The 230,686-nt window shown below is 65.8% G+C and carries 209 protein-coding genes and 4 pseudogenes (2 of these 213 cut by a window edge); 108 read left to right on the top strand and 105 right to left on the bottom strand.

Annotated features, from left to right (window positions below; all coding sequences use genetic code 11):
* The 5 genes from HYG77_RS11935 to uraD all read right to left on the bottom strand — a co-directional run.
* A protein-coding gene (locus HYG77_RS11935) for a molybdopterin cofactor-binding domain-containing protein (RefSeq protein ID WP_208962765.1) crosses the window boundary here: on the bottom strand, window positions 1–670 show its 5' portion. The gene continues 2,066 nt to the left of window position 1, outside the view; the window shows 670 of its 2,736 coding nt (coding positions 1–670); the start codon lies at window positions 668–670; its stop codon lies beyond the left edge, outside the window.
* Window positions 667–1,476, bottom strand: coding sequence for an FAD binding domain-containing protein (locus HYG77_RS11930; RefSeq protein ID WP_208962764.1), 810 nt, complete (start codon window positions 1,474–1,476; stop codon window positions 667–669). The genes HYG77_RS11935 and HYG77_RS11930 overlap by 4 nt, the downstream gene beginning before the upstream one ends.
* Before the next feature lie 69 nt (window positions 1,477–1,545).
* A complete protein-coding gene (pucL, locus tag HYG77_RS11925; RefSeq protein WP_208962763.1) occupies window positions 1,546–2,475 on the bottom strand; it encodes a factor-independent urate hydroxylase in 930 nt (309 codons plus the stop codon).
* Between the two features lie 2 nt (window positions 2,476–2,477).
* Complete coding sequence (gene uraH, locus HYG77_RS11920; RefSeq protein WP_208962762.1) at window positions 2,478–2,807, bottom strand: hydroxyisourate hydrolase; 330 nt, start codon at window positions 2,805–2,807, stop codon at window positions 2,478–2,480.
* Complete coding sequence (gene uraD / locus HYG77_RS11915) at window positions 2,807–3,319, bottom strand: 2-oxo-4-hydroxy-4-carboxy-5-ureidoimidazoline decarboxylase (protein ID WP_208962761.1); 513 nt, start codon at window positions 3,317–3,319, stop codon at window positions 2,807–2,809. The genes uraH and uraD overlap by 1 nt, the downstream gene beginning before the upstream one ends.
* Window positions 3,320–3,670: 351 nt before the next feature.
* Here uraD and HYG77_RS11910 point away from each other — a divergent pair, with 351 nt between their 5' ends.
* From HYG77_RS11910 to HYG77_RS11905, 4 genes and pseudogenes are all read left to right on the top strand, one after another.
* A complete protein-coding gene (locus tag HYG77_RS11910; RefSeq protein WP_244461355.1) occupies window positions 3,671–19,639 on the top strand; it encodes a non-ribosomal peptide synthetase in 15,969 nt (5,322 codons plus the stop codon).
* Window positions 19,552–20,004 (top strand): annotated as a pseudogene (locus HYG77_RS39555) (AMP-binding protein); the annotation flags it as partial. The gene HYG77_RS11910 and the pseudogene HYG77_RS39555, both read left to right, overlap by 88 nt.
* 123 nt (window positions 20,005–20,127) lie before the next feature.
* Window positions 20,128–21,489: a thioesterase domain-containing protein gene (locus tag HYG77_RS39550; protein WP_244461354.1), complete on the top strand. Its 1,362-nt coding sequence runs from the start codon at window positions 20,128–20,130 to the stop codon at window positions 21,487–21,489.
* 377 nt (window positions 21,490–21,866) lie between these two features.
* Window positions 21,867–22,268, top strand: a complete 402-nt coding sequence (locus tag HYG77_RS11905; protein ID WP_208962760.1) for a serine recombinase — start codon at window positions 21,867–21,869, stop codon at window positions 22,266–22,268.
* A gap of 44 nt (window positions 22,269–22,312) precedes the next feature.
* Here the strand turns inward: HYG77_RS11905 and puuE are convergent, their stop codons facing one another.
* The 7 genes from puuE to HYG77_RS11870 form a co-directional block, all read right to left on the bottom strand.
* Complete coding sequence (gene puuE / locus HYG77_RS11900; RefSeq protein WP_208962759.1) at window positions 22,313–23,257, bottom strand: allantoinase PuuE; 945 nt, start codon at window positions 23,255–23,257, stop codon at window positions 22,313–22,315.
* The gene (gene alc / locus HYG77_RS11895) at window positions 23,254–24,249 is read right to left on the bottom strand and encodes an allantoicase (RefSeq protein ID WP_244461290.1); all 996 of its coding nucleotides are present in this window, start codon (window positions 24,247–24,249) and stop codon (window positions 23,254–23,256) included. Before alc ends, puuE begins: the two co-directional genes overlap by 4 nt.
* 83 nt (window positions 24,250–24,332) lie before the next feature.
* Window positions 24,333–25,580 (bottom strand): aldolase/citrate lyase family protein, encoded by a 1,248-nt coding sequence (locus HYG77_RS11890; protein WP_208962757.1) that lies wholly within the window; start codon window positions 25,578–25,580, stop codon window positions 24,333–24,335.
* A gap of 317 nt (window positions 25,581–25,897) precedes the next feature.
* Window positions 25,898–26,137 carry a hypothetical protein gene (locus tag HYG77_RS11885; protein ID WP_208962756.1) on the bottom strand — a complete coding sequence of 80 codons (240 nt, stop codon included), beginning with the start codon at window positions 26,135–26,137 and terminating at the stop codon, window positions 25,898–25,900.
* A gap of 137 nt (window positions 26,138–26,274) precedes the next feature.
* Entirely contained in the window at window positions 26,275–28,473 is a 2,199-nt protein-coding gene (locus tag HYG77_RS11880; RefSeq protein ID WP_208962755.1) for a cation-translocating P-type ATPase, read from the bottom strand.
* A 1-nt stretch (window position 28,474) separates the two neighbouring features.
* On the bottom strand, window positions 28,475–28,759 hold the full coding sequence (locus HYG77_RS11875) for a DUF1490 family protein (protein ID WP_159919087.1): 285 nt from the start codon (window positions 28,757–28,759) through the stop codon (window positions 28,475–28,477).
* A gap of 39 nt (window positions 28,760–28,798) precedes the next feature.
* Window positions 28,799–29,182 carry a hypothetical protein gene (locus HYG77_RS11870; protein WP_208962754.1) on the bottom strand — a complete coding sequence of 128 codons (384 nt, stop codon included), beginning with the start codon at window positions 29,180–29,182 and terminating at the stop codon, window positions 28,799–28,801.
* A gap of 268 nt (window positions 29,183–29,450) precedes the next feature.
* Here HYG77_RS11870 and HYG77_RS11865 point away from each other — a divergent pair, with 268 nt between their 5' ends.
* The 5 genes from HYG77_RS11865 to HYG77_RS11845 are packed head-to-tail and all read left to right on the top strand — an operon-like array spanning window position 29,451 to window position 33,415.
* Window positions 29,451–30,449 (top strand): DUF4129 domain-containing protein, encoded by a 999-nt coding sequence (locus HYG77_RS11865; RefSeq protein WP_208962753.1) that lies wholly within the window; start codon window positions 29,451–29,453, stop codon window positions 30,447–30,449.
* Window positions 30,431–30,913 (top strand): hypothetical protein, encoded by a 483-nt coding sequence (locus HYG77_RS11860; RefSeq protein ID WP_109326645.1) that lies wholly within the window; start codon window positions 30,431–30,433, stop codon window positions 30,911–30,913. The genes HYG77_RS11865 and HYG77_RS11860 overlap by 19 nt, the downstream gene beginning before the upstream one ends.
* Window positions 30,910–31,866, top strand: a complete 957-nt coding sequence (locus HYG77_RS11855; RefSeq protein ID WP_208962752.1) for a MoxR family ATPase — start codon at window positions 30,910–30,912, stop codon at window positions 31,864–31,866. The genes HYG77_RS11860 and HYG77_RS11855 overlap by 4 nt, the downstream gene beginning before the upstream one ends.
* Window positions 31,863–33,095: a DUF58 domain-containing protein gene (locus HYG77_RS11850; RefSeq protein ID WP_208962751.1), complete on the top strand. Its 1,233-nt coding sequence runs from the start codon at window positions 31,863–31,865 to the stop codon at window positions 33,093–33,095. Before HYG77_RS11855 ends, HYG77_RS11850 begins: the two co-directional genes overlap by 4 nt.
* Window positions 33,092–33,415: a hypothetical protein gene (locus HYG77_RS11845; RefSeq protein WP_109326648.1), complete on the top strand. Its 324-nt coding sequence runs from the start codon at window positions 33,092–33,094 to the stop codon at window positions 33,413–33,415. Before HYG77_RS11850 ends, HYG77_RS11845 begins: the two co-directional genes overlap by 4 nt.
* Here the strand turns inward: HYG77_RS11845 and HYG77_RS11840 are convergent.
* Window positions 33,394–33,918: an NlpC/P60 family protein gene (locus tag HYG77_RS11840; protein WP_109326649.1), complete on the bottom strand. Its 525-nt coding sequence runs from the start codon at window positions 33,916–33,918 to the stop codon at window positions 33,394–33,396. The genes HYG77_RS11845 and HYG77_RS11840 overlap by 22 nt on opposite strands.
* A 161-nt stretch (window positions 33,919–34,079) precedes the next feature.
* Window positions 34,080–34,946 carry a MaoC/PaaZ C-terminal domain-containing protein gene (locus HYG77_RS11835; protein ID WP_208962750.1) on the bottom strand — a complete coding sequence of 289 codons (867 nt, stop codon included), beginning with the start codon at window positions 34,944–34,946 and terminating at the stop codon, window positions 34,080–34,082.
* A gap of 215 nt (window positions 34,947–35,161) precedes the next feature.
* On the opposite strand from HYG77_RS11835, the gene HYG77_RS11830 reads away from it, so the two are divergent.
* Genes HYG77_RS11830 through dmpG form a run of 3 tightly spaced genes read left to right on the top strand, consistent with a single transcriptional unit; the run spans window position 35,162 to window position 37,895 of the window.
* Window positions 35,162–35,947 carry a 2-keto-4-pentenoate hydratase gene (locus HYG77_RS11830; RefSeq protein WP_208962749.1) on the top strand — a complete coding sequence of 262 codons (786 nt, stop codon included), beginning with the start codon at window positions 35,162–35,164 and terminating at the stop codon, window positions 35,945–35,947.
* An 11-nt stretch (window positions 35,948–35,958) separates the two neighbouring features.
* Complete coding sequence (locus tag HYG77_RS11825) at window positions 35,959–36,861, top strand: acetaldehyde dehydrogenase (acetylating) (protein WP_109326651.1); 903 nt, start codon at window positions 35,959–35,961, stop codon at window positions 36,859–36,861.
* Window positions 36,862–36,866: 5 nt separating this feature from the next.
* The gene (gene dmpG, locus HYG77_RS11820) at window positions 36,867–37,895 is read left to right on the top strand and encodes a 4-hydroxy-2-oxovalerate aldolase (RefSeq protein ID WP_159926855.1); all 1,029 of its coding nucleotides are present in this window, start codon (window positions 36,867–36,869) and stop codon (window positions 37,893–37,895) included.
* A 60-nt stretch (window positions 37,896–37,955) separates the two neighbouring features.
* On the opposite strand, the gene HYG77_RS11815 is transcribed toward dmpG, so the two are convergent.
* The 3 genes from HYG77_RS11815 to HYG77_RS11805 form a co-directional block, all read right to left on the bottom strand.
* On the bottom strand, window positions 37,956–38,333 hold the full coding sequence (locus HYG77_RS11815) for a VOC family protein (protein WP_109326652.1): 378 nt from the start codon (window positions 38,331–38,333) through the stop codon (window positions 37,956–37,958).
* Window positions 38,334–38,502: 169 nt separating this feature from the next.
* Entirely contained in the window at window positions 38,503–38,850 is a 348-nt protein-coding gene (locus HYG77_RS11810; protein ID WP_109326653.1) for a hypothetical protein, read from the bottom strand.
* A 2-nt stretch (window positions 38,851–38,852) separates the two neighbouring features.
* Window positions 38,853–40,028, bottom strand: a complete 1,176-nt coding sequence (locus HYG77_RS11805) for a Rieske 2Fe-2S domain-containing protein (RefSeq protein ID WP_109334847.1) — start codon at window positions 40,026–40,028, stop codon at window positions 38,853–38,855.
* Window positions 40,029–40,244: 216 nt separating this feature from the next.
* Between HYG77_RS11805 and hsaA the strand changes: the two genes are divergently transcribed.
* From hsaA to hsaB, 4 genes are read left to right on the top strand one after another with little or no spacing between them, the layout of a single operon-like run.
* Entirely contained in the window at window positions 40,245–41,393 is a 1,149-nt protein-coding gene (hsaA, locus tag HYG77_RS11800) for a 3-hydroxy-9,10-secoandrosta-1,3,5(10)-triene-9,17-dione monooxygenase oxygenase subunit (protein WP_201453588.1), read from the top strand.
* Window positions 41,394–41,401: 8 nt separating this feature from the next.
* The gene (gene hsaD / locus HYG77_RS11795; RefSeq protein ID WP_208962748.1) at window positions 41,402–42,280 is read left to right on the top strand and encodes a 4,5:9,10-diseco-3-hydroxy-5,9,17-trioxoandrosta-1(10),2-diene-4-oate hydrolase; all 879 of its coding nucleotides are present in this window, start codon (window positions 41,402–41,404) and stop codon (window positions 42,278–42,280) included.
* Complete coding sequence (gene hsaC, locus HYG77_RS11790; RefSeq protein WP_208962747.1) at window positions 42,280–43,182, top strand: iron-dependent extradiol dioxygenase HsaC; 903 nt, start codon at window positions 42,280–42,282, stop codon at window positions 43,180–43,182. The genes hsaD and hsaC overlap by 1 nt, the downstream gene beginning before the upstream one ends.
* Window positions 43,179–43,766: a 3-hydroxy-9,10-secoandrosta-1,3,5(10)-triene-9,17-dione monooxygenase reductase subunit gene (hsaB, locus tag HYG77_RS11785; protein WP_109326665.1), complete on the top strand. Its 588-nt coding sequence runs from the start codon at window positions 43,179–43,181 to the stop codon at window positions 43,764–43,766. Before hsaC ends, hsaB begins: the two co-directional genes overlap by 4 nt.
* 24 nt (window positions 43,767–43,790) lie before the next feature.
* Here hsaB and HYG77_RS11780 read toward each other — a convergent pair whose 3' ends face one another.
* The gene (locus tag HYG77_RS11780; RefSeq protein ID WP_208962746.1) at window positions 43,791–45,239 is read right to left on the bottom strand and encodes an NAD-dependent succinate-semialdehyde dehydrogenase; all 1,449 of its coding nucleotides are present in this window, start codon (window positions 45,237–45,239) and stop codon (window positions 43,791–43,793) included.
* A 119-nt stretch (window positions 45,240–45,358) separates the two neighbouring features.
* Here HYG77_RS11780 and HYG77_RS11775 point away from each other — a divergent pair, with 119 nt between their 5' ends.
* Together HYG77_RS11775 and HYG77_RS11770 are read left to right on the top strand one after the other, a co-directional pair.
* Window positions 45,359–46,600 carry an aminotransferase class III-fold pyridoxal phosphate-dependent enzyme gene (locus HYG77_RS11775; RefSeq protein WP_208962745.1) on the top strand — a complete coding sequence of 414 codons (1,242 nt, stop codon included), beginning with the start codon at window positions 45,359–45,361 and terminating at the stop codon, window positions 46,598–46,600.
* A 67-nt stretch (window positions 46,601–46,667) separates the two neighbouring features.
* Window positions 46,668–47,162 carry a DUF3830 family protein gene (locus HYG77_RS11770; RefSeq protein WP_109326674.1) on the top strand — a complete coding sequence of 165 codons (495 nt, stop codon included), beginning with the start codon at window positions 46,668–46,670 and terminating at the stop codon, window positions 47,160–47,162.
* 88 nt (window positions 47,163–47,250) lie between these two features.
* Here HYG77_RS11770 and HYG77_RS11765 read toward each other — a convergent pair whose 3' ends face one another.
* Together HYG77_RS11765 and HYG77_RS11760 are read right to left on the bottom strand one after the other, a co-directional pair.
* The gene (locus HYG77_RS11765) at window positions 47,251–48,621 is read right to left on the bottom strand and encodes an amidase (protein ID WP_208962744.1); all 1,371 of its coding nucleotides are present in this window, start codon (window positions 48,619–48,621) and stop codon (window positions 47,251–47,253) included.
* Between the two features lie 35 nt (window positions 48,622–48,656).
* Window positions 48,657–49,631, bottom strand: a complete 975-nt coding sequence (locus tag HYG77_RS11760; RefSeq protein ID WP_109326676.1) for a D-2-hydroxyacid dehydrogenase — start codon at window positions 49,629–49,631, stop codon at window positions 48,657–48,659.
* 83 nt (window positions 49,632–49,714) lie between these two features.
* On the opposite strand from HYG77_RS11760, the gene HYG77_RS11755 reads away from it, so the two are divergent.
* The 4 genes from HYG77_RS11755 to thpD are packed head-to-tail and all read left to right on the top strand — an operon-like array spanning window position 49,715 to window position 52,841.
* Window positions 49,715–50,455, top strand: coding sequence for an Asp/Glu/hydantoin racemase (locus HYG77_RS11755; RefSeq protein ID WP_159919109.1), 741 nt, complete (start codon window positions 49,715–49,717; stop codon window positions 50,453–50,455).
* A 31-nt stretch (window positions 50,456–50,486) separates the two neighbouring features.
* Window positions 50,487–51,227 (top strand): maleate cis-trans isomerase, encoded by a 741-nt coding sequence (locus HYG77_RS11750; protein WP_109326678.1) that lies wholly within the window; start codon window positions 50,487–50,489, stop codon window positions 51,225–51,227.
* Window positions 51,214–51,891 carry a GntR family transcriptional regulator gene (locus HYG77_RS11745; protein ID WP_208962743.1) on the top strand — a complete coding sequence of 226 codons (678 nt, stop codon included), beginning with the start codon at window positions 51,214–51,216 and terminating at the stop codon, window positions 51,889–51,891. The genes HYG77_RS11750 and HYG77_RS11745 overlap by 14 nt, the downstream gene beginning before the upstream one ends.
* A 35-nt stretch (window positions 51,892–51,926) precedes the next feature.
* Entirely contained in the window at window positions 51,927–52,841 is a 915-nt protein-coding gene (gene thpD, locus HYG77_RS11740; RefSeq protein WP_109326679.1) for an ectoine hydroxylase, read from the top strand.
* Window positions 52,842–52,883: 42 nt separating this feature from the next.
* On the opposite strand, the gene HYG77_RS11735 is transcribed toward thpD, so the two are convergent.
* A complete protein-coding gene (locus HYG77_RS11735) occupies window positions 52,884–53,327 on the bottom strand; it encodes a MarR family transcriptional regulator (RefSeq protein ID WP_109326680.1) in 444 nt (147 codons plus the stop codon).
* A 155-nt stretch (window positions 53,328–53,482) separates the two neighbouring features.
* Here HYG77_RS11735 and HYG77_RS11730 point away from each other — a divergent pair, with 155 nt between their 5' ends.
* On the top strand, window positions 53,483–54,676 hold the full coding sequence (locus tag HYG77_RS11730) for an MFS transporter (RefSeq protein ID WP_208962742.1): 1,194 nt from the start codon (window positions 53,483–53,485) through the stop codon (window positions 54,674–54,676).
* 13 nt (window positions 54,677–54,689) lie between these two features.
* On the opposite strand, the gene HYG77_RS11725 is transcribed toward HYG77_RS11730, so the two are convergent.
* From HYG77_RS11725 to HYG77_RS11715, 3 genes are all read right to left on the bottom strand, one after another.
* On the bottom strand, window positions 54,690–55,532 hold the full coding sequence (locus HYG77_RS11725) for an amino acid-binding protein (RefSeq protein WP_208962741.1): 843 nt from the start codon (window positions 55,530–55,532) through the stop codon (window positions 54,690–54,692).
* A 148-nt stretch (window positions 55,533–55,680) separates the two neighbouring features.
* Window positions 55,681–56,409, bottom strand: coding sequence for an acetoacetate decarboxylase family protein (locus HYG77_RS11720; protein WP_109326684.1), 729 nt, complete (start codon window positions 56,407–56,409; stop codon window positions 55,681–55,683).
* Complete coding sequence (locus HYG77_RS11715; protein WP_280123302.1) at window positions 56,406–57,257, bottom strand: SDR family oxidoreductase; 852 nt, start codon at window positions 57,255–57,257, stop codon at window positions 56,406–56,408. The genes HYG77_RS11720 and HYG77_RS11715 overlap by 4 nt, the downstream gene beginning before the upstream one ends.
* Before the next feature lie 143 nt (window positions 57,258–57,400).
* Here HYG77_RS11715 and HYG77_RS11710 point away from each other — a divergent pair, with 143 nt between their 5' ends.
* The gene (locus HYG77_RS11710) at window positions 57,401–58,576 is read left to right on the top strand and encodes a cytochrome P450 (protein ID WP_208962739.1); all 1,176 of its coding nucleotides are present in this window, start codon (window positions 57,401–57,403) and stop codon (window positions 58,574–58,576) included.
* Window positions 58,577–58,645: 69 nt separating this feature from the next.
* On the opposite strand, the gene HYG77_RS11705 is transcribed toward HYG77_RS11710, so the two are convergent.
* Window positions 58,646–59,527, bottom strand: coding sequence for an aldo/keto reductase (locus HYG77_RS11705; RefSeq protein WP_109326687.1), 882 nt, complete (start codon window positions 59,525–59,527; stop codon window positions 58,646–58,648).
* A gap of 66 nt (window positions 59,528–59,593) precedes the next feature.
* Between HYG77_RS11705 and HYG77_RS11700 the strand changes: the two genes are divergently transcribed.
* Entirely contained in the window at window positions 59,594–60,418 is an 825-nt protein-coding gene (locus HYG77_RS11700) for an HAD-IIB family hydrolase (RefSeq protein ID WP_208962738.1), read from the top strand.
* A gap of 326 nt (window positions 60,419–60,744) precedes the next feature.
* Here HYG77_RS11700 and HYG77_RS11695 read toward each other — a convergent pair whose 3' ends face one another.
* Window positions 60,745–62,070, bottom strand: a complete 1,326-nt coding sequence (locus HYG77_RS11695; RefSeq protein ID WP_208962737.1) for an HNH endonuclease signature motif containing protein — start codon at window positions 62,068–62,070, stop codon at window positions 60,745–60,747.
* Between the two features lie 126 nt (window positions 62,071–62,196).
* On the opposite strand from HYG77_RS11695, the gene HYG77_RS11690 reads away from it, so the two are divergent.
* Window positions 62,197–62,382: a cold shock domain-containing protein gene (locus tag HYG77_RS11690; RefSeq protein ID WP_208962736.1), complete on the top strand. Its 186-nt coding sequence runs from the start codon at window positions 62,197–62,199 to the stop codon at window positions 62,380–62,382.
* 18 nt (window positions 62,383–62,400) lie between these two features.
* Here HYG77_RS11690 and HYG77_RS11685 read toward each other — a convergent pair whose 3' ends face one another.
* From HYG77_RS11685 to fadD3, 5 genes are read right to left on the bottom strand one after another with little or no spacing between them, the layout of a single operon-like run.
* Window positions 62,401–63,450, bottom strand: a complete 1,050-nt coding sequence (locus HYG77_RS11685; protein WP_208962735.1) for an acyl-CoA dehydrogenase family protein — start codon at window positions 63,448–63,450, stop codon at window positions 62,401–62,403.
* Window positions 63,447–64,415: an acyl-CoA dehydrogenase family protein gene (locus HYG77_RS11680; protein ID WP_208962734.1), complete on the bottom strand. Its 969-nt coding sequence runs from the start codon at window positions 64,413–64,415 to the stop codon at window positions 63,447–63,449. Before HYG77_RS11680 ends, HYG77_RS11685 begins: the two co-directional genes overlap by 4 nt.
* Window positions 64,412–65,572 (bottom strand): acyl-CoA dehydrogenase family protein, encoded by a 1,161-nt coding sequence (locus HYG77_RS11675; protein WP_208962733.1) that lies wholly within the window; start codon window positions 65,570–65,572, stop codon window positions 64,412–64,414. Before HYG77_RS11675 ends, HYG77_RS11680 begins: the two co-directional genes overlap by 4 nt.
* Entirely contained in the window at window positions 65,573–66,445 is an 873-nt protein-coding gene (locus HYG77_RS11670; protein ID WP_109326696.1) for an enoyl-CoA hydratase, read from the bottom strand.
* A complete protein-coding gene (gene fadD3 / locus HYG77_RS11665; protein WP_208962732.1) occupies window positions 66,442–67,992 on the bottom strand; it encodes a 3-[(3aS,4S,7aS)-7a-methyl-1,5-dioxo-octahydro-1H-inden-4-yl]propanoyl:CoA ligase in 1,551 nt (516 codons plus the stop codon). Before fadD3 ends, HYG77_RS11670 begins: the two co-directional genes overlap by 4 nt.
* Window positions 67,993–68,040: 48 nt before the next feature.
* Between fadD3 and HYG77_RS11660 the strand changes: the two genes are divergently transcribed.
* The 14 genes from HYG77_RS11660 to HYG77_RS11595 all read left to right on the top strand — a co-directional run bounded on the left by HYG77_RS11660 (window position 68,041) and on the right by HYG77_RS11595 (window position 80,646).
* The gene (locus HYG77_RS11660; RefSeq protein ID WP_208962731.1) at window positions 68,041–69,261 is read left to right on the top strand and encodes an acyl-CoA dehydrogenase family protein; all 1,221 of its coding nucleotides are present in this window, start codon (window positions 68,041–68,043) and stop codon (window positions 69,259–69,261) included.
* Window positions 69,258–70,058: an SDR family oxidoreductase gene (locus HYG77_RS11655; RefSeq protein ID WP_109326699.1), complete on the top strand. Its 801-nt coding sequence runs from the start codon at window positions 69,258–69,260 to the stop codon at window positions 70,056–70,058. The genes HYG77_RS11660 and HYG77_RS11655 overlap by 4 nt, the downstream gene beginning before the upstream one ends.
* 99 nt (window positions 70,059–70,157) lie before the next feature.
* Window positions 70,158–70,772 carry a TetR/AcrR family transcriptional regulator gene (locus HYG77_RS11650; protein ID WP_208962730.1) on the top strand — a complete coding sequence of 205 codons (615 nt, stop codon included), beginning with the start codon at window positions 70,158–70,160 and terminating at the stop codon, window positions 70,770–70,772.
* 13 nt (window positions 70,773–70,785) lie between these two features.
* Window positions 70,786–71,934, top strand: coding sequence for an acetyl-CoA C-acetyltransferase (locus HYG77_RS11645; protein WP_208962729.1), 1,149 nt, complete (start codon window positions 70,786–70,788; stop codon window positions 71,932–71,934).
* Between the two features lie 91 nt (window positions 71,935–72,025).
* Window positions 72,026–72,355 (top strand): hydrogenase maturation nickel metallochaperone HypA, encoded by a 330-nt coding sequence (hypA, locus tag HYG77_RS11640; protein ID WP_109326702.1) that lies wholly within the window; start codon window positions 72,026–72,028, stop codon window positions 72,353–72,355.
* Between the two features lie 5 nt (window positions 72,356–72,360).
* Window positions 72,361–73,134: a hydrogenase nickel incorporation protein HypB gene (gene hypB, locus HYG77_RS11635; protein ID WP_208962728.1), complete on the top strand. Its 774-nt coding sequence runs from the start codon at window positions 72,361–72,363 to the stop codon at window positions 73,132–73,134.
* 150 nt (window positions 73,135–73,284) lie between these two features.
* Window positions 73,285–74,340 (top strand): hydrogenase expression protein HypE, encoded by a 1,056-nt coding sequence (locus HYG77_RS11630; protein WP_109326709.1) that lies wholly within the window; start codon window positions 73,285–73,287, stop codon window positions 74,338–74,340.
* A 29-nt stretch (window positions 74,341–74,369) separates the two neighbouring features.
* Window positions 74,370–76,163 carry a nickel-dependent hydrogenase large subunit gene (locus tag HYG77_RS11625; protein ID WP_208962727.1) on the top strand — a complete coding sequence of 598 codons (1,794 nt, stop codon included), beginning with the start codon at window positions 74,370–74,372 and terminating at the stop codon, window positions 76,161–76,163.
* Between the two features lie 10 nt (window positions 76,164–76,173).
* Window positions 76,174–77,091 (top strand): NifU family protein, encoded by a 918-nt coding sequence (locus HYG77_RS11620; protein ID WP_208962726.1) that lies wholly within the window; start codon window positions 76,174–76,176, stop codon window positions 77,089–77,091.
* Window positions 77,091–77,732 (top strand): DUF5947 family protein, encoded by a 642-nt coding sequence (locus tag HYG77_RS11615; protein ID WP_109326714.1) that lies wholly within the window; start codon window positions 77,091–77,093, stop codon window positions 77,730–77,732. Before HYG77_RS11620 ends, HYG77_RS11615 begins: the two co-directional genes overlap by 1 nt.
* The gene (locus tag HYG77_RS11610; protein WP_109326715.1) at window positions 77,729–78,376 is read left to right on the top strand and encodes a DUF6084 family protein; all 648 of its coding nucleotides are present in this window, start codon (window positions 77,729–77,731) and stop codon (window positions 78,374–78,376) included. Before HYG77_RS11615 ends, HYG77_RS11610 begins: the two co-directional genes overlap by 4 nt.
* A complete protein-coding gene (locus HYG77_RS11605; RefSeq protein ID WP_208962725.1) occupies window positions 78,373–79,752 on the top strand; it encodes a hypothetical protein in 1,380 nt (459 codons plus the stop codon). Before HYG77_RS11610 ends, HYG77_RS11605 begins: the two co-directional genes overlap by 4 nt.
* Before the next feature lie 123 nt (window positions 79,753–79,875).
* Window positions 79,876–80,382 (top strand): hydrogenase maturation protease, encoded by a 507-nt coding sequence (locus HYG77_RS11600; RefSeq protein ID WP_109326720.1) that lies wholly within the window; start codon window positions 79,876–79,878, stop codon window positions 80,380–80,382.
* Window positions 80,383–80,385: 3 nt separating this feature from the next.
* A complete protein-coding gene (locus HYG77_RS11595) occupies window positions 80,386–80,646 on the top strand; it encodes a HypC/HybG/HupF family hydrogenase formation chaperone (RefSeq protein ID WP_109326721.1) in 261 nt (86 codons plus the stop codon).
* 19 nt (window positions 80,647–80,665) lie between these two features.
* Here HYG77_RS11595 and treS read toward each other — a convergent pair whose 3' ends face one another.
* The 5 genes from treS to HYG77_RS11570 all read right to left on the bottom strand — a co-directional run bounded on the left by treS (window position 80,666) and on the right by HYG77_RS11570 (window position 86,734).
* Window positions 80,666–82,870, bottom strand: coding sequence for a maltose alpha-D-glucosyltransferase (gene treS, locus HYG77_RS11590; RefSeq protein ID WP_109326724.1), 2,205 nt, complete (start codon window positions 82,868–82,870; stop codon window positions 80,666–80,668).
* A gap of 114 nt (window positions 82,871–82,984) precedes the next feature.
* Window positions 82,985–83,296, bottom strand: a complete 312-nt coding sequence (locus HYG77_RS11585; protein ID WP_208962724.1) for a hypothetical protein — start codon at window positions 83,294–83,296, stop codon at window positions 82,985–82,987.
* 239 nt (window positions 83,297–83,535) lie between these two features.
* Window positions 83,536–84,165: a uracil phosphoribosyltransferase gene (gene upp, locus HYG77_RS11580; protein ID WP_109326726.1), complete on the bottom strand. Its 630-nt coding sequence runs from the start codon at window positions 84,163–84,165 to the stop codon at window positions 83,536–83,538.
* A 20-nt stretch (window positions 84,166–84,185) separates the two neighbouring features.
* The gene (locus HYG77_RS11575; RefSeq protein WP_208962723.1) at window positions 84,186–85,451 is read right to left on the bottom strand and encodes a URC4/urg3 family protein; all 1,266 of its coding nucleotides are present in this window, start codon (window positions 85,449–85,451) and stop codon (window positions 84,186–84,188) included.
* The gene (locus tag HYG77_RS11570; RefSeq protein WP_208962722.1) at window positions 85,448–86,734 is read right to left on the bottom strand and encodes a GTP cyclohydrolase II; all 1,287 of its coding nucleotides are present in this window, start codon (window positions 86,732–86,734) and stop codon (window positions 85,448–85,450) included. The genes HYG77_RS11575 and HYG77_RS11570 overlap by 4 nt, the downstream gene beginning before the upstream one ends.
* Before the next feature lie 201 nt (window positions 86,735–86,935).
* Here HYG77_RS11570 and HYG77_RS11565 point away from each other — a divergent pair, with 201 nt between their 5' ends.
* The 4 genes from HYG77_RS11565 to HYG77_RS11550 all read left to right on the top strand — a co-directional run bounded on the left by HYG77_RS11565 (window position 86,936) and on the right by HYG77_RS11550 (window position 91,583).
* Window positions 86,936–87,385 carry a helix-turn-helix transcriptional regulator gene (locus tag HYG77_RS11565; RefSeq protein ID WP_208963359.1) on the top strand — a complete coding sequence of 150 codons (450 nt, stop codon included), beginning with the start codon at window positions 86,936–86,938 and terminating at the stop codon, window positions 87,383–87,385.
* Between the two features lie 79 nt (window positions 87,386–87,464).
* Complete coding sequence (locus HYG77_RS11560) at window positions 87,465–89,885, top strand: excinuclease ABC subunit UvrA (RefSeq protein WP_208962721.1); 2,421 nt, start codon at window positions 87,465–87,467, stop codon at window positions 89,883–89,885.
* Window positions 89,886–90,247: 362 nt separating this feature from the next.
* A complete protein-coding gene (locus HYG77_RS11555; protein WP_208963358.1) occupies window positions 90,248–90,946 on the top strand; it encodes a M23 family metallopeptidase in 699 nt (232 codons plus the stop codon).
* Between the two features lie 43 nt (window positions 90,947–90,989).
* Window positions 90,990–91,583, top strand: coding sequence for a DUF2867 domain-containing protein (locus tag HYG77_RS11550; RefSeq protein WP_109326739.1), 594 nt, complete (start codon window positions 90,990–90,992; stop codon window positions 91,581–91,583).
* A gap of 451 nt (window positions 91,584–92,034) precedes the next feature.
* Here HYG77_RS11550 and HYG77_RS11545 read toward each other — a convergent pair whose 3' ends face one another.
* Window positions 92,035–93,084, bottom strand: coding sequence for an IS110 family transposase (locus tag HYG77_RS11545; protein ID WP_208962720.1), 1,050 nt, complete (start codon window positions 93,082–93,084; stop codon window positions 92,035–92,037).
* Window positions 93,085–93,354: 270 nt separating this feature from the next.
* Here HYG77_RS11545 and HYG77_RS11540 point away from each other — a divergent pair.
* Window positions 93,355–94,286 (top strand): annotated as a pseudogene (locus HYG77_RS11540) (LysR substrate-binding domain-containing protein).
* An 18-nt stretch (window positions 94,287–94,304) separates the two neighbouring features.
* Here the strand turns inward: HYG77_RS11540 and HYG77_RS11535 are convergent.
* Genes HYG77_RS11535 through HYG77_RS11515 form a run of 5 tightly spaced genes read right to left on the bottom strand, consistent with a single transcriptional unit; the run spans window position 94,305 to window position 99,528 of the window.
* Window positions 94,305–95,138, bottom strand: a complete 834-nt coding sequence (locus HYG77_RS11535) for a carbohydrate ABC transporter permease (protein ID WP_208962719.1) — start codon at window positions 95,136–95,138, stop codon at window positions 94,305–94,307.
* Window positions 95,128–96,087, bottom strand: coding sequence for a sugar ABC transporter permease (locus tag HYG77_RS11530; protein WP_208962718.1), 960 nt, complete (start codon window positions 96,085–96,087; stop codon window positions 95,128–95,130). Before HYG77_RS11530 ends, HYG77_RS11535 begins: the two co-directional genes overlap by 11 nt.
* A 10-nt stretch (window positions 96,088–96,097) precedes the next feature.
* Entirely contained in the window at window positions 96,098–96,973 is an 876-nt protein-coding gene (locus HYG77_RS11525) for a metallophosphoesterase (protein WP_208962717.1), read from the bottom strand.
* On the bottom strand, window positions 96,970–98,346 hold the full coding sequence (locus HYG77_RS11520) for an ABC transporter substrate-binding protein (protein WP_208962716.1): 1,377 nt from the start codon (window positions 98,344–98,346) through the stop codon (window positions 96,970–96,972). Before HYG77_RS11520 ends, HYG77_RS11525 begins: the two co-directional genes overlap by 4 nt.
* A gap of 48 nt (window positions 98,347–98,394) precedes the next feature.
* Window positions 98,395–99,528 (bottom strand): ABC transporter ATP-binding protein, encoded by a 1,134-nt coding sequence (locus tag HYG77_RS11515; protein WP_208962715.1) that lies wholly within the window; start codon window positions 99,526–99,528, stop codon window positions 98,395–98,397.
* A 572-nt stretch (window positions 99,529–100,100) separates the two neighbouring features.
* On the opposite strand from HYG77_RS11515, the gene HYG77_RS11510 reads away from it, so the two are divergent.
* The 16 genes from HYG77_RS11510 (at window position 100,101) to katG (ending at window position 117,336) form a co-directional block, all read left to right on the top strand.
* Window positions 100,101–101,735, top strand: a complete 1,635-nt coding sequence (locus tag HYG77_RS11510; protein ID WP_109326748.1) for a methane monooxygenase — start codon at window positions 100,101–100,103, stop codon at window positions 101,733–101,735.
* Between the two features lie 84 nt (window positions 101,736–101,819).
* Entirely contained in the window at window positions 101,820–102,863 is a 1,044-nt protein-coding gene (locus HYG77_RS11505) for an FAD-binding oxidoreductase (RefSeq protein WP_109326749.1), read from the top strand.
* Window positions 102,864–102,914: 51 nt separating this feature from the next.
* Window positions 102,915–104,021 carry an aromatic/alkene monooxygenase hydroxylase subunit beta gene (locus tag HYG77_RS11500; protein WP_208962714.1) on the top strand — a complete coding sequence of 369 codons (1,107 nt, stop codon included), beginning with the start codon at window positions 102,915–102,917 and terminating at the stop codon, window positions 104,019–104,021.
* Entirely contained in the window at window positions 104,018–104,359 is a 342-nt protein-coding gene (mimD, locus tag HYG77_RS11495) for a propane 2-monooxygenase effector subunit MimD (protein WP_162603180.1), read from the top strand. Before HYG77_RS11500 ends, mimD begins: the two co-directional genes overlap by 4 nt.
* A 77-nt stretch (window positions 104,360–104,436) precedes the next feature.
* Entirely contained in the window at window positions 104,437–105,483 is a 1,047-nt protein-coding gene (locus tag HYG77_RS11490) for an amidohydrolase family protein (RefSeq protein WP_208962713.1), read from the top strand.
* Window positions 105,480–106,235 carry an iron-sulfur cluster assembly protein gene (locus tag HYG77_RS11485; RefSeq protein WP_208962712.1) on the top strand — a complete coding sequence of 252 codons (756 nt, stop codon included), beginning with the start codon at window positions 105,480–105,482 and terminating at the stop codon, window positions 106,233–106,235. The genes HYG77_RS11490 and HYG77_RS11485 overlap by 4 nt, the downstream gene beginning before the upstream one ends.
* Complete coding sequence (locus tag HYG77_RS11480; RefSeq protein WP_208962711.1) at window positions 106,232–107,257, top strand: NAD(P)-dependent alcohol dehydrogenase; 1,026 nt, start codon at window positions 106,232–106,234, stop codon at window positions 107,255–107,257. The genes HYG77_RS11485 and HYG77_RS11480 overlap by 4 nt, the downstream gene beginning before the upstream one ends.
* Window positions 107,258–107,299: 42 nt before the next feature.
* Window positions 107,300–108,949, top strand: a complete 1,650-nt coding sequence (gene groL / locus HYG77_RS11475; RefSeq protein ID WP_208962710.1) for a chaperonin GroEL — start codon at window positions 107,300–107,302, stop codon at window positions 108,947–108,949.
* 70 nt (window positions 108,950–109,019) lie between these two features.
* Window positions 109,020–109,346, top strand: coding sequence for a putative quinol monooxygenase (locus tag HYG77_RS11470; RefSeq protein WP_109326758.1), 327 nt, complete (start codon window positions 109,020–109,022; stop codon window positions 109,344–109,346).
* 82 nt (window positions 109,347–109,428) lie between these two features.
* Window positions 109,429–110,799, top strand: coding sequence for an FAD-linked oxidase C-terminal domain-containing protein (locus tag HYG77_RS11465; RefSeq protein WP_208962709.1), 1,371 nt, complete (start codon window positions 109,429–109,431; stop codon window positions 110,797–110,799).
* Window positions 110,796–111,023: a hypothetical protein gene (locus tag HYG77_RS39545; protein WP_244461289.1), complete on the top strand. Its 228-nt coding sequence runs from the start codon at window positions 110,796–110,798 to the stop codon at window positions 111,021–111,023. Before HYG77_RS11465 ends, HYG77_RS39545 begins: the two co-directional genes overlap by 4 nt.
* Before the next feature lie 675 nt (window positions 111,024–111,698).
* Window positions 111,699–113,447 (top strand): helix-turn-helix domain-containing protein, encoded by a 1,749-nt coding sequence (locus HYG77_RS11455; RefSeq protein WP_109326760.1) that lies wholly within the window; start codon window positions 111,699–111,701, stop codon window positions 113,445–113,447.
* Between the two features lie 331 nt (window positions 113,448–113,778).
* Window positions 113,779–114,024 (top strand): hypothetical protein, encoded by a 246-nt coding sequence (locus tag HYG77_RS11450; RefSeq protein WP_159919161.1) that lies wholly within the window; start codon window positions 113,779–113,781, stop codon window positions 114,022–114,024.
* Entirely contained in the window at window positions 114,021–114,470 is a 450-nt protein-coding gene (locus HYG77_RS11445) for a hypothetical protein (RefSeq protein WP_208962708.1), read from the top strand. The genes HYG77_RS11450 and HYG77_RS11445 overlap by 4 nt, the downstream gene beginning before the upstream one ends.
* Window positions 114,471–114,601: 131 nt before the next feature.
* Window positions 114,602–115,030 (top strand): Fur family transcriptional regulator, encoded by a 429-nt coding sequence (locus tag HYG77_RS11440; RefSeq protein ID WP_109326761.1) that lies wholly within the window; start codon window positions 114,602–114,604, stop codon window positions 115,028–115,030.
* A 71-nt stretch (window positions 115,031–115,101) separates the two neighbouring features.
* On the top strand, window positions 115,102–117,336 hold the full coding sequence (katG, locus tag HYG77_RS11435) for a catalase/peroxidase HPI (RefSeq protein WP_208963357.1): 2,235 nt from the start codon (window positions 115,102–115,104) through the stop codon (window positions 117,334–117,336).
* A gap of 53 nt (window positions 117,337–117,389) precedes the next feature.
* On the opposite strand, the gene HYG77_RS11430 is transcribed toward katG, so the two are convergent.
* From HYG77_RS11430 to hpaC, 4 genes are read right to left on the bottom strand one after another with little or no spacing between them, the layout of a single operon-like run.
* The gene (locus HYG77_RS11430; RefSeq protein WP_208962707.1) at window positions 117,390–118,667 is read right to left on the bottom strand and encodes an amidase; all 1,278 of its coding nucleotides are present in this window, start codon (window positions 118,665–118,667) and stop codon (window positions 117,390–117,392) included.
* Window positions 118,664–120,214, bottom strand: coding sequence for a cation acetate symporter (locus HYG77_RS11425; protein WP_208962706.1), 1,551 nt, complete (start codon window positions 120,212–120,214; stop codon window positions 118,664–118,666). The genes HYG77_RS11430 and HYG77_RS11425 overlap by 4 nt, the downstream gene beginning before the upstream one ends.
* Window positions 120,215–120,220: 6 nt before the next feature.
* Complete coding sequence (locus tag HYG77_RS11420; protein WP_208962705.1) at window positions 120,221–120,514, bottom strand: DUF485 domain-containing protein; 294 nt, start codon at window positions 120,512–120,514, stop codon at window positions 120,221–120,223.
* Between the two features lie 2 nt (window positions 120,515–120,516).
* Entirely contained in the window at window positions 120,517–121,110 is a 594-nt protein-coding gene (gene hpaC, locus HYG77_RS11415) for a 4-hydroxyphenylacetate 3-monooxygenase, reductase component (RefSeq protein WP_109326765.1), read from the bottom strand.
* A gap of 223 nt (window positions 121,111–121,333) precedes the next feature.
* On the opposite strand from hpaC, the gene HYG77_RS11410 reads away from it, so the two are divergent.
* Complete coding sequence (locus HYG77_RS11410) at window positions 121,334–121,954, top strand: response regulator (protein WP_208962704.1); 621 nt, start codon at window positions 121,334–121,336, stop codon at window positions 121,952–121,954.
* A 16-nt stretch (window positions 121,955–121,970) separates the two neighbouring features.
* Here the strand turns inward: HYG77_RS11410 and HYG77_RS11405 are convergent, their stop codons facing one another.
* Genes HYG77_RS11405 through HYG77_RS11375 form a run of 7 tightly spaced genes read right to left on the bottom strand, consistent with a single transcriptional unit; the run spans window position 121,971 to window position 127,609 of the window.
* A complete protein-coding gene (locus tag HYG77_RS11405) occupies window positions 121,971–122,930 on the bottom strand; it encodes a PDR/VanB family oxidoreductase (protein WP_208962703.1) in 960 nt (319 codons plus the stop codon).
* Between the two features lie 45 nt (window positions 122,931–122,975).
* On the bottom strand, window positions 122,976–123,716 hold the full coding sequence (locus HYG77_RS11400; protein WP_208962702.1) for an SDR family oxidoreductase: 741 nt from the start codon (window positions 123,714–123,716) through the stop codon (window positions 122,976–122,978).
* Window positions 123,717–123,757: 41 nt separating this feature from the next.
* Complete coding sequence (locus tag HYG77_RS11395; protein WP_208962701.1) at window positions 123,758–124,261, bottom strand: aromatic-ring-hydroxylating dioxygenase subunit beta; 504 nt, start codon at window positions 124,259–124,261, stop codon at window positions 123,758–123,760.
* Window positions 124,251–125,537, bottom strand: a complete 1,287-nt coding sequence (locus tag HYG77_RS11390) for an aromatic ring-hydroxylating dioxygenase subunit alpha (protein WP_208962700.1) — start codon at window positions 125,535–125,537, stop codon at window positions 124,251–124,253. The genes HYG77_RS11395 and HYG77_RS11390 overlap by 11 nt, the downstream gene beginning before the upstream one ends.
* On the bottom strand, window positions 125,537–126,037 hold the full coding sequence (locus HYG77_RS11385; RefSeq protein ID WP_109334856.1) for a nuclear transport factor 2 family protein: 501 nt from the start codon (window positions 126,035–126,037) through the stop codon (window positions 125,537–125,539). The genes HYG77_RS11390 and HYG77_RS11385 overlap by 1 nt, the downstream gene beginning before the upstream one ends.
* A 5-nt stretch (window positions 126,038–126,042) precedes the next feature.
* Window positions 126,043–126,420: a hypothetical protein gene (locus HYG77_RS11380; RefSeq protein ID WP_005255968.1), complete on the bottom strand. Its 378-nt coding sequence runs from the start codon at window positions 126,418–126,420 to the stop codon at window positions 126,043–126,045.
* 28 nt (window positions 126,421–126,448) lie between these two features.
* Complete coding sequence (locus HYG77_RS11375) at window positions 126,449–127,609, bottom strand: acyl-CoA dehydrogenase family protein (protein WP_208962699.1); 1,161 nt, start codon at window positions 127,607–127,609, stop codon at window positions 126,449–126,451.
* Window positions 127,610–127,807: 198 nt separating this feature from the next.
* Here HYG77_RS11375 and HYG77_RS11370 point away from each other — a divergent pair, with 198 nt between their 5' ends.
* The gene (locus HYG77_RS11370; protein WP_208962698.1) at window positions 127,808–129,313 is read left to right on the top strand and encodes a PAS domain-containing sensor histidine kinase; all 1,506 of its coding nucleotides are present in this window, start codon (window positions 127,808–127,810) and stop codon (window positions 129,311–129,313) included.
* Between the two features lie 97 nt (window positions 129,314–129,410).
* Window positions 129,411–129,680 (top strand): hypothetical protein, encoded by a 270-nt coding sequence (locus tag HYG77_RS11365; RefSeq protein ID WP_005250812.1) that lies wholly within the window; start codon window positions 129,411–129,413, stop codon window positions 129,678–129,680.
* A gap of 82 nt (window positions 129,681–129,762) precedes the next feature.
* Here HYG77_RS11365 and HYG77_RS11360 read toward each other — a convergent pair whose 3' ends face one another.
* From HYG77_RS11360 to HYG77_RS11335, 6 genes are all read right to left on the bottom strand, one after another.
* Window positions 129,763–131,472, bottom strand: coding sequence for an amidohydrolase (locus HYG77_RS11360; protein WP_208962697.1), 1,710 nt, complete (start codon window positions 131,470–131,472; stop codon window positions 129,763–129,765).
* 32 nt (window positions 131,473–131,504) lie between these two features.
* Window positions 131,505–132,026, bottom strand: a complete 522-nt coding sequence (locus HYG77_RS11355) for a DUF5134 domain-containing protein (protein WP_208962696.1) — start codon at window positions 132,024–132,026, stop codon at window positions 131,505–131,507.
* An 8-nt stretch (window positions 132,027–132,034) separates the two neighbouring features.
* On the bottom strand, window positions 132,035–133,468 hold the full coding sequence (locus HYG77_RS11350; RefSeq protein ID WP_208962695.1) for an APC family permease: 1,434 nt from the start codon (window positions 133,466–133,468) through the stop codon (window positions 132,035–132,037).
* Window positions 133,461–135,419, bottom strand: coding sequence for a primary-amine oxidase (locus tag HYG77_RS11345; protein ID WP_208962694.1), 1,959 nt, complete (start codon window positions 135,417–135,419; stop codon window positions 133,461–133,463). Before HYG77_RS11345 ends, HYG77_RS11350 begins: the two co-directional genes overlap by 8 nt.
* 171 nt (window positions 135,420–135,590) lie before the next feature.
* Window positions 135,591–136,172, bottom strand: a complete 582-nt coding sequence (locus HYG77_RS11340) for a TetR/AcrR family transcriptional regulator (protein ID WP_109326777.1) — start codon at window positions 136,170–136,172, stop codon at window positions 135,591–135,593.
* A gap of 72 nt (window positions 136,173–136,244) precedes the next feature.
* On the bottom strand, window positions 136,245–136,781 hold the full coding sequence (locus HYG77_RS11335; protein WP_109326778.1) for a MarR family transcriptional regulator: 537 nt from the start codon (window positions 136,779–136,781) through the stop codon (window positions 136,245–136,247).
* A gap of 114 nt (window positions 136,782–136,895) precedes the next feature.
* Between HYG77_RS11335 and HYG77_RS11330 the strand changes: the two genes are divergently transcribed.
* The 3 genes from HYG77_RS11330 (at window position 136,896) to HYG77_RS11320 (ending at window position 141,154) form a co-directional block, all read left to right on the top strand.
* Entirely contained in the window at window positions 136,896–137,858 is a 963-nt protein-coding gene (locus tag HYG77_RS11330) for an MBL fold metallo-hydrolase (protein WP_208962693.1), read from the top strand.
* 40 nt (window positions 137,859–137,898) lie between these two features.
* Window positions 137,899–139,506 (top strand): FAD-dependent monooxygenase, encoded by a 1,608-nt coding sequence (locus HYG77_RS11325; RefSeq protein ID WP_208962692.1) that lies wholly within the window; start codon window positions 137,899–137,901, stop codon window positions 139,504–139,506.
* Between the two features lie 217 nt (window positions 139,507–139,723).
* Window positions 139,724–141,154: an aldehyde dehydrogenase family protein gene (locus HYG77_RS11320; RefSeq protein WP_208962691.1), complete on the top strand. Its 1,431-nt coding sequence runs from the start codon at window positions 139,724–139,726 to the stop codon at window positions 141,152–141,154.
* A 25-nt stretch (window positions 141,155–141,179) separates the two neighbouring features.
* Here HYG77_RS11320 and HYG77_RS11315 read toward each other — a convergent pair whose 3' ends face one another.
* The 5 genes from HYG77_RS11315 to HYG77_RS11295 form a co-directional block, all read right to left on the bottom strand.
* Window positions 141,180–141,965 carry a TetR/AcrR family transcriptional regulator gene (locus HYG77_RS11315; RefSeq protein WP_204164944.1) on the bottom strand — a complete coding sequence of 262 codons (786 nt, stop codon included), beginning with the start codon at window positions 141,963–141,965 and terminating at the stop codon, window positions 141,180–141,182.
* A 38-nt stretch (window positions 141,966–142,003) separates the two neighbouring features.
* A complete protein-coding gene (locus HYG77_RS11310) occupies window positions 142,004–143,587 on the bottom strand; it encodes an FAD-dependent monooxygenase (RefSeq protein WP_208962690.1) in 1,584 nt (527 codons plus the stop codon).
* A 176-nt stretch (window positions 143,588–143,763) separates the two neighbouring features.
* A complete protein-coding gene (locus HYG77_RS11305) occupies window positions 143,764–145,452 on the bottom strand; it encodes an AMP-binding protein (protein ID WP_208962689.1) in 1,689 nt (562 codons plus the stop codon).
* 43 nt (window positions 145,453–145,495) lie between these two features.
* Window positions 145,496–147,820 carry a hydantoinase B/oxoprolinase family protein gene (locus tag HYG77_RS11300; protein WP_208962688.1) on the bottom strand — a complete coding sequence of 775 codons (2,325 nt, stop codon included), beginning with the start codon at window positions 147,818–147,820 and terminating at the stop codon, window positions 145,496–145,498.
* Window positions 147,821–147,831: 11 nt separating this feature from the next.
* A complete protein-coding gene (locus HYG77_RS11295) occupies window positions 147,832–149,934 on the bottom strand; it encodes a hydantoinase/oxoprolinase family protein (RefSeq protein WP_208962687.1) in 2,103 nt (700 codons plus the stop codon).
* 282 nt (window positions 149,935–150,216) lie between these two features.
* Here HYG77_RS11295 and HYG77_RS11290 point away from each other — a divergent pair, with 282 nt between their 5' ends.
* From HYG77_RS11290 to HYG77_RS11265, 6 genes are all read left to right on the top strand, one after another.
* Window positions 150,217–150,975 carry a maleate cis-trans isomerase gene (locus HYG77_RS11290; RefSeq protein WP_208962686.1) on the top strand — a complete coding sequence of 253 codons (759 nt, stop codon included), beginning with the start codon at window positions 150,217–150,219 and terminating at the stop codon, window positions 150,973–150,975.
* 24 nt (window positions 150,976–150,999) lie between these two features.
* Window positions 151,000–151,644: a VOC family protein gene (locus HYG77_RS11285; protein ID WP_109326798.1), complete on the top strand. Its 645-nt coding sequence runs from the start codon at window positions 151,000–151,002 to the stop codon at window positions 151,642–151,644.
* Window positions 151,641–151,886: a hypothetical protein gene (locus HYG77_RS11280; RefSeq protein WP_109326799.1), complete on the top strand. Its 246-nt coding sequence runs from the start codon at window positions 151,641–151,643 to the stop codon at window positions 151,884–151,886. The genes HYG77_RS11285 and HYG77_RS11280 overlap by 4 nt, the downstream gene beginning before the upstream one ends.
* Window positions 151,883–153,115: an alpha/beta hydrolase gene (locus HYG77_RS11275; protein ID WP_109326800.1), complete on the top strand. Its 1,233-nt coding sequence runs from the start codon at window positions 151,883–151,885 to the stop codon at window positions 153,113–153,115. Before HYG77_RS11280 ends, HYG77_RS11275 begins: the two co-directional genes overlap by 4 nt.
* Before the next feature lie 82 nt (window positions 153,116–153,197).
* Window positions 153,198–154,508 carry an MFS transporter gene (locus tag HYG77_RS11270; protein WP_244461288.1) on the top strand — a complete coding sequence of 437 codons (1,311 nt, stop codon included), beginning with the start codon at window positions 153,198–153,200 and terminating at the stop codon, window positions 154,506–154,508.
* Complete coding sequence (locus HYG77_RS11265) at window positions 154,505–155,428, top strand: SDR family NAD(P)-dependent oxidoreductase (RefSeq protein ID WP_208962685.1); 924 nt, start codon at window positions 154,505–154,507, stop codon at window positions 155,426–155,428. Before HYG77_RS11270 ends, HYG77_RS11265 begins: the two co-directional genes overlap by 4 nt.
* 5 nt (window positions 155,429–155,433) lie before the next feature.
* Here HYG77_RS11265 and HYG77_RS11260 read toward each other — a convergent pair.
* From HYG77_RS11260 to HYG77_RS11205, 12 genes and pseudogenes are all read right to left on the bottom strand, one after another.
* Window positions 155,434–155,988: pseudogene (locus tag HYG77_RS11260) on the bottom strand (DUF6390 family protein); the annotation flags it as partial.
* A gap of 226 nt (window positions 155,989–156,214) precedes the next feature.
* On the bottom strand, window positions 156,215–156,871 hold the full coding sequence (locus HYG77_RS11255; RefSeq protein ID WP_208962684.1) for an RES family NAD+ phosphorylase: 657 nt from the start codon (window positions 156,869–156,871) through the stop codon (window positions 156,215–156,217).
* Window positions 156,871–157,584 carry a hypothetical protein gene (locus tag HYG77_RS11250; RefSeq protein ID WP_109326806.1) on the bottom strand — a complete coding sequence of 238 codons (714 nt, stop codon included), beginning with the start codon at window positions 157,582–157,584 and terminating at the stop codon, window positions 156,871–156,873. The genes HYG77_RS11255 and HYG77_RS11250 overlap by 1 nt, the downstream gene beginning before the upstream one ends.
* A 125-nt stretch (window positions 157,585–157,709) precedes the next feature.
* On the bottom strand, window positions 157,710–158,483 hold the full coding sequence (locus HYG77_RS11245; protein WP_208962683.1) for a DUF6390 family protein: 774 nt from the start codon (window positions 158,481–158,483) through the stop codon (window positions 157,710–157,712).
* Window positions 158,484–158,488: 5 nt separating this feature from the next.
* Window positions 158,489–159,616 carry a hydrogenase formation protein HypD gene (hypD, locus tag HYG77_RS11240; RefSeq protein WP_109326808.1) on the bottom strand — a complete coding sequence of 376 codons (1,128 nt, stop codon included), beginning with the start codon at window positions 159,614–159,616 and terminating at the stop codon, window positions 158,489–158,491.
* Window positions 159,617–159,632: 16 nt separating this feature from the next.
* Complete coding sequence (locus tag HYG77_RS11235) at window positions 159,633–159,905, bottom strand: HypC/HybG/HupF family hydrogenase formation chaperone (protein ID WP_109326811.1); 273 nt, start codon at window positions 159,903–159,905, stop codon at window positions 159,633–159,635.
* A gap of 25 nt (window positions 159,906–159,930) precedes the next feature.
* On the bottom strand, window positions 159,931–161,031 hold the full coding sequence (gene hypE, locus HYG77_RS11230; RefSeq protein WP_208962682.1) for a hydrogenase expression/formation protein HypE: 1,101 nt from the start codon (window positions 161,029–161,031) through the stop codon (window positions 159,931–159,933).
* Window positions 161,028–161,699, bottom strand: coding sequence for an SIS domain-containing protein (locus HYG77_RS11225; RefSeq protein WP_109326813.1), 672 nt, complete (start codon window positions 161,697–161,699; stop codon window positions 161,028–161,030). The genes hypE and HYG77_RS11225 overlap by 4 nt, the downstream gene beginning before the upstream one ends.
* Window positions 161,696–162,457 (bottom strand): HypC/HybG/HupF family hydrogenase formation chaperone, encoded by a 762-nt coding sequence (locus HYG77_RS11220; RefSeq protein WP_109326815.1) that lies wholly within the window; start codon window positions 162,455–162,457, stop codon window positions 161,696–161,698. Before HYG77_RS11220 ends, HYG77_RS11225 begins: the two co-directional genes overlap by 4 nt.
* 45 nt (window positions 162,458–162,502) lie before the next feature.
* Window positions 162,503–164,809: a carbamoyltransferase HypF gene (gene hypF / locus HYG77_RS11215; protein ID WP_208962681.1), complete on the bottom strand. Its 2,307-nt coding sequence runs from the start codon at window positions 164,807–164,809 to the stop codon at window positions 162,503–162,505.
* 92 nt (window positions 164,810–164,901) lie between these two features.
* Window positions 164,902–165,471 carry an ATP-dependent Clp protease proteolytic subunit gene (locus HYG77_RS11210; RefSeq protein ID WP_208963355.1) on the bottom strand — a complete coding sequence of 190 codons (570 nt, stop codon included), beginning with the start codon at window positions 165,469–165,471 and terminating at the stop codon, window positions 164,902–164,904.
* Window positions 165,472–165,551: 80 nt separating this feature from the next.
* Window positions 165,552–165,824 (bottom strand): helix-turn-helix transcriptional regulator, encoded by a 273-nt coding sequence (locus HYG77_RS11205; RefSeq protein WP_208962680.1) that lies wholly within the window; start codon window positions 165,822–165,824, stop codon window positions 165,552–165,554.
* A gap of 42 nt (window positions 165,825–165,866) precedes the next feature.
* Here HYG77_RS11205 and lhgO point away from each other — a divergent pair, with 42 nt between their 5' ends.
* Window positions 165,867–167,072 (top strand): L-2-hydroxyglutarate oxidase, encoded by a 1,206-nt coding sequence (gene lhgO, locus HYG77_RS11200; protein ID WP_208962679.1) that lies wholly within the window; start codon window positions 165,867–165,869, stop codon window positions 167,070–167,072.
* 43 nt (window positions 167,073–167,115) lie between these two features.
* On the opposite strand, the gene HYG77_RS11195 is transcribed toward lhgO, so the two are convergent.
* A complete protein-coding gene (locus tag HYG77_RS11195) occupies window positions 167,116–168,513 on the bottom strand; it encodes a cytochrome P450 (RefSeq protein ID WP_208962678.1) in 1,398 nt (465 codons plus the stop codon).
* Between the two features lie 92 nt (window positions 168,514–168,605).
* On the opposite strand from HYG77_RS11195, the gene HYG77_RS11190 reads away from it, so the two are divergent.
* Together HYG77_RS11190 and HYG77_RS11185 are read left to right on the top strand one after the other, a co-directional pair.
* Window positions 168,606–169,190 (top strand): TetR/AcrR family transcriptional regulator, encoded by a 585-nt coding sequence (locus tag HYG77_RS11190; protein WP_109326827.1) that lies wholly within the window; start codon window positions 168,606–168,608, stop codon window positions 169,188–169,190.
* A 5-nt stretch (window positions 169,191–169,195) separates the two neighbouring features.
* Window positions 169,196–169,672, top strand: coding sequence for a hypothetical protein (locus HYG77_RS11185; protein ID WP_208963354.1), 477 nt, complete (start codon window positions 169,196–169,198; stop codon window positions 169,670–169,672).
* Here the strand turns inward: HYG77_RS11185 and hutG are convergent.
* Genes hutG through hutU form a run of 3 tightly spaced genes read right to left on the bottom strand, consistent with a single transcriptional unit; the run spans window position 169,642 to window position 173,480 of the window.
* Window positions 169,642–170,577: a formimidoylglutamase gene (hutG, locus tag HYG77_RS11180; protein ID WP_230990084.1), complete on the bottom strand. Its 936-nt coding sequence runs from the start codon at window positions 170,575–170,577 to the stop codon at window positions 169,642–169,644. The genes HYG77_RS11185 and hutG overlap by 31 nt on opposite strands.
* 14 nt (window positions 170,578–170,591) lie before the next feature.
* Complete coding sequence (gene hutI / locus HYG77_RS11175) at window positions 170,592–171,797, bottom strand: imidazolonepropionase (protein ID WP_244461287.1); 1,206 nt, start codon at window positions 171,795–171,797, stop codon at window positions 170,592–170,594.
* A 9-nt stretch (window positions 171,798–171,806) separates the two neighbouring features.
* Window positions 171,807–173,480, bottom strand: a complete 1,674-nt coding sequence (gene hutU, locus HYG77_RS11170) for a urocanate hydratase (RefSeq protein WP_208962677.1) — start codon at window positions 173,478–173,480, stop codon at window positions 171,807–171,809.
* A gap of 221 nt (window positions 173,481–173,701) precedes the next feature.
* Here hutU and HYG77_RS11165 point away from each other — a divergent pair, with 221 nt between their 5' ends.
* Both HYG77_RS11165 and HYG77_RS11160 read left to right on the top strand, forming a co-directional pair.
* A complete protein-coding gene (locus tag HYG77_RS11165) occupies window positions 173,702–174,925 on the top strand; it encodes a glycosyltransferase family 87 protein (protein WP_109326832.1) in 1,224 nt (407 codons plus the stop codon).
* 99 nt (window positions 174,926–175,024) lie between these two features.
* Entirely contained in the window at window positions 175,025–175,306 is a 282-nt protein-coding gene (locus tag HYG77_RS11160; protein ID WP_109326834.1) for a DUF2277 family protein, read from the top strand.
* A 96-nt stretch (window positions 175,307–175,402) separates the two neighbouring features.
* On the opposite strand, the gene ipdC is transcribed toward HYG77_RS11160, so the two are convergent.
* Genes ipdC through echA20 form a run of 4 tightly spaced genes read right to left on the bottom strand, consistent with a single transcriptional unit; the run spans window position 175,403 to window position 178,886 of the window.
* Complete coding sequence (gene ipdC, locus HYG77_RS11155; protein WP_159919233.1) at window positions 175,403–176,464, bottom strand: (3aS,4S,5R,7aS)-5-hydroxy-7a-methyl-1-oxo-octahydro-1H-indene-4-carboxyl-CoA dehydrogenase; 1,062 nt, start codon at window positions 176,462–176,464, stop codon at window positions 175,403–175,405.
* Window positions 176,461–177,222, bottom strand: coding sequence for a cholesterol ring-cleaving hydrolase subunit IpdB (gene ipdB, locus HYG77_RS11150; RefSeq protein ID WP_109326836.1), 762 nt, complete (start codon window positions 177,220–177,222; stop codon window positions 176,461–176,463). The genes ipdC and ipdB overlap by 4 nt, the downstream gene beginning before the upstream one ends.
* Window positions 177,219–178,106 (bottom strand): cholesterol ring-cleaving hydrolase subunit IpdA, encoded by an 888-nt coding sequence (ipdA, locus tag HYG77_RS11145; RefSeq protein ID WP_109326837.1) that lies wholly within the window; start codon window positions 178,104–178,106, stop codon window positions 177,219–177,221. Before ipdA ends, ipdB begins: the two co-directional genes overlap by 4 nt.
* A gap of 3 nt (window positions 178,107–178,109) precedes the next feature.
* On the bottom strand, window positions 178,110–178,886 hold the full coding sequence (gene echA20, locus HYG77_RS11140; RefSeq protein WP_208962676.1) for a (7aS)-7a-methyl-1,5-dioxo-2,3,5,6,7,7a-hexahydro-1H-indene-carboxyl-CoA hydrolase: 777 nt from the start codon (window positions 178,884–178,886) through the stop codon (window positions 178,110–178,112).
* Window positions 178,887–178,948: 62 nt separating this feature from the next.
* Here echA20 and HYG77_RS11135 point away from each other — a divergent pair, with 62 nt between their 5' ends.
* The 6 genes from HYG77_RS11135 (at window position 178,949) to HYG77_RS11110 (ending at window position 184,849) form a co-directional block, all read left to right on the top strand.
* Window positions 178,949–179,761: an SDR family oxidoreductase gene (locus tag HYG77_RS11135; RefSeq protein WP_208962675.1), complete on the top strand. Its 813-nt coding sequence runs from the start codon at window positions 178,949–178,951 to the stop codon at window positions 179,759–179,761.
* A complete protein-coding gene (locus HYG77_RS11130) occupies window positions 179,758–180,672 on the top strand; it encodes an SDR family oxidoreductase (RefSeq protein WP_208962674.1) in 915 nt (304 codons plus the stop codon). Before HYG77_RS11135 ends, HYG77_RS11130 begins: the two co-directional genes overlap by 4 nt.
* 159 nt (window positions 180,673–180,831) lie before the next feature.
* The gene (locus HYG77_RS11125; protein ID WP_208962673.1) at window positions 180,832–181,695 is read left to right on the top strand and encodes an LLM class F420-dependent oxidoreductase; all 864 of its coding nucleotides are present in this window, start codon (window positions 180,832–180,834) and stop codon (window positions 181,693–181,695) included.
* Window positions 181,696–181,782: 87 nt separating this feature from the next.
* Entirely contained in the window at window positions 181,783–183,030 is a 1,248-nt protein-coding gene (locus HYG77_RS11120; protein WP_208962672.1) for a glycosyltransferase family 4 protein, read from the top strand.
* Complete coding sequence (locus tag HYG77_RS11115) at window positions 183,024–183,764, top strand: class I SAM-dependent methyltransferase (protein WP_208962671.1); 741 nt, start codon at window positions 183,024–183,026, stop codon at window positions 183,762–183,764. The genes HYG77_RS11120 and HYG77_RS11115 overlap by 7 nt, the downstream gene beginning before the upstream one ends.
* Entirely contained in the window at window positions 183,761–184,849 is a 1,089-nt protein-coding gene (locus HYG77_RS11110) for a prenyltransferase (RefSeq protein WP_208962670.1), read from the top strand. Before HYG77_RS11115 ends, HYG77_RS11110 begins: the two co-directional genes overlap by 4 nt.
* Here the strand turns inward: HYG77_RS11110 and HYG77_RS11105 are convergent.
* The 6 genes from HYG77_RS11105 to HYG77_RS11080 form a co-directional block, all read right to left on the bottom strand.
* Window positions 184,825–185,487: a class I SAM-dependent methyltransferase gene (locus HYG77_RS11105; protein ID WP_208962669.1), complete on the bottom strand. Its 663-nt coding sequence runs from the start codon at window positions 185,485–185,487 to the stop codon at window positions 184,825–184,827. The two genes, HYG77_RS11110 and HYG77_RS11105, sit on opposite strands and share 25 nt — an antisense overlap.
* Window positions 185,484–185,876 (bottom strand): carboxymuconolactone decarboxylase family protein, encoded by a 393-nt coding sequence (locus tag HYG77_RS11100; protein ID WP_109326857.1) that lies wholly within the window; start codon window positions 185,874–185,876, stop codon window positions 185,484–185,486. Before HYG77_RS11100 ends, HYG77_RS11105 begins: the two co-directional genes overlap by 4 nt.
* Window positions 185,877–185,992: 116 nt before the next feature.
* Window positions 185,993–186,865, bottom strand: a complete 873-nt coding sequence (locus tag HYG77_RS11095; protein ID WP_208962668.1) for an NAD(P)-dependent oxidoreductase — start codon at window positions 186,863–186,865, stop codon at window positions 185,993–185,995.
* Window positions 186,862–187,614 carry an SDR family oxidoreductase gene (locus HYG77_RS11090; protein WP_208962667.1) on the bottom strand — a complete coding sequence of 251 codons (753 nt, stop codon included), beginning with the start codon at window positions 187,612–187,614 and terminating at the stop codon, window positions 186,862–186,864. Before HYG77_RS11090 ends, HYG77_RS11095 begins: the two co-directional genes overlap by 4 nt.
* A gap of 47 nt (window positions 187,615–187,661) precedes the next feature.
* Window positions 187,662–189,131, bottom strand: a complete 1,470-nt coding sequence (locus HYG77_RS11085) for an aldehyde dehydrogenase (RefSeq protein WP_109326864.1) — start codon at window positions 189,129–189,131, stop codon at window positions 187,662–187,664.
* Between the two features lie 40 nt (window positions 189,132–189,171).
* On the bottom strand, window positions 189,172–190,215 hold the full coding sequence (locus HYG77_RS11080; RefSeq protein WP_208962666.1) for a ferredoxin--NADP reductase: 1,044 nt from the start codon (window positions 190,213–190,215) through the stop codon (window positions 189,172–189,174).
* 148 nt (window positions 190,216–190,363) lie between these two features.
* On the opposite strand from HYG77_RS11080, the gene HYG77_RS11075 reads away from it, so the two are divergent.
* Complete coding sequence (locus tag HYG77_RS11075) at window positions 190,364–191,287, top strand: SDR family NAD(P)-dependent oxidoreductase (protein ID WP_208962665.1); 924 nt, start codon at window positions 190,364–190,366, stop codon at window positions 191,285–191,287.
* On the opposite strand, the gene HYG77_RS11070 is transcribed toward HYG77_RS11075, so the two are convergent.
* The gene (locus tag HYG77_RS11070) at window positions 191,179–191,820 is read right to left on the bottom strand and encodes a TetR-like C-terminal domain-containing protein (protein WP_244461286.1); all 642 of its coding nucleotides are present in this window, start codon (window positions 191,818–191,820) and stop codon (window positions 191,179–191,181) included. The genes HYG77_RS11075 and HYG77_RS11070 overlap by 109 nt on opposite strands.
* A gap of 85 nt (window positions 191,821–191,905) precedes the next feature.
* On the opposite strand from HYG77_RS11070, the gene HYG77_RS11065 reads away from it, so the two are divergent.
* The 9 genes from HYG77_RS11065 (at window position 191,906) to HYG77_RS11025 (ending at window position 200,785) form a co-directional block, all read left to right on the top strand.
* On the top strand, window positions 191,906–193,120 hold the full coding sequence (locus HYG77_RS11065; RefSeq protein ID WP_208962664.1) for a cytochrome P450: 1,215 nt from the start codon (window positions 191,906–191,908) through the stop codon (window positions 193,118–193,120).
* 64 nt (window positions 193,121–193,184) lie between these two features.
* A complete protein-coding gene (locus HYG77_RS11060) occupies window positions 193,185–193,745 on the top strand; it encodes a TetR/AcrR family transcriptional regulator (RefSeq protein WP_109326866.1) in 561 nt (186 codons plus the stop codon).
* A gap of 6 nt (window positions 193,746–193,751) precedes the next feature.
* A complete protein-coding gene (locus tag HYG77_RS11055; protein WP_208962663.1) occupies window positions 193,752–194,978 on the top strand; it encodes a cytochrome P450 in 1,227 nt (408 codons plus the stop codon).
* The gene (locus tag HYG77_RS11050; RefSeq protein ID WP_109326867.1) at window positions 194,971–195,753 is read left to right on the top strand and encodes an SDR family oxidoreductase; all 783 of its coding nucleotides are present in this window, start codon (window positions 194,971–194,973) and stop codon (window positions 195,751–195,753) included. The genes HYG77_RS11055 and HYG77_RS11050 overlap by 8 nt, the downstream gene beginning before the upstream one ends.
* Complete coding sequence (locus tag HYG77_RS11045; protein ID WP_208962662.1) at window positions 195,753–197,105, top strand: cytochrome P450; 1,353 nt, start codon at window positions 195,753–195,755, stop codon at window positions 197,103–197,105. Before HYG77_RS11050 ends, HYG77_RS11045 begins: the two co-directional genes overlap by 1 nt.
* Window positions 197,105–197,323: a ferredoxin gene (locus HYG77_RS11040; protein WP_109326875.1), complete on the top strand. Its 219-nt coding sequence runs from the start codon at window positions 197,105–197,107 to the stop codon at window positions 197,321–197,323. Before HYG77_RS11045 ends, HYG77_RS11040 begins: the two co-directional genes overlap by 1 nt.
* Window positions 197,323–197,901 (top strand): hypothetical protein, encoded by a 579-nt coding sequence (locus tag HYG77_RS11035; protein ID WP_109326876.1) that lies wholly within the window; start codon window positions 197,323–197,325, stop codon window positions 197,899–197,901. Before HYG77_RS11040 ends, HYG77_RS11035 begins: the two co-directional genes overlap by 1 nt.
* A 5-nt stretch (window positions 197,902–197,906) precedes the next feature.
* Window positions 197,907–199,151: a hypothetical protein gene (locus HYG77_RS11030; protein ID WP_230990086.1), complete on the top strand. Its 1,245-nt coding sequence runs from the start codon at window positions 197,907–197,909 to the stop codon at window positions 199,149–199,151.
* Between the two features lie 14 nt (window positions 199,152–199,165).
* Complete coding sequence (locus tag HYG77_RS11025; protein ID WP_208962661.1) at window positions 199,166–200,785, top strand: acyl-CoA synthetase; 1,620 nt, start codon at window positions 199,166–199,168, stop codon at window positions 200,783–200,785.
* On the opposite strand, the gene HYG77_RS11020 is transcribed toward HYG77_RS11025, so the two are convergent.
* From HYG77_RS11020 to HYG77_RS11005, 4 genes are all read right to left on the bottom strand, one after another.
* Window positions 200,772–201,179 carry a DNA-binding protein gene (locus tag HYG77_RS11020; RefSeq protein ID WP_208962660.1) on the bottom strand — a complete coding sequence of 136 codons (408 nt, stop codon included), beginning with the start codon at window positions 201,177–201,179 and terminating at the stop codon, window positions 200,772–200,774. The genes HYG77_RS11025 and HYG77_RS11020 overlap by 14 nt on opposite strands.
* Before the next feature lie 117 nt (window positions 201,180–201,296).
* On the bottom strand, window positions 201,297–201,959 hold the full coding sequence (locus HYG77_RS11015; protein WP_109326880.1) for a GNAT family N-acetyltransferase: 663 nt from the start codon (window positions 201,957–201,959) through the stop codon (window positions 201,297–201,299).
* Between the two features lie 101 nt (window positions 201,960–202,060).
* On the bottom strand, window positions 202,061–202,552 hold the full coding sequence (locus HYG77_RS11010; protein ID WP_208962659.1) for a nitroreductase family deazaflavin-dependent oxidoreductase: 492 nt from the start codon (window positions 202,550–202,552) through the stop codon (window positions 202,061–202,063).
* A gap of 8 nt (window positions 202,553–202,560) precedes the next feature.
* Window positions 202,561–203,724, bottom strand: a complete 1,164-nt coding sequence (locus HYG77_RS11005) for a steroid 3-ketoacyl-CoA thiolase (RefSeq protein ID WP_109326882.1) — start codon at window positions 203,722–203,724, stop codon at window positions 202,561–202,563.
* Between the two features lie 160 nt (window positions 203,725–203,884).
* Here HYG77_RS11005 and HYG77_RS11000 point away from each other — a divergent pair, with 160 nt between their 5' ends.
* Complete coding sequence (locus tag HYG77_RS11000) at window positions 203,885–205,141, top strand: cytochrome P450 (protein WP_109326883.1); 1,257 nt, start codon at window positions 203,885–203,887, stop codon at window positions 205,139–205,141.
* A gap of 147 nt (window positions 205,142–205,288) precedes the next feature.
* Here the strand turns inward: HYG77_RS11000 and HYG77_RS10995 are convergent, their stop codons facing one another.
* Genes HYG77_RS10995 through HYG77_RS10975 form a run of 5 tightly spaced genes read right to left on the bottom strand, consistent with a single transcriptional unit; the run spans window position 205,289 to window position 209,826 of the window.
* Window positions 205,289–205,705: a nuclear transport factor 2 family protein gene (locus tag HYG77_RS10995; protein WP_109334863.1), complete on the bottom strand. Its 417-nt coding sequence runs from the start codon at window positions 205,703–205,705 to the stop codon at window positions 205,289–205,291.
* Between the two features lie 8 nt (window positions 205,706–205,713).
* Window positions 205,714–206,577: a TIGR03619 family F420-dependent LLM class oxidoreductase gene (locus HYG77_RS10990; protein WP_208962658.1), complete on the bottom strand. Its 864-nt coding sequence runs from the start codon at window positions 206,575–206,577 to the stop codon at window positions 205,714–205,716.
* A gap of 13 nt (window positions 206,578–206,590) precedes the next feature.
* The gene (locus HYG77_RS10985; protein ID WP_109326894.1) at window positions 206,591–207,769 is read right to left on the bottom strand and encodes a thiolase domain-containing protein; all 1,179 of its coding nucleotides are present in this window, start codon (window positions 207,767–207,769) and stop codon (window positions 206,591–206,593) included.
* Window positions 207,769–208,833: a thiolase domain-containing protein gene (locus tag HYG77_RS10980; RefSeq protein WP_109326895.1), complete on the bottom strand. Its 1,065-nt coding sequence runs from the start codon at window positions 208,831–208,833 to the stop codon at window positions 207,769–207,771. The genes HYG77_RS10985 and HYG77_RS10980 overlap by 1 nt, the downstream gene beginning before the upstream one ends.
* A gap of 12 nt (window positions 208,834–208,845) precedes the next feature.
* Window positions 208,846–209,826 (bottom strand): OB-fold nucleic acid binding domain-containing protein, encoded by a 981-nt coding sequence (locus HYG77_RS10975; RefSeq protein WP_109326899.1) that lies wholly within the window; start codon window positions 209,824–209,826, stop codon window positions 208,846–208,848.
* 79 nt (window positions 209,827–209,905) lie between these two features.
* Here HYG77_RS10975 and HYG77_RS10970 point away from each other — a divergent pair, with 79 nt between their 5' ends.
* Window positions 209,906–210,943, top strand: coding sequence for an LLM class F420-dependent oxidoreductase (locus HYG77_RS10970; RefSeq protein WP_208962657.1), 1,038 nt, complete (start codon window positions 209,906–209,908; stop codon window positions 210,941–210,943).
* Window positions 210,944–211,029: 86 nt separating this feature from the next.
* On the opposite strand, the gene HYG77_RS10965 is transcribed toward HYG77_RS10970, so the two are convergent.
* Together HYG77_RS10965 and HYG77_RS10960 are read right to left on the bottom strand one after the other, a co-directional pair.
* Window positions 211,030–211,989: a hypothetical protein gene (locus tag HYG77_RS10965; RefSeq protein WP_208963352.1), complete on the bottom strand. Its 960-nt coding sequence runs from the start codon at window positions 211,987–211,989 to the stop codon at window positions 211,030–211,032.
* Between the two features lie 197 nt (window positions 211,990–212,186).
* A pseudogene (locus HYG77_RS10960) lies at window positions 212,187–213,030 on the bottom strand (crotonase/enoyl-CoA hydratase family protein).
* Window positions 213,031–213,109: 79 nt separating this feature from the next.
* Between HYG77_RS10960 and HYG77_RS10955 the strand changes: the two are divergent.
* Entirely contained in the window at window positions 213,110–214,786 is a 1,677-nt protein-coding gene (locus HYG77_RS10955) for an acyl-CoA synthetase (protein WP_109326907.1), read from the top strand.
* Window positions 214,786–215,901, top strand: a complete 1,116-nt coding sequence (locus HYG77_RS10950) for a nitronate monooxygenase family protein (protein ID WP_109326908.1) — start codon at window positions 214,786–214,788, stop codon at window positions 215,899–215,901. Before HYG77_RS10955 ends, HYG77_RS10950 begins: the two co-directional genes overlap by 1 nt.
* A 59-nt stretch (window positions 215,902–215,960) precedes the next feature.
* Here the strand turns inward: HYG77_RS10950 and HYG77_RS10945 are convergent, their stop codons facing one another.
* The 3 genes from HYG77_RS10945 to HYG77_RS10935 are packed head-to-tail and all read right to left on the bottom strand — an operon-like array spanning window position 215,961 to window position 219,871.
* On the bottom strand, window positions 215,961–217,532 hold the full coding sequence (locus tag HYG77_RS10945) for a long-chain-fatty-acid--CoA ligase (RefSeq protein WP_208962656.1): 1,572 nt from the start codon (window positions 217,530–217,532) through the stop codon (window positions 215,961–215,963).
* Entirely contained in the window at window positions 217,529–218,650 is a 1,122-nt protein-coding gene (locus HYG77_RS10940; RefSeq protein WP_208962655.1) for an acyl-CoA dehydrogenase family protein, read from the bottom strand. Before HYG77_RS10940 ends, HYG77_RS10945 begins: the two co-directional genes overlap by 4 nt.
* A 9-nt stretch (window positions 218,651–218,659) precedes the next feature.
* Complete coding sequence (locus HYG77_RS10935) at window positions 218,660–219,871, bottom strand: acyl-CoA dehydrogenase family protein (protein ID WP_109326910.1); 1,212 nt, start codon at window positions 219,869–219,871, stop codon at window positions 218,660–218,662.
* Between the two features lie 250 nt (window positions 219,872–220,121).
* Between HYG77_RS10935 and HYG77_RS10930 the strand changes: the two genes are divergently transcribed.
* The 10 genes from HYG77_RS10930 to HYG77_RS10885 all read left to right on the top strand — a co-directional run.
* Window positions 220,122–220,313 (top strand): ferredoxin, encoded by a 192-nt coding sequence (locus tag HYG77_RS10930; protein WP_109326911.1) that lies wholly within the window; start codon window positions 220,122–220,124, stop codon window positions 220,311–220,313.
* A gap of 103 nt (window positions 220,314–220,416) precedes the next feature.
* Window positions 220,417–221,334, top strand: coding sequence for a 3-oxoacyl-ACP reductase (locus tag HYG77_RS10925; protein ID WP_109334864.1), 918 nt, complete (start codon window positions 220,417–220,419; stop codon window positions 221,332–221,334).
* Window positions 221,335–221,860: 526 nt separating this feature from the next.
* Window positions 221,861–222,625 carry an ABC transporter permease gene (locus HYG77_RS10920; RefSeq protein WP_109326912.1) on the top strand — a complete coding sequence of 255 codons (765 nt, stop codon included), beginning with the start codon at window positions 221,861–221,863 and terminating at the stop codon, window positions 222,623–222,625.
* 20 nt (window positions 222,626–222,645) lie between these two features.
* Window positions 222,646–223,497 carry an ABC transporter permease gene (locus HYG77_RS10915; protein ID WP_109326914.1) on the top strand — a complete coding sequence of 284 codons (852 nt, stop codon included), beginning with the start codon at window positions 222,646–222,648 and terminating at the stop codon, window positions 223,495–223,497.
* Window positions 223,498–223,509: 12 nt separating this feature from the next.
* Complete coding sequence (locus tag HYG77_RS10910) at window positions 223,510–224,685, top strand: MCE family protein (protein ID WP_109326915.1); 1,176 nt, start codon at window positions 223,510–223,512, stop codon at window positions 224,683–224,685.
* Window positions 224,682–225,704 (top strand): MCE family protein, encoded by a 1,023-nt coding sequence (locus tag HYG77_RS10905; protein ID WP_109326917.1) that lies wholly within the window; start codon window positions 224,682–224,684, stop codon window positions 225,702–225,704. Before HYG77_RS10910 ends, HYG77_RS10905 begins: the two co-directional genes overlap by 4 nt.
* Before the next feature lie 2 nt (window positions 225,705–225,706).
* Window positions 225,707–226,756 (top strand): MCE family protein, encoded by a 1,050-nt coding sequence (locus HYG77_RS10900; RefSeq protein WP_109326918.1) that lies wholly within the window; start codon window positions 225,707–225,709, stop codon window positions 226,754–226,756.
* Entirely contained in the window at window positions 226,753–228,042 is a 1,290-nt protein-coding gene (locus tag HYG77_RS10895; RefSeq protein ID WP_208962654.1) for an MCE family protein, read from the top strand. The genes HYG77_RS10900 and HYG77_RS10895 overlap by 4 nt, the downstream gene beginning before the upstream one ends.
* The gene (locus HYG77_RS10890) at window positions 228,039–229,283 is read left to right on the top strand and encodes an MCE family protein (protein ID WP_208962653.1); all 1,245 of its coding nucleotides are present in this window, start codon (window positions 228,039–228,041) and stop codon (window positions 229,281–229,283) included. The genes HYG77_RS10895 and HYG77_RS10890 overlap by 4 nt, the downstream gene beginning before the upstream one ends.
* Window positions 229,280–230,686, top strand: the 5' portion of a protein-coding gene (locus tag HYG77_RS10885) for an MlaD family protein (RefSeq protein ID WP_208962652.1). 6 nt of this gene lie beyond the right edge of the window; only the first 1,407 of its 1,413 coding nucleotides appear in the window; the start codon lies at window positions 229,280–229,282; the stop codon falls past the right edge of the window. Before HYG77_RS10890 ends, HYG77_RS10885 begins: the two co-directional genes overlap by 4 nt.

The following is a 230,686-nucleotide window of genomic DNA, read 5'->3' as shown; positions in this document are numbered from 1 at the left end:
AGGCGACATCCGGGCTGTCTCGGTGGGTGAGTACCGCGTGGACGCCGGGCACTCCCTCCGCTGCGGCGGTGTCGATGCGGGTGATCCGCGCATGGGCGTGCGGGCTGCCGAGGACGTGGACGTGGAGCAATCCCTGGACCCTGACATCGAGGGTGTACGGTTCGGCCCCGCACACCACCCGGGTGGCGGCGGGGGCAGGAATCGAACGGCCGGAGGAGTGACCGCTCGAGTCGTCCTCGGTGGTGCAGATTCCGCCGACTGCATCCCGGATCGCGCGGTAACCTGTGCAGCGGCACAAGTTTCCCTTCAGGGTGCGGGGAAGGTCGGCCCGTTGATCGGCGGTGAGCGCAGAAGCAGTGACTACCATTCCCGGAGTGCAGAATCCGCACTGGAAGCCAGCCGCAGCGACGAACTGCTCCTGGACGGGATGTAGTCGTTCGGAGCTCCCCAGCCCCGCGGCCGTCGTCACCTCGAGGCCCTCGGCACGGTGCGCCGGAATGACACACGAATGCACGGGGTGGCCGTCGAGCAATACTGTGCAGGCGCCGCAATCACCGGCGTCGCACCCCTTCTTGACCGCGAAAACGTCGTGGTCCCGCAACAGCGTGCGCAGGCACTGACCGGGCCGCGGGTCGGCGTTCACCGGCTGCCCGTCGACGGTGAACTTCATGCCAGTTCCTCCCTGATCTCCTCCGCGAGGACGGCGGTGACATGGCGCCGCCAGTCGACGACACCGTGTGCGTCCGTGAAGTACGCCTCGAGTGGAATATGTTCCGTCAGTGCAGTGTCGAGTGCGTGAGGGTCGGGAACGTCGGGGAAGCGCAGTACGAATGGGCGCAGGGTCGACGCGGTGACGACGAGCGTGAATCCGTCCGGTCCGAGTCGTCCCGCCAGGAGTGCGCCGGACCGGCCGAGCGGCGAATAGGCGATCTTGCGGAGCGTCGTGCGGCTCCGGAGTGCCGATCCCGGGAAATGAATGCTGCGGATCAGTTCGCCCGGATTCAGCAGGGTGCACCCGGCGCCGGTAACCAACTCGAGCACCGGGATTCGCCGTTCGCGCCCCTCGGATGCCCAGAGCAGCACCTCGGCGTCGAGTGCGCAGCACGCGGTGATCATGGCGCCTGCCGGCAGTCCGAGCGCGAGATTTCCCCCGACGGTGGCGGTGTGCCAGATCTTCCACGACGCGACGAGCGCTTCGGCGCACGGGCGGAACAGGCTTGTTCCGATCCATTGATCGGGATATGTGGTGTGGCAGAGTGTTTCGATGGTGCACGTGGAGGCCACCTCGAGCTCGTCGGGGTGCACCGTGACTGCCTGCCAGCCCAGAGTAGTGAGATCTACCAGGTGGGTGAGGCCCGGTTGCGGTTCCGAGTACAACCAGGTTCCGCCGGCCAGGTACGCCGATCCCGGTTCCGGCACGGGAAGTTCCGCGCGCGTGCGCGGTGTGGCGATGTCGGTGACGAACGAGAGGTCCACGGTGTCACCCTCCCACGCTCGACCACCGGGCGCCCGTCGACGAGCTGTTCCTCGGGCGGCCGTTCGGCGTCAACTCAGCCAACCTGCGTAGGCAGACCACGCCGGCCCGGGGTCCGGAGCGTCGGAACGCTGAACCGTCGCCTGGATCAGGCCGTAGGGGCGGTCGGCGGCGTGAAACACCTCGTTGTCGTTCTCCACACCGAAGCGCCCGAGGTCGTGCGCGAAGTGATGCTTGTTGGGCGCAGACAGACGCACTTCCGCGAGTAAGGGACAGCGCTCGAGGACTGCCTTTCCAATTTCGTAGAGTGTCTGCTGCAGGGCCAACGAATGCACCGTCGCGAATGTGGACACGATCTGTTCCTTGATGTCGGTGTACACGCTGTTCCAGTCGACCTCGGTGGTGACGAACCGCCATTGCACGACGAGTGACGTGGCCATCACCCGGTCGTGGGTCTCTTCGAGGACGGTGTACTCGTCCTTCAGGAACCCGAAGAACTCGCTGCCCGTGGATTTCAGAATCACCAGATCCTTCAGGCCCCCGACCACCCATGTTCCCTCGGCGTCGACCGTGACGGCCGCGGTACGCACCTCCTCACCCTTCCGCACCCAGGTGTGATCGTGCTCGGCACCCTCGACCACTGCCCGTGCCCACGAGTACTCCTCGATCTCGATGCGCGCGCCCTCGACCGGTTCGACGTCGTCCACGAAATGCTGCGCCAACGCCAGCCCGTATTCCTCGATGGAATCGAGTCCATTCTCCTTCGCGTAGGAGAAGGCGGTCTGCTTCTGGCTATCCGTGGGCAGCACGGTGCTCTGATCGCCCTCGAGGTGCGCGGCGGAGAAGTCACCTCGTAGGCAGGTGGAGACGCTCACGTCCCGGATCTCGTGCCGCGGGGTGTCGCGGTAGATCCGTACGATCCGGTTCTCGGCCTTCCCATACTGGTTCTTACCCAGGACGATCTTGCCCCCGAGATGGGGGCCGTTGTTCGGATTGCTCACGTTCAGCTCCCGCGATAGGTGGAATAGCCGTAGGGGGACAACAACAACGGAACGTGGTAGCCACGCTGGGGATTTCTCAGCTCGAAGGTGACGGTCACCACCGGGTAGAAGGTGTCCTGGCCGCGCCGACCGAAATAGTCACCGGTGTCGAACACGAGGCAATACGTCTCCGCGATCAGGCCCTCGGGTGCGATCTCGGGGATGCGGCCGTCGGCGTCGGTCATCGCTGAGGCGATCGGTTCACCCTCGAGGGATTCGAGCCGCACGTGCAGTCCTGCTGCCGGGTCACCGGTCGTTGCGTCCAGCACGTGCGTGCTGAGGATTCTGGTCATCAACGTCCTCCTTCGGTGGAGTGGTTCAGCAACCGTACGAGACGCAGCCGGTTGATCGCGGCGAGTTCCGCCCGTAGAACCCTGCGCTCGGTGCTGCTGTCGTTGTCGAGGCGTCGGTGTAGGACGTCGAGCAGTTCCTGCGCGGAACGTCCGGACGCGCACACGAGGTAGACGTGCCCGAACTTTGTCTCGTACTCCTCGTTTCCCGCGCGAAGTTTCGCCCGCAACTCGCGGTCGGCGGAAGCGACTGCGGACTGCTCACGCGCCGACGACGCGTTGTCGGGGCGGTCGCCGATGCGCGGATGCCCGGCCAAGGCCTCGTCGATCTCGGCTTCGGTGAGTTCGGCGAGAACCTCGTCGGCGCGGGTATAGAGCTCTTCGGCCGTGCGGAACGGCCGCGCGGCGGCCACCCGGCGCGCCCACACCGTCGACGAACAACACTCGGTCAGCAAGGCGACGGCCTGCTCGTCGCTCCACTCGTTCACCGTGCTCAGGCAGGGCGGTTCGGTCATCGGTGCTCCTCCCGTGAGCCTTTCTGGTACCTCTGGCTACCACAAAGGCGCACAGGTGGCGCGTCGACTTACCGATCCAGTTACACCCGAGCGATTTGACGACTTTATGTAGGTTATGCAACCCTACGTAAGTTGTCCCACGGGGTGTCAACCACCGCAGGGCACACGTAGTCGGTCACCGGAGCAAGAGTCGTCTCTCGCCGCTCCTAGTAGATAAGAGAACGATTCGTGGAACCGGCAGAGTTCGCGGCTGGTACGTCCGCCCGCGTTGACACGAGTGTCAACGAGAATGATTCGCACTACTTCGCCCTCACCGCCGCTCAGCGCGGTATCTGGTATGCCCAGCACCTCATGGGCGAAGTGCCGATCACGATTGCGCAGTACATCGACGTCGAGGGCGCTCTGGATGTCGATGCTTTTCGACGTGCAGGTCAGGTCGCTGCCCGCGAAATCGGTAGCGGGATGCTCCGCATCGTAGAGATCGACGGCGAACCACTCCAGACGGTCGACCTCACTCTCGACGACGGGGTGGGACACCACGATTTCCGGGCGGAACCGGACCCCCACGCTGCCGCACTCGAGTGGATGCGCGCCGACTACACCGCACCGCTCGATCTGCTCTCGGACCGGCTGATCCGGGCCGCCACCCTGCAGATCGGCGATCACCACCATCTCTGGTACTGCCGCATCCACCACATCGCTCTCGACGGCTACGGCGCCATGAAGTTCATGAGCCGCGCCGCCGAGTTGTACACGGCCGAGATCCGGGCTGTGGAGCCGACGCCGTCGGTGGCGGGTGACCTCCGAGAGGTTTCGGCCGCCGAGGACGCGTACATCGGTTCTTCCCGGTACCTCACCGACCGCGACTACTGGGCGACCCGATCCCGGAACCTCCCCGTCCCGGTCAGCCTCGCGGGCCGCACTGCCCCGGCGCAGGCTCGGTCCCGCTGGCACGGCGGACAGGTGCCCACCGACGTCGCCCGGTCGGTGGACGGGGCGACCTCGCGTCTCAACTCTGCCTTCGCGGCTGTCGCCGTGGCCGCGACCGCAGCTTTCGTCGCCCGGATGACGGGTTCGGACGACATCGTTCTCAGTCTGCCGGTGTCGGCCCGCACCAACGCCGTGCTGCGTCGATCGGGCGGCATGGTGTCCAATGTGGTGCCGTTGCGGGTGTCGATCACCCCGGACACGACGGTCGCCGCGCTGGTCTCCGCCGTCCAGCTCGAGCTCACCGGTGCGTTGCGCCACCAGCGCTACCGCAGCGAGGACATCCGCCGCGACGCCGGCGCCGCCCAGGATCAGCGGGGCTTCTTCGGTCCCGCGATCAACATCATGAACTTCCATTCCGAAATCACCCTCGCCGAGCTAACCGGTCGGTTCCACGTGCTGTCGACCGGACCCGTCGAGGACCTCTCCGTCAACCTGTACCCGAGCGTGGCGGGAAGTTCGTCGCGCATCGATTTCGAGGCGAACCCTGCCCTGTACGGGGCCGAGGAACTTGCCGGACACCACGCGCGGTTCCTCGACCTGCTGGCCCGGTTCGCCGACGCGGACCCGGACACCCCGGTTGCACACCTGGACGTGCTGACGGCGGACGAGCACGCACAACTCGTGCCTGCCGCCGGCCCGGCGGCACCCGACCCGTTGCTGCTGGTCGACCTGTTCGAAGCCGGGGTCCGGGCGAACCCCGACGGCACGGCACTGATTCTCGATGGAGCAACGACCGGCTACCGCGAACTCGACGAGCGCAGCACCGCGCTCGCACGTCTGCTGCTGACCCGCGGAGTGGGACCCGGTGACTTCGTGGCGGTGTCGTTCACCCGGTCCGTCGACTCCGTCGTGGCGGTGTGGGCCGTGGCGAAGTCGGGGGCGGCGTTCGTCCCCGTCGACCCGGCCTACCCCGCCGAGCGCATCGCCCACATGTTGTCCGATTCGGGCGTGACCCTCGGTCTGACGGCCACCGCGCACCGCGACCTGCTCGAGGGAACCGGCGTCGAATGGCTCGCCCTCGACGACTCCGCGCTCACGTCTGCCTGCGCGAAGCTGTCAGTCGCACCGGTGACGGACGCCGATCGCGCGGTACCACTGACACCTCGCCATCCGGCGTACATGATCTACACCTCGGGTTCCACGGGCACGCCGAAAGGTGTGGTGGTCACGCATACCGGCCTGGCGGCGTTCGCCGCGTGGGCCCTGCCCGAGCTCGGCGTGACGCGCGACTCGCGGGTGCTGCGCTTCTCCTCGTCGAGCTTCGATGCGTCCGTGTTCGAGATGGTGCAGGCGTTCAGCGCGGGCGCGACGATGGTGATCGTGCCACCGGGCGTGTACGGCGGCGACGAACTCACGGCTCTCCTCCGTTCGCAGCGGGTCACCCACATCATCAGTGCACCCGCGGTATTGGGAACCGTGGACGCCGCCGGCCTCGACTCGCTCGAGGCCGTGGTCGTCGGTGGCGACGTGTGCCCGCCGGATCTCGTCGAGCGGTTCGGCAGCCGCTGCCGCCTCTACAACAGCTACGGCCCCACCGAGTCGACCATCGTGATCACCATGACGGGTCCGCAGACCGACCCCGCCGGGATCACGATCGGCGGCCCGATGCAGGGCGCACGAGCAGTCATCCTGGACCGCTGGCTGCGGCCGGTGCCGCGCGGGGTGACCGGGGAGCTGTATCTCGGCGGCCCCCTCGCCGAGGGCTATCACGGCCGTTCGGGTCTGACGGCATCGCGGTTCGTCGCCGACCCGTTCCCCGGGGGCGGCGGTAACCGCCTGTACCGCACCGGCGACCTCGTGCGGTGGAGCCGCGACGGGGAACCCGTCCTCGAGTATGTGGGGCGCAGCGACTTCCAGGTACAGCTGCACGGACTGCGCATCGAACTCGGTGAAATCGATGCGGTGCTGTCGGGGCACGAGTCGGTGGACTTCGCGGTGTCCGCCGTGCGGGAACGTGAGGGCGGCACCTCGGTGTTGGTGTCTTACGTGCGAATTCGGCCGGATTCGCGTTTCGATCACGCCGCGCTCGCCGCGCACGCCGCCCGCCTCCTGCCCAGCTACATGGTGCCGTCCACCGTGATGGAGCTCGACCGGGTTCCGCTCACCCCGGCGGGCAAGGTTGATCGCGAAGCCCTACCCGAACCGGTTTACGCGGTCCGCGAGTATGTGGCCCCGCGCACCGACACCGAACGGCTGGTCGCGGCCGCCTACGCCGGTGTGCTCGGTGCCGGCGTGGTCGGGGCCGAGGACGATTTCTTCGATCTGGGTGGCGACTCGCTGAGTGCCACCCGGGTGATCGGCCGGGTCAACGAGTCGGCAGGCAAGTCGTTGGCCGTGCGGGTGATCTTCGAGGCACCGGGCGTCGCGGCGCTCGCCGCGGTGGTCGACGCCGCCGAGCGCGGGGATCGCCCGGCGCTGGTGGGAATCGAACGACCGGATCGTATTCCCCTGTCCGCTGCGCAGTCCCGGATGTGGATCCTCAACCGCTACGACCCCGAGTCGGTGGCCTACAACATTCCGCTCGTACTGCGGCTGTCCGGCGACCTCGACACCGCTGCCCTCCGGGCGGCGCTGCGGGACGTCCTGGAGCGCCACGAGGCGCTGCGGACCGTGTATCCCGACTCTGCCGACGGCCCGTATCAGCGGATCGTCCCCCTCGACGACCTCGCGCTGGACCTCGAACCGCGCCGCGTCGACGACGAAGAACAGCTGTTCGCAGTGCTGACCGCAGAGCTGTCCACCGGCTTCGACGTGATGGCATCGGTCCCGTTGCGCAGCAGCGTATTCGAGCTGTCACCGGACGAACACGTTCTCGTCGTGGTGGTGCATCACATCAGTGCGGACGGCGCGTCGATGGGGCCGCTCGCCCGTGACCTGATGTTGGCGTACACCAGCCGCGTCGGCAACCGGGTACCGGACTGGACACCGCTCGCCGTCCAGTACGCCGACTACAGCGTCTGGCAGCGGCAGCTCCTCGGCTCCGAGTCCGAAGAGGGAAGTGTTGCCGCACGCCAGGCTGCGTACTGGCGTCAGCAACTGCGCGGCGCCCCGGAACTGCTCGAGCTGCCCACCGACCGGCGTCGGCCGACCGTGGCGTCACTGCGCGGGGAGATCTCGACGTTCCGCCTCGACAGCGCACTCGTCGAACAAGCCACGGCGTTCGGACGCAGCCACGGCGCCACCCTCTTCATGGTGGTGCACGCGGCCCTGGCCACACTGCTCGCGCGCCTCGCCGCGACCACAGACGTGGTGGTGGGCACTCCGGTCGCGGGACGCGGCGAGCAGGCCCTCGACGACCTGGTAGGGATGTTCGTCGGCACGCTCGCATTGCGGACACACATCGACCCGGCGTCCTCGTTCGCGGAGGTGCTCGGGCACGTCCGGGAGACCGATCTTGCGGCGTACGGCAACGCGGACCTGCCGTTCGAGCGGTTGATCGACCTACTGCAACCGGGACGCTCCCAGGCATATTCGCCGATCTTCCAGGTTGCGCTGTCGCTCGAGGATCAGAGCGTCAACCAACTCACGCTTCCCGGTCTGTCGGTGTCGGCACTGGATCTCGGTGTGGTGCCGGCGAAGTTCGATCTGCAGTTGACCCTCCGCACCGACGGTGCCGCAATGGCGGCGTCCTGGATTTTCGCCACCGATCTGTTCGACCGCGACACGATCGACTCGTTTTCCGTCCGCTTCGAGAAAATTCTGCGGCAGGGGATCACCGATCCGAGATGCGCGGTCGGCGACCTGGACCTGCTGACCGCCGACGAACACGCCACACTGACCGCGCCACCCGAAGCGTCTGCCGTGGCGGCGCGCACGTTGCCGGACATCTTCACGAGCGGTGCCGGGCGCGGCGGGATCGCACTCGTGTCGGAGGAGGGGGAACTCTCTTACGCGGACCTCGACACACAATCGAACCAGTTGGCGCGTGTACTCATCGCGCACGGTGTGGGTCCGGAAACGGTGGTGGCGCTGGCACTTCCGCGGACCGTCCAGGCCGCCCTCGCCGTGTGGGCGGTGACCAAAACGGGCGCCGCGTTCGTGCCCGTCGATCCGAGCTATCCGTGCGAACGCATCGAGCACATGCTCTCCGACTCGGGTGCGGCGCTCGGGTTGACCGACACCGCCACCGCGGCGGGGCTGCCCGGCGGCACCGAGTGGCTGCTGCTGGACGACGTCGCACACGTCACGTCGGCCGCACCGGTCACCGATCGCGACCGCACTATGCCGTTGCGCCTCGAGCATCCGGCGTATCTCATCTACACGTCCGGCTCCACCGGAACACCCAAGGGCGTCACGGTCACTCATACGGGATTGAGCGCCTTCACGGCGGAGGCACGCCCGGAACTGGGCACTACGTCGCGGTCCCGCGTGCTCCGGTTGTCGTCCGCAAGCTTCGACGCCTCCGTCTTCGAGATGATTCAAGCGTTCAGTGCCGGGGCCACGATGGTGATCGCACCGCCGTCGGTGGTCGGCGGTGAAGACCTCACCGCCCTGATCCGCGACCAGCGCGTCACCCACGTGCTCACTGCCCCAGCCGCATTGAGCACCGTCGATGCGAGCGCACTCGGTGACCTGCGCACCGTCGTCGTCGGGGGTGAGGTGTGCCCACCGCAGCTGGTCGAACAGTTCTCCCCGGGGCGGCGTTTCTTCAACAGTTACGGTCCCACCGAAACCACCATCGTCGTCACCATCGGTGAACCGCTCACCCCGGGCGCCGACATCACCATCGGCGGCCCGCTCGACGGCACGCAGGCGCTGGTCCTCGACTCCCGGCTGCGGCCCGTGCCGCGCGGTGTCACGGGTGAGTTGTACCTGTCCGGTCCCGGTCTCGCCCGCGGCTATCACGCCCGGCACGGACTCACGTCGGAACGGTTCGTGGCCAATCCCTTTGGACCCCAGGGCAGCCGGATGTACCGGACCGGTGACCTGGTGCGGCTGCGGTCCGACGGGCAGCTCACCTACGTGGGCCGCGCCGACTCCCAGGTGAAACTGCGGGGCCTGCGCCTCGAGCTCGGTGAGGTCGAGGCCGCGCTGTCCCGGCACGGCGACGTGGTGGCCACGGCAGCGTCCGTCCATCACCACCCCCGGCTCGGCGATCAACTCGTTGGTTACGTCGTGCCCGCGCAGGGGACCAGCCCCGACGTCTCCGACATCCTGTCGGCCGCGAGCGAACTGCTGCCCCGCGCGCTCGTGCCGGCAACCGTCACACTGCTCGACGCCATTCCGCTCACCCCGGCCGGGAAGATCGACCGCCCGGCGCTGCCCGCCCCGACATTTGCGGCGCGGACGGTGTTCCGGGCGCCGTCGACCCCCTCCGAACTGCTTGTCGCGCGGGTGTTCACGGAGATTCTCGACGTCGACAGGGTGGGGGCCGACGACAGCTTCTTCGAGATCGGCGGCAACTCTCTGTCCGCCACGCAGGTGATCGCCCGCCTGCGCGCGGCCAGCGGCACGTCCCTGTCAGTCCGGTCACTGTTCGACGCACCCACAGTCGCGGCGTTGGCCGCCGCCGTGGACACCGCCGGACGGTCCGACCGCCCGGTCCTGGAGGCACGTCCGAGACCGGATCGGATTCCGCTGTCTCCGGCGCAGGCGCGGGTGTGGTTCCTCAACCGTTTCGACCCGGGTTCCACCGTCGACATCCTGCCGCTCGCCCTCCGCCTGACCGGGACGCTCGACGTCCCCGCCCTGCAGGCAGCGCTCAGCGACGTCCTCGAACGGCACGAGGCGCTGCGCACGATCTACCCAGACTCACCCACCGGCCCACACCAGGTCCTGGTCTCCATCGAGTCGGCGCTCCCGGACCTCACCGTGCTCGAGGTGACCGAGAACGAGGCGCTGCAGCGGGCTGTGGAGTTCGCGACCACGGGATTCGACCTCACCGTGGAACCACCCCTGCGCGCAGGCCTGTTCGCGGTCTCCGAGAACGAGCACCTTCTCGTCGTCGTGGTCCATCACATCGCCGCCGACGGTTTCTCGCTCGCGCCGCTGGCCCGCGACGTGATGCTCGCGTACACCGCGCGTGCGCAACAGGACGAGCCCGGGTGGTCGCTGCTCCCGGTCCAGTACGCCGACTACAGCCTCTGGCACCGCGAACTGCTCGGCAACGAGGACGACTCCGCGTCGCTGGTGTCCCGCCAAACCGAGTACTGGGTGCGCACTCTCGCCGAGCTGCCGGACGAGCTCACCCTGCCCACCGATCGGCCGCGTCCACGCCGACAGTCACACCGCGGCAGCGAGCTGACGTTCGATGTCGACGCCCACACCCACGAATTGCTGCGTGAACTCGCGGCTGCCCGCGGCGCCAGCCTGTTCATGACCGTGCACGCCGCCTACGCGGTGTTTCTGAGCCGGCTCTCGAACTCGGCCGACATCGTGGTCGGAACTCCCGTTGCCGGCCGGGGCGAGCAGGCCCTCGACGACCTCGTGGGCATGTTCGTCAACACCCTCGTCCTGCGGACCCACGTCGCGCCGGAGGCTACGTTCGACGAGTTGGTGGAGCGCACGCGCGAAGCCGACCTGGGTGCGTTCTCGCATGCCGACGTGCCGTTCGAGCGGCTGGTAGAAGTTCTCGATCCGGTTCGCTCCCAGGGTCGGCACCCTCTGTTCCAGGTCGCCCTGTCCTTCCAGAACCTGGCCCCCGCCACGTTCGACCTGCCGGGACTGGTGGTCTCAACCGTCCCGGCGGAGCTGCAGACCGCCGAGTTCGATCTCCATCTGACCCTCACCGAGCAGGCTGACGGCGGAATCCACGCGTCCTTCACCTACGCCACCGACCTGTTCGACGCGTCGACCGTCGCCGCTTTCGCCGAACAATTCACCCGCATCCTGCGGGCCGTGGCCACCGACCCGTCGACACCGGTCGGTGACGTTGCCCTGCTCGACGCGTCGGAACGCACAGAGCTGGTCGACATTCGCAACCGGACGGACCATCCGCTGCCCGAGGCCCGGCTGCTCGACGCCTTCGCGGACCAGGTACGCCGGACCCCGGATGCGCCGGCACTCGTCTTCGAGGGTGAATCGTTGACCTACCGGGAGTTCGCGGGTCGGGTGAACCGGTTGGCGCGGGTCCTGATCTCCAAGGGCGTGGGTCCGGAAACGTTGGTGGCGTTGGCGATGCGCCGATCCGTCGACCTGGTCGTCGGGATGTACGCGGTCCTGACCGCGGGCGGCGGTTATGTTCCCGTGGATCCGGACCATCCGGCCGATCGCATCGGGTACATCCTCGATGCGGCCGACCCGATCTGTGTCCTGTCGACGTCCCGGGACGCTTTTGCGAGTGATCGGTCCGTCATCCTTGTCGACACCCTCGACGTCGACGGCGTTTCGTCGGCACCGCTGACGAATTCGGCGGTGCACCCGGATGGTGTCGCCTATGTGATCTTCACGTCCGGCTCGACCGGAAGGCCCAAGGGTGTCGCGGTCACCCACCGGGCGATCGTGAACCAGATCGCGTGGATGGCGAACCAGTATCCGCTGGGCCCTGGTGACGTCTATCTGCAGAAGACCGCGACCACATTTGACGTGTCCCTGTGGGGTTACTTCCTTCCGCTGGCTGCCTGCGCGACGCTCGTAGTCGCGGCACCCGACGGGCACCGCGACCCGCAGTACCTCGCCGACACCATTCGAGAGCACCGGGTGACGGTCACCGACTTCGTGCCGTCCATGTTGTCTGTCTTCGCCGACGGTGTCGGACGTGAGGCGCTGACCTCGCTGCGACACGTGTTCGTGATCGGTGAGGCTCTGCCCGCTGCGACCGTTCGCGACTTCACCGAGATTTCGATGGCCCGGGTCCACAACCTGTATGGGCCGACCGAGGCCGCGGTGTCGATCACCTACGCCGATGTCACCGACACCCCTGAGGGTGGTGCGGTGTCGATCGGTACACCCGAGTGGAACAGCCGCGTCTACGTCCTCGACTCGAGGTTGCACCCGGTGCCCGTGGGCGTTCCGGGCGAGCTGTATCTCGCCGGTGTGCAGTTGGCGCGTGGTTACCACGGCCGTGTCGACCTCACCGCCGACCGCTTCGTCGCAGACCCCTTCACCAGGGCAGGGGAGCGGATGTACCGCACCGGGGACCTCGTCCGCTGGACTACCACCGGCGAACTCGTATACATCGGGCGCACCGACTTCCAGGTCAAGTTCCGCGGCCAGCGCATCGAGCTCGGTGAGATCGAGACCGCTCTGCTCGCCCATGCTCAGGTGTCGCAGGCGGCGGTGCTGGTCGTCCCGACCGGCACCGGTGATCATCTCGTGGGCTATGTCGTTCCGACCGCGGGTTCGGACGTCGACGTCGACGAATTGCGCACCGCGATCGCACGAAAGCTGCCCAGCTACATGCTGCCCGAAACTATCTTGATTCTCGACAGTTTCCCCCTCGGCACGTCCGGCAAACTCGACCGGAAAGCCCTGCCCGCACCCATTTTCGAGGCCCGCGTTTTCCGGGCGCCGGCCACTGCCGCCGAAAGCGTTGTCGCCGAAGTGTTCGCCGACGTCCTGGGTGTCGAGCGGGTCGGCCTTGACGACGACTTCTTCGCCCTCGGCGGTAACTCGCTGATCGCCACCCAGGTCGCCGCCCGACTCGGCCGTGCACTCGACAGCAGAGTCCCCGTGCGGGAGCTGTTCGACGCCCCTACCGTCGAGGCACTCGCAGCGCGCGTTGCCGTCCTCGCTGGGACGGGCGGCGGAACGGCACTCGTGGCCGCTCCGCGTCCCGAGCGAATCCCGTTGTCGTCGGCGCAGAATCGGATGTGGTTCCTCAATCGCTTCGATCCGGAGTCGGCGGCGTACAACCTTCCGCTCGCGATCCGGCTGACGGGGACGCTGAACGTCGCAGCCCTCCACACCGCCGTCCACGACGTGCTGGAACGGCACGAGTCGCTGCGCACGGTCTTCCCCGACAACGGTGACGGCCCCGTGCAGGTGATCCTGCCCGTCGACCGGGTCGACCTCGATCTCACCCCGGTCGACGTGACCCCCGACGAACTTGTGGGCGAGGTGACCAGCGTCCTGCACGGCGGCTTCGACGTGACCGCGGGAATTCCCCTTCGCGGGCGACTTCTGCGCACCGCCGTCGACAAGCATGTCCTCGTCATCGTCGTGCACCACATCAGCGGCGACGCCGTGTCCATGGGTCCGCTCGCTCGCGATGTCATGGTCGCCTATACCGCCCGAAGTGCGGGACACGCCCCGAACTGGTCACCGCTTCCGATGCAGTACGCCGATTTCGCGATCTGGCAGCACGCGGCACTGGGCGCCGAGTCCGATCCCGAATCACTGGCCGCACAGCAGATCCGGTACTGGACCGAGACGCTGTCCGGGCTGCCGGACGTGCTCGAGTTGCCCACCGATCGGCCCCGCCCGGCCGTGCCGTCGCAGCGCGGCGACACCGTGCGGTTCGACGTTCCGGTGGACACCGCTCTGGCGCTCGAGCAGACGGCCCGCGATCACGGAGCCTCCGTGTTCATGGTGCTGCACGCGGCGCTGGCGGTCGTGCTGTCGCGGTTGTCGGCGACGTCCGACATCGCCGTCGGCACCCCGGTCAGCGGTCGCGGTGAGCAGCACCTCGACGACCTGGTCGGAATGTTCGTCAACACCCTGGTCCTGCGTACGCACGTCGCTGCGCACGAAAGCTTCACTGAACTCCTGACACGGGTGCGCGACACCGACCTCGGTGCGTACGGGCACGCGGACATTCCGTTCGAGCGGCTCGTCGACGTCCTCACTCCCGTCCGCACCCAGGCCCACACACCCCTGTTCCAGGTGGCGCTGTCGTTCGAGCACCGCGGTCTCACCCGCTTCGAATTGCCTGGAGTGACGGTGGAACCCGTTCCGTTCGAGGCGGACACCGCGCAGTTCGACCTGGCGTTGGTCCTGACCGAAGGCGATTCGGCGAGTGCATTGTCGGGCGCGTTGCGATTCGCTACCGACCTCTTCGACCGGGCGACCGCCGAGGACCTCGCCCGGCGATTCGTCCGTGTCCTCGACGCAGTGGTGGCCGATTCGGGCGCGATCGTCGGCGACATCGACCTCCTCGATCCGAGCGAGTGGGCGGCGGTGTGCGTACGGGGTGCGCCGTCGGCGAGCGCGACGACCCTCGCCGGCCTGGTCGATGTCGCTGTCCGGACCGACCCGAACGCGCCCGCGCTGAGCTGGAACGGTCGCGATTACACATATCGCGAGGCGGACGAGTGGTCCACGCGCCTGGCCTGGCTACTGCTCGAGCACGGCGTGGGACCGGAATCCTTCGTGGCCCTCGCCCTTCCGCGGTCGCTCGAATCGGTGCTGGCCGTGTGGGCGGTCGCCAAGACCGGTGCGGCGTACGTGCCCGTGGACCCGACATACCCCGCGGATCGCATCGCGCACATCCTCACCGACTCCGGCGCCGCCCTCGGTGTCACGCTGTCCGGTGAACGGGCCGCGCTGCCGGACACCGTCGTCTGGCTGACCCTCGACACCGAGGATGTCACCGCCCGACACCAGTCGGCTAGCGCCGAGCCGATCACCGACGCAGACCGGATCCGCCCGGTCCGCGTCGAGAATCCGGCATACATGATCTATACGTCCGGCTCGACGGGTCTGCCCAAGGGTGTCGTGGTCACGCACGGCGGCCTTGCGAACCTCGCCGCCGAACGTCGCGAGCATTACCGAATCGAGCGGTCGTCACGCTTCCTGCACAAGGCGTCGCCCAGCTTCGACATGGCCGTCGGCGAGATGGTGTCGGCGCTGAGCGCCGCCGCTACCTTGGTGATCACGCCGACCGAGATCGTGGGCGGCGACGAACTGTCCGAGCTTCTGGACCGTCAGCAGGTCACCCATGCGTTGATCACCCCGGCGGTGCTGGCCACGATGGACCCGGCCGGACACCCGCAGTTGCGGGTCCTCGGTGTCGGTGGTGAGGCGTGCACTCCCGAACTGGTGGCCCGTTGGCAGCCGGGACGCATCATGCTCAACGGTTACGGACCGACCGAGGCGACCGATATCTCGACCATCGGCGACCTCGTGGCTGGTGCGCCTGTCACGATCGGGCATCCGGTGCGTGGGTTCGAGGTCATGGTTCTCGACACCCGCTTGCGGCCCGTTCCTGCCGGTGTTTCCGGTGAGCTGTATGTCGCGGGACCGGCACTGGCGCGTGGCTACCATGCCCGGCACGGCCTCACCTCCGAACGGTTCGTCGCCAACCCCTACGGCGCACCCGGCGAGCGCATGTACCGCACCGGCGACATCGTCCGCTGGACCGGAACGCACGGAATCGAGTACTTCGGCCGCGGCGACAGTCAGGTGAAGATTCGGGGCAACCGGATCGAGCTGGGGGAGATCGAGTCCGCGGCGACCCGGCACGACACGGTGAGCCAGGCCGCCGTCGTCGTCCACGACACTCCGTCGGGGCAGCGTCTCGCGGCCTACCTCGTGCCAGCCCCCGGTCACACACTCGACACGGACGCGATCCGGCGCCACCTCGAGGACGCCCTGCCTGCGCCCATGATCCCGGACGCATACATGGTGATCGAGGCGCTGCCGGTGACGGTGAACGGGAAGCTCGACCGAGAAGCCCTGCCCGAACCGGTCTTCGTCACCGCGACCGCGCGTTTCCGGGCGGCGGTCACCGACAACGAGAAGGTCCTGGCGGGCGTGTTCGCCGAGCTGCTGGGCGTCCCGACGGTCGGTGTGGACGATTCGTTCTTCGGCCTGGGTGGCGACAGCATCGCGTCGATCCAGCTCGCGTCGAGGGCGAAGGCACACGGATTGATCATCTCGCCCCGGGACGTGTTCGAGCACAAGACCGTTGCGGCTCTCGCACAGGTGGCGGCCCACGCCACCGACACCGAACCCGTCGTGCTGGAGGAACTTCCGGGCGGCGGTGTCGGCCGGATGCCGCTCACTCCGGTGATGCGTCTGGTCACCGAACGCGGTGGCACTCTCGACCGTTACGCGCAGTCGGTCGCACTGGAGTTGCCGGTGGGCATCGACCGGGCGGGTCTGATCGCGACCCTGTCGGCCGTGATCGAGCACCACGACATCCTCCGTGCCCGCCTCGTCGGTGACGACACGCTCGAGGTGGCACCGGCAGGCGCCGTCGACGTCGCCTCTCTTGTGCACCGGATCGACTGGGATCCGCGGACGGATCCGACCGAACCGGCTCGGCGTGAACTGGATTCGGCGCTGGACCGCCTGAACCCGCGGGCCGGCATCATGCTGCAGTGCGTCTGGCTCGACCCGGTGGGCGTACCCGGACGGAGCGGCCGTCTGATCGTCTCCGCCCACCACCTCGTGGTCGACGGCGTGTCCTGGCGCATTCTGATTCCGGATCTGATCGCCGCGTGGGCGCAGATTTCGTCCGGTGAGGCTGCGACGCTCCCGCCGGTCGGCACGTCGATGCGCCGGTGGGCGCACGCCCTGACCGAGGACGCGCACAGCCCGGAGCGTGTTGCCGAATTGCCGCTCTGGCAGGGGATTCTCGACGGTCCGGACCCGACGCTCGGGTCCCGGCCGTTCGACCCCGCCATCGACGTCCTGGCCACGGTCGACCACGTGCGTGTCGAACTCGACGCGGCGGTGACGCGATCACTGGTGACGTCCGTTCCCGCTGCCTTCCGGGGCGGCGTCGGCGACGGGCTGATCGCCGCGTTCGCGCTGGCCGTGAGCGCCTGGCGGCGTCGCCGGGGAATCGACGAGTCTTCACTTCTCCTGCAACTGGAGGGCCACGGACGCGAGGCGGAGGCGGCGCCCGGCGCCGACCTATCCCGTACGGTCGGATGGTTCACCAGCGTGTATCCGGTTCGGATCGACCTCGGTGGAATCGACGCCGTCGCCGCCCTGGCCGGGACAGCCGACACGTCCCGCGCCGTCAAGGCCGTCAAGGAAAACCTGCTGGCACTACCTGTCCGAGGGCTGAGCTTCGGGCTGCTGCGCCATCTCAACTCCGAGACCGCCGCGGCGCTGGACAACCTCCCCACCCCTCAGGTCAGCTTCAACTACTTGGGCCGGGTATCGGAGGCGGACATTCCGGAGGAGTTCGCGCACCTGGGCTGGACGCCCACCACTGACTTCGGCGACCTCGGGGGCGTCGGCAACGACGACATGCCCGCCGCCGCCGTTCTCGACATCAACGCGATCGTCACCGGTGTGGACGGCGAGTCCAGGTTGACGGCCACTTTCTCGTATCCCCGGAAAGTGCTGTCGGCGGCCGACGTCCGGGAGCTTGCGGACCTGTGGACCAGTGCGCTCAGCACGGTCGCGGCGCATGTGGACAGCGGAACGGCGGGCGGGCTCACGCCGTCGGACGTGCCCCTCGTCGCGGTGGGGCAGCGGGACCTCGAACTGTGGGAAGAGCAGTACCCGGCACTGTCCGACGTCTGGTCGCTGTCGCCGCTGCAGCACGGGCTCGCCTTCCATGCGCAGCTCGCGCAGGACACGGTGGACGTCTATACGACGCAGACGGTGCTCGAACTCGGTGGCGTCGTGGACGCCGACCGGATGCGTGCAGCGATCTCCGCCCTGCTCGACCGGCACGCGAACCTGCGCACAGCGTTCGTCGGCGCGAGTACCGGAGAACTCGTGCAGGTGGTCCTCGACAGCGTGGAGATCCCCTGGCGCACCATCGATCTCGGGTCCGTGGACAAGTCCGCTCGAGCCGCTGCGCGGGACGCGGCGCTCACCGCCGACCGCGAGCGCCGGTTCGACCTCGCTGAGCCGCCGCTCCTGCGGTTCACGCTGATCGACGGCGGCGACGGGCACCACGTCCTGGCCGTGACCCTGCACCACATCCTCGTCGACGGCTGGTCCATGCCGTTGCTGTTGAAGGAACTCCTCGTTCTGTACGCCACCCGAGGTGACGCGTCCGTGTTGCCGCGGGTGCCGTCGTACCGCACGTTCCTGTCGTGGCTGGCATCGCGCGACCGTGCCGCCTCCCGGGACGCATGGGCCGAGGCGCTCGCCGGTATGGAGCAGCCGACTCTCGTCGCCTCCGACGGTTCCGGACAGCCGGGACCGACCGCAGTGACGGCGGTGGACGCAGACGCCGGACCTGAACTGTCGACCCGGCTTACCGCACTCGGGGCGGAACTCGGTGTCACGCTCAACACGCTCGTCCAGACCGCATGGGGAATTCTGCTGTCCCGCATGCTCGGCCGCGACGACGTGGTGTTCGGGGCGACGGTGTCGGGCCGCCCCGCCGAACTCGAGGGCGTCGAGTCGATGGTCGGCCTGTTCATCAACACCCTGCCCGTGCGGGTGCGCATCGACCCGGACGAATCGGCGGCCGGCCTCCTGATCCGAGTGCAGCGTGAACAGGCGACTTTGCTCGATCACCACTACCTCGGCCTGAGCGATGTCCAGCAGACCGCCGGCAGCGGCGCCCTGTTCGACACGCTGACGGTGTTCGAGTCGTATCCCGTGGACACCGAAGCACTGGCCGAGGTGACGTCGATCGACGGCCTGACCGTCCTCGGTGTGTCCGGCGAGGAAGCCACCCACTACCCGCTCACTCTCACGGTGTTCGCCGACGACGGATTGCGGTTCACGCTCAGGTATCGCGCCGATGTGTTCGACGAGACGTACGTGACCGCGCTCCGCACACGGCTGCTGAGGGTTCTCTCCGCACTGGTGGCCGACCCCGCCGCACCGATCGGCCGGATCGAAATCCTCGACCCCGACGAGCACGCGGCCCTCGCGCCTGTGTGCGGTCTACCGGCCGCGGCGCCGACCACCCTCGCCGGGATCATCGACGCCGCCGCACGTACCGCCCCGGAACGGGTCGCGCTGTCCTGGAAGGGGCGAGACTGGACGTACCGCGAGGCCGATGCCTGGTCGAACCGTCTGGCCCGGTTGCTGCTCGCGCAGGGTGTCGGACCCGAAACGTTCGTCGCTGTGGCGTTGTCGCGGTCGGTGGAATCGGTGCTGTCGGTATGGGCGGTGGCTAAAACGGGTGCCGCCTACCTCCCCGTCGATCCCACCTATCCGATGGAGCGCATCGACCACATGCTGTTCGACTCCGGCGCCCGCATCGGCATCACCGTCGCTGCGGATCGGGATGGATTGCCGGACAATACCTCCTGGCTCCATCTCGACGAGATCACAGACGCGCTCGACGCCACCCCGGCCACCCCGGTGACCGAAGCGGAACGCGCACGGCCTGTGCGTATCGAGAACCCCGCGTACATGATTTACACGTCCGGTTCGACACGACAGGACGGCCGAAGGGTGTCGTCGTCACCCATGGCGGCCTTGCGAACCTCGCCGCCGAACGCCGTGAGCACTACCGCGTCGAGCAGTCGTCCCGGTTCCTGCACAACACCTCGCCCAGCTTCGACATGGCGGTGGGCGAAATGATGTCCGCCCTCTCCGCCGCAGCGACCCTGGTGATCACTCCACCGAGCGTGATCGGCGGGGACGAATTGGCCGCCTTCGTCCGGGACGAGCACGTGACGCATGCGCTCATCACCCCGGCGATGCTGTCTTCGATCGACCCTGAGGGGCTGGAGGTACTGCGCGTCCTCGGTGTCGGTGGTGAGGCGTGCACTCCGGAACTGGTGGCCCGTTGGCAGCCGGGGCGCATCATGCTCAACGGTTATGGACCGACCGAGGCGACCGACATCTCGACCGTCGGCGACCTCGTGGCTGGTGCGCCTGTCACGATCGGGCATCCGGTGCGTGGATTCGAGGTCATGGTTCTCGACACCCGCTTGCGGCCCGTTCCTGCCGGTGTTTCCGGTGAGCTGTATGTCGCGGGACCGGCATTGGCGCGTGGCTACCATGCCCGGCACGGCCTCACCTCCGAACGGTTCGTCGCCAACCCCTACGGCGCACCCGGCGAGCGCATGTACCGCACCGGCGACATCGTCCGCTGGACCGCAACGGGTGAACTCGAGTACAGCGGCCGCTCGGATCACCAGGTCAAGATCCGGGGTTACCGCATCGAACTCGGTGAAATCGATGCCGCCGTACTGGAACACCCGGACGTCGACTACGCGATCACTCTCGGCCGTCGCGGCCCGTCGGGTGACACCGTGCTGGTGTCCTACGTGGTCCCCGCCGCGGGGTCCGCGCCAGACCCCGCTCGGGTGCGCGCATTTGTATCGGAGTTTCTGCCGACGCACATGGTGCCGTCGGCGGTGGTGTGCATCGATTCCGTCCCGCTCACCCACACCGGGAAGCTCGACGTAGATGCGCTGCCGCGCCCCGATTTCGTTGCTGCCGAATATCGTCGGCCGAACGAGGGGTACGAGAGCACGGTCGCGGCGGTGTTCGCCGAAGTCCTGGGAGTCGACAGGGTCGGCGCCGAGGACAACTTCTTCGACCTCGGTGGCACATCGCTGTCCGCGATGCGGGCGGTGAGCCGTTTACGGGCCGGCAGCGACGTGACCGTGTCGCTGCAATGGCTGATGACCGAGCCGACACCCGCCGCGATCGCGGCCCGCATGGACGCGGCAGACGCCGACACCGAGGACCCCGCGCTCGACGTGGTCTTCCCGATCCGCGCGGGTGGGGCGGGGACGCCGGTGTTCTGGATTCATCCGATCAGCGGACTGTCCTGGTGCTACACGGGATTCGCCGAACACATCGACGAAAACCGCCCCGTCTTCGGCATTCAGACCCCGGCCGTCGTGGGAGAGGTGCTGCCCGGCTCGATCGAGGAACTTGCCGACCGGTATCTCGCCGAGGTGCAGCGGATCCAGCCCGAAGGCCCCTATGATCTGGCCGGCTGGTCGATCGGTGGCGTCATTGCCCATGCGATGGCGGTGCGACTGCAGGAGACCGGCCAGGTGGTGGGTTCACTCGTCATGCTCGACAGCTTCGCGGAAACGCAGCAGTCGCAGGGCAGCGGTGAGGCGGCGGTTCGCGAGGAGGACACGGCGGACGTGCTGTCGGCCCTGAGCCCCGAGCACCTGTATCGCCTGACCGCGGCCGCGCACCACAACGCCACCCTCATGCGCGACTACCGGCCCGGGTGGTTCGACGGCGACGTGCTGTTCTTCACGGCGGCGCACGACGATCCGACGCTGCGGCGTGCGGTCGGCACCTGGCGTCCCTGGGTGAACGGGCGGATCACGAATCATTCTGTGAGTGCAAATCATTGGCAGATGACCGAACCTTCCGCAGTCAGTGTGATCGGCCCACTCCTCGCCACACACTTGGCCGACGCCGTGCATCACGCTTCGAGAATGGAGATCGACCGATAAGACCCGCCGGGCGGTGATGCGACGGCCGGTGCTGACGTCACAAGCTCTTCATTTCTTCCGCTTTCGGACGATCTGAGTCGACTCGAGCGCCTTCTCTCGTTTCTCCGCCCGACGCTCTTTGAGGGCACGTGCGGACTGTTTCGAACTTCTGACGGTGGACTTGTCAGCCATTGTCGGTCCTTTCCGAATCGGCAACCGCGAACTGACCTCGACCATACCCAACACAAGAATTAAGTCCAGTTCAGCTCTTCGTGACGACGGATCGTCGGTGGCTCCGAGGTGCAAGGCGCGCAGTAAATTTCGCGTGACTTGCTTATTCCTCACCCACGGCTATGGTGCATGGCAGCACTAGTCGCATCTACTTGGAGGACCGAAATGTGAACGCAGCTACCGATCGTCAGTGGGCGGTTCGTGACGCTGTTCTGCGTTGGCTTCTCGCGAAGACAACGGAGGGTTATCGGAGTCCGATCCTGGACGCGGATGCCATCGGAGCAGAAGTCGGCTGGGTGGCCTCGAAGCTGACCAACGACGAAGTGGCCGACGCCTCGATGTTCCTCTTCAAGGAGAATTATGTGACGGGCGTGCCGGTAATGGGTATCGGGATTCCACGCCCGATGCTGACCGTCGCCGGACGTCGGGTGGCCAAGGCAGGCAAATCCCTCAGGTACAAGGACGACGCTCAGCAGGCGAAGTTGCGCCGGCGTCTGACCGTGCCGCTCGTAGAGACCTCCGCAACGACGGCAAGCTCGAGCGCATCAGGGACGGAGTTCGAGCGGTAACGGATCTCGCGCGCGTCACCGCCGCCGTGTCGACCCACACTGAATCACCGTCTGGGAGCCACCGGGTGCGTGTCGCGCCAGTGGCGGGCGATCTCGATCCGCCTGGCTACCCACACCTTTTCGTGGGACTGCACGTGGTCGAGGAATCGTTCCAGCGCGGCGGTGCGCGCGGGCCTGCCAACGATGCGGCAGTGCAGACCCACGGACAGCATCTTCGGCGCCCCCTCGGCGCCCTCCGCGTAGAGCACGTCGAAGGCGTCCCGTAGATGAGCGAAGAACTGCTCACCGCTGGGAAAACCTCCCGGCGAGGCGAACCGCATGTCGTTCGTGTCGAGGGTGTACGGCACCACCAGGTGGTCGACCAGCCCCTTGCCTGGCGAATCCACCTTCACCCAGTACGGCAGGTCGTCGGCGTACGAGTCGGAGTCGTAGAGGAAGCCGCCGTGTTCGACCACAAGTTCCCGGGTGCGAGGGGAGTCGCGGCCGGTGTACCAGCCCAGCGGCGCCTCACCGGTCAGATCGCGCAGGATGTCGACCGCCTCCGCCATGTCCTTGCGTTCGGCGTCCTCGTCGGAAAGCTGATACGACTTCCACCACAGACCGTGGCTGGCGATCTCGTGGCCGAGTTCACGAAAGGCGCTGACGGCTTCGGGGTTTCGCTGCATGGCCTTGGCCACCGCGAAAATCGTCAGCGGCAGTCCTCGCCGCTCGAACACCCGAAGCACACGCCACAGTCCGGCGCGGGAACCGTACTCGTATACCGACTCCATGCTCATGTGCCGGTTCGGGAACGGCTGTGCCCCCACCATCTCGGACAGGAACGTCTCCGACGCCCCGTCTCCGTGGAGGACGTTGCTCTCGGCGCCCTCCTCGTAGTTGAGGACGAACTGGACGGCGATCTTCGCGCCGCCCGGCCACTGCGGGTCGGGGGGCTTCGGCCCGTACCCGACCAGGTCACGGGGATATTCGGAGTCGAATCCGTTGGTCATGACTGCAACCCTGCCCGACCGGCTTCGGTCAGGGAACCCCACAGCCGCAGCCGTGCCATGCCACCGTCCGGAAAGATGTCGAGCCGGGCCTGCGTGACCGGCTGATCGCTGTCGACGACGAACCGATGCCGGGTGTCCGGCTGCAGGCGTGTCCGGGGGAGGAGCTCCACCCAGTCGCCGTCGCCGTCGCGACCCTGAATACTCGCCTCACCGGGAGCATTGCCGAGGAAATATGAGGTGTCCAGTTCGGCCAGCGACACGATGCCCTGAGCGGCGAGAAGAATCTCCACCCAATCGTTGTTGTCGTCTCGGCGCCGAGAGGTTTCCCAGCCGTCGCCCATGACGCGAGCCGATCCGGGGAGCAGCATGTTCTGTGGCGATCCGTAGAACATGTTGGAGCAGCACGTCACTCGCGCCCCGTTCTCCAGGGCAGCGAGATCCACCGGTCCGGCGTCGAGGAAGTGAGGATCCGGACGGCCTTCGCCGTGCACGCGCAACCGGGCCACCCCACCGTCCGGGTACAGGGTCAGTTTGACGTGCGTCCACCGCCGCTCGGAGTCCACCGGAAAGGGATTCTCGGTGTCCCCTCGAACTGGGCTGCGGCCGACGATGGTGGTCCACTGTGCGCCGACCACTTCGTCGGCCGACGGGTACCCGTCGATCGCCGCGGCTTCGACGGAAATCTCCGGTGGATAGTTGCCCGTGAACCATGCGGTGTCGACCACCACGCCCCGAATCACACCGGGAACCCCGAGGCGCACGATGGCCTCGTCGGTGCCCGCGATCCGGCGCCGACGCGTCTCCCAGCCGTCGTAGATCTGGCCCTTGTGCCCGAACGTGGCCGGCTGGTACACGGCCGCTGTCGGGCGGATCAGATTCTCACGCTCGGCGAACAATTCGTCGTTCGCCCACACGACCGCGCCGCCGAGCGTGCGGACGGCCAAGTCCGGGAGACTGCGAAAGCTGGGCGGGGCAGGAGTGTTCGGAGTCACGATGGAGTACCTCCTGATCGGGCGTGGAGCAAGTGTAGGGCGTCGGCGATGCCGCCGGAGCGTCGCGGACCGGGTCCGGCCGCTCAGGTACCCGGGACTACCGCGCGGGCGACGAGGTTGTGGAGGACGTCGACCGTGCATCCGGGGGCTTGCGCCAGTACCACGTCCTCGTCGAACGCGCCGCAGGCGAGCCCGCGGAGAACGACGGCGGCGAGGGCTTGTGCCGTGGCCGGTTCGTCCACCACGCCGCCGCCCTGCCGATCGAGGTAGGCCTGCAGGCGCGTGGCCGCGGCGGGCAAGGCACCCCGGTAGAAGTCGAAGGTGGCGAGCCAGCGGGTGATCAGGTGCCCGGGATGCATGTCCCAGCCCTGGTAGTAACCGCGCTCGAGCGACCGGGTGACGAGCCGGTAGTGCCGGGACAGTGCGGCGCGGACGTCGTCGTCGCTGCCCTGCGGGACGACCTGGGTGGAGCCGTCGCAGACCCACACCCCGGTCTGGGCCGCCGCCACCAGCATCACGGACTTCGCGTGGTCGGCCACCGGATGCTCGAGCGATTGGAAGCGAGACGCGATACCGCAGGCCGCGCTGTAGTCGTAAGTGCCGTAGTGCAATCCGGTGCACCGCCCGTCCGCGAGATGAATTGCCTTGGCGACGGTGACGGTGCCGTCCGGGCCGATGACGGCCTGGGGGCTCTCGATCTGCAATTCGAAGTGCAGTGACCCGTCCGGCAACCCGTAGGCGCGTTCGAGTTCCTCGCACAGTGCCACGACAGCGGTGACCTGCGCCGCGGCGCGCAGCTTCGGGACGGTGAATACGAAACCGTTCGGAACGCCGCCCGCACCTTCGAGGACGAGTTCGAGAGTGCGGATCCCGCGGCGGCGTTCGTGGGGCGCCAATCCTTTGGCGCGAATCCCGAGGAATCGCGGGCCGTCGGGGTCGGACGAGAGCAGGCGCAGTGTGCGCCCCGCGTCGAGCGCGGCGGCGTCCTCGATGTCATCGCTCCGCCATCCGTACCCGTCCTCGAAGTCGATGCGCAAGTCCATGACCGGACGGTTCTGCAACACCGTGCGGACATCGGGCAGAGCGCCGGTGGTTCCGACGGATTCGAGCGCATCGGCGTAGCGGTCCAGCAGCGCAACCGCCTGTTCCGACCAGCGCCGCGGGGTGTCGGGGCGCGCATCCGCCGCACTCACATAGACGGTGTGGATGGGCTGAGACTGCGGACGATCACCCGGAAAGTGTTGTGCAAGGGAGGTGTCGACGGACCCGAGGAGGGCGTCGACGCGGTCGAAGCCGCTGTCCGGGAGCCGGCTGAGGTACAGGGGATTCACAGCACGATCTTGGCAGAAATGCCGGCATCGCGAGGAGTGGCCGACCCGAACTCCTGCCCCGAAAGAACCCCGGCCCAGGGGAAACGGGCCGGGGTTCGATGACGGTGAAGGATATGGAGAGGAGGGTCAGTTGCCGCCCGGCCCGCTTCTCGTCGTCGCCACAGTGGTGGCAGGGCGGATTTTTGCGGCATTCGGGCCGCTCCACGCGCCGGCCGGTTGCGAAGAAATTGCGGGCGGGGCAGCAACGCCCTCGGGAAGTAAGTTCACGCTAGGGCATCACCATCCTTCCGACTCCGTGTTCCCTTTTCGTCGAGCGGTCACCATCCGCGCGGAGGGGAGCGCTGCGTCGCGTCGACTTCCGCTCCCGTGGCCTGCGCAGCCAGTTCCGTTCGCGAAGAGGGGACTCGGCCTGCAGGGGGAACGCGCTCGGCGCGGATCGCGACTCGTACCAGCGACACCACGGCGCGTGGCGTCAGCGCCTCGGCGAGAAGTCGATCGGAGTCGGCGATCGACAGGTCGTAGTCGATATCGCACCATCGGCGTTCGCTGCACAGCATTGCGTCGACCTCCGGGAACCCTCGTTGCTGACAGGTTACCTACAGCAGAAGCTGTAGGTTCGTTATAGCAAACGCTCCAGTGTGCGGCAAGGGGTTGTGGCAGCGATTCTGTCGCAGGTGAGAACATTCCGGACATCTCACGCGGACTTGCTGCCGACTCCGGGGCGGGTAGGTTGCAGCTCGTAGGTGATCAGGCGGGAGCTGTTGGCGACGACGGCGACGGAGGAGGCGTTGTGCAGAATGGCGGCGAGGACGGGAGACAAGGCGCCGCCGGCGCTGACGAGTAGGCCGATCGCATTGACCGCGATGGACATCGCGTAGTTCTGCTGAACCAATGCGACCGCGTGGGCACCGAGGTCGCGGACATCGAGGAGGCGGCGCAGGTCGTCGCTCGCCAGCGCCACGTCGGCGGTTTCGACGGCGACGTCGGTACCGGCCAGGCCCATGGCGATCCCGATGTTCGCGGCGGCGAGCGCCGGCGCGTCGTTGGTGCCGTCACCGACCATCGCGACGGTGTACCCGTCGTCCTGCAAACGGCGAACCGCGTCGAGTTTGTCTTCCGGCATCACCTCGGCCTGCCACTCGTCGATGCCCAGTTCCGAAGCCACCGCCGCGGCCGTCATCGGATGGTCGCCGGTGAGCATCACGATCCTTCGGATACCGTCCGCCCGTAACCGTGACAACACCTCGAGCGCCTCGGGCCGCACCTCGTCACGGAGACTGATCAGCCCCACCAGCTTGCCGTCGACCGCCAACAGCAGCGGCGTCTCGGCCCGCTGCTGGAGTTTGCGTACCCAGTCGGCGGCGCGCTTCGACACGCGCACATTCTCGTCGCGCAGCAATCCTTCGCTGCCCAGGAGCAGCGTCCGCCCGTCCGCCCACGTGCGCATACCGAGGCCGACGAGGACCTCGCACTCTTCGTGCGGCGGGATCACGATGTGCCGTTCCTCGGTCGAGCGGATCACCGCCTCGGCGAGTGGATGCCGGGAATGAATTTCCGAGCTCGCCGCATAGGCAAGGACCCGTTCCGGCTCCCAATCCTTGGCGAAGGCAACCACATTCGTCACGATGGGGCGGCCGATGGTCAGAGTGCCGGTCTTGTCGAAGACCATCGCGTCGACGCATCCGGCCTGCTCGAGGTGCGATCCGCCCTTGATCAGGATGCCGCGCCGGGCACCGTTGCCGATGGCGGCGCTGATCGCCGTCGGCGTCGACAACCCGACCGCGCACGGGCACGCGATCAACAGCATCGTCATGGCGCGGCGGACATCACGGGTCAGGACGAGGGTCAGCGCGGACAAGGCGAAAGATGCCGGCACGAAACGGCGGGAGAAATTTTCACCGACGGTCTGGATCGGGGCGCGGTGCTCCTGAGCCTGCTCGACCTGCGAAATGATGCGTCCGATCGTCGTTTCGTTGCCCACCGCGGTGGCCCGGATGACGAGCCGTCCGCGCAGCACCACCGAACCCGCGTGCACGAGGTGTTCGGCCGAAGTGGCGATCGGCAGTGTTTCACCGGTGATCGCGGACTGGTCGACGATCGCCTCACCCTCCACCACGACACCATCCACGGGTATCGCGACGTGATCGTGGACCACGACTTCGTCCCCCACCTGCAGCGAATCGACGTCCACCGAAACCTCGGTGCGGTCGGCCAGACGAATCCACGCGGTGTCCTGAGTGCCCTTGAGGAGATCGGAGATGGCGCGCCGGGTGCGGCGCAGGGTGAGTTCTTGGAGGTACTCACCGATGTTGAGCAACCACAGCACCGTCAGGGCCACCACGTTCTCCCGGAGAACCAGGCTGGCCACCGTCGCGGCGGAGACCAGAGCGTCGGTGCCCGCCGTGCGGTTTCCGGTCAGAGTGCGGAGTGCTCCTTTGAGGAAGGGGTAGCCGGTGAAGATGGTCGCGCCGGTGGCGAACACGCGGCTGGTCGGGCCGAGTAGAGGTGCGCGGCGCAGTCCGTATCGGCGGACTCCGAGCACGAGCAGGGCGGCGCCGCCGATGGCCATCCGCACGATGTCGGCGTTACCGACGTCGGCCGAGCGAGGGGAACGGTCCGGGACCAGCGCCCAGGGCGTCTCCTCGCCTGCAGCGATGGTGTCGAGCAACTCGGTGCGATCGAGCCGTTTCGGCGAATACCAGACCACCACCGACGCGGTCCGCGGATAGGCGTGCACGGCACGCACCCCGGCGAGCTTTTCTATCGAATCTTCCAGGGCGACGGCCCGTCCCACACTCGCGTGGAGCCACGGCAGATGCACGCGGATTCTGCCCGCCGCATCCGACAGGACTGCGACATCGTGCGAGATGTGCGTGGCCGGCTCGGCGGACATGTCAGTGTGTGTGACCGTGACCGGTGTCGGGCTCCGCCGGCGGGGGAACTTCCTCGCCGATCCTGCCCTTGGCCTCGGCGATGACGTCGGCCACCTTCAGCCTTGCCGACTCCGCGCCCTCCTCCGCCTTCCGGGTCCCGCGCAGTCCCCACGCGGTCACGGTGACCGCAGTCTCGTGGAAGGGCGCCTTCGCGACCGCTTTGCGGGCCGCATTGTACGCGGCGACACCGACAGCGCCGGTGACCACGGTGGAGGCAGCTTTGGCGAGCAGAATGTGAAGGGCCATGACCCATCGTCGCACCCACAGCTCGAAATCGCACGAAGACTAGTGTTTCGCTTCTTTCGCTCTGTTGCGCAAGAAGATGAGCGGGAGGACGAGCGTGGCGACGGCGGTGACGAGCCACACGATCAGTGTGGCGAAAACCCACGACTGCCACCCGGAGATGGACATGGCACCGAACAGGTTGACCACCACCAGTGAGACGAAGGTGGATACCAAACCGATTCCCCCGAGGAAAGCAGGAGCGTTTCGTTCGGCCACTTTGGTGATGAAGGGCGCGAGGATGCTTTGCGCCAACGCGAAGAGCACCACAGTGCCGATGAATCCTGCGACGGTGATCGATACCTCGGGCAGAAGCCACACCGCCGCGAGAAGGCCGATCGCTGCCGAGCCGAGGAAGATGACGGCCCGGAGGAGAAATCGAATCATGAGTCGATCCTTTGCGTCGCAGGGTCAACAGATCACGGTCAGGAGTACGCCCTCGCGGTGAAGGATCAGCGGTTCGGCCGGGGGCCGAGGGCCGAGGGCCGCTGGTTCTGACATACGTCATTGTCTCTCCCACGTGAGCGTCTCGCGGCAAGTTGACGATCTCTGCGACTCGACCAGCGGCCGCGCGGCCCCCGCCGAATCCGGGAGGAATGCCTGACGTTCCGGCGCCTGCGTGCGACGATGGGAAGTACTTCGGGAGTGATGGGGTATGTCGAACCGCCGTGTGACGGGTGCAGCGATCTACACGGCCGCGCTGCTCGCGGCCGTAGCGACGGTCACGCTTGCCGTACGAGTGGTGCCCGCCTCGGATGCCGGGAGAAGCGCTCCCGAGCCGGGAACGGGTGCCACTCGGGCACTGATCGTCATTGCTGTTTTCGCAGTCGTGATCGCGGCGATCGCACTCGCGGCTGCTCTGCAAGGTGGGCGCCCCCGGGTGGCCCCTGTCGAGCCGCCGGCCGATGCGGTCGAGCGGGCATTCTCTGCGAAGTCGCGCAGACAGATCCTCGCGTGGACGGCCGGTGCCTGTGTCCTCGTGATCGCCGCGTATCTCCTCGGCTCCGCCGGTGGCAACGAGCCCCCGGCCCGGGAGGCTCCGGCCGCCACCGAGTCCGGGGGCAACTCCGAATCACCGTCCGAAGCCACCCCGCCCGAGGAGTTGCGTCCCACGTCCGACAGTGCGCAATCCCGCAGCGATCAAGCCGAACTATGGACTGCCGCAGCCATAGTCGGACCCGTGCTGGTCGCCTTGCTCATACTCGGTGCGGCGGCCCGACGCCCTGTGGTCGTGGGCCGTGAGGTACCGACTCCGGTCGATATCGACACCGCCTCGGCCGCGGCGCAGTCACTGGTGCGTGCGGCGGAGGAGGGTCTCGCGGCGGTCGTCACGACGGAGATGCCGCCGCGGGAGGCCATCATCGCCAGCTACGCCGCCATGGAAGACGCCCTTCGGCGGGCGCCGGGCGCCGAACCCCGAGATTCGGATACGCCGTCGGAAGTGCTTGCCCGGGCGGTGCAACTCGGTGTGCTGCGCTCGGAGGCTGCAGCGCCGTTGGTTCGTCTGTTCGCCGAGGCCCGGTTCAGCCGGCATCCGATGGACGAACGTCATCGCGCTGAGGCGGTCGACCTGCTCAGGCGTGTGCTGGACGATGTCGGGGCGCAGCGCCGTGCGAATGACCTCGGGAGCAACACGTGCTCGCCATTGCCGTGATCGGGATCGCGGCAGTACTGGCCGTGGAGATTCCGCTCGTCGTATCCGGTCGGGACAACGTTGCGGTCGTGGTGGCGGGGGCCGTGACCGCCCTCGTGCTCTTCGAGGTTCGGCGGCGGATGTCGCAGGAGGACGACGACGATGTGGTGGCGGGTCCGGAAGCCGATCGGGCCGAGGCGATGAGCCGCTGGCTGACGCGCACGGAGTCGCTGATCAGCTGGGCGGACGGCACCCGCGGAGACTGGGACCACCATCTGCGTCCACTGCTTGCCCGCGAATTCCAACAGTCCACCGGGCAGCGAAAGGGCGTCGACCCGGCCGCGACTACCGCCGCCGGGCGAGTGTTCTTCGGTGACCTGTGGCAGTGGGTGGATCCCGACGACGTCCGCCGTTCCGACCGGACCGAACCCGGCCCCGGTCGCGACGTGCTCGACCGGATACTTCAACGGTTGGAGTTGCTGTGACCCTCCCCGCCCAGATGACCACCGCCCGCGCTCAGGCCGTTCTGGCGGAAGTCGAACGTGCCGTGGTGGGGAAACACGACGAACTGACGTCGATCCTGCTCGCGGTCCTCGCGGGTGGCCACGTACTGATCGAGGATCTGCCGGGGCTGGGAAAAACTCTGGTTGCCCGGTCGTTCGCGGCCGCACTCGGGCTGGACTTCACCCGCGTGCAGTTCACCCCGGACCTGCTGCCTGCCGACCTGCTCGGCGCCACCATCTACGACATGCCGTCAGGGCGGTTCGAGTTCCGTCCCGGTCCCATCTTCACCAACCTTCTCCTGGCCGACGAGATCAACCGCACCCCGCCGAAAACCCAGGCTGCTCTACTCGAGGCGATGGCAGAGGGGCAGGTGAGTGTCGACGGCACGACGCGGATCCTGCCGCGACCGTTCATCGTGCTGGCCACCGACAATCCCATCGAGTACGAGGGCACGTATCCGTTGCCCGAGGCCCAGCTCGATCGCTTCGCCCTGCGGTTGCGGCTCGGGTACCTGACCGAGAAGGACGAGCAGGAGATGCTGCAACGCCGTCTCGACCGGGGATCGGCTCCGGTGGTGGTCCAGCAGGTGGTCGACGCCGCGGATCTGCAGGCGATGCGCGAATCGCTCGAGGAGGTCAGCGTCCATCGTGACGTCCTCGGCTACGTGGTCGCTCTCGCGAACGCCACCCGTCAGCATCCGCAGGTAGAAGTGGGGGCCAGCCCACGTGCCGAATTGGACCTGGTGCAGTTGGCCCGGGCCCGGGCGCTCCTCGCGGGGCGCGATTTCGTGATTCCGGAGGACATCAAGGCGCTGGCAGTCCCCGCGGTCGCCCATCGGATCAGTCTGCGACCGGAAATGTGGGTGCGGCGTGTCCGCAGCGAGGATGTCCTGACCGAATTGCTCCGACGGTTGCCCGTGCCGAGGGCACGATGACCGAGCACGTTCTCACCCGGCACGACCTGACGTGGCGGGCGTCGCCCGCCGCCCGCATCCTCGCGACCTGTGCGGCCGTCGCGCTCACGGTCGCCGTGGTGGGCCGCTGGTGGGAGTTGATCGCATTCGCGGCACCGATGCTCGGTGCTCTCGGCGCGGTGGTGTGGTTGCCGCCGCGGGCAACTGGAATCCGCGTCCGATCGAACACTCCCGCGTTGCGGTGCTTCGAATCGGAATCGGTGCAGTGTGCAGCCGAGGTGACGACGGTCGGCGGCGGCGCGCGGCTCGACGTGTCGCCTGCGCGCTCCGACGGCTACACGGTCGACGACGTCGGCGACGGGTATCGGATCACCGCCCACCGGTGGGGTCGCTACGAACCCGCACTGCACATCACGGCGCAGGCGTGCGGAGGTTTGCTCAGCGCAGCAGTCGAGGTACCCGTGACCGAACTCCGGGTATTTCCGCTGGCGCCGCCGCTACCGACCCCGCTGCCCCATCGCGCGCTTCCCGACCGAATCGGAGCGCACCGCACCCGCCGGTACGGGTCCGGCGTCGAATTCGGTGACATCCGGCCGCATGCACCGGGAGATCCACTGCGAAGCATCAATTGGCGGGTCAGTGCCCGACGCGGGCGACTGCACGTGACGGAGCGCATCATGGACCGCGCAGCCGACGTCGTCGCAGTGCTCGACACCACGCCGCAGGCGCCCGGCCCCGCAGCGGACAGCCTGCAGCGCACCGTCCGTGGCGCCACCCAGGTGGTGCAATCGGCACTGCAACGGGGAGATCGGGCCGGGGTGGTGGTCAGTGGCTCGCGCCTGCGATGGCTCGGTGCCGACATCGGGCGTCGCCAGTTCTACCGCATCCTCGACACCGTTCTGGACGCCGGCGGCACGTCCGGTGGCACCCTTGTTCCGCGGGCAGCGCTACCACCCACTGCCGTGGTGATCGCCTTCTCCACCATGCTCGACACCAACTTCGCGCTGTCGCTGCTCGAGCTGCGCCGCCGGGGCCACGTCGTCGTCGCCGTCGACGTACTGCGAGGTCCGCCGTTCGAGGTCGAACTCGATCAGATGTCCGCCCGGATGTGGAAGCTCGAACGGCGGAACATGTACCGGAACATGAGCGTTCTGGGTGTCCCCGTGGTCGCGTGGGAAGACGACTCGGCATTAGATCTCGCCCTCACTCTGGCGGATCGAGCCCAGCGCCCTCAGGGGGTGGCCAGATGAAGTGGGCCGCAGTTCTGGCAGTGCAGGGAGCGATGGTCGCACTCGTCCTGGGTGATGCATCCGTTCTGGCAGCCGCGACGGCGGGTATCGCGGCAACCGCGCTGCTTCTCGTCGCATTTACGGGACCGGCACCCGGATTCCGGACGCTGATGGTGTGCGCGGCAGTGGCGGGTGCTACTGCTTACCTCGTCACCACCGTCCCGGTGGGTCCGCGATGGTGGTCGTTACTCGGACCGGTTGCCGTCGTGGTGTTGTTCTGCATCGCCGCGGCTCCCTACGTTCGAAAACGCAGCACCGCTCAGAATCGGCGGATGCTGTAGATGTGGAACTGTGACAGCGGGGCAAGGCCCACAGGCACTCCGCGTCCGTAGGCATTGAAGACCTGGCCGAAGCCGGCATAGATACCGATGTGCGACGCATCCGGATTGAGAACCACGATGTCGCCGGGAGCCAGAGCCCACAGCGGAATCCGGGCGCCCACCTCGGCCTGCTCCCATGTGGTGCGCGGAAGCCTGACCCCCGCTTGCCGGAATGCCCACTGCACGAGTCCCGAACAGTCCCAGGCATCCGGGCCCGTTCCGCCCCACAGGTAGGGCTTACCGGTCTGGGTGACCGCTGCCGCCAGCGCGGCGAGACCGGTGGGCGTCGGGATCGGTGTGGGAAGAATTGCGGATCCGCTGGAACTGCCCGCTGTGCTTCCACTGTCGGCGCTGCCGGCGACCGGTGCCGCATGGGAGGGAAACGCCGTCAGGGCGGCCGCGCAGAAGGTCAGTGCTCCCGCTACCACTGCGCGTCGTACGGGAAGATGCCTGCGCTGGGACACGGAGTCCCCCTTCGTTTGCTCCTGCTCCGTGGAAGGCGTGCACCACCTGTTCCCCCGGCGGTGCACGCCCATGTTGCGTCACGGGAAGCGTACAAAGTGTCGCGCGAGTGTGCTTGGCATTTGCTGATATCCGCGCCGAAGCGCCGGTACGGTCCCGGCCGTCACCGCCCGGCGATGGTCAGCACCACGTCGGCCAGGGCAGGGGAGTGATCACGCTCGGGAACGGTGGCCGAGATCAGCAGGAGCCCGGCCTCTTTCCAGATGCGGGCGTGCAACGTCTCGCCGGGAAACACCACACCTGCGAATCGCGCTCGGAAGCCCGCGACCAGCGACGCGTCGGAGTCCAGCATCGTGTCGACCACCGCCTTGCACACCATTCCGTAGGTGCACAGCCCATGAAGAATCGGCGCCGGAAAACCGGCGGCGGCCGCGAACTGCGGATCGGAATGCAAAGGATTGCGGTCACCACACATTCGATACATCAACGCCTGTTGCGGGAGCACGGGAATGTCGATCTCGGCGTCGGACGGGCGGTCCGGCAACTCGACGGACTGCGACGGCCCGCGCTCGCCGCCGAATCCACCCTCGCCTCGGGCGAAAATGGACGAGCGGCTGGTCCAGAGCGGCGCGCCGTCGATATCGGTGGTGGCCGACTCCTGGACGATGACCGCGGCCTTTCCCTTGTCCCACACCTCCGCGATGCGGGTTGTCGTGCGAGCCTTACCCTCCGGCGGAAGCGGCCGGTGCACGGTCACCTCTTGGCTGCCGTGGACCACTTTCGCGAGATCGATGTCGACACCGGGGAAGGACACCTGCGGAGCGTCGGTGGCATGAAAATTGGCCGCGACCGTCGCGAAAGTAGGTAGCACCTGAGGGGTGCGGTCCGTGAGGTAGCGCAACTCCTTCTCATCCAGCGGACGGTAACCCGCACCGAGGGCGAGATGGTAGTGCTGCACGTCGGACGCGGTCCAGGCGAACTCGAGCGTGGGCAGTTCGGCGCCGATGGCGATATTCGGGTCAATGGGCATGCGAGGCGTCCCTCTTCTGTGTGAGGGGGATGGCTGCGACCACCGTGTCGGATTCGTGCTTGCTCATGTAGAACACGTTATAGAATGATGGGGTTGTCGGTCCATTCTTACTGCCAGGAAGTGTTGGGGACGGCAGCGCACCGGACGAGAACACGTGGCATCGAATGTTCCGGGCGTGCGCACTCACGCAAGTTTTCAGGGAAGGCACACAGAACATGCTCTCGAACCAACTACGCACCGAGCTGGCCGATCAGCTCGACGCCGCAGAGCGCAGTCGCATTCCCGTCGGGCCCCTGACCACCGCCCATCCGGACATCGACGTCGTCGACGCATACGAGATCGCGTTGATCAACATCCGCCGCCGGCTGCAGCACGGCGCGAAGGTTGTCGGGCACAAGGTAGGTCTGTCGTCTCTCGCCATGCAGCAGATGATGGGTGTCGACGAACCCGACTACGGGCATCTGCTCGCCGACATGGAGGTATTCGAGGACCAACCCGTCGACACGGCTCGGTTCTGCTACCCGAGAGTCGAGGTTGAGGTGGCTTTCGTCCTCGGCGCCGATCTTCCGGGAGCGGACTGCACCGAGCAGGACGTCCTCGATGCCACAGTGGCGTACGCGCCGTCCATCGAGTTGATCGACAGCCGCATCAAGGACTGGAAGATCGGCCTGGCCGACACTATCGCCGACAACGCGTCTTCCGCAGGGTTCGTGCTCGGCACCGACCGGGTGCGCCCGTCCGACATCGACATCAAGGCCATCGACGCCGTCCTGACCCGCAACGGTGAGCTCATCGCCGAGGGCCGCAGCGACGCGGTGCTCGGCAACCCGGTGACGGCCGTCGCCTGGCTGGCGCGGAAGGTCGACAGTTTCGGCGTCCGGTTGAGAGCCGGCGACATCGTGCTTCCCGGTTCGTGCACCCGCGCCATCGACGCTCGTCCCGGCGATCACTTTCGAGCCGAGTTCAGTGGACTCGGAACCGTCTCTCTGCAGTTCAAGTAGGAGTTGTATTCATGACCAAGGCAAGTGTGGCGATCGTCGGTTCAGGCAACATCAGCACCGACCTGCTCTACAAACTGCAGCGATCCGAATGGCTCGAGCCGCGGTGGATGATCGGCATCGATCCCGACAGCGAGGGCCTCGCCCGCGCGCGCAAGCTGGGTCTGGAGACGTCCGCCGAGGGCGTCGACTGGTTGCTGAACCAGCCGGAGAAGCCCGACCTGGTGTTCGAGGCGACCTCCGCCTACGTGCACCGCGAGGCGGCGCCCCGATACGAGGCAGCAGGCATCCGGGCTGTCGACCTGACACCGGCCGCGGTCGGGCCCGCCGTCGTCCCGCCGGCCAACCTGCGTGAACACCTCGGCGCCCCCAACGTCAACATGATCACCTGCGGGGGGCAGGCCACCATCCCGATCGTGTACGCGGTGTCCCGGGTCGTGTCCGTGCCCTACGCCGAGATCGTCGCCTCGGTCGCATCGGTCTCCGCCGGCCCCGGCACCCGCGCCAACATCGACGAGTTCACCAAGACCACCAGCCGTGGCATCGAGACCATCGGCGGGGCGCAGCGCGGCAAGGCCATCATCATCCTCAACCCGGCCGACCCGCCGATGATCATGCGCGACACGATCTTCTGCGCGATCCCCGAGGATGCCGACCGTGCCGCCATCACTGATTCCATCCACCGGGTGGTGGCGGACATCCAGCAGTACGTCCCCGGTTACCGGCTGCTCAACGAACCGCAGTTCGACGACCCCAGCGTCGTGTCCGGCGGACAGGCCACGGTCACCACCTTCGTCGAGGTCGAGGGGGCAGGCGACTTCCTGCCCCCGTACGCGGGCAACCTCGACATCATGACCGCAGCGGCAACCAAGGTGGGCGAAGAGATCGCCCAGAAGCTCCTGAGCGTGGAGGCGTGAGCACGATGGTTCATTTCGACCCCAGCTGGGACATTCGCGTCACCGACACGTCGTTGCGGGACGGCTCCCACCACAAGCGCCATCAGTTCACCGGTGACGAGGTGCGGGCGATCGTCGGCGCCCTCGACAATGCGGGAGTCCCCGTCATCGAGGTCACTCACGGTGACGGATTGGGCGGTTCGTCGTTCAACTACGGCTTCTCCAAGGTGCCCGAGCAGGAACTCATCTCCATCGCCGTCGACACGGCGAAGAACGCGAAAATCGCCTTCCTGATGCTGCCCGGCCTGGGTATCAAGGACGACATCATCGTCGCTCAGGACAACGGCGCGTCGATCTGCCGGATCGCGACCCATTGCACCGAGGCGGACGTCTCGATCCAGCACTTCGGACTGGCCCGCGAGCGCGGCCTCGAAACCGTCGGCTTCCTCATGATGGCTCACTCCATTGCGCCGGAGAAGCTCGCCAAGCAGGCCCGGATCATGGCGGACGCCGGATGCCAGTGCGTCTACGTCGTCGACTCGGCCGGTGCCCTCGTCCTCGAGCAGGTGTCCGACCGGGTCGAAGCGCTGGTGCAGGAACTGGGGTCGGACGCGCAGGTAGGGTTCCACGGCCACGAGAACCTCGGTCTAGGAGTGGCCAACTCGATCGCCGCGGTCCGCGCGGGAGCTAAGCAGATCGACGGCAGCACAAGACGGTTCGGTGCCGGTGCCGGCAACGCCCCCGTCGAGGCGTTCGTGGGAGTATGCGACAAGATCGGTGTCAAGACCGGAATCGACTTCTTCGCGATCGCCGACGCCGCCGAGGACGTGGTACGGCCGGCGATGCCGGCCGAGTGTCTCCTCGACCGCCAGGCTCTGATGATGGGGTACGCAGGCGTGTACTCGAGCTTCCTCAAGCACGCCGAACGCCAAGCCGAGCGATACGGCGTCTCGTCCGCCGAACTCCTCGTCCGCGCAGGCAAGCGCAAGCTCGTCGGTGGACAGGAAGATCAGCTCATCGACATCGCGTTGGAGCTGCAAAAAGAGCGCCTGTGAGTGCGGCTACGCCGCCTGTGAGTACTTCCTAACCTCCCGCGGTTAATAAGTACTCACAGGTCAGCGGGCTGTTTCCCAGAGCCCGACCATGTTGCCTTCGGTATCGGTGAAGTAGGCGGCGAACCCCATCGTGCCGACGGGTGTCTTGCCGGTGACCGTCTTTCCGCCGAGCGATTCGACCTTCTCCAGTGCGGCGTCGATGCTCTCGACGTCGACGACGACGACAGGGGACTTCACCTCGTCGCGCTGCATCATGCCGCCGTTGATGAACCCGGGCTCGGTGGGCATTCCGCTCTCGCCCACCGGTCCGGTGGTGACCATGCTGTAGTCCATCTCCGGGATCTCGGCGATGGCCCAGTCGAACGCGTCGCGGTAGAACGCGCGGGCGCGCTCGCCGTCGTCGAAGGGGATTTCGAAATGCACGATTCTGCCTGTCATGGGTTGCCTCCGGCTCGGCGGAAAACCGCCGTGTCCGACGGCACTTTTCAGCGTAAGTCGCCGGGTTCGCAGGCGAAAGGGGTCCACATAGCTTCGCCCGATGTGCCATCGGGCGCAGGCGAACTGCACCCCTGTCACATCGGGCGAGAGCAGGGTGGGAACCGGACCGCTACTCGCGGTGATCGCGCACGTCGATGAACCCCTCCATCACCGCGTGGTTGATGCTGTCCCACAGCCGCGGGCAGCCGTCCTGAAGGGCGGTGGGTTGCCCCTCCGCGGCCCGGTCGCGAAACGTCGGACACGTCTTCGCCGGGTCGCTCGTCCATTGGACGCTGGTGTGTTTGAGACTGTTCTTGCGCACCAGGACGCAGGTGCCGCAGGTGCGGCACTCGACCTCGTTCATTCCGTCGTCGAGGTAGTTGGCCTTGTCGGCCATCGTCTGCGCATGAATGGCCTCGAGCCGAGCAGGTTGCCCGGCGTAGTCGGGAGCTTTGGCCCATTCGGTCGAGGCACTCATGATCAGACCTGCGCTTCCTTGTTCTCGGAGCCGGCGGTCACCGTCTGTTCCGCGGCCTCTCGCTCGGCCTTCTGCCGGGCCAGGTTCTCCTCCACCTCGTGCTGCCAGGCCTCGTTGGCCTTGGTGGTGTCGACCTCGAACTCGAAACGCTGCGTCATCTTCTCGGTGACATCGGCGACATCGACGTAGAACTGGTCGTACCACCGTCGCAGCTGGTAGACCGGGCCGTCCTCTTCGCACAGCAGGGGATTGTCGATCTTGGTCTTGTTCTTCCAGATTTCGACGTCCTGCAGGAAGCCCTCGGCGATGCCCTCGGTGAACTTGGCCGCCAGCTTGTCGGCGGTGTCGTCGTCGATGCCGGTCGGCTTCTTGACGGTGACGCCGTACTGGAGCATGAACGAATTGTTCGTCACCGGATAGTGGCAGTTGATGAGGACGCTCTCGACCTCGTACCCGCCGTAGCTGTTCCACAGCGGATTGATCATGTAGGACGGCCCGTAGTACGCGGCCTCGGAGCGCAACAGCGACTCCATGCCGTACTGCGTCGCCATCCCCACGTCGGGGCGACCCTTCGTGTTGAGGTACTGGGTCGCGATGTGGCCTTCGAAGACGTTCTTGAAGTACGTCGGAAATGCGTAGTGGATGTAGAAGAAGTGCGCCATGTCGACCACGTTGTCGATGATTTCGCGGCAATTGGCGCCTTCGATCAGCATCGAGTTCCAGGTCCAGTCGGTCCATTCGTCGCTGTATGCGCCGTCGATCCGGGGGATGGTCACCTCGTCGGGCGGCGGATTGCCCTCGGGGTCGTTCCAGACGAAGAGCTGCCCGTTCCGCTCCAGCGTGGTCCACGACCGCGTCCGCGCGATCGGCGGCACCCGGCGTGCGTAGGGAATGCTCGTGCACTTGCCGTTGCCGCCCCAGCGCCAGTCGTGGAACGGGCACGCCACGGAATCGCCCTTGACCGAACCCTGGGAGAGGTCACCGCCCATGTGGCGGCAGTAGGCGTCCAGAACTTTCAGTTCGCCTTTGCTGTCGGCGAAGACTACGAGCTTGGTGCCGAAAGCCAGGACCGAATGCGGATTGCCGTCCTTGAATGTCTTGGTCAAGCCGAGGCAGTGCCAACCACGCGCGAAGCGGGTCTGGACAGTGCCTACATCGATCTCGCGAATCTGCGCCATTGTGCCCTCACATCCCTTCATGCTGTCAGTAGAACACGTTATAGAAGTTCCTCACGATCCGCCAGATTTCGAGAGGCTTTCTTCGAGCGCTGAGGCGTCGAACTGCGTCTTTGCCCGAGTCTCGACAGAAATGGGAACGTGTTCTAGTCTCAGAGAGTGAGTGAACCATCGACGAGACAGGAGCGTCCTGTGGGTGACCATGACAGTCACGAGGTGATGCAGCGGCTCGAGGCGCTACTGCCGACACTGCGCGAGCGTGCGCAGGAAACCGAGGATCTACGTCGCATCCCCGACGAATCGATCAAGGCACTCCAGGAGTCCGGCTTCTTCAAACTGCTTCAGCCGGAGCAGTGGGGCGGCTTCCAGGCCGATCCGGTGCTGTTCTACTCCGCGGTGCGGAAGATCGCGAGTGCCTGCGGCTCCACCGGATGGGTCTCGTCGATCATCGGAGTTCACAACTGGCATCTCGGCCTCTTCACCCAGCAGGCGCAGGAAGATGTGTGGGGCAAGGACACCGATGTGCGCATCTCGTCCTCCTACGCCCCGATGGGCGCCGGCCAGGTGGTCGACGGTGGTTACACGGTGAACGGTGCCTGGGCATGGTCGTCCGGGTGTGATCACGCCAGCTGGGCAGTGCTCGGTGGTCCCGTTATCAAGGACGGGCGGCCGGTCGACTTCGGCAGCTTCCTCATTCCCCGCGAGGACTATCGCATCGACGACGTGTGGAACGTGGTGGGACTGAGGGGAACCGGCAGCAACACGGTGGTGGTGAAGGACGTGTTCGTTCCCCGCCACCGCTTCCTGAGTTTCAAGGCGATGAGCAACCTGACAGCCCCCGGGCTCGAGCAGAACACCGCCCCAGTGTACAAAATGCCGTGGGGGACGATTCATCCGACCACGATCTCCGCTCCGATCGTCGGTATGGCCTACGGCGCGTACGACGCACACGTCGAGCATCAGGGCAAGCGTGTCCGCGCAGCATTCGCCGGTGAGAAGGCAAAGGACGATCCGTTCGCCAAGGTCCGAATCGCCGAGGCGTCCAGCGACATCGACGCCGCCTGGCGGCAGCTGTCGGGCAACGTGGCCGACGAGTACGCGTGTCTTCTCGCCGGGCGCGACGTGCCCTTCGAACTCCGTCTCCGCGCGCGACGTGACCAGGTACGCGCCACGGGCCGGGCCATTTCGTCGATCGACAAGCTGTTCGAGAGTTCCGGTGCCACGGCGCTGGCCAACGGCACACCGTTGCAACGTTTCTGGCGGGACGCTCATGCCGGACGCGTGCACGCGGCGAATGATCCCGAGCGGGCCTACGTCATGTACGGCACCGGTGAATTCGGTTTGCCGATCACAGACACGATGGTTTAGGAGAACACGTGACGACGACCGAGGAAGCCCTCACGTTCGAGTCCACGTCGAAGTTCGCGCAGGTGCGACCCGACCTGAGACTGCACTATCACGAGGCCGGCGTCGGGAACGGCCCCACGATCGTGCTGCTGCACGGCGGCGGACCCGGAGCGTCGTCGTGGTCGAACTTTGCGAGGAACATTCCGGTTCTTGCCGGGAAGTTCCACGTCTTGGCGGTCGATCAACCGGGTTACGGGTTGTCTGACAAGCCCACCGAGCACCCGCAGTATTTCGTTCACAGCGCCTCGGCGCTGAACGATCTGCTCGGCACCCTCGACATCAGCGGGCGGGTCCACCTGCTCGGTAATTCCCTCGGTGGCGGTGCCGCCGTGCGGTTCGCTCTCGACTATCCCGATCGCGCAGGACGTCTCGTCCTGATGGGCCCGGGCGGGTTGAGTGTCAACCTGTTCGCCCCCGACCCGACCGAGGGCGTCAAAAACCTCGGTAAGTTCAGCTACGAGCCGACCCGGGAAAACCTCGAGGCCTTCCTGCGCATCATGGTGTTCGATCAGAAATTGATCACCCCCGAATTGATCGAGGAACGCTTCGCCGCAGCGAGTACCCCGGAGTCGCTCGCGGCGGCGAAGGCGATGGGGAAGTCGTTCTCCTCCGCGGGCTTCGAACAGGGCATGCTGTGGCGGGACGCGTACAAGCTCCGTCAGCGGGTCCTGTTGATCTGGGGACGAGAGGACCGGGTCAATCCGCTCGACGGGGCGCTGGTGGCACTCAAGCTGATTCCGCGTGCGCAACTGCACGTCTTCGGTGGGTGCGGGCACTGGGCGCAGCTCGAGAAGTTCGACGAATTCAACCGATTGGCAGCCGATTTCCTCCTGGACGGGGGCAAGTGATGGGTATTCGGTCACTGGCGTACATGCGTATCGAAGCCACCGACATGGCCGCGTGGCGTGAGTACGGACTCAAAGTTCTGGGCATGGTCGAGGGGAAGGGCAGCGACCCTGATGCCCTGTATCTACGGATGGACGACTTTCCTGCTCGGCTCGTCATCTTCCCCGGCGACCACGACCGACTGTCGGTGTCGGGCTGGGAGACGGCCAATGCCGCGGAGCTGCAAGAGGTCCGCGACAACTTGTCGGTTACCGGCGTCGCGTTCAAGGAGGGGACCGTCGAGCAGCTGCAGGACCGCAGGGTCGACGAACTGATCACCTTCGAGGACCCGTCGGGCAACACACTGGAGGCGTTTCACGGTGCGGCGCTGGAGCACCGCCGCGTGGTCAGCCCCTACGGGCACAAATTCGTGACCGGCGAACAGGGACTCGGCCACGTCGTGCTTTCCACCACCGACGACGACGCCTCGCTGCGCTTCTATCGTGACGTTCTCGGGTTCCGTCTGCGCGACTCCATGCGGTTGCCGCCGCAGATGGTCGGGCGGCCGGCCGACGGGAAACCCGCGTGGCTGCGTTTCTTCGGCTGCAATCCGCGGCATCACAGTCTCGCGTTTCTACCGATGCCCACGCCCAGCGGGATCGTGCACCTCATGATCGAGGTGGAGAACTCCGACGATGTCGGTCTGTGCCTGGATCGAGCACTGCGGAAGAAGATCAAGATGTCGGCGACCCTCGGCCGCCACGTCAACGACCTCATGCTCTCGTTCTACATGAAGACCCCGGGCGGCTTCGACATCGAATTCGGCTGCGAGGGAAGGCAGGTCGAAGACGAGAGCTGGGTCGCGAGGGAGAGCACGGCGGTCAGTCTGTGGGGCCACGACTTCGGTGTCGGGATGCAGTCGTGAGCGAGGTGACCGGGGACGGGGCCGTCGCGGCCGAGGCGATCGACCCGCGACGGTTCCGCACGGTGCTCGGCCAGTTCTGCACCGGCGTCACCATCATCACGACGATCGACGACGGCGTGCCCGTGGGGTTCGCGTGCCAGTCCTTCGCCGCGCTGTCCCTCGAGCCTCCGCTCGTGTTGTTCTGTCCCACCAAGACGTCGAGGTCGTGGGCGGCCATCGAACGCAGTGGTGTCTTCTGCGTGAACGTGCTCGCCGAGGAGCAGCAGTCGACGTGTGCGCGATTCGGGTCCCGCGACCCGGACAAGTTCGCCGGGATCGACTGGACGGAGTCGCCGCTGGGCTCACCCATTCTCACCGGTTCGCTCGCCCACATCGACTGCACACTCGAGACCGTGCACGACGGTGGCGATCACTGGGTGGTGTTCGGCCGCGTGGCGTCGCTCAGCGAAATCAGGGAGGAGCGACCCCTGCTGTTCTACCGCGGGCAGTACACGGGCATCGAACCCGACAAGACCGTGCCCGCGCCGTGGCGTGACGACCTCGAGGCTTTTCTCACCACGTCGTCGGAAGACACCTGGCTGTAGGGCACTTGCCTTCCCGGGTCACATTCACATCGCGACTCCGATGTATTTGGTTTCGAGGAACTCGTCGATGCCGGTGAGCCCACCTTCGCGGCCCAGCCCGGATTCCTTCACCCCGCCGAACGGTGCCGCCGGGTTGGACACGACTCCCTGGTTGAGGCCCACCATTCCCGTTTCGAGGGCTTCGCTCACTCGCAGACCGCGTTTCAGGTTCTCGGTGTAGACGTAGGCCACCAGCCCGTACGGGGTGTCGTTGGCCCGCTCGATCGCCTCCGCCTCGGTGTCGAACATGCTGATCGCGGCCACGGGTCCGAAGATTTCGTTGTGGCACATCTCGGCGTCGTCCGGCACGCCCGTCAAGACGGTTGCCGGGTAGAAGTTGCCGGGGCGGTCTAGTGGTTCGCCACCGGTCAGAACGGAGGCGCCGCGCCCGACCGCGTCCGCGACAAGAGTGCTCACCTTCGCGACCGCCGCCTCGTCGATGAGCGGTCCGACCACGACGCCGTCCTCGGTGCCGCGCCCGACGGGCAGTGCCTCCATCCGCTGTGTGAGCTTGCGCGTGAACTCCTCGGCTACCGAACTGTGCACGAGGATTCGGTTCGCGGCCGTGCAGGCTTGGCCGATGTTGCGCATCTTCGCCGCCATGGCACCGTCGACGGCGTCGTCGAGATTTGCGTCGTCGAAGACGAGGAACGGCGCGTTCCCGCCGAGTTCCATCGAAGTGCGCATCACCGTGCGCGCGCACAGTTCGAGGAGGTGCTTGCCCACCGCGGTCGATCCCGTGAACGACAGTTTGCGGGCGCGGCCGTCGAGGATCAGCGGACTGATCACCTCGTCCGGTCGAGAGGTGGTCACCACGTTGACCACACCATCGGGCAGTCCGGCTTCGGTGAGGATGTCGGCGAGGGCGAGGATGGAGAGTGGAGTCTGCGCGGCGGGCTTGATCACCGACGTGCATCCGGCAGCAATGGCCGGCCCGATCTTGCGGGTCCCCATCGCCATGGGGAAGTTCCACGGAGTGATGAGCAGGCTCGGTCCGACGGGCTGCCTGGTCACCACGAATCGCGACCCACCTCCTGGTGCGGTCATGTAACCGCCGTCGATACGGACTGCTTCCTCGGCGAACCACCGGAAGAACTCGGCGGCGTAGGCGATTTCGCCGCGCGCCTCGGTGAGCGGCTTACCCATCTCGAGGGTCATGACGAGGGCGAGCCGATCGGTGTTGTCGAGCAGCAGGCGGTGCGCGTTCATGAGGATGGTGCTGCGTTCGCGGGGAGTGGTGGCGGCCCACGACGGTTGCGCCGCCACCGCTGCGTCGAGCGCCTCGCGGGCCTCCGCGGCGTCGGCGTCGGCGACCGTGCACAGGATCTGTCCGGTCGACGGGTCGTGGACCGGCATGGTGCGGGCGCTGTCACGCCACTTCCCGCCGATGAAGAGACCGGTCTGCACCGAACGAATTGCTACTTCCTCGAGCATGTTTCTTCCCCATTCTCCGTTGCCGAAGTGATGCCGCCCATGATATACAGATTGTCAACAATCTGACAATGCAAACTGCTGCGGCACGATCGGCGGCATCTACGCGTGGGAGGGTTCTCGTGACTCGGTTATCTCCGCTGCTCGCACAAGCCACACCCGTGACGGTCGACCACGGTGAGGGGTGCTACCTCTACGGCACGGACGGCCGCCGCTACCTCGACTTCACCGCGGGAATCGGGGTAACCAGCACCGGCCACTGCCACCCCCACGTGGTCGAGGCTGCCCGCCGGCAGGTCGGCTCGCTCATCCACGGGCAGTACACGACGGTCATGCACCAGCCGTTGCTCGAACTCACGGAGCGGCTCGGGGCGGTGCTGCCCGAAAACCTCGACTCGCTGTTCTTCGCGAACTCGGGAAGTGAGGCAGTGGAAGCGTCGCTGCGCCTCGCCCGTCAGTCGACCGGCCGGCCGAACGTGATCGTCTTTCACGGTGGCTTCCACGGCCGCACTGTGGCGACGGCGACGATGACCACCTCGGGTACCCGGTTCTCGGCCGGGTTCAGTCCGCTGATGGGCGGTGTGCACGTTGCCCCGTTCCCCAACGCCTACCGCTACGGCTGGTCGGAGGAAGAAGCCACGGCCTTCGCGCTGAAGGAACTGGACTACATCTTCGCCACGCTCACCGCGCCGAACGAGACCGCGGCATTCGTGGTCGAGCCGGTACTCGGCGAGGGCGGATACGTGCCCGGCAACACGACGTTCTTCCACGGACTGCGCGAGCGCGCCGACCGATACGGAATCCTCCTCGTCGTCGACGAAATTCAGACCGGATTCGGCCGCACCGGCAAGTTCTTCGGGCACCAGCATTTCGACGTCCAGCCTGACATCATCACCATCGCCAAGGGCCTCGCTAGTGGGTTCCCGTTGTCGGGGATCGCGGCGTCGGCCGAACTCATGGCCAAGGGATGGCCGGGTTCGCAGGGCGGAACGTACGGCGGCAACGCCGTGTCCTGCGCTGCCGCGGTCGCGACGCTCGAGGTGATCGAGAAGGAGGGTCTTGTCACCAACGCTGCGGAGCGCGGGGCGCAGCTCCTCGAGGGTGCTCGCCGCACCGCCGGTGCGGGCGTCGGGGACGTTCGGGGACTGGGACTGCTCGTCGGTAGTGAATTCACCGCGCCCGACGGAACACCGGACCGTGCGACGGCGACCTCAGCCCAGCAATTGGCCGCTCGGAAGGGCCTGCTCCTGCTGACCTGCGGCGCCCACATGAACGTGGTACGCATGGTCCCACCGCTCATCGTGTCCGAGCAGCAGGTCGAGGACGCGCTCGCGATCTGGTCCGAGGTGCTCGACGAGATGTAACCCCCCGTGAGTACTTATTAACCGCCCGCGGTTAATAAGTACTCACAGGGGCTACGAAGGAGGAAACGTGGCTCGCTACATCACCATCACTCTGGACAAGCGCGGCGTGACGTGTCGCGCCCGACTTCTCGACGACGACGCCCCGCGCACCTGCGACGCGGTGTGGAACGCGCTTCCGCAGAGTGGGGACGCCTACCATGCCAAGTACGCGCGGAACGAGGTGTACACCCTGATCCCGCGCATCACCGCGGCGCCGCACCGCGAGAACCCCACCGTCACACCGATTCCCGGCGACGTGTGCCTCTTCGACTTCGAGCCCTGGGAGATCGGGAACTCCGCCTACGGGTACGAGCCCGGCTCCGAGGCACACGCCGAACAGGGTGCCACCGACCTGGCGATCTTCTACGGCCGCAACAACCTATTGCTCAACGGTGACGTCGGATGGGTGCCGGGCAATGTGTTCGCCGCCATCGAGGACGGCCTCCCCGAATTGGCGGCGGCGTGCAACGACCTGTGGATGCGCGGAGTCGAAGGCGAAACGATGAGCTTTGCCCGGGCCTGACGTCGCGGGAACCCGATCCGCGGACCTTCCGTACGCATCGCGCCGGGTCAGAAGGGTGCGACGCGCTGTGAAGGTCCGCGGATCGAATTCAGCCCAGCACGTGCTCGGCGAACCGCGCGACTGCGAGTACCAGGTCGTCCGAGTGCCGCGGGCCGACGATCTGCAGCCCGACAGGTAGTCCCGCGGCGGTCTTGCCCACGGGGATGCTGATCGCCGGCTGCTGAGTCAGGTTGAACGGGTAGGAGAACGGGGTCCATTGGGGCCAGCTGGTGAGGTCGCTGCCCGGAGGAACGTCGTGTCCGGCCTCGAATGCGGGAATGGGGACGGTGGGCGTGAGCAGCACGTTGTGCGTGAAGTGGAACTTGCCCATCGTGATGCCGACGTCCGCGGCAACCGCCCGTGCGTCGAGATAGTCGACGGCGCTGAACGTCTCGCCGCGCTCCCACACCCGTGCCAGCCCGGGATCGACCTTGTCCCGCGCGCCTTCGGGGAAGTTCTTCAACATCGCGGCCGCACCGGCCGCCCAAAGGAGCTCGAAAGCGTCGAGGGGGTCGGTGAATCCCGGATCGGCTGCGGTGACCGGAAGGCCGGCCGAGTCGAGATAGCGGACCGCCCGATCGACGATCGCCCGCACTTCCGGATCGACGGTGACGTAGCCGAGTGTCGGCGAGTAGGCGACACCGAGTCCGACGACGTCGCGGCCGATCTCACCGCGAAAAGTGGTGGGGAAGGGGGCGAGTGACGTGGGGTCGCGGGGGTCGGGCAGCGACATGATGTCCATCAGCAGGGCGGCGTCCTCCACGGTGCGGGTGAGGGGACCGGCGTGTGCCAGCGGCCCGAACGGGCTCGCCGGGAACAGCGGAATCCGCCCGTGTGTGGGTTTGAACCCGACGACCCCGCAGAACGACGCCGGAATGCGCACGCTGCCGCCGCCGTCGGTGCCTACCGAGCAGGGGCCGAGACCGGCTGCCACTGCTGCCGCGCTGCCGCCGGAGGAACCACCGGCCGTCTTGGTCGGATCGGCGGGGTTGCGGGTGATACCGCACAGGGCGCTGTCGGTGACAGCTTTCCACGCGATCTCGGGAGTGGTGGTCTTGCCGAGAAAGACCATCCCGTCTTCGCGGAGCCGGGCGGCGACAGGACTGTCCACGTTCCACGGCTGATCCTCGTCGATCGCCTGGGAACCGCGGAGCGTCGGCCATCCGTCGGTGAGGAAGATGTCCTTGATCGAGATCGGTACGCCGTCGAGCAGGCCCTTGGAGTAGCCGGTGGTCCAGCGCTCCTCCGACTGCTTCGCCTGGGCGAGAGCTCGTTCCGCGTCGACGAGGCAGTACGAATTGATGTCACGGTCACGCTCGGTGATGGCGTCGAGAATCGCCTGCGTTGCCTCTACGGGCGACAACTCTCCGGACGAGTAGGCCGTGACCAGTTCGACGGCGGTCATGTCGGTGGGATTCATGGAGACTCCTTCATCCTGGACGGTCGGCCCCTGCTTCAGCGGCTCGGGACGTACCCGAGTTGCTTGTCTACGACGTTCTCGAGGGGGTGCCCCGCGACCCATCGTTCGAAGTTGTCGGTGAACACGGTAACCAGCGCATCGCGCCACCCGGCGAAATCACCCGAATTGTGTGGCGTGATCGAGACATTCGGCATGTCCCACAAAGGGTGGTCCGCCGGCAACGGTTCGGAGTCGAACACGTCGAGTGCGGCGCCGGCAATCGTCCCCGACCGCAGCGCCTCGACCAGGTCGTCGGTGCGGACGAGCTCGCCGCGGCCGACGTTGACGAACCGTGCCCCCGGCTTCATCGCCGCGAAAGTCTCGGCGCAGAACATGTGCCGTGTCTGTTCGGTGAGCGGCGCCACTGCGACGACGTAGTCTGCGTCGGCGAGCTGTGCGGGCAGGTCGTCCGCCGGCAGAACGACGCCGAAGTCGGGATCGGATTCGCGCCCCCGGCGCCCCGATCCGCGGACTGTCATTCCGGCAGCGCGGAGCAGCCGGGCCACGGCACGTCCGATGGGACCGGTGCCGACGATCAACGCGGTGCGCCCCGCGATCCGTTCGGACTCCCGGTGTTTCCAGGTGTGGGACTGCTGCAACCGTAACGATCCCGGAAGGTCCTTGGCGAACGAAAGAATCTGCGCCAGTACGTACTCGGCGATGGCGCCGTCGAACACGCCCCGTGAATTGGTGATGGTGACGTCGCTGTCGCGGGCCTCGGGAAACATCACCGGGTCTACCCCGGCGGCGGCGATGTGGAGCCACTGCAGCGAGTCGGCCGCGTGCCAGGCTGCCGGGACGGCGCCGCTCAGGAAGTCGTAGAGGAACAAGACGTCGGCACCGTCGAGCGCGCGAGCCAACCCAGCCTCGTCCGTGTAGCGAACCTCGGCACGCGAGTCGACCGGCGCCATAAGGTCGTTCCGCGGCAGGACCTGCGCATGGAGCACCGCGACGATCGGTTTTCGACTCACGTTGACACCGTAAGAGTAGCTCGTATGATTGTCAACAATCCGAAAAGGCTCAGGCGTTGCCGAAGCGAAGGTGAGGCCCGGTATTGGAACTGAACATTCCCGAATTCGAAGGGCCAATTGCGCAGCGAGGAATCGGCATCATCGCCCCGTTCGACCTGGCGCTCGAACGCGAGCTGTGGCGATGGGCGCCGCTCGAGGTGAGCCTGCACCTCGCGCGCACCCCTTACGAACCGGTTCCGGTGAGCCTGGAGATGGCAGAACTGGTGTCCGAGCGCCGGCATCTCATGACGGCAACCCGTGACGTGATGCACGTGGAACCCGAAGTCGTCGCCTACCTCTGCACGTCCGGGAGTTTCATCAAGGGCATTGCACACGAACGGAAGCTGTGCGACGCAATCTGTGAGGCAGGCGCCCAGCACGCGATCACGACGTCGGGCGCCCTCCTCGAGGCGATCGAACACCTCGAGCTGAGCAAGGTCTCGGTGATCACCCCCTACGACGCGGCGCTGACCGAGCGGCTGCACAGTTTTCTGCACGAGGCGGGAACCGACGTGGTGCGGTCCGATCACCTCGGACTCGGCGGCGGAATCTGGAAGGTCAACTACCGGACGATCGCCGAACGCATCATCGCCGCCGACGACCCGAAATCGGAAGCCATCTTCGTCAGCTGCACCAATCTTCCCACCTACGACGTGATCGCCCCGCTCGAGGCGGAGCTCGGTAAACCCGTCCTCACCGCCAATCAGCTCACGATCTGGGCATGCCTCGGCCGGATGAAGCTCCCGATGTCCGGACCCGGCAAGTGGCTCCGCAACGTCTTCTGATCCGACCCCCGACCCCCACAGAGGAGAAAGCATGACCCGCTCCCAGGCCCCCACCGTGGGATTCATCTACCCCGACCACGCGGCCGAGGACGACTACCCGTTTGCCGCGGACATGCTCGGGGTGGACCTGCCGGTCGTGCACATCTACGGCACCGACCTGCACGCCGTGCCCGAACTGCTGGACCTCGGCAGTCCCGAGAAGCTCGCCGGCGGCGCCGCCCTCCTTGCTGAGCAGAAGCCGGACGCCGTCGTGTGGGCCTGCACCTCGGGCAGCTTCGTCTACGGACCCGACGGCGCGAAGCAGCAGGCCGATGCCCTCGCCGCGGCCACCGGTGTGCCCACGTCCAGCACCAGTTTCGCGTTCGTCCACGCGCTGGCTGCCCTCGGGATCACCCGCGTCGCGGTGGCCGCGAGCTACCCGGAGGACGTTGCGAAGTTGTTCGTCGACTTCCTCGCCGCTGCCGGCGTCGAGGTGCTGTCCATGTCGAGCGCCGGCATCGATACCGCCGCCGAAGTCGGATTGTTGAGCCCGGAGGAAGTGGTCGAGTTGGCGGTCGGAAACGATCACCCGGATTCGGAAGCACTCCTCATCCCCGATACGGCGATGAGGACGCTGGGCGCGCTGAGTACTCTCGAGCAGCGCCTCGGCAAGCCGGTCCTCACGGCAAACCAGGTGACCATCTGGGAAGGCCTGCGCCTCGCGGGCCACACGGCGGTGCATCCGTCGTTAGGAACCTTGTTCGAGAAAGGCCACAGTCATGGCTCTGACTGACTTGGAACCCGTCAGTCGTCAATCGACTGCCGAGTTCATCGCGGATCGACTGCGTGACGCCATCATGAAGGGCGCACTCGAGCCCGGCACGCAGCTGGGGGAGGCGGATCTGGCCGCGCACTTCCAGGTGTCGCGCGGGCCGCTACGCGAGGCCATGCAGAGGCTGGTGTCCGAGGGAATCCTTCACAGCATCCGTCACCGGGGCATCTTCGTGACGGAGCTGACCCTCGACGACGTCGTCGACGTCTATCGGAGCCGATCGGTGATCGAGCGGGGTGCGCTCGAGATGATTTTCGACGACGGGCTGAGGGAGGACGTCTATCGCGCTCTCGAAGCGCCTGTCATCGCGATGAAGGCCGCCGCCGAGCGGGGTGACGCGGCCGCCGTATCGGACGCCGACCAGCTGTTTCATCAGGTTCTGGTGGAAAGCGCATCGAGTCCCCGGTTGGTTCGTGCGGCCCGGACCTTGCTGATCGAGACGCGGATGTGTCTGGGCGCCCTGCAGACCACCTATGAGGACATTCGGGAGCAGGCCCAAGAACACGACGAGCTGCGAGAAGCGATCAGAACGGGTACACGTGAAGAGGTGCAGGAATTACTGGCCGAGCATCTCGACGATGCCGTTCAGCGCCTGCGCGCCGATCAGAGGACTTTGTCCTCGTAGAACACCGAAGTAGAGGAACGCGCCGAGGAGGGCATATGACTCAGGTAGCTGAGATCCAGGAACAGACGAACAGCCGCGACCATTACCCGACCCGGATCAGCACCGAGCCGTCCATGATCGCGCGCAGTGAACCTGCTGTATGGGGAACGCCCTCCGACGGCCCCTTCGACGCCGCCGCGCTCGAGCGTCACGAGGCCCGAGGCTTCACCATCGTCGAGAACCTGCTGGGTGCGGACGAGGTCGCCGTCTACCGTGAGGAGCTCGTCCGGCTGTCCCACGACGCGCAGATGCGCGAGAGCGGGCGGGTCATCACCGAACGCGGCACGGACGAGGTCCGTTCCGTTTTCGACGTCCACCGGTGCAGTGCGATGGTCGCCGAACTCGTTCGCGACGGCAGAATCCTCGATCGCGCGCGGCAACTCCTCGGCTCCGACGTCTACATCCACCAAAGCCGGATCAACTCGATGCCCGGTTTCAAGGGCACGGGTTTCTACTGGCATTCCGACTTCGAGACCTGGCACGCCGAGGACGGCCTCCCGATTCCCCGGACGGTCAGCTGTTCGATCACGCTCACCGAAAACTTCCCGTTCAACGGCTCGCTGATGGTGATGCCCGGATCGCACAAGAGTTTCGTCCAGTGTGTAGGCGCCACACCTGAGAACAACTACGCGTCCTCGCTGGTCTCGCAGGAAGTCGGGGTTCCTCGGCGGGAGGATGTGACCGACATGGCCGCGGAGTACGGGATCGAGCAGTTCACCGGCGCTGCGGGCACCGCGCTGTGGTTCGACTCGAACGTGATGCACGGGTCGGGCAACAACATCACGCCGTTCCCGCGGTCGAACATCTTCCTCGTGTTCAACAGCGTCGAGAACACTCTCGTCGAGCCGTTCGCCGCTGCGCGTCCCCGGCCCGACTACATCGCGTCGCGCGACTTCACGCCGCTCGGCTGACGTCGGGTGGGCGGCGACGCGTGCCGGTGCGCGCGTCGCCGCTCACCCGGGCAGCTCGTGCAGGACACGGGCGAGGTGGGCGAGCTCGGGAACCTCGGCAGCCTGATCGAGCGCCGCTTCCAGCGTGGCATCGTGAGTGGGGCGCGCCGCGTCCAAGGCTGCTCGGCCCGCAGGTGTGAGCTCGGTATAGATACCGCGACGGTCGTCGTCGCACAGAATGCGGGTGAGTAGGCCCCGGTTCTCCAATCGATTCACCAACCTGGTGGTGGCACTGCTGCTGAGCGCCGCGGCCCGCGCGAGCTGCGCCATCCGCATATGCCAGCCGTCCTGGCGGTTCAGCGCGTCGAGCACCGTGTATTCGACCACGGAGAGGTCGTGGTCGCGCTGCAGTGCACGTTCGAGCTCCGACTCGAGCAGTCCGTGCAGGGCGGCGAGTGTGCGCCAGCCTTGCGACCGGATCTCGACGGCATCATCGGCGACTGCCACTGACCAACCTCCTGATGTTCGGCTCCAGACCGAGAATACCAGCTTGCGCACATAGAGCGCGTATGCAACTATTTACCACGCGTCTGCAACTACTGCAGGCGCGTGATTAGAGCGCTCGCTCGATTCTCCGAGTCTGTACGAAAGGGGTGGCTGCGATGCCACTGGGCCTACTCGCCCTCGCCATGGGCGGTTTCGGTATCGGACTCACCGAGTTCGTCATCATGGGACTGCTGCCGGAAGTGTCGGCTGACTTCCAGGTCAGCGAATCGGTGGCCGGTTACCTCATCTCCGGCTATGCCATGTCGGTGGCAGTCGGAGCCATCGTCATCACCGCGGCCGTCACACGCTTCGACCGCAAGCGTGTCCTCCAACTACTGATGGTGCTGTTCATCGGCGGAAATCTGCTGTCGGCGCTGGCCCCGACCTACGAGGTCATGATGGCCGGGCGGGTGCTCGCCGCCCTGTGTCACGGCGCGTTCTTCGGCATCGGGTCCGTGCTCGCGGCAGATCTGGTACCCGCGAGCAAGAAGGCGGGCGCCATTGCGACGATGTTCGCCGGACTCACCGTTGCCAACGTTCTCGGAGTCCCCTTCGGTACCTTTCTCGGTCAGCAGTTCGGATGGCGTTCGACCTTCTGGGCCATCACCGTCATCGGTGTGATCGCGCTGATCGGGATCGCGACACTGGTGCCGGCGGTGGATCGTCCGAGCGATCCTGCCTCAGCCGGACTTCGCGGCGAACTGCGCGCCTTCCGCACACCCCAGGTGTGGGTTTCGATCGCCGTCACGATCCTCGGGTTCGGCGGCATGTTCGGTGCCTTCACCTACATCGCCTTCACCCTCACCGAGGTCGGTGGATTCGCCTCCACCAGTGTTCCGTGGCTACTCGTCCTCTTCGGTGGCGGTTTGTTCGTCGGCAACTTCCTCGGTGGGCGTGCCGCGGACAAGGCACTGACCCGCACGCTGATCACCATTCTTGCGGTGCTGACCGTGGTCCTCGTCGTTTTCGCTCTCACCGCCGACAACAAGCCCATGACCGTCGCCGCACTGTTTCTGATGGGCGCATTCGGATTTGCGACCGTCCCGGGACTGCAGATGCGCATCATGAACTATGCGAAGGAAGCTCCCACTATGGCGTCCGGCGCGAATATCGCGGCCTTCAACGTGGGGAACGCACTCGGCGCGTGGCTCGGTGGCATGACCATCGCAGCGGGACTCGGATTCACCTCGCCGATCTGGATGGGCGCCGCACTCACGGTGGGTGCTCTCGCTGTTCTCGGTCTTGCCACCGTGCTCGATCGGCGTCCGGTGCGGTCGGAAGATGAGACAGTGTCGACGGTGGCGGTATAACGACACACTTCGGTCAGCCGAGCGGTGGAACAGAATTCGTCTGTCGCGCAAGCTCACTCAGACGCTGCGCACGGGCAACCTCGGCTGGCGTGAACGGCTCGTCGACAGCCCGTGTGAAGACGAGCATGTCACCGTCACGGGCCGGGATTTCGAGGAACGCCGTGTTGGCGGGGTACTCGTTCGACCGGGTCCGGTCGCTGAACGTGTCGACGTACTGCGCGCCGAGGAGTTCTGCGATAGACAGGGGAAGTTCGGACGGATCGGCCGCCACCCGCGCCGCCAACGTCAACGCCTTGGTCTGGCCGTCGATCAACGCGAGCGCCGAAGCGGGCCATACGCCGACACCGAGGCCGCCCGCGGACTCGACGGCAGTCGACAGTGCGTCCGGTGACGTGTCCCGGCACGCGCCGACAATCAACTCGTCGAGCGACCCGCCCTCGAGGTGATGGACATGCACCATGAGGATGTTCGCGTCGAGCTTCGCAAGGTTGTGGGCAAGCGATTCGAGCTGTCCCGGGCGGTCGCTCACCCGGACGCGGATGCGCCAGAGCGACTGTCCGGCCGCGAAATGGCTGTGCTTCCCCTCGGGCGGGCCGTGCAACCACCCGCTGAGCAGTCTCATCGCGGACGGCTCGACGACCCAGATCACCAACACCGTCGTGCTGACGGTGAGCACTGCGACGGTGACGAGGTAGGACACGTGGACATGGATGACCAAGGCATGGAGCACTAGTTCGACGGGAAAGACGGCGCACAGTTTGGCAAGCGCCAGGCGGACGCGGCGGGGGTGCGGGAGCCGACCGCACGCCTCGCACGCGTTGACATGAACTCCGGGTCCTCTCGCGGCATCGTTCATACACACACTGTCGGCGCACCGTGTTGCGACGCCATTTCACCGCACGTCGGTGATGTGACAGAGGGGCGTGAAATACGTTGGGTCACAGGGCCGACGTGGCTGTCGATACAGAACTCCGTTGTCGTGAGCTGGAGCACAGGGTTCCCGGTCAGACTCGTTGCGCGTCACCGAAGGTCATTCGGAGGTTGGGGATGGACGACGTGACCAACGCCCGTTTCGGGAGGCCGAGCGACCGCAGTTCTTCGGCAATCGGGTGGGTGCCCAGTTTGAGCTCCGCGCCACCTGGCCGGGACCGGACACCACTCGGGTTCATGTCCCAGGTGGTGAACCGGGTGATCCCATCGAGGTGTGAGTACGCCGCGAGGGAGGCACCGGCACCGGAACCGGGAAGCGATATGCCTTTGGCAACGCTCAGCTGAGCGATCAGCCGGCCATCCTGGCTGACCGACGCCCGCTTGACGGAGCTGACATGATCGACGTCGAAATCGGCCAACACCTTCGGGAAACCCCAAATTCCCCTACCGGCTGCGAGGGTGAACTCGCCGTCGACGGGCAGCCGATGGATCAAGGCACCTGCCCGGCCCTTGGCCAGAGCCTTCACATCCTGCGCGACCGAAGTGCTGTCGGTTCGGTGGTCGCGGACGAGGAAGGTCACGCCGAATTCGTTGTAGGGGCCCAAATCTCCGTCCACATAGTCGACGAACACCAGCGCGCAGATGCCGCGTCCGGGCCGGAACTGCAGTATCTCGAGGCCGGTGTAGTCGATCAGTTCCTGCGCGGCACCGGTCGGCACCGAGTACATCGCCGTGAATGCCGACGCCTGCCGAATCTCCACCGGCATGTCGACTTGCTTGCCCAGCACCTGATGTGAGTTCACGGCGCGACCACTCCGCGCAGTGCGTCCGCACCGAACATGGGCTCGAACATCGAGCGGAAATCGGGTCCACGCCGCAACATCTGACCACCATCGACGTTGATGATCTGCCCGGTGATCCACGTGGATTCGGGTCCGAGCAGGAACTTGGCGAGGGCGGCGATATCGGTGACTTCACCGACTCGGGCAATGGGTGTGTTGGCCATGTAGTCGTCGAGAACCGGGCCGCCGTCGGTGATGAGCGCGACGAGATCGGTGCGGGTCAGGCCGGGCCGGATGCAGTTGACGCGCACGTGGGACGCACCCAGTTCGTCCGCGGCGAGTCGGGTGAGGTGGTCGACGCCGGCCTTGGACGGGCCGTAGGCGCCGAACCATCGGTGCGTGTTGCTGCTGGCGATCGAGGAGATGGTCACGATGGATCCACCACCCGCGGCGACGAGGGCGCGTGCGGAATGTTTGATCGTCAGCATCGTGCCGGTGACGTTCAGATCCACCGTCCGTCGCCACGCATCGACGTCGAGCTGCGTCACCGGTCCCACGGTTTCGTTTCCGCCGGCGCAGGCAACGACCCCGTCCAGCTGTCCGGTGTGCTCGCTCGCCTTCGCGACCGCGCGGACGACGTCGTCCTCGGCGGTGACGTCGGCGACGACCGTGTCGACGGTTCCGGGCGGGTTGTCGGCCTCGATCCCGGCCGCCGCGGAGGACAGCTTTGCCTCATTGCGTCCACAAATCGTGATGTGCGCTCCTGCCGCCACCAACGCCGTGGCGATGCCCAACCCGATGCCGCTTCCGCCGCCGGTGACGAGCACTGACATCTTGGCGAGTCCGCTGTCGCCGTCGTTGTTACCCACGTGCCGACCTCCAGTTGTGAGAACTCGTGTCAATTCCGAGGCGCCGATCAGCGAGAACTTGCCGCTATACCCCTGTGTCATAATAAGAACACGTTCTATTATCGGGGCACGGTTCGCAGGATTCAATGCTGAGGAGCACGTCGATGGGGAACAGGCCGGAATTCGATCTGATCGACGGGCGGTTCTACTCGGGCGAACTCGGAGATCCGCGGGAGGCATACGCCTGGATGCGCGCCTACGAACCGGTGTACCGCGCGGACGGCATCCTCGGGGCGGCCAGCTACGAAGCGGTGCTCACCGCGGAGCGCGATCCGGAGTTGTTCTCCAACGCGGGCGGGATCAGGCCCGGAGTCGGTCCGCTGCCACAAATGATCGACATGGACGACCCACAGCACCTGCAACATCGTCGCCTGGTCAACGCGGGCTTCACCCGCAAGAAGGTAGAAGCCAAGATCGACCGGATTCGCGAGATCTGCGACCAGTTGATCGATGCGGTGTGCGACAAGGGCGAGGCGGACTTCGTCCGTGATCTGGCGGCCCCGCTACCCATGGCCGTGGTCGGTGACATGCTCGGTGTGCGCCCCGAAGAACGCGACACCTTCCTGCAATGGTCCGACGATCTCATGAATGCACTCGGCAGCAACGTCACCGAAGAAAGCCTGCAGGCCCAGCTGAACGCCTACCTGGCATTCACCGAATTCACGCACCGCACGATCGCCGACCGCCGGAAGAATCCGACGGACGATCTCACCAGCATTCTGGTGCACAGCGAAATCGACGGACACCGCCTCAGCGACGAGGACATCGTCGGAGAGACCCTGCTCATATTGATCGGCGGCGACGAAACCACGCGGCACGTCCTGAGTGGCGGGATGGAGCAGTTGATGCGTCACCCCGATCAGCAGGCGAGTCTGGTGCGCGACCCGGACGGTATTCCGGCGGCCATCGAAGAAATGCTCCGCTGGTCCTCGCCCATCAAGAACATGTGCCGCACGGTGACCCGCGACGCCGACTTCTTCGGCACACAGCTGCGGCGCGGCGAGAAGATGATGTTGCTGTTCGAATCGGCGAACTTCGACGACGCCGTGTTCGACGACCCGAACCGCTTCGACATCGCACGGTCACCGAACCCGCACGTCGGCTTCGGTTTCGGCACCCACTTCTGCCTCGGCAACCAGTTGGCCCGCCTCGAAGCCAGGATCATGTTCGAACAGCTGCTGTCGAGGTTGCCGGACATGACGCTCGTCGACGACGGCCCATTGCGCCGCCGCCCCGCCAACTTCGTGTCCGGGCTGGAGGAGATGCCGGTGAAGTGGTGAGGCGCTTCGCGCCCGTGAGTGGTTAGCGAGTCTCAGGACTCGTTAACCACTCACGGGCGGCGGAGCCGCCTACTCCGGGGCGCCGATGTTCAGCTCGTCCGGGTGGGCGCCGACGCGTGTGCCGTCATCCATCGTCTCGATCTCGCTGAGGTCCTGATCGGTGAGCTCGAAGTCGAAGACGTCGATGTTCTCGGCGATGCGTGCGTCGTGCACCGACTTCGGGATGACGATCAGCCCGTTCTGCAGATGCCAGCGGATGAGGACCTGCGCCGCAGTCTTGCTGTGCCGGTCGCCGATGCGAGTGATGATCGGGTCGGTGAGGAGCGTGTTGGGCTTCGAGTCGCTGCCCCAACCGGAGTTGCTGGTGCCGCCCAGCGGGCTCCACGACTCGACCGCGATGCCGTGCTCGGCGCCGTACTTGCGGATGTCGAGCTGCGCGAGATGGGGATGCAGCTCCACCTGGTCGACGGCGGGTACGACACCGCCCCGATCGACCAGCAGCTGCAGATGTCGTGGCTCGAAGTTGCACACCCCGATTGCCTTGGCCTTCCCCGATTCGGCGATCTTCTCCATCGCATCCCAGGTGCGCAGGATGCGGTCGTCGTCCTGGAGCGGCCAGTGGATGAGGTAGAGGTCGACGTAGTCGAGGCCGAGCCGGGCGAGGCTGGCGTCGAAAGCCTTCAGCGCCGGCTCGTAGCCCTGGTCGGAATTCCACAGCTTGGTGGTGAGGAAAATATCTTCCCGGTCGACGCCCGAGCCGGAGATGCCGCGCCCGACCCCCTCCTCGTTGCCGTATGCGGCGGCGGTATCGATGTGTCGGTAGCCCGCCTCGTCGATGGCGAACCGGACAGCGTGTTCGGTCTCGTCGTTGGTGGCCTGCCATACTCCCAGGCCGAGCTGCGGGATGGTGGTTCCGGAATTCAGCACGATGTGCGGTACTCGAGGACTCATGGTGTCCAGGCTATCGACTGTGCTGGTGTCCGGCGCGCGACAAGCCCGGCCTGGCATCATGCGGGGGTGACGCAGATCCGGCTTCTCGCGACCGACCTCGACGGCACCCTGTTGCGCTCGGACCGCGTGATCTCGTCCCGCACCACACACGCGATGGCGACGGCGCAGCAGTCCGGAATCGAGATCGTCTGGGCAACCGCCCGGGCCCGCCACTCGGTGCACGAACTGGCGCAGTCGTGCGGGTTTCGCGGCCGGGCTATCTGTGCCAACGGGGCAGTGGTCCTCGATCTCGCCGACGGCACCCCCGTGGTGACGGCCACGACGTCGATCGCGATGGCCTCCGCGTCGGCCGCAATGAGCAGGGTGCGGACGCTGCTCCCGGGTGTCGTGTTCGCGAACGTGGGACCCACCCGCTTCGTCGCCGAACCGGCGTACGCCGCGCTGTGCGACTTCGCCGACCACCATCGGCACCCCCACGACATGTCGCTGTCCGAGCTGCTGCCCGACCTGGACGAGCCGATGGTGAAGATCGTCGCCCGACACCCGGAGGTGTCGAGTTCGGACCTGTACCGGAAGGCGCTGTCCGCCGGCGTCGACGGTGTCGAGCTGACACATTCCGGCGCGCCGTACGTCGAAATGGCCGCATCGGGTGTGTCGAAGGCCAGTGCACTCGCCGAACTGTGCGCCGTCGACGGAATCGGAGCGTCCGAGGTGGCCGTCGTGGGTGATGCGATCAACGACCTGCCCATGCTGGCCTGGGCAGGGACGGCACTGTGCCCGTCGAACGCCATAGCCGAGGTTCAGGCGCTGGCCGACCGTGTGCTGCCGAGCAACGACGAGGACGCGGTCGCCACGTACCTGGAGGAGCTGGTAGGCGCTTCGCCCCCGTGAGTGGTTAACGAGTCCACCGTCTTCGATGGATGGACTGGCTATTTGTTTCCTGGGGCTCTACGACGTCAACACCTTCTAGTCGAAGCCGAGAAGAAAGACGATCTGCGCAAGGTCGGCTACTCGAGAGAGCTCGAGTCGACCCGTAAATCGTGGTTGGACTCCTGGTCGAAACCGCACCGGATTCCACTTGGAAAATCGGCTGTATCGAAGGGAACCACAACGCGGTTCGCTGACCTCTGGCCTGGGCGATCGGGATGAACGCATGCCGGCTCCGCAACAGGAGTGGTCCTGTTGCAGAGTCGGCTATGTGTGTCGCGCCTCGGGGGTCAGGCCGCTCGGGGTCGGGTCTGGTTGTGCGCGGGTATGGGTGTGCGTTCCCGGTCGACTTGCCGGGGCGGAATGAAGGCGGGGTGCCGGTCTGCTCCGATTTCGATTTCCCAGTCACTGTGGTGGAGCAGTCGGTGATGGAACCCGCAGAGCAGCACGAGGTTGTCCATGTCGGAGGGCCCACCTGCGGACCAGTGGACGATGTGATGGCCCTCGCACCATGACGGTGGCGCACCGCATCCGGGGAATGCGCATCCCCGATCTCTCGCGACCAGTGCTTTTCGTTGTCGTTTGGTCACTGTCCGGGTGGTGGTGCCGAGGTCGAGTGGCGCGCCGTGGTCGTCGAGCACGATCGGCGTGTAGATCGAGTCGCAGCTGAGGAGCCGAGCCGCTCGCAGGCTCAGCGGTCCCATCCATTCGGTCCACGCGACCCCGTCGACCGCGAACAGCGACGGGTCGGTCGCGCAGGCGCCGCGCTGATCTTCTGCGCTGGCGCCGGCATGGTCGCCGTGGTCGGCGAGGTCTTTGATGTTGATGTGGAGGGAGACGTGGGGTCGTTCTCCGCCTTCTTCGCCGGCGATTGCGGAGTTGAGGTACCGGCGCAGCAGTTCGGTGAACCCGTCGGCCCTGCGCTGTCCGGGGGTGCGGTTGTCCGTGGTTCCGTCCTGCGCGGGTCGCGGCTTGGAGAGTCCGGAGAGCGCGGAGAGCAGCATTTCGCCGGTGACGGCATCGAGGTCGCCTTTGACGGCGACGCGTCCGTTGAGTGTTCTGGAGGCGTGGAATTCGTTGAGTTCGGTGTCTTCGGCGGGCGGCGGGTCGTCGGATTCGAAGGCGCGTTCGAGGCGCGCGATGACGGCCCGCACGGCGTCGGTGTTGGCGGTAGGACCGCTCGCCGCGTACAGCAACGCGTTTCGGCAGTCGTCCATCGCTGCGAGTGGCATGCCTTTGGGCGGTCTCTCGCAGAATTTCATGATCAGTGCGGCGTGCTCCGCCGAGATAGTGGTGTCGAAGTATGCGTCCGCGATTTCCGGTTGGGAGCGTAAACCTCGTCCCAACATCACGATTCGTCCCGCCGCACCGACCTCGAGCAATGTTGTGGAGGCCAGCCACATCTTGGTGTTCGGAAACCCGAGCACATCGACCTTGCAGCGGTGGTCGACGGCACCGACGAGCCTGACGCGCAAAGCCTCGAGTCGCTGAATCTCCTCCGACACAGCAACCACCGATTCGAGCAACTCGGCCTCGGCCAGACGCCACGCATCACCGACCGCAGACGCCAGAATCTCGTCCGACAACGCCCCCTGGATATCCTCCCCGATCCCCATGATCGAATCCTACTTCGAACGCATGTTCGAGTCAATGGCCTGCCAATCCCGCCCAACCGCATCGTCGTCAAGAGGACATGGCGGCATGGCAGCTACCGGGGTGGTCCGTAGCTGGAACATCGGGGGATGCAGGGCATCATCGATTCCGACGCCACCCCCGGTGGCGCGTGGACGCATTTCAGCGACGTCGCCGGCCCAGGTTTCCGTTCGCTGAGGCCAGGACAGCACGTCACCTTCGAACCCGAGAGAGTGGTCAGCGGGACGCAGGACGGCTACCACCACCGTGCTCTGGACGTTCGGAAAGCAGAGTAGATCTGCTCGCTACTTCCCTCATCGCCAAGCCTCCGAATTCAAAAGCGGCAGATAGTCCCGCGGCTGCCCGAAGAGCTGGGCGCTGCCGTGGGCGCGTTTGAAGTAGAGCTGGGTGTCGTGCTCCCAGGTGATCGCGATGCCCCCGTGGAGTTGGATGGCCTCGGCTGCCACCGACTGCAGCGCCTCGGAGCAGTACACCTTGGCGATGACGGCGTCCTCGTTTGTGCCCGACAGCGCCGCGGCGTACGACATCGAGCGGGCCGTCTCGACCAACGCGTACATGTCGGCCATGCGGTGCTTGAGCGCCTGGAACGACGCGATGGCCCGCCCGAACTGCTTGCGCGACTTCGTGTATTCGACCGTCTGTTCCAACACCGCGGACGCCGCGCCGACCTGTTCCGCCGACAGGGCGATCAACGCGACGGTACGGATGCTGTCGACGAGGTCGGGTGACGACACCAGCCGGCGTGCGGCCGCACCGTCGAAGGTCACCTCGGCCAGCGTCCGCGTCGGATCCATCGTGGGTTCCCGTCGTCGGGTCACGCCGTCCGCCGTCGCCGAAACTTCGAACAGGCCGTCGTCCGTGAAGACGAGCAGCACGTCGGCGACGTCGCCGCCGAGGACGTACTGCGCCGTGCCCGACAGGGTCTCGCCCGCCGCGGTGACCCCGAAACGGAACCAGCCTTCGGAACCTGCCCAGCACAATGCGGCCACCGAACCCGCGGCAATAGTCGGGAGTAGCCGGGCGCAGGCGTCGTCGTCGCCCGACAGCAGTAGGGTCTGGGCGGCGAGGACGGCACTGCCCAGCATCGGTGACGGTGTGAGCGTCCGCCCCAGTTCTTCCTGCACCACATGCACTTCGAGTAGGGAGGCGCCGACGCCGTCGTACTTCTCCGGGATGGCCAGTGCCGCGACGCCGATCTGCTCGCACAGCCGTGCCCAGAGGGCTTCGTCGTAGCCGTGTTCGGTAGTGATAGCGCGGCGGACGGCACCGGAGTCGGAATGCTTGGACAGCAGGTTGCGTACGGACGCGCGGAGGTCGGCCCGCTCGTCGTTGTCGAAGCTCATGACGCACCCACGAGGGAATCGACCACGCGACCGCGGTGGAAAGACGATGTGCCCCAAGCGGTGACGAGTGCCCGGACTTTGGTAAGCCACAGCGACAGATCGTGTTCCTGGGTATAACCGATGGCGCCGTGCACCTGCAGCGCCACGCGCGCCGCCCGGTAGGCGGCGTCACCGCAGGCCACCTTGGCCGCGGAGACGTCGCGAGGGGCGTTCGGGGAGCCGTCCCGAACCGACAGCGCCGCGCCGTGCAGCAGCGGCCGGGACATCTCGAGCCCGACGGCCACCTCCGCGAGGTGATGTTTGATGGCCTGGAACTGCCCGATCACCTTGCCGAACTGCTTGCGCTGCTTGGCGTAATCGGTGGTCATCTCGAGCAGGGTGTGTCCGAGTCCCTGCAGCTGCGCCGCGGTGGCGAGCGCACCCAGATCGAAGGCGGGCGCACACTCGACCGCGCCCAGGCGTTGTCCGGCGGTCACGGGGAAGAGGCGGCGGGATTGGTCGACAGAGTCCTGCACCACTCCCGGATCGCCGAGGTGAAGTGACGAGTTTTCGACGAGGAGCACGAGATCCGCGGTGTCCGCATCGACGGCGAACGGCACGTGTGGGGGAGTGGCCACGGTAGCCAGAGAGCCTTCGGCGAGGGCGGACAGGCGCCCCGGTGCGGCCTGTGCGAGTAAGTGCGGTGCCACAGCGATGGTCTCGGCCACCGGGCCGGGCACGGCGTGGCGCCCCAGCTGCTCCACGGCGACGACGAGATCGACGGCGTCTGCGCCCAGACCGTCGTGCTCCTCACCGATCAGCAACCCGTTGATCCCGGTCTCGGCCAGACGCTGCCACACCTTCCGGCCGGGTTCTGTGTCACCACGGTTCCAGGACCGGATCACCGCCGGCATATCGGACTTCGACAGCAGCGCATCGATACTGGATGCGAAGTCCTGCTGGGAGGAGTCGAGCGCGAATCTCATTTATCCGCCTTGGGTAGGCCGAGCAGCCGCTCGGCGATGACGTTCTTCTGAATCTCGTTGGTGCCGGCGTAGATCGGGCCCGACAGGGAGAACAGGTAACCGTCCATCCAGTTGTCGGCGAGCTCGGCCGAGGCCCCCTGCAATTCGAGGGCGGTCTCGTGGGTGGCGATGTCCCACTCCGACCAGAACACCTTGTTGATCGACGACTCGGCGCCCAGTTGCCCGCCTTCGGCGAGACGAGTCACCGTGCCGAAGGTGTTGAGCTGATAGGCGCGGGCCCCGATCCAGGCGTCCGCGACGCGGTTACGCACCGCGGTGTCGTCGGTGCGGCCCGTCGACTCGAACAGCTCGATCAGCCGGTCGACGGTGGCAAGGAACCGGCCGGGGCTGCGCAGGGACAGACCGCGCTCGTTGGACGCGGTGCTCATCGCGACGCGCCAGCCCTCGTTGACGCCGCCGATCACGCCCGACTCGCCCGGGTGGGCCGGGTCGTCGGGGACGAAGACGTCCTCGAGGAAGATCTCGGCGAAACCGGGTTCGCCGTCGAGCTGGTCGATCGGGCGCACGGTGACACCCGGGGAGCGGAGGTCGAACATGAAGTAGGTGATGCCCTTGTGGCGCTGCGCGTCGGGGTCGGATCGGAACAGACCGAACCCCCAGTCCGCAAAGGTGGCTCGGGAACTCCACGTCTTCTGTCCGTTCAGCACCCAACCGCCGTCGACGCGGCGAGCGGTGGAACGTAGTGAGGCGAGGTCACTGCCCGACTCCGGTTCCGACCAGGCCTGGGCCCAGATGTCGTCGGCCCGGGCCATGCGCGGCATGATGCGTGCCAGCTGCTCCGCGTTGGCATGCTCGAACAGTGTGGGCGCCAACAGGAAGATGCCGTTCTGGCTGACCCGCCCGGGCGCGCCGGAGCGGTAGTACTCCTCCTCGAAGACCACCCACTCCAGCAGTGAGGCGTCGCGGCCGCCGAGCTCTTCCGGCCACGACACCACCGACAGGCGGGCGTCGGCGAGCGTGCGTTCCCACTGCCGGTGAGCCTCGAATCCCTCGGCCGTGTCCATCGACGGCAGGGGGCGCGACGGCACGTTGTCCTTCAGGAACGCTCGTATCTCGTCGCGGAACGCGAGAGTGGTGTCGTCGTACTCCAGATCCACTTACTTGGCCCCGTTCTCCGAGTTACGTGCGCTTTCCGCCATCGACTTGGCGTTCATTCCGCCGAGCGGATCCGTGTCGATCTCGGCATTGTGCGCGTGCGCGAAATGGTGCAATCCGAAGACGGAGTCCATGCCGTTCCGCATGCCCATCTGGTCCTCGCACTGGTTGACGGCCTTCTTGGTGAGCGCGAGCCCGAATCGCGGCATGGCAGCGATCCGTCCGGCGATCGCGAGGGTTTCCTTCTCGAGGTCCTCTCGCGGAACCACGCGGTTGATCATGCCGACCTCGTAGGCGCGTTGTGCGGGGAATCGATCACCGGTGTAGAGAATTTCCTTCGCGAACCGCGGATTCATCATCCACGGATGGGCGAAGTACTCGACACCGGGAATGCCCATACGTACGACCGGATCGGAGAAGAACGCATCGTCGGACGCCACGATCAAGTCACACACCCACGCCAGCATCAAACCGCCCGCGATGCAGGCCCCCTGCACCATCGCGATGGTGGGTTTGGGGATCTCGCGCCACCGGCGGCACATCCCGAGATAGACCTCCATCTCCCGGGCGAACCGCTGGTCGCCACCAGGCTTGTCGACGTGGTCCCACCACATCACGGCCTTGTTGTCGTAGTGGACGTGATGGTCGCGACCCGGTGTGCCGATGTCGTGTCCGGCGCTGAAGTGTTTTCCGTTGCCGGCGAGGACGATCACCTTCACCTCGTCGTCCTCGACTGCCCGCTCGAACGCGGCATCGAGTGCGTACGTCATCACCGAATTCTGGGCGTTCCGGTAATCGGGACGGTTGAGCGTCACGAATGCCACACCGTCGCGCACGTCGTAGGTGACGACGTCACCCTCGTCGGGGACCGTCATGATGATTTCTCCTCACGCAAGATGTTCTTCATTACTTTCCCGGACGGGTTCCGGGGCAGGGAGTCGACGAATCGCACCGTGCGCGGGACCTTGAATCCCGCGAGGTGCTTCTTACCGAAGGCAATTACGTCGTCCTCGGTCAGGGAGGCGCCCGGTTTCGCCACGACGTACGCCCGGCCGACCTCGCCCATGCGCTCGTCCGGTACACCGATGACGGCGGATTCGGCAACGCCGTCCAGGCGCGCCAGAGCGTTCTCCACCTCGGCCGGGTACACATTGAACCCGCCCGAGATGTACATGTCCTTCAGGCGGTCGGTGATGTCCAGGTACCCGCGTTCGTCGAGAACCCCGACGTCACCGGTGTGCAACCAGCCGTCCGGTTCGATGGTGCGGGCCGTTGCCTCCGGGTCGTCGAGGTAACCGAGCATGACGTTCTCCCCGCGCACCAGAATTTCGCCCCGCTCGCCGATCCGCACCTCCATACCGGGGATGGCCCGACCGGACGTGGTCGAGACGGTCACGGGATCGTCGTCGGTGCGGCACATGGTGATCACCACCGCCTCGGTCTGGCCGTACGCCGTGAGGACTGCTTCGAAGCTCAACTCGGACTGCATGCGTTCGACGAGCGCCACCGGGACCGCTGCCGCGCCCGTCACCGCGATGCGCAGGCTCGACAGGTCGTAGCGGGAGCGGTCGGGGTGGTCGAGGATCGACTGGAAGATCGTGGGGGCACCGGGCAACACGGTGATGTGTTCGTCGTGCACGGTGGCCATCACCTTGGGCACGTCGAACACGGCCATCGGCACGACGGTCGCCCCGGTGAGGAGGCAGACGAGAATGCCCGCCTTGTATCCGAACGTGTGGAAGAACGGGTTGATGACGAGGTAGTTGTCGTCGGCGGTCACCTCGGCACAGTCGGCCCAGGCCCGCGCGATCCCCACCACCTGCCGGTGTGCGCTCAGCACACCCTTGCTCCGTCCCGTAGTCCCGGACGTGAACATCACATCTGCGATGTCCTCGGCGTCGACGGCCCGGGCCCGCCTGTCTGCCGCCGCCCGGGTGTCGTCCGTGGCGAGGGCGAGGAAGTCGTCGAAGTCGAGGACTCCGGGTCTTTCGACGTCGCCCCCGTCGACGGGCACGCGGACCACGGTCGGCAGGTCGAGGGTGCTCGACTCGTCTCGCAGGGTCGCGTACCGGTCGGTGCCGAGGAACATGCCTGCGACCACCAGCACGGCGGCCTTCGTGCGCTCCACGATGTCGAGGGCCTCGGTCGCGGTGTAGCGGGTGTTGATCGGGACCAGCGTCGCCCCCGCGTAGTGCACCCCCAGCGCTGCGATCACCCAGTGAAACGTATTGGGAGACCAGATCGCGACGTGCTCACCTGGCTGTACGCCGCGGGCGCAGAGCGCTGCGGCGAAATCGCGGACACGGTCGTGGAGCTGTGTGAAGGTCAGACGGACGTCGCCGTCCGCCACGGCTTCGCGTTCGCCGAAGTCGTGTGCGGCCGCGATCACGGCGGCCGGAGTGGTTGTCGGTTGTGCGGTCACTTCGCTCCCTACCTACCTAGCAAGTGCTTGGTAGGTTATCTTACAGACGTGGACCAGAGCGAGAGCCCGGACGGGCTGATCACCGACGACGACTTCGCCCAGACCGTGAGAACCTGGCTGGCGGAGAACCTGACCGGCGACTTCGCACGCCTCGAAGGCAAGGGCGGACCCGGCAGCGAGCACGAGTTCTTCGAAGAACGACTCGCCTGGGACCGCCACCTCGCGGCCGCGGGGTGGACCTGCCTCGGCTGGCCTGCGGAGTACGGGGGCCGCGGGGCCACCCTGGCCCAGCAGGTGACGTTCCACCAGGAGTACGCGAAGTCGGGGGCCCCGGCGAGGGTCAGTCATGTGGGCGAGGAACTGCTCGGGCCGACGCTGATCGCGTTCGGCACCGACGAGCAGAAGCGTCGTTTCCTGCCCGGGATCAAGACGGTCACCGAACTGTGGGCGCAGGGATACTCCGAGCCGGGCGCCGGATCCGACCTCGCCAACGTCGCGACGACGGGCCGGCTCGAGGGCGGCAGATGGGTGATCAACGGGCAGAAGGTGTGGACCTCGCTCGCTCACGTGGCGCAGTGGGCGTTCGTGCTGTGCCGCACCGAGCCGGGGTCGAAGCGACACCACGGACTCAGTTTCCTCCTCGTCCCCCTCGATCAGCCAGGCGTCACCGTGCGCCCGATTCAGCAACTCACCGGCACGTCCGAGTTCAACGAGGTGTTCTTCGACGACGCCGTGACCGACGCGGATCTCGTGGTGGGCGAACCGGGTGACGGCTGGCGGGTCGCGATGGGCCTGCTCACCTTCGAACGCGGGGTCTCCACCCTCGGTCAGCAGATCGGCTTCGCCCGTGAACTGCAGGGAATCGTCGACCTCGCGCGTGCCAACGGCGCGGCCTCCGATCCGAATATCCGGGAGAAGATTGCGCGGGCGTGGGTCGGGCTTCGAGTGATGCGGGCGCACGCGATGCGCACCCTCGACGCGGTGGACGCCGGCACGTCCGGTCCCGAAGCGTCGGTCGCAAAGTTGTTGTGGGCCAACTGGCATCGCGACCTCGGCCAGTTGGCGATGGACGTGCAGGGTGCGGCATCACTGCTGGCGCCCACGGGACCGTCGTCGGACATCACCGACCCCGAACATCTCGAACTGGACGAATGGCAGCGGCTGTTCCTGTTCACCCGCGCCGACACGATCTACGGCGGATCCAACGAGATCCAGCGCAACATCATCTCCGAGCGCGTGCTCGGACTTCCCCGAGAGGCACGACCGTGACTACTGCTCCACTCGCCACCGCGCCCGTCGAGACCCCCGGACACGACCTACTGAAGGGCAAGAAGGTCGTCGTGACCGCCGCGGCCGGCACCGGCATCGGGTTCGCATCCGCCCGCCGCGCCCTCCTCGAGGGTGCCGACGTGCTGGTGTCCGACTGGCACGAACGCCGGCTGGGCGAGACACAGGAGAAGCTTGCCGCCGAATTTCCCGAACGCACGGTGAAGGCGCTCGCCTGTGACGTGTCGAGCACCGAACAGGTGGACGCGCTGATCTCCGGGGCCGCCGACGCTCTGGGCCGGATCGATGTCCTCGTCAACAACGCCGGGCTAGGCGGTGAGACGCCTCTCGTCGACATGACGGACGAGGAGTGGGACCGCGTCCTCGACATCACCCTGAACGGAACATTCCGGGCCACCCGCGCGGCGCTGCGCTACTTCAAGGCGGTCGAGCACAACGGAGTGCTCGTCAACAACGCGTCCGTCCTCGGTTGGCGGGCGCAGCACTCGCAGGCGCACTATGCGGCCGCGAAGGCAGGGGTCATGGCCCTGACCCGGTGCAGCGCCATCGAGGCCGCCGAGTACGGGGTGCGGATCAACGCTGTCGCGCCGTCCATCGCCCGTCATGCCTTCCTCGCCAAGGTCACCAGCGAGGAACTGCTCGACCGGCTGGCGTCAGGGGAAGCGTTCGGACGCGCAGCCGAGGTGTGGGAGATCGCCGCGACCATCGCGATGCTCGCCAGCGACTACACCACATATCTCACCGGTGAGGTCGTGTCGGTGTCGTCGCAGAGGGCGTAGGCGGCTCCGCCGCCCGTGAGGGGTTGACGAGTGCCTGGACTCGTTAACCACTCACGGGGCCGTAGGCCCTAGCAAGCGCTTGGTTGATAGGATGGAATGATGACTGCACCCCGAATCGACGAGACGTCCAAGACCGGACGCCGGGCCGAGCTGCTCGAGATCGCGGCCCAGCTGTTCGCGGAGCGTGGTCTGCGGGCCACCACCGTCCGTGACATCGCCGACGCAGCCGGCATCTTGTCGGGCAGCCTCTACCACCACTTCGACTCCAAGGAGTCGATGGTCGACGAAATACTACGAGACTTCCTGGACGACCTGTTCGGCAAGTACCGCGAGATCGTGGCGTCCGGGCGCAGTAGCCGCGCGACTCTCGAGGCCTTGGTCACCACCTCGTACGAGGCGATCGACACGTCGCATTCCGCGGTGGCGATCTATCAGGACGAGGTCAAGCACCTCGTCGCCAACGAACGCTTCGCCTATCTGGCGGAACTGAACACCGAATTCCGCGAGCTGTGGGTCGGTGTGCTCGAGGCCGGTGTGCAGGACGGCAGCTTCCGCCCCGACATCGACGTCGAACTCGCCTTCCGCTTCATGCGCGACACCGCCTGGGTCGCCGTGCGCTGGTACCGGCCCGGCGGCTCCCTGACCGTCGACACGGTCGCCAAGCAGTACCTCTCGATAGTCCTCGACGGACTCGCGAGCCCCAGAACCATCTGACTAGGAGTTCTCCATGACCGAGGCATACATCGTCGACGCCGTCCGGACCCCGATCGGCAAGAAGAACGGTGGCCTGTCCGGCGTGCACCCCGCAGACCTGGGTGCGCACGTCATCAAGGCGATCGTCAACCGCACCGGCATCGACCCTGCCGGCGTCGACGACGTCGTCTTCGGGTGCGTCGACGCGATCGGCGGCCAGGCGGGCAACATCGCACGGACGGCGTGGCTGGCGGCCGGATATCCGGAGGAGGTTCCGGGTGTCACCGTCGACCGTCAGTGCGGGTCGAGTCAGCAGGCCGTGCACTTCGGCGCACAGGCGATCCTCAGCGGCACCGCCGACCTCATTCTCGCCGGCGGCGTGCAGAACATGAGCCAGATCCCGATCGCGTCGGCGATGATGGTGGGGCAGCAGTACGGATTCGACACCCCGTTCGGCGGGTCGACGGGGTGGGTGGAGCGCTACGGCGACCAGGAGGTGTCGCAGTTCCGCGGCGCGGAGTTGATCGCGGACAAGTGGGACATCAGCCGGGAGGAACTCGAGCGCTGGGCGTTGCAGAGCCACGAGCGCGCGCGGACGGCGATCGCGGAGGGCCGCTTCGACCGCGAGATCGTGCCGTTCGGGGAGGTGACGACGGACGAGGGTCCGCGTGAGACGAGCCTCGAGAAGATGGCGTCGTTGAAGACTCTCACGGAGGGTGGCCGGTTGACGGCCGCAGTCGCGAGCCAGATCTCCGACGGCGCGAGCGCGGTGCTTCTCGCGTCCGCTGAGGCCGTCGAGCGATACGGATTGACCCCACGTGCCCGCATCCATCACCTCAGTGCCCGCGGCGCGGACCCGATCTTCATGTTGAGTGCACCGATTCCGGCTACGCGCTACGCGTTGGAGAAGACGGGCCTGAGCATCGACGACATCGATCTCGTCGAAATCAACGAGGCCTTCGCCCCGGTGGTGCTCGCATGGATCAAGGAGATCGGGGCCGACCCGGCGAAGGTCAACGTGAACGGCGGCGCGATCGCCCTGGGACATCCGCTGGGCGCGACTGGCACCAAACTGATGGCAACACTGCTCAACGAACTCGAGCGCACCGGCGGCCGGTACGGTCTGCAGACCATCTGCGAGGGCGGCGGCACCGCCAACGCCACCATCATCGAACGACTGTGAGTACTTATTAACCTCCCATGGTTAATAAGTACTCACGGGCGCGAAGCGCTACGCTCGAGGGACAGGTGACGAGTCCGTAAGCGGGGTCGTGATGCACGAACTGGCAATCACTCAGAGCGTCGTCGATGCCGTCTGCGAGAAAGCCGCCGGACGGACCGTTCACAGTGTGCGGGTCCAGGTGGGCGCCCTGACCGCGGTGGTCGCCGATTCGATGCAGTTCTGTTTCGAGTTGGTCACGGAAGGGACTGTGGCGCATGGGGCCCGACTCGACATCGACCACTCGCCGGGCAGCGCGCAGTGCCGCGAGTGCGGCACCACCTTCTCGCTCACCGACCTGGTGTTGCTGTGTCCGTGTGGAAGTGCCGATGTCGAGGTCACCTCGGGCCGGGAATTGCGAATCCTCTCGATGGAAGTGAGCTGAGGCGTATGTGCGCCACCTGCGGATGCGGCGACGACACCGGTACCAGGGTCAGCCGCCCCCACACCCACGACCACCCGCACGACCACGAGCACCCGCACGACCACCCGCACGACCACGAGCACGAGCACGAGCACGAGCATGAGACGGTCACCCTCGAGCAGAAGGTGCTGGCCAAGAACGACCTGACGGCCGAGCGCAACCGGGCCTGGCTGGCCGAACGGGGCGTGCTCGCGCTGAACATGATGAGTTCCCCCGGGTCCGGGAAGACCACCTTGCTCGAGCGGACCATCGCCGACATCGGCGGACACCGTCCGGTCTCGGTGATCGAGGGAGATCAGGAGACGATGCTCGACGCCAACCGGATCGAGGCGACGGGTTGCGCTGTCGTGCAGGTGAACACGGGCGCGGGGTGTCACCTGGACGCGGAGATGATGCGCGATGCGCTGACGGCGCTCGATCCCGGCCCGAACTCGTTGTTGTTCATCGAGAACGTGGGAAACCTGGTGTGCCCGGCGCTGTTCGACCTCGGGGAGCGGTCCCGGGTGGTGGTGATCTCCGTGACCGAGGGCACCGACAAGCCGCTGAAATATCCGCACATGTTCGCTGCGGCGAATCTGGTGGTGGTCAACAAGTCGGACCTGTTGCCGTACGTCGACTTCGACGTGGATCTCTGCACGAAGTATGCCCGGTCGGTGAATCCCCATCTCGAGGCGATCACCTTGTCCGCGACCACGGGACACGGCATGCAGCAGTGGTACGACTGGATCGCGGCGCAGTAACGGTCATGGCTGAACTGGCCCGATGTACCTGAGGGCCGTTGACACGCGAACACCGTGAGGAGCTAAATAGGGAATAGCGTCACACAGGTGGGCCGACGGTCGACCCCGGTGGCGACAGGAGCCGTGTTCGGCTCCGGAAAGCGACCTGCTATGCCGACACAGGAAGCAATCAAAGCCGAGGAAACCCTGATCCACGTCCTGTGGATCAACGCGGGACTCAGCTGCGACGGGGATTCGGTGGCCTTGACCGCTGCCACTCAGCCCAGTGTCGAGGAAATCGCTCTCGGCGCTCTGCCGGGCCTGCCGAAGGTGGCCGTGCACTGGCCGCTGATCGACTTCGAATGTGGGCCCGAGGGCGGCGCCGACGACTTCATCGAGTGGTTCTGGAAGGCCGACCGCGGCGAACTGGAACCTTTCGTACTGGTCGTCGAGGGGTCGATCCCCAATGAGCAACTTCACGACGAGGGGTACTGGTGCGGTTTCGGCAACAACCCGGAGACCGGTCAGCCCGTCACGACGAGTGAGTGGCTCGACAAGCTGGCTCCCAAAGCGACGGCAATCGTGGCGGCCGGTACGTGCGCGACGTACGGCGGTATCCACGCGATGGCCGGCAACCCGACGGGAGCGATGGGCGTCCCTGATTACCTCGGCTGGGATTGGAAATCGAAGGCGGGCATTCCGATCGTGTGTGTACCGGGTTGCCCGATCCAGCCGGACAATCTGTCCGAGACGTTGACCTATCTGCTGTACATGGCCACCGAACAGGCGCCGATGATTCCGCTCGACGACGCGCTGCGTCCGCAGTGGCTGTTCGGAAGCACAGTTCACGAGGGCTGTGACCGGGCCGGGTACTACGAGCAGGGCGACTTCGCCACCGAGTACGGCTCACCCAAGTGCATCGTCAAGCTCGGCTGCTGGGGACCCGTCGTCAAATGCAACGTCCCCAAGCGTGGGTGGATCAACGGTGTGGGCGGTTGCCCGAACGTGGGCGGAATCTGCATCGGTTGCACGATGCCGGGATTCCCGGACAAGTTCATGCCTTTCATGGACGAGCCGCCCGGCGGAAGGCTGTCCACGACCGCATCCGGTCTGTACGGCTCCGCGATCCGCAGTCTGCGCAGAATCACCAAGAACACCTTGGACAAAGAGCCGCAGTGGCGTAGCCGCGGCACGAAACTGACCACAGGCGCCACTCGCACCTGGTAGCCCAGCTCGGGCCTCTGAGAGGTACGTCGATGACAACGATCATTCCGGATCCTTCGCACAAGACGGAAACCGATGGCTTGGTGGAGATGGCGTGGGATCCGATCACACGCATCGTCGGCAGCCTCGGTATCTACACGAAGATCGACTTCAAGCAGAAGGAAGTCGTGGAGTGCCACAGCACGTCCTCGATTTTCCGCGGCTATTCGATCTTCATGAAAGGAAAGGATCCGCGCGACGCCCACTTCATCACAAGCCGCATCTGCGGTATCTGCGGCGACAACCACGCCACCTGTTCGTGTTATTGCCAGAACATGGCGTACGGCGTGCAGCCACCGCATATCGGCGAATGGATCGTCAATCTCGGTGAAGCCGCTGAATACATGTTCGACCACAACATCTTCCAGGAAAATCTGGTCGGCGTGGACTTCTGCGAGAAGATGGTCTCGGAGACGAACCCCGGGGTGCTCGCGCAGGCGGAGAACACTCCGGCGCCGCACGCCGGGGACCACGGTTACCGGACCATCGCCGACATCATGCGATCGCTCAACCCGTTCACCGGCGAGTTCTACCGCGAGGCGCTGCAGGTCAGCCGCTGGACGCGGGAAATGTTCTGCCTCATGGAAGGACGGCACGTCCATCCGTCGACGCTGTATCCGGGAGGTGTGGGCACGTCGGCGACCGTCCAGTTGATGACCGACTACATGTCCCGCCTGATGCGCTACGTCGAATTCATGAAGAAGGTCGTCCCCATGCACGACGACCTGTTCGACTTCTTCTACGAGGCCATTCCGGGATATGAGAACGTCGGACTCCGTCGCACTCTGCTCGGCTGCTGGGGGTCGTTCCAGGATCCGGCGGTGTGCAACTTCGAGTACAAGGACATGGAGAACTGGGGCCGGTCCATGTTCGTCACTCCGGGTGTCATCGTGGACGGCAAACTCGTGACGACTTCCCTCGTGGACATCAACCTCGGTATCCGCATCCTTCTGGGCAGCTCGTACTACGACGACTGGACCGACCAGGAGATGTTCGTCGAGAAGGACCCGCTGGGTAACACGGTCGATCGCCGGCATCCCTGGAACCAGCACACCAACCCGCATCCGCAGAAGCGGGACATGGACGAGAAGTACAGCTGGGTGATGTCGCCGCGATGGTACGACGGCAAGGACTATCTCGCCCTCGACACCGGTGGTGGTCCGCTCGCCCGACTCTGGAGTACGGCTCTCGCGCAGTTGGTGGATATCGGTTACGTGCAGTCGACGGGCCACAGTGTGAAGATCAACCTGCCGAAGACGGCGCTGAAGGGCCCGGTCGAGCTGGAGTGGAACATTCCGCGGCACGGCAGTAACACCCTCGAACGCAATCGTGCGAGGACCTACTTCCAGGCGTATGCGGCGGCATGTGCCCTGCATTTCGCCGAGAAGGCGCTGGCCGAGATCCGGGCCGGGCACACCAAGACGTGGGAGAAGTTCGACGTCCCCGACGAGGGAATCGGATGCGGCTTCACGGAGGCTGTGCGTGGAGTCCTGTCGCACCACATGGTAATTCGGGACGGTAAGATCGCGAACTACCACCCGTACCCCCCGACACCGTGGAACGCGAATCCCCGGGACAGTTACGGAACACCCGGCCCCTACGAGGATGCAGTGCAGAAGTCGCCCATCTTCGAGGAGAACGACCGGGACCACTTCAAAGGCATCGACATCATGCGGACCGTCCGCAGTTTCGATCCGTGCCTGCCCTGTGGTGTCCACATGTATCTGGGAGAGGGAAAGACACTGGAGAAGCTGCATTCGCCCACCCAGTCCGTGACCGGCGAGTGACGAGGCAGGCATGGAGGAGGCTGGAGTAGACGGCCCCGATCGCTGGCGGACCGCCGGTGAAAGGATCGACGCCCTCCTGGACGCCAGTTCGGCGGGCGGCGCGGTTGCCCGCGAACGCGCCGAGCAACTTGTCCGGGAGGTCGTCGAACTGTACGGTGCGGGCCTGGAGCGGATGCTCGAGATCGTCGGTGAGCAGGACCGCGCACTGGTCGACCGGCTCGCCGCCGACGAACTCGTCGCCAGTTTGCTGTTGGTCAACGGTCTGCATCCCCACGACGTCGAGACGAGGGTGGCCACCGCGCTGGACAGTGTGCGTCCGTATCTGGGTTCACACGGCGGTGACGTCGAATTGCTCGGTGTCACAGACGGAGTGGTGCAACTGCGCCTCACGGGCAGTTGTCAGAGCTGCCCGTCTTCGGCGGTGACCTTGGAACTCGCTGTCAAGGACGCCGTGTATTCCGCCGCACCCGAGACGGTCGACATCGAAGTGGTCGGCGCGAAACCGGAGGCCGGGTCCGGGTTGATCGCCACGGAGTCGTTGTTCTCGCACGTTCATGCTCACGAGTCGGGAACCGGAACGTGGGTATCGGCGCCCGACATGGCGGACCTCGCGTCGGGGGAGGTCGGCGGTTTCTCGCTCGCGGGGTTGCCGGTGCTGGTGTGCCGGATCGGGGAGCAGCTGTTCGCGTTCCGCGACCGCTGCGCGGCGTGCACCAACTCACTGGCCGGGGCCACCCTGCAGCGGCGAGCAGGCGGCAAGGTCGGCGACGCCGTGCTCCGGTGTCCCACGTGCCGCGCGCATTTCGATCCCCGGGGCGCAGGAAAACGGCTCGACGGTGATCCCGAGGCCGAACCACTGGCTCCGCTGCCGGTTCTGGTCCGTGACGGCGTGATCTCCGTGGCGGTACCGGCCGCGGAGGTGGCGTGATGGGCGCGTCCGGAAAAGGATTGAGGATTCTGCAGCGAATCGCCTCCCAACGTCCGCAAACCGTGGAAGGCGAACGGTGCGACATGTGTGCCGTCCCGATCGCCGACGCCCACCAGCACGTAGTGAACGTGTCGGAGAGACACCTGATGTGCGTGTGCCGCGGATGTTATCTGCTGTTCACCGACGACACGGCGGAGCTGCGTTTCCGCGCGGTACCCGACCGCTACCTGTCGTTCCCGAACTTCGCGCTGGCACCGGGGCGCTGGGACGAACTCGAGATTCCCGTAGGGCTCGCGTTCGTGTTCCGGAACTCCGCCCTGGGCAGGACGATCGCGTTCTATCCCGGGCCGGCCGGCGCCACCGAATCGGAACTTCCACTCGCCGCCTGGGACGACGTGCTCGCCGCCAACCCGGCGCTCACCCAGCTGTCGGCCGATACCGAAGCGCTGTTGTTGCGGGTGCCCGAACACGGTGGCGAACCCGAGTGTTTTCTCGTCCCGATCGACGCCTGCTACCAATTGGTGGGTGAGCTTCGCCGGCTGTGGCGAGGATTCGACGGCGGCCAGGATGCCCGCCGCGCCATCGACACCTTCTTCGACACGGTACGGTCCCGCAGCCGCGTCGCGAAGGAGCCGTCGTGACGGAGCTGTCGTTCGACGTCGAAGAGGTTCTTCCCGAACCGTATGCCGTCGTCCCCAATCTCACTGCCCGCCTTCGGGTGGCGGAGACGACGGGTGCCGTGGTGCATGCCATGGCCCTCCGGTGTCAAGTGCGGCTCGATCCGCAGCGCCGTCGTTACACCGACCGGGAGGCCGAAGGGCTGCTCGACTTGTTCGGCCCGCGTGCGCGGTGGACAGCAACGTTGAAGCCTTTCCAGTGGATGGAGACCAGCACTGTCGCCCAGGGTTTCACCGGGTCGACCGTGGTGGACCTTCCGCTTCCGTGTACCTACGACTTCGAGGTGACGGCGTCGAAGTATCTGCACGCACTCGAAGCCGCAGATTCACCGATCCCGTTGATGTTCCTGTTCAGTGGCACCGTCTTCACCCGGGGTGTTGCCGGGTTCGGTGTCGAACGAATTCCCTGGGACCGGGAGGCCACCTACGAACTACCGGTGACCGTCTGGCGGGACCTGGTGTCGGCGCATTATCCGAACACGGGCTGGCTGCGCCTCGACCAGGACACGCTGGCGGCACTCGCGCGGTACAAATCGTCGCACGGCCTGATCGGGTTGGATGTTGCCGTCTCGGATCTGCTGCAGGGAGCCGGGGAGGTGATCGCATGATCTCCCCGGCGTCCCTGCAGCGCGTGCGCGCCGTCGCCGATGCGGTGCTCTACGAGGGTTACCTGCTCTATCCGTATCGTGCGAGTTCGTCGAAGAACCAGTCACGATGGCAGTTCGGTGTCGTGGGGCCACCGGGCGCAGCGGATGCAGGTGTCGGCGAGGAATCGACGATGTCCTGCTCGACGTTGTTGCGGGCGGACGACAACGCGGCGGTCGGCATCACCCTCCGATTCCTGCAGCTGCAGGTGCGGTGTGTCGAGCGGGCAACCGATGAGGCGGGCACCGAATTCGCCGGCGTCGACGAATTGACCGTCGACGGGACCAGCTGGCTCAGCTGGGACGAGGCGGTGGAACGTGAGTTCGACTTGGGTGCACCGAGGCTCGCAGAATGCGGTGGTGGTCGACGTCTCGACGTCCACATCGACGGGGGTTCCGAGGTAGAGGAGCTGCGGAGAGCGGATGGGTCTCTCGCCGGTCGAGTGGTGCGTACCCGGTGGCCTGCAGACGCCGTCGTGACGGCGGACTGCGAGAACAGTGACGGATTCACCCGGCTTCGGCTCGAGGTGGAGAACGTCACTACCGGCGACTCCGGCCTGGACCGGGACGGCGCCATCCGGCAGTCGCTGATTGGCGCGCATTTGATCCTCGCGGCAGAGGGCACGGACTTCGTGTCGCTACTCGAACCCCCGGCCGAGGCCGAACACCTGGCGTCCGCGTGCACGCAGCACCGGTGCTATCCCGTCCTCGCCGGGTTGCCGGGGGAAACCGACCTCGTGCTGGCGTCACCGATCATCTTGTACGACCACCCGGAGATTGCGGAGCAGAGCGACGGTGCCCTGTTCGATGCTACCGAAATCGATGAAATCCTCACTCTCCGCGTCATGACTCTCACCGAGGACGAGAAGCGTCAGGCCCGGGCCACCGACCCGCTCGCGGCACGGATCATCGACCGCTGCGACGAGATGTCGCCGTCGACGCTCGCGCAGATGCACGGCATCCTGCGGGATCCACACCTTCCGGACATGGGACTCGTCCCGGAACTGACCGACGACGTCCCGTGGTGGGACCCGGAGGCGGACAAGGCGGTTCGGCCCGACGTCGACGGTGTGCTCGTCGACGGCGTGCGGGTCGCCAACGGCAGCGTGGTGCGGCTCCACCCGTCGCGTCGCGCGGACGCCCAGGATTTGTTCTTCGCCGGGCAACTCGCCCGGGTCGTCACCGTCCACGCCGACGTGGACGGTGACACACACATCGGCGTCGTGTTGCAGGACGACCCGGCGTCGGACATGCACGAGTGGTACGGACGGTATCTGTACTTCGCCCCCGATGAGGTGGAGCCCATATCGACGGACACCGGAAAGGATGAACAGTCATGAAGGTTCTCGGAGAGGTCACCACGGCGGCGTTGGCCATTCTGGCGGTTGCCGGAGTGGTGGCAGCGGTCGTCTCGCTACCCGACATCAAGCGGTATATGCGTATCCGGCAGATGTGAGTGCTCCATGACGGTGGACAGGCGAGTTCTTGTTGCCGGGGTGGGCAATATCTTTTTCGGAGACGACGGGTTCGGCCCCGAAGTGCTGCGCGCAGTCGCGTCCAGGCCGTTGCCGCCGGGTGTCCGCGCTGTCGATTTCGGCATCCGGGGAACCCATCTCGCGTACGAACTGCTCGACGGGTGGGGCGCGCTCCTCCTTGTCGACGCGGTTCCGAACCGAGGTGCCCCCGGCGCGCTCAGTGCCGTCGAAGTGCAGCCCGACTCGATTCCGGACGCCCCTCTCGACGCGCACAGCATGGACCCGGCTGCCGTCTTCGCCAGCCTGCAGGCGTTGGGCGGCACCCTGCCGCGGACCGTGGTGCTCGGGTGTCAGGTGGAAAACACGGAGGAGGGCATCGGACTGTCGGTACCTGTCCAGGCCGCCGTGGAGCCGGCCGTCGAGGCGGTGCTGGACGTGGTGCAGCAGCTGCTCGATGCCGGTGCCGCTCTGCAAGCGGAGGGAAAGGAGAGCTGAATCATGTGTCTCGGTATTCCCGGCCGCGTAGTGCGCATGCTCGAGGGTTACGGCAACCAGTTGGCCCTCGTCGATGTGGTCGGCGAGGAGCGGCGCGTCAACATTGGCATGCTCGACGACGACGTGCACCTGGAGCCCGGCGACTGGATCGTGATCCACATGGGGTTCGCCATGGAGAAGGTCGACGAAGCCGGCGCCGAGAGGGCGATGGCCGGACTGGAGATGATGGGGCGATCGCGGACGGCAGACGACGACCAGGCGTGAACAGGGTCCTCTGGTTCGGTCACGTGATCAGTGTCTCGTCGCTGCGCGGGCCCTTCAGGATGACGGGGACGCCCTCGTACGCGTGCAGTGTCACCGGGAAGCTGTGGAGTTCGTCGACGGTCCCGACGAGTTCGTCGGTGAAGAGGTCGTACGCGGCCGCACCGGCGGGTAGATGCTGCGATTGGACCGTTGCGGTGATTTCCTCGGAGGTGAAGTTCAAGACTGTCACCTGAGTGCTCATGTCAGCGAGTTGGTGCACCATGACCAGCAATCCCTTGTGTGAGACCGTCGGGACATCGATCTGCACGCCTGTCGCAATTCCGAAGCGATTTCGAACCTCGATGATCCGGGACAGCTTGCAGGCGAACGACTCCGGATTCCGTAACTGCTCGGGCAGGGTGCCGTAGAGGCTGGTGGCCCGCGGAATACCGGACTCCGATCGGGTGGCCTCCGGGTTGACGCCCATGAGGTCGTGGGCGCCGCGGTTGATCCACCTCGTGTCGCCCTCGCGGACGAGGTCGGCTACGTCGTCGACGGGTACCGGGAGCAGCCCGCACAGATCCCAGCCGGACAACGCGAACACCCCGGGCTGAAGTGCGTTGTACATCGCGAGGAGAAGATGCGCGCGTTCGACCATGGCGACGTCGTCGGCCGTCATCCGGTCGAGGTCCCGGATTCCGAACGTCGCCGTGATGACACTGGCTGTGGTGCAGGCGATTCCGTTGGTGGTGAAGGTGCGATTGTACGGCGCCCATCGCCCGGTGAGACGTTCGCACAAGTCCTTACGGATGCGGTCACCGAGCTGAGAACCCTTGATCGGCTCGCCGCCGTAGACGAATTCGTCGTCTTTGTGGAGGGTGGCGAAGTGCACCAGCTCGAACGTCAACTCGTCGTGGTTCTGCAGAGCATGGACGAGGGATGCGGTATCGACGCCGTGATCGCGCGCCAGATTCATGGTCAAGCGAAGAAATTCGGTGTTGCCCATCACCAGGGCATGGTGATAAGCGGGCCGGTTGATGAAGTCGTACGACAGGTCCGCGCCGCTGGTGCCCATCTCCTTGATGTCGTCGATGGTGAGGTTCAACTCCTGGAAGGTGAATCCGCCCATCTTGCGGACGATGCTCGCGATCAGGTGGTTGGCCGCTTCCGACAGTGGATGTCCTTCCGACCACCCCGGTCCTTCCGTTCGCCGTTCGACACCTAGGAAGCCGTTGGCGTCGAGTCGCAGGGCCCCTGCCCCGAGGTCGGCCAGTGAATGGCACGCATCTCCGATGACCAGCCGCATACCCGCGAACGATGGATCGAGCCAGTTGATGGAGGGCTGACCCGCCTTGAAATAGTGCAGGTAGACCCAGCGCCGGTCGACGCCGTCTACTCCCGTGACGACGGGCGTGACGCTCCAGTTGGTCTCCTTGACACCGAGTTCGTAGAAGATCACACGCTGGAGTTGGCCGATGATGTAGCCCGCACGCGCCAACTGGGCCTCGGTCTCGGCGTCGATGTTGACCGAGTCCCGGCCCTCCGGCACGCGGGGGAGTAGGTGCCAGTCCGGGGGTTCGATCTCGATCATGTGGTAGATCCCCGGATAGTCCGCGTACGCCATCTCCGCCAGACGGAAATCCGCGCCCTTGCCGGTGTGGCCCGGGACGATGTCGTCGATGACGGTGCCGTCATACGCTGCGGCGACGACGCAGAGGCGACGGAACTCTTCCTCGGTGCCGAAGGCGGCATCGATCTGCATACTGATTCTGTCGAAGTGACCGTCCACCGACGGGGTGGACTGCCAGCCGTTGATGCCGCCGGCCTGCTTGACGGGCCCGGTATGAACTGCGGTCACGCCGATCTGTGAAAAGGCCTGCCACAGGGCCTCGTCGCCGAGTGAGGCCAGGAAACTGGCACCGTCAGCCGTGATGATCGATATGGGGTATGCGGTGAACCAGACGGGCGCACGCTCGACAGCCGCGCGCGGGTTCGGGTCTGCGTACGGGTTCTGCCACATGCTGCCCTTGCCGGACAGCTGCTCGGCAATCTGAGTTGCGTCATGGAGGATGGACTGCTTGATGAGCCAATCCACGTAGGCGGGATTCGACGGGTGCGCGTCACCGGACTGGGTGTCCACCCGCGGGCTACGCCGGACGGACGGACGTAGAGGTCGTGGTCGTGCTGGATAGAACTGCTCGTCGTAACTGACTTCACTGGGCTCGTGATGGACCTCAGGGTTCATGTTCCTCCGTCTGTTTCTCGGTAACCGGGTACCCGTCGATAGTGACGCACAATCGACGTTCGCGGTCCGAGTCACGATTGAGGACAGAAGCCCTGACCCGGTATTGCCTCGATATCAGTGGGCGTGTCCGGAGGGGAAGTGGACCGACCCGTCACTACCTACGCAACCTCCCTGGACCGGGCCGCTGCCGAAGAAGACACTGTTGGACTGGCCGATGCTGTTCGGGGGAGCCGTTCCCACTCCGCCGCCGGTGACCCCGATGGTCCCGCAGGAGTAACTGTGCTGATCGTTTGACCGGACGTTCAGTTGGGTGCCGGGAGTGGCAGGGTCTCCGTGAAGGGTAGGTCCCGCCGATGCGACACCGGTGCCGAGCGCGACGGTGATCGCCGCCGCCGCAATAACCGTGCGCAGTACAAAACCGTTCATCTCTAGCTTCACCTCTGGTCCAATTGTGGCCGGCTTCCCCTGACCGGTTCGACGATGCTGGGCTCCCCCGCTCAGTGTTTCGTTTCCGATAGAACAATCATCATCCGAAACGCGCCCGGAATCATCCGCCCATCAGCACGAAAGCTGAGGCTGGATTCGAACTCGTCTGTGCAAGCGGCACGGCCGATCGGCACACCTCGGCGTAATGGGTCACGTCACCGAGTGGTGCCACAAGTCGGTTACTTGGTGCCGAAGATCCGGTCGCCCGCGTCTCCGATGCCGGGCAGGATGTAGCCGTGCTCGTCGAGCTGCCGGTCGACGGCGGCGGTGTAGATCGGGATGTCGGGATGGGCATTCTGCAGGACGGCGATGCCTTCGGGACAGGTGACCAGGCAGACGAACTTGATGCTCTTGGGGCTGCATTCCTTCAGCCGCTCCACCGCCGCCACCGCGGAGTTGCCGGTGGCCAGCAACGGGTCGACGATCACCACGTCGCGCTCGTGTAGATCGCCGGGCATCTTGAAGTAGTACTCCACTGCCACGAGTGTCTTGGGATCGCGGTACAGACCGATATGGCCGACGCGCGCGCCCGGCACAATCGTCAGCATCCCGTCGAGGATTCCGGTGCCTGCGCGGAGGATGGAGACGAACACCAGCTTCTTGCCGTCGATGACCTTGCCGGTGGTGACTTCCATCGGCGTCTCGATGTCGATGTCCTGCATCGGAATGTCACGCAGGACCTCGTAGGTCATCAACGCGGAGATCTCGTTGGCCAGTCGTCGAAAGCTGTTGGTGGAGGCATCCTTACGGCGCATCATCGTGAGCTTGTGCTGTACCAGAGGGTGATCGATCACGTGCACTGTTCCCATGTATCCGTCCCCGTTTCGCTCTAGAAGACCGTGCCGTCGCTGATGATGGACAGCGGTGGCAGCCCGCCTCTCGCCCGCTGAGACAGGGTGCGGCCTGCGGCCCAGGTGCCGCCCTCCAGGACGCAGGCCAGCGGAAGCCGTGCGGCGTCCACGCCGAGCCGTCCGCGCACCAGCGGGGCCAGTTCGTCGAGGAGCGCGACCGTCAGCGCGCGCCACTCGACCACCACTTCGTCACCGGCCGTCCAGCGGTGTGCGGCCCAGGTCGGGTCGTTCAGGCGTAGTACCCCGGTGTCCAGTAGGAGACCGCCGTTGCGGTATTCGGGCAGGCCGGTCAGGGCGTCCAGCCCGACCACCCGCACGCCTGCCCACTCGAAGGGCTCCAGCAGCGAGTAGGTCAGCCACTGCGACAGCTTGTGGAACGGAATCCAGCCTCGGGTCAGGCCCGGCCCGACCACCGCCTCGTGGCGCCAGCAGTCGCCCAGGGGCTGACCGCCGATGGCGTTGTCTGCCGGCCAGATGCCCGACAGCGACGTCAGAACGTGGGAAAGAATGTCGTGTGCCGCCACTGACGACGTGGCCGAGCCGTGCGGCTCTGTCAGCAGGTCGAACAGGCCACCCGGCCGTCCGTGCGGGCCGAACACCGCGGGTTGTGCGGCGAGTGCGTCGCCCAGCCGGCGCAGCAGGAGCACCCGGCCTTCGAGGCCTACCAGCGGATTGGACGGGCCGACCTGGAAGAACTCGGCCAGCCGGTTGGTGTCCAGGTCCCGTAGTGCGGCCGCATCTACCTGCAGCGGGTGTGCCGCGTCGCTCGAGAACAGGCCGCCGACGAACGCGTGCCAGCTCGCGACACCCAGTCCCTCGGAACGGGCGAACCGCTGCCCGCCGGCTTTCTCGTCGTAATGCCAGTCGGGACCCGCCCCGGCATCGAGCAGCACGCTGACCACCGCCAGATCGATCATCGCGCGGGCACGGGCCTGCACGTCCAGCCCGGCCAGCCGGGCATCGAGGTCGGCCTTGCGGTCGACGCCGCCGGCCTCGAAATGCCGCCAGCGACTGTGGTAGGGAATCGCGAGGTCCGGATAGCGCGCACGGGTCACGTCGACCACCTCGGCCGCGGCAGTCTGCAAGGCGTCGTCGTGAACGCTGAACCAGCGCGAGCCGCCCTCTCGCGCGCGGCGCAGCAGCTGCCCTGAGCGTTCCCGCACAGCGGTCGTGGTGCGCAGCGCCGCGGCCGCGCCCTCCGCCCGCCCGGTGTCGACGTCGGGACCGACGCCGAGCATGCTCATTCGTCCAGCTCCCGGCCTTTGACCTTCGCCAGTTCGTCGGCGTTCGGCACCACGCCCGGCGTGAAGTAACCCGCCGCCATCTTGGCGTCGATTTCCACCCGCGCGTCGGCCGGGATCAGCTCGTCGGGCAGGTCCACCCGTTCCCCGACCTCGATGCCCGAGCCCGTGATGGCGTCGTACTTCATGTTGCTCATCGAAACCAGGCGGTGAATCTTGCGCACCCCCAGCCAGTGCAGCACGTCGGGCATCATCTCCTGGAAGCGCATGTCCTGCACGCCGGCGACACATTCGGTGCGGGCGAAGTACTGGTCCGCGGTGTCGCCGCCCACCTGACGCTTGCGGGCGTTGTAGACCAGGAACTTGGTCACCTCACCCAGCGCGCGGCCCTCCTTGCGGGAGTAGGACACCAAGCCGACCCCGCCGTGTTGCGCACCCTGGATGCATTCCTCGATCGCATGCGTCAGGTACGGGCGGCAGGTACAGATGTCGGAGCCGAAGACGTCGGAGCCGTTGCATTCGTCGTGCACGCGCGCCGTCAGCTCCACGGCAGGATCGGCCAGGTCGCGTGGGTCGCCGAAGATGTACACGGTCTGCCCACCGATCGGCGGCAGGAACACCTCGAGATCCGAGCGGGTCACGAGTTCGGGATACATGCCCCCGGTCTCCTCGAACAGCACGCGGCGTAGATCCGACTCGCTGCAGTGGAAGCGCTCCGCTACACCCGGCAGGTGCCAGACAGGTTCGATCGCCACCTTGCTGACCAGCGCAGCACCGTTGGACATCAGGAAACGGCCGTCCGGGCGCAGTCGGCCTTTCTGGATGGCATCCATGATCTCCGGCAGCATGACGTGTGCCTTGGTCACGGCGATGCTGGGGCGGATGTCGTGGCCGGCGGCCAACTCGGCCGCGAATACCTCCGCCACCATGGCGCCCCACGGGTCGAGGCTCACGATTTTGCCGGGCTCGCTCCACTGAGGGTACGGGCCGATGATGTTGGTAGGCGCGGTGTTCGTGAGGTCGGCCTTATGGTGGCGCGACAGCGCGCCGGCCGCGACCGCCAGCGCCCGGTAAATGCTGTAGGAGCCGCTGTGCGTGCCGACCACGTTGCGGTGGGCGCGGTTGGTAGTGGTGCCGACCACCGGTCCGCGCTCGGCAGCCGTGGGAGCGCTCCATCGAATCGGCAGGGACCCGACGCCGCCACTGTGCGACGTCAATCGGATGTGCCCGCTGGCGGTTTCGGGCGTGGCAGGCGACTGTGTGGTGGGGACGACTTCAGCGGACATGGCGTTCCTCCGTAACGACGGCCCGGCGACGAGGCACGCCTCCGGAACGTATCTCCCGCGCCCGGACGCTGCCGGCCACCGGAGACGCAAGCATAGCTATTTGCAGCGACTATCGCGTGGCGTGCACGTCCGCCGGGTCTGTCTTCCGGCTGGAGTGGTGGGCACTGGGCAACTGCGGTGCGGCGTGGCACGATCGAGCAGGTGACCAGCAGACCCGCCTCAGCGCAGCACCTGCAGGACCTTGCACGTCTGCGCCGCGTTCGCGACCGGATCGACAGGGAGTACGCGCAGCCGCTGGACGTCGAGGCGCTCGCCCGCGGCGTGAACATGTCGGCGGGGCACCTCAGCCGCCAGTTCCGGCTGGCCTATGGCGAGTCGCCGTATTCCTATCTGATGACACGGCGTATCGAACGCGCGATGGCGCTGCTGCGTCGTGGCGACCTCAGTGTCACCGAGGTGTGTTTCGCGGTCGGCTGTTCGTCGCTGGGCACCTTCAGCACCCGCTTCACCGAGCTGGTCGGTGTTCCGCCCAGCGTCTATCGCCGCGCGGCGGAGCACGCGACGGCGGGGATGCCGTCCTGCGTGGTGAGACAGGTGACCAGACCGATCAGGAATCGAGAAGCGTCGGCACCCGAGCCACAGCTAACGTGACTGCGGCATCGAGTAGATGCGCGCGCACGCCGCTGACGGAGACCGCGAGGGGCGGCCCGCGGAACCGAGGGGAGACACGATGAGCACGGCGACGAGGACGGACAGGGCGGGGCGAGCGCAGCGGGGGGACAACTCGAAGTCGCCGGCGCAGCATCGTGCCGACAGCCACGATCTGATCCGCGTGCAGGGTGCGCGGGTGAACAACCTTCAGAACATCAGCGTCGAAATCCCGAAACGCAGGCTGACGGTGTTCACCGGTGTGTCCGGCTCCGGCAAGAGTTCCCTGGTGTTCAGTACGATCGCCGCGGAGTCGCAGCGGATGATCAACGAGACCTACAGCGCCTTCGTTCAGGGCTTCATGCCGACGCTTGCCCGGCCCGACGTCGACGTACTCGACGGGCTGACGACCGCGATCATCGTCGACCAGCAGCGGATGGGCGTCGACCCCCGCTCCACCGTCGGCACCGCCACCGACGCCAATGCGATGCTCCGAATCCTGTTCAGCCGGCTCGGAAAGCCGCACATCGGCTCGCCCCAGGCGTACTCGTTCAACGTCGCCTCGATCTCGGGTGCGGGCGCGGTCACCATCGAGCGCGGCGGCCAGCAGACGAAGGAACGGCGCAGCTTCAGCATCACCGGCGGCATGTGTCCGCGCTGCGAGGGCAGGGGCTCGGTCACCGACTTCGACCTGTCCGCTCTCTACGACGACAGCAAGTCACTCAACGAGGGTGCGCTCACGATCCCCGGCTACAGCATGGAAGGCTGGTACGGCCGCATCTACCGCGGCTGCGGGTATTTCGACCCCGACAAGCCGATCCGCAAGTACACCAAGAAGGAACTGCACGACCTGCTCCACCGGGAGCCGACCAAAATCAAGGTCGAGGGCATCAACCTTACGTACACGGGGCTGATCCCGCAGATACAGAAGTCGTTCCTGTCCAAGGACGTCGACGCGATGCAGCCGCACATCCGCGCGTTCGTCGAGCGGGCGATCACGTTCACCACCTGCCCCGACTGCGACGGCACCCGCCTCAGTGCGGCCGCGCGATCGTCGAAGATCAAGGGCATCAACATCGCCGACGCGTGCGCGATGCAGATCAGCGACCTCGCGGTGTGGGTGCGCGGTCTGAAGGAACCGTCGATGGCGCCCCTGTTGGAGAAGTTGGGCGCAACCCTCGACTCGTTCGTCGAGATCGGGCTGGGCTACCTGAGCCTCGACCGGCCGTCGGGTACGTTGTCGGGCGGTGAAGCGCAGCGTACCAAGATGATTCGCCACCTCGGGTCCTCGCTGACCGACGTCACCTACGTCTTCGACGAGCCCACCACAGGCCTGCACCCGCACGACATCGCCCGAATGAACGACCTGCTGCTCCGTCTGCGGGACAAGGGCAACACGGTGCTCGTCGTGGAGCACAAGCCGGAGACGATCGTGATCGCCGATCACATCGTCGACCTCGGCCCTGGCGCCGGTACCGCCGGTGGGCACGTCTGCTTCGAGGGCACCGTCGAGGGCCTGCGAGCCAGCGACACCATCACCGGCCGTCATTTCGACGACCGGGCCGTGCTGAAGGAAGCGGTGCGCGCCTCCACCGACTCGCTCGAGATTCGTGGTGCGAACGCCCACAATCTGCAGAACGTCGACGTCGACGTACCGCTCGGCGTGCTGGTCGTGGTGACCGGTGTGGCCGGGTCGGGGAAGAGCTCGCTGATCCACGGCTCGCTGGCCAAACGGGACGGCGTGGTGTCGGTGGACCAGGGCGCCATCCGCGGCTCGAGGCGCAGCAACCCGGCGACGTACACCGGATTGCTCGATCCGATCCGCAAGGCCTTCGCGAAGGCCAACGGCGTCAAGCCTGCATTGTTCAGCGCCAACTCCGAGGGCGCCTGCCCCACCTGCAACGGCGCCGGTGTCATCTTCACCGACCTGGCGATGATGGCCGGTGTCGCCACCACCTGCGAGGAGTGCGAGGGAAAGCGGTTCCAGTCAGCGGTGCTCGACTACCACCTCGGCGGCCGCGACATCAGCGAAGTGCTCGCGATGTCCGTGGCCGAGGCCGAGGAATTCTTCGGCGACGGGGAGGCGAAGAACCCGGCCGCGCACAAGATCCTCGTCCGGCTCGCCGACGTCGGGCTCGGTTACCTGGCGCTCGGCCAGCCGCTCACGACGCTGTCGGGCGGCGAGCGGCAACGACTCAAGTTGGCTACCCACCTGGCGGAGAAGGGTGGTGTGTACGTCCTTGACGAGCCGACCGCCGGCCTCCACCTCGCGGACGTCGAGCAGTTGCTCGGACTGCTCGACCGGCTGGTCGACTCCGGCAAGTCGGTCATCGTCATCGAGCACCACCAGGCGGTGATGGCGCACGCCGACTGGATCATCGACCTCGGCCCCGGGGCCGGTCACGACGGCGGCACGATCGTTTTCGAAGGCACGCCGACCGATCTGGTCGCCGCCCGCTCCACACTCACAGGCGAGCATCTCGCGGCCTATGTCGGCGCCTGACCGAGTTATGCGGAACTCCGGCGGCGGGGATGTCTCGTTCCCGCCTGTCGGAGCCGTATCCGACGTCGAGCTGTGACCTAACTTGTGAGGTCGGTCACCGCTTTCGCGTGACAGCTGGGGCCGGTTGTTGCCCGCGGGACTAGTGTTCCGCCAAAAATCCACAGAACAGCGTTGTCTGGGACGGGTTTGTCAAATCGACGCGCCGAAATCTGTCGAACGCGTAGTAGCCTGTGACGAAACCGTGATCAATTCGTTACCGGTTACCCCGCTCGACAGAGGAATCTGGTTTGTCTCGACACCGGAAAATCGACCCAGCACCGCGCGCCCTACGACGCCGCCACCTGAAGACCGTTCGCGGCCGACTGATAGCAGTCCCGCTTGCCGCCAGTGCACTGCTCGTGGCCGGGAGCACGATCGCGTCCGCGACCACCGGCGATGTGGCCGTCGGCATCGCGCCTACCGCCGCGGAGGCGGGCGTGTCGCTCTCGATGGCACCCCAGGTCTTGCAGTTCCCGCGTACGGATCTCACCGACTTCACCGACGAGCTGCAGCAGGCGACCCAGCGTGAGGTCGAGCGGATCGAGCGGGCGAGGGCCGAGGCCGAGCGGCTTGCCCGCGAGGCTGCGGAACGGGCTGCCGCTGAGGAAGCCGCGCGTCGACCGGGTGTCGTCTTTCCGACCGACGGTACTTTCACGTCGGGCTTCGGCCCGCGGTGGGGCACGAACCACAACGGCATCGATATCGCCAACTCCATCGGCACCCCGATCAAGGCCGTCACCAACGGCACCGTGATCGAGTCGGGTCCGGCGTCGGGGTTCGGGCAGTGGGTCCGTCTGCAGCAGGACGACGGCACCATCGGCGTGTACGGCCACATCGACAGGTCGCTCGTATCGGTCGGGCAGCAGGTCCGCGCGGGCGATCACATCGCCACCATGGGCAACCGCGGTCAGTCGACCGGACCTCACCTGCACTACGAGGTTTGGACGGCCAACGGCGCCAAGATCGATCCTGTCGGCTGGTTCAGCTCGCGCGGAGTGTCCGTTCCCGGACACGGCGGCTGAGACACGCGTATACAGACGTTGTCGCGCATCCTACGATGCGCAGATGAGACTGCCGAAGAGCGCGCACACATCTCAGCCCTGGCGAATCCACGAATTCACCCGTGACTTCCGGCTCGAGGACGTGTGGGCTCTACCGACACCCGGTGGTCCGGACGACTTTCCCCGGCTGGTGCAGGTGATTACAGCCTTCGACCCGATGAGGCGCGGGCCGTGGCCGATGCGTCTGTTGTTCGCTATTCGCTTCGAGCTCGGCAAGGTGTTCGGGATTGACGATCAGGACGCCGGTTCACGTGTGCCCGCTCCCACTCTCGCCGATCGGTTGCCGGACGACCTGCGTGCGAGCCCGGCCGGCCCCGGCTCCGACACGCTGCCCTTCACCTCGCTGTACCAACTCGACGACGAGTGGGCGCTCGAAGCTGTCAATCGGACCGTGCACGGAATTCTCCATGTCGGCTGGGTGCCCGATGAGGTGGGCGGTTTTCGCGGCCAAATGGCCATTCTCGTGAAACGGAACGGGAAGCTCGGGGCCGCCTACATGGCAGCGATCAAGCCGTTCCGGCATGTGATCGTCTACCCCCTGATGCTGCGGGAGTTCGGACGGGCCTGGCGGGCAAGCACTGAGCGCCGACACAACTGATATGGACGCAGATTTGTCAAGAGGGCAGCAGGAGGCGGACGTCCAGGACCGTCGTCGTGGACGTCCGCCTCGGGTGGCCCCGGATGAATCTGGTGGTTGGTGGCGAGCGTGTCGGTTGTCGACGCGTTGTCGAAGTCTGATATGCGCGGGTTGGCTACCGCAAAGACAGTTGTTCGGCTGGAGTGGATCGCTGGTCTAACCTCGAGCGTGATCCCAACGTGCAGTTGAGGATTGCTCATAGTTGTCTCGCGGGTCACTCCCAGGCGCTGTTGTCACCAACCGTGTGATCATCCGGGACGTTTGTAGGCCCTGCCGGCCCCTGGTCAGTGCCTCATCGGTCGTCGCCGAGGAGCGGGGGCAAGGTGGAGTCCCCGCAGCGCAAGCGAGGAGAACCGACCTTGCCGCCCGACGAGCAACGACCAGAATGGCCGCGACGGGGAAGGCCCCGTGGTCAGTCGTCGAGCACGGCCAACGACCAGCACCACCCGGCGAGCTCGCGGGCGATGGCGGTGTTCGCCAGCACGGGACGCTTGCGGCGGGCGTCGAACCCGGCCCAGCGTTCGTGCAGGCGCCGGTTGCCCCGTTGCCCGCGGGCTCGGGCCGCCGGTGAGGCCTTGTTCCAGCGGCGCCGCAGATCCACCCCGGCACGATAGGGCTGCCGGTGATGCCAGGCGGCCTCGATCAGCAACCGGCGCGCGTGCCCGTTGCCGGTCTTGGTGATCGGCCCCTGCGAGCGGGAGGCGCCCGAGGACGACTCGGTGGGCACCAGTCCCAGGTAGGCGCCGATCGAGCGGCCGGTCAGCCGGTGCCAGTCCCCGATCTCGACCGCCAGCCCGAAGGCGGTCAACGTGGATACCCCGCGCAGACACCCGAGCCGGGTCACCACCGGGGTGTAGGCGCTGTCGGCGGCCATCCGGGTGATCGCGGCATCCAAACGGTCGCGCCGGCCGAGGGCGGCGAGCATGGTGTCGTACGCGGTCTCGTAGGCCAACTGCAGACCGGGCTCATCGAAATGCTGGCTGCGCAGCCAGGTGTCGTGCACCTGCGTCCACGCGTGCCCGCCGTAGTAGACGATTCCCTGCCGCAGAAGAAGTTTCGACAGCCTGTGCCGAGCCGCCATCAGATCCCGGCGCACGTCCTCGCGGGCGCGCACCAGATCCCGGGCGGCCTCCTGCGCCACGCTCGGCACCGTGACCGGGGTGATCTGATCGAGGTGCAGCAATCTCGCCAGATGCCGTGCATCTCGCACGTCGGTCTTGACCCGATCACCGGACGGGCGCTGCAGCTTCGAGGGTGCGGCCACCAGACACTCGATGCCGACAGTGTCCAGGAAACGGGCCAGCCCGAACCCGGTGGGCCCGGCCTCGTACGTCGCCTTCACCGGATCCGGCAACGACCGGATCCACTCGAGTATGTCGCGATGATCGGGCGTCAATCGGCGCTCGAACAGCTCACCGGTCCGCCCGTCGAGGCCGCACGCGACGACCGATCGTGCGTGCACATCCAATCCGACGCTCGTACGCAATGATTCATTGCTGGGGCCTCCCACATCTTGTGGCTCTACCGGCCAGGACCCGTTTCCTGTCGGCAACCCACGTTCACATGTGGAGTGGGCCCCAGCCCATACCCTCATACTGTCTAACCCAATTGTCAGAAATCAGCGGATCATTCACGCAATGCTCATGAGCACTGCTCGACGCGTGTTCGCGCAGTTCACCTGGAGTTATGGCACCCCGCTAGCCTTTCAGGCAAGGGCTATCGGGGAGTGACTGTGGAATTCAGACATCTCGTCTCATTCATCGCTATAGCCGAGGAATTACATTTCGGCAGAGCCGCAACGCGGCTGCATCTCACCCAACCCTCGCTCAGCGCGCACCTGCAGAAGCTGGAGAAGTCGCTCGGAGTGCGTTTGGTGGCGCGGACCTCGCACGAGGTCAAGCTGACGGTCGCAGGCAGGGAGTTCGAGGGGCAGGCGCGTTCGATCATCGCTCAGGTGGACAAGGCCGCACAGATTGCCAAGGCCACTGCGGAGGGACGATCGGGCACGTTGAACATCGGATACAACCTGCCTGCCAGTCGGCACGTGCTGCCCTCGGCTCTGGTGAGGATGACTGCCGCCCATCCCGATGTCGTAGTGTCCCTATGGGAGAGGCGTACTGGTCCGCAACTCGACGATCTTGCAGACGGTCGCCTCGACATCAGCCTGGTGTACGGACATCCCCGCAGCGCGGAATTCCGGTCCCGACTCGTGCTGCGCAATATTCCGCTGGTGGCTGTCGTCGGAGCAGGGCACCGCTGGGCCGGGAGGGCTGGTGTACCGTTCGCCGAACTCGCCGCTCAGTCTTGTGTTCTGTTCACTCGCGAGCAGTGCCCGGCCATGTACGACTCGATTTTCTGCGCCGCGGCGACAGCAAAATTTCGCTCAACGTCGTTCAGCTGGCGGACGATCCGGGAGCGACGGCGCATATGGTGTCGGTCAAATCCTTGGTGGGGTTCGCCTCCCAGCCGCGCGCCTCGTCCGGGGGGTTGCTCGCGATGGGCACCAGCACGGTGGCGGTGAAGTTGTTCGATCCGACCCCCATGATCGACCTGTATGCCGTGTGGCGCGCGGACGCGATCAATCCTGCGGTGTTCTCCTTCCTCGACTGCATCGGTCATGGCGAAGGGTCGTCGAGGCCCGAAAACGCCCTTGCTGCGATCTGATTGGGCTATCAGCTGAATCTACTTCAGTCCGGACCGAACGAACGCATTGACGATGTGCCGTTGCAGGACGATGTAGAGCGCGAACACCGGTAGGCACGCCAGACCGGCGACGGCCATCATCGGCCCCCAGTCGTTGCCCTCGGTTCCCATGAAACTCCTCAACCCCAACTGAACGACCGAATTGCTGCGCTGCAGGACCACCGCCGGCCAGAAGTATTCGTTCCAGGCATTGATGAACAGCAGGATAGAAAGAGCCGCCAATGCAGGACGCAGATTCGGTACCACTACGGTCCACAGGATCGACCATGACGAACGTCCGTCCATCTTCGCTGCCGCGACCAGCTCCTTCGGGAAGCTGTCCAGGTGCTGCCGGAGCATCAGGACACCCAGCGCGGAGCACAGCGTCGGCACGATCACCCCGGCAAGGTTGTTGATCAGCCCCAGCTGGTACAGCAGTACATAGTTGGGAAGCATCGTGACCTGAAAGGGCACCAACCAGGTCCAGACGAAGGCGAGATACAACAGCCGCTGGAAGCGGAACGAATACATCGCGAACGCGTACGAGGCGAGCAGGGCCACGAAGAGTTGACCCACCGCCGAGACCGCCGATACGGCGAATGTATTGACGAGCAGTCCGATCACGTCGACCTTCTCGACCGCGTCCACATAGTTGCCCAACGACAGCGGCCACGGAACGGGGGAGAGGGAGCCGACGTCGTCGGGCCGTCGCAGTGACGTCGCGAGCAGCCAGTAGATGGGAAATATGCACGCGAGGGCGATGGCGACGAGGACGGCATGTCCCCATGCCCGCCGCCACAACGGCTCGGAAACGGGTGACTCGCTAGTCGTCATGGAACGAAATCCTTTCCGAGAGCCACACGAGAACACCCGCGATGAGACCGAAGCCTACGAACAGCAGCACTCCGGCGGCGGCGCTGAGTCCGGCGTCGAAGCTGTGGAAGCCGTAGTCCCACAACAGGTAGTAGATGTTGGTCGTCGCCTGCGACGGTCCGCCCTGGGTGAGAGTGTCGATCAGCGGGAACGTCCACTGGGCGCTGAGGAGCACCGTCATCAGAGCGAGGAACACCAGGGTCGGGAAGAGCAGCGGCAAGGTGATCCACCAATCGATCTGGCGCCGGGTGGCGCCGTCTACCTGCGCCGCTTCAGCGTAGTGGCCACTGACGCCGGCCATGCCGGCCGAGACCACCAGCACCGCGAACCCTATGAAGTGCCAACCGGTGATGAGCACGATCACCCACTGTGCCGTGGCTGGTTCGCGGATCCAGTTGGTGTCCGACCCCAAGACCCGGTTGATCACCCCTGCACCGGGGTCCAGCAACCACTGCCACACGGCCGCGCTCGCCACCGGGGCGACGAGAAACGGCGCGAAGATCAGGCTCTGATAGACCGCGCGAGAGCGCCCACGGACGCCGCGGGTCGCGAACGCGACCACGACCGGGAGCACCAAGGTGAACGGCAGCAGGCCGACGACGAGGACGACGGTCCGCCAGACCGAGTCCCCGAAGGTCGGCAGCTCGAGCAGCCGCCGGTAATTGTCGGCGCCGACGGGGACCATCGGCGTGGTCGGCAGCAGATTCCAGGAGTACGTCGACAGCTGGGCTGCCTGGATCAGGGGTCGGTAGGTCCACACGATCAGCAGCGCGACCGCAGGCGTGAGATACAGGTAGGGAGCGGCCGCCCGCATCACTCTCCGGAGAGGGTGGACACGGGCGGCCGGAACGACCGCCGGCGACGGGGAAGGCACTGGCGTGTCGGTGAGCTCCGGTACGGCAACGAACACGATCGCCTCCTCAGCCCGTCCCGAGCGCGAGCGCCCGCAACCGGTCGAGCATGTCCTGCTCGGGAATGTCGTAGACCACCTCGGCCGGGGTCGCCTCCACCGCAGTGGCCACTACGGTGTCGCCGAGGACGTCGATGCGGGTAAATCCATACCCGGCGTGGCCGCGGTGCCGACCGACCGGCGCCAGCGGGTCGACCCGGTACGACAGTGCCGGACCCACCCATACCGGAATCCCCGCCACCGCACCGGTACCGGTCACATGTGCGTGCCCGCAGAGGATCATCCGGACGTCGGATCCCGCCACGACCGCCGCCAGCCGGTCCGGCTCCTGCAGCCGCAGGGAGTTCACCGTCGTGACCGGCGACGGAATCGGCGGATGGTGTAGGACGAGGAGAGTGCCGCGCCTACTCGTCAGGGCCAGTTGGTCGCCGAGCCAGGTGAGTTGTTCCTCGGTAAGGCCGCCCTCGTGCCGACCGGGAATGGTGCTGTCGAGCACGATGATCCGCAGACCGCAGACGTCGTGCACGGTGTCGTACGGTGCGGCGAGGTCACCAGAACGGAGGCTGAGAAGTTCGGTATAGAAAGCCGTGCGCTTGTCGTGATTGCCCATGGCGAAGACAATCTGAGCGCCCAGCGACGCTGCCGCCGGCTCGACCACCGCACGCAGCCGCCGATAGGCCTCCGGTGCCCCGTCGTCGGTGAGATCCCCCGACAGGACCAGCGCGTCGACTCGCCGACCGGATTCGACGATCCGGTCGAGGGTGCGCCGTAGCGCGTCGAGGGTGTCCACCGCGTCGTGAACAAGCTTCCCACCGGTGGTGATATGAGTGTCGGTCAGCTGAATAATCGTGAGATCGTCGCCGGACCTGCCTGCTGCGGTGCTCATCCGACGGGCAGAAGCGCGCTGGCCTGCTTCTGGGCGGCCTCGAGGGTGGATTTCGGTTCGGCGTCCTGATAGACGATCGCCTCGACGGCATCCATCATGCCATCGCGGATCTGCAGATAGTTGTCGCCGGGCATGGAGATCCATGGCTCCATCGATTCGAGCTGCGCGAGGTTGGGGGCGAGAAGCGGGCTCTTCTGTGCCCAGTCCTGCAAACCAGCCGGATCGTCGACGAGCCCGGTGCGCAGCGGCAGGTACCCGATGCCCTGGGCGATCTTCGTGTACGCCGCTTCACTGGTGAGGAACTTGATCAGCTCCCACGACGCCCGCTGCTTCGCGGGGTCCGAGGCGAACGTGAACAGGGAGGCGCCGGAGTTGGTCGGCACCGTGGTCTTGCCGGCGAAGGCAGGCATCGTCGTCGCGCGCAGGTCCCACTTGTCCCTGGCGCCCTTGACGAATGTGCCCTGGATTGCGCTGGTTTCCAGGATCATGCCGATGTCACCGCGGGCGAAGGCCTCGTAACCCTGCTGCTGGCTGAGCTTCGGTGTGGCACCGGACTGCACCAGGTTTTGTGCCATGTCCGCAACCTGTACCGCGGGGTCCTCAGCGAACGTGAGTGACGACCGGTCCTCGGCGATGACCCGTCCGCCGTTGGACCGGACGAGGCTCTGGAAGCACCAGTCCTTCGCGGTCTTGGTCAGGCAGTCCAGGTACACCCCGCCCTTGCCCGTCTTCGAGGTGATAGCCGCCGCGGCGTCGGCGACCTGATCCCACGTGGTCGGCGGGTTGGCAGGGTCGAGGCCCGCCTGCTCGAACAACGTTGCGTTGTAATAGAACACCGGGGTGGAAAAGACGAACGGCACGCCGTAGGTTGTGCCTTCCCAGTCGCCGAGATCGCGTGCGGTCGCAGCGTAAGGGTGCTTCGCACCGTCGAAATTCTTCTGCACCGCATCCTTGCCGACGAGATCGTCGAGGGGCTTGGCCCCCAGTTGATGGATCGTGAAGTCCAGGTCACTGAAGCCGAGCTGCGCGACGTCCGGGGGCGATCCGGCCACCGTCTGGCTCTGGATGCTCGAGACGGTGTCGGTGGCCGGGTTCGGGCTGTTGCCCTGCGGCTTCTGCGCCGTGACGTGGATGTTCGGATTCTGTTTGATGAAATCGGCGATCAGGGCGTTGAAGGTGTCGGTCCACGCCCCCGCCATGCCGTAGTTGTAGCTTTCGAACACGATCGACACCTGTTGATTCGAAGCGAGTTCCGGGACCGGACCGGAACCGCTCGCCGCTGAGTCCGTGGTGGTGGTGCCCAGGCCGCCGCAGGCGGTCAGGACTGCAGCGCTGGTCGCGAGCGCGACCAGCGCGGGCAAGGTCTTCTTCACTGTTGTCTCCTGTGATGTGTGGAAGGCGAGCGAATTCAGTGGCCAGGCTCAGGCCACTGACAGGGAGGAAGCCTCGGGGACGGATGCCCCGTGCTCGTGTGGGGGCCGCCAGAGCAGGCGGCATCCGGTGCCGGATTCGAACAGGTGGAGGTCGCGGGGGTCGACATCGAGTCCGGTGGCGTCGCCGACCCGAACCGGAACGGGCCGCGGCGCCCGCACCGCCAGACTGGTGGCGCCCACACTGATGTGCACGATCTCGTCGCCGCCAAGGTTCTCGATTGCGGTGACGACACCGCGCAGGCGGGCGTCGGGGGTATCGAAGTGCAGCCGTTCGGGTCGGATCCCGACCGTGACCGCCCGGGGCCACGAAGCCGCGCCGGCTGGTAGCCCGAGCGGTGCGTCGAGCCCGTCGGCAACGGCATGCAGCTCACCCGCCCGGTCGACGATCGTCGCGTCGATCAGGTTCATCGGCGGGGACCCCAGGAATGCGGCGACGAACGTCGACCGCGGAGCGTCGTACAACTCGGAGGGGGTCCCGATCTGCTCGACCCGCCCCCCGTTGAGCAGTGCGATTCTCGAGGCCATGGTCATCGCCTCGACCTGATCATGGGTGACATACAGGAATGTGGTGGCCAACCGCCTATGTAGAGAGGTCAGTTCGGTCCGGGTGGCACTGCGCAGCGCCGCATCGAGGTTCGACAGCGGCTCGTCCATCAAGAACGCGCCCGGCTCGCGCACCATCGCCCGCGCGAGCGCGACCCGCTGACGCTGCCCACCCGAGAGGGCGCCCGGCCGCCGGTCGAGGTGTTCGATCAGACCGAGGGCCGTCGCCACGTCGGTGACCTTCTCCCGAATCTGCTGCCGCGAGCGGCCCCGGGTGCGCAACGGGAAGCCGATGTTTTTCGCGACGGTCAGATGTGGATACAGGGCGTAGCTTTGGAACACCATTGCCACGTCCCGGTGCCGTGGCGGCGTCGCGGTGACATCGACATCGTCGAGCAGAATCCGCCCCGTCGACAGCGACTCCAGCCCGGCTATCATCCGCAGCAGCGTCGACTTGCCGCACCCACTGGGCCCGAGCAGGACCAGGAATTCACCATCCGCGATATCGAGATTCACATCCTGCACGACCGGGGTCGTGCCGAACCGTTTCGATACCCCGTCGAGTCTTATCCGTGCCACCCACGTCTCCTCACATCCGTCATCGTTCTTGCGGAACGACAACAGTTGCCAGTGACTGTCCGGTGAACGCCGCGCGGCCGGATCATGTTGGCCCTCGCTCGCGGTGACGGCGGCCTGCAACAATAGGAGAACATCGCAAGTGCGATCGACAGCAGCGATCGCCGCCACCCCGGAGGCAATAGCCCACTTCTATGCGCAACGGAAAAGCATTACTGGTGTGTGTGTTTGGTGATTTCTGCAATCGATGAGCTGGTGGTGACCTCGGCGGTGACGGGCGAGACTCCACCCACACCGTGGGTTTCGCCGAGTTCGAGTACGAACTGACGCAACCGGTGTCTCCGAGCGGTCTTCTCAAATGCTGCCGGGGATGTCCAGCACCTTTACCCCGGCCGTCTCACGTACCCCTGACGGGTCGGTCTTATTTGTGCGCTGAGTGTGGACGCCCGACACGCCATCTCCATGTGACGCCCGTCTCACACTGAGACGCTCGAGAGCTGGATTACGCGGTTCAATTCATTGCACAACGTCCCCACCGCCGGCACTCGGCCGGCACCCGATTCAGGAGGCGCACATTGAGTAGGCAAAGCCTGACAAAGGCCCACGCGAAGATCACCGAACTGTCATGGGATCCGACCTTCGCGACCCCGGCCACCCGGTTCGGCACCGACTACACCTTCGAGAAGGCTCCGAAGAAGGACCCTCTCAAGCAGATAATGCGGTCCTACTTCCCGATGGAGGAGGAGAAAGACAACCGCGTGTACGGCGCCATGGACGGCGCCATCCGCGGCAACATGTTCCGCCAGGTTCAGCAGCGCTGGCTCGAATGGCAGAAGCTGTTCCTGTCGATCATCCCGTTCCCGGAGATTTCGGCCGCCCGTGCGATGCCGATGGCCATCGACGCCGTGCCGAACCCGGAGATTCACAACGGGCTCGCGGTGCAGATGATCGACGAGGTTCGGCACTCGACGATCCAGATGAACCTCAAGAAGCTGTACATGAACAACTACATCGATCCCGCCGGGTTCGATATGACGGAGAAGGCGTTTGCGAACAACTACGCCGGCACCATCGGCCGTCAGTTCGGCGAAGGCTTCATTACCGGCGACGCGATCACCTCGGCGAACATCTATCTGACCGTGGTTGCCGAAACCGCGTTCACGAACACCCTGTTCGTGGCCATGCCCGACGAGGCAGCCGCCAACGGTGATTACCTGCTGCCCACCGTGTTTCACTCGGTGCAGTCCGACGAATCGCGGCACATCTCCAACGGTTACTCGATCCTGTTGATGGCCCTCGCCGACGAGCGCAACCGTCCCCTGCTCGAACGCGACCTGCGGTACGCGTGGTGGAACAACCATTGCGTCGTCGACGCCGCGATCGGCACCTTCATCGAGTACGGCACCAAGGATCGTCGCAAGGACCGGGAGAGCTACGCCGAGATGTGGCGGCGGTGGATCTACGACGACTACTACCGCAGCTACCTCATCCCGCTCGAAAAGTACGGCCTGACGATCCCGCACGACCTGGTCGAAGAGGCGTGGAAGCGGATCACCGAGAAGGGTTACGTCCACGAGGTAGCGCGTTTCTTCGCCACCGGGTGGCCGGTCAACTACTGGCGGATCGATGCGATGACCGACACGGACTTCGAGTGGTTCGAGCACAAGTACCCGGGCTGGTACTCGAAGTACGGCAAGTGGTGGGAGGAGTACAACCGCCTCGCCTACCCCGGACGCAACAAGCCGATCGCGTTCGAGGAGGTCGGGTACCAGTACCCGCACCGCTGCTGGACGTGCATGGTGCCCGCGCTCATTCGTGAGGACATGGTCGTGGAGAAGGTCGACGAGCAGTGGCGGACCTACTGCTCGGAGACCTGCTACTGGACCGACGCCGTCGCGTTCCGCAGCGAGTACCAGGGCAAGCCGACTCCGAACATGGGGCGGCTCACCGGGTTCCGTGAATGGGAGACCCTGCATCACGGTAAGGACCTCGCTGACATCGTGCAGGATCTGGGTTATGTCCGCGATGACGGCAAGACCCTCGTCGGTCAGCCGCACTTGCATCTGGACGATCCGAAGAAGTTGTGGACTCTCGACGACGTCCGCGGCAACACGTTCCAGAGCCCGAATGTGCTCTTGAACGAGATGTCGGACGCCGAACGCAACGCGCACATTGCCGCGTACCGCGCCGGCGGCGCAGTTCCGGCCTGATACAGGCCCGGTGGGTGGCGCCGCGGCCACTTCCGGCGCCACCCACCGCCTCACCATTCACTTCACAAGCACAGGAGAGACCCCGTGGCCGACAAGCACGTAATCAACTTCGAGCCCGTCGATATCGAGATGGAAGTCGGCGAGGACGAGTACATCCTCGATGCGGCATTCCGGCAGGGCATTCACCTGATGCACGGGTGCCGTGAGGGGCGGTGCTCGGCCTGCAAGTCGTTTGTTCTCGACGGCGATATCCAGATGGAGAATTACTCGACGTTTGCGTGCAACGACGCCGAGGTCGACGACGGACACGTCCTGCTGTGCCGTTCCACCGCTTACAGCGATTGCACCATCGAACTGCTCAACTTCGACGAGGACGAACTCCTCGGGGGCGTCCCCATCCAGGATGTGCGCACCCAGGTGACCGCAATCGAGTCGATGACGAAGGACATCGTGTCGCTGCGGCTGGCGCCCATCGAACCCGCGGCGTACGAATTCAAACCCGGCCAGTATGCGGACCTGCACATCCCGGGAACCGACGAACATCGCTCCTTCTCCATGGCGACAACCCAATCGACGCCGGGGCATGTCGAGTTCCTGATCAAAAAATATCCCGGCGGCAAGTTCGCCGGCCTGCTCGAGGACGGGATCTCAGTGGGTGACGAGATCGCCCTGACGGGACCGTACGGGTCGTTCACAATCAAGGAAGGCCATGTCCTGCCGATGGTCTTCATCGGCGGCGGCGCAGGGATGGCTCCGCTGCTGTCGCTGCTGCGGCACATGAGCGAGACGGGCAACACCCGGCAGGTGCATTTCTACTACGGTGCCCGCACCCCGCAGGACCTGTTCTATCTCGACGAGATCCTCGAGCTCGGACAGCGACTGACGAACTTCACGTTCGTGGCCTGCCTGTCGGAGTCGATGGACCCTGCGCCGGGGGGTGCGATTGCCGTCGAGGACGGCAATGTCACCGATGTCGTGAGCCGCTGCGAACCTGAGCTCGGTCGTGCAGAGGTGTACCTGTGCGGGCCGCCGCCGATGGTCGACGCAGCCCTGGAACTGCTCGAGGCGGAGGGCACCCCGCACGACCAGATCTTCTATGACAAGTTCACCAGCCCCGCATTCGATTAGGCGCCCCGAGAAAACCACCATCCTGCTTCACCGACAGAACTGAGAAACGAGATGACCGCAACTTCCGAGCCCAAGCAGCGGAGCTTTCCGAAGATCGAGTTCACCGACTCCGAGGCTGGTGCACTGGAATTCCCCAGCTCCCGCAGCCGCACCTTCACCTACTACACGCCGGCCAAGAAGCGGTCGACGATGTACGAGGACGTCACGGTCGACGTCCAGCCCGACCCCGACCGCCACCTCTCCCAGGGCTGGATCTACGGCTTCGGTGACGGCCCCGGCGGCTATCCGCAGGAGTGGACGGCCGCGAAGTCGTCGAACTGGCACGCCTTCCTCGACCCGAACGAGGAGTGGGACCAGACCATCTTCCGTAATAACTCCAAGGTCGTCCACCAGGTCGAACTGTGCCTGTCCAACGCCAAACGCGCCCGGGTCTACGACGGCTGGAACACACCGTGGCTGACGTTCATCTCCCGCAACCTGGGGGCGTGGATGCACGCCGAGAACGGGTTGGCGCTCCACGTGTTCACCTCCATCCAGCGGTCCTGCCCGACCAACATGATCAACACCGCCGTCGCGGTGAACGCCGCCCACAAGATGCGTTTCGCCCAGGACCTGGCACTGTTCAACCTGGACCTGTCCGAGGCCACCGAGGACTTCGACGGCGCCGCGCACCAAGAGGTGTGGCAGTCCGCTCCCGAGTGGCAACCCACCCGCGAGGTCGTCGAGCGGCTCACCGCGGTTCCCGATTGGTGTGAGCTGCTGTTCGCCTCGAACATCGTCTTCGAACAGCTGGTGGGATCGCTGTTCCGCACCGAACTGGTCATGCAGATCGCCGCCGGCAACGGTGACTACATCACCCCCACCATCGTCGGTACCGGCGAGCACGACTACGACCGCGACCTCAACTACACCCGCAACCTCTTCCGGTTGCTCACCCGCGACCCCGAACACGGGGAGACCAACAAGGAGCTGTTCGGCACCTGGCTTGCCACCTGGGTGCCCCGGTGCCTCGCCGCCGCCCGGGCGCTGCAGCCGATCTGGTCGCAGCCGGCCGACAAGGCAGTCACCTTCGCCACCAGTCTGGACGCCGCAACCGCGAAGTTCCGTTCCCTGCTCGAGGACCTCGGGCTCGACATACCCAAGGAGTTGGACCAGTGACCATGCAATTCGGATCGACCACCGAGTTCTCCAACATGTGTGGCGTCACCTTGATGAACACCCCCATCGGCCGCGTCGTCGCGGAGGTGATGGGCGCCAAGGACGGTGTCGAGCTGACCGAGTACCCGTCGATGATCCGCGTCGACGGCCAGAAGCTGCTGAGTTTCGACTACGAGGAACTCACCGACGCTCTCGGTGAGGAGTTCGACGGCTCCATCTTCGAGGAGATCAGCTCCACCCATTACGGGCGCATGGTTCACCTCGACGACAAGACCCTGCTGTTCGCCAGCCCCGAAGACGCCGCCGAGTACATCGGATTCGACCTCACCGAGCACTGACCGCAGCTGTCCGGGGCCACTCAGGTGGCCCCGGACACCCCCAGCCCACCCGAAAACCAGGACCAAGCGAGGACGCGATGTATCAGAAGGACGGTCGGAAATACTTCATCGTGGATGGCCACGTACACATCTGGGACGGTCGCAAGTCGAACCAGAAGAACGTGCACGGCAAGCAGTTCATCGACTGCTTCTACGACTACCACAAGAACCTCAGCCCCGAAGAGGTCGTGTGGGACTACGACACCTACACGTACTACGGCAGCGAACGCTTCGAACGCGACATCTTCGTGGACGGATACGTCGACCACGCGATCTTTCAGGCCACCCTACTCAGCGACTTCTACCACAACGGATTCGGGCAAACCGACGAAGCACTCGCCCTGGTCGCCAAACACCCCGGCAAGCTCACCTACAACCACGCCTACGACCCACGGCACGAGGAGGCCGGGCTCGAACAACTCCGCAAGGACGCCGACCGGATGAACCTGCAGGGCGTCAAGCTCTACACCGCCGAATGGCACGGCGACTCCCGCGGCTACAAACTCGACGACCCGTGGTCGCGGCGCTACCTCGAAGAGTGCATCAAGCTGGGTATCAAGAACATTCACGTACACAAGGGCCCGACGATCCGTCCCCTCGACCGCGACGCCTTCGACGTCTCCGACGTCGACAAGGTCGCCACCGACTACCTGGACCTGCGCTTCGTCGTCGAACATGTGGGTCTGCCACGGCTCGAGGACTTCTGCTGGATCGCCACCCAGGAGTCGAACGTCTACGGCGGATTGGCAGTGGCTCTGCCGTTCATCCACACCCGGCCCCGCTACTTCGCCCAGATAATCGGTGAGTTGCTCTACTGGATCGGCGAGGACAAGATCCTGTTCGGCAGCGACTACGCACTGTGGACCCCGAAATGGCTGATCGAGAAGTTCGTCGACTTCCAGATCCCCGAGGACATGCAGGGCGAGTACGCCCCGATCACCGTCGAACAGAAGCAGAAGATCCTCGGCCTCAACGCCGCAGCGCTGTACGACATCGACGTTCCCGCGGACCTGCAACTGGCCGAGCCGGCCGGGCAGGAAGGTGTGGAGGTCGCTGCCGGGGCGCGGGAAACCGTGTCGTCATGACCACCACCACCACCGCCGCCGTCGTCTGCACCGAAGAGGACGTTCTGATGGCCTTGTCGACGGTCACCGACCCGGAACTGGACGAGCCGATCACCGAACTCGGTTTCGTCCGGTCGGTCACCCTCGACGATGACGGGGTCACCGTGCACCTGCGGCTGCCCACCGCGTTCTGCTCGCCGAACTTCGCCTACCTCATGGCCTCCGACGCCCTCGACGCCCTGCGCCTGATCGAGGACATCGGCGAGGTTCGGGTGCTGCTCGACGACCACCACGACAGCGACAAGATCAACACCGGCCTCGCAGCCGACGCCGGATACGTCGGAACGTTCGGCTCCGAGGCGGAGGAGAGTCTGCACGAACTGCGCCGAACGTTTCGGTCCAAGGCACATGCCGGGGCGATGGAACGCTGTGTCGAGGCGCACCTGAAGACCACCGACATGGGTGTGAACGAGATCTACCGACTCGTTCTCAGCGACCTCGCCCCCGGAAAAGCGAAGGCCGCGTTGCTGCGACGCCGAATCGGCATCGGGTTGAGCATCTGCCCGGCCAGCCCAGTGTTCGTCGACGACGCCGGCAAACGCATCTCCGCGGAGTCGGTGCCGATGCGGCTGCGGTTCGCCAAGTCGGTGCGCATTTCGATGGAAGGCAACGCCCACTTCTGCCGCGGCCTGCTCGCCACCCGCTACGCCGACAGCGAATCCGTCGGCAGCACTCCGCGAATCACCGATCTCAGAACCAGGAGCCCGCGATGAAGGCCGTGCAAGTGGTGGGATACCACACCAAGCTGCAGCTCACCGATATTCCCGAACCCACGATCGAGGGTCCCCTCGATGTCATCGTGCGGATCGGCGGCGCGGGTGTGTGCCGTACCGACCTGCATGTTCTCGAGGGGCAGTGGGAGGAGAAGTCCGGTGTCGCACTGCCGTACACAATTGGTCACGAGAACGCCGGTTGGGTCCACGCGGTGGGTGACGCCGTCACCAACGTGGTGGTCGGCGACAGGGTGATCCTGCACCCGCTGATCACGTGCGGGTTGTGCCGGGCGTGCCGTTTCGGTGACGACGTCCACTGCCAGAACAGCAAGTTCCCCGGCATCGACACCAACGGCGGATACGCCGAGTATTTGCGCACCACCGCCCGCAGTGTGGTCCGGATCGACGACTCGCTCGAACCCGCCGACGTCGCCGCCCTCGCCGACGCGGGCCTGACGGCGTACCACGCCGTCGCCAAGGTCGCCAGGACCACTCGCCCCGGAGACGTGTGCGTGGTGATCGGGGCAGGCGGACTCGGCCACATCGGCATCCAGGTCCTGAAGGCGATCTCCGGGGTCACCGTGGTCGTGCTCGACCGTAACCCCGCGGCCGTCGACCTCGCCGTGAAGATCGGCGCCGACCACGGCATCGTCGCCGACGGCACCCACATCCAGCAGGTGCTCGACCTGACCGGCGGGCACGGTGCCGAAGCCGTCGTCGACTTCGTCGGCGAAGGCGGCGCCACCGCCGAAGGGATCGCGATGCTGCGCCGCGCCGGGAACTACTACGTCGTCGGATACGGCGAGAACCTCGACGTCCCGACCATCGACGTGATCTCCACCGAGATCAACTTCATCGGGAACCTCGTCGGCTCCTACAACGACCTGCAGGAGCTCATGACCCTCGCCGCCCAGGGCAAGGTCACATTGCACACCACCCGGTACCGGCTCGAGGACTTCCAGCAAGCTCTCGACGATCTCGATGCCGGTCGGGTCCGCGGCCGGGCGATCCTCGTCCCTTAACCGCATCTCTCCGCGAAAGAAAGCACGAAAGGAACATCAGCCATGGCGAAAGAGCTGCGGTACAACACGGACGCCCGAGCCCGCCTCGAGCAGGGCGTCAACGCCCTCGCCGACGCGGTCAAGGTGACCCTCGGCCCCAAGGGGCGCAACGCGGTGCTCGAAAAGCTCACCGGGCCACCGACGATCACCAACGACGGCGTGACCATTGCCCGCGAGATCCAGCTCCGCGAACCCTTCGCCAACATGGGTGCCCAGTTGGTCAAGGAGGTGGCGATGAAGACCAATGGTGTGGTCGGCGACGGCACCACCACCGCCACCGTGCTCGCTCAGGCCATGGTCCGCGAGGGTCTGCGCTCGGTCGATGCCGGCGCCAACCCCATGCGGGTGCGGCGCGGCATCGAGCGGGCCGTGTCCGTGGTCGTCGATTCCCTCCGCGAGCAGGCCTCCCAGATCGGGGGGCAGAGTGAACTGCACCGGATCGCAACCCTCGCCGCCAGCGACGACGAAGTGATCGGGCACGCCATCTCGACGGCGGTTGATTACGTCGGCAAGTCCGGGGTTGTCACGACCGAGGAGAGCGACACCCTCGGGCTGTCGGTCAACATCGTCGACGGCATCGAGTTCGATCACGGCTACATCTCCGGCTACATGGTCACCGACCCGGAGCGAATGGAAGCGGTGCACACCAATCCGCTGATCCTGCTGACGAATAAGAAGATCACCCAGGTCCAGGACATCATGCCGAGCATCGAGGTGGCCAAACGTGCCGACCGACCGCTGGTGGTACTGGCCGAGGACGTCGACGGTCCGGCCCTGCAGCTGCTCGTCGGCGGAAACATGCACAAGACCATGCAGTCGGTGGTCGTGCGTGCCCCCGGTTTCGGCCATCGCCGCGTCGCCGAGCTCGAAGACCTCGCCGTGGCACTCGGTGGGCACGTGATCGCCAAGGACACCGGCATCGAACTGTCCGAAATCAGCGTCGAACATCTCGGATCGTGTGACCGCATCACCGTGACCGAGAACGAGACCACGATCGTCGGCGGACAAGGGGACCAGCGCCTCCTCGATGCCCGCATCGCCCAGCTCGAGGCCCAGCTCGAGCGCGCCAAGATCGAGGCGGATCAGGAAAGCCTCGAACTGCGTATCGCCCGGCTCACCGGGCGTGTTGCCGTCATCCGCGTCGGCGGCGCGACCAGTGTCGAGCTCAAGGAACGGATGCTGCGCGTCGACGACGCGCTGGCCGCCACCCGCGCCGCGGTCGAGGCCGGAATCGTCTCCGGAGGTGGCACCGCGCTGGCGCAGTCGCATCGGGCATTGGCCGATCTCGACCTGGCCGGTGACGAGGCCATCGGATGCGACGTCGTGCGTCGCGCTCTTCCGGAACCGCTGCGCTGGATCGCGATCAACGCCGGGTTCGACGGCGACGAGGTCGTCGAGGTGGTCGCCGGCCTGCCGCTCGGGCACGGATTCAACGCGCTCACCGGCGAATACGGGGACATGTTCGACGACGGAGTGATCGACCCGTTCAAGGTAACCCGCGCCGCACTCGAAAGCGCAGCCTCGATCGCGGCACTGCTGATCACCACCGAAACCGCTGTCGTGGAGGAGGTTATCGGTAATCCCGGTGCCATCATGGCACCCGGTTTCGGCGATCTCGCCGAAGGCATGGTCCGCCCGTCGAATATCTACTAGAAACCAGTGGGTCACTGCCTCGGGGTCCTGCGAGGCGGTGACCCACTCGCCCGAAAGAAAGTGAAGCAGAGTGATTTTCATTGTGGTGAAGTTCAATGTCCTCGACGAACACCAGAACGACTGGTTGCTCATCACCAAGGAGTTCACCGACGCGACCCGATCGGAACCGGGCAATCTCTGGTTCGAATGGCACCGCAGCGCCGACAATCCCGCCGAGTTCGTGCTGATCGAGGCATTCGCCGACGGGCAGGCCGGTTCCGACCATGTCAATGCGGACCACTTCCGGAAGGGATTGGACGCGATGCGCCCGGCACTGAGCGAGACACCGCGCATCCTCCACACCGAGCTTCCCGGCGACGACTGGTCCCGTATGGGCGAGTTGGACATCGCTTCGTAATGCGCCACGCACCACACCGGGCCAGGCAAACCCCGGTGTGGTGCACCCGTGACGGACACACAACAGTGCGGAAGGACAAGGCATGACCGTGGTGACGACCGGCCCCGTAGCGGATCTGGTTGCGGGTCTCGGCGATGCTGTGGTGACCGACGGAGACACCATGATCGCCTACACCCGCGATCAGGCGCTGCTCTCGCCATCCGGTCAACCGATGGCAGTGGTTCGCGCCCGGACGGTCGACGACGTCGTGACGACGCTGCAGACTGCCTACCGGTACAAGATTCCGGTTGTCACGAGAGGTGCGGGGACCGGTCTTGCCGGCGGTGCCAATGCGCTCGAGGGGTGCATTGTCTTGAGTACCGAGAAAATGAACCGGATTCTCGAAATCGACGAGCAGTCCCGTACCGCGACGGTCGAACCCGGTGTCGTCAACGGCGACCTCGCTACCGCAGCAGCAGAGCGAGGACTCTGGTATGTGCCCGACCCCGGCAGTCGCGCCATCTCCACGATCGGTGGGAACCTCGCGACAAACGCCGGTGGGCCCTGTTGCGCCAAATACGGGGTGACCGGCGATCACGTCGCCCGGATAAAAGCGGTGCTCGCCGACGGCCGGATCATCCATACTGGTGCAGCCACCCGCAAGAACGTCGCCGGCCTGAACCTCACGCAACTGCTGGTCGGGTCCGAGGGCACTCTTGCCGTCATCGTCGAGGCGACCATGCGGTTGCGCAGAAAACCGGCGCACGCATCCACTGTGGTGGCGGCGTTCGCCGACCCCGTCCAGGCCGTCAACGCGGTAATGGCGATTCAGAACGTGGCCGACCCGAGCCTGGTCGAACTCATGGACCACAACACGATCACCGCGGTCAACGACATGACCCAGATGGGCCTCGACGAGAGCGCCGGTGCGCTGCTACTCATCCAGTGCGACGGCGAGGCCGCGGAGGCGGAAACCGATCGCATCGCCGAAGCATGCCGCAGTTGTGCGGCGACCGAACTTTTCGTGACCACCGACCCGGTCGAAAGCGACGGGCTCATGCAGGCTCGGCGTGTCGCGTTGACCGCCCTCGAACGCTGCGGCAGTACGCTGCTCGACGACCTGGCAGTGCCGGTGCCCCGGCTACCGCACATGCTCGACGCCATCAGCCGTATCGCGGACCGCCACCATCTTTTCGTCGGCACCTTCGGACACGCCGCGGACGGAAACCTCCACCCCACGATCGTGTTCGACGCAGCCGACCGCGACGCATCCGACCGTGCCTACCGCGCCTTCGACGAGATGGTCACCCGGTGCTTGGCGCTGGGCGGATCGATCACGGGGGAGCACGGCGTCGGTGATCTCAAACGCAACTACCTCGAGACGATGGTAGGCACACACGAGCGAGTGCTGATGGGTCAGATCAAGGCGGTGTTCGACCCTCCTGGGATTCTCAATCCGGGACGCGCGATATGACTGCCACCAAAGCACCCGGCATGGATCTGCACCCATCCCGATCGCGGATCGCGATACCCACGCAGTCGTCGCCCGATGCAGTGGACGCTTGCGCAAATATCGATCCAGTTGTCCTCCCGGCGGCCCGATCCGACGAGAACGACGACTTCGTGCTGGACTTCGCGGCCCGATGGGTGCATTTCGGCTGCGGCAGCGCCGAAGACATCTTCATCGCCTTCGGGTGAAACGAGGCTCGGCACTTCGAACGCCTGCGCTATCTGGCCACACGCCGATTCATTGCCATCGATGACTTCCTCCGTCAACGACTTCTCGCCGTGTGCGCCGAACGGCTACCTCCTTTGAGCACACCGGTGACCATCCCCGACGAAAGGCCACGACGATGCCTGTGAACCCCGTCCCGCGACCACAATGCCGTCCCGCCCCCGAACCGCAGCCGCTCCCGGTGTCGAGCACGCTCACCATGACCGACCTGCTGTGCGCACTGGAAGCACTCACCGGGGTTCGCCGGCGGCCCGTAGCCCAGGACACACAGCCGTGAGGTAGCAGCTCCCAGCCCCGGTAGGAAGCGTCCTGAATCTGCCGGAATGCATTACCCGGTCTGAACCAACTCAGGCTGCAGATCGCAGTTTCCCAAGGCGTGGTCGTGGTGAGCGCCCACCAGGCATGCCCTACCGCAATTGGCCACCCGGTGCCCCACGTACCACGCGTGCGACAGCCGGTGGCTCGTCTACCCCGGGGTGACACCCGAAACTCGTCGTAACACTGTGCGTGCGTCGAGGACGTCGGCCCACCTGGGGATCTACGCGCACAGGCCTGTGTCTCATACTGAGACCCGTATCACATTGAGACGCCGTACGCTCATGCATGTAACCGGCGGAAGAACGGGGCGTGTAGGAATCATGACCGCTAAGGATCTACGGGTAGCACGTGAGCGTTTTCTCTCCGAGCATCATCTCGACAGCTCCATTCGGCAGGACATCTACTCCTCCTGGCAGCGGTCGAAGTCACTGAAAGTGGTACCTGATCAGCTCGATCTCCCGTATGTCCGGGAGCCGAACCTGGACTGTCCCCTCGTCACGGCAGCCGGACCGGTCTTGAAACAGCTCGCGGACGGGCTGGTGGACGAGCCGGTCAGTGTGATTCTGACGTCCGCCGACGGAGTGATCTTGACAAGGATCGCCGCCAGCCAGCGGCTCAATCGCACGCTCGACGCTGTCAGCCTGGCCCCAGGTTTCAGCTACTCGGAAGAATTCGCAGGTACCAACGGTATCGGCACTGCCCTCGAGACCCGGCAACCAACCCTGGTCACCGGCGCCGAACACTACGTCGAAAGTCTCGGGCAACTTGCCTGTGCCGGTGTCCCGATCACCCACCCGATTTCCGGAGCTCTCGTCGGCGCGCTCGACCTGACCGGCTGGGTCGAGGACGGGGGACCACTGCTGGCCACCCTGGCCAAATCCGCAACCGCCCAGATCGAAGGGCGGCTCCTTGCACAGGCCAGTGCCGAGCAGACAGCGCTCCTGAACGCCTACCTGAAGGCAGGTCGGCGGGCACCACAAGCAGGGGTTCTCGCTCTGGGTGACGATCTGGTGCTCCTCAACCGTCGCCTGCGCCTGGCACTGGATGCCCAAGACCAAGCTGCGCTGCTCGAGCACGCTGTCGACCTGACAGGAATGCCTGCCACACATCGACATATCGTCGCCCTACCCAGCGGACTGTCGGCGCGTCTGTCGTCCACCGAGGATTTCGGATTCGGATCGCGACGGCAGATGGCTTTGTTCTACGTACACCTCCTCGACACCGCCAACTCCGCGATCCCAGCAACAGAGAAACATGATTCCCTGCCCGGTATCACCGGCAGCAGCGCTTCTTGGCGCCGTAGTTGCCAGCAGATCGCCCGCTGCGCTCGCGAACAACAGTGGGTCACGGTTTCCGGAGAGCCGGGAAGCGGTCGCACTGCAGCACTCAAAGCGGCTGCTATGGCCCATATTCCGGTTCGAACGCGAATTTTCTGTGGGCCGGAGCTGTCGGGGGACAGTGGCGTCATGCAGGCGCTTCGGCAAGAACTCGAACAGGACCGCTTCAGCATCATCCTTCGCGACATCGATCTGCTCGACGAGGAGCATCAGAGGTCTGTCGCCGACCTCATTTCCGGACGTGAGCATGCCGGCTGGACCGGTGTAACCATCGGCGCTGCAGCGCACAACACCGATCTCGACACGCTTATCCTGCCCTATTTCAGCCACACCGTGCCTGTGCCCGCGTTGCGCCACCGCATCGAGGATCTCCACGACCTGGTACCGCTCCTACTCCGTCAGCTGGGCCACGGGGCAGAGCTATCGCTCGACCCTGCGGCAATGCGTCAACTGTGTAAATACAGCTGGCCCGGAAACGTGAGCGAGCTCCGGCAGGTCCTCCAGGAGGTGGTGCAGCGGCAACGCTCCGGCATCGCCGGAGTTGATCAGTTGCCACCGGTATGCCGGGCGCTGAGCCGACACACGCTTACACAGATCGAGGCCCTGGAGCGAGACGCCATCGTCCGCAGCCTCGAAGAAAACCACGGAAACAAGAAGGCGGCGGCAACCGCGCTCGGCATCTCACGCGCGACGATCTACCGGAAAATCAAGGAGTTCGGAATCGGCTTGTAAGTCGTCTCCCAAGCATGGACTGCCGCCCCGCGGTCACGCGGAGCTACTCAGCTATCGCTGATCGCGGACACCCCGCGCGTCGTGGCTTCCTGCCTCGGGTCCGGATTGCTCAGTGCCCGAACCCGGTACGGACCGGGAAGCCGCGCGAATCGCGGCCGATCGGGTGCTGATGGTCCTCTGTGGTCGTCTCCAGTTCACCGAGTGACCACCCTTTCCGTGTCCGGAAATGAGACGGCCATCACACCAGTTCCGCCGGACGATGGGGGATACCGAGATAGTGCACTCGGTACGAAACCCGAAGTCTAGCGCGGCAACCGAGAAGGCGATTCTGATGACGACAAACCCGCATACTCTGCACACAACGACTGGGCGAGAGCACTCCGGTAGTGGTCGGGTCTGGCTGGTGGCACCACTGTGCACGACGGCCGCCCCCACCGACCGCCCTCCCGTGCGTGATGACCTGATGCGGACCTGGCTGCCGGACGGCGACGCTACCTACCGCAGCTCCGACGGTCGCCGCAAGACCACCTGGGCACAACTGCATGCACAGTTCGATCTGGTGGAGGTGACGTCATGACGACCCTGACCAAAATCGGATGGGCATCTGAATCACGCTACCCACGAGGTGTATTCGGCGAGTGTCTCGCGAGCGAGGACGCTGCCGAGGATGATCTGCGCTTGGCTCCCGACGACCGGGTCACGTGCCCGCTACACCATCGGTGGATCTACCGCTGCGTCGCGTCGCCGGCCCATATCAATGCAGTGACGCGACACCGATGGTGCCGTAGTTGCGCCGTCCCCCTGCCCGTGGTCATCGACGAGATCGCGGGAACCGTCACCATCGTCTGCACTCGGTGTGGTGACGGGGGCAGTCCGGCCACCACCCGCCTGATCGCCGCATGCCGCGCCACCATCGTCTGCACTCGGTGTGGTGACGGGGGCAGTCCGGCCACCACCCGCCTGATCGCCGCATGCCGCGCCAGTCTCGCCACCTCGAAACAGCGAGCACGGCAGCCGGCGTGAACCCGGCTGTGCAATGCGCTACCGGGTTCGATTAATGCCCGTCGGATTCGGACCAGTCCGCGAGTTTCCGCAGCGTCTCAATATGACTCATTATCTTGATCAGTTACAGAAAGTCGGGGCATAGTCTGCCCGTGCCTTCGACAACGGATTTCGCACGACAGCTGCGGCTCGCCGATCTGCGTGTGACCCAGCCGCGGATTGCGGTATTGGAAGCGGTGCAGGCAAATCCCCACGCCGACACGGAAACGATCCTCGCGGCGGTGCGCGGTGTTCTGCCGCGAGTGTCTCAGCAAGCGGTGTACGACGTGCTTCACGCGATGACCGCGGCAGGGTTGGTGCGGCGGATCCAACCGTCAGGCTCCCTGGCGCGCTACGAGTCTCGGGTCGGTGACAATCACCACCACGTGGTCTGCCGGTCCTGTGGAGCCATCGCTGACGTCGACTGCGCCGTCGGTGACACGCCGTGCCTGACCGCTTCGCACGACAACGGATTTCGTGTCGACGAGGCGGAGCTCATCTTCTGGGGCACCTGCCCTGACTGTTCCCCATCGCACCGTTGACAACCCGATCCACCAAGCACAGCCCGGATTACTCCCTTTTTGGAAGGAAAGCAGTGACTGACACCCAGACCATCGCAGAAGAACACCCTCCGATAGCCGAGGCCCAAACGGAGCCCGCGCAGAGCGGCGGCTGCCCCGTTGCCCACGGTCGTCAGAAGCACCCCACTGAAGGCGGGGGAAACCGTGACTGGTGGCCGAACCAGCTCAACCTGAAAATCCTGCAGAAGAACCCCGCCGTGCGCAATCCCATGGACGAGGACTTCGACTACGCCAAGGAATTCGCGTCCGTCGACCTCGACGATCTGAAGCGTGACATCGAGGAGGTCTTGACCACCTCACACGAGTTGTGGCCCGCCGACTTCGGGCACTACGGCCCCCTCTTCGTCCGCATGGCATGGCACGCCGCGGGCACCTACCGCACTACCGACGGTCGCGGCGGCGCCGGCGCCGGGATGCAACGGTTCGCGCCCCTGAACAGTTGGCCCGACAACGCGAACCTCGACAAGGCGCGCCGGCTCCTGTGGCCGGTGAAGAAGAAGTACGGCAAGACGGTGTCGTGGGCCGATCTCATGGTCTTCGCCGGCAACGTCGCACTCGAGTCGATGGGCTTCGAAACCTTCGGATTCGGCGGAGGCCGGGTGGATCGGTGGGAACCGGAAGAGGATGTGTATTGGGGCCCGGAACTCACCTGGCTCGGCGACGAGCGTTATACCGGTGAGCGGGACCTCGAAAAGCCGCTCGGTGCGGTGCAGATGGGTCTGATTTACGTCAACCCCGAAGGCCCGAACGGCAACCCGGACCCGCTCGCCGCGGCCACGGACATCCGTGAGACGTTCGCCCGGATGGCGATGAACGACGTCGAAACCGCTGCACTGATCGTCGGTGGCCACACCTTCGGCAAGACCCACGGCGCCGGCCCGGCCGACCACGTCGGCCCGGAGCCCGAGGCCGCACCGCTCGAGGAGCAGGGTCTGGGCTGGAAGAGCTCCTTCGGCACCGGTAAGGGCAAGGACGCCATCACCAGTGGCCTCGAGGTGACCTGGACACCTACCCCGACCACGTGGGACAACAGCTTCCTCGAAACCCTGTACGGCTACGAATGGGAGCTGAGCAAGAGCCCCGCCGGCGCCAACCAGTGGATCGCAAAGGACGGCGCCGGTGCCGGTACCGTGCCCGACGCTTTCGACCCCTCGGTGCGGCACGCCCCCACCATGCTGACCACCGACCTCTCCCTGCGGATCGACCCTGCCTACGAGAAGATCACCCGTCGCTGGCTCGACCACCCCGAGGAGCTCGCGGACGAATTCGCCAGGGCCTGGTACAAGCTGACCCACCGCGACATGGGCCCGGTCGCCCGTTACCTCGGCCCGCTCGTGCCTGACGAAACCCTGCTGTGGCAGGACCCCATCCCCGCCGCGACCTACGACCTCGTCGGCGCCGATGACATTGCCACCCTCAAGGGGCGGATCCTGTCGTCGGGACTGACTGTTGCCGAGTTGGTCTCGACTGCGTGGGCGTCGGCCTCCTCGTTCCGGGGCAGCGACAAGCGGGGCGGCGCCAACGGCGGTCGTATCCGTCTCGAGCCGCAGGCGAGCTGGGAGGTCAACAACCCCGACGAGCTCGCGCAGGTGGTAGGCATCCTCGACGCCATCGTGGAGTCGTTCAACTCCGCGCAGACCGGGAACACCCGGATCTCGTTCGCCGATCTGGTCGTGCTGGGCGGAGCTGCGGCTGTCGAGCAGGCCGCCAAGAACGCCGGACACGACATCGAGGTGCCCTTCACTCCGGGACGAGCCGACGCCACGCAGGATCAGACCGACGTGGAATCCTTCTCCGCTCTCGAGCCGAGCGCGGACGGGTTCCGCAACTACCTCGGGACGGCACACCGGCTGCCCGCCGAGTATTTGCTGATCGACAAGGCGAATCTGCTGAACCTCAGCGCTCCCGAGTTGACGGTGCTGATCGGTGGCCTGCGGGTGTTGGGCGCCAACCACAACCAGTCGTCGCTGGGCGTGTTCACCGCACACCCCGGGTCGTTGAGCAACGACTTTTTCGTGAACCTGCTCGATCTGGAAACGGTGTGGGCGCCCACATCTGCGAACTCGGGCATTTACGAGGGTCGCGACCTCGCCACCGGTGAGGTGAAGTGGACCGGCAGCCGTGTGGACCTGGTGTTCGGGTCGAACTCGGAGCTTCGCGCGCTGGCCGAGGTCTACGCCGCCGACGATGCGAAGGTGAAGTTTGTGCACGACTTCGTCTCCGCATGGGACAAGGTGATGAACCTCGATCGGTTCGACCTTCGCTGACCCCGTGACACCGGGTGTGGCACCGTCGAACTTCGTCGACTGACGTTTTCCGGTCAGAGCACAGATTCGAGCCAGGCGGCTGTCTGGAAGAGTCGTTGCTCGGCACCGGGACGCCCGATCAACTGCAATCCGAGGGGAAGGCCCGCACTGTCACGACTGCCAGGGATCGTGACCACCGGTAGACCCATCGCCTGCCACGGTCGGCTCATGATGGGCGTCCCTGTCGCGTCGTGGCCGTGCGGCGCGGCGCCGAGAGCCGCGGGCCCGAGGATTGCTTCGTCCTCGCCCAACGCCGAGAGCAGCAGCTGTCGGGTCTCGCGGATTTCGGCGAGGGCGGCACGGTAATCCGTCTCTGTGGTTGCGGCCCCCGCGGTGAACAGTTCGGCGAGGGGTGTGCTGATCTTGTCGGTCTGCGCGGCCTCGGCGGCGCGTTCGCGGGCGGCTTCGTACGCCATCACCGTGTGGTGGTGTTCCGCCAGTGCCACAACCGTTGCGGCGGAATACAACTCACGGCATTGGATCCCCGCCGACGCGGCGGAATCAGCGGTCGTCCTGAGCGCCGCCGTCATCTCTCGGGACACCTCGCCGAGCTCGAACCCGCTCCACAGCCGCAGCCGGTGTGGAGCGGAAGGTTCGAGAGCGGGCGCTCGCGTGCCGTCGCGCAGTGCTGTCCACGCGAAGTGGAGATCGGGCACGGTTCGTGCCAGCAGCCCCACCGTGTCGAGACTGGGACTCAGCCCGGTGATGCCCGCGGTCGGAAATTCGCCGTGGGCGGTGACGAAACCTGCGACTCCGCAGAACGACGCCGGCCTCGTCAGTGACCCCGCGGTCTGTGTACCGAATGCGAGCGGCACCATGCCCGCGGCCACCGCTGCCGCCGAGCCGCTCGACGACCCGCCGGGGGTGTGACCCAGGGCGCGGGGGTTGCGGGTCGGGCCGGGCTTGAAATACCCGAACTCGGTGGTCACCGTCTTACCGAACGGGAGTGCGCCGAGGGCACGCGCACGCGCCACACAATCGGCGTCCGTCGTCGCGGAATCCGCACCCCGCAGCTCACTGCCGCAGCGCGTCGGCATACCCGCGACGTCGATGAGATCCTTGACTCCGACGGGCAGGCCCCAGAGCGCGCCGTCCGGGCCGCTGTCCTGGATTCGGTCGGCCGCGGACCGCACCGCATCGGCATCGAGGTGGACCCAGGCGTGAACTTCCGGCTCGAGGTCCGCAATTCGTGCGAGTGCCGCCTCCGCCACATCGATGGGCGTCGTCGCGCCCGTCGCCAGCTGCTCGGCCAGCTCCCGGAGTGGGCTCGATGACCGTAGTTCCGTCTTCATCGCATCGCCACCATCGTGTCGTCGCTCGTCGTCTCGGTCTGCCCGGTGAGCGCTCGGGTGCGCATCACGGAGAAGAGGCGATCGGCTCGTGCTTTCGTCTCCCCGGATGGCGCCGACAACAGCGCGACGATGATGGACACCGCCAGCGAGAGGGGTGCCACGGCGAGTGCCGGGTTCGAGAACCCGAGGATGGAGTCCGGTCCCTGCACGACCGGGCTGAGCAGGATGACGGTGACCGACAGGACGAGCCCGACCACGATGCCGGAGATGACGGCACGCGCCGTCATGCGCTTCCAGTACATGGTCAGCAGCAGTGCCGGCAGGTTCGCACATGCTGCGATCGACATCCCCAGTGAGGCGAGGAACGCGACGTTCTGCTTCTGCGCCGCGAAGGCGAGGGCGACACCGATGACGCAGGTTGCCACCGTCGCGACCCGGGCCGCGCGATGCTGGGCCTTCGCCGACACCGATCCGTTCCTGATCACCTGCCCGTACAGGTCGTGTGCGATCGCACCGGAGGTGGCGATCACCAGGCCGGACAGTGCGGCCAGAATGGTCACGAACGCCACGGCCGCGACGAATGCGAGCAGGACGCCGCCGCCGACCGTCTCGGCGAGCTGCGCGACCGCGAGGTTGCCGCCCCGATTCTCGGACTTGATCACCTCGACACCGACCAGCTTGGCGGCGCCGTAGCCGAGCACGGGAACCAGCAGGTAGAAGGCGAAGAAGATCCAGATCGCGGTGTAGGCGGACGTTCTCGCCTGCTTCGCATCCGGAACGGTGAGGAAGCGGATCATCACGTGCGGCAGGCCGAGCACGCCGAGGACGAGCCCGACGGTCTGCGACAACTGGTCGAACGACGCGGCACCGGACGTACGCTGCGGCGCGACGAACGATTGCCCAAACTCGGCGAGCGCGGTGCTGAACGGGCCGAAGGGATTGAAATCGAACCGCACCAGCACGAGAACGAACAGCACGACGGCGCAGACCATGAGGAGACCGGTCTTGATGATCTGGATCCAGCTGGTGGCGAGCATGCCACCCACCAACGTGTACGCCGTGGTGAGTGTTCCGATGATCAACACGGCCACGGTGTAGTCGAGGTCGAACAGCAACGACACCAGAAGCGCGGCACCGACTAGCTGCGACACGAGATAGACCACGCTGATCACCACCGTGCTGATCGCCATCATCGACCGCACGTCCTTGCCGGGGAACCGGGTGGCGAGAACATCCGCCAGCGTGAAGCGGCCGAGGTTGCGCAGGGGTTCCGCGATCAGCAGCATCGCGAGGACGAACGCGACGGGCACGAAGACCGCGAGGTAGAACCCGTTGAAACCGGTCAGCGCGATCGCGCCGGTGACTCCGAGAAACGAGGCGGCAGAGATGAAGTCGCCGGCGATGGCGACACCGTTCTGCCTGCCGGTCAGGCTGCCGCCCGCGACGTAGTGATCGGCGGCGGACTTGTTCCTCTTGGAAGCCCACGCGGTGATCATCAGGGTGACAACGACGAGGGCCGCGAAAAGTGCAGCGGAGACGAGGTTCATGGCGCGTTATCCTTTCGCCGGCGAGGCGGTCCGGGAGTCGAGTTCGGCGGCCCGCGCCATGTAGTACCGGGCCACGACGATGGCGACGACGAATTGCGCGACCGCGTAGAGCCACGCCACGGTGACGCCGCTGAAGACGACGCCGTCCAGCAGCGAGGTGAACCCGCCGAGGATCGGTAGGGGCAGAAACAGTGCGAGGACCAAGGCGCTGAGACGAAACGTCAGGGCGGCACGCGTGTCTGCGAGCGCCTGCAGGTCGGATTTCTGTGGGACTTGTTCGGGCGGTGACGAGGTGACCATAGCTATTTACCTCCGGCTGCGGCGGGAACGAGTGCGGGTGTCACGGTGATCGGATCGGACCATTCGTCGTAGAACAGCCAGTCTGGGGACTCGACCGGAACCGACAAACGGTGGAATTTGCGTTGGAAGTAGACGAGGCTGTCGCCGTGTTCGCGCGTATGCACGCGGTCCAGTTCGATGAACATCACCGAATGCGATCCCACGGTCTTGCTGTCCGCGATCCGGCCGGCGAGCACCACGTGGGCGGCGCGCAGGATCGGGACACCGTCGTCGGTGTCGTCTTCCCAGATGTCCCACTGGAACCGGTCGGCCATCGCGACTTGTGTTGCGCCCGCGAAATGCATGGCCAGTTCTTCGTCGTCGCCGGAGAGCACGTTGATACCGACTCTGCCGTTGTTCTGGAATACGTTGTGCATGGCGCTGTTCTGATTTACGCATACGAGTGCGGTGGGCGGGGAGTCGGTTACCGAGCAGACGGCGGTCACCGTCATTCCGCATCGCCCGGCAGGGCCGTCGGTCGTCACGATGTTGACCGCGGCCGGCAGATTGGCCATGGCGGTGCGGAAGATCGATTGCATGGTTGTGAGTTCGGGCATTTCGTCTCCATGAGTTGGAACAAGAAGTCGTGTCACCACGTTGCGCCGGCGTTCCTGAAAGAAGGATATGACGCGTGTCATGCACTGGAACATTGGCGGCGACGCTACTTTCTTGCAGTAAGTCGCCTACCGGGGTAGGGGATTCCTTCAGTTGCCTACCGCTTCCGTTACGGTCGGTGTTCACTGGACGAGGAAGCAAGCCATCTGTGCGAGGCAGGATTCGATGGAACAGCAAGAAACGCGGGTTTACATCGTCGACGACGATCAGGAGTTGTGCGCATCGCTTGCATGGTTACTCGATTCGGTCAACATCACGTCGGAGTACTACTTCTCGGTGCAGTCGTTCCTGGACGAGTACCGCCGCGACATCCCGGCCTGCCTCGTTCTGGACGTCCGGATGCCGGAAGTCGGGGGATTCCAGCTCCAGGAGGCACTCCTCGCCGACGAATCCCCGATTCCGATCATCTTCGTGTCGGCACACGGTGACATCAAGATGTCGGTGCGGGCACTCCAGCGGGGTGCGCTGACGTTCATCGAGAAGCCCTACGATCCGCAGCACATGCTCGACGTCATTCAGGACGCGCTCCGAGTCGCGCGTCAACGATTCGGCGAGCGACGCAACAGAACGGAACTGCAGGGCAGGATAGACACGCTGACGGTGCGCGAGAAGGAAATCCTCGCACTCGTCCTCGACGGATTGCCCAGCAAGAACATTGCGAAAGAATTGGGAATCAGCGTGAAGACGGTCGACGTGCATCGCACCCGTATCAAGGAAAAGACCGGAGCAGAAAGCATCGCCGTTCTCGTACGAGATATTCTGCAGGCCGGAATTGCCGTGACCTGACATAATTCGGCACTTTTCAGGGGAGTTCGACGACGAGCCGCCCGGATTTCGCGCGCGACACACAGGCGGCAATTCTGTCTCCCGCCTTTCTCTCACTCTTGGTGAGGCAATTGTCGCGGTGGTCGGGCTCGCCCTCCAGCACGTCCAGGACACAAGTGCCGCAAATACCTTCCCTGCAGGACGTGTCGATCTCGATGTCGTTCTCTTCGAGTACGTCGGCGATGGACTTCCCGGCAGGCACTTGGAACACCTCGCCCGTGTCGAGTTCCAATTCGAACGCCGTGTCCGACCGGGTCGCTGTAGGCGTCGCCGCCTCGAAGTGTTCGAAGTGGACCGCGTCCTCACCGACAGCGGGTTCCGCCAGCCCGCGCACCCGTTCCATGAAACCTTCGGGGCCACAGGTGTAGACGTGTGTGGCGGCGGACGCGTCCGCCAGGATCTTCTCGAGGGTGGAGAGCTGGTCGTCCCTCGCCAGGCCGAAGTGCAAATGCACGTCCCGGCGGAAATCGGTACTCTCGAGCAGGTCGACGAACGCGGCCTGCGCCCTCGTCCGCGCGAAGTAGTGCAGGTCGAACTGTTGACCCCGCCGGTGCAACGCGAACGCCAGACTCAGCATCGGGGTCAGCCCGATCCCCGCCGCGACGAGGATGTGCCGATCGGCGCCCTCGGCGAGCGTGAGCAGTGTGCGCGGCCGGCTGATCTGCAACTCGCTGCCGATCGTCACACGATCGTGCAGTGCGGCCGAGGCGCCGCGGGGACCGGTCTCGCGTTTGACGGCGACCACATAGGACTCGGACTCGTGCGGCGGGCTGCACAGCGAGTACTGGGTGAGGACCTCGGTGGGGCCGAGGATGTCGATGTGGGCGCCGGCAGGGTACGGGTCGAACGGTGAACCGTCCGTCCGAACAAGCCGGAACGATTTGATGTCCGGCGTTTCGTCGACAATGTCCGCAACAGTGACAGTGAACATGCTCATGGTGATTCTTCCTCCGGTGCTGCGACCCGTCGCCCGCGGGCGGGGTCAGCGCATGTACAGGCCGCCGTTGACGTCCCAGCAGGCTCCGGTCACCGACGCGGCCGTCGGCGACGCGAGCAGAGCAACGGTCTCGGCAATGAAGTCGGGCGAGCCCAAGGTGCCCACCGGAATCGTGGTGAGGATGGCGGCCAGCTTGTCCGCGGGCACCGTCTCACGCACCACCGGTAGATCCAGCGGCCCGGGGGAGACGGCGTTCACCGTGACACCCGCCGGGGCGAGTTCGCGTGCGAAGACCTTGGTCAGTGTGCCGACGCCGCCCTTGGCCGCGGCGTAGTGGGCGCCGGTCGCCGTGCCACCGTTCTGTCCCGCCAGCGAGGCGATGTTGACGATTCTGCCGTATCGCTTCCCGGCAAAGTAACTTCCGAACACCTGGCAGCCGAGAAAGGCGCCGTTGAGGTTGATCTCGACGATGTCGGAGAATTCCTCCGGCGTGATGTCCATCAGCGAGCCCGTCTGTGACCGGCCGGCGTTGTTGACGAGGACGTCGATGCCGCCCCACTCCTGGATCACCCGGTCACGGACGGCTTCGAAACTCTTCCGCTTCCGGACGTCCAACTCCACGCCGATGGCCGTGTCACCGTCCGGATCCAGCTCCGCCGCTGTCTCTTTCGCGGCGCCGCTGTCGATGTCCGCGACCGCGACGCGGTATCCGCGGTCGTGCAATTGGTGTGCGATCGCGGCACCGAGGCCGCGGCCGCCGCCGGTGACTACTGCGACAGAATCCACGTCGAGCTCCTGTTCGATCGATGAGGTTCGGAAAATGCTGATCAGAGCAGGTAGCCGGAGGCGTTGACCGCTGCCTGCGAGTTCACCAACCGGATAACCTTGAGGTCCAACCGCGGTCCGCTCTCGGTGTAGCGGATGCGGTGCGTGACGTCGGCGGCGAGGGTCTGCTGGTCGTCGCGCTTGAAACCCACGAGGATCTGCGCGGACCTCACGGTGACCGAGTCCTCGGTCCGTTCCTCGACCGTGAACCGCGAGACGGTGCGGACCGTCCGCGCGGCGGCGAGCGCGGACATCGAGTAACCGGAGGTCAGACGTTCGATACGCATGCGGCGCATGCGAGTGTCGTCATTGACCATGTTCAGCGATCCGTCGAAGTCGTCGGTGTCCGGGTCGATGGGAATGACGTACCGGCCTGCGTCGGTCCAGAGGGCGTCCCACGCCTGGTAGTCCTTGGCGTCGAGGAGGGCCGCTTCGTGCCAGATGAGTTCGATCGCCTGCAGTACCCGGGTGTCGGCGAGTTGGGCGGTCATCAGATCAGTGCTCATCGGTCATCATCCTCTTCCACATTGCGTAGGCCTCGCGCATTCCGGTTTCGTCGGTGACGTGCGAGGTGCGGTGTCCGTCGCTGTCGAGCGCTTCCCGATTGAGGCCGCGGTTCACCATGATCGGCATTCCGGGTGCGCCGCGGGATCCGCGTTGTACCCGATCCCAGGCCTCGGAATCGTCGGGGCTGCCGAACCCGAACGGGCCCTGGAAATGTTCGTGGATGCGGAGGCGTTCGCGATTGACGATCTCCGGGCCGCCGTCCATGCCGAGGGCGATGTGCCGGATCTCGGTCTCGTCGACCGAGATCGGGCGCAGGACCCGGAAGAACGACATCGACATCGCGACGTTGGGGAAGATGTTGAGGTTGAATCCGGCGCCGTGCATGGAGCGGACGATGCGGCGGACCTTGTCGGCGGGCATCGTCTTCGACAGTTCTTCGACGATGTGGTCGAAACGTGCCTGAATCTTCTCGGTGCCGTCGTCATGGTCCAGGTCGACGTGCTCCGGAACCATGATCGCGACACTGTGGCCGTTTCCGAGAGCGTGGGTCACGGCGTTGTCGTCGGTCATGAAGGAGAGCATGTCGGCGGTCTCGGCGTCGACCGAGGACATCCAGGACCGGTGCACGATCGGGAAGTGGTATCCGTCGGTGGTGTTCTCCAACTGGATCTTCCAGTTTCCGCGGAAGCGGAAGCAATGTTCGCCCTGCGTCTTGATGGGGTATCCCGCGCCCTGCTTCATGAACAGGTCGATCCACACCTTGGCGTCGCCGAGGAAGTTGTCGAGGGGTTCGACGTCGGGGTTGAAGCTGGCGAAGATCATCCCGGCGTAGGACTCCACCCGCAGGCTCTGGAGGGGGAGGTCCTTCTTGTCGAGGTTCTCGTCGTATCCGTCGGGGTATGGAATTCCGCGCAGACGACCGTCGAGGGCGTACGACCAGCTGTGATAGGGGCAGGTGAACCCGTTCGCTTTGCCCTTGGGGACCTCGCAGACGCTGGCCCCGCGGTGGCGACACCGGTTCAGCAGGACATTGAAGTTCCACTTTCGGTCGCGGTTGACGATCACCGGCTGCCGGCCGATGGTCGCCATCTTGTAGCTTCCGGCCTCGGGGATCTCGCTCTCGTGGGCAACCCATACCCAGGTGCGGTAGAAGATCCTTTCGAGTTCCGCCTCGAACATGACGGGGTCGGTGTACAGCGATCCGTCCACGCGGTCGCCCGTGGCGAGGTCCGCGAAGTCGGTGTCGGTGGTGGTGGGATCCAGGGAAGTGGTCATCAGTTTCTTTTTCCATTCGATTCGAGCAGTCGTGTCGCCTCGTCGAGGCGAGTGACGAACAGCTTCTCGGTCGTGAAGTGCTTGATCCGGGCGATACCGCCCTGCACTTCACACTCGGCGGTGATGCGTGCGACGAGCAGTTCGGCCGATTCGTCCTCGTATCGCGAAAGCTGCTGCATGATCCACCGCCCCCGCCCCGCAGGGCCGTCCACCTCGATCTGCTCACTCCCGAGCAGGTGTACATTTCCCCGGAAATGGGAGTTCGGGGGAAGATACGCGGTGAGCATTCCGACGATCTCCGGCCGGCCCCGACGCGTGCCGAACTCGAGCGCGTACTCGGTGCCGATGCCTTCCCACACCGCATCGGGCGTGAACAGCGAGGCGAGTTCTTCGACCGAAAACTCCACGGAGGGCACATCGCACAGTTCCATGTAGCGGCACATCACGCGGTGCACGGCCTCACGACTTTCGATGCGCTCGGCCGCGGTCGCAGAGTGCATTCCGCTCACACGCCGAGGTCGACGTCTTCGCGGACGGTGAGCGCACGGCCGATGCGGGCCTCGATCTTCGCGTATCGCCACAAGGTGTACTCGCCGACCGGGGTGGTGCGGAAGAGGTTGCAGACGGCCTTGACGGTCTCCTGGGTGTCGACGTCGGCGAGGATGTAGCAGGTCCAGGGCCAGCCGTCCGACGGTCCGACCAGGTGGCTGTCGTCGTCGATGTCGCCGATCACCCGGACGCCCGGTGTCTCGGCCACCGCGTCCATCATCCCGGAGAACGCCTTCCACACCAGCCCGCCCTGGCCGGTGGGGAGGTCGAAGAAGTTCTGATTGATGCCGATGCAGAACAGGACTCGCAGCGGTGCGGTCTTGGTGTCACTCACGATGATCTCCTCGATTCGAACGGGGTGGTCAGATGAAGCCGGGGAACGGCGGGATGTCCATGAGCACCGCACCGGCGCTGTCGTAGATGCCGTCGCCGAGGAAGGCGTGCTGCGGCGGGACCAGGGCCTCGCGCATGTACCGCTGCATCGCGTTGCCGTCGTAGATCGCCCCGGTGCCCGACAACTGGAAGGCGGTGTGCACGGCGGAAGCGCCCGCCTTTGCCACGTGCGTCGAGGACAGACGAAGAAGTGCCGCAAGCTTGTCCGGGACGGGATCGCCGGCGACCACCGTGGCGTACGCCTCGTCGGTGACCTCGTAGAAGAAGGCGCGGGCGGACCTCAGCGTCGCCTCCGCCTTGGCCAGGTCGATGCGATAGTAGGCCCGATCGGCGAGCTTCGGCGCTCCGGTGATTCCCGTGCGTCCCGCACCGACTTTGATCGCGTAGTCGAGTGCGGCGCGGCCCACTCCGAGATTGACGACGGCCAGAACCTGGGCGGCGTACGCGATGGAGGGATAGCGGTAGAGGGGTTCGTCGACGGTCGGGGTTCCGCCCCGGATGAACGTCCAATCCTCGGGGACGACGACGCCGTCGACCTTCAGTTCGTGGCTTCCGGTACCCGACAGGCCGACCACGTCCCAGTTCTCGACGATCTCGACGTCCTTCCGCCACAGCAGTGCGGTGCGGGGTTTTCCGGCTGTGGAGTCGCCGCCGCGAATTCCGACACCGAGAATGTCGGCGCCCTTGCATCCGCTGGCGAACTTCCACTGCCCGGTGATCTTCAGACCACCCGGCACCTGTTCGGCGGGTTGGACCGGGAACAATCCGCCGGCGAAGACGAGGTCCGGGCTGTCCTTGTACAGCTCCGCCTGAGTCGCGAGCGGCAGTGCTGCCAGGTAGACGAGAGCGGAGCCGAAGCTCGCCACCCAGCCCGCCGACGCATCCACCGCGGAAATTCGTTCAATCATCCGCAGAAACTCGCTCGGGGGTAGTGCGTCACCGCCGAACCGGCGGGGGGTCGCCGCGCGGTAGATGCCGATCTGCTTGAACTCGTCGATCATGTCGCGAGGCACGAACTTCTGGCGAGCGAACTCTTCCCGCCGCAGTGCGACGTGCTCGAGGACGTCCTCGAACGACAGCGTCCCGTTCGCGGCGGCGTCCGTCGTGTCGAGGGTCGGTGCGTTGGTCATCAAGTACTCCGATCGACGCGAAGTAGAAGGGGTGTGGCGTGTTTCGTGTCGAATTCACGCTATTGCGGTGGTGGGCATCACTCAATCGGTGCTTCCTCCCGCCGACGTGCAGAGATGTCGCCTCGGAGTAAAGGATTTCCCTATCGTGTCCGCTGTCTGTCCGCTCAGTAGACTCGACGTGAGCCGAAGGAGGCCGCATTGTCCGATCTCGCGCCGTCCGACTACGAACAACTCGTCGAGTCCCTCCGCTACTGCGTCCTGGTCCATGATGCGGCCACCAAGGACATCCTCTGGGCGAACAGGGCTGCGTCGGAATTGCTGGAGTTCACGGTCGAGGAACTCAAACCGCTCAAGGCCCCCGATATGAGTTCCCCGGCGAAGCGTTACCGCCGGTCGGTGGGACGGCGGTGGCTGCAGGACGCTGTCGACAACGGGGCGGCGGTCATCGAATGGGCGTATCGCGCGAAGAGCGGGAGGGAAGTCCTCACGGAGGCGATCGCGGTCCGGGTCGAGTTGAGCGCCCGGACCGTGGTGATGGTGCAGTTCCGCGACATCGAGCAGGAGACGTCGATGCGCCGCGACCTCACCCGCACCGAGGCCGACCTCACCCGCACCGAGGCCCGCCTGGCCGCCTTCCTGCGGAACATGGCCGAAGGAATCCTCGTCCTGGACGACGACAGCCGTATCACGTATGCGAGTGAGGCGGCGTCGCAGCTCTTGAAGGTTCCGGTGGCATCGCTTGTCGGCGAACGCTTCACGGAGTTCTGCCGGGCGGGGCAGTCACGGGACAGCGTACGCCGCGCCCTGGAACTGACAACCGCCGACGGAGGCTCCCAGAGCCTGCGCTACGAGGTGGAACTGACGGCCGAGGAGCGCCGATGGCATGCGGGGAGCTGCCAGCACATCGGTATCGAGAACGATCTGAGCGGCCACCTCCTGCTCTTCCACGACGTCACCGAACACGTCCGCACCGAGCAGGAGCACGAACGGGACTCGCAGTACCTCAATTACCTGGCCCGGTACAACGCGATGGGCGATATGGCCATGGCCATCGCCCACGAGTTGGCCCAGCCGCTGGCGGCCGCCACCAATTTCATCGCCGGAACGCAGAGCCGCCTCGGCGACGGCCAGAACAGTCACGACGAGGTGAGCTGGGGCCTGGGGGAGGCGCGCAAACAGATCGACCGGGCCAATCAGATCGTCCGGAGTCTGCGTGAGTACGTGACGCAACTCGAGGAGTCACAGCAGATCGTCGATCTCAACGATATCGTCGACGAATGCGCGTATTTCATCAACATCCGGGCGCGGCAGAAGAGAGTTCGGGTCGAGTACGTCTGTGTGCACGACACCGTTGCCGTCGTGTGCGAACGTGTGCTCACCGGGCAGGTCATCCTGAACCTGTGTTTCAACGCCATCGACGAGATGGCGGAATGGCCGGTGGCCGACCGCATCGTGACGGTACGCACCGACGTCACCGAGACGGAGGGTGTCGTGAGCGTCGAGGACCACGGCAAGGGGCTCTCGCACATCCCGGACGGACGAATCTTCGATGGCGTGTTCACCTCGAAGTCCACGGGTCACGGAATCGGGCTCGCACTGAGCCACCGCATCATCACCCGCCAGGGTGGGACACTCACCGCGCGCGAGAATGATCCGCACGGGGCCGTCTTCACGTTCACATTGCCCGCCGATCCGAACCTCTGAGCGGACGACCCCACGCGGGTAAAGGTTTCTTGGATTCCGTTGCGCCCGATCCGGTTCTAGCGTGGTGGGAAACACCACCGCGGCCCGGAGGTACCTCGTGGACTATTCGCATCATCACCGGACATTCCTGACCTGTTACGCCGACACCCACCGCTACGGCTGGCACCACGTCGACCTCTTCGTGCACGACGAGGACGGCAACGAAGTGAACTGGGTCCACTGGCAGACCCGGGAGGACGGACCGGACGGCGCCGACGCGGCCACCGCGCGCGTCGAACCGAACCTGAGACGGACCACCGACTGGCAACGCGGAATCAGCGCCGACGGAAGCGAGTACTGGATTGCGGAGGCGGCCTGGGCTCAGTGAACCGGCGGATGGGGTAGGACGCAGAGCTGCCGGTTCGCCGACCGAGCGGCGAACCGGCAGTTCTTTCGTATCGATAGATGCTTTACGCGACGCTTTCGGCGACGCGCTGGAACACGACCTTCCCACCCAGCACGGTGGAGACCACCTGCATTGCCGGGATGTCGTGTGGGTCGATGGTCTCGAGGTCGCCGTCGAGGATGCACAGGTCGGCCACCTTGCCGACCTCGAGAGATCCCTTCCAGTCCTCGGCGAAGTCCTGCCAGGCCGCGTTGATGGTGTACGTGCGGACGGCGTCGGCGAGCCCGATGCACTGGTCGGGCCCGCTCACCGCGCCGCTCGCCTTGCTCTCGCGCAGGATCATCGTCGAGATGCCCTGGCGCCAATCGGGTGGTGTGACCGGTGCATCGGAGCTGCTCATCAGGTGCACCCCGGATTCGACGGCGCTGCGATACGGCCATTCGTAGGCGGCTCGTTCGGTCCCGACCACCCCGACCTCCAGGTCGGCGATCGTCCACTTGATCGTCGGGTTCATGTTGACGCCGATGCCGTTGTCGGCCAAGCGCTTCAGAGTGGCTTCGCTGATGAAGTCGCCGTGGATCAGGTAGTGCCGGGCGTCCTCGCGGGGGTGCGCAGTCTGCGCGGCGATGATCGCGTCGGCGACGGTGTCGATGGCACGGTCACCGGTGACGTGCACACCGACCTGGTAGCCGGCCTCGTGGCCGATGCGGACCATCTCGGTCACCTCGTACACCTGACGTTCATCGGTGTCGCCGCCGACGCAGAGTGAGCCGCAGCCGCCGCCGACGTACTCCTCGTGCATCCACGCGGTCTTGCTCGGCGGGATGCCGTCGGCGAACACCTTTACCCCGAGAACCCGGAACATCCGCGGATCCACCGATTCCGGAACATCTATTTCGGCGAGGTTCTGCCCGAAATCCTCAGCCGATCCGGACATTCCGGTGGGCAGGAGAAGAAGGTTGACGCGGGCGCCCAGTTCGCCGCGGCGGGCGAGGTCGGCATACACCGCGAGGCCCTCCGCCCCCATTGCGCCACCGGCGAGGGCCTCGCCGCCGGGGCCGATCGCGGGATCGGTGACGCTGGTGATGCCCTCGCTCTGCAGGATCGAGATCGCCGAGCGGAGTGTCTCCTCTCGGCGTTCCCGGGTGAGGGCCGGGAGAACACGCTGCACGAGCGCCTGTGCACCCTCCATGACGATGCCGGTCAGCAGGCCGTCCTCACCGACGGGCATGAGGCTGCCCGGCGGCAACGGGGTGGTCTCGTCCACCCCGGCGAGCGCGAGAGCCGCGCTGTTCACCCACGACGTGTGTCGCGAGAAGTCCTGCAGGAACACGGGATTGTTCGGGGACGCCTCGTCGAGGTCCCAGCGGGTCGGCGTCCGACCGGATTCGGCGAGGCACTCGTCGAGATAGCCGTCATCCCAGCCGGTTCCGATGATCCACTCACCGTCCGCGGCAGCGGCGGCAGCCTCACGCACGAGTTCACGGACATCGGCGATCGAACGGACCGTCGGAAACGAGACGTCCAGCGACAGCGGCGGGGTGTCGAGCCCGTACGCGATGGCGTGCAAGTGCGAGTCGTTGATTCCCGGGAGGATCGTCTTCCCACCGAGGTCCGTGACCACCGTGTCCGGTCCGATCAGGGCGTCGATCTCCGCATCGGTGCCCACCGCGTGGACGAGTCCGTCACGCACCGCGAGGGCGGTGGCGATCGTGAAGTTCTCGTCGACGGTGAAGACCTTGCCGTGGGTGTAGACCGCATCGGCGTAACTCATTGGTTCCTCCAGGTTGCTGTCGGGGAGAGCGGTCAGATGGCCATCGGGGCCATGCCGAGGATCATCAGTGCGGATCCCGCTGCCGCGGTTCTGACACCGGATCGGCGTTCGCGGGGAGGTGTGGATCGAAAGAGATGCAGTGCCACCAGGGCCCAGCACACGAGGACGACCACGGGCAGCCAGCTCGTCGAGATCCCTGCGCCGCCGTGGTGGTGGCCCGAGGGTGCCGGCGCCGACGCCGTCGAGGCGGGAGCGGACGTCGGGGCCAGGAGCAGCAGCACTCCCATGGCGGTGAGGTCCACCGCGCAGGGAACGGCGGTCCGGCGGTGCATGGTCTCACCGGTGACGAAGACGGCGAGACCGATGAGGACGGCACCCTCGAGCAGGTGAATCCCCGCAGGCAGGCCGGGGATCATCATCACGACCATGGACACCGCCATCGCACCGTGCGCGATCCGCACCCGGCAATCCGTTCCGTGCGCCCACCACATCGGCACGACCGCGCCGATCGCTCCCACGAGCATCGCCGCGTGCACGGCAGGGATCTCGAACATCGTCGGACTCAGATCGTGGGGGTGAGTTCGCGGTCACGCTCGACGCCCGCCCGGCTCTGCAGGGTGACCCGGGCGACGACCAGTCCTGCGACGAAGAACAGCGCGATGACGCCCAGCAGGATGTCCGCGAGTAGTTCCGACCCGCCGATCAGCGTGGTGAAGTTGTCGAGCACCAGCCCCGTGACGGCCACCAGACCCACGCATCCGAGCATCGGGGCGATACGCGTGTGCCAGAGCCGGGTATCCAGCCGGGTGCGGGCGAAGAACGCGATGATCGCGACGCTGGTGAGCACCATCAGCACCAGGATGCTCACGGTGGCCAGGCCTGCCATCCAGGTGAACAGCTCCAGCACCGGGTCCGCGCCGACGAGCGCGAACACCCCGACGACCACCGTCGCCGAGATTGTCTGGGCGACCGAGCCGATATGCGGGGAACCGTGCTTGGTGTGGGTGCGGGACAGTGCGCGCGGAGCCGCGCCCTTGCGGGCCAGGGCGAACACGTACCGGGAGATGGCGTTGTGGAAGGCCAGGAGCGCGGCGAACAGGCTCGTGACGAGCATGATCGCCATGACGTCGGCCGCGGGACCGCCCAGGAAGTGCGCGGCGGCGGCGAACGTCAGCCCGGCAGGGTCGGCGGCGGCCGCCGCGGAGACGTTGTCGCTGCCGAACGCGAGAACCACCGCCCAGCTCGCCAGCGCATACACCAGTCCGATGACGATCACGGCGGCGTACGTCGCGATCGGAATCGTGCGCCGGGGGTTGCGGGCTTCCTCTCCGTAAATCGCGGTCGCCTCGAAGCCGATGAACGACGCGATCGCGAACATCAATGCGACGCCGGGGGATCCGCTGAAGAACGAGGACGGGGTGAACGACGCGAAGTCGATACCTGCGGCCCCACCCCGCGCGAGCACGCCGAACGAGAGCACCAGGATGATGCCGATCTCGAGCACGAGGAGAACTCCGAGTACCTTGGCGCCGAGGTCGATGCTGCGGTATCCGAGCACGGCCACGAGAGCGATGAGTACCAGCGCCCACATCCACCACGGCAGGTCGGGTCCGCCGTACTGGACCACGAGACCCTGAATCGTTGCGGCGGCCAGGCCGTACACGGCGGCCTGGATGGCGGTGTAGGTCAGCAGAGCGAGTCCGGCGGCCCCGAGCCCGCAGGACTCGCCCAGCCCCTTGGCGACGTAGGCATAGAAGGCGCCGGTGTCGACCATGTGGCTGCTCATGGCCGCGTATCCGACGCTGAAGACGAGCAGGACCAGTGCGGCAATGAGATACGCGGTCGGGGCGCCCGCACCGTTGCCGATCGCGATCATGACGGGCAGAGCGCCGCCGATCGCGGTCAGCGGCGCCGCCGCGGCGATGACGAGGAAGACGATTCCGACGACGCCGATGGATCCGCGTAACTTGCCGGCTCCCGTGGTGGTGTCAGACATCTGTTCCCCCGTCCGAGTGGCAACTGCCGGCAGCGGTCGCGCAGTGCTTCGACGTCGTGCGGGGAACGTCGAGAGCGGGGTTGCGGTCGAAGAAGCCGTTGGGCTTCAACGTGAATCCGGTGTAGTCGACGGGCATGATCGGCCAGTCCTCGGGACGCGGAAAGTGTGTGAGGCCGAACGTGTGCCAAACAACGATGTCTTCGTTCTCCACATCGCGATCACCGGCAACGTAGTTGGGCAGTCCGGCGCCACCCGCGTGCTGGTTCACGAAATCCCCTGACGCGTAACGCTCCTTCTCGTCGAACTGGGTGACCCACAGGTGCTTGGTGGCGAACGTCGCCCGCGCCGCGATCGAGGAGTCGTCGTCGGCCAGCAGGACCGGCTGCCCCTCCGGGTGGAGTGCGTACGCCACCGGCTTGCCCAGACGATTCAACTTGTTCGGGTTGCTGATGTGCCACACGCGTCCGACGCTGTTGTCCGCGAGGCGCTGCGCCTCGGATTCCTTCATAAGCGGAGTGCGTTCGAGGGTGAAAGCGTTTCCGTGCAGGTTCCCGGGGCCCATCTTCACCCGCTTGGTCTGCACCTCCTCGACGGAGTTGCGGTCGCCGTCGATCATCATGTCGAGGCGGGCGCTGAACAGGTGCTGGTGGTACGGGGCGCCGAGGCCCGGGGCGATCTCCGAGGCGTACGGGTAGTCGCCGCCCGGGTGACCCGACGTGAAGACGATGCCGGTGGCCTTGACCTCGAACTCGATGGTGCCGTCGAGGTACAGGTACCAGAAGAAGCCGTAGTCGTAGTTGCCGATCGTGGTGAAGAAGGAGACGACGAGACGGCGCTGACGGCGGGTCTCGGCGGAGCCGGCCCACAGGTCGGTGTGCTTCCACAGCACGCCGAAGTCCTCCTCGTGCATGCACACCGCGTTCTTCAGCGTCTTGGGAGTACCGAACTCGTCGGCGATGACAGCGTCGAAGTAGGTGATGTCGCCGACGCAATCGCAGCCGAGTTCGAGGGCGTTCGCGTAGCGGCCCACCATGTACTCACCGGTGTCGAAGTAGTTCTGCCACGACCGGACCGGCGAGGGATCGCCGTAGGGCACCACCATCTCGGCGATGGACGCGCGGTGAATGATCGGGCGCACCCGATCACCGTCGGCGAATCCGAGCTGGTGGAGGACGAGACCCTCGCGTGCGTCGAAACCGACTCGGAACGACCACTTCTCCCAGTCGACGCGGTTGCCGTCGACGACGAAGCTGGGTCCCTCGGGCTGGCTGATCTCGATGGGCTTCTGGGTGGTGCGCAGGGGGCCGGTGACGGCGAGGTCGTCGAAGTTGCCCGACTCCTCGGGGATCGGGACGGCGCCGAGGTCGAGAACGTCGGTGACGGTCCGGTTCATGACGTCGACGAATCCGACGAGCCCGTCGATCGGATGTGCCCAGGCGTGATCCTTCGGGTGGTCCTGGCGGAACGCGAGCCCCCGAAGGATCCGCTTGCCCGTCTCGCCGGGGTAGTCGAAGACACCGGCGGAGAGGGGAGCGACCCGGACGTCGGCGACGTCGAGTCCGCGGGCCGCGAGCGCGGCGATCCAGCGTTCGTCGGCGGCCAGCACCTGTTCGACGAGCTCGAACTCCTCGTCCAGAACCGGCATCTGACCGTCGCGGACCGCGTCGAGGGTCACCGAGCTGATCACCGACCGCTGGGTCACCGACACCACGACGTCCACCGCGTTCGGCGACGAGATGTCGTGCAGCAGAACGCGAAATCGGCGATCGGTCTCGGTGCCCGCCGCCGTGTACAGCGTCGACTTGTCCGGTTCCTCGAGGCCGACGTAGACGAATCGCGTCTGTTCGGTCAGCGTGTCGGCGGCCTCGAGGATCTCGCGGAGGGAGGCGATCTCTTCGACGGTCGGCAGCGACAGCGGGTGGTCGATTCGCGCAGGGGAAAGGGTGGGCATGTCGCGATCCTTTGGTTCTACGGATGTTGAATAAAAAGCTTAGTGACGTACGTTACAGTGGAGGTGCCCTCGTGTAAACAGTGAGTTTCGCGCCCGAACAAACTGACCGTTCGGTCAATAGATTTCTCTATCAGATTCGGCAGCTACGGTTTTCGCTGAGCGGCGGACGAATCAGAGTGCGGCGACGAACTGCTCGAGCATCTCCAGTTGACGCTCCGACGACGTTTCGCCGGGCGTGAGGACACCCAGAATCTGCATACCCATCATCATGTTGAGCAACTGCTCCACCACGATGCTGACGTCGATGTCGCCGACGGTGCCCTCCTCGCGCGCCTGCTCGAGGAAGATCGCCATCTGCTCGCGCCAATTGTCCATCGTCTGTCGGTTGGTCGCCGCCATCTGCTCGTCGTACATGGCGCGCGGCCACAGCGAGGCGGCGATCCGGGCTTCGAGAAGTTTTTCTTCGTTGGTCGGCATCACTTCGCGGCAGAGGATGCGTAGGGCATCGAGTCCGGTCGCGTCGCCGAGGGCTTCCCGGATGCGGCGGTCGGTGACTTCGGAGATGTGTTCGTACGAGGTCCGGAGGATCTCGTCCTTGCCGGCGAAGTAGTGGCTCAGGGCGCCGTTGGTGTATCCGGCCTCGGCGGCGATGTCGCGCATGTTGGCAGCATCGATACCACGGGCGGCGATCAGCCGCCAGGCGGCGGCGGTGATACTTCGCCGCCGCTCGTCGTGATCTACAAGCTTAGGCACGACGCGTACCTGTCCTGTCCGCGATCATGCGACAACGGTATCAATGCGCTCCACCGAGTACCGCGGCAGCGCTTACCGCCGGGCAGCCGACCGGGCGGCGGTACCCGTGGCGAGCTTCTCCAGCAGTCCGATGAGTGTGAGGCGCTCGCGTTCGGTGAGCGCATTCGCCCACTGCTGCTCGCGTTGGTTGTGGATGGTGTAGGTGCTGACGATCGCGTCGTGCCCGGCGTCGGTGAGGCTCAGCTGGACCGCTCGCCGGTCTGCGGCGGATGTTTCCTTCCTCAGCAGTCCGTCCCGCTCGAGGGTGTTGACCAGGGCGGACACGGCCGCGCGACTCATGCCGGACAACTGGGCGACCCGTTTGGACTCGCAGGGGCCGGCGAGCCACAACACGAACATCACCCGGAAGCCGGGCCAGCTCCACCCGCTGGGCCGGTGCACGCTCGACTCGAGGTCGTACACCAGGGCGCTGGTCACCCGGTGGAGAGCGAGGACCAGGCGCATGGAGACGGGGTCGATCTCGGGCAGTTCCGCGGCCGTCTGCTTCACGGCGAAATCGACGAAGGACAGAAAGTCGAGTTCGTCGGCGGGCGGAGTTGTCGAGGTCATGGTGTCACGATAGCGCCGATCCGCCGCGAAATGATCAAGGCTTTGCTTTTTCTGTGAGGTCGGTTACATTGGACGGACCAGATGATCAATGCTTTGACTATTGAGGTGGTTTGCATGGCGACAACATCCTTCGCATCTTCGGCGGACCTGGGGGAGAAGGAGCAGACCCTCGAAGTGCTGGCGGACGGCGTCTATGCGCTGACCGCCGAGGGTGATCCGAACATCGGGGCGATCGAGGGCGAGGATTTCGTCGTCTGCTTCGAGGCGCTGGCCACTCCCGTGGCTGCGCAGAGCTGGCTGACGAAGCTGCGCGAGCACACCGACAAGCCGGTGCGGTACCTGGTGCTCTCGCACTACCACGCTGTTCGGGTGCTCGGGGCGTCTGCGTTCGACGCGGAGACCATCATCGCCCACGACAACACGTTGGCGCTGATCCATGAGCGCGGAAAGCAGGACTGGGAAAGCGAATTCGGCCGTATGCCGCGACTGGCCAAGGGAGCCGACTCCGTTCCCGGTCTCACCTGGCCCACCATGACCTTCTCCGACGCCCTGTCCATCGACCTCGGTGGTGACCGGGGCACGCTGGAGTTGCAGTACCACGGACGCGGCCACACCGAGGGGGACATCGTGGCGTGGTTGCCGAAGCACCGCATCCTCTTCGCCGGTGATCTCGTGGAGGCGCAGGCGGCGTTGTACACCGGCGACGCATTCCACCGTGACTGGTCGACCGGGACACTGGACGGGCTCGCGGCGCTGAACGCCGAGGCGCTCGTCGGTGGTCGCGGCGCGGTCTCACGCGGGCGCGCGGAGGTCGACGCCGCGATCGGGCAGACCCGGCACTTCATCGAGGTGATGCTGCGTGAGGTCGCCGCGGTGCAGCAGCGGGGCGGCACATTGAAGGAGGCTTTCGAGGCCACGCACGCCGCATTGCACGAGCAGTACGGGCACTGGCCGATCTTCGAGCACTGCCTGCCCTTCGACGTCTCCCGTGTGTGGGACGAGCTGTCGGGGATCGAACGTCCGGTCATCTGGACTGCCGAACGCGACCGTGAGGTGTGGAATCAGTTGCAGGACTGAGTGAGCCGACGTCACCGCTAACACTGTTTCAGAGGATCTCATGACAATCAAGAAGACACCTGCCGGCACGGTCGCCGTGCTCGGCAACGGGCCCGTCGGCCAGACGACGGCGCTGTTGTTGGCGCGTTGGGGAATCCGCGCGATCCTGCTCGATGCGCGGGCCGAGCGGGACCCGGTCGGTTCCAAGGCGATCTGCCAGCAGCGTGACGTTCTCGATGTCTGGGACGCCGTCGGGGTGGGCCGCCAGCTCGCCGAGGAGGGTGTGACCTGGGAGTGCGCCCGGACTTTCCACCGCGGTGCGGAGCTGTTCGCGCAGACCTTCGTCGATCGGGGACGCTCGGCGTTCCCGCCGTTCGTCAACATCTCCCAGGCCCGGACGGAGCAGCTACTCGACGAACAGATCGAGGCCACCCCGCTCGTCGACGTGCGGTGGGGACACTGTGTGAGCGCGGTCGAGCAGGACGGTGACGGGGTGACCATTGCTTGCGAGACCCCGGACGGGCCTGCCGTGGTGCGCGCCGACTACAGCGTCGTGGCACTCGGTTCACGAGCCGGCCGGATTCGCGAGCAGCTCGGTGTCACGTTCGAGGGCCGCTCGTTCGACGACAAGTTTCTGATCTGCGACATCCGCGCGGACATCCCGGGGTGGGCCAACGAACGCCGGTTCTATTTCGATCCCGACTGGAACCCAGGCAGGCAGGTGCTGATCCACCCCTGCCCGGACTCCACGTTCCGGATCGACTGGCAGGTTCCCGCCGAGTACGACCTCGACGAGGAGGTGGCGTCGGGAGCCCTCGACACCCGGATCCGCCGCATCATCGGTGACACGGAGTACTCGATCGTGTGGAAGTCGGTCTACCGCTTCCATTCGCGGGTCGCAAGCCGAATGCGGGTGGGCCGGGTCCTCCTCGCGGGAGATGCCGCCCATATCGTGTCGCCGTTCGGTGCCCGGGGCCTCAATTCCGGGGTCGCCGATGCCGAGAACGCCGCATGGAAGCTCGCTTTCGTCATCCACGGCTGGGCCGACGAGGAACTGCTCGAGAGCTACCACGGCGAGCGGCACGCCGCCGCACTCGAGAACATCGCGATCACCACGGCCACGATGGACTTCCTCGTCCCTCAGGACGAGTCCCGGAGTCGGAATCGCCGCACGATCCTCGAAGCCGCGGTCGGCGATGTGTGGGCCCGCGCCCTGGTCGATTCGGGACGGTTGGCGGAGCCGTTCTGGTATGTCGACTCGACATTGACTACCACAGATCCGTTACGGCCCTTCGCGGGTCGGCCCGCGCGGGGATGTGTCCCCGACGCCGGCCCGGGAATCCTGATCCCCGATGTGCCCGTGCAGATGCCGGACCGGTCTGCTGTCCGGGTGCGTGAGGTTGCCCGGTCCGGTTTCCTCCTCTTGTGCGGCTCCGCCGTCGATGTCACTGCGGTGCGCGAAGTTGCCGCCGACGCGACCACCGCCCCGACTCGGATACACGACATCGAGAGTGTCGACGGTGACGGCGCGTTGACCCTGGCGTTGTCGCCAGGCCCGAAGGAGGTATGGCTGATCCGGCCGGATGCCTACGTTGCGGCGGTCGTCGACGGTCCGGACGCGGCGGGCTTGCGCGCGGCGATACGCCGGGTCACCGGGTGCACTGCCTGATAACGAAGGAAGGGTCTTTACAGCCCAGCCGTCGCGATGTACGTTTCGACAATCAGTTTATTTCTACAAACGTAGATCCAACCATTTAGCTGTGAGACAGATACAGCACCTTCAGAATTCGACCGGGTTCCACACTGCCCGAGGCGAACCCGATCCACGGCCATGCAGCGACGGCTGGAGCCGTCGCAGCACCACACGCAATCTCGAGGAGAAGGCAATGTCCCAGTTCGAAGATCTGTTGACGAAGGTAGGCGCACCCGCCGGCGAGGGACGCGAGATGAGGGAGCCCGCGACAGGCGCGGTCGTCGGGTACGCGCCCGTGCACACCGTCGACGATCTCGAACGTGCGATCGCCTCGGCGCGGGCCGCGCAGCCGGCATGGGCAGCACTGGGCCACGCCGAGCGCTCGGCGATCCTGCACCGCGCGGCCGACCGGGTCGAGTCGGTGGCCGAGGGCCTGGCCGAACTGCTCGCCCGCGAGCAGGGCAAGCCGCTGAACGGTCCGGGCGGTGGCGCTCGCGCGGAGGTCGGCGCGACGATCGCCTGGATTCGTGCTACTGCGGACACCCCGCTCGAACCCCAGGTCGTGCGCGACGACGCACAGGGCTACTCCACGCTCGAGTACCGCCCCCTCGGCGTGGTCGCGGCGATCGGACCGTGGAACTTCCCGATGATGGTGGGCATCTGGCAGATCGCACCGGCTCTGCGGATGGGCAACGCCGTGATCGTCAAGCCATCCGAGTTCACCCCGCTCAGCGCGCTCGCCCTGGTCGAGGTGATGAATGAGGTACTACCCCCGTCCGTGCTGGTCGCGCTCTCCGGTGACCGCGAGGTCGGGGCACGGTTGTCGGAACACCCGGCGATCGCGAAGGTCATGTTCACCGGTTCCACCCCGACCGGCCGGGCCATCGTCGAGAGTTCGTCCCGCAACCTGGCCCGGCTGACACTCGAACTCGGTGGCAACGACGCCGCGATCGTGCTCGGCGACGTCGACCCGGTCGCCGTCGCCCAGGGACTTTTCTGGGGTGCGTTCGTGAACACCGGCCAGACCTGTGCAGCGATCAAGCGCCTGTACGTGCAGGAGGATGCGTACGACGGCATCGTCGACGCGCTTGCCGCGGTCGCGGCGTCGGCGCCCATGGGTCCAAGCCTCGACGAGGCCAGCATGCTCGGCCCTTTACAGAACAAGAAGCAGTTCGACATCGTCGCCGACCTGATCGACGACGCAAAGGCACACGGCCGACGCATCGTGACCGGCGGCATTCCGGCGACCGATCTCGGCGAGTTGTTCTACCCGATCACCCTGGTCGCCGACATGAAAGACGGCGATCGACTGGTCGACGAGGAACAATTCGGCCCTGCCCTGCCGATCATCAAGTTCACCGACGTCGACGACGCCGTCGCGAGCGCGAACCGGCTCGACGTTGGCCTGGGCGCGTCCGTGTGGTCGGCCGACCTCGACGCCGCGGCGCAAGTCGCGGATCGTCTCGACGCCGGCACCGTGTGGATCAACTCCCACGCCGTTCCGCATCCGGCCGTCCCGTTCGGCGGAGTAAAAGGCTCCGGCTACGGACTCGAGCACGGGGTCGAGGGTCTGAAGGCCGTCGCAGCACCCCGCGTGGTCAACCATCCACCGAAAGGGCAGTGATTGTGACGGGCGGGAGCCTCATCGGTCAGTCCGACGTCGCTGATTCGTCGATGAGACGCTCCAGATAGTCGAGATCTTGGCGGAGTAACGCAATGGCGCGGGCGGGACCTTCAGGTGTGACGGGATGTGGGTTCTCCTGAACCAGGGAACGTACTGCCATGTCGGCGAGTTGGCCGGCGATAGCCCGGTCGTTCTCGGCATTCCCGGGTTGGTGCCACCACGCGATCCAGTTGATCATGCCGATCACACCGAGTGCGGCAGTTCGGGGATCGACAGGACGCATCTCGCCGAGTCGGATTCCGTCTTCGATGACTCGAATGAACTCTTTGAGCACGTGCCGGCGGCTTTGCTGGTACGTGGACGCGATCTCCTCCGGAAGTTCGGCTTCGGATCGGATGATCAGCCGGAATCTGTCCGGACCTTCCGCCTGGTGCAGGGCGATGGCGGTGGCCATTTGCCGAAGCTTCTCGGTCGGACCGACTTCGGGACGCTCGTTGATCTCGTGCAGGAGAGCGGCGGGCGTCTCGGTGCTCTCGCTGACCAGACGTGAAAGGAGCTCGTCCTTGTTGGCCACGTAGTGGTAGAGAGCGGGCCGGGTGAGGCCGGTCGCATCAGCGATGTCCTGGAGCGTGGTGCTGGCGAAGCCTTTCTCGGCGAACAGCCGAGTAGCCTGCTCCATCATTTGCTTCTCCACGAGCTCACGACGAGGGTTGCTGCGGCTCGCTGCGCTCTCGACCGTGGCCTGATTTGCGGTGGTCGACTTACCCCGCCCACGGGGTCGGCGCCCGGGTGCAGCTTCCTCGCGTGTCATGCCCGAAGGATAACGGGAGCCCGACACGGGCCGGGTGCTCATCCCGAGGCCCCGAACCTGGCCAACACGGGATCGGCCGATGTCGATGCGGGCTCATCGAAGAAAGCAAGGTCAATGCGTGCGCTGGCCAGACCGGCGGCGATATCTTCGCGGCATGAGGTGGGGGCTTCGACGACGACCATGGCATCGGTGTGGTGGCGGAGTCGTTCGGCGAGATCGAGCCGCGTGAGCACGGCAGCCCGGGATGGGGGGCCGGCGAGCCACAGAAGACGCGCGTTCGGTGCGGACGCGACGAGGTCGGTGGCTTCGGGATCCCAGGCTGAGTCGAGATCGACATCGAGTACGACGGTGGTCGCCGACTCACGCAGCTCTGGCGCGGCGATCCGGTGCTCGAACCGGTCGTTGTGGTGGTCGAGCGGTTGCTCGAAAATCCAGTCCGCGATGGCTGTGCTGGGGACAGAGTCGACGGGTGCGTTCGCGTAGCTGGCCAGCCCCTTACGAACCAGGTCGGGTGCGGACTCGTGGAATCTGCTGACGCTGACCTTTCCGGCGCGGGTCATGTAGGCGATCATCAGCTGTTCGACGGGAAGGTTCATGCGTCGCGGGAAGGATTCCCACCAGAGTTCGCTGCGGTGCGCGATCTGCTGAAGGTATTCGACGGCGGGACGCCGTACCCGCTCGTACTCCGCGAGGGCGTCTTCGAGGGTCGGGGCCGTGGTGAGTGCGCGGTCGAGGGCGATGGCGTCCTCCATCGCCAGCTTGGTTCCCGAGCCGATGGAGTAATGCGCGGTGTGGGCGGCGTCGCCGAGAAGGGCAACGTTGCCGCTGTGCCAGCGCTCGCACGAGACGGTCCGAAAGCGCATCCAGCGGGTGCGGTTGCCGATGAGCGGGTGATGTTGGAGCGTGTCGGCGAACGCATCCTGCAGGTACTGCAGCGCGAAGTCGTCACTGTCCTGCGGTGCGGTCTTGTCGGTGGAGACGTCGAACCCTGCCCGCCGCCACGTTTCCTCGTCGGTCTCGATGAGGAAGGTGCTGCGGTCCGGGGCGTAGGGATAGGCATGCGCGACGAAGGTTCCGTGTTCGGTGGTCACGGGGATGAAGATGGCGCTGGGAAGCGCGAAATTTGTTCCGCACCAGAGATACAGGCCGGCGCCGGTGTCGATGCGGGGCTGGAGTGTGTCGGCCATCTGGGTGCGAGTGGCACTGTTGATTCCGTCGGCAGCGACGATCAGGTCCGCGTCGAGTTCTGTTGCGTCGCGTCGTTCGCCGAAATGCAGTCGCACGCCGGCGTTCTGCGCTTGCTGCTGGAGGACGTGGAGCAGGGTGGTGCGCGCGATGGCGAGAAGGTCTCCGTGTGCCAGCCGTGCGATCTGATCGCCGACCTGCATCGACATTTCGTGGGGGTGGGCCGCTGCCACGATCGCCTCGAGTGACGCCGGGTCGGCGTCCCGGAGGTTGCGCTGAGTGCGCGAGGCGAGACCGACGCCGAAGCCGAATGTCTGATCCGGGGGGCTCTGTTCGTAGACCGTCACCTCGGCGTCCGGGTGGCTGCGTTTGAGCAGTCTCGCGGCGTAGAGGCCACCAGGCCCGCCGCCGAGTACCGCGACTCGCTCGAGATTCATGACAACTCCAGTCTGTGACGTTTAGGTAGATTATTCTACACAGATGTCGAATCGTCAATCCGACATGAGGCGATCTCGGAGTAGCTCCGGTGTTGCGTTTCGCGACGCCCCGGCCCCGCATCGGTTTCGGGGCATGCCTCGCTGAGACATGCCCCGAAAGGTGTTGAACCGTTGGTTCACACGACCGTGTGACTCATTTCTGCCTCGGCGGCCACTTTCGCTGCGATCTCGGCACGCAATCGCTTCTTGTCGACCTTGTTCACGTTCGTGTGCGGCAACGACGAGGCCCATTCGAGCCGTTCGGGCCATTTGAACTTGGCCACACCGAGTTGCGCCAGATGGGCCTGAATATCGCTGAGTGGCAGCGGTTCTCCGTCGATGGCCACCAGGTACGCGCAGGTTCTTTCCCCGAGTCGCGGGTCGGGCATGGCGACGACCGCCGCGTTTGCGACTCCGGGGTGTGCGAGCAGGAGCAGTTCGAGTTCTTCGGCGTTGATCTTCTCCCCGCCACGGTTGATGAGATCTTTGATGCGGCCTTCGATCGACAGGTACCGCTCACCGTCGATGATCGTGATCGCGGCGAGGTCCCCTGTGCGGTAGAAGCCGTCGGAGGTGAAGGCTTCCCGGTTGTGGTCCGGGGCGTCGAAGTAGCCGGGGATCGTGTACGGGCCTCGGCAACAAAGTTCTCCCACCTCTCCGTCGCCGAGTTCGTTCTCGGTGCCGGGCTCGAGGATGCGGATTTCATCGTCCGCGGCGACCGGGGTGCCCACTGTCGTCAGTCGCGCCTTGGTGGGGGCACCGGGCGGAGTCACCGTGAACAGGCCTTCGGACATGCCGAACAGCTGCCCGGCCCAGTGGCCTGCACCGTCGTCGACACGCTCGAACAGTTCGAGTGGAACCTTGGCACCGGACAGTACGACGCGGGACAGTGATGCGCGGGCCTTGTCGAACTCCGGGCTCAGCACGGCCTGGTAGTGACCGTGCCCGATCAGGACCTCGGTTGCCCGGGCCCGTGCCATCAGTTCGAACGCCGAGGAGGCGTCGGCAGTGGCCAGGATCAGGCAGGCACCGACCGAGTGCGCTGCGTGCAAACCACAGGTGATCCCGGCGTTGTGGATGATCGGAATCAGATGTGCCACACGACTGCGTTCGTCCCAACCGAGTCGCCGCGCGTAGAGCAGGGCGTTGTTCCAGTATTCGGCGTGAATGCGTGGAATGACCTTGGGGACCCCGGTGGTGCCGCCGGAAAGTTGGAACGCCGCGACGTCGAGTGGGTCGGTCTGTGCCTCGGTCTGCTCGACGATCGTTCGCGCCGACGCGACCGGGATGTCCAGCCCCAGTTCCTCGAGTCTCGGTTCGGCGCCGTCGGCGGCGCCGGCGACGGTGAGGATATGGCGAATAGTGGGATGGTCGGCGGCGTGTTCGCGGGCGAACCCGACGAGATCGAAAGTCGGCAGACTCGCCTCGACGATGTGCGCAACGGCACCGACCTTTCGACTGATGTTCCCGATTTCGTGCATGCGGTGCGCGGCCAACGTCGCCACCGGAATCAGCCCGGCTTTGACGCAGCCGTACCAGGCGAGGACGGTTTCCAGTCGGTTGGTCAGTTGGAAGATGACCGGGTCGAGTCGCTGGAGACCGAGCCGGATCAGCCCGGCCGCGATCTGGTCGGTGCGCCGGTCGAGTTCGATGAAGCTCATCTCCCGTTCCGCGGTGATCACGGCCGACCGGTCCGGGAAGCGAGTGGCGATCTCGTGCAGTCGCTGCCCGGTGGGATCACTACTCCACGCACCGCTTGCGCGGTAGTGATCGGCCCGATCCTCCGGGAACGGGACCAGGCGCCCACCCCAGTCCGAGAATGTCACGGTCGATCTCCTCTGCTGGTCCTGATTGTGCCGGCGGGAAACATCACCGCTCCGTGACGGCAGGCAGAAGCCGCGCCAGCTCGAGGGCGTGGTCCGGGTGATCGGCAGGCACGATGCCGGAGTAGATGGCGGTCCAGCAGCCCGGGCAGCACAGCTGCCGGAATACGACCGGGGTGTCCACGTACTCGGCCGGGTCGGACGTGACCTGTGGTCCGGCGGTCGACGACGGACCTTCGAACCGTGCCAGATCGAGCGACGTGTTGTTCTTGTCGTCTCCGAGAAGTCGTCCGCACTGGGCGCAGGCGATGGCGCGGGTGTCTCCGATGGTGACCTCGGCGAGGTTGTCGTCGAGTCGGCGAGCGCCGGTCAGATCGAGTGTGGGGGCGTCGATCGGTGTGGAACCGGAGCGCTCTCGCCTCTCGGTGCGCATCGCGTCTCGCCGATCCGAGGTTCGAATCTCATCGACGGCGCCGTCACCGAGGATGACGCCGTACACGGTCTCGGCACCGAATGCGGTGACCTTGCCCTCGCGGAAGTCGGCGGCCACCGCGGCCGGGTCGCGCAGCAAGGGGTCGCCGTATCCGCCGCCGCCCTGCCAGTGCATGTACAGCACCTCGCCGGGGGCGACAAAGCTCTCGGCGTAGCAGGCTCCGAGTTCACGACCGCCGCCGAGGTCGTCGAGCGACCCCGGAATGCGGCCCGCCGCGAATTGCTCGACGATGTCGGTGCCGCGGGCAAGCACCTCGACCCCGGTATTTCCGGGGTATCCGCCGGCGAGTCCGTTGTTCTGGGCGACGGCCTTGCCGGCGGATGCCAGGACCAGGCCCATCGGCAGGCTGGTGCCGTAAGGAGTGATGGCGATGGAGGCGCTGACACCGCCGCGGTGACGTCCCGGTCCGCCGGAATCGGGTTCCTCGCGGCGCCACAGGGTGAGTAGCGGATAGAGGAACTCGGTCATCTCGGTGTCCGGAATGCGGCCCATCGGGATGCAGAACAGGCCACCGGTGTCCATGCCGTCGGCGGTTGGGCGCGCACCGTATCCGCCCGCCATGGGTTCCATCATGATGTTGAGGAACGGTACCGATTGTTCGGGGCGCTCGTCGAGACCGGCGATCACCGCGGTGTCCCAGGTGCCGCAGCAGGCGGCCTGCACGCTCGTGCCGAGATCGACGGAGCGGTCGAGCATCTGGGACAGGCATTCGGCGATCAGGGTGCCGGTGAGCCACGCCGGTCCGATCGGGCCGCGACTGACGGCGGCGGGGAAGGTGGCGTTGTTGATCGTCCCTTCCTCGGCGACGAGGTCGAAGCAGCGCATCAGCCCGCCCGCGGACCACGGAATGTCGCCGGCGAGGATCGGCAGCAGAGCCAGCATGACGCCGCCGCGCATGCCGGCGTAGGTGCAGTTGATGACGCCGGTCTGGGGGTCGGTGCCGGTGAAGTCGAAAGTGAGGTGATCGGCGGTCTTGGTCATCGCGACTGTGATCTTGTGGACGCCGCGGTCCCCGGTGTGTGACTGGTCCTGGTAGCCGGTGGCCTTCCAGGTTCCGTCGGGCAGTGAGGTGAGCTTGCCCCGTAGCCGACTCTCGGCGTCGGCCATCATGCGCTTCATCACGGCCTTGACGGTGTCGGCACCGTACTGCTCGATCACGGCGAGAAGCCGATTGCGGCCGACCGTGTTGGCGCCGATCTTCGCCCGCAGGTCGAGTCCGACGAGCATCGGGACCCGCGAGCGCCGTACCCAGGCATCGGCGACGTCGCGCTGCAGTTCGTAGTCGCGGACCACCTTGATCGGCGGGGTGGGCAGCGACTCGGAGAACACATCCTTGGCTGCGGGGTCGAAGGACCCGAGGCCGGATCCGCCGAGATCGGGCTCGTGGCAGATGGCACTGGTCCAGGCGAACAGCTTGCCTTCGTGGAAGATCGGCTGATAGACGATCACGTCGCTCTGGTGCAGGCCGCCCCCGACCCAGGGGTCGTTGCACAAGAACATGTCGCCTTCGGTGATGCCCGGATTGGTGGCGCGGTGCTGCAGGGTCCAGTAGATGGCGAGGTCGACGGCGCCGACGAGCATGGTGTTGTAGAGGCCGACCTGGACTTCCTGGCCGAGCTCGTCACTGATGGCGAAGTCGAAGTCGTTTGCATCGGTGACGATGGGGGAGCCGGACATTCGCTTGAGTGCCTCACCCATCTCGTCGGTGACCGACCACAGACGGTGCCGGATGACCTCATAGGTAAGCGGGTCGAGGTTGTCGATCTGTTCGTCGGTGACGGTGTGGACTTCCAGCGTCGGCGGAAGGGATCGGGAGAGCGCGTCGGGGTCGACGGGTCGGCTCGAGAAAACCTCGGCGCCGGGAATTTGCATGGTCATCTTCGGTGCTCCTAGTGGGCGACGATGTTGAGGTTGCCGAGACGGTCGACGGTGCCGGTGGTGCCGTGGGGGACGACGACGGTGGTCGTCGGGACCTCGACGATCGCCGGGCCGGTCAGTACGTGTCCGGCGAGCAGCTTGCTGTAGTCGTAGACGTCGGTGTCCACGTATCCGATCCGGCCGTTCAGGCAGACCTTGCGGGTGCCGATCCTGGCGGCGGATGCATCGGCGGAGTCCGCGGACTTCAGTTCCGGCAGCGTGGGGGAGAAGGGCAGAATGCCGGTCGCGCGCACCCGGTAGGTAATCGCCTGGATGCCGGCTTCCCGGAATCCGCTGTCCTCTCCGTAGAGTTCGGCGTACCGCTGCTCGAACAGATCCGACGCCTGCGCGATCCCGACTGCGTCGAGGTCTCCGGCCGGGATCGGGGTGGCGACCTCGGCGAGCTGCATGGTGTAGCGCATGTCGATCTCACGCTCGATCTCGACGCTGGTGAAGGTCAAGCCCTGTCGGTTGATCTGTTCGAGCACCTGGGTTTCCAGCTGCGAGAAATTGCGCTCGGCGCGGGCGGGGTCGAGGGGCATGGCGGCCGGGTCGGACAGTTCGGCGGCGAGGACGATGTTGGACGACGCGAGACCGTACGCAGAGAAGGCCGAAGCGACCTGGCCGAGCGGAACGATGACCTCCCGGACACCGACCTCGGCGGCGTAGGCCGCGCAGTGGGCTGGGCCGGATCCGCCGAAAGCGTAGAGGACGAAGTTCCGGGGATCGTGGCCGGCCTCGACCACGGTCTTGCGAAGCAGGTCGCCGGTTTGAGCGTTCTGGACCGCGTAGATGGCCGCGGCGGCGTCCTCGATCGACAGACCCAGGGGTTCGGCGATTCTGGTGCGAATCGCTTCGCGCGCAAGGTTTTTGTCGAGCGGTTTACGCCCGCCGAGAAGGCCACGTTCGGGCAGAATTCCGAGCACGAGGTTGGCGTCGGCATTGGTCGGTTCGGTTCCGCCCTGGCCGTAACAGGCCGGGCCGGGGACGGCCTGCGCGCTGTGGGGGCCGATCTGCAGGTTGCCACCCGGGTCGATCCAGGCGATGGCGCCGCCGCCGGAGCCGATGGCGTGGACCTCGAGGGTCGGCACGTTGATCGGATGGTGGTTGATGATCGTGCTGGAGGAGCGGACGGGCTCCCCGTCGACGACGAGTCCGACGAGGAAGGTGGTTCCGCCGACGTCGGTGGCGATGATGTTGCGGTGGTCGAGTTGCTTGCCGAGGGAGACGGCGCCCACCACACCGCCGGTCAACACTGATCCGACTGTGCTGATCGCATTCTTCGGTGCCTCCGCGGCGGCGACTGCGCCCCCGTTGCTCTGCATCACCAGCAGAGGTCCCGCGAGTTCGAGCTTGCGCAGCTTGGACTCCAATTCGCCGAGGTAGTCCCGGAGCCCGGGCCCGATCTGGGTGCTCATGATGGTCGTCGCGTTGCGGGCGAACTCGCGGATGCGGGGACTCACCTCGCTCGACAGGGAAACGAACATCGTCGGGTCGATTTCGTGGACGAGTTCGCGGATGCGCTGCTCGTGCACGGGGTTGCGGAACGACCACAACAGCGAGACCGCGATCCCCGACACCTTCTCGGCGAGGAGCTCGCGGATGGACTCGCGGGCGGAATCCTCGTCGAGGGCGACGACGACGTTGCCGTCCCGGTCGAGCCGTTCGGTCACCTCCAGGGCGTGTTTCTTCGGGACGAGACCGTGGGACTTGCTCTGTCCCATCACATTCTGGAGCTGCTCAGGTGAGCTGCCCAGATAACGTCCTTCGACGTTCATGATGTAGATCGAGTCGCGGTGGCCCTTGGTGGTGAGGAAGCCGACCGGGGGCACGTTGCCCATGACGAGGGCGTTCAGGGACGAGGTGGTGCCGTGAGCGATGTGGTGCGTGTTTGCCAGCATCTCCTCGATCGGGCATCCCAGTTGCTCCGCGAGCACCTCGAGAACGTCGATCACGCCGCGTGAGTAGTCGGGCGGGGTCGAGGGAGCCTTGGCCGCGAGAACAGTGCCGGCGTTGTCGTCCAACACCGCGTCGGTGAACGTGCCACCGACGTCCACTCCGATTACATATGCCATTGCCGCTGTGCTCCTTCGTGCCGGGGGTATGCGACGGGGTGTGAGGTCATCCTCGAACACCTCCTTACGTCAATGTCGAGTATTCGACGTTACTGACGACCTGTCAAGTGCTGAATGTGAGAACGGACACAAACGCGGCTCAGGTCGGCATCGTTGCTCGTGAGGACCCGCCAACCCAAGGCTTGACGAATCGTCATATGCGTCGAATAATCGTCATGAACGTAAATATCCGGCAGTGCGGACCGCGCTCCCACCTGCCATCCCAATCAGAAGGACTACGCCATGGGCATTCACCGCATCGGACTCGTCGTACCGAGCTCGAATGTGACCGTCGAAACGGAAATGCCGGCACTGCTCGGCCGACATGCGGAGGCCCAGTTTTCATTCCACTCGAGCCGCATGCGCATGCAGGCGGTGTCTCCGGAACAACTGCGAGCGATGAACGCTCAACGCGAGCGGTGCATCCTCGAACTCGGTGACGCAGGCGTCGACGCCATCCTCTACGCATGTCTGGTCGCCCTGATGTCAGTGGGACCCGGGGAGCACCAACGCGTGGAAAGCCTGGTCGCCGAGCAACTGGCGACCGGGGGTTCCGACGCAGTGGTCCGCTCCAGCGCGGGCGCCCTCATCGAAGCACTCCACGCCCTCGACGCGAAACGGATCATCCTGGTCACGCCCTACATGCTTCCGCTCGCCGAGCAGGTCGTCGCCTATATCGAGGCGGAAGGCATTGCGGTGTCCGACTGGCGCGCTCTCGAGGTCTCCGACAACGCCGAGGTCGGCTGCATACCCGGCGAACGGGTCATGGAAGCGGCACGATCACTCGACCGCACCGGAGCCGATGCCATGGTGATCTCCGCCTGCGTGCAGATGCCCTCACTCGACCTCGTCCAAAGCGCGGAAGACGAGTTCGACCTGCCGGTGCTGTCAGCAGCGACCGCCGGCGCCTACAGCCTGCTGCGCGCACTCGACCTCGACGTCGACATTCCCGGAGCTGGAAGTCTGCTGCGCGCCGACGCACCTTCTGCCGCCCGCCAGTAACCGAACCCCTTGGGAGAGTTGACCATGTCCGAACTGCAGCACACCGTCAGAGGCGTTGACCACGTCGCATACCCGACCTTCGATCCTGCCTCAACCGTGAAGTTTTATCGCGACGTTCTCGGGTTCCCGGTCGTACATTCCATCTGCGCCGCCGGCTGGGGCCCGGAAAAACACCCTGACTTCATTCACTTCTTCTTCGACATCGGCAACGACGACCGGCTCGCCTTCTTCTACTACTTCGGCCTCGAACCCTTCGACGGTGGACCACAGGGCGACTCGTACTCCCGCTTCGATGACGACGTGCCCATCTTCTTCATCCGCTCGCGCCATCTGGCCATTCACGTCGACAGCGAGGAGGACCTGACGGAATATCGGCGGCGACTGGACCACAGCGCATGGCCGGTGGAGATGCAGATCCAGCACGAGACGATCGAGTCGATCTACACCCATGACCCCAACGGGTACATGATCGAGATCACCCGGGCGCTGCGTCCGGTCACCCCGCAGGAAGATCTCGACGCGAACCTCACCATCGACGCCCTCGTCGACGTGGTGACCGGCCCCGATCCCAGCATGGCCGCCCTGCTGACTCGCAAGGCGGAACTGATCACCGAACGCGCGGCCGCCTGGCAGCAGGAACAGGAATCGAAGGAGATGGTGACCCGATGACCACCTTGTTCGTCCTCGACGTCCCGGAGAACACCGCGGTCGCCGAAGTCGCCGGTCAGGATCCGGCGGTCACCGTCGACCACGTCGGTCCCTACTTCCGGATCGTCTCCGAGACGGCCATCGTCATCGACCGCCGCGCCACCGGCTGCCGCCACGCCGTCTGGTACAGCAGTGTCGCCGGGCTGGCGCAGTCCCGAATCACGCAGTGGGACAAGGACGCTATGCGGGTCGAGCCGCGATGAGTGCGAGCTCACGGCTGGGCGCCGGCCGGTATATCGACGCTGCTCGAGCTCCCGAGGCCACGGTGACGTCGACGCACGAACTTGCCACCGCCGACGGTGCCAAGGTCTCCGGCGTGCTGCGGGTCGTTCCTGGTGCGCGCACCGTCGTCACCTTGATGCACCCGCGTCAGGATCTGACTCATCACGTGCTCGTTCCCGAACTGCTTGCCCGTGGGTTCGCGGTGTGGACGCAGGGCACCCGGTCGGTCAACAACGACATCGCCCTGGTGCACGAACAGGCGCTGCTGGATGCCGCGGCAGGACAGGTGTTCCTGCGGGAGAAAGGGTTCGAGTACGTCGTCACTCTCGGGCACTCCGGAGGCGGGACCCTCTTCGCGTTCTATCACCAGCAGGCCGCACTACCGGCAGGGGAGCGGTTGACCCGTACCCCTGCGGGACGACCGATCGATCTCCCCGGCGCCGAGATGCCGCTGCCTGACGCGGCGATTTTCATGGCCCCGCACCCCGGACAGGGGGCACTGCTGTTGCGGTTGATCGACCCGTCGGTCACCGACGAGTCGGACCCCCTCGCCGCTGATCCCGACCTCAACCCCTTCGATCCTGCGAACGGTTTCGCCGAACCGCCGCACAGTTCTTCGTATCCACCGGATTTCGTCACCCGCTACCGGGCAGCGCAGCACGACCGCATCGCCCGCCTCGACGCGATCGCCCGTGCACGAGTCGACGAAGCCGCCGATGCGCGTCGTCGATACAAGCGCACCGCGGACCCGGCGGAGCGCCGCGCCGCGCTCGCGCCCCACGTCCTGACCGTGTACCGCACCGACGCGGACCTGAGGTTCACCGACCTGTCCCTGAGCCCGAACGAGCGTCCCTACGGGTCACTGTTCGGCCGGCGACCCGACCTGACCAACTACGGACTCGTGGGCTTCGGACGGTTCGCCACTCCGGACGCCTGGCTGTCTACCTGGTCGGGCCTCAGCAGCAACGCCGACTTCCTCCGCTGTGCTCCCGCAGTCACCGCCCCGACACTTTTCGTCGAACTCACCGGTGATCAGGCGTGCTTCCCCGAGGACGCCACAATGATGGTCGACGCCCTCGGATCGACCGACACAACGCACGTCCGCGTCGCCGGCACCCACTTCGGAGGGCCGATCCGCGACGGCGCCCCCACCGGCGCAAGCCTGGCCGCCGCCGAGATCGGCGCGTGGCTCGAAACCCGCTGCACGTAACGCGTCCCTAGCCACTGATGCATTCACCCTGTCCTGCCTCCGGTGGGACAGCGTGGTCATGTCACTTCGAGCGGAGACACCGATGTCTGCCCGTATCACCCCTGCCGCGCCCGTCGTCGGACTCTGCCTCATGGCACTGGTCCTCGAGGGGTATGACCTTCTGATGTACGGAACAGTGGTCCCCTCACTGTTGAGCTACGACTCCTGGAATCTCGACGCCACCCAGGTGGGAATGCTCGGCTCCCTCGCCGGAGTCGGCATGCTCGTCGGCGCCCTACTCGCCGCGGCCGTCGCCGACCGTTGGGGCCGCCGCCGCACTCTCCTCACCGCCGTCCTCGTCTTCTCCGCGGCGATGGGGGTGTGCGCGTTCGCACCCAGCCCCGAAGTGTTCGGGGTAGGGCGTGTTGCGGTGGGACTCGGGGCCGGTGTCCTGATGCCGACCGCCGCAGCAACATTGATCGAGTTCGCCGAACCCGGTGCTCGGGCCCGGTCGGTGGCGCTCGGGTTCGTCGGCACCAGCATCGGCGGAATACTTGCCGGAGTGCTGTCGCTGTGGCTCGTGCCCGAGTACGGGTTCCGGGCGATGTTCCTGGCCGGGATGGTGCCGGCACTCGTCTTCCTTCCGGTGATGCTCCGATACCTGCCGGAGTCACCGGCCTATCTGAATGCTCGCGGCCGGCATGAGGCCGCGGCGGCGATCGCCGACCGCTATCACCTCCAGCACGCCGCGACCTCCGCTCTGGCCGCGCCCAGCCCCCGACGCGGGCTGCGCGCACTGTTCGGCGCGGACCGCACTGTCGCGACGCTTCTGTTCTGGGGCATGACCCTGGTCTGCTTGCTCGTATTGTTCGGCGTCGCGACCTGGCTTCCCGCGCTCATGAAGTCGGCCGGTTACCCGCTGGGCGCCGCCTTGTCGTTCCTGCTCACCCTGAACGTCGGCGGCGCGGCGGGCGCACTCATCGGTGCCGTACTCGCCGACCGGTACGGCATAAAACCCGTCACCGCAACCTTCTTCGTCATTGCCGCAGTCTCTCTGCTGCTCGTCGCCACCGCCCCGCCGCTCGCGGTCATCTATCTACTGGTACTCCTCGCGGGTGTGGGCACGACGGGCACCCAAATCCTGCTCAACACCTTCGTCGGCACCTTCTACCCGGCATCCTGCCGGGCCACCGGGCTCGGCATGGCGTTGGGAGTGGGCCGGATCGGTGCGATCATCGGCCCCACTTACGGGGGACTTTTCGTCGCACTCGGCGCCGGCACCACCTGGCAACTGCTCGCCTTCGCCGTCCCCGCCGTCGTCGGCGCCGTACTGACGCTGCTCGTACCGCGCCATACCGCAGCCGACGCGGTCATCCCTGTCGCTGAGAACGTTGAACAGAAAGCAGTGTCATGACCATTGATTTCACGGGCCAGGTCGCCATCGTCACCGGGGCCGGCGGTGGACTCGGCCGTGCCCACGCCCACGCCCTCGCGGCCCGCGGCGCTCACGTCGTCGTCAACGACATCGGTGGATCCGCTGACGAAAGCTCCGCCGACAACACTCCGAACACGCCCGCAGACCGGGTCGTCGCCGACATCACCACCCGCGGCGGCTCGGCAATCGCCGACTACGCCGACGTCACCGACTATCCCCAGGTCACCGCCATGGTCGACCGGGCCCTCTCCGCATGGGGCCGGGTCGACATCCTCATCAACAACGCCGGAATTCTGCGAGATGCCAGCTTCCGCAACGCAAACATCGACGACTTCCGCACAGTCCTCGACGTCCACCTGATGGGTGGCGTGCACTGCAGTAAAGCCGTATGGCCGCACATGATCACCCAAAAGTATGGCCGAATTCTCATGACGACCTCCGCGTCCGGGATCTACGGCAACTTCGGGCAAGCGAACTACGCCGCAGCCAAATCGGCGCTCGTCGGCCTGATGAACGTGCTCGCGATCGAGGGACAATCCAAGGGCATTCGAGTCAATGCGCTGGCGCCCCTCGCGACGACTTCCATGACCGAATCGATTCTCGACGTCACGGCCGCCGAACTTCTGACTCCGGAGTCGATTACGCCCGGTGCGCTGTTCTTGGTCTCCGAGGATGCACCGACCAAGACGATCCTCGGCGCCGGCGGTGGAACGTTTGCGGTCAGCCGCATGCTCGAAGCCCACGGCGTCTTCCTCCCCGCGGATGCCAGAACCCCCGAAGACGTTGCCCGTCACTGGCCTCAGATCAACGACTCGACGGCGCAGTCGGGCACCGACAGCACTGCCGCCCAGATTCAGCACTTCGTCGAATCCGCAATCCGGGCCACACCCGAGAGATGAAACTGCTACCCGCAGTGACCAGTCGTACTCAACCTCTGGTTGGTCTGGGCAAGTTGCCATTCCGTTTGCTGCTCGAGGCGGTCGAGCTGGGCGGAGTCGAGTCGGTCGCAGACGAAATTCCAGTGCACCGCCACACGATCGCCGACGGCGAGATCGGGGACGAAGGCTCCCTCGGGCACCGTGTAGTCGGCGGGCACTTCCCGGTCGGGTCCGAGGAAGAGCTGCCCGTGCTCGAACATCAGCGGTCGTGAACGGACCACTGCCCGGTCGGCCGTGAACCCCACCACCTCGCCCCAGCTGATCCGGCACGAGTCGAGGACGTGCAGCGGTTGCGGCATCCCCGTGTCGAGTAGCCGTGACCACGGGTAGACGCCGAAGACATGGAAATTGTGGGTCGGCGCCGCTTCGACGAGGAGCTTCCCGGTCAGGTGTTTCCAGTAGTGTCCCGCTGTCGACGCCAGCCGCCCGAGGAGGGTTGCGCCGAACTGGGCTCGGTCTATGCGGTCGATCAGGTCGTCGGCCGTCCAGTAGGCGCGGACCACCCGCTCGTCCAGGGGGTCGAGGGTCTGAAGGCCGTCGCAGCCCCCCGCGTGGTCAACCATCCACCGAAAGGGCAGTGACGGTGACGGCATCGCGCGACAGGAGGTCACAGTCGGCCTTGGGGGTCAACAGACTCTGGGCGGTGGAGAACCCATCGACGTAGAAGACGTCGGAGTTGGCTGACGGTGAACTTGTAACTGGCGGCCGAGGAAGAAGAAGCCACCGTCGAGCTAGCACTGTTCTGGCTCAGGTGGGGGAGAGGATGGCGCTGTGGTCGGCGATGATGCGGGCGACGAGGTCGCGGCCGGTCCCGTGGTCGAGGGGCAGGGGTGTGGTGGTCGGGTCGATTGCCAGTTCTGGGTGAGGTGTGATCGCTGGGTCGGTGGTGAGTATCCAGGCGAGGGTGTCTTCGTTGTGCCGGGGCCGGTAGGCGAGTCCGTCGAGGTCGGGGTCGGCGGTACGAATGGCGTTGGCCCACCGCCGGGTTAAGACGTAGTGCCGGGCTTCGCATTTGGTGAGCCACAGGTCTTGGCCAACCGCTGAGAGGTGCGGTCCGTGGAGTGCGGCGACGGTGAGGGTGCGGGTGACGGTAAGCGCGGTCAGGGTGCGGCCTGCCACTGCGGAGGCGGGCACAATCCGAGCGACGGTGGGATCGAGTGGTAGGTCCCGGCAGATGGTTTCGGCGATCGCACCGTCGGGGCTATCGGCGATATAGAGGTAGGCGTAGCTGCCGTCGAGAGAGTCGAACCGGCCACCGGCGAGCTCGTCGGGCTGCGCGGTCGGGTTCGGGGCGTGTGGGGCGCGGTGGCTGCTGTGCACCCGCCACACCACCGTTCCAGTAGTGAGCACGCTCCGATGCGCCGGCCCGAGTAACCCTCCGGCCGGTGGTTCGATGTTCGGCATCAGTCGGGCAGCACCGCGGCGGCGAGCCGCTCGAGCTTTTGGCCGGACGCGGGGTCCGGGTCGGCCGCGAGGTCGGCCGGGGTCTGCCCCTCGCGCAGGCGGGTGGAGGGGGTCAGCCACCATGACGCCACCCCCCACGGGTCGGCGGCCGCACCGAGCGTGGTGTTGACAGACGCGACGGTCTCGCGGACCGACGCCGTGGCCTCGTCGAACTGGAATGCCGGGTACCGGTAGCTGTTGCCGACGGGGAGGGCGACGACCTTGCCTGTGGTGCGAAGCCTCGAGGCGACGGTGCGGTCTGATGCCGGTCGGCGTAGGGCGGCGGCGACCTGGCCGGCGGTGAGCATCGGGTGGTCGAGGATGTGCCGGCGGGCGGCTTGCTCTATTTCAGCCTGGGCGATGGCGTCGTCGACGAGGTCGGCGCCGATCCGGGCGGCTTGGGTGCGGTCGGTGAGGGTCGGTGCCATCGCCAGCAGAGCGGTCACCTGATTGCGGACCAGGTGCATCTCGGGGCGTGCGGCGAGTTCGGAGGCGACGACGTCGATGAGTTCGGGGGTCGACAGATCCGACAAACGGCGCCGCTCGTCCAGCGACACGGTGGCGTGCGGGCGGTCGTCGGCACGGGTGTAGCGGCCGGTCAAGGTGTCTCGGCGCAGCCGGTAGCCGGCCACCTTGTGCTGTCGCCTGGGAGAGATCGATCGGTGGGTCGACATCCGCACTCCTTGCTACGTTTGCACCGATATATTACACCGTTGCTTCCGTTGCGGCGAGGAGTGGGGCGCGCGGTTGACCACCGTCCACTCAGTCGGGTCGATGCCACACCCGAGAGATGAAACTGCTACCCGCAGTGACCAGTCGTACTCAACCTCTGGTTGGTCTGGGCAAGTTGCCATTCCGTTTGCTGCTCGAGGCGGTCGAGCTGGGCGGAGTCGAGTCGGTCGCAGACGAAATTCCAGTGCACCGCCACACGATCGCCGACGGCGAGATCGGGGACGAAGGCTCCCTCGGGCACCGTGTAGTCGGCGGGCACTTCCCGGTCGGGTCCGAGGAAGAGCTGCCCGTGCTCGAACATCAGCGGTCGTGAACGGACCACTGCCCGGTCGGCCGTGAACCCCACCACCTCGCCCCAGCTGATCCGGCACGAGTCGAGGATGTGCAGCGGTTGCGGCATCCCCGTGTCGAGTAGCCGTGACCACGGGTAGACGCCGAAGACATGGAAATTGTGGGTCGGCGCCGCTTCGACGAGGAGCTTCCCGGTCAGGTGTTTCCAGTAGTGTCCCGCTGTCGACGCCAGCCGCGCGAGGAGGGTTGCGCCGAACTGGGCTCGGTCTATGCGGTCGATCAGGTCGTCGGCCGTCCAGTAGGCACGGACCACCCGCTCGTCCAGGGGGTCGGCGATGCCCGCGAGTTCCGCGATCACCTGTTGATACGGCCAGGCGCCGCTGAACTGCCGTGCCAGCGAGAGCACGTCGACGTCGGTGGCCTGACCGCACGCGAGCGCCTGCAGTCGCTCGGAACCCGGAGGGCCGCAATACCCGAGCGCATTCGGGGCGTGCGCGTATTGCGCGAACAGGCGGTGCCCCGGCAGCACCGAATGCTCGAGCGACACCATGGCAGTCAGGCTCGCTGCCCGAGCAGCTGCGCGGTCTCGCGGTGCAACCGGCCGAAGTTGTAGTAGGCGGCGCAGGCGCCCTCAGGGGAGACCATGCAGGTACCGATGGGTGTCTCCGGTGTACAGGCCGTCCCGAACACCTTGCACTCCCAGGGCTTGATGACACCCTTGAGTACCTCACCGCACTGGCATGCCTTCGGGTCGGCGACGCGGATGCCCGGCATCGAGAACTTCTCCTCGGCGTCGAATTCCGCGTAATTCCGGTGCACCTTCAGTGCGCTCTGCGAGATGAACCCGAGACCACGCCACTCGAAATGTGGTCGCAGCTCGAACGTTTCGGCCATCAATTTCAGCGCCTGCACGTTGCCCTCCGGGCGCACCACCCGCTTGTACTGATTCTCGATCTCGCAGCGTCCCTCCCGAATCTGCTGGAGCAGCATGTGCACCGAGGCGAGGATGTCGAGGGGCTCGAAGCCGGCAACGACCATCGGTTTGCCATACACCTCGGATACGAAGCGGTACGGGCGCAGTCCGACCACCGTGGACACGTGTCCGGGGCCGAGGAACCCGGACAGCCGCAGGTCCGGCGACTCCAGGATCGCCTTGATGGGCGGAACGATCGTGACGTGGTTGCAGAACACGCTGAAGTTCGTCACCCCGAGTGCCCGCGCACGCACCAGGGTCACGGCCGTGGACGGCGCCGTGGTCTCGAAGCCGACCGCGAAGAACACCACCTGCTTGTCCGGATTGTCGATGGCCACCTTCAGGGCGTCGAGCGGTGAGTACACGAACCGGACGTCCGCGCCCCGCGCCTTGGCCTCGATGAGATTGCCCTTCGAGCCGGGCACGCGCATCATGTCGCCGAAGGTGGTGAAGATGACACCGGGCTGTTCCGCGAGCCACATCGCGTCGTCGACGCGGCCCATGGGGATGACGCACACCGGGCATCCGGGCCCGTGCACCAACTCCACCGATTCGGGCAGCAGGTGCTCGATACCGTGACGATAGATCGTGTGGGTGTGGCCGCCACACACTTCCATGAACTTGAACTCGTCACCGCGGGCCAGCTCGGTGATGGACTTGACCAGGGCTCGCGCCGCTGCGGGGTCGCGGAATTCGTCGACGAACTTCATCACTTACCTCTGACTCTCAGGCGATCTCGGACGAGTTGAACGCGTCGATCTCGTTCACGTAGTCGGCGCCCATCTTCTGCACCTGGTCCAGGGTGAGTTGCGCCTCGATTTCGTCGATCTTCGCCATTGCGAACCCGACGTGCACGAGCACCCAGTCACCGACCACCAGGTTGTCTTCGGCGAGCAGTCGAACACTGATCGTTCTCTGGACGCCGTTCACGTCCACCTTGGCCAGATGCTGTTGGGCGTCGACGATGTCGACTACCTGACCGGGTATTCCCAAGCACATCGGGTTTCTCCTCTCCGGGAGGTTCTCAGCAGATCCGGGGAAGGGGGTCACCGACGAGCATGTCGACGATCCGGCTGCCCCCGAATGATGTTCTCAACGCGACGATTCCTGGGGGTTCCCTCAGAATCTCGCCCACGACTGCGGCATTCGCTCCGCGGGGGTGCGCCCGCATCGCCGTCACGGCGGCCTCGGCTTCCTCCGCCGCGACGACGGCCACGAACTTGCCCTCGTTCGCGACGTACAGGGGGTCGATGCCGAGCATGTCGCAGGCACCGAGCACCTGCGGTTGGATCGGCAGGGTTTCCTCGTCGACGATGACGGCGACCTGGGCGGCCTTGGCGAGTTCGTTGCAGACGGTTCCGACACCGCCGCGCGTGGCGTCGCGCATCCACCGTGTCGACGGCGCCGCCGCGAGGAGCGCCTCCACCACCCCGTTCACCGGCGCGGTGTCCGAGGCGATGTCCGCTTCGATCGCGAGGTCACCCCGCGCCAGCATGACCGCCATCCCGTGTTCCCCGATGGTGCCGGACAGCACTACCTTGTCGCCGGGCCGGACGAGGTCCGGCGACAACCGCCGGCCGTCGGGGATCACACCGACGCCCGCCGTGGAGATGTACACGCCGTCGGCGGCGCCCTTGCCCACCACCTTGGTGTCGCCGGTGACGATCTGCACTCCGGACAGAATCGCCGCCTCACTCATGTCAGCGACGATCTCCTTCAGCTCCGCGATGGGAAAGCCTTCCTCGATGACGAATGCCGCCGACAGCCACTGCGGCCGCGCACCCGACACCGCGAGGTCGTTGACCGTGCCATGCACGGCGAGGTGACCGATCGATCCACCGGGGAAGCGCCGCGGCTGCACCACGTAGGAGTCGGTGGAGAAGGCGAGCCGCTCACCGGAAGGCAGTGCCAGGGCCGCGGCGTCCCCGAGCTGTTCCAGTTCTTCGTTGCGGAACGCCTCCACGAAGACGGCATCGACGAGCGCGGCCGACGACTTGCCGCCGGCCCCGTGCGCGAGGGTCACCACCTCGTCCAGCAATCGCGGCCGACGCTGACGGAACTTGTCGATGCGTTCGAGGACGCGGTCTTCGCGCTGAGCCGAGGTGGCTGGTTCGGTGGTGCTCATGCATACGCTCCCGGTCTCGCGAGATGTTCCTGGGCGACGGACCACAACCGGTACCCGAGCATCGCGTGGCTCTCCTGAATGCGATGAATGCTCTGCGAGTGGATGGTGAAGCAATAGTCCAAGTAGTCGGCAACCGCCATCCGCCCGCCTTCGTGTCCCGCGAATCCGATGGTCAGAAGACCTCTGCTCTTCGCCTCGGTCAGCGCCGTCATCAGATCGTCGGAATTGCCGGAGGTCGACAACGCAATGGCCACGTCCCGATCCCGGGCGTGGGCGATGATCTGCCGCTTGAAGATCAGGTCGAACCCGACATCGTTGGCCAATGCGGTCACCACCGCCTGGTCGGCGGCGAGGGACCAGGCCGCGACGGGGCGTCCGCGCGCCGGACGACTGAACAGGGTCGCCAGGGTCGCGGCGTCGGTGGAGCTGCCGCCGTTGCCGAACGTGTAGAGGCGGCCGCCGCGCCGAAACCTGTCGGCCATCTCGATGCCGGCCGCTGTCAGGCCTTCGCCGTACTCCTCGAGTGAGGCCCGTTGCAGCCGTGCGCTTTCGGCTGCTTTTCCACGCGCCGAGGCGGCCAGGTCGTCGAGGAGGCTCTTCGCGTCCGTCTCCTCGGAGTCGATGAACGGGTAGAGAAAGTTGGTGCTCTCGGAGTCGTGCGTGGTCATCCTTCCCTCTCCTGCTCTGCTTGGCGGAGCTCTGTGCCGTCGAGTCGGGTGATCGCTGCTCCCGCATGGACGAGGACCAGGTCGTTCGGCCGCACGTCGGGCAACACGCTGACGTCCACCCATTCCTCACCCGTGGCGGTGCGAACCAGGGCGGGGCCGAGTGCGTCGGCGGGCTCCAGCACCACTTCGCCGAGACGGCCCTCGTCGCTGCAGGTGACGCAGCCGGTCTGGGTGCACTCATCGGTGTCGGGCTTCAGCAACCCCGAGTGCTCGAAACAGACGTGCGTGAGCTCCCACAACAGGTGATACATCAGGACGAATCGCCCGGTGGCCGGGACCATCGGGTCGTCGGAATCGACCCACAGGATGTGGTTCGCCGCTCCGGCGGGTGGGCGCGGTCCCGCCCCGATCCACAGGGTTTCGACGCCCCACGCGGGGGCGCGGCGCATCGCGTCCACGACAGCAGGCTCGTCGGCCGACGCGACCGCCAGCAGGACGTCACCGGGCCGGCTCGCCACCCGGGACTGCGCCACGGGGTCGGGCTCGACGAGAGCGACCGACGGTAACGCGCGTTTTCCCATGATCACCGGGTGCACGAATTCGACCGCCACGTGGTGGGCGTGCGGCTCCCATTGAGGTGAGATGACCCAGAGCGTCGCGCCGTCGTGGAATCTGCGCGCAAGGGCTAGTGATGCGGCGGCAAGGTCTGCCGACAGGTCCGTGTCGACGAGGTGGCCGCCCGCTTCGGTTGTCGTCATTGACTTCGCTCCCGTCCCCGGGCCGGTCGGTCGGGGCTACCGACGTCACGGTCCGCGCATGGTCGCCGCGGCACCGATCACCGCCTGGCCGAGGGAGAGTCCTCCGTCGTTGGGAGGCACCCGGTGGTGGGTGAGGACTCGATAACCGCTGCTCTTCCAGTGTGCTCTCAACAGACCGAGGAATAAACGGTTTTGAAAGACTCCACCGGTCAGTCCGATCGTGGTAATGCCGGTGGTGGCTACGGCGAGGTCGACGAGCGTCGCGGTGGCCTCGGCCAGGGCATGGTGGAAACCGAGGGCCAGTTCCGCGGGAGGCGTCCCGCCGTGGACACCCGCGATCAGGCCCGACAGGAGTGAATGGATCCCGATTTGGTCGCCGTCCACGTCCATGGTGAGCGGGGCGGGGTGAGTGGTGGTGCGAGCGAGCGCCTCGAGTTCGATGGCGGCCTGCCCCTCGTAGGTGACGCGGTGACGTACACCCAGTAGGGACGAGACCCCGTCGAACAGACGGCCCGCGCTGGTGGTCCTGACGCAGCCCCTGCCTGACACGAGTTGCGACGCGACCGCCGCGCGTTCCGCTGCCGGCAGCGTGTCCGTGCAGGGGAGTCCGTCGAGGTTCCCGATCCCGGCCTCGTGCAGGAGGGCGAGTGCCACCCGGGCCGGGTTGCGGACGGCGGCATCACCGCCGGGAAGGGAGAAGGGCTGCAGGTGTCCCATACGCCGGGTGCTCAGCACGTCGGGGCCGACGAGGAGGAGTTCGCCGCCCCAGACCGTGGCGTCGCAGCCGTATCCGGTGCCGTCGAAGGCCACACCCAGCACCGTTGTGCCCAGCAATCCCTGTTCCGCCATCAGTGACGCGACGTGTGCGTGATGGTGCTGGACGGTGTGCAGGGGGGCGCCGGTCCGCTCGCTGTACCGCTGCGCCCAGTGATGGGTCGAGTATCCGGGATGCGCATCGGCGATCACTGCCTCGGGCGAGATGCCGTGGAGGTGCGTCAACTGCTGCACCGACGTCTCGAACGCCCGCAGACTTTCGAGACTGCCCATGTCGCCCAGGTGCGCCGAACAGAATGCGTAGTCCTGCCGGGTCAGGCAGAAGGTGTTCTTGATCTCGGCACCGACCGCCAGCACCTCCGGACTGTGCTGCGGGAGTACGACCGGAAGTGGTGCATAGCCGCGGGATCGCCGGATCGGCAGGACGGTGTCACCGTCCACCGACAGCACCGAGTCCTCACACGGCACGGCGATGCGGCGGTCGTGCATCAGGAACACGTCCGCGATGCTTCGGAGCCGCGTGCGCGCATCGTCGTTGTCGAAGCACAGCGGTTCACCGCTGAGATTGCCGGAAGTCATCACCAGCGTCCGCGGGGGTCCCACCCGGCCGCCCGGGGTGCGCGCGAACAGCAGATGGTGCAGCGGCGTGTAGGGGAGCATCACACCGAGGTCGTCGATGCCGGGAGCGATGCCCTCGGACACGGAAGTCGAGTCGTGCTTGCGCAGCAGGACGATCGGCCGGGCCGGATGCTGCAGCAGGGCCTTCTCGAACTCGGAGATCCGGCACAGTTCCCGGGCCACGGAGAGGTCGGCCGTCATCACGGCGAACGGCTTGTCCGGCCGATGCTTGCGCTTGCGGAGGGTCGCGACCGCCGCGCTGTCGGTGGCGTCGCAGACGAGATGGAACCCGCCGAGACCCTTGACAGCGACGATCCTCCCGCCCTGCAGCGCCCGCTGCACGGCGAGCAGTACGGTGTCATCGCCCGTGAGACGTTCACCGTCCACTTCGGCGAACAGGTGCGGACCGCAGTCGGGGCAGCAGACCGGTTGCGCGTGGAACCGGCGATCACCGGGGTCGCGGTACTCGGCCGAGCACCGCTCACACAACGTGAACTCGGCCATCGTCGTGTTGGGCCGGTCGTAGGGCAGGTCGGTGATCACGGTGAAACGAGGTCCACAGTTCGTGCAGTTGATGAACGGGTGGCGGTACCGGCGGTCCTGCGGATCACCCAGCTCGCGGAGGCAATCCGCGCACGTCGCCACGTCGGGTGAGACGAGCGTTCTCGCACCGGCGACGTGACGGCTGTCGATGATCCGGAACGAGTCGTCGCCCCGCAGCGGTACCGCTTCGACGGTCACGTCCACGATGACCGCCATCGGCGGCGCGTCCGCGCGGAGTCTGTGCGTGAACTCCGACAACGACGCAGCGGGACCTTCGACTTCGATGAACACGCTGACGTCGTCGTTGCCGCAGTGGCCGCTGACACCGAGGTCGTCGGCGAGGCGGGCGACGAACGGGCGGAAGCCGACGCCCTGCACGACCCCGTGAACCGTGATGCGCGATCGTTCGACCGTCATCCTCGGATGATTCTCCGGTCGAGGTCCCGGGCGCAAGAGCCCTCCGTGGCGACGCCCGTGCGGAGCGGAAGGGCGCCGGTGATCAGCCCGGGCTACTCTTCTTCGGCGGCGCGGGCGCCGGTGACGGTGTCGATCAACCCGTAGTCCCGCGCCTCGTCCGCGGAGAGAATTCGGTGTGCGCGCATGTCGTCGATCACGGTGTCGACGGGACGTCCACAGGAAGCGGCGATCCGACTCTGCAGTCTGCGTAGTTGCCGCGAGTGGTGTTCGGTGGCGGTGGCGATGTCCGATGCCGCACCGGCACACGTGGACCGCGGTTCGCGGAGGTGAAAGGTGGCATGAGGTGCTGCCGTCCGTCTCTCGGCGGGAGACAGGAGCGCGAGCGCCACGCTCGCGACGACGCCCTGGCAGTGGACGTGCAGCGGCACGCTCATCAGATCCAAGGTGTCGAGCAGAGCGGCGGCAGCGTCGACATCGGCATCGACGCTGCGCAGCCACACCTGGACCGCCCCGTCGTCGGATGCGTCGAGCAGGGCGAGTGACGCAGCAGCGCGGTTGGTGGCCTCGCTGTCGAGCCGGCCGGTCAACGTCACGATTCGTTGATCGAACAGGCGCTCGGTGAGCCAGTCGGAACTGGGAGCGGGGACCGACGTGACGTGCATCGGCGCGGGTGGCTGCCGCGCATCCGGTTGCCACGGTGTGTGGAACGGCGGGACGGGCGGCGGTGAGGGTGGTGGCCAGATCATGGTGATGACTCCCGTTGTGCAGAGATCGTCCAGTCGACAGTCCGGCCGACGGCCGCTGCATACCGTTCGAGCGTCGAGAGCCGAGGATCGATGTCACCGCGCTCGAGGCGGGCTATCGCGGACTGCGACGTGCCCATCTGTGCCGCGATGTCGGTCTGGGTCAGTCCGTGCTCGAGCCGGGTGGCGACCAATTCGTCCAGGAGCGCTCGACGCCGGCCGGACAGGTGTTCCAATCCGGGAAAGGCAGTGCGCCGAGGTTCGGTCGACATACCATCGATGATATCTCGAATTCGATATGCGGAGGGGTGCTCATGGCGAAAGTTCGTGCGGCCGTCGTCGGCGGCGGCATCATCGGTCTGGCGGTCGCCCGGGAACTTCTGCACCGGATCGACGGCCTGGAGTTGACGTTGTTCGAGAAGGAGACCCGTGTTGCGGCCCATCAGACCGGCCACAACAGCGGAGTCGTCCACGCCGGTCTCTATTACACTCCAGGCAGCCTCAAGGCCCGGCTGTGTCTGCGTGGTGTCACCCTGCTCCGGCAGTATGCACAGGAGAAGGGTGTGCGCTACGAGGAATGCGGCAAAGTGGTGATCGCCCACGATTCCAGTGAGATCGCTCGTATGAACGCCATTTTCGAGCGTGCCGTTTCCAACGGGGTGCCGGACGTCCGATTGCTCGACGGCGGCGCGATTCGGGACATCGAACCACACGCACGCGGCGTCGCCGCGATTCATTCCCCGAGAACTGCGATCATCGACTACGTCGCGGTGGCGGAGGCGCTCGCCGGAGACGTCGGCGCGGCCGGTGGGCGGGTACGACTCGGGACCGAAGTGGTGGGGCTGGAAAGCCGGGCGCGGGAGGCCGTGGTCACCACCTCCCGCGGGACCGAGTCGTTCGATCTGGTGGTCACCTGCGCCGGCTTGCACTCGGACCGCGTCGCGGTACTGTCCGGTGAGTCGCGATCACCGCGCGTTGTCCCGTTCTCCGGCGACTATTTCCTCGTGCAACCCGAACGTTCGTCGCTGGTGAAGGGACTGATCTATCCGGTGCCGGACCCTCGTTATCCGTTCCTCGGCGTGCATCTCACGAAACGGATCGACGGCCGGATCATGCTCGGCCCGAACGCTTTCCTTGCGCTCGGCCGGGAGGCATACACGCGGCGGGACTGGTCGGTGCGCGATACCGCGTCGGCGATCGGATTCCCGGGGTTCTGGCGGTTCGCCCGAGGGAACGTGGCGGCAGCCGTGCGTGAAGCCCGCACTGTCCTCAGTGCGGAGGCGTTCGTGCGGGAGGCGCAGAAGTACGTGCCCGATGTGTGTCGCGCGGACGTCACACGTGGTCCCCGGGGGATACGGGCCCAGGCCATGAACGCCGACGGAAGCCTCGAGGACGACTTCGTCATCACCGGGGCGCACCGCGTCATTCACGTCCGGAACGCGCCCTCCCCGGGTGCGACGTCCTCGCTTGCCATCGCCGAATACGTCGTCGACGAGGCGCTCGCGCGCGCAACGGGGTGAGCGTGCCGGGGCGTCCGACCGTCACACCGCTGCAGTCGGAGGGTCAGCGGCGTCGCAGCTGGAGCGTGAAGCCCTCGGGCATGAGGGTGAGCCGCTCGGCGATCTTCAACTGATAGTCCGGATCACCCACGATGTCGTAGCGGCGCAGAATGGTCCCCAGAACGAGCACGGCCTCGTGTACCGCGAATTGTCTTCCAATGCAGGCACGTTCGCCGGTGCCGAAAGGCTTGTACACGTGCGCGGGACGCGATCGGATGCGTTCGGGCAAGAAGTTGTCGGGGTCGAAGGCCTCGGGATCGTCCCCCCAAACGGGGTCGCGGTGCAGCGCGGGGATGAGGACGAGGACCCAGTCGCCGACCTTCATCGGATACTTGCCGACGAGGGTGGTGTCGACGGTGGCCTCCCGGCCGTAGGCGGGCGCCGTGGGCCACAGCCGCAGCGACTCGTCGAGCACTCGTCGCACATACCGCAGTTTGGCGATCTGCTCGAACTCCGGTGTCTCCTGGCCCCACACCTCGTCGACTTCGGCGCGGGCCTTCGCAAGCACCTCGGGGTGACGAGAGAGGTAGTAGAGGGCGAAAGAGAGTGCGCCGGAGGTTGTCTCGTGTCCCGCGACGAGGAAGGTGACCACCTGATGGCGGATGTTCAACTCGTCGATCTTGTCCGGGTGATCTTCCCGGGCCGCCCGCAACATCAGTTCGAGAAGGTCCTCAGGGCCCGTGTCGCCGCTGCCTCGGCGGGCCCGGATCACCTCGTCGACCACTTCGGCCAGATACTCCAGATTTCTCGCATTGCGGCGATCCGCCCTGCGTGTCAGGAGTCGCCCGAGCGCGGACGTCTTCACGAACGTCGTCCGCTGCGAATGGCTGAGTGCGCCGACCATTGCCTGCACGAACGGGTGCGGACGTGAGCGCTCGAACGAGTCGAACGAATAGCTGAAGCCCGTGCGGCCGATCGTCTCGAGGGTCAGCTTGGTCATGTCCGAAGACACGTCCACGGGTGTGCCGTCGGTGCGGCGGTCCCAGTACTCGGTCAACTCGCCGGCGACGTCGAGCATCGTACGGTGGTACGAGCGCATCGCCGACTTCGTGAAAGCCGGCGCGAGCAGGTTGTGTGCCTTGCTCCAATTGGGCTCGTGGTTGTAGGCGGTGAACAGCCCGTCTCCGCCCAACTCCCGTAACGAGGCGACGCCGGGAGCGAGGTGTTTGGCGAAACGGGACTCGTCCGATAGTTCCGCCACCATGTCGGCGCCCGAGGCGAACACGAAGCGGTTACCGAGGACGTCGCGTTCGAAGATGGGCCCGAGCGTCTTTCCGATCTCCATCGAATTCTGCAATGGAGTGCGGATGTTGATGCCGAGCACGTCACCGAGTACCGGTAGTCGCCAGCGCGGATGAGGAATGGCCGCGGTGTCGCGCTCGCGAAGTGATTCGACGCTCATATTGCCCCCGGTGTGTCGTGCACTACTGAATTGATGTCTAGTACGCAAGGTACGCCTTACTGAATCGGTGTCAAGTAGTAGCGTGAGTCAGCATGACCAGTGCCCGCCGCCGCCTCGACCCCGAACAGCGGCGGTCGCAGCTACTCGACATCGGCGCGCGTTTGTTCGCCGACCGGCCGTACGAGGACGTCTGGATCGAGGAGGTCGCCGAACTCGCCGAGGTGTCGCGTGGGTTGATGTACCACTACTTCCCGACGAAACGAGACTTTTTCGCGGCCATCGTCGAGCGCGAGTCCGAACGGCTCCTCGCGGCCACTGCCCCCGACCAGTCGTTACCCGTCGAAGAGCAGGTGGCGGCGGGCCTCGACGCGTATCTCGAGCATGTCGCCAGCCATCGGCACGGCGTGCGGGCGGTCAACTTCGGTGCCCTGTCGGCGGATGCCGACATCCGGGCCATCGTCGAGCGCGAACTCGACGCGCAGCAACGCCGGATCGTCGACGCCCTCGACCCACCGGCGGACGACCGTGAGCTCATCGGTGTCGCGGTGCGCGGCTGGATCGCCTTCGTCCGGGCCGTGTGTATGGATTGGCTCGATCATCCGTCGATCCGCGAATGCGAGCTTCGGGACCTCTGTCTGCGGTCGCTGACCGGGATGCTCGGTGGGTGGCCGGAATGAATCCCGTGATCATCGAGCGAGAATCGACTGTCGATGCACCCATGGACCGGGTCTGGGACCGGGTGGTGAGCCCCGACGGCATCAACGACGAGTTGCGGCCCTGGTTGACGATGAGTCTGCCCCGCGGCGCCGGGTCGATCACCATCGACACTGTTCCCGTGGGCGACCCCCTCGGCCGCGCCTGGCTCAAGCTGTTCGGCATTCTGCCCTTCGACTACGACGCCCTGACCATCGCCGAGCTCGATCGGGGACGACGGTTCCACGAGAAGTCGACGATGCTCAGCATGCGTCGTTGGGAGCACGAACGCACTCTGACTCCGTGCGAGGACGGCCGTACTCGGATTTCTGACCGGATCACGTTCGAACTTCGCACTCCGATGGCCGTGATGGCGCCCTTGATCGGTCGCGTGGTGCACGCCCTCTTCGGTCACCGGCACCGTCGCCTGCGGCGTCATTTCGACCGACCGATCACCAGTCGGTGAATCAGCCGTGCCGCGGTGCGTGCGGTGCGCTGGTCTATGTCGTAGACAGGATTGAGTTCGGCCACATCGCAGACGGCGAGTTTTCCACTGACGGAAACGGTGTCGCAGATGAACTGCACCGTCTCGACCGGAATGCCGAACGCGGCGGGCGCACTCACTCCCGGCGCGACTGCAGCGGGCAGAGCGTCGAGATCGATGGTCAGGTAGACGAGGTCCACGCCCGCCAGGAATTCGAGGACAAACGCGCGCAAAGCTGCCCTGTCGAACGAGTCGTCGTCCGACAGATAGCGCACACCGAGTCGCCGGGCGGTGTCGAACAGCGCTGTCGTGTTACTCGGCTGGGCGATGCCGATCACCGAGTACTGCACTGCGGTTCCGGCGGCACGTTCGCGCTCGAGAATTTGCCGGAACGGCGTTCCCGACGTCGCCACCGGATCGGGGCGGAGATCGAAGTGCGCGTCCACGTTAAGGATTCCGATTCGGCGATCCGGGGTTCTCAGCGCGGACCGGGCCAGACCGAGGTACGTCCCGTAGGCCATTTCGTGCCCGCCGCCGAGGACGACCGGGAAGTGACCCGCGTCGATAACGGTGCCGACCGCCGCCGCGAGCGCCTCCTGCCCGGCCTCGAGCCGATCATCGACGACTGCGATGGTCCCGGCGTCGTACGCCCGAATCGGGTGGGGCAGCGCCATGGAGGAAAGTGCGGACCGCAACGCGTCCGGTCCGCCCGCCGCCCCCCGCCGCCCCTTGTTTCGTGCCACCCCTTCGTCACTCGCGAAACCGAGAAGCACGGTCGCCCCCGGTTCGGCTGCGGGATCGAACGGTGTGACCACTTGATGCCAGCGCAGGTGTTCCGAGGTGGAGCCGTCCACTCGCCCCGACCAGGTCGGCGGGGGAGTGGACACCGGGATCGGCACGTTCACGGCCGGGGCCGGGCGGCCGAGTAGGCGAGGACGCCACTGCGCCACACGTCGGTGACCAGGGGGACGCCCGGGCGATAGGCGAGATGCAGATACGACGGTGCATCCAGCGCCAGGGCGTCGGCACGGGCGCCGGGACGCAACACCCCGACGTCGTCTCGTCGCAGTGCCCGCGCGCCCCCGGCTGTGGCAGCCCAGACGGCCTCGTCCGGTGTCATGTGCATGTCCCGCACGGCGAGGGCGATGCAGAACGGCAGGCTGGTGGTGTAGCTCGTCCCGGGATTGCAGTCCGCGCCGAGTGCCACTGTCACCCCGGCGTCGATCAGGGCGCGGGCGTCGGGGTACTTGTTCCGGGTCGAGAAGTCCGCTGCCGGAAGCAGAGTCGCCACCGTGGAACTTCCGGCCAGGGCGTCGAGGTCGGACTGCGTGGTGTAGCAGACATGGTCGACGGACGCGGCTCCCAGGTCCACTGCCAACTGGACACCCGGCCCCTGGCCGAGCTGATTTCCGTGTACCCGCGGGATCAGGCCTCTCGCCATCCCGGCAGTGAGGACCGCGTGTGCCTGGTCCCGGTCGAATGCCCCTCTCTCGCAGAAGACGTCGATCCACTTGGCCTCGCTTGCACACGCGTCGATCATCTCCGCGCACACCATGGTGACGTAGTCGTCGGTGCGCCCGTCATATTCCGGTGGAGGCACGTGCGCGGCGAGCAACGTGACCTCGCCGGTGAGCGACGCCGCGATCCGGGTGCAGCGCAGTTCGTGTCCGACCGTCTGGCCGTACCCGGTTTTGCATTCGACGGTGGTGCTGCCCGACCGCAGCGCTTCGGCGAGAAGTCGACGCGAATTCGCGTGTAGTTCTTCGTCGGTCGCGGAGCGTGTCGCTTCGATCGTGGTGCGGATCCCGCCCGCGGCATAGGGGTGCCCGGCCATGCGCGCGGCGAACTCCTCGGCACGTTCGCCGCCGAAGACGAGGTGCGCGTGGCTCTCGACGAAACCCGGCAGGACGGCCCGGCCGCCCAGATCGTGTCCGGCATCGGCGCTCGGGGCGGTTCCCGAGGGCCCCACCCACGCCACCGTGCCACCGTCGAATACGACGGCCGCGTCGCGGATCAGTCCGAGCGGACCGGCTCCGGCGCCCGGGTCGTTGGTCACCAGCATGCCGATGTTGGTGAGGACCGTCGAGCGGGCGGCGTCCATCGTCACGACGCACCTTCACCCTTCGGACATCGGTATGCGCACACCGCGCTTTCTGGCGATGTCGGCGGCGTGTTCGTACCCGGCGTCGACGTGCCGGACGATTCCCGTTCCGGGGTCGTTGGTGAGCACCCGCGTCAGTTTCTGCGCCGCCAGGTCGGTGCCATCCGCCACACACACCTGTCCGGCGTGGATGGACCGCCCCATCCCTACGCCGCCGCCCTGGTGGATCGACACCCACGACGCACCGGACGCGGTGTTGAGCAGTGCGTTGAGCAAAGGCCAGTCGGCGACGGCGTCGGAGCCGTCCGCCATCGCTTCGGTCTCGCGGTACGGCGAGGCGACCGACCCCGAATCGAGGTGGTCGCGGCCGATCACGATGGGCGCCGACACCTCACCGGATGCCACCATCTCGTTGAACCGCACACCCGCGAGGTGCCGCTCGCCATACCCGAGCCAGCAGATGCGGGCGGGCAGGCCCTGAAAGGCCACTCGCTGGCCGGCCAGTGTGATCCACCGGCGCAGGTGCTCGTTGTCGGGGAAGAGATCGAGGATCGCGGAGTCGGTGGCGGCGATATCCGCGGGATCACCAGACAACGCGGCCCAGCGGAACGGTCCCCGGCCCTCCTCGAACAGCGGCCGGATATACGCGGGAACGAATCCGGGGAAGTCGAATGCGCGGTCGTAACCGGCCTTGCGCGCCTCGTCCCGGATCGAGTTGCCGTAGTCGAACACCACAGCGCCCCGATCGAGAAACCCCACCATCGCGGCCACATGCCGGGCCATCGACGCCCGGGCGTCCTCGGTGAACGTCACCGGGTCCTTCTCCGCCATCCTCTTCATGTCACCGAAGTCCATTCCGAGCGGCAGATACGACAGCGGGTCGTGCGCGGAGGTCTGGTCGGTGACGATGTCGATCGGTGCCTTTCTGGCCAGCAACTCGGGGAGCACCTCGGCAGCATTGCCCTCGAGACCGATGGACAGCGGACGCCTCGCGTCGCGGGCTTCCGCCGCGAGAGCCAGCGCCTCCGAGATGTCTGCGGCTTTGACGTCGAGGTAATCGAGCGCGATCCGGCGATCGATGCGGGTGACGTCGCAATCGACGCAGATCGCCACGCCCTCGTTCATCGTGACCGCGAGCGGTTGCGCGCCGCCCATCCCGCCCAGGCCCGCAGTCAGGGTGATTGTTCCGGCGAGCGTGCCACCGAAGCGGGCGCGTGCCACCGCGCCGAAAGTCTCGTACGTGCCCTGCAGGATGCCTTGCGTGCCGATGTAGATCCAGGAACCCGCTGTCATCTGCCCGTACATCATCAGCCCGAGCGCCTCGAGCCGCCGGAACTCCTCCCAGTTGGCCCAGTCACCCACCAAGTTGGAGTTGGCGAGGAGCACCCGGGGCGCCCACTCGTGCGTGCGGAACACCCCGACCGGTTTCCCGGACTGCACCAGCATCGTCTCGTCCGACTTGAGGGTCCGGAGCGTCCTGACCATCGCCTCGAAGGCGTCCCAGCTGCGCGCGGCCTTTCCGGTCCCGCCGTAGACGACGAGGGAGTCGGGGTGCTCGGCAACCTCGGGATCGAGGTTGTTCATCAGCATCCGCAACGCGGCCTCCTGCGGCCAGCCGAGCGTGGTGAGTTCCGGCCCGCGGGGCGCCGACACCCGTCGTGGCCCGGCAGTCGAAGGCGTCGTCGTCACTGTCCACCCTCCAGCTTTCGATGGTCTCGAGTCAGTGTGGGTCTAGAAGCAGTGTGCTCCCGCTGGGCAACGCAGGGGGCAGGTTCTGCTGAGCGAGGCGGAACGCGCACGTGGCCGGAAGCGGGCATTTCGGGCGCCATCACCCTGACTTTGTCACGATTGAGTCACGGACCGCTACGGTAGGACTTTGACGACGACGCCGATCATGAGAGAACAGATCCTTGTTACGAAGTGACTCGAAGTTCAGGACATATGGCTTTCACGCCGTCGCGGTCCTTGCGGCCGTCTTCTCGCTCGCGTTGGTGGCCTACCGCGAGTACGAGGCGGCGACGGGCTACCTCATGGATCTCTCCGTGTTCCGGGACGCCGGCTACGCATTCCTCAACGGCCTTCCGCTCTACTCTGCTGATTTCCCGAGCAGCTCCGGATTCCGATTCATCTACGCGCCCTTCGCGGCCATCCTCTTCGCGCCGATGGCAGAACTCGACCCGGCGGTTCTGCAGGTGCTGTGGTGCGCCCTGAACATCGCGCTCGTGTGGTGGATGCTGAGGGTGGTGTTCGGCAAGCTCGACATGCGGCGTCCTGACCTTCTCGCACTGATGTCGCTGGGTCCGGTCCTGCTGCTCGAGCCGATGCGCTCGAACTTCGGCTTCGGGCAGGTCAACATCATCCTGATGGCTTTGGTGGTCGCCGACTGCACCGGCGTGATCCCACGCCGATTCCGTGGCATCGCGATAGGTCTGGCGGCGGCTGTCAAGATCACCCCTGCGGCGTTTCTCTTGGTGCTCCTGGTCCGCCGGGATTACCGCTCCATCGCGCGTGCCTTCGCTGCAATCCTCGCGACCATCGGCCTCGGCTTCTGGCTCCTGCCCCAGTCGTCGGTGTGGTTCTGGACCACCGAGTTCTTCGCTACCGGCCGCGCCGGCCCGCCGGACTTCTTCCGCAACCAGGCCCTCACCGGTCTGATCGCCCGGCTGGGAGTCGAGGGCCGGCTCGCCAGTGTCCTGTGGATGGCATGCGTCGTCGTGGTGGTCGCAGCTGTCGCGTGGTCGGCTCACCGGTTCACCCGGTCGGGGGAACATGTGATCGCGTTGTCCATCGTCGCGTTGGGGTCTCTGCTCGCGGCGCCGTTCGCCGTCACGCATCACTGGGCGTACAGCATCCTTCTCGTCCCGATCCTCGTCGCGCCTCGCTACCGCAGCTGGCGGCCGGTGGTCGGCGCGGCAACCCTCGTCTTCTTGATCGGCCCGAATTACGTACTGCAGTCCTCGTCGTCGGGCTGGGTGGAGTCGACCGTGCGTGAGGTGGTCGGAAGCTCGCAATGCCTCGCCGGGGTGGTCCTCCTCTGCGCCGCAGTCGTGGCGGCCCGGTCGCGTACCGCGGTCAGCACGGTCACTCCGGTCAAGCCCGCGTCCCAGGACGTGTTGGAACCTGCTCGGCCCTGAAATCTCCTACCGACGGCGGGCGAATGTACCGTTCAGCGCCTCAGATGCGTCGAACGGTACATTCGCCCGGTGTCGAGGTGGCCGCGCTATCGTCGAAACATGTGCCGAAACATCACCGAACTGCGCGGACTCGAGCCGGCAGCCACCGCAGAGGAGATAGAAGCGGCGGCGCGTCAATACGTACGTAAGGTCAGCGGGATTCAGAAAGTGTCGGACGCCAACCGCGAGCCCTTCGAGGAGGCGGTGGCGATAGTCACCGCGGCCACCACCACACTGCTGGCTGCGCTGCCACCTCGGAAGCAACCGCCCCCCACCGTGCCGCCGCTGCGACGGCCGGAGGTCCGGGCGCGGATAGAGGCGAAGGCTGCGTCGGCCGGCTGATCCCTTCCCCCTTCACCTGGACGAACGGGACGTACGTTGCGTTGGATCGAACGAACGTCCCGTTCGTGCAGGAGCAGAGGCCGCCGCGTGCCGACGTCAGTAGCGCAGTGCGCCCAGGGCGTCGATGCGTTTGACGGCGTCCGCGACGATGCCGTCGATGAGGTCCTTGCAGGTGGGCAGATCGTCCAGTAGCCCCACTACCTGACCCGACGCCAGGACACCGGCGGCGGTGTTGCCGTCGACGAGCCCGGCCTTGAGCAGCATCGGCGTGTTGGCGGCCATGATGATCTGCTGCCAGGTGCGGTCGCTGGACTTCTTCATGGCGAGGCCGTCCTTGACGAGCGTTGACCATTTCATGCCGGTCATCGCCTTGAATTTGGACGCGTTGCGCGCGGCGGCAACGAGTCCGCGCACATTCCCGGAGTGCTCGAGGCTGTTGACCAGTTCGGTGTTGAGGACCCGGTGCGGCATGCCGTCGACCTTCCGCGACACGGTGGTGTCCTGCAATCCCTTCGCCAGGTACTCCTGCTTCACGGAGTCGGGCACGGTCGATTCCTGGGTGAGGAGGAAGCGGGTGCCCATCGCGACACCGGCGGCGCCATAGGCCAGTGCCGCAGCCAGCCCGCGGCCGTCGTAGAAGCCGCCCGCGGCGACGACAGGGATGTCGACGGCGTCGAGCACCGAGGGCAACAGCAGGGTGGTGGCGACCGGTCCGGTGTGGCCGCCGCCTTCACCGCCCTGCACGATTACGGCGTCGGCGCCCCAGGACGCCACCTTCTTCGCGTGCTTGGCCGCGCCGATCGACGGTATGACCACCACGCCGGCCGCTTTGAGCTTCGCGATCAGTTCCTGCTTGGGGGCGAGCGCGAACGACGCGACGCGCACCTTCTCCCGGATCAGCAGGTCGATGCGTTGCGGGGCGTCGGTGGCATCGGCACGGATATTGACCCCGAAAGGCTTGTCCGTCAACGTCTTGGTCTTGGCGATGGCCGCCTCGAGTTCTTCATACGTCATGGTCGCCGACGCCAGAATTCCGAGTCCGCCCGCGTTCGCGGTACCGGCAACGAGGCGCGGTCCGGCCACCCAGCCCATCCCGGTCTGGACCACCGGATGTTCGACACCGACGAGTTCCGTCAACGCCGTTCGGAGCGCGCTCATGCCGACACCTCCCGGTCGCGCAGGCTGCGAGGATCGAGGACCTCGCGGATCAGGTGCAGTTCTTCTTCGGTCGGTTCGCGCGTCGCTCCGGCCTCGTCCAACCCGGCCACCTCGAACGACGTGTTCTCCGCGACCTGGTCGGCGGTGACGCCCGGGTGGAGGCTCAGCGCGCGGAACGTGTGGCCGGGTCCGCCGAAATCGAACACGCCGAGATTGCTCACCACGCGGTGCAGGTGCAGGAAGCGGAACGCCGGGTTCTCGGGATCGACCTGGTCGTAGCCGACTCCGGACACGATGTCGACCTTGTCGCAGAACACCCGGGACGAATGCTTACCCACCCAGTAGCTCGTGGGGTGGTTGATGGTGTTGCCGGGTGCGCCGCGGACACCGAACATCTGGCGCGTGGGGTGTTGTAGCGGACCGAACGCCGACAGGTTCTGATTGCCGTGCCGGTCGATCTGGTTGGCGCCCATGACGACGTGGCGTCGTCCGGATGCGACGACGTCGAACACCTTCCGGAACGGCATCCACCCCTCGATCGGAGCCTTGGCGCCGATAGCCGGGGTGTCGGCGAAGATCAGGGCTTCACCGTCGGTGATGAGCAGGTCGGGTTCGGTGGTGAGCCGGGCGAGCCGGGCCCCGATCAGTGGCAGCGTCGCCATGGGGCTTGCCATGATCTCTCCTGCACCGGCGAAAATTTCGGCGCAGGCGACGGCGCAGTATTCTGCGCGAGTCACCTCGGTGATCGTCTCGCTCATGCGTGTTCTCCAAACTTCTTCACGGCGGCCTGGTAGTCGTCCTCGCTGCCCGAGAGGTAGGTGTCGACGAACTTCTGCCACGACTCCGGGTCCTTCGCCGATTCGGCGTAGTGCCGCTGGAACTTCTCGTCGCGCCCGTAGCTGTCGCCGGCGAGCGTGAAGTGCGCACCGTTGGGTGCCTCGACGACGCCGTCGACCATCATGCGGTTGAGGATGAGGTTCTGCAGCGGAACAGTTTTCACCAGCTCCTCGGTTTCCACCACTCGCTCGACGGAGACGAACCGCTTCTCCGCCGCGGCGCAGTACAGGTCGTCGAAGTAGGGGTCGACGCCGGTGTACGCGGCGTTGCCGTGTTTGTCTCCGAGATTCAGATGTACCAGCGCCGCATCGAGATTCAGTGCGGGCATCGCGATGAGTGTCTCGGATTTGCCCGATGCGTCGGGGTAGGGGGAGGTGACGGTGCGTAGTTCGTCGCCCCAGAAGGCGCGAACGTCGGAACCGAGACCCGCGCGGATCGGCAGAAACGGCAACCGCGCTGCCGCGGCTTCGAGGCCACACTTGACCATGCCCTCGTCCATTTCCCGGACCTCGATCTCGCCGCCCGTGCGCGCCTTCGCGAACCAGGGGTCGTAGAACGGTGCCGAGTCGAGTGAGACGAATCCGTAGTACGCCTTCTTCACCTTGCCCGCCGAGCACAGCAGGCCGAGGTCGGGGCCGCCGTAGGTGACGACGGTGAGGTCGGTGATATCCGACCGAAGCAACGCGCGCACCAAGGCCATCGGCTTGCGCCGGGAACCCCAGCCACCGATGCCGATGGTCATTCCGCTGCGTAGTTCGCCGACGACGTCGTCCAGCGACATTCGCTTGTCACGCTTGGTGGCCATGTATCAGCCTTCCCTGTTGTTCGAGTTGGAGCGGGGCTTACCGGTCTCGACGAACTCGTCTCGATGTTCGTCGGAGACCCCCACCAGGTTGAGTTCGAAGGTGTAGCCCTGTTCGAGTCGGTAACTGGTCTTCACGTCGACGGGGTCGATCCCGTTGATCGCCTCCTTGGCGCACCGGATCACGCGGGTGTCCTTGGCGGCGATCTTGCCGGCGATGTCGCGGGCGGCGGCGTCGAGTTTCTCGCGCGGTACCACCTCGTAAACCGAGCCGAAGTGCTGCAGTTGTTGTGCTGTCACGTTCTGCGCCGTGTAGTACAGGGTGCGCATCATGTGTTGTGGGACGAGACGAGCCAGGTGTGTGGCGGCGCCGAGTGCACCGCGGTCGACCTCCGGCAGTCCGAAGACGGCGTCGTCCGAGGCGACGATCACGTCGGCGTTGCCGACCAGGCCGACGCCCCCACCGACGCAGAACCCGTTGACGGCGACAACGACGGGAACGGCGCAGTCGTAGACGGCGGCGAACGCGGCAGCGCACCCTCGATTGGCGTCGACGAGGGCGTCGTAGCCGTCGGTGGCCTGCATCTCCTTGATGTCGACGCCGGCGTTGAATCCGCGGCCCTCTGCTCGCAGGATCACCACGTGTGTGTTCGGGTTGCGGCCCGCAGCCAGTACCGCGTCGGCCAGTTCGAACCAGCCCCGTGACGGTATTGCGTTCACGGGCGGGTAGTCGACCGTCACTGTCGTGATGCCCCCGGGCTCGTCGTCAGTCCGGATTCCCATGTGTTTCCTCCATTTGAGCGGCCTCGCTACTCCACCAAGCAATTGCTTGGTAGGGTAGCACGATGGAAACGCGTTTCACTATGAACGGAACGGTGGTGCTCGTGACCGGCGGCGTTCGCGGAGTAGGTGCAGGCATCAGCCGCACCTTCCTGCGCACAGGCGCCACGGTCGTGACCTGTGCGCGGAGGCCGGCGGACGGCCCGGTCGAAGCGGACGGTCGCGTCGCGGAGTTCATCGCCTGCGACATCCGCGACCCGGAGCAGGTACAGGGCATGGTCGACCGGATCATCGAACGGCACGGCCGCCTCGACGTTCTGGTCAACAATGCGGGAGGTGCGCCCTACGCACTCGCCGCGGAGGCCAGCCCGAAGTACCACTCCAAGATCGTCGAACTGAACCTGCTCGCGCCCTTGCTGGTGTCGCAGGTGGCCAACGCGGTGATGCAGAACCAGGATTCGGGTGGCGCGATCGTCAACATCTCGAGCGTCAGCGGTTCACGGCCCTCACCTGGTACGGCTGCCTATGGGGCGGCCAAGGCCGGTGTCGATCACCTCGGCCGCAGTCTGGCGGTGGAGTGGGCGCCGAAGGTGCGGGTCAATTCGATCGTCGTCGGGATGGTCCGCACCGAGCAGGCCCATCTGCACTACGGCGGTGAGTCGGGGCTCGCGGCCGTCGCGGAGACGATCCCGCTGGGCCGCATGGCCTGCCCCGAGGATGTCGGCAACTGTGCGGTGTTCCTGGCCTCACCACTGGCCGCCTACGTCAGCGGATCGACCTTGACCGTGCACGGCGGCGGCGAGCGCCCGGCCTTCCTGTCAGCAGCAGACCCCGATCCCGCCGGAGCGGCGGCGAATATCAACGAGGAGAGAATATGAGTGGACTGGTCGACGATCGCGTCGTCATCGTGACGGGCGCGGGCCGCGGTATCGGACGCGCGCACGCGCTGGCCTTCGCCGCGGAAGGTGCCAAGGTAGTGGTCAACGACATCGGCGCCGGACTCGACGGCTCGGCGACGGGAGAGAGTCCCGCCGAGCAGGTCGTCGCAGAGATTGTGGCCGCCGGCGGCGAGGCCGTCGTCAACGGTGACGATGTCGCGGACTGGGCCGGGGCAGAGAATCTGATCAAGGCCGCACTGGAGCACTTCGGCCGCCTCGACGTGCTGGTGAACAATGCCGGCTTCCTGCGCGACCGCATGCTCGTCGGCATGAGCGAGCAGGAATGGGATGCCGTGGTGCGGGTGCATCTCAAGGGTCATTTCGCCACCCTGCGGCACGCGGCCGCGTATTGGCGCGGTGAGGCGAAAGCGGGCCGTGCCGTGGACGCCCGGATCATCAACACCAGTTCCGGTGCCGGACTGCAGGGTTCGATCGGGCAGGGCAACTACGCGGCGGCGAAGGCGGGTATCGCGGAGCTGACCATTCAGGCGGCGGCGGAACTGAAGAACTACGGCGTCACCGTCAATGCCATCGCCCCGTCCGCCCGGACCCGGATGACCATCGGCGCCGGCGGGGCCATGGCCGAGGCGATGGCGGCGCCCGAGGACGGGTTCGATGCGATGGCCCCGGAGAATGTCTCCCCTCTGGTGGTGTGGCTGGGCAGTATCGAGTCCAAGGACGTCACCGGGCGTGTGTTCGAGGTCGAGGGCGGCAAGATCACCGTCGCCGAGGGGTGGCGTCACGGTCCCACCCAGGACAAGGGCGCGCGGTGGGAGCCGAAGGAAATCGGCCCCGTCGTCGCGGACCTGCTCGCCAAGGCCGAAACCCCGGTCCCGGTCTACGGCGCCTGATCTGCGGCTGTACGAACGGGACGCTCGTTGCGTCAGACGCAACGAGCGTCCCGTTCGTCCCAATGCCCGCCGGATCGGAACCCTGTTTGGACACCTTGCTAAACAGGTGTCCAAAAGTTACTCTCCAAGAAGGAAATGCCTCCCGGCTTAGGAGATTTCGTGAAGTTCGGTATTACGTTGTTCACCAGTGACCGCGGAATCGGACCGGCCTCCGCCGCGCGGGGGGCCGAGGCCAATGGATTCGACTCGTTCTACGTGCCCGAGCACACTCACATTCCGGTCAAACGTGATGCGGCCCATCCGCAGACGGGCGACGCCTCGCTTCCGGACGATCGCTACATGCGCACGCTGGACCCCTGGGTCGCGCTCGCGTCGGCAGCCGCGGTGACCCAGCGTATCGAGCTCGGAACTTCGGTGGCTCTGCCCGTCGAGCACGATCCCATCACGCTTGCCAAGACGATCGCCTCGCTCGACCATCTGAGCGGCGGCCGCGTCGTCCTCGGTGTCGGATACGGCTGGAATCTGGATGAACTCTCCGATCATCATGTTCCGCCGGGCCGCCGTCGCACGATGCTGCGCGAGTACCTCGAGGCCATGCGCGCCCTGTGGACGCAGGAGGAAGCCTCCTACGACGGCGAGTTCGTCACCTTCGGGCCGAGCTGGGCGTGGCCGAAGCCGACGCGTGTGCCTCCGGTCGTCGTCGGTGCGGCCGGCAACGAGAAGAACTTCAAGTGGATCGTCCGTTCGGCCGACGGCTGGATGACCACTCCGATCGAGCAGGACATCGACGATCGTGTCCGGTCTCTTCAGCGAATGTGGCGTGAGGCGGGCCGGACGGGCGAACCGCGGATCGTGGTGCTCGACGGAAAGCCGGATGTTGACAAGCTGCACCGGTGGCGAGACCTCGGCGTCAGTGAGGTCGTGTACGGAGTTCCGGATCGTAGCGAGGAGGAGGTGCTCGCGTACCTCGGGCGACTTGCCGGAAAGATCGAAGGTTTGCGCGAGTCGGCGGCGCTGCGCTGAGTAGTGCGGTTGGATAGGACGAGGACACTCAAATGTGAGAACGTGTTCTAGTATTGCCGTCTGCTGCTCGAGGAGAGGTCGGAGTCCGTGCGCATCGCACTCCTGTCGTATCGAAGTAAGCCCCACTGCGGTGGGCAAGGTGTGTACGTCCGTCATCTCAGCCGTGAACTGGTCGAACTCGGACACCAGGTAGAGGTGTTCTCGGGTCAGCCGTACCCGGATGTCGACCCCCGGGTCACCCTCACCAAGGTCCCGAGTCTCGACCTCTACCGCGAGCCCGATCCGTTCAGAACGCCGCACCCGCGGGAGTTCCGCGACAGCATCGATGTGCTGGAAGTGGCCACCATGTGGACGGCCGGCTTTCCCGAGCCGCTCACATTCAGCTTGCGTGCGGCGCGACTGCTGCGTGAGCGCGCCGACGAGTTCGACGTCGTGCACGACAATCAGTGCCTCGGCTACGGGCTGCTACAGCTCCAGAAGGCCGGCCTGCCCGTCGTCGCGACCATTCACCATCCGATCACCCGCGACCGCGCGCTCGACCTCGCGGCCGCCAAGTGGTGGCGCAAGGTCACAGTCCGGCGCTGGTACGGCTTCCTGAGCATGCAGAAGCGGGTGGCCCGCCGGATTCCCGCGCTGGTGACGGTGTCGCAGTCTTCGGCCGACGACATCAGCGCGGAGTTCGATGTGCCCGCTGCTCATTTGCGGACCATTCCGCTCGGCGTGGACACCGAGGTGTTCCAGCCGCGCGCCGATGCACGGGTCGCGGGGCGGATCGTGTGTGTCGCGAGCGCCGACATGCCGCTCAAGGGTGTGTCGACCTTGCTCGAAGCTGTTGCGAAGGTGCACACCGAACGCTCCGTCGAGGTGGTTCTCGTCGCCAAACTGGCGGCGGGCGGGGTCACCGAGAAGCTGATCGACGAACTCGCCATCGGTGACGTGGTGCGCACGGTCTCGGGCATCGACGACTCCGAATTGGCGTCGCTGCTGGCCTCGGCAGACGTCGCCTGTGTCCCGTCCCTGTACGAGGGTTTTTCACTGCCCGCCGTCGAAGCGATGGCCTGCGGAACTCCGCTCGTCGCGAGTCGCGCCGGTGCCATCCCCGAGGTCGTGGGAACTCAGGAAGAAGCCGGTGTCCTGGTGACGCCCGGTGATCCGCAGGAACTGGCGGACGTGCTGGGCGCGCTGCTCGACGACCCGGAGCGGCGCGTCAGGCTGGGCGACGGCGGCCGTCGCCGGGCGCTCGAGCGCTACAGCTGGTCTGCGGTGGCGGCGAAGACCGCGGAGACTTATGCCGATGCCATCCAGCAGACCCGTGGAGGAGAACGACTGTGCTGACCGTGGACTTCGACCGGCTGGGCGTGAAGCCCGGCGACAAGGTGATCGACATCGGTGCGGGAGCCGGACGGCACTCGTTCGAACTGTATCGGCGGGGGGCCGACGTCATCGCGTTCGACCAGAACGCCGACGAGCTGGCCGACGTCGAGAAGATGTTCGTGGCCATGGCCGAAGTGGGGGAGGCGCCCGCGGGCGCCGACGCGCGTATTCAGGTGGGTGACGCGCTGAACCTGCCCTATGAGGACGGCACGTTCGACGCTGTGCTCATCTCCGAGGTTCTCGAGCACGTGCCCGAGGATGATCGCGCCATCGCCGAGTTGGTGCGCATCCTCAAGCCCGGTGGTGTTGCAGCAGTCACGGTTCCGCGGTGGTTGCCGGAAAAGGTTTGCTGGGCACTGTCCGACGCCTACCACGAGGTGGAAGGCGGGCACGTGCGGATCTATCGGGCCGACGAGTTGGCGGGCAAGCTCACTGCGGCCGGGCTGACAGTGCAGGGCCGCGATCATGCCCACGCCCTGCATTCACCGTACTGGTGGCTCAAATGCGCGGTGGGAGTGGAGAACAACGACAATCCCCTCACCAAGGCCTACCACCAGGTGCTGGTGTGGGACATGATGAAAGCGCCCTGGCTCACTCGCACCGCGGAGAAGGTACTCAACCCCGTGGTCGGCAAGAGCGTGGTGTTCTATCTGGAGAAGCCGAACCGGCCGAGCGCGGTGAGGGCGCCGCGGTGAGAGCGGCCGACGTGCCGTCGGTGCCGAACGTGTTGTCGGAGAGCCAGGTACTGCAAACAGCGAAGTCGATCGCCGCTGCCCAGGAATCGTCGGGCGCGTTGCCGTGGTTCACCGGTGGTCACACCGACCCGTGGGACCACATCGAATCCGCCATGGCGCTGGGCGCTGCCGGGTTGCGCGAGGAGGCGGAGGCCGCGTACGAGTGGTCGCGCCGCACTCAGCGGCCCGACGGTTCGTGGCCGATGGAGTTCCGGGACGGTGTGGTCCACAATGCCGACTCCGACAGCAACTTCTGCGCGTATCTCGCGGTCGGAGTGTGGCATCACTACCTGATCACCGGCAACCGGGACTTCGCCGTGTCCATGTGGCCCTCGGTGCGGGCAGGACTCGACTTCGTCGTGGAGTTACAGGAACCGAGTGGCGAAATCTTCTGGGCCCGAGGAAGCGGCGGCGAAGCATGCCCCGAGGCGCTGCTGACCGGCAACTCCAGCATCCACCACAGCCTGCTGTGCGGGCTGTTGCTGGCGCGACTGGTCGACGACCCCCAACCGGAATGGGAGTTCGCCAAATACACCCTCGGCCACGCGATCCGGCAGCACCCGGAGTCGTTCGCGCACAAAGACGAATACTCGATGGATTGGTACTACCCCATCCTCGGGGGAGCCGTGCGGGGTGCGGCGGCGGCTGCGCGCATCGAGTCGCGGTGGGACGACTTCGTCGTCGAAGGTCTGGGCATCCGGTGTGTCGACCACCGGCCGTGGGTGACCGGAGCCGAGACGTGCGAGCTGGTGCTGGCCCTCGACGCGATGGGCGAGCGCACCCGCGCTCTCGAGCAGTTCGCGGCCATGCAGCATCTGCGTGATCCCGACGGCTCGTACTGGACCGGGCTCGTCTATAGCGACGGCAAACGCTGGCCGGTCGAACAGACGACGTGGACGGGTGGAGCGATGATTCTCGCGGCGGACGCACTGTCGCGCACCACGCCCGGACACGGGATCTTCCGGGACGCGGCGGCGCCGGTGGGACTACCGATCGGTGCAGATCGGTGCGGCGACTACTGTCACGCCAGCGGTTCGCCGGTCTGACCGCCTACCCGTTCGAGAACGCGCAGTGACCCGGTGACGGACGTCTCCTTGAATTGGCCTGTCGCCAGAGCACGTTCGTAGATCTCGAACGGTGGCCGTCCACCGTCCGCGGGGTCCGGGAACACGTCGTGGATGACGAGTGCGCCGCCGACGACGACCCAGGGTGCCCACCCCTCGAGGTCGGCGTTCGCGGCCTCCGAGGTGTGTCCGCCGTCGATGAAGACGAAGTCGACGGGGGAGCGCCAGAATGTTGCCACCGTGGAGGAGCGGCCGAGTACACCGACGACGTATTCTTCGAGCCCCGAGTCGGCCATGGTGTGGCGGAACCGGCCGACGGTGTCGAGCACACCGGTGTGGGGGTCGACGAAGGCCGGTTCGTGGTATTCCCAGCCCGGCTGGTGTTCCTCGGAGCCATGATGGTGGTCGATGGTGACCACCCGAGCGCCTCGGGCCTTCGCGGCAGCCCCGAGATAGATCGTGGAGCGACCGCAGTAGGTGCCGATCTCGACGCCGGTACCGCCCGGAGTCAGATAGTGCATCGCGGCCGCGTGCAGGGCGGTGCCCTCGTCCTCCGGCATGAACCCGGGCGTGGACTCGGCGAGTCGGAGAAGGTCTCGTGTCAGGTGTTCGGTGCTCATGTGGCCTCTGCATCCGGGGCTGCCGCTCTGGCTGCCTTCTTCCGCTTGTGTAGCACCCCACCGATCATGGAGTCGAGTTTCGTACCCAACGGCCACCCCACGTAGTGGCACAGAAACAGGGCGATCTCCCGCAACTGCTCCTCGTCGAGTTCTTCGTTGTGCAGGGCGGCGCCCACCTGGATCTCCGCGACATCGACCAGACCTTGCGCGGTGAGCGCACCGAGGAGGAGGAGCCTGCGGTCGCGGATGCTGAGCCCGGGCCTCGCCCAGATGTCGGCGAAGAGGTGGTCGGCGGTAACGGCGAAGTGCGCGCCGGGACCGTCCTGCATCTCGAACCCGTAGACCTTCTCCATCATGGCCAGGCCGCGGGTGCGGGTGTCGTTCTTCATCGCTGCTCCTTCGTCGCAGTCGTTCTTCATCGCTGCTCCTTCGTCGCAGTCGGCGGTCATCGCTGCTCCTTCGTCGCAGTCGGCGGTCATCGCTGCTCCTTCGTCGCAGTCGGCGGTCATCGCTGCTCCTTCGTCGCTGTGCTGTCCACGCCCAGCCCCGGCCCCAGTCCGGTCAGGGCGATCCGGGCGAGCGGCAGGGTAACGTCGAGTCGTTCGCCGAGACCGATCGCCAGGAGAAGATCCTTCTCGCCGAGGTCCCGGACGTGGGACATGATCGGGTACCAGTTGTCGTTCTCGTCGAGTGCGGCGGTGTTGTCGCGGAGCATGATCGCGCCGGCGCCACCGGTGATCGCGTCGGTGTGCCGGACGACCTTCCCGAGTTCGGTGATGTCGAGACCGGCGGCCTCGGCGAGTCGCTGCGCCTCGGCCGCGGCTGTGAAGGACACGAAGTGCAGCAGGTTGCGGGCGAGCTTCATGCGCGTACCCGCGCCCACGTCGCCCGCGTGCACGACGAGTTCCGCCCAGTGCCCGAACGGCTCCCGCACTTTCTCGAACGCCGTGTCACTCGCGCCGACCATCACGGCGAGCTTGCCCTTGTGTGCGCCCGGTGCGCCGCCGCTCACCGGGGCGTCCACCAGTTCGACGCCCTGCTCACCGCACAACTGCGCCAATTCGACGGCAGTGACGTCGCTGATCGTCGAATGCACCGCCACGACGGTGCCCGGCCGGGCCACCTCCAGAATTTGGAGGACGACGTCCCGCACCTGTTCGTCGTTCAGCACGGTCACGGAGATAACGTCCGCGTTCTCGGCCACCTCCCGCGGACTCGACGTCACCTTCGCGCCCGCCTTGCCGAACGGTTCCAGCGCCTCGGGCCGGGTGTCGCACACGATGAGTCCGCCGGGGCGGCCCAGAAGCCGCTTCGCCATGGGCGCACCCATGTTGCCGAGGCCGATGTAGCCGACGGATACCTGCTCGGTCGTGGTCATGAGCGGAAAATCTGTCCGCCGTCGACGTTGAAGATCTGCCCGGTGATCCAGCTCGCCTCGTCGGAGAGCAGGAACAAACACGCCCCGACGAGGTCTTCCGGTGTTCCCATGCGCTTGAGGGGCAGGGTCTTGACCATGTCTGCCACCATATTTCCTGGGGTGACGGTGCGGGTGGCTTCGGTGTCGATCGGTCCCGGCGCGATGGCGTTGACCCGAATGTTCATGCCACCCACCTCGTGGGCGAGTTGCTGGGTGAGGCCGTTGATCCCGACCTTCGCGAGCCCGTAGAAGCCGGAGTACAACCAAGCCGCCGTGGAGGATTGGTTGACGATCGACCCGCCGCCGCCGTTGTTCATGTGTGGCCACACCGCGCGGGTCACGTTGAGGGCGCCGTCGAAGTTCACGCTCATGAACTTCTTGTAGTAGTCCCACGGCACGGTGATGAGGAGGTCGAGTTTCATGCCCCCGTAAATGGCGGCGTTGTTGACCAGATAGTCGATGCCGCCGAACTTCTCGACGGTGAACTCGGCGAGTTGTTTCGCCGACTCCTCGTCTGACACGTCGACATCCTTGAATACTGCCGTCCCGCCGTCCGAGGTGATCTGTTTTGCCACGGTTTCGCCGAGTTCCGCGTTGAGATCCGCGACCACCACGTTGGCGCCCTCGGTTGCCAGCGCCCGGACATATCCTTCGCCGATGCCCTGAGCAGCGCCGGTGACGATGGCTGTCTTTCCGTCGAACCGTCCCATATCGTCTTGTCTCCCTGAGTTGAGTGCGGTGAAAGTGTGGTGATGGACTACAGGGCCGGTTCCGCGACCAGCTTGGTTTCGAGGTACTCCTCGAAGCCCGCGACACCCATTTCCCGGCCGATCCCGGATTGCTTGTATCCGCCGAACGGCGCATCGGCCGCGTACCAGATTCCGCCGTTCACGCCGAGCGTTCCGGTGCGCACTGCCTCGACCACGTGCTGCACGCGTGCGGGATCCGTACCCCAGATCGATCCGGACAGCCCATAGGGGGAGTCGTTGGCGATGCGAATGGCGTCGTCGTCACCGTCGTGGGGGATGATCACGAGCACGGGACCGAAGATCTCTTCCCGTGCCACCCGCGCGCTGTTGTCGAGTCCGGAGATGAGGGTGGGTTCGATGAAGAAGCCGCGTTCGTGATTGCCGGGGCGTCCGCCGCCGACCACGATGGTCCCGCCTTCCTCGACCGCGAGACGCAGATACGCCTCGACTCGCTCGCGTTGGCGTGCGGAGATGATCGGACCGCAGATGGTGTCGGGTTCGTCGGGGTCACCGGCAGGAAGACCGCGGAGGGTGCGCGCGGTGGCCTCGACTGCCTCGTCGTACCTTTCGCGCGGAACGAGTAGCCGGGTGGTGAGCGCGCAGCCCTGCCCGGCGTGGGTGCTCACGGTGAATGCCGCCATCGCGCACGCGCCCGCCAGGTCGGCGTCGTCGAGCACGATGAAGGCCGACTTGCCGCCCAATTCGAGGAACACCTTCTTGAGCGTCTGGGCGGCGGCCGTCATGACGGCCTTACCCGTTTCGGTCGAGCCCGTGAAGGACACGAGGTCCACGCGGGGGTCGGTCGACAGCTGCGCACCGAGGGAGTGGTCGCTCGACGTCACGATGTTGACCACACCGGGCGGGAAGTCGGTTTCCTGCGCGATCAGTGTGCCGACGAGTGCCGCGCACCAGGGTGTGTCGGGAGCGGGCTTGAGCACCACGGTGTTTCCCGCGGCCAGTGCGGGGCCGAGTTTGGCGAAATTGATCTGATGAGGAAAATTCCACGGCGTGATGGCGCCCACCACACCGACTGCCTCCTTCAGGACCCGCCTGTGCGACTTGATTCCCATCGTCGTCGACTCACCCAGGTCCTGTTCCCAGGAATAGCTGTCCGCCAGGCCCGCGAAGTAACCGAGATCGGCAACGGGCCCCTCGAGCTGGGGTCCGCTGGTGAAGAATCTCGGCGCGCCGACCTCGGCGATCGTGATCTCCCGGAATTCCTCGATGTGGGCGAGCAGGGCGTCGCGCAATTGCCGCAGGCACCGCGCCCGGAAGGCGTGGTCGCGGGACCAGGTCGTATCGTCGAATGCCCGGCGCGCAGCAGCGATCGCCACGTCCATGTCGGTGGGGGTGGCATCGGCCGCGGCACCCAGCACCTCTTCGGTGGCAGGGTTGATCACCTCGAAGGTGCCCCCGGAACCCGGGACGAGCTTGCCGTCGATCAGCAGGAGGGAACTGTCGGTGGGACGCAGAGTCATGGGGTCACTTCCGGATCGGATGGTGTGGGAGTTGTCGTCGTCATGAGTCGTAGGAGATTCGGACGGTGTCGGTAAGGGGCAATGCCTGGCAGGCGAGGATGTATCCGGCTTCGATGTCTTCGTCTTCCAACACCTGGTTGTTCACCATCTCCACCCGGCCCTCGGTCAGGCGGCACTCGCACGCCGCGCAGACGCCCTCACTGCAGGAGGAAGGGGCCTTCATACCGTTGGTGGTGAGGACGTCGAGTAGGCGTTGGTCGCCCGGCCACGAGAATGTCTGGGTCGCGCCGTCCTTCTCGACGACGACGGTGGACGCACGGGGAACGGCAACCGGGTCAGTCCCCCTCGCCGCGAGCACCGACTCGAAGGGATTGCTGCCGAGGGAGTTGAAGCGCTCTATGTGCACTCGCTCGCGGGGAAAGTGTATCGCCCTCAAGGCATCTCGGGCGCAGTTCATGAAGGGGCCGGGACCGCAGACGAACACCTCGTCGAAGTGGAAAGCCGAAAAATGCTCTCGCAACCGGTCCGAAGTGGGTAGCCCGTCGGTCGATTCGATCCAATGCGCGACGGAAAGTCGATCGGGATGGCGTGCAAGCAATTCGAGCAGCTCGGCGCGGAAGATCACGGAGTCTTCGTCGCGGTTGGCGTAGAAGAGCACCACATCGCCGGTCCCGCGGCCGAGGACGGATTTCAGTATCGACATCACCGGAGTGATACCGCTCCCGCCGGCGATGAGGAGAAACTTCCGGTCCAGTGCCTTCGGCGTGAACACTCCGGACGGCTCGAGCACCTCGATCTCCGCGCCGGTCTGTGCATGGTCGCAGAGCCAGTTGGATCCCCGTCCGCGATCGACCCGTTTGACGGTGATCTTCAGTGCGCTGTCGATGTCCGGCGCACTCGCGAGCGAGTAACAACGCGCGAGGGAGGCGCCGTCGTGGGGGATGTGCAGGGTGAGGAACTGTCCCGGCTTGTAGCTGAATCGTTCTTTTTGGTGCGGTTCGAGTGCGAATACCACCGAACGAGCATCGGCGGTCTCCTCGATGACCTCCGCAACGCGGAGGCGGTGGATCGTCGGTGCGGTCATGGGCGAACGCTCCCTGTGGGGTTCGTCGAAGAGTGGAGCCAGCGCAGAACTGGACATATGTCTGGACTATAGTTTGCACATCTGTACGGCGCAATGACGGGATGCGCCCGGATTGATCGCAATACGCGCCCCGAGAGAAGTGGAAAACATGAACTCACACGGTGCAAAGCACCTGAAAGGACGCGGAGCGGTGGTGACCGGCTCGAGTCGCGGAATCGGCCGATCCGTTGCCCACGCTCTGGCGGCCGAGGGCGCCGGCGTGGTGGTCAACGGTCGCGACCGCGAGGCCTCCGACTCGGTGGCACAGGAAATCGTCGACGCCGGCGGACGGGCAATCGCGGTTTCGGGCTCGGCTGCGGTGCCGGGTGTCGCGGAGGCGCTCGCGGATGCGGCGGTGAGCGCGTACGGGTCGGTCGACGTCTTGATCAACTGCGCGGGGATCGCGGAACCTCCGCAGTCGTCCATCCTGAACGTCACCGACGAGCAGTGGAGCGAACTGATCGACGCGCACCTGACCTCGACTTTTCGCACCTGCCGGGTGATCGCTCCGCTGATGGTTGCGCGGGGACGTGGCGCCATCGTGAACACGAGTTCGTTCGCGTTCCTCGGTGACTACGGCGGTACGGGGTATCCGGCGGCAAAGGGTGCGGTCAACAGTCTCACTCTGGCAATCGCAGCCGAACTCGCAGACTCGGGTGTGCGCGCAAATGTCGTCTGTCCAGGTGCGCGCACTCGACTGTCCGTCGGCGAAGGATACGAGCAACACATCGAAGAACTGCATCGGCGCGGCATTCTCGACGACGCGGCGCGCTACGGTTCGCTTCATCCTGCGCCACCGGAGTACGTCGCCGCGCTCTATGCCTACCTGGCGAGCGATCGGGCCGCGGCGATCACTGGAGGCGTCTTCGTCGGATCAGGTTGTTTCGTAGGGCGATTCGAGCGGCAGACGCCGAAGTTCGTCGCCTACCGCGACCACGACACGGCGCCACCGTGGTCCCTGGACGAGCTGGCGGAACTCGTCTCCTCCACACAGCCCACCCCGGACAGTGCTCCCCGCAGCACGGATTCGTAGATCGAGTCCAGGTCCAGCTCGTCACCGAGGAAATCGGTATTCACCAGCATGACGAAGCCGTGCATGGCGGCGAAGATGCTGACAGCCGCATCGAGAGTGTCTTCGGGCGGCACACCGCACGACGCCAGCATCGTACGCAGTGCCGTGTTGGCGTCCAGGGCTGCGGAGATGAAGGCGTCCCTGTCGACCGGGCTTGTGGTGAGTGTCCGGTACCGATGCGGGTGCTCGGTCGCCCAGACGCGGTGCGCGTCGACGAGCGCCCGGAGGCCGTCCACCCCGGTTCGGCCCATCGCGGTCTCGCGTAGGTGCGCGCCGAGTTCCGCCATGGTGCGCACCTGAACAGCGCCGCGGACGTCGTCGAGATTGCGGACGTGGTTGTAGAGCGACGCGGTGACGACCTCCAGTCGGGCGGAGAGGCTCGTCATCGACAGGGGGTCCCACCCGAGCTCGTCGATGATGTCGATCGCCGCATCCACGACCTTCTCGCGCGTCAGTGTGCGACGCCGGATCGGTTCTTTCTGCCCTCTCGCCATGGGTTCAGCATAAGGGCTTCCATAATAAATGAAGGTGTGTAGTTTGATACACATCACATTCATTTATTCGATCGAGGAGCAGTGGATGACCGCGTCTCGGATTGATCTGAAATCCCCCGACCTCTACGCGGAGGGGGTGCCCTACGCATTCTTCGACCGCCTGCGTAAGAGCGAGCCCGTCTATTGGCAGCCCGAGGAGGGCGGCACCGGCTATTGGGCCGTGACGAAACATGCTGATGTAGTTGCCGTCTCGCGGGACAGCGCCACGTTTTCCTCCGCGTTGGGCACCACGCAGATCGACGACTTCGACGACGAGACCCGGGCGAAGCAAGCGGCCATGCTCGTCAATCTGGATCCACCGGACCACACTCGGTTGCGCCAGTTGGTCAGCCGAGGATTCACGCCGCGCCTGGTCAAGTCGCTGGAGGCGCACATCCGGGACATCTGCTCGCAGATAGTCGACGACCTACTCGACGCGGGAGAGGTCGATTTCGTGCGCCGCGCCGCGGCCCCCTTGCCACTCGAGGTGATCGCGGCTCTCCTCGGCGCACCCTCGTCGGACGTCGACAGGCTCTACGACTGGTCCAACCGGATGATCGGCTTCGACGATCCCGAGTACGCCACCACTCAGGCGGACGGCGAGCTCGCGGCGATGGAGATCTTCCTGTACGCCAACGAATTAGCGGCCCAGCGCCGCATCGAACCGCGCGATGACATCGTCACCAAGCTGGTCCAACCGGACGAGAATGGTGACACCCTCACCGAGATGGAATTCAACATGTTCTTCGTTCTCCTCGTGGTCGCGGGGAACGAGACGACACGCAACGCCACCGCGGGCGGCATGCAAGCTTTCATCGACCATCCCGAACAGTGGCGCCGGTTGCAGGCCGAACCGGAACTTGCCGCGACCGCGGTCGAGGAGATCCTGCGGTGGGTCACGCCGGTGATGGACTTCCGGCGCACCGCCACCTGTGATGCGATGATCGGCGATCAATCGGTGGTCGCTGGCGACAAGGTGGTCGTCTACTACCCGAGCGCCAATCGTGACGAGGACGTGTTCGACGCGCCGTACTGTTTCGACATCGCCCGAACGCCCAACCCGCACGTCGCCTTCGGGGGTAGCGGAATTCACTTCTGCCTCGGCGCGCACCTGGCACGGCTGGAATTGCGGATCCTGTTCGAGACGATGGCCGCCCGCATCGATCGCGTGGAGCCGACCGGTCCCATAACGCGGCTGCGGTCGAATTTCATCAGCGGCATCAAGGCAATGCCCGTACGTATTCACCCGCGCGGGCAGTAGATGCAGGGCTTTTCGTTGCCAGGCCGACCAAACTGTAGTAGCGTCCAGACACGTGTCCAGTAAGATGAATTTCGAGTCCACCCGCCGCCGTTTGACCGAAAAGCAGGCAGACACTGTCGAGCGTCTGACCAAGGCTGCAGTCGAGGTGTTGCGGGCAGAGGGATTCGCCGGTCTCACCGTTCGATCGGTGGCCGGACTCGCCGGGGTCGCCCCGGCAACGGCGTACACCTACTTCTCCTCCAAGGAGCACCTCGTCGCCGAGGTGTTCTGGCGCCGCCTCGCCGCTTCACCCGAGGAGGCGGACGCGGGTCCCGACCGGACCGGACGGGTGGTGGCCGTGCTGCGACACATCGCACTGTTGGTCGCCGACGAACCCGAGTTGGCCGGCGCCGTCACCAGCGCATTGCTCGGCCGTGACCCCGACGTGGAGCACCTGCGCACGCGGATCGGTATCGAGATCCGGCAGCGGCTTGCCGACGCACTCGGCAGCGATCCCGATCCGGACGTACTCGAGGCGCTGGAGCTGCTGTACGCGGGTGGGTTGGTCCGCGCGGGCATGGGCTACGGGTCGTACACCGAATTCGCAGATCGACTGGAAACTTCCGCCAAGCTGATCCTGGAGTGAATGCACATGACCGCAGCGTCGATCCCCGGAGCGTCACTCGATCCGGTGACGTTCAATCCCTACGATTACGACTTTCATGAGGATCCCTACGTCACCTATCGCCGACTGAGGGAAGAGGCGCCGGTCTACTACAACCCGGAACTCGATTTCTGGGCTCTTTCGCGTCACGAGGACGTCGTTGCAGCGTTTCGAGACAACACGCGGCTGTCGAGTGCCAACGGCGTGTCCCTCGATCCGGCGGCCTACGGTCCGAAGGCGTACAAGACGATGTCGTTCCTGGCCCTGGACGATCCGCGGCACATGCGGATGCGCCAGCTGGTCTCCCGGGGATTCACCCCGCGTCGTGTCAATGAATTACACGGGCGAATCGAGGAATTGACAACGCAGTATCTTGACCCAGCCTTGGCATCCGGGGAGTTCGATTGGATTCCGGAGTTCGCGGGCAAGCTACCCATGGACGTCATCTCGGAACTGATGGGTGTCCCCGAAAAGGACCGTTCCGAATTGCGGCGACTCGCCGACCTGGTGGTGCACCGGGAGGAAGGCGTCCTGGATGTTCCCCAGGCAGCCATGGAAGCGTCGCTGTATCTCGTGGGCTACTACGCGGACATGATCGCCGAGCGGCGCAAGAAACCCGTGGACGATCTGACCTCGGCCCTGCTCGAAGCCGAGATCGATGGCGACCGGCTCACCGACGACGAAATCATCGCGTTCATGTTCCTCATGGTTGTGGCGGGCAACGAGACCACTACCAAGCTGCTCGGTAATGCTCTGTACTGGGGCTCACGGTTCCCGGACGAGGCGCGCAAGGTCCTCGGCGACCCGAGCCGGGTGTCGGAATGGGTAGAGGAGACTCTCCGCTACGACACCTCGAGCCAGATGGTTGCCCGCACTGCGGCCGTCGACGTCACCTTCCGCGACACGACCATTTCTGCCGGGGACAAGGTGCTGATCCTCATCGGGTCCGCGAACCGCGACCCCGCGGTATTCGAGGATGCCGACGAGTACCGGATCGGCCGGGACAGCAGCAACAAGCTCGCCAGCTTCGGCGGCGGCACGCACTTCTGCCTGGGCGCGCACATGGCCCGCCTCGAAGCGAAGATCGCTCTGACACAACTGGTCGAGAAGATCGAAAGCTTCGAGGTGGACGAAAAGAATTGTGTGCGAGTTCATTCCACTAACGTTCGAGGTTTCGCCTCGCTTCCACTGAAAGTGCAGGTCCGTCATGCCTAGGTTCGAACCCCATCCGCCGCGGCGTCCTGCGATCATCAGCGGTGCCTCTTCGGGGATAGGTACCGCCACCGCCTATGCGCTTGCAGAACTCGGTCATCCCGTGGCACTCGGGGCGCGGCGAGTGGAGGAATGCGAGGCCATCGCCGACAAGATCCGAAGTAGCGGCGGTGAGGCTTTCGCGCACTTCCTCGACGTCACGGACACGGCGTCCGTGAACGACTTCGTGACAGCGGCCGAGAGCACCTTCGGTTCGACGGAGATCGTGCTGTCCGGTGCCGGGGACCTCGAGTTTTCCACCGCCCACGAGATGGATCCGGATCAGTTCCTGAAGCAGGTCGATGTACACCTCGTCGGCGCGCAGCGCCTCGCGCATCGGATCCTCCCCGGCATGATCGAACGCAAGCGCGGTGATTTCGTGCTGATCGGATCGGATTGCGCAGACTCACCACGACCCCGGATGGGTGCCTACAACGCCGCGAAAACCGGCGTCGAGGCAATGGGCAGGCAGATGCGGATGGAACTGGAGGGTACCGGTATCCGTGCGTCGATCGTGCGTCCCGGGCCCACCCAGACCGCTATGGGTATGAACACCACCGAGGAGGTCATCGGACCCGTCCTCGAAGACTGGGCGAAATGGGGTTTCGCCCGCCACTCCTACTTCTTGCGTGCGTCCGCGATCGCTGATGCCGTCGTCGCCACCGTGAGTGCGCCCCGTGGAGCACATCTGGTGCTGATCGAGGTCCAGCCCGAGGCGCCACTGCGAAAGGATGCCTGATGAATCTGACTCAGCCGCCGAGGGTTTCCGGCGGAGAGCGCGAACACGGCCACCTCGAGGAACTGCGCACCGACCCCATCGCCCTGATGCGGCGGGTGCGCGAGGAGTGCGGCGACGTTGGCGCCTTCCAATTGGTGGACCGCAACGTCATCATGCTGTCCGGGGCGGAAGCGAACGAGTTCTTCTTCCGTTCGAGCGACGAGGACCTGGATCAGCAGGCGGCCTATCCGTTCATGAAGCCGATCTTCGGTGAAGGTGTCGTGTTCGACGCCAGCCCCGAACGACGCAAGGAGATGCTGCACAACCAGGCTCTGCGCGGCGAGCAGATGAAGGGGCACGCCGCCACCATCGCCCACGAGGTCGATCGCATGGTGTCGCGCTGGGACGACGAGGGCGAGATCGACCTCCTCGAGTTCTTCGCGGAGCTCACCATCTATACGTCCTCGGCCTGCCTCATCGGCAAGAAGTTCCGGGACCAACTCGACGGTCGCTTCGCGCAGCTCTACCACGAACTCGAGCAGGGAACGGACGCGATCGCGTTCGTCGACCCCTACGCAGATATCGACAGCTTCCGGCGACGGGACGAGGCCCGGGTGCAGCTGGTCGCCCTCGTCCAGGACATCATGACGGACCGGATCGCACACCCTCCGCAGGGCAAGGAGGACCGGGACATGCTCGACGTCCTCGTCTCGATCAAGGACGAGAACGGCAACGAGCGGTTCAGTGCCGACGAGATCACGGGCATGTTCATCTCGATGATGTTTGCCGGCCACCACACGACTTCCGGCACAGCGGCGTGGACGCTGATCGAACTGCTTCGCCACCCCGACTACGCCAAGCAAGTCGTGGGCGAGCTCGACGATCTGTACGCCGACGGCTCCGATATCAGCTTCGGGGCGCTGCGGCAGATCCCGAAACTCGAGGCGGTGCTGAAGGAAACGTTGCGACTGCATCCTCCGCTGATCATCCTGCTTCGGGTGGCGCAGGGCGACTTCGAGGTAGGCGGATACCAGATTGCGCAGGGTGACCTAGTGGCTGCGACACCAGCGATCTCCAACCGTTTGGCCGAGGACTTCCCGAACCCGGACGCGTTCGACCCCGAGCGCTACATCGATCCGAACCAGGAAGACATCGTCAACCGGTGGACGTGGATCCCGTTCGGTGCGGGCCGGCACCGCTGCGTCGGTGCAGCATTCGCGTTGATGCAGCTCAAAGCTATCTTCTCCATCCTCCTGCAGGACTGGGAATTCGAGATGGCGCAGCCGTCGGAGACGTATCGCAACGACCACAGCAAGATGGTGGTTCAGCTGCAGCAGCCTTGTGCGGTGAGGTACCGGAAGCGCAGCAAGTGATGAAAGTCGAAGCCGACCTCGATCTGTGCCAGGGCCACGCCATGTGTGAGCTCGAGGCACCGGAGGTGTTCACCGTGCCGAAGCACGGGAAGGTCGAGATTGTGGATACTGCCCCGCCCGAGACGCTGCGCGCGAGTGTGGAAAGCGCCGTGCGCTTCTGTCCCACGCAGGCCTTGCGGATCGTCGAGGACAACGAAACTTCTGAAGGAGAATCCTGATGTCACAGTTCGATCGAAGGACCGGCCCGGCCGTACAGTTCGATCGCGCCGAGCTCGATGAGATGGTGCAGCGGTGGATCGACGAGAACAAGCGCTGCGAATCGCTCGGCGACTGGAAGCCGCTCGCCGAGATGTACACCGAGGACGCGACGTACGGATGGAACTACGGCCCCAAGGACGACTTCATGGCCGTCGGACGCGACGAGATTCGAGACCTCGCGCTCGGACAGGAGATGGAGGGGTTGGAGGGCTGGGAGTACCCCTATCAGAAAGTCGTCATCGATGACCGCAGCGGCGACGTCATCGGGTTCTGGAAACAGGTCTCCGATCGCACACGCGAGGACGGCACCCACTACCAGGTGTACGGGATCGGTGGTAGCTGGTTCCGCTACGGCGGCAACTTCCAATGGTCCTGGCAGCGTGACTTCTTCGACTTCGGCAACGTCTCCGCCCTGTTCCTCGAGATGATCACGAACAACGCGATGTCCGACGGTATGAACGCGCGGATCGCGCGCTCGACCTCCGGCCGGCTTCCGGGGTGGTATCCGGTGGGCCAGGCCCCGGTTCCGTTGTGGTGAGTGCCGTGCGGGTTCCCACGTCGTTCGCGGACCTGTCCCGTGAAGATCTCGCTGTGCTGGTGCCGGAACTGCTGCTGTGTGGGCATCTGATCGATCGCTCCGGCATGCCGCACCTGATCGGCGCGTTCGGACGCGAGGGGATGACGCAGGTCGCGATCGAGGAGTGGATGGCGGCGAGCCCGATCTACACCAAGCGGATGCAGCGCGCGCTGGCGTTCGAGGGTGATGGCGTCGTGACCATCTTCAAGGGCCTGCAACTCGACATCGGCGCGCCGCCACAGTTCATGGATTTCCGCTACCGCGTGATCGACCACGATCACGGCGAGTTCTGGCTGGACCATTGCGGGGCCCTCATGGACGTAGAACCGATGGGCGACGAGTACGTCACGTCCATGTGCCACGACATCGAGGACCCGACCTTCGACGCGACCGCGCTGGCCACCAACCCGCACGCGCAGGTGCGACCGGTCCACCGTCCGCCCCGGCGCCCGGCGGATCGCACTCCCCACTGCAAGTGGACCGTGACCATCGACGACGCACACACCCCACCACCGGTGCCCGAGGGTCTGGTGACGCTGGGCAGGTCGAGGGCCGCGGCGGTCGAATTGTCGCCGATCGACACTCGTGGGCCCGGCCGCCACGACTACTCGGATGCGCTTCTCAGCGATCTGCGGTTCTCCGACTTCTCCCATTCGGCCCTCGTCCGCATGGCCGAGGAAGTGTGCCTGCAACAGCACCTGCTCACGCTCGGATTCCTGTTGGCAGTGCGGTCGCGCACCGACGAGGAGTCGGCGATGACCATTGCGCGCAGACAATTCACCGGTATCGCCGGACTCACCTCCGAGCGGATCCGGAACGCGCTCGGGCTGCCGGGCGACCTCGAGGGACTCGCAGCCGTGCTCGCCATCCACCCGGCGTTCAATCCTCGCCAGTACGTCGAGGTCACGACCACCCTCGTCGATCGCCTTTTCCTCACCATTCGGCGTGCAGGCGGTTCCGACGCGGACGGTGCCTGGCCTTCGATGATCGACGGCGCACATCTGGAACCGCTCGACGCACTGCTGCGCGGGGTATCGCCGCGCTTCTCCGCACGGGTGATCGAGGAGACGGACACGGCGCTCACCGTGGAAGTTGTCACGGGGGAGGCGCCCGCGAAAGAGGCGTCGGAGGTGGCGCTCACCCGATTCAGCACGGGCGCCGACTTCGCCTTCACCGACCGCGGCATACCGCTACCCCTCAGTGTCGTCTGAAAGAGGACAAGTCCATGGCGTACAACCTTGCAGACCTCTTCGAACACTCCGTCGACGCCATGCCGGACCGGGTTGCGCTGATTGCGGCTGGACGGCGAATCACCTACCGCGAACTCGAGGACCGGGCCAACCGCTTGGCGCACAACTTACTAGAGGCAGGCCTGACCACCGGCTCCCATATCGGTGTGCACCTGCACAATTCGATCGAGACGGTGGAAACACTGCTGGCCGCGTTCAAGATCCGGGCCGTTCCCATCAATATCAACTACCGCTACACCAGCGACGAACTCGCCTACGTCTACGGCAATGCCGACTTGGAAGCCGTCGTCCATCATCGGGTCTACTCGCCGCGGATCGCCGAAGTCCTGCCCTCGCTGCCGAAGATCCGGTACACCGTGGTCGTCGAGGACGACCTCGGCGGCGTCGGGTTGCACAGCGACTCGGTGCCGTACGAAGAAGCGCTGTCCGGCAGCGGCCGTAGGGACTTCGGCGAGCGCAGCAACGACGATGTGTTCATCATGTACACCGGCGGCACCACGGGACGTCCGAAAGGTGTCGTGTGGACGCACGAGTCGATCTGGCGAGTGCTCGCCGGCGGCCTCGACTTCTATACCGGTGAGGCCATCGAAGACGAATACCAGCAGTCGCGGGTGGGGTCCGAGGGCGAGCCGACGTTGTGGTTCGCGTTGCCGCCGCTGATCCACGCCGCGGCGATGATGCCCACCCTCACCGCGCTGTTCAGCGGCAACACCGTGCTTTTGGAGTCGAAATTCGATCCGCACCGGACCTGGGAACTGGTGGAGCGACACCGGGTGCAGATCCTCATCATCACCGGAGATGCGATGGGGCGTCCCCTGATCGAGGCTCGTCAGTCCTCGCGCACCGACACGTCGAGCCTTGCGGTGGTCGCGTCGGGTGCGGCGCTGTTCTCTCCGGTGATCAAGGATGCGTTTCTCGACGCATTCCCGAACCTGGTGGTGTCGGATTCCATCGGCGCCTCCGAAACCGGCTTCGGCGGAATCGGGTTCGCGACCAAGGGGCAGAAGCAAGTAGGTGGGCCGCGGGTACCCGCCGGCCGGTATGCCATGGTGATCGGCGACGACGATCGCCCTATTGAGCCCGGATCCGGTAATGATGGCTGGTTCGCCAAGGGCGGCTACGTCCCGCTCGGTTACTACAACGATCCCGAGAAGACGAAGGAGATATTCCGGGAGGTCGACGGCAAGCCCGTCGTGGTCACAGGTGACCGTGCGCGCATCGAGGAGGACGGTTCGATCACCCTCCTCGGGCGCGGCAACATGGTGATCAACACCGGCGGTGAGAAGGTGTTCGCCGAAGAGGTCGAGAGCGCGGTGAAGGCGTACCGCGACATCTACGACGCCATCGTCGTCGGTGTGCCGGACGAACGCTGGGGGCATCGCGTCTCCGCGGTCGTGCAGCCGCGGGATGGTGCCGGAATCGACTTCGACGGCCTCGAACACCACGTGCGGCAGAGCCTCGCCGGGTACAAGATTCCGCGGCTCCTGTGGGTGGAAGACGCTGTGCAGCGAACACCCAGCGGCAAGCCGGACTACCGCTGGGCGCAGGGCGTCACCAAGCAGCGGGACCCCGACTACCGCGTCATATCCGGCTGACCAGGCGTTCGTACCGCTGCCGAGCCGCCTGAGTGCTGCCGAGTCCGAGACCGAACGCGATTTCCTGCCAGGTCATCCCGCGCTGACGAGCGACTCCGAGGAACAGGGCCTCGAGTTGGTCCATCTCCGCGCGGGCCTTGGGGATCAGGCTCAGCGCCGCGGTGATGTCGGCGTCGTCGACGTCGGGTTCACCGGGCTCTGGTGGCGTGGTACCGCCTGCGAGTGCGGCGACCACGCGGATGGCGCCGAGAGGTTCCAGCATCTCCGGATGAGATTGGCGGGCACGCTGTTCCGGAGTGGACCCGTGCCGTTCGGCGATGCGGAAAAGACCCGCATACTCGCGGTGCGCGCGATCACGACTGGGGTTGGGTGGGGTGAACGGGTCGGTGGGCATGCACTCGATGCTGCACCCTCGACCAGACATCTGTCAACGATTTGTTGTAAACAATATGTTCACGCCGAACGTGGTGGCGCAGCGCGCGCGTGCGCGCCGTGCCACCACGGTGCAGGGTCAGGCCGGTGCGCGAACGACCAGAACCGTGCCGGGGAACTCGGCGGCCAGTTCCTGCCTGCTGTGCTTCACGGCGGCGGTGCCGTACCCCTTCTTGCGGCACTCGGGTGCTACCCAGATGGCTACGTCGACTTCGCGTCCGGTGAGCTCACCGAAGACCAACCCGACGGAGCTGTTCTCGGCGGTGTCCTCGCAGACGAACCACGCTGCGGACTCGTCGTCGATTCGCTTCAAACCCTCCGCGCGTTCCTTCTCGATCCGCTCCTGCGACCACGGAGTGCCGTCTTCCTCCTGTTCGGCGCAGCGGCGGCGGAACAACTCGGCGTCCTCGTCGGTGGGCGTGAACGGACGCAGACGGAAATTGCGCCCGGTGCTCGCCGGGCGGTCGGACGCCGTCCACTCCAACTTCGCGTCGAGGTCTTCGAGTTCCGACTGGATGCGGAGGCGTTCATCCTTGGTGAGGCGACGGAACGTCAGATTGAGGACGGCTTCCGCGTACGCCTCGGATGTGTCCAGGAGGCCGGCGACGGTGGTGAGCGCCTCGGCATGATCCTTGCTGTCGACGATCGCATCGAGGACTTCGTGTCGCCGTTCGAGCGCGCGCAGAAGTGCTGCCGTGAGCTCCCGACGGTCGTGTATCCGATCTTGAACCTGTGTCGTCATATCTGCTTTCCTCGCCTCGGCCGTCGTACATCTTCCGTACGGGGTCAATACTGCAAGAAGTCTCCGGACATGGCATCCGTTACCCGGCGGTACATACAGTTTTATCGTGGGGTGCAGATGACGACGGGGATCGTTCGCTCGGTCCAGGCCTGGTAGTTGTCGAAATCGGGATACATGTCGACGAGCCGCGGCCACAACTGCGCGCGTTCCTCGGCGGTGGCCACACGCGCCGTCATCGGCCGCACACGCGACTTCACCTGAACGGTGACCGCCGGATCGCTCCGCAGATTCAAGTACCACATCGGGTGCTTCGGCAACCCGCCCTGCGAGGCGACGAGGACGATGCGCTCGCCGTCCTCGAGGAACAGCAGTGGGTTGACCCGGGGTTCGCCGCTCTTGCGGCCGGTGGTGGTGAGTAGGCAAACGGGCAGTCCGCGCGGGAAGGCACTGCCCACCCGCCACTTGCTGCCCAGCCGCCCGCCCGTCCGCTGATACAGGACGACATTGATCTTCGACATCCACTTGATGACGAAAACCGTCCACTTGGAGTCGAGGCCACGCGGTCGAGCGGGGGCGGGGGCAGGTGTGTTCATGGCTGATCCTAGATTCGCTCGATGATGGTGCCGGTGGCTAGCGCGCCGCCCGCGCACATCGTGATCAGTGCCGTCGACCCATCGGTGCGCTCGAGTTCGTGCAGCGCGGTGGTGATCAGGCGGGAACCCGTGCTGCCCACCGGATGCCCGAGCGCGAGAGCGCCACCGTTGACGTTCACCTTGTCCATGTCGGGACCGTGGACGGACGCCCACGACAGAAGTACGGAGGCGAATGCTTCGTTCACCTCGAACAGGTCGAGGTCGCCGATTTTCATTCCGCTGCGTTCGAGCACGCGTGCGGTGGCCTGGACCGGACCGTCGAGGTGGAACTCGGGTTCCGACCCGACAAGGGCCTGGGCGACGATACGGGCGCGTGGTGTCAGTCCGAGCGCGCGCGCCCGGGACTCGTCCATCAACATCACCGCGGCCGCGCCGTCGGAAATTTGTGAGGACGTGCCGGCCGTGTGGATGCCGCCCTCGAGGACCGGCTTCAGCTTGGCCAGCGACTCCGCGGTCGTGTCCCGCAGGCCCTGGTCCCGGCTGACCACTCGGCTTTCGCCGGTGGCGTTGCCTTCCTTGTCGACGACGGGCGCTGTCATCGTCAGGACCTCGCGATCGAACCGGCCTTCGTCCCACGCCTGCTTGGCCCGTGCCTGCGAACGGACACCGAGTGCCTCGACGTCTGCGCGCGTGATCCCGCGGCGACGGGCGATCCGCTCGGCCGCCTCGAACTGATTGGGCATGTCGATGTCCCAGTCGGCGGGTCGGCGGGGTCCAGCGTTCTCGCCGACGTTCGCGCCGAGCGGGACCTGGCTCATCGCTTCTATCCCGCAGGCAATTCCGACGTCGATGGTGTCGGTCGCGATGAGTCCGGCAATCAGGTGATTGGCCTGCTGCGCGGATCCGCACTGGCAGTCGATCGTCGTGGCGCCGACCTGCCAGGGCAGCCCGGCATGCAGCCACGCCGTGCGGGTGATGTTGTTGGACTGCGCACCGGCCTGGGTGACGCATCCACCGATCACCTGCTCCACCAATTCCGGGTCGATGCCGGAGCGGTCGAGGATTCCCCGCTGGACGGCCCCGAGAATCTCGGCGGCATGCAATCCCGACAGCCATCCACCACGTTTTCCGATGGGTGTACGCACTGCCTCGACGATTACTGGTGTGCCCACGGCGGGCTCCTTTCCTTGTCCTCAGAAAATAGAACAGGTTCTCCTATGGTGGCAAGGACCGGACCAGCTTTCCTTTGCTAGTCGCCTGGCTTGTGTTTCAATGTTAGTAGAACGTGTTCCACATCACGAAGTGGTGTATGGCCTAGGGCAGGAGACAGCAGTGGCGCAGCCCAATCTTCCAGAGGGTTTCGACTTCACCGACCCGGACATCTACGCAGAGCGCATCCCCTACCAGGAGTTCGCCGAGCTGCGTAAGACTGCGCCGATCTGGTGGAACCCGCAGCCGCCGGAGATCGGTGGCTTCCACGACGACGGCTACTGGGTAGTCAGCAAACTCGACGACGTCAAGGAGGTCTCACGGCGCAGTGACGTGTTCTCCACGCACGAGAACACCGCGATCGTCCGCTTCGCTGACGACATCCCTCGCGAGAACATCGATATGCAGCGGTTCATCCTCATCAACAAGGACGCACCCGAGCACACCAAGCTCCGCAAGCTGGTTGCCCGAGGATTCACGCCCCGCGCCATCAACAGCCTCCGGGACGAACTCACCGAGCGCGCCGAGAAGATCGTCAAGGAAGCCGCAGAATCGGGAGCCGGTGATTTCGTCACTCAGATCGCCTGTGAACTTCCCCTGCAGGCCATTGCGGAGCTTCTCGGCGTGCCGCAGGAAGATCGGCTCAAGGTATTCGACTGGTCGAACCAGATGACCGGATACGACGATCCCGAACTGGACATCGATCCCCAGGCAGCGTCGATGGAAATCCTCGGCTATGCCTATCAGATGGCCGATGAGCGCAAGAAGTGCCCGGCCAATGACATCGTCACGACGCTGATCGAAGCGGACATCGACGGAAACGAACTCTCGCCCGAGGAATTCGGGTTCTTCGTCATTCTCCTGGCGGTGGCAGGCAACGAGACCACGCGCAACGCCATCACGCACGGCATGATCGCTTTCCTCGACCATCCCGATCAGTGGGAGCTCTACAAGAAGGAACGCCCGAAGACGGCAGCCGACGAGATCGTTCGCTGGGCCACCCCGGTCAACTCCTTCCAGCGCACCGCACTCGAAGACACCGAGCTGGGCGGCGTGCAGATCAAGAAGGGGCAGCGAGTCGTGATGCTTTACGGCTCAGCGAATTTCGACGAGGACGCCTTTGACAATCCCGAGAAGTTCGACATCCTGCGGGAGAACAATCCGCACGTCGGTTTCGGCGGAACGGGCGCACACTTCTGCCTGGGCGCGAACCTCGCTCGGCTCGAAATCGACCTGATCTTCAATGCCATCGCAGACCACTTGCCCGACATCAGTAGGCTTGGAGATCCGCGGCGACTGCGCTCGGGTTGGCTCAACGGAATCAAGGAGTTCCCAGTGGACTACAAGACGACGTCTGGCGGCTGCCCGGTCAAGCACTGACCCCCAAAATTCAGCGGCGTCGGAGGGCACCCTCATCCTCTCCGACGCCGCTGTTCTATGTCCTGCTGTTTCCAAATTCGAATCGACGCACGACGAAGGCCCCGGTCCGCTGGTGAACCGGGGCCTTACGCGCGGGAAGTTCGCGGCTCAGAGTGTGCGCACAGTCTTCATCGCCCGCTCAACCTCCCAGAAGGCGCGGAGAGATGCGATCTTGCCTTCCTCGTTCACCCGGTAGATGATCACGCCCTCGGCGTCGATCTGTGCTCCGCCAACGACTGACCGTATCGTCCCGATGGTCACATTCTCGTTGCCGCACACCAGCGAGTCGGTGATGAGGAATTCGAGCGACTCGGTGGTCGCGATCGTCATGTCGTAGAACCGTGAGATCGCCTCGAGTCCGCGATGACCCTTGCCTTCGGGGTCGAAATGCGAGGGACCGACAGGGTCTTCCACACAGGCGTCGTCGGCGAACAAGGCGAGCCACTCGTCCTTGCGTCTCCCGCTGGCGGCCTCTCGTGACGCCTGCCCCGCAAGGCGTGCCGGATGGTCGGTGGTGGTGGTCATGTGCACCCCTAGTCGATGTACTGGTCGGCGAACTTACGCATGGAGTCCTGCTTGGCTTCGAGGGGTCCGTCGAACCCGATGCCGTCGAAGATCCACGGGACGACGATGGTGTCGGTCACTCCCGCCTCGGCCAGTTCCGCGTATCCCTCCTTGCCGAAGCGGTCGATGCAGACGGTCTGTATTTCGTACGGCAGCTCGGCCCGCCCGTACTCCTCGCGGAGTTCACGGAGGCGTGCGATCACCTGGACGAGATCGTCGAATTTGATCATTGCCGACGTCCAGCCGTCGCCCACCCTGGCGGCCCGGCGAAGTGCCACGTCGGTGTGCCCGCCGACGTAGAACGGCACCGGTTTCGTGGGGGCCGGGCTCATCTGCAGGCGGTCGAAGTCGTAGAAGGTGCCGTGGTACTCGACCATTCCGCCACCGAGAATCAGTTTGATGACCTCGATCATCTCGTCGACCCGGGCGCCCCGTTTTGCATACGGAACCCCGCACCATTCGAATTCCTCCGGAGCCCAGCCGATGCCGACCCCGAAGCCGAACCGATTTCCGGTCAGATTCGCCACCGATCCCACTTGGCGGGCGAGGAGTACCGGATTGCGCGATCCGAGTTTGAGTACCTGGGTGTAGAACTCGATCTTGGAGGTGACAGCGCCCATCGCCGCGGCGGCGATCAGTGGGTCCACCCAGGGCGTTTCCTCGTTCCACATCCGCGAACCGTCCGGGGTGTACGGGTAGTCGGTGCTCTGCTTCTCCATGAAGAACAGCGAGTCGGGAAGCGCGATGGACGAGAAGCCGCACCCCTCGGCGGTTTTCGCGAGGGCAGGTAGTTGGTCGAGGGGATTCATGGCAATGCCGACGGTGAATTTCATGATGGCGACCCCGCTATTGGTTGTCCGGCCGGTCGGATCCGACCACCCACATCGAGAAGTATTGAGAGCCGCCACCGTAGGCGTGGCCCATAGCCTTGCGTGCGTCTTTCACCTGGTGATCACCGGCACGGTGCATCACCTGCATGGCCGACTCTGCGAACCGGATCATTCCCGAGGCGCCGATCGGATTGGACGAGAGGACACCACCGGACGCATTGAGCGGAAGGCGTCCACCGATGGCCGTCTCGCCCGCTTCGGTCAGCTTCCACCCCTCACCTTCGGACACGAAGCCGAGGTTCTCGAGCCACATCGGTTCGAACCACGAGAAGGGGACATAGATTTCGGCGACGTCGATCTCGTCGAGAGGATCCTTGATTCCGGCGGCCTCCCACAGGGCGGCGGCAGCATCCCTGCCCGCCTGCGGGTTCACCTGATCCCGCCCGGAGAACGTGGTGGGTTCGGTACGCATGGCCGTGGCGTGAATCCAGGCGACCTCGCGACCCTCTGCCGTCACCCGCTCCGCCGCTTCCTCGTTGCCGATCACCATGGCGCAGGCGCCGTCCGAAGACGGGCAGGTCTCGTCGTATCGGATCGGATCCCACAACATCTGGGAAGCCTGCACGGACTCCAGGGTGATATCGGGTTGCTGCAGATGGGCGTACGGGTTGAGGCTGCCGTTGAGGCGGTCCTTCACCGCCACCATCGCGCCGATGTGCTCGGGCGCTCCCGACCGCCGAATGTAGGACCGGACGTGCGGAGCGAAATAGCCTCCCGCGCCGGCACCCACTGGCATGTTGAACGGGATGGGGGTCGACAGCGCCCACATGGCATTCGATTCGGACTGCTTTTCCCAGGCCACCGTCAGCACTCGCTTGTGTACACCCGCCTTCACGAGGCTCGACGCCACGACAGCCGTGGATCCGCCGACCGACCCCGCGGTGTGCACACGGAGAAGCGGTTTACCGTTGGCACCCAACGCATCCGACATCGCGAGTTCAGGCATCATCGAACCCTCGAACAGGTCGGGTGCCTTGCCGATCACGACGGCGTCGATGTCATCCCAACCAACGCGCGCGTCTTCCATGGCGCGGTCGATGGCCTCGCGGACCAGGCCGGCCATCGAGACGTCGTGCCGCTTCGCCACATAGTGAGTCTGGCCGGTGCCGAGTACAGCGGCTAGTTGATTCGCCATCAGTTGCGTCCCTCCAAGACTGCGACCAGATTCTGTTGCAGCACAGCGCCACTCGTGGCGTGTGCCAGCGTGCGCCCGGCGTTGCCGTCCATGATGGCCCTGGCTGCGTAACCTATGCGCTCCAGGCCCGCCGCGAACATCGGGTTCCCGCTGAGCGGACCTCCCGAGGGATTGATCGTCGTCGAATCGGGCAGTCCGATGGCCTCGCGCAGGATCAGCTCCTGGTGGGTGAAGGGACCGTGCAGTTCGGCCACGTCTATTGCGCCGACGTCGCCTCCGGTGGCGGCCCGGGCCGCCGACGTCGTGGAGGGCGACACCGTCAGGTCGCGGGCACCGAAGTTCGGGGAGTCGATCCGGTGTTCGATCCCGGTGATCCACGCCGGACGTTCACACAGCTCACGGGCACGGTCGCCGGCTGCCAGTACCACCGCGGCAGCCCCGTCGGTGATCGGTGCGCAGTCGTGGGCGCGCAGCGGATCGGCGACGAACGGTGAGGCCAGCAACGTCTCGATGTCGACGTGGCCGGACAGTTGGGTGTTCGGGTTGCTCTCGGCTGCCGCTCGGCTGCGGGCCGCCACGGCTGCCATCTCCTCGGTCGTCCACTTTCCGGCATCGAGCCCGAGACGGGCCTGTAAGCCCGCGATCGACACCGAGTCGAGGGCGAGAGGCGTCACCAGATAGGGGTCGAGTTGCATCGACAGGACCTTGCGGAGATTGCCCGCCGACGACTTGCCGAAGCCGTAGACGAGGGCGGTGTCGACCTCCCCGGTCATGATCTTGACCCAGGCTTCGTAGAAGGCCCATGCTGCATCCATCTCGACGTGAGATTCGTTGATCGGCGGAACCGCACCGATCGAGTCGACCGCGGAGATGAACGAGAACGCCCGACCCGCCAGATAGTCGGACGAGCCGGAACACCAGAAGCCGATGTCCGACTTCGTGATCCCGAGTTGGTCGTACAGCTGCTGAAAGCAGGGGACCAGCATTTCGACGCCGTTGGTGGTGCCGGTGGTCTGACGCACGTGCGGTGCGTGCGCGAACCCGACGACTGCGATATCTGTCATTGTGCCGCGCCCTTACAGGTGGTGTTTGAAGGTGTCGTACTCGGCGTCGGGCTCACCCGTCGGCCTGAAGTATTCGATGTTCTCGAGGGTGTAACCCCACTCCTCGCGTGGTTTCCACTTGGCTTCCACGCGCATGCCCATCCGGACGTCGGCGGCGTCGCACTCGAGAATGAGGTGCAGGAATGCGATGTCGGCGCCGTCGAGCAGCACATACGCCGCGACGTACGGCGGCTTGATGCGCTGACCGAGGAACGGGACGTTGACGATGCAGAAGGTGGTGACGATGCCCCGGTCCGGCAGCTCCACCTGCTCCTTCGTCGGGATGCCGTCGGTGGGATTGGCGCTGCGGGGCGGGATGTACACCTTGCCGTCCGCGCCGGTGCGGCCGCCGATGAGCTTGCCTTCCTTCAACCCTCGAAGGTAGTAGCTCTCCTCGGCCGACGCCGAATGCATGTAGTCGAGGTCGACCGGCGTCGTCACCATCGTGACCGGCTCCGAGTTCTCGGGCGTCCCGGCGTCGCCGGCCGACTCACCCGGTTCGAAGCACACGATGTCCTGAATGCGTCCGACGCGCTGCTCCGCCCACCGCGCCCGCACACGCATTCCCGTGCTCATCGCGGCGACGGAAGGCACGTCCACCGCGTGCACCAAGGCGGTGTCGGCGCCGTCCAACTTGATCAACGCCCACGCGAACGGCTGGGTGAGCGGCTGTCCGGCAATAGGATCCGGCATCCATGTCCAACTCACCACGGTTCCGGCGTCGGATACGCCGACGAAGTCGGTGAGCGGTTCCGCCGTGTCGGGGTCGAATTCGGGCGGCGGAACGTAGACGCGTCCGTCCGATCCGCGCGCGCCGATGACCTTGCGGTCGCGCAGCGCAGTCACGAAGGCTCCGATGGTCGGGCCCACCGACCGGGTGTAGTCGAATTGAAGTTTCAGCGGGGCGCTCAATGGAGTGTTCGAGAACTTTTCGGCCACCGCGCTCTTTCCCATGGTCACAACTTCGAGTAGAACAGGTTCTAGTGTTTGTGGCAAGGGTCACTTCTGACGACGGTCGATGCGGAGGCACACGATGAAGCTCGGGTTGCAACTCGGATACTGGGGCGCGCAGCCGCCTGCGAATGTCCCGGAGCTGATCGCCGCCGCCGAAGCCGAAGGATTCGACGCCGTCTTCGCCGCCGAATCATGGGGGTCCGACGCCTTCACCCCCCTCGCGTGGTGGGGGTCGAGCACCGAACGTGTCCGCCTCGGCACCTCGGTCGTGCAGATCTCGGCGCGTACCCCGACGAGCTGCGCGATGCACGCGCTCACCCTCGACCACCTCAGCGGTGGTCGGGCGATCCTCGGGCTCGGGGTGTCGGGCCCGCAGGTGGTCGAGGGGTGGTACGGCCAGCCCTTCGAGAAACCCCTGGCGCGCACCCGTGAATACGTGTCGATCGTGCGCCAGGTGCTCGACCGCCGAGAGCCCGTCACCAATGCCGGGCCGCACTACCCACTGCCGTACACCGGGCCGGGCAGCACCGGCCTGGGAAAGCCCCTCAAACCGATCACCCACCCCCTCCGGGCAGACATCCCGATCTGGCTCGGCGCCGAGGGTCCGAAGAACGCGGCGCTCACCGCCGAAATCGCCGACGGCTGGCTCGCGATCTACTACTCACCCCGCCTCGCCCCCATGTACAACGCATGGCTCGACGAGGGTTTCGCGCGGCAGGGTGCCCGTCGTAGCCGGGAAGACTTCGAAGTGGCGGCCACCTGTCAGGTCATCATCACCGACGACCGCGCCGCAGCCATCGACGGGCTGAAACCGATGACAGCGCTCTACGTCGGCGGTATGGGCGCACCCGAACTGAACTTCCACGCCCAGGTGTACACGCGCATGGGCTACGGCGAACAGGTCGAAGAAATCGGCCGGCTCTTCCGCGCGGGCCGCAAAGACGACGCCGCCGCCGTCGTCCCCGACGACATGGTCACCGAGACCATGATCATCGGCAACGTCGACGAAGTCCGGGCCGACGTCAAACGCTGGGCCGACGCCGGAGTCACCACACTCCTCGTCTCGTGCCGCGACGCCCCGCACGTGCGGCAGCTCGCCTCCGCGGTCCTGGGCTGACCTCCCCGTCCCTACCCCTGCCCCCCGTCCCCCCTTCCGCCGGGCGAATGTACCTTTCGGCGCCTCAGGTGCGTCGAAAGGTACATTCATCCGGCCGCTGTTTGCATCCGGACCTCCGGTCGGGGGCGGGACGACGCCAACTGGTAGTGGCTGCGGAGGTCGTCGATCACGCGGTCGGGGTGGTCGCGGACGGCACTAGGGAGCGTCGGAAGCACGATGATGCCGTGGTTCTGCATCCGGGTTCGGCGCTCGACGGTCGATTTGTAGGCCTTGGGCGCGAGATGCCAGTCGAGCGAGTCGATGTCCCAGGCGAACGCGACCTCGTCGATCCAACCGTCCGGCATGGCGATGAACTGCCCGTCGGCGTCGACGATCCTGCGGTTGAACACCATTCGGGGTAGTCCGCTCCGCGTCCACAAGCGACGGGCTTCTGCTTCGGACACCGAGTGGACGTCGGCGCTCACCTCGCGCAGCACGGCACGGGGGAGTGCTGCGCCGCGGCCACTGCCCGCGTCCAACTCCGCGATGAGCTCCGGGACTCTCGCCCCGCCTCGCTGGATCACCTCGGCGATGAGGGATCGAGTGCTGTCCAGAGTGCGGCACCGTCGCGCCGCGTCGAGCAACGCGCGTGGAAGCGGGGCGCAGGGAAGCCCGTTGCGCATCACCGGCGCCGGCATCCGCGTCGTGCGTTCGACGAGGACGAAGCCCGTGGACTGGACACGCCGGTGCGTGGCGATCAGGACGTGGGCATCGCCGGAGTACGACGTTCCGTACCCGTATTCGTGTAGCGCTGCGCGCCCCGTGAGGACCGCGTTGTCGCCGCTGAGCACGATCGCGGCCACGACACGCTGACGTGCGGTCGGGTGGCCGTTGCCGAGCATCACGACGCCGGGAAGGATCCGTTGCCACGGCCCGCCCGGACGGCATCGAGCGTCGATTGCCGAGTTCGACACTCCCCAATGCCTCAGTTCGGCGGTGCGGATGATCCCTGACCGGCTGATTCCGTACAAGTCTTCGAGCCGATGCCCCCATTGTCCCCGTCGCATGGACTCGATGATGACGCACCCGTTGTCGGCAGCAGGGTTGTTCACCAGGCGTTTTGGTAAGGCCTGTGGATAACTGGGGGTTGTGGATAAGCCTCACACCCTGGGCGAATGTACCTTTCGGCGCCTCAGATGCGCCGAAAGGTACATTCGCCCGGCTGGGGAGGGAGGGGCGGTGGGGATGGGGCGGTGGGGCAGAGTCAGCGGCCCTCGAAGTTCGGCGCGCGCTTTTCGGCGAAGGCGCGGGGGCCCTCCTTCGCGTCGGCGCTGGTGAACACGGCGGTGCCGAGTGCGGCGTCGATCTGGAAGGCGTCTTCCTCGTGCATGCCTTCGGTGTCGCGGATGGTCTTCAGGATGGCCTGGACGGCGAGGGGGTCCGTTGGCGGAGATGAGGTCGGCGAGTTCGAGGGCCTTGTCGAGGGCGCGGCCGTCGGGAACGACGTGTCCGATGAGGCCGATTTCCTTGGCTTCGGCGGCGGTGATGTGGCGTCCGGTCAGGAGAATGTCCGCAGCGATGGTGTACGGGATCTGCCGGACGAGGCGCACCGCCGAACCGCCGAGCGGGAAGAGCCCCCATTTCGCCTCGGACACACCGAATTTGGCGCTCTCGCCCGCGACGCGGATGTCGGTGCCCTGAAGGATCTCGGTTCCGCCTGCGATGGCCGGTCCCTCGACCGCTGCGATGAGGGGTTTGGTGAGGCGACGGCCCTTGAGGAGAGCCTCGATTCTCGACAGGTCCCACGCCGGCTGGTTTCCCTCACCCCCGCCCGAGAAGGAGTCGCCAGGGTGCTGCACTGTCATGGCCTTGAGGTCTGCTCCCGCGCAGAAGGCTCCGCCGGCACCGGTGAGGATGGCGACGCGGATGTCCGGGTCGGCGTCGACCTGATCCCATGCGTCGCGCATGATCGCCATCATTTCGCCGGACAGCGCGTTCTTCGCCTCGGGGCGGTTCATCGTGACGATCAGGACGTGCCCGCGCTTCTCGACGAGGCAGTGCGGCGACTGTGCTGAAACGTCGGTTTTCTCGGTGGTGGTAGAGGACACTGAAGTCTCCCGAAGGGTGTGTTAGCTGGCTCTCAAATTGGGTCTTGCCAGAAACGGTAACACGTTCTACTTTGTTGACGTGGCCCTTAATATCGCAGACCTCGTAGAGCACGCAATCGACCTCGTTCCGGACCGCGTCGCGTTGGTGTCCGACGACAGGGAAGTGACGTACGCGCAGATGGAGGAAAGGGCCAATCGACTAGGCCATTACCTGCGCGAACAGGGTGTCCGGCCGGGTGACAAGGTGGGCATCTACAGCCGCAACACCCTCGAGGCCATCGAGGCCATGGTGGCGGTGTTCAAGATCCGGGCCGTGATGGTCAACGTCAACTATCGGTACGTCGAGAACGAGTTGCAGTACATCTTCGAAAATTCGGACATGGTCGCGCTCGTGCACGAGCGTCGGTACGTCGACAAGGTTGCCGCTGTGCTGCCCCGCACGCCTCTGGTGAAGACCGTCGTCGTCATCGAGGACGGAACCGATCTCGACTACTCGTCGTACGGCGGCGTCGAGTACGAGACCGCGTTGGCGCAGGGTTCCCCTGAGCGCGACTTCGAGGAGCGCAGCAACGACGACATCTACATGCTCTACACCGGCGGCACCACCGGTAAGCCGAAGGGCGTCATGTGGCGTCAGGAGGACGTCTGGCGAGTGCTCGGTGGCGGTATCAACTTCATGACCGGTGAGTACGTCGAGGACGAGTGGGACCTTGCCAAGCAGGGTGCCGAGACCGCCGGCATGACCCGCTTCCCCATCCCGCCGATGATTCACGGCGGCAGCCAGTGGGCCACTTTCCAAAGCTTGTTCGGTGGCGGCAAATGCGTGATGCACCCGGAGTTCGACGGACACGACGTCTGGCGCATCGTCGACCAGCACAAGGTCAATCTCGTCTTCATCACGGGCGATGCGATGGCGCGGCCCATGCTCGACGCCCTGATCGAGGGCAACCCGGCCACCGGTGAGCCGTACGACCTGTCGTCGCTGTTTCTGATGGCCAGTTCGGCGGCGCTGTTCTCGCCCAGTATCAAGGAAAAGTTCCTGGAACTGCTGCCCAATCGGATGATCACCGATTCCATCGGTTCGTCCGAAACCGGGTTCGGCGGATTGAGTGTGGTGGAGAAGGGTAAATCGCACGGCGGCGGACCGACGGTGAAGATCGACGCCTCCACCTCGGTCATCGACGACGACGGGAACCCGGTGGAGCCCGGCTCGGGCAAGGTCGGCATCCTCGCGCGCAAAGGGCATATCCCGATCGGTTACTACAAGGACGAAGAGAAGACCAAGGCGACGTTCCGGGAGTATCACGGTGTCCGCTACTCGATCCCCGGCGACTTCGCACAGGTGGAGGCGGACGGCACCGTCACAATGCTCGGACGTGGTTCGGTCTGTATCAACAGCGGCGGCGAGAAGATCTTCCCCGAAGAGGTGGAAGGCGCGCTGAAGTCGCACCCCGACGTGTTCGACGCCCTGGTGGTCGGTGTGCCCGACGAGCGATTCGGCCAGCGCGTCGCTGCCGTCGTCCAGACGCGCGGCGGGGCGCGTCCTGCCCTACACGAGATCGCATCAGCCGCGCGTAAGGAAATCGCCGGATACAAGGTGCCGCGCAGCCTGTGGTTCGTGGACGAGATCAAACGTTCGCCTGCAGGTAAGCCCGACTACCGCTGGGCCAAGGAACAAACAGAATCCCGACCCGCCGACGACCACAACGGCAACGGTTCGGCCCAGAGCGACACCGTGACGAGCAAAGGCGCGTAATGCACACAGCTTTGAGTGAGAAGTTCGGCATCGAGTACCCCATCTTCGGGTTCACGCCGTCCGAACATGTGGCCGCGGCTATTTCGCGAGCCGGCGGCCTGGGCGTGCTCGGCTGTGTCCGGTTCAACGACCCGGAGGAACTCGAGGCCGTTCTGACGTGGATGGACGAGAACACCGACGGGAAACCGTACGGCGTCGACATCGTGATGCCGGCCAAGATCCCGACGGAGGGCACGTCGGTGGACCTGGAGTCGCTGATTCCGGCGGAACATCGTGCCTTCGTCAACCGCACCCTGGACGAGCTGGGTGTGCCGCCGTTGGAAACGGGCACCGAGCACGCGACGGGGGTGCTCGGCTGGCTTCACTCGGTGGCCCGCTCGCATGTCGATGTCGCGCTCAATCACCGTATCGCCCTGATCGCCAACGCCCTGGGCTCGCCGCCCAAGGATGTCATCGATCAGGCCCACGCGAAGGGTGTTCCCGTGGCGGCGCTCGCCGGGGCGGTCGAGCATGCGCGCAGGCACGTCGCGAACGGCGTCGACATCGTCATCGCGCAGGGATATGAAGCGGGCGGGCACACCGGTGAGATCGCGTCGATGGTGCTGGTTCCGGAGATCGTCGACGCGGTAGGCGATTCCGCTGCAGTGCTGGCCGCCGGCGGCATCGGAAGCGGCCGTCAGGTGGCGGCCGCCCTGTCGCTCGGGGCATCCGGTGTCTGGATGGGGTCGTACTGGCTCACGACGTCGGAGTACAAGCTCGGCAGTGCGTCGGCAGACGGACCATCCGCCATCCAACGGGCCTTGCTCGGTGCGACCTCGGCCGACACGGTGCGGTCCCGCATCTACTCGGGTAAGCCCGCGCGCCTACTGAAGACCAAGTGGACCGATGCATGGTCGAAGCCGGAAGCGCCTGCGCCGCTACCGATGCCGTTGCAGAATCTGCTGGTCAGCGACGCTCATCAGCGGATTGCCGCTTCGGAGAATCCGGACGTCGTCGCGATGCCGGTAGGGCAGATCGTCGGCCGGATGAACGAAATCCGGCCCGTGTCCGAGGTGATGGACGAGCTCGTGTCCGGCTTCGAGGCGGCGGTGTCCCGGCTCGTTTCGTACAAGTAGCGGTACTGGGGTGGCGAAGTAGGCGGGAGCGTACTTCGCCACCCGTCATTCACAGGCCTTCACCGGCGGGAGTAGCCGGTACCTTCGCGGACCCACACAGGATCCGCGCAGTTCCATCGCTGTGCGCTGAGTGTGCGCGTGAGTACTTTGAACGTGGCCGTGCGGGGAAACTCGGTGCACACCCGCACCAAGGTCGGGCGCTGTTTCGGACCGAGATCGGTCTGGGCGTCGAGGAATTCCGCGAAGTCGACGGGGTCGAATTCGCGGGTGGGCACGACTGCGGCCATCACCCGGTCGCCGACCTCGGCGTCGGGTACCGCATACACCGACACCTCCGCGAACCCGTCGTAGCGCAGCAGGATTCGTTCGATGGGCGCGGAGCCGAGGTTTTCGCCGTCCACGCGCAACCATCCAGTGCTGCGGCCGGCGAAGTACACGAATCCGTCGGCATCGCGGTAGGCCAGGTCGCCACTCCAGTACTTTCCGTCCCGGATTCTCTCCGCGTCGGCCTCCGGATTGTCGTAGTAGCCGGCGAAGGCACCGGGACCGTTGACGTTGACGAGTTCCCCGGTGGCGGCCTCGGCGTTGACCAGGCGACCGGATGCATCGAATTCGGCAGGGGGACAGGGCAGACCCGACTCCGGGTCGAGGATCGCGATTCCGGCGGGGAGCCGCCCGAGTGCGCCCGGCGGTGAGCCGGGCGTAGCGGAGATGGCCACTCCGCCTTCGGTGGAACCGAATCCGTCGACGACATGCGTGCCGAAACGCCGGGAGAATGCGGCAACCGCGGGAGCGGATCCCTCATTGCCGTACATCACCCGCAGCGTATTGTCGGCGTCGTCGGGCTCCTCGGGAGTTGCCAGCACGTACGACAACGGCTTTCCTACATAGTTGGCGTAGGTGACCTCGTACCGCCGGACATCGGCGAGGAAATGGGACGCGGAGAACCTGCGCCGCAACACGATCGAGCTACGGGCCGCGAGCGCCACAGACCAGGCGGCCATCATGGCGTTGGAGTGGAACATCGGCATCGACAGGTACACGACGTCGTCCGGGTACAGCGAGAACCGCTCGGCGAGCATCCGGCCGGGCCCGGTGATCTTCGCGTGCGTACAGCGCACGGCTTTGGGGTCGCCGCTCGTCCCGGACGTGAAGATGAGCATGAAGAGATCGTCGGGCTCGGGCGTTACCTGCTCGAAAGATGGCCGCTGTACCGACAGCATGTCGGCCCACTCCACGGAGTCCACGTTGATCACCGGGACCCCGAGTAGCAGTCCGTCGAGCAGATCCGAACGACTGTTCTCGGTAAAGATGACCTGGCAGTCGGCGAGCGCCGCATCGCGGGCCAGCGCGTCGCCGCGCCGGGTGGTGTTGAGGCCGACGAGGACTGCGCCGGAAAGCGCCGCCGCACCCGCGAGGAGCGAGAACTCGGGCACGTTGTCCATCAGCACACCGAAATGCCGCGGGCGTTCGGGATCGAGAAGATCATCGAGAACCGCGGCGCGCTGCAGGCTCGCCCGCAGGTGGTCTGACCAGGACAGGAAACGGTCCTCGAAGTACAACCCCTCGGAGTGGCTGTGGGTGACACCGCGAAGCAGGTCCGCCACCGTGCGTGCGAGTGTCGCCGTCATGCGGGGACGGTGGCCAGTTCGGCGCCGAGGGTCCGGAGCTGCCGGGTGGCGGAGCCGAGCCGGAACTCGAGGGCCTTTGCCGCGAGGAAGTACCGGTGCACGGGATGATCCTGGTCGAGCCCGACACCGCCGTGAATGTGAACCGCCGTGTGGGCCACCCGGTGACCGGCGTCGGACGCCCAGAACTTGGCGGTCTGGACGTCGCCCTCGCCGGGCAGTCCTTCGCTGAGCCGCCATGCTGCCTGCCACAGAGTGAGCCGGACGCCCTTGACGTCGATGTACGCGTCGGCGAGTCGCTGAGCCACGGCCTGGAAGCTGCCGATGGGCCTGCCGAACTGCACGCGTTCGCGGGCATAGGCGGCGGTCAGTGTCAGAGCCTGATCGAGCACGCCGTACTGGTACGCGCAGGCGCCGAGAGATCCTCGTTCGACGAGCCGATCGACGATCTCGCTGCCCTGCTCGACGGTGCCCAGGAGTCGATCGGCACCGAGGACGACTCCGTGCAGCGCCACCTCGCCGGTGGAGGCGAAATCGACGGTCTGCTGCCTGGTGACGGTCACCCCTTCGTCGTCGGGGCGGACGAGGAACACTGCCACGCCGTCTGGGCTCGTCGCCGGCACCAGGAACAACTCTGCCGACGGCGCCGCGTCGACGACGATCTTCGTGCCGTCGAGGGTCCAGCCGCTGGGTCCGGGGTCGGCGTGGGTGACCGGAGCGCCCGGGTCGTCGTTGAGTTCCTCGTCGAGGGCGACGGTGAGAATTCTCGCACCGGTCGCTGCGGGCGCGGCCCACTCCGCACGCTGTTGTTCGTTGCCGTATCGCGCGAGCGCATCCGCCGCCATGACGATGGACGAGAGGTAGGGGACCGGTGCGACGGCCCTGCCCAATTCGACGAGGATGCTGCACTGCTCGAGAACGCCGAAGCCGTCGCCGCCCACCGACTCCGGTAGTGCGGCGCCCAGGACGCCGGACGAGCCGAGTGTCGACCACAGTTCGCGATCGAGGCGGTCTTCGGCCACGTCGAGCTCCCGCAGGCGGTCGTTCGTGACGAGATCCGTGACGATGCTCCGGGTGAGACCGGCCAGATCCTGTTGCGCCTCGGTGAGGGTGAAATCCATGGTCGTGTCCTAACGCTTCGCAGGGGGCAGGCCGAGGGCCGTCATACCGATGATGTCGCGCTGCACCTCGTTGGTTCCGCCACCGAAAGTGAGGATGAGGGAAGAACGGTGCATCCGTTCGATGCGCCCGCGCAGCAGGACGCCGGGGGAGTTCTGCCGAAGCGTGGCCGACGGGCCGAGGACTTCCATGAGCAGTCGGTAGGCCTCGGTGGCGAACTCGGTTCCGTAGACCTTGTTGGCCGACGCCGCCTCCGGGCCCGGGGCGTGTGCTGAATCATCTCCCGTCGCTTCGTCTGCCCCGGTCGACGAGGCGATCTCCCAGTTCATCAACTTGAGGTACTCGGCCTTGGCATGGACCCGGGCCAGATTGATCTGAACCCATTCCTGGTCGATGACGCGGCGGCCGTCCGGCAACTTGGTGTTCTGCGCCCACTCCCGCACTTCCCGCTGTGCGGTGAGGATCGGTCCGGCCGAGGTGAGCGCGACACGCTCATGGTTGAGCTGGTTGGTGATCAACGCCCAACCACCGTGTTCGGGACCCACGAGTGCGGAGGACGGTACGCGCACGTCCTGGTAGTAGGTGGCGCTGGTGTCGGGACCGGCCATCGTGTGGACGGGTGTGTACGAGAATCCCTCGGCCGTGGTGGGCACGATCAGCATGCTGATGCCCTTGTGCTTCTTCGCCTCGGGGTCGGTCCGGCAGGCCAACCACACGTAGTCGGCGTATGCGATCAGGCTCGTCCACATCTTCTGGCCGTTGATCACATAGTCGTCGCCGTCCTTGACGGCGGTGGTGCGCAGGCTTGCAAGGTCCGTCCCTGCCTCGGGCTCGGAGTATCCGATGGAGAAGTGCAGTTCGCCCGCGGATATCTTCGGCAAGAAGAACGACTTCTGCTCAGGTGTACCGAAGTGCATGATCGTGGGGGCTACGGAGTTGATCGTGAGGAATGGCACGGGGGCACCGGCGATGGCGGCCTCGTCGGTGAAGATCAGCTGCTCCATCGCCGAACGCTCCTGGCCGCCGTATTCCTTCGGCCAGCCGAGCGTCAACCAGCCGTCCTTGCCCATCTGCGCGACGACGTCGCGGTAGACGTTGCCCTCGCCGTACTCGCCGGTGGTGGCGGCGAGAGCCTCCCGCCGGTCCGGCGTCATCAACTGCGCGAAGTAGGCGCGCAGTTCTTCGCGCAGCGCCTGCTGTTGTGGCGTGTAGGTGATGTGCATCGAAATACCTCTCCAGTCCGAAGGCCCGGAACTCGTCTCGACTGGCACACGTTCCAGTCTCTACGGTGCGATGGCGGGGAGTCGGGCCCGACCGGCTGGGGAGCGCGCTCGGTGGGCCTGCTCGCAGTCGTGGAACGAATCATTGCACACGACTGGAACAGGTTCTAGTGTTATCGCAGGAACGGTGTGCGCCGCAGCCCGGCGGCGCCCGGGCCGACGAGCGACGTGACGAGGAGAAGTGAGGGTTGCCATGGAGGTCAGAGTCGATTTCGACCGGTGTGAGGCCAACGGTGTGTGCGTAGGGATTGCCCCCGACATCTTCGACCTCGACGACGACGATAATCTGCACATTTCGACCGCTCACCCACCCGCTGACCGGGAGGAAGACGTGCGGACTGCCATCGCGCAGTGTCCGAGGGCGGCGCTCACCGAACACCCTTGACCGTCGTTGCCCAGAACAAGAACACGTTCTACAGTGACGACGTCCACCGTGGCGCCGGGTGTGGAACCCGGCGGCGATTGCAGACGACCAGGAGTGCCGCTTCATGACTGATGTTGCTGACCGCGATGTGAACTTGGACGGCAAGGTAGGCGTCGTCACCGGCGCCGGATCCGGACTGGGAAAGTCCGAGGCGATCGGTCTGGCACGAGCGGGTGCGTCCGTCGTAGTCAACGACCTGGTGGCCTCCGACGCCGTCGAGGAAACACTCGAAGAGATCCGAGGTCTGGGCGCCAAGGCCGAATTCGTCGCCGGCGACATCGGTGAACGGTCCACTGCCGACGCGATCATGGAAGCGGCGCAGGGCCAATTCGGCAGCCTCGACATCCTCGTCAACAATGCCGGGATCACGCGGGACCGCATGCTGTTCAACATGTCGGACGAGGACTGGGATCTGGTACTGAAGGTGCATCTGCGCGGGCACTTTCTGCTCTGCCGCTCCGCCGCCTCCTATTGGCGCGGAAAATCCAAGGAGGCGGGTGCGCCCGTGTACGGCCGCATCATCAACACGTCCTCGGAGGCAGGCCTGCTAGGGCCCGAGGGGCAGGCCAACTACGGTGCGGCCAAGGCGGGCATCACGGCTCTGACCCTCTCCGCCGCTCGCGGGCTGTCTCGCTACGGAGTACGGGCCAACGCGATCTGTCCCCGTGCGCGCACGTCGATGACGGAAAACGTCTTCGGTGAGGCGCCGGCCGAGGGGATCGACCCACTGTCGCCGGAGCATGTGGCGGCGTTGGTCACCTACCTCGCCTCGCCCGCGGCCGACACCGTCAACGGGCAGCTCTTCGTGGTCTATGGCCCGATGGTCGCGTTGATGGCGGCTCCGGTCGTCGAGCGCCGGTTCGACGCGACAGACTCTCAATGGACGCCGGCGCGCCTGGCCGAGAGCCTCGGCAGCTACTTCGGTGAACGCGATCCGGCCGCGACCTTCTCGGCGTCGGCTGCCCTGCGTGAGCTGGGCTGAACGAGCCGTCGCGGCGCAGTCGACGACACATCCGGCGTTACCGCCCGTTTTCCCAGGTAATACCCGCGTGATGGGCGATACTGGGTGAAAATTCACAGCGACCGGCTGGAATCGAGACGGTGCGACGGGGGTAGGCAGCGATGTGTCTACACGCACTAGATCCTGTTCTAGTTTTGCCGCCGGTTCCGGTCGTCGACGCCTGCACGGGGAGGGGCAGTGACGTCCACGCAACGGCGTCCAGGCGGTCCGGTCCGGGTTCGATAGGGAGACGACATGTCGTGGCCAAACCTACTGTGCGCTAACGCTTTAGACGTACTCGGTCGACGTTCGACGTGGACGCATCGCGGCTCTTCTTTTGGACGAAACGCCCTCCTCGGAGTGCTCGATGTGGGACGATCCTTGCTGATGAATGACTCTTTTTGACAGGTGAACACGTTCTAGTTAATATGACCTGAGTCACAGGCCGTTGGGGGGCTGGGCTCAATCAACAGTCGGTGCTGGGTGCGATCAGGGACGAGGAGGACGAATGGTAGACCTCCTCGAGGTGCCATTGCGCGCTGTCGGCGGGTTTTTCACGATGTCGGCCGAGACGCTCAGGGCGGTGTTCTCGAGGCCCTTCCAGCGTCGCGAGTTCGTGGACCAGGCGTGGTTCGTTGCCCGGGTGTCGATGGTTCCCACGGTGCTGGTAGCCATCCCGTTCACCGTTCTGGTGAGCTTCACCATCAACATCCTCCTCCGGGAGATAGGTGCCGCGGATCTCAGTGGCGCGGGTGCGGCGCTGGGCACCGTGACCCAGGTCGGTCCCATCGTGACAGTGCTCATCGTGGCCGGGGCGGGCGCCACCGCGATCTGCGCAGACCTCTCGGCCCGCACGATCCGCGAAGAGATCGACGCGATGCGGGTGCTCGGTATCAACCCGATTCATCGGCTGGTCGTACCCCGTGTGCTCGCCTCGACCGTCGTGGCCCTGCTGCTGAACGGCCTGGTCTGCACTATCGGGATTCTCGGTGGGTTCGTCTTCTCGGTGTACATCCAGGATGTGAATCCGGGGGCCTTCGTCAACGGCATCACCCTTCTCACTGGGTTCGGTGAGCTCGTGATCTCGGAGGTCAAAGCCGGTCTGTTCGGCATGATCGCGGGTCTTGTCGCGTCCTATCTCGGCCTCAACGTGAAAGGTGGCGCCAAGAGTGTCGGTGACGCCGTCAATCAGACCGTCGTGTTCTCGTTCATGGCGCTGTTCGTGGTCAACGTTCTCGTCACCGCCGTCGGCATCAAGCTGACGGCAGGGTGATCGACATGGTGGTGGAGTAGATGGCTCTCGCAGCGGCCGGGCGGTTTCCCCGCACACGCCGGCAATTCGCGTCGACGTCCCGTTCGATAGACCGGCTCGGCGAGCAGGCGCTGTTCTTTGCGCGCGCCATCGCCTGGGCCCCTCGTGCGGTGAGGCGGTACCCGAAGGAAACTCTGCGGCTCATCGCCGAGATCAGCATGGGCACGGGTGCGCTGGCGGTGATCGGTGGAACCGTGGTGATCGTCGGATTTCTGACGCTCTTCACCGGAGGCACCATCGCCGTGCAGGGTTACAGCTCGCTCGGCAACATCGGTGTCGAGGCGCTCACCGGCTTCTTCGCCGCGTTCATCAACGTACGCATCGCGGCCCCGGTCATCGCGGGTATCGGACTCGCGGCCACGATCGGGGCAGGCTCGACCGCCCAGCTCGGTGCCATGCGCGTGTCCGAGGAGATCGATGCCCTCGAGACGATGGCGATCCCCTCGATCCCGTACCTGGTCAGCACTCGGGTGATGGCCGGAATGATCGCGATCGTTCCGCTCTATGCCCTCGCAGTGATCGCATCCTTCATCGCCAGCCGATTCGCCACCGTGGTTCTCTACGACCAGTCCGCCGGCGTGTACGACCACTACTTCTCGACCTTTCTGATACCGACGGACATTCTGTGGTCGTTCGCGCAGGCCATCGTCATGGCGATCGCCATCATGCTCATCCACACCTACTACGGCTTCACCGCGTCGGGTGGTCCCGTCGGAGTCGGCGTTGCCGTGGGGAACGCGGTGCGGTCGTCACTGATTGCGGTCGTCACGGTTACCCTCCTCATCTCCCTCGCCATATACGGCGGTTCCGGCAACTTCAACCTTTCGGGATAGGAGTGCCGGTAGATGACTGATTCGGGCGGAAAGAAGAAGCTCGCGGCTCTCGTCCTCGTCGCGGGTCTGCTGGCGATCATCGCCTTCTCGCTTGCCATGTTCAACGGCGCTTTCACGGAATCGACACCGGTCACGGTCACCTCCGACCGGGCGGGCCTGGTCATGGAACCGGACGCGAAGGTGAAGCTGCTCGGCGTCGAGGTCGGTCGCGTCGGCTCCGTCGAGCATGTCACCGGCGGTGCCGAACTGAAGCTCGACATGTACCCCGACATGATGTCGCTGATCCCTTCCAACGCCGCGGTGGAGATCAAGTCGACTACCGTATTCGGCGCCAAATATGTCAACTTCGTCATGCCGGAAGATCCCGCCACCACGCATCTCGAACCGGGCGCCGTCATCGCCTCCGACAACGTCACCGTCGAGTTCAACTCGGTCTTCCAGCATCTGACGGATGTGCTCGATCAAATCGAACCCGAGAAGCTCAACGCGACGCTGGGGGCTATCGCCTCCGCGCTGCGCGGTCGCGGCGACGAACTCGGTGCACTGCTCGAACAGAGCGACCGCTACCTCGCAAAGGTGAACCCCAGTCTCCCTCAGTTGCAGGAGGATCTGGCGAAGGCGGCCGTGGTCACGAACGTCTACGCCGACACCGCCCCGGAACTGCTGCAAACGCTCGACAACGTGACCGCTACCAGCCGCACGGTGGTCGAGGAACAGGACAATCTCGACGCAGTGCTGTTGAACGCCACGGGATTGGCCGATACGGCGAATACGGTGCTGACCGACAACGAGCAGGGCCTGACGGACACCCTCGACCTCTTGCTCCCCACCACGGACCTACTCGCGGAATACTCGCCGGAGATCTCCTGCTTCCTCGTCGGCCTCAACAACGTCATTCCCCTTGCCGAACAACTCATCGGCGGCAATCAGCCGGGAATCGCGTTGAGTGCGAGCTTCATGTATGGCCAGGAGCCCTACAGTTACCCGGAGGATCTGCCGAAGGTGAATGCGTCCGGAGGACCGAACTGCGCCGGCCTCCCGAATCCTGATCCGAACGTGCACGCCAAGTTCCTCGTCGCTGACACGGGTACTGTGCCGTTCGTGCCGTCGACCGAAGTACAGGTACACATGCCGAAGGTCTTCCAGATTTTGTTCGCCGGTGTCTACCCGGAGCCGGGTGGGCAGTGACCGTGAGAAGCACAACCGTCAAGCTCGCGATCTTCGCGACCGTGATGACCCTGATCTTCGTTGGTCTCGCAGTGGTGTTCAGCCAGTACCGTTTCAGCACGTCCAAGGACTACTCGGCGACGTTCGTCGATGTGTCCGGCCTCAAACCGGGTGACAAGGTACGCATTGCGGGTGTGCCGGTCGGCGCGGTCAAGGACGTGAAGATCGACGATGACAACCTTGCCGACGTGGAGTTCGACGTGGAGTCGAAGTACTCGTTGTTCGAGGGAACGAAGGCTACCGTCCGATACGAGAACCTCGTCGGTGACCGCTACATGGAACTCCTCGAGGGTGCGGGGTCGGTGGAGCCGCTTCCGGAGGGCGGGTCCATCCCGGTGGATCAGACATCGCCCGCACTCGACCTGGACCTCTTGCTCGGTGGGTTCAAGCCGCTCCTGCGTGCGTTGAATCCGCAGCAGGTCAATGATCTCTCGGCGGCGTTGGTGCAGGTCTTCCAGGGGCAGGGCGGCACACTCGTGTCACTGCTGGGCAGTACCAGTTCGTTCACCAACACACTCGCGGACCGCGACCAGTTGATCGGTGAGGTCATCACCAACCTCAACGAGGTTCTCGGAACCATCAACAACCGCGGTGATCAGTTCAGGTCCACTCTCGATCAACTGCAGCAATTGGTGAGCGGCCTCGCGCAGGACCGCGATCCGATCGGTGACGCCATCCCGAGGATCGCCGGCGGCACAGGCGACCTTGCGGAGTTGCTCGAAGGCGTCCGCCCGCCGCTGCAGAGCACCGTTGCGGAGGCGAATCGCACTGCGACGCAGCTGCAGATGGGCGAAGAGACTCTCGATTGGGTGCTCCAGAACCTGCCGGACGCCTATCGCCGACTCATCCGAATCGGCACGTACGGCAGCTTCTTCCAGATGTACGTGTGCACGGTCAAGTTCAAGTTCACCGGACCGGAGGGATCGGATCTGCTTCTCAACATGCCAGGCGGACAGACAGCGGGGAGGTGTGCACCGTAACCATGAGACAAGAACGCAATCCCGTCCAGGTCGGGCTGATCGGAGTGGCAGTCTCCGCCATGATCGTGATCGCCACCCTCCAGTACGACCAGCTCCAGTTCCTGTCGGGCGGAACACATTACAATGCCATGTTCGAGGACGCCGGTGGCCTGATGGCAGGTGACACGGTCACCCTGGCGGGGGTCGACGTGGGCAAGGTCTCCGACGTCGAGCTGGACGGGCAGCATGTGCTCGTCACCTTCACTGTCGAGGACGGCATAGCACTCGGTGATGTGACCGAGGCGGATATCAAGACAAATACCATTCTCGGCCGCAAGTCGCTTGCGGTCACTCCGCGAGGAACGGAGACGCTGCCGGTGGGATCGACAATCCCGCTGGACCGCACCAATTCGCCCTACTCGCTCAACGATGCACTCGGCGACCTCACCACGACGGTGTCCGAGCTCGATACCGATCAGGTCAACGACGCGCTGAACGCGATGTCGGGTGCGCTCGAGAACACCCCTCCGGAGCTGCGCACCGCGCTCGACGGGCTGACCCGGTTGTCGGAAAGCATCAATTCACGCGACGAAACGCTGAAGCAGTTGCTCTCTCGCGCCGAGAACGTGACGGGCATACTCGCCGAGCGCAGCGGCCAGATCAACTCGCTGATCGTCGACGGCAACGAACTGCTGGGTGAACTCGACCGTCGCCGGGCCGCGATCAGCCAATTGATCGTGAACATCTCGGCGGTGTCGAGGCAACTGACGGGCCTGGTGCAGGACAACCAGGAGCAGATGAAGCCGACGCTCGACAAACTGAACTCCGTGGTCGACATCCTCCAACGCAACAAGGACAACATTTCGCAGGCGCTCGACGGCCTCGCACCGTACGCGACGCAGCTGGGTGAATCTGTGGGGAGCGGACCCTTCTTCATGGCGTACGTCTACAACATCGGCATCGGCAACCTGCTGCAGGGGCTGAACGACGCGATCCTGTGGCCGGAGCATCTGCCGAACGACCTGCAGGCATACCTGCAAACCGGGCCGTCCCTCGAGCTGAGGCCGCGATGACACACACAGAAGAAACCGGTGCGCGGAAGAAGTGGTGGATTCGCGGTGCGATCGCCGGCGTCGTGGTGGCCCTGATCGTCGGCGGCCTGGTCGTCTTTCTGCCGCGACTGTTCGAGAACACCATCACCGCATACTTTCCGACCACGACCGGCCTCTATTCCGGGGACGACGTGCGGGTGTTGGGCGTCAAGGTGGGCAGCGTCGGCGAGATCGAGCCGGGACCCGACTTCGCCAAGGTCACCATGAGCGTCGACAAGAGTGTGGATATCCCCGCCGACGCCAAGGCGATCATCGTTGCGCCGAGCCTGGTGTCCGGTCGGTTCGTCCAGTTGACGCCCGTCTATGCCGGAGGCCCGACCATGCAGGACGGTGCAGATATTCCGGTGGAGCGCACCGCGGTGCCGGTGGAGTGGGACGAGATCAAGTCGGAGCTGAACAAACTGTCCGAAGCGCTCGGACCGCAGGGCGCCGACCCGCAGGGATCGCTGGGAACCTTCATCGACACCGCAGCGAACAACCTCGACGGCAACGGTGAATCCCTGCGCAACACTCTGCGTGAACTGTCGGAGACCATGCGGACGCTGTCCGACGGACGGACCGATCTGTTCTCCACCATCCGGAACCTGCAAACATTCGTAGCAGCCCTGTCGTCGAGCAACGAGCAGATCGTGCAGTTCGAGGGACGGCTCGCCTCGGTGTCGAACTTGCTCGCCACCAATTCGGACGAACTCGGCACCGCCCTGATCGACCTGGATCTCGCACTGGGCGACGTCAACCGGTTCGTCGTCGAGAACAGGGCCGCGCTCACCGAGCAGGTCGGTCGGCTGGCCGATGCCACCCAGGTGCTCGCCGACAAGCGACCGCAGCTGGAACAGACGCTGCACGTCGCCCCCACGGCACTGGCCAACTTCAGCAACATCTACAAGCCGGCGCAGGGGTCCTTGGTCGGAGCCGTGGCATTCGCGAACTTCGGCAACCCCGTCAACTTCATGTGTGGGGCGATCCAAAGTTTGCAAGCCAACGATTCCCAGCGCAGCGCCGATCTGTGCACGCAATACCTGTCGCCGGTGCTGAACTCGCTCACGATGAACTACCTGCCCATTCTCAGCAATCCCACGACAGGCGTGAACGCGTTCCCGGATCAGCTTCAGTACAGTCCGCCGAGCCTGGCCGGATCGGTACCCCCGCGGTCCGCACCTCCGGCGACGGGTGCGCTGGCCGGAATACCGACGGTCGCGGTGCCGAGGGACTTGAACGACCTGCTGCAGCCGGGAGGTGGACGATGACCGGGTTCGGGAGCAGACGCGTGCGGGGTGGGGGGATCGCGGCCGGGGTGCTCGCCTTGTCGCTGACCATGACCGGCTGTGAGTGGGAGGGTCTCAATTCGCTTCCCCTTCCGGGAACGGAAGGCACCGGCGGTGACGCGTACACCGTCGAGATCGAGATGCCCAATGTCACCACCCTCTCGCAGAATTCACCGGTCCGCGTCAATGACGTCACCGTGGGTACCGTCACGGGAATCGACGTGAAGGACTGGCACGCGCAGGTCACCGTCTCGTTGAACAACGACGTCGAACTGCCCGCCAATGCGACCGCCAAGATCGGCCAGACCAGTCTCCTCGGCTCGCAGCATCTCGAGTTGGCGCCGCCCACCGACGCGGAGCCCCAGGGCCGGTTGGCGGAAGGGGACGTGATCCCGATCGAACGTGCCGGGGCATACCCGACGACGGAGCAGACGCTGTCGTCCTTGTCCGTGGTTCTGAACGGCGGAGGTATCGCCCAGATCCGGGACATCACCGAAGAATTGAACGCTGCGCTCGGCGGGCGCGAGGCCGAGGTCCGTGACCTGCTTCCACAACTCGACCGGTTGGTCACGAGCCTGGACCGACAGCGCGGCGACATCATCGGTGCCATGGAGGGGCTCGATCGACTCTCCGTCACCGTCAATCAGCAGAAGCCCACGCTCGAGGCAGCGCTCGACGACATCCCACCTGGACTCGAAGTGCTTGTGGCGCAGCGTCAGAATCTGACGACGGCGCTGGTGGAACTCGGCAAACTCAGCGACACCGCGACCCGTCTCGTCGACAGTAGCGGGGAAGAGCTGGAACAAAACTTGCGTAACCTCACACCGGTGCTCGCGGAACTCGCCAATTCGGGCAGCGCACTCACCGACGTACTGACCCTGATGCTCACCTACCCGTTCCCGATGAGGACGATGGACAAGGCCATTCGAGGCGACTACGCGAACCTGATGATGACCGTCGACCTGAGTGCGGCGAGGGTCGACAGCAACTTCCTGACTGGTACTGCCCTGGGTGGATCACTCGGTGGAGTGGAGGGAGCTGTCGGTTCGCTCGCCGGTGTCGCCGGACAGTCCGGCGACCCGCTGCAGATTCCGCTGCTGCCCGCCCCGCCGCCGGCACCGAAGCCCGCGCCGGGACCCGCTCTCCCCGGTCTGCCGCAGATTCCCGGTCTCCCGCAGATTCCCGGCCTTCCGCCGCAACTGGGAGGGGCCCCGGCACCATGAGGAAATTCGTACGTATCCAGCTGATCATCTTCTCGATCCTCACGGTGATCGGCCTCGCGGTGATGTCGATCCAGTATGTGAAGGTGCCGGTCATGTTCGGCATCGGGCGCTACGACGTCGTGGTGCAACTGCCGTCCACCGGAGGGCTGTACTCCCACGCCAACGTTGCCTATCGGGGAACCAACGTCGGTGTCGTCGATCGTGTCGCGCTCACTGACGACGGGGTCGAGGCCCAACTGTCGCTCGACAGCAGCTACAAGATTCCAGCCGACGTCGACGCAGTGGTGAAGAGTGTGTCGGCCATCGGCGAGCAGTACGTCGACCTGATTCCGCGGTCGTCGGAGGGCCCGGATCTCGCGGCCGGTGACGTCATTCCACTGGATCGGTCCGCCGTACCGCAGGATGTCGGCGAGATGCTCGATCAAGCCGACGTGCTGTTGGCCAGCATCTCCGATACTCGGTTACGTACCGTGATCGACGAGGCGTTCACCGCGTTCAATGGTTCCGGCCCCGACCTGCAGCGGCTCATCGACTCGGCCCGTCTGTTCGTCGAAGAGGCGGATGCCAACAGCGACGCGACGATAGACCTGATCGATCAGATCGGCCCTCTGCTCGATACGCAGACCGTCAGCAGTGACGCCATCCGATCCTGGACCCAGGACCTCGTCACCTTCACCGATCAGCTCCGGGCCAGCGACTCCGATATCAGGGGAGTGCTCGAGAAGGGTCCCGGGACGGCCGTCGAAGCCACCCAGCTTTTCCAGGAGTTGCAGCCCACCCTGCCGATCCTGCTGAGCAACCTGGTGAGCGTCGGGCAGGTCGGCGTCATCTACAACAAGAGCATCGAGCAAGTTCTCGTCATCTACCCACCGTTGACCGCCGCGCTCGTCACCGCCGCCAAAGGCGGACCGGTCGAGGACGGCGCGATCGTCGACTTCGCCCTGGAACTCCACGATCCGCCGGCGTGCACCACAGGGTTTCTGCCGCCGGATCAGCGGCGCACTGGCGATCAGACCGAACCCATCGCGACGCCGAACGATCTGTATTGCAAAGCGGCGCAGGATGATCCGTCGGTCGTCCGTGGTGCACGCAACCTGCCCTGCATGGAATACCCCGGCCGCCGGGCGCCGACCGTGCAGGCGTGCCGGGACGGGTGGGAGGCCGCGGGTAACAACCCGCCATACGGGCCGATCATGCCGCCGGATGTACCCTCGTATACGGCCGTTCCTGTTATCCCCAGTTCCTACGAAGGATCACCGAGTGGGCCGGTCGCGGCCGTCCCGTACGACCCGGGAACGGGTAGCTTTGTCGGTTCGGATGGTAAGACGTACACCCAACCGGATCTGGCGTCAGGATCGCCGAGAAAGGACTCGACGTGGCAGACGATGATGACAGGTCAGCAG

The organism is Rhodococcus sp. ZPP (assembly GCF_017656075.1).
Taxonomy (GTDB): Bacteria; Actinomycetota; Actinomycetes; order Mycobacteriales; family Mycobacteriaceae; genus Rhodococcus_F; species Rhodococcus_F oxybenzonivorans.
Note: the sequence above shows the minus strand (reverse complement) of the source record. Positions and strands in the feature narration are given on the sequence as shown.

Coding starts and splice junctions, on each gene's coding strand:
- HYG77_RS10910 (WP_109326915.1), top strand. CDS start 223,510: ATGACTGATTCGGGCGGAAAGAAGAAGCTCGCGGCTCTCGTCCTCGTC.
- HYG77_RS11875 (WP_159919087.1), bottom strand. CDS start 28,759: ATGGCCCTTCACATTCTGCTCGCCAAAGCTGCCTCCACCGTGGTCACC.
- hypF (WP_208962681.1), bottom strand. CDS start 164,809: ATGACGGTCGAACGATCGCGCATCACGGTTCACGGGGTCGTGCAGGGC.
- HYG77_RS10985 (WP_109326894.1), bottom strand. CDS start 207,769: ATGGCGAATCAACTAGCCGCTGTACTCGGCACCGGCCAGACTCACTAT.
- HYG77_RS11330 (WP_208962693.1), top strand. CDS start 136,896: ATGGCGACAACATCCTTCGCATCTTCGGCGGACCTGGGGGAGAAGGAG.
- HYG77_RS11310 (WP_208962690.1), bottom strand. CDS start 143,587: ATGAATCTCGAGCGAGTCGCGGTACTCGGCGGCGGGCCTGGTGGCCTC.
- HYG77_RS11485 (WP_208962712.1), top strand. CDS start 105,480: ATGACCACCACCACCACCGCCGCCGTCGTCTGCACCGAAGAGGACGTT.
- HYG77_RS10890 (WP_208962653.1), top strand. CDS start 228,039: ATGACCGGGTTCGGGAGCAGACGCGTGCGGGGTGGGGGGATCGCGGCC.
- HYG77_RS11255 (WP_208962684.1), bottom strand. CDS start 156,871: ATGCCGAACATCGAACCACCGGCCGGAGGGTTACTCGGGCCGGCGCAT.
- HYG77_RS11190 (WP_109326827.1), top strand. CDS start 168,606: ATGACCAGTGCCCGCCGCCGCCTCGACCCCGAACAGCGGCGGTCGCAG.
- HYG77_RS11725 (WP_208962741.1), bottom strand. CDS start 55,532: ATGAACGATGCCGCGAGAGGACCCGGAGTTCATGTCAACGCGTGCGAG.
- HYG77_RS11465 (WP_208962709.1), top strand. CDS start 109,429: ATGACCGTGGTGACGACCGGCCCCGTAGCGGATCTGGTTGCGGGTCTC.
- HYG77_RS11015 (WP_109326880.1), bottom strand. CDS start 201,959: ATGACGACACAGGTTCAAGATCGGATACACGACCGTCGGGAGCTCACG.
- hpaC (WP_109326765.1), bottom strand. CDS start 121,110: ATGCCCGAACTCACAACCATGCAATCGATCTTCCGCACCGCCATGGCC.
- HYG77_RS11685 (WP_208962735.1), bottom strand. CDS start 63,450: ATGAGCTTCGACAACGACGAGCGGGCCGACCTCCGCGCGTCCGTACGC.
- HYG77_RS10900 (WP_109326918.1), top strand. CDS start 225,707: ATGAGACAAGAACGCAATCCCGTCCAGGTCGGGCTGATCGGAGTGGCA.
- HYG77_RS11220 (WP_109326815.1), bottom strand. CDS start 162,457: ATGACGACAACCGAAGCGGGCGGCCACCTCGTCGACACGGACCTGTCG.
- HYG77_RS11885 (WP_208962756.1), bottom strand. CDS start 26,137: ATGCTGTGCAGCGAACGCCGATGGTGCGATATCGACTACGACCTGTCG.
- HYG77_RS11645 (WP_208962729.1), top strand. CDS start 70,786: ATGACCGAGGCATACATCGTCGACGCCGTCCGGACCCCGATCGGCAAG.
- HYG77_RS11335 (WP_109326778.1), bottom strand. CDS start 136,781: ATGACCTCGACAACTCCGCCCGCCGACGAACTCGACTTTCTGTCCTTC.
- HYG77_RS11100 (WP_109326857.1), bottom strand. CDS start 185,876: ATGAAGAACGACACCCGCACCCGCGGCCTGGCCATGATGGAGAAGGTC.
- HYG77_RS11835 (WP_208962750.1), bottom strand. CDS start 34,946: ATGCCCATTGACCCGAATATCGCCATCGGCGCCGAACTGCCCACGCTC.
- HYG77_RS11135 (WP_208962675.1), top strand. CDS start 178,949: ATGGAAACGCGTTTCACTATGAACGGAACGGTGGTGCTCGTGACCGGC.
- HYG77_RS39550 (WP_244461354.1), top strand. CDS start 20,128: ATGTACCGCACCGGCGACATCGTCCGCTGGACCGCAACGGGTGAACTC.
- HYG77_RS11085 (WP_109326864.1), bottom strand. CDS start 189,131: ATGACTCTGCGTCCCACCGACAGTTCCCTCCTGCTGATCGACGGCAAG.
- HYG77_RS11160 (WP_109326834.1), top strand. CDS start 175,025: ATGTGCCGAAACATCACCGAACTGCGCGGACTCGAGCCGGCAGCCACC.
- HYG77_RS10995 (WP_109334863.1), bottom strand. CDS start 205,705: ATGACCACCACCACCGACCATCCGGCACGCCTTGCGGGGCAGGCGTCA.
- HYG77_RS11765 (WP_208962744.1), bottom strand. CDS start 48,621: ATGAATCCCACCGACATGACCGCCGTCGAACTGGTCACGGCCTACTCG.
- HYG77_RS10965 (WP_208963352.1), bottom strand. CDS start 211,989: ATGCGACGGGGACAATGGGGGCATCGGCTCGAAGACTTGTACGGAATC.
- hsaC (WP_208962747.1), top strand. CDS start 42,280: ATGGGTATTCGGTCACTGGCGTACATGCGTATCGAAGCCACCGACATG.
- HYG77_RS11535 (WP_208962719.1), bottom strand. CDS start 95,138: ATGACGACTAGCGAGTCACCCGTTTCCGAGCCGTTGTGGCGGCGGGCA.
- HYG77_RS11730 (WP_208962742.1), top strand. CDS start 53,483: ATGCCACTGGGCCTACTCGCCCTCGCCATGGGCGGTTTCGGTATCGGA.
- uraD (WP_208962761.1), bottom strand. CDS start 3,319: ATGACCGAACCGCCCTGCCTGAGCACGGTGAACGAGTGGAGCGACGAG.
- HYG77_RS11525 (WP_208962717.1), bottom strand. CDS start 96,973: ATGAGCACCGCAGCAGGCAGGTCCGGCGACGATCTCACGATTATTCAG.
- HYG77_RS11300 (WP_208962688.1), bottom strand. CDS start 147,820: ATGACCATGCAAATTCCCGGCGCCGAGGTTTTCTCGAGCCGACCCGTC.
- HYG77_RS11040 (WP_109326875.1), top strand. CDS start 197,105: ATGAAAGTCGAAGCCGACCTCGATCTGTGCCAGGGCCACGCCATGTGT.
- hypD (WP_109326808.1), bottom strand. CDS start 159,616: ATGAAGTTCGTCGACGAATTCCGCGACCCCGCAGCGGCGCGAGCCCTG.
- HYG77_RS11090 (WP_208962667.1), bottom strand. CDS start 187,614: ATGGGACGGTTCGACGGAAAGACAGCCATCGTCACCGGCGCTGCTCAG.
- HYG77_RS11595 (WP_109326721.1), top strand. CDS start 80,386: ATGTGTCTCGGTATTCCCGGCCGCGTAGTGCGCATGCTCGAGGGTTAC.
- HYG77_RS11020 (WP_208962660.1), bottom strand. CDS start 201,179: ATGCCCACCGACCCGTTCACCCCACCCAACCCCAGTCGTGATCGCGCG.
- HYG77_RS11070 (WP_244461286.1), bottom strand. CDS start 191,820: ATGGCGAGAGGGCAGAAAGAACCGATCCGGCGTCGCACACTGACGCGC.
- HYG77_RS11695 (WP_208962737.1), bottom strand. CDS start 62,070: ATGGGGATCGGGGAGGATATCCAGGGGGCGTTGTCGGACGAGATTCTG.
- HYG77_RS11210 (WP_208963355.1), bottom strand. CDS start 165,471: ATGCACGTCACGTCGGTCCCCGCTCCCAGTTCCGACTGGCTCACCGAG.
- HYG77_RS11815 (WP_109326652.1), bottom strand. CDS start 38,333: ATGACAGGCAGAATCGTGCATTTCGAAATCCCCTTCGACGACGGCGAG.
- HYG77_RS11375 (WP_208962699.1), bottom strand. CDS start 127,609: ATGACCAACGCACCGACCCTCGACACGACGGACGCCGCCGCGAACGGG.
- treS (WP_109326724.1), bottom strand. CDS start 82,870: ATGAACCCTGAGGTCCATCACGAGCCCAGTGAAGTCAGTTACGACGAG.
- HYG77_RS11690 (WP_208962736.1), top strand. CDS start 62,197: ATGCAGGGCATCATCGATTCCGACGCCACCCCCGGTGGCGCGTGGACG.
- HYG77_RS11130 (WP_208962674.1), top strand. CDS start 179,758: ATGAGTGGACTGGTCGACGATCGCGTCGTCATCGTGACGGGCGCGGGC.
- HYG77_RS10940 (WP_208962655.1), bottom strand. CDS start 218,650: ATGGATTTCACCCTCACCGAGGCGCAACAGGATCTGGCCGGTCTCACC.
- HYG77_RS11345 (WP_208962694.1), bottom strand. CDS start 135,419: ATGCCCACCCTTTCCCCTGCGCGAATCGACCACCCGCTGTCGCTGCCG.
- HYG77_RS11745 (WP_208962743.1), top strand. CDS start 51,214: ATGGCTCTGACTGACTTGGAACCCGTCAGTCGTCAATCGACTGCCGAG.
- HYG77_RS11500 (WP_208962714.1), top strand. CDS start 102,915: ATGACCGCAACTTCCGAGCCCAAGCAGCGGAGCTTTCCGAAGATCGAG.
- HYG77_RS11600 (WP_109326720.1), top strand. CDS start 79,876: ATGACGGTGGACAGGCGAGTTCTTGTTGCCGGGGTGGGCAATATCTTT.
- HYG77_RS10945 (WP_208962656.1), bottom strand. CDS start 217,532: ATGACGGCGACACTCGCACGCACGGTGGCGGACCTGCTTCGCGGTGTC.
- HYG77_RS11395 (WP_208962701.1), bottom strand. CDS start 124,261: ATGAGCACTGATCTGATGACCGCCCAACTCGCCGACACCCGGGTACTG.
- HYG77_RS11095 (WP_208962668.1), bottom strand. CDS start 186,865: ATGACCACGACCGAGCAGGTATCCGTCGGCTACATCGGCCTCGGCAAC.
- puuE (WP_208962759.1), bottom strand. CDS start 23,257: ATGACCAACGGATTCGACTCCGAATATCCCCGTGACCTGGTCGGGTAC.
- HYG77_RS11570 (WP_208962722.1), bottom strand. CDS start 86,734: ATGTCCGCTGAAGTCGTCCCCACCACACAGTCGCCTGCCACGCCCGAA.
- HYG77_RS11810 (WP_109326653.1), bottom strand. CDS start 38,850: ATGAGTGCCTCGACCGAATGGGCCAAAGCTCCCGACTACGCCGGGCAA.
- ipdB (WP_109326836.1), bottom strand. CDS start 177,222: ATGAGCGAGACGATCACCGAGGTGACTCGCGCAGAATACTGCGCCGTC.
- HYG77_RS11830 (WP_208962749.1), top strand. CDS start 35,162: ATGCTCTCGAACCAACTACGCACCGAGCTGGCCGATCAGCTCGACGCC.
- echA20 (WP_208962676.1), bottom strand. CDS start 178,886: ATGGGAATCCGGACTGACGACGAGCCCGGGGGCATCACGACAGTGACG.
- upp (WP_109326726.1), bottom strand. CDS start 84,165: ATGGGAACAGTGCACGTGATCGATCACCCTCTGGTACAGCACAAGCTC.
- HYG77_RS11490 (WP_208962713.1), top strand. CDS start 104,437: ATGTATCAGAAGGACGGTCGGAAATACTTCATCGTGGATGGCCACGTA.
- HYG77_RS11060 (WP_109326866.1), top strand. CDS start 193,185: ATGAATTTCGAGTCCACCCGCCGCCGTTTGACCGAAAAGCAGGCAGAC.
- HYG77_RS11045 (WP_208962662.1), top strand. CDS start 195,753: ATGAATCTGACTCAGCCGCCGAGGGTTTCCGGCGGAGAGCGCGAACAC.
- HYG77_RS11410 (WP_208962704.1), top strand. CDS start 121,334: ATGGAACAGCAAGAAACGCGGGTTTACATCGTCGACGACGATCAGGAG.
- HYG77_RS10970 (WP_208962657.1), top strand. CDS start 209,906: ATGAAGCTCGGGTTGCAACTCGGATACTGGGGCGCGCAGCCGCCTGCG.
- HYG77_RS11035 (WP_109326876.1), top strand. CDS start 197,323: ATGTCACAGTTCGATCGAAGGACCGGCCCGGCCGTACAGTTCGATCGC.
- HYG77_RS11615 (WP_109326714.1), top strand. CDS start 77,091: ATGGGCGCGTCCGGAAAAGGATTGAGGATTCTGCAGCGAATCGCCTCC.
- HYG77_RS11850 (WP_208962751.1), top strand. CDS start 31,863: ATGACCGAGCACGTTCTCACCCGGCACGACCTGACGTGGCGGGCGTCG.
- HYG77_RS11050 (WP_109326867.1), top strand. CDS start 194,971: ATGCCTAGGTTCGAACCCCATCCGCCGCGGCGTCCTGCGATCATCAGC.
- HYG77_RS11870 (WP_208962754.1), bottom strand. CDS start 29,182: ATGATTCGATTTCTCCTCCGGGCCGTCATCTTCCTCGGCTCGGCAGCG.
- HYG77_RS11065 (WP_208962664.1), top strand. CDS start 191,906: ATGACCGCGTCTCGGATTGATCTGAAATCCCCCGACCTCTACGCGGAG.
- HYG77_RS11385 (WP_109334856.1), bottom strand. CDS start 126,037: ATGCACTCTGCGACCGCGGCCGAGCGCATCGAAAGTCGTGAGGCCGTG.
- HYG77_RS11225 (WP_109326813.1), bottom strand. CDS start 161,699: ATGACCACGCACGACTCCGAGAGCACCAACTTTCTCTACCCGTTCATC.
- HYG77_RS11625 (WP_208962727.1), top strand. CDS start 74,370: ATGACAACGATCATTCCGGATCCTTCGCACAAGACGGAAACCGATGGC.
- HYG77_RS10980 (WP_109326895.1), bottom strand. CDS start 208,833: ATGACAGATATCGCAGTCGTCGGGTTCGCGCACGCACCGCACGTGCGT.
- hypA (WP_109326702.1), top strand. CDS start 72,026: ATGCACGAACTGGCAATCACTCAGAGCGTCGTCGATGCCGTCTGCGAG.
- HYG77_RS11280 (WP_109326799.1), top strand. CDS start 151,641: ATGACCACCTTGTTCGTCCTCGACGTCCCGGAGAACACCGCGGTCGCC.
- uraH (WP_208962762.1), bottom strand. CDS start 2,807: ATGACCAGAATCCTCAGCACGCACGTGCTGGACGCAACGACCGGTGAC.
- HYG77_RS11285 (WP_109326798.1), top strand. CDS start 151,000: ATGTCCGAACTGCAGCACACCGTCAGAGGCGTTGACCACGTCGCATAC.
- HYG77_RS39545 (WP_244461289.1), top strand. CDS start 110,796: ATGACTGCCACCAAAGCACCCGGCATGGATCTGCACCCATCCCGATCG.
- HYG77_RS11550 (WP_109326739.1), top strand. CDS start 90,990: ATGAGACTGCCGAAGAGCGCGCACACATCTCAGCCCTGGCGAATCCAC.
- HYG77_RS11235 (WP_109326811.1), bottom strand. CDS start 159,905: ATGTGCTTGGGAATACCCGGTCAGGTAGTCGACATCGTCGACGCCCAA.
- HYG77_RS11455 (WP_109326760.1), top strand. CDS start 111,699: ATGACCGCTAAGGATCTACGGGTAGCACGTGAGCGTTTTCTCTCCGAG.
- HYG77_RS11195 (WP_208962678.1), bottom strand. CDS start 168,513: ATGAGCGTCGAATCACTTCGCGAGCGCGACACCGCGGCCATTCCTCAT.
- HYG77_RS11425 (WP_208962706.1), bottom strand. CDS start 120,214: ATGAACCTCGTCTCCGCTGCACTTTTCGCGGCCCTCGTCGTTGTCACC.
- HYG77_RS11265 (WP_208962685.1), top strand. CDS start 154,505: ATGACCATTGATTTCACGGGCCAGGTCGCCATCGTCACCGGGGCCGGC.
- HYG77_RS11750 (WP_109326678.1), top strand. CDS start 50,487: ATGACCCGCTCCCAGGCCCCCACCGTGGGATTCATCTACCCCGACCAC.
- HYG77_RS10990 (WP_208962658.1), bottom strand. CDS start 206,577: ATGAAATTCACCGTCGGCATTGCCATGAATCCCCTCGACCAACTACCT.
- HYG77_RS10935 (WP_109326910.1), bottom strand. CDS start 219,871: ATGCACATCACCTACACGCCACAACAGCAGGCGCTGCGCGAAGAACTG.
- ipdA (WP_109326837.1), bottom strand. CDS start 178,106: ATGGCCACCAAGCGTGACAAGCGAATGTCGCTGGACGACGTCGTCGGC.
- HYG77_RS11670 (WP_109326696.1), bottom strand. CDS start 66,445: ATGACGGTCCCCGACGAGGGTGACGTCGTCACCTACGACGTGCGCGAC.
- lhgO (WP_208962679.1), top strand. CDS start 165,867: ATGGCGAAAGTTCGTGCGGCCGTCGTCGGCGGCGGCATCATCGGTCTG.
- HYG77_RS11705 (WP_109326687.1), bottom strand. CDS start 59,527: ATGAGTCCTCGAGTACCGCACATCGTGCTGAATTCCGGAACCACCATC.
- HYG77_RS11865 (WP_208962753.1), top strand. CDS start 29,451: ATGTCGAACCGCCGTGTGACGGGTGCAGCGATCTACACGGCCGCGCTG.
- HYG77_RS11295 (WP_208962687.1), bottom strand. CDS start 149,934: ATGGCATATGTAATCGGAGTGGACGTCGGTGGCACGTTCACCGACGCG.
- HYG77_RS11605 (WP_208962725.1), top strand. CDS start 78,373: ATGATCTCCCCGGCGTCCCTGCAGCGCGTGCGCGCCGTCGCCGATGCG.
- HYG77_RS11250 (WP_109326806.1), bottom strand. CDS start 157,584: ATGTCGACCCACCGATCGATCTCTCCCAGGCGACAGCACAAGGTGGCC.
- HYG77_RS11430 (WP_208962707.1), bottom strand. CDS start 118,667: ATGAAGACGGAACTACGGTCATCGAGCCCACTCCGGGAGCTGGCCGAG.
- HYG77_RS11350 (WP_208962695.1), bottom strand. CDS start 133,468: ATGTCTGACACCACCACGGGAGCCGGCAAGTTACGCGGATCCATCGGC.
- HYG77_RS11780 (WP_208962746.1), bottom strand. CDS start 45,239: ATGCTCGAGGAAGTAGCAATTCGTTCGGTGCAGACCGGTCTCTTCATC.
- HYG77_RS11270 (WP_244461288.1), top strand. CDS start 153,198: ATGTCTGCCCGTATCACCCCTGCCGCGCCCGTCGTCGGACTCTGCCTC.
- hypB (WP_208962728.1), top strand. CDS start 72,361: ATGTGCGCCACCTGCGGATGCGGCGACGACACCGGTACCAGGGTCAGC.
- HYG77_RS11245 (WP_208962683.1), bottom strand. CDS start 158,483: ATGGTGTCGCTCGAGCATTCGGTGCTGCCGGGGCACCGCCTGTTCGCG.
- HYG77_RS10975 (WP_109326899.1), bottom strand. CDS start 209,826: ATGGGAAAGAGCGCGGTGGCCGAAAAGTTCTCGAACACTCCATTGAGC.
- HYG77_RS11315 (WP_204164944.1), bottom strand. CDS start 141,965: ATGACACGCGAGGAAGCTGCACCCGGGCGCCGACCCCGTGGGCGGGGT.
- hypE (WP_208962682.1), bottom strand. CDS start 161,031: ATGAGCACCACCGAACCAGCCACCTCGGCTCAGCGCGAAGACCGCGTC.
- HYG77_RS11680 (WP_208962734.1), bottom strand. CDS start 64,415: ATGAGATTCGCGCTCGACTCCTCCCAGCAGGACTTCGCATCCAGTATC.
- hsaA (WP_201453588.1), top strand. CDS start 40,245: ATGCAGCGGCTCGAGGCGCTACTGCCGACACTGCGCGAGCGTGCGCAG.
- HYG77_RS11320 (WP_208962691.1), top strand. CDS start 139,724: ATGTCCCAGTTCGAAGATCTGTTGACGAAGGTAGGCGCACCCGCCGGC.
- HYG77_RS11420 (WP_208962705.1), bottom strand. CDS start 120,514: ATGGTCACCTCGTCACCGCCCGAACAAGTCCCACAGAAATCCGACCTG.
- HYG77_RS11575 (WP_208962723.1), bottom strand. CDS start 85,451: ATGAGCATGCTCGGCGTCGGTCCCGACGTCGACACCGGGCGGGCGGAG.
- groL (WP_208962710.1), top strand. CDS start 107,300: ATGGCGAAAGAGCTGCGGTACAACACGGACGCCCGAGCCCGCCTCGAG.
- HYG77_RS11445 (WP_208962708.1), top strand. CDS start 114,021: ATGACGACCCTGACCAAAATCGGATGGGCATCTGAATCACGCTACCCA.
- HYG77_RS11620 (WP_208962726.1), top strand. CDS start 76,174: ATGGAGGAGGCTGGAGTAGACGGCCCCGATCGCTGGCGGACCGCCGGT.
- HYG77_RS11650 (WP_208962730.1), top strand. CDS start 70,158: ATGACTGCACCCCGAATCGACGAGACGTCCAAGACCGGACGCCGGGCC.
- HYG77_RS11585 (WP_208962724.1), bottom strand. CDS start 83,296: ATGAACGGTTTTGTACTGCGCACGGTTATTGCGGCGGCGGCGATCACC.
- HYG77_RS10925 (WP_109334864.1), top strand. CDS start 220,417: ATGACTGATGTTGCTGACCGCGATGTGAACTTGGACGGCAAGGTAGGC.
- HYG77_RS11480 (WP_208962711.1), top strand. CDS start 106,232: ATGAAGGCCGTGCAAGTGGTGGGATACCACACCAAGCTGCAGCTCACC.
- HYG77_RS11390 (WP_208962700.1), bottom strand. CDS start 125,537: ATGACCACTTCCCTGGATCCCACCACCACCGACACCGACTTCGCGGAC.
- thpD (WP_109326679.1), top strand. CDS start 51,927: ATGACTCAGGTAGCTGAGATCCAGGAACAGACGAACAGCCGCGACCAT.
- HYG77_RS11010 (WP_208962659.1), bottom strand. CDS start 202,552: ATGAACACACCTGCCCCCGCCCCCGCTCGACCGCGTGGCCTCGACTCC.
- HYG77_RS11105 (WP_208962669.1), bottom strand. CDS start 185,487: ATGAGCACCGAACACCTGACACGAGACCTTCTCCGACTCGCCGAGTCC.
- HYG77_RS11825 (WP_109326651.1), top strand. CDS start 35,959: ATGACCAAGGCAAGTGTGGCGATCGTCGGTTCAGGCAACATCAGCACC.
- HYG77_RS11325 (WP_208962692.1), top strand. CDS start 137,899: ATGACAATCAAGAAGACACCTGCCGGCACGGTCGCCGTGCTCGGCAAC.
- HYG77_RS11075 (WP_208962665.1), top strand. CDS start 190,364: ATGAACTCACACGGTGCAAAGCACCTGAAAGGACGCGGAGCGGTGGTG.
- HYG77_RS11710 (WP_208962739.1), top strand. CDS start 57,401: ATGGGGAACAGGCCGGAATTCGATCTGATCGACGGGCGGTTCTACTCG.
- HYG77_RS11290 (WP_208962686.1), top strand. CDS start 150,217: ATGGGCATTCACCGCATCGGACTCGTCGTACCGAGCTCGAATGTGACC.
- HYG77_RS11275 (WP_109326800.1), top strand. CDS start 151,883: ATGAGTGCGAGCTCACGGCTGGGCGCCGGCCGGTATATCGACGCTGCT.
- HYG77_RS10895 (WP_208962654.1), top strand. CDS start 226,753: ATGACACACACAGAAGAAACCGGTGCGCGGAAGAAGTGGTGGATTCGC.
- ipdC (WP_159919233.1), bottom strand. CDS start 176,464: ATGAGCGCGCTCCGAACGGCGTTGACGGAACTCGTCGGTGTCGAACAT.
- HYG77_RS10920 (WP_109326912.1), top strand. CDS start 221,861: ATGGTAGACCTCCTCGAGGTGCCATTGCGCGCTGTCGGCGGGTTTTTC.
- HYG77_RS11360 (WP_208962697.1), bottom strand. CDS start 131,472: ATGAGTTACGCCGATGCGGTCTACACCCACGGCAAGGTCTTCACCGTC.
- HYG77_RS11805 (WP_109334847.1), bottom strand. CDS start 40,028: ATGGCGCAGATTCGCGAGATCGATGTAGGCACTGTCCAGACCCGCTTC.
- dmpG (WP_159926855.1), top strand. CDS start 36,867: ATGGTTCATTTCGACCCCAGCTGGGACATTCGCGTCACCGACACGTCG.
- HYG77_RS11845 (WP_109326648.1), top strand. CDS start 33,092: ATGAAGTGGGCCGCAGTTCTGGCAGTGCAGGGAGCGATGGTCGCACTC.
- HYG77_RS11910 (WP_244461355.1), top strand. CDS start 3,671: ATGGGCGAAGTGCCGATCACGATTGCGCAGTACATCGACGTCGAGGGC.
- HYG77_RS11355 (WP_208962696.1), bottom strand. CDS start 132,026: ATGTTCGAGATCCCTGCCGTGCACGCGGCGATGCTCGTGGGAGCGATC.
- HYG77_RS11055 (WP_208962663.1), top strand. CDS start 193,752: ATGACCGCAGCGTCGATCCCCGGAGCGTCACTCGATCCGGTGACGTTC.
- HYG77_RS11560 (WP_208962721.1), top strand. CDS start 87,465: ATGAGCACGGCGACGAGGACGGACAGGGCGGGGCGAGCGCAGCGGGGG.
- HYG77_RS11450 (WP_159919161.1), top strand. CDS start 113,779: ATGACGACAAACCCGCATACTCTGCACACAACGACTGGGCGAGAGCAC.
- HYG77_RS11025 (WP_208962661.1), top strand. CDS start 199,166: ATGGCGTACAACCTTGCAGACCTCTTCGAACACTCCGTCGACGCCATG.
- HYG77_RS11205 (WP_208962680.1), bottom strand. CDS start 165,824: ATGTCGACCGAACCTCGGCGCACTGCCTTTCCCGGATTGGAACACCTG.
- HYG77_RS10930 (WP_109326911.1), top strand. CDS start 220,122: ATGGAGGTCAGAGTCGATTTCGACCGGTGTGAGGCCAACGGTGTGTGC.
- HYG77_RS11880 (WP_208962755.1), bottom strand. CDS start 28,473: ATGTCCGCCGAGCCGGCCACGCACATCTCGCACGATGTCGCAGTCCTG.
- HYG77_RS11080 (WP_208962666.1), bottom strand. CDS start 190,215: ATGACCGCACCGACGATCCACCGCCTCCGCGTTGCGGAGGTCATCGAG.
- HYG77_RS10915 (WP_109326914.1), top strand. CDS start 222,646: ATGGCTCTCGCAGCGGCCGGGCGGTTTCCCCGCACACGCCGGCAATTC.
- HYG77_RS10950 (WP_109326908.1), top strand. CDS start 214,786: ATGCACACAGCTTTGAGTGAGAAGTTCGGCATCGAGTACCCCATCTTC.
- HYG77_RS11405 (WP_208962703.1), bottom strand. CDS start 122,930: ATGAGCATGTTCACTGTCACTGTTGCGGACATTGTCGACGAAACGCCG.
- HYG77_RS11630 (WP_109326709.1), top strand. CDS start 73,285: ATGCCGACACAGGAAGCAATCAAAGCCGAGGAAACCCTGATCCACGTC.